This window comes from Paenibacillus sp. FSL H8-0280 (genome assembly GCF_045040665.1).
Taxonomy (GTDB): Bacteria; Bacillota; Bacilli; order Paenibacillales; family Paenibacillaceae; genus Paenibacillus; species Paenibacillus xylanexedens_A.
In genome coordinates, this window is the sequence record NZ_CP150296.1 from 5,882,487 (window position 1) to 6,113,172 (window position 230,686).

The 230,686-nt window shown below is 47.4% G+C and carries 172 protein-coding genes, 2 pseudogenes and 2 riboswitches (1 of these 176 running past the window's edge); of the genes and pseudogenes, 45 read left to right on the forward strand and 129 right to left on the reverse strand.

The features are described 5' to 3' along the window. From tnpA to yyaC, 5 genes are all read right to left on the reverse strand, one after another. Positions 1-306: the 5' portion of an IS200/IS605 family transposase gene (gene tnpA, locus MHI12_RS25725; protein WP_307536646.1), read on the reverse strand. It extends 168 nt beyond the left edge of the window; 306 of the gene's 474 nt are visible here — the first part of the coding sequence; the start codon lies at positions 304-306; its stop codon lies off the left edge, out of view. Positions 307-598: 292 nt separating this feature from the next. Then, the gene (locus MHI12_RS25730; protein WP_051447021.1) at positions 599-1,846 is read right to left on the reverse strand and encodes an SAM-dependent methyltransferase; all 1,248 of its coding nucleotides are present in this window, start codon (positions 1,844-1,846) and stop codon (positions 599-601) included. Between the two features lie 96 nt (positions 1,847-1,942). Next, on the reverse strand, positions 1,943-2,647 hold the full coding sequence (locus MHI12_RS25735) for a DUF6483 family protein (RefSeq protein ID WP_405170696.1): 705 nt from the start codon (positions 2,645-2,647) through the stop codon (positions 1,943-1,945). 421 nt (positions 2,648-3,068) lie between these two features. Then, positions 3,069-3,860 carry an alpha/beta fold hydrolase gene (locus MHI12_RS25740; protein ID WP_405170697.1) on the reverse strand — a complete coding sequence of 264 codons (792 nt, stop codon included), beginning with the start codon at positions 3,858-3,860 and terminating at the stop codon, positions 3,069-3,071. A gap of 60 nt (positions 3,861-3,920) precedes the next feature. After that, positions 3,921-4,478 (reverse strand): spore protease YyaC, encoded by a 558-nt coding sequence (yyaC, locus tag MHI12_RS25745; protein WP_082218945.1) that lies wholly within the window; start codon positions 4,476-4,478, stop codon positions 3,921-3,923. A 158-nt stretch (positions 4,479-4,636) separates the two neighbouring features. On the opposite strand from yyaC, the gene MHI12_RS25750 reads away from it, so the two are divergent. Further along, positions 4,637-4,861 (forward strand): DUF1128 domain-containing protein, encoded by a 225-nt coding sequence (locus MHI12_RS25750; protein WP_017692283.1) that lies wholly within the window; start codon positions 4,637-4,639, stop codon positions 4,859-4,861. Between the two features lie 96 nt (positions 4,862-4,957). Here MHI12_RS25750 and MHI12_RS25755 read toward each other — a convergent pair whose 3' ends face one another. Continuing rightward, positions 4,958-5,683, reverse strand: coding sequence for a pirin family protein (locus tag MHI12_RS25755; RefSeq protein ID WP_237178250.1), 726 nt, complete (start codon positions 5,681-5,683; stop codon positions 4,958-4,960). A gap of 139 nt (positions 5,684-5,822) precedes the next feature. Further along, positions 5,823-6,842 carry an asparaginase gene (locus tag MHI12_RS25760; RefSeq protein ID WP_405170698.1) on the reverse strand — a complete coding sequence of 340 codons (1,020 nt, stop codon included), beginning with the start codon at positions 6,840-6,842 and terminating at the stop codon, positions 5,823-5,825. Between the two features lie 178 nt (positions 6,843-7,020). Here MHI12_RS25760 and MHI12_RS25765 point away from each other — a divergent pair, with 178 nt between their 5' ends. From MHI12_RS25765 to MHI12_RS25780, 4 genes are all read left to right on the forward strand, one after another. After that, positions 7,021-7,722, forward strand: a complete 702-nt coding sequence (locus MHI12_RS25765) for a phosphatase PAP2 family protein (RefSeq protein ID WP_405170699.1) — start codon at positions 7,021-7,023, stop codon at positions 7,720-7,722. A gap of 134 nt (positions 7,723-7,856) precedes the next feature. After that, positions 7,857-8,114, forward strand: coding sequence for a GlsB/YeaQ/YmgE family stress response membrane protein (locus MHI12_RS25770; RefSeq protein ID WP_405170700.1), 258 nt, complete (start codon positions 7,857-7,859; stop codon positions 8,112-8,114). Positions 8,115-8,178: 64 nt separating this feature from the next. Further along, positions 8,179-8,586 carry a YtxH domain-containing protein gene (locus MHI12_RS25775; RefSeq protein WP_076212649.1) on the forward strand — a complete coding sequence of 136 codons (408 nt, stop codon included), beginning with the start codon at positions 8,179-8,181 and terminating at the stop codon, positions 8,584-8,586. 84 nt (positions 8,587-8,670) lie between these two features. After that, a complete protein-coding gene (locus MHI12_RS25780) occupies positions 8,671-9,036 on the forward strand; it encodes a DUF5665 domain-containing protein (protein ID WP_124118109.1) in 366 nt (121 codons plus the stop codon). 20 nt (positions 9,037-9,056) lie between these two features. Here MHI12_RS25780 and MHI12_RS25785 read toward each other — a convergent pair whose 3' ends face one another. From MHI12_RS25785 to MHI12_RS25835, 11 genes are all read right to left on the reverse strand, one after another. Then, on the reverse strand, positions 9,057-10,085 hold the full coding sequence (locus MHI12_RS25785; protein WP_405173054.1) for a magnesium transporter CorA family protein: 1,029 nt from the start codon (positions 10,083-10,085) through the stop codon (positions 9,057-9,059). Positions 10,086-10,217: 132 nt separating this feature from the next. After that, on the reverse strand, positions 10,218-10,991 hold the full coding sequence (locus tag MHI12_RS25790; protein WP_047841571.1) for a sigma-70 family RNA polymerase sigma factor: 774 nt from the start codon (positions 10,989-10,991) through the stop codon (positions 10,218-10,220). Then, positions 10,988-11,440: an anti-sigma B factor RsbW gene (gene rsbW, locus MHI12_RS25795; RefSeq protein ID WP_036606993.1), complete on the reverse strand. Its 453-nt coding sequence runs from the start codon at positions 11,438-11,440 to the stop codon at positions 10,988-10,990. The genes MHI12_RS25790 and rsbW overlap by 4 nt, the downstream gene beginning before the upstream one ends. 18 nt (positions 11,441-11,458) lie before the next feature. Continuing rightward, complete coding sequence (locus MHI12_RS25800) at positions 11,459-11,797, reverse strand: STAS domain-containing protein (RefSeq protein WP_036606989.1); 339 nt, start codon at positions 11,795-11,797, stop codon at positions 11,459-11,461. Between the two features lie 86 nt (positions 11,798-11,883). After that, entirely contained in the window at positions 11,884-13,560 is a 1,677-nt protein-coding gene (locus MHI12_RS25805) for a response regulator (protein WP_405170701.1), read from the reverse strand. Positions 13,561-13,576: 16 nt separating this feature from the next. After that, positions 13,577-14,449 (reverse strand): protein-glutamate O-methyltransferase CheR, encoded by an 873-nt coding sequence (locus tag MHI12_RS25810; RefSeq protein ID WP_074096446.1) that lies wholly within the window; start codon positions 14,447-14,449, stop codon positions 13,577-13,579. Positions 14,450-14,535: 86 nt separating this feature from the next. Further along, complete coding sequence (locus MHI12_RS25815; protein ID WP_405170702.1) at positions 14,536-18,261, reverse strand: response regulator; 3,726 nt, start codon at positions 18,259-18,261, stop codon at positions 14,536-14,538. Beyond that, on the reverse strand, positions 18,258-19,427 hold the full coding sequence (locus MHI12_RS25820) for a PP2C family protein-serine/threonine phosphatase (protein WP_047841574.1): 1,170 nt from the start codon (positions 19,425-19,427) through the stop codon (positions 18,258-18,260). The genes MHI12_RS25815 and MHI12_RS25820 overlap by 4 nt, the downstream gene beginning before the upstream one ends. Positions 19,428-19,778: 351 nt before the next feature. Continuing rightward, positions 19,779-20,123, reverse strand: a complete 345-nt coding sequence (locus MHI12_RS25825; protein WP_017692267.1) for a general stress protein — start codon at positions 20,121-20,123, stop codon at positions 19,779-19,781. A 94-nt stretch (positions 20,124-20,217) separates the two neighbouring features. Next, positions 20,218-20,751, reverse strand: a complete 534-nt coding sequence (locus tag MHI12_RS25830; protein ID WP_091019329.1) for a hypothetical protein — start codon at positions 20,749-20,751, stop codon at positions 20,218-20,220. A 68-nt stretch (positions 20,752-20,819) separates the two neighbouring features. Continuing rightward, on the reverse strand, positions 20,820-21,329 hold the full coding sequence (locus MHI12_RS25835) for a DUF948 domain-containing protein (protein ID WP_341008897.1): 510 nt from the start codon (positions 21,327-21,329) through the stop codon (positions 20,820-20,822). 220 nt (positions 21,330-21,549) lie between these two features. Between MHI12_RS25835 and MHI12_RS25840 the strand changes: the two genes are divergently transcribed. After that, complete coding sequence (locus MHI12_RS25840) at positions 21,550-21,714, forward strand: DUF1328 domain-containing protein (protein ID WP_017692264.1); 165 nt, start codon at positions 21,550-21,552, stop codon at positions 21,712-21,714. Positions 21,715-22,086: 372 nt separating this feature from the next. Continuing rightward, entirely contained in the window at positions 22,087-22,605 is a 519-nt protein-coding gene (locus MHI12_RS25845; RefSeq protein ID WP_124118117.1) for a hypothetical protein, read from the forward strand. A gap of 91 nt (positions 22,606-22,696) precedes the next feature. Here MHI12_RS25845 and MHI12_RS25850 read toward each other — a convergent pair whose 3' ends face one another. After that, positions 22,697-23,584, reverse strand: a complete 888-nt coding sequence (locus tag MHI12_RS25850; RefSeq protein WP_211084395.1) for a cation diffusion facilitator family transporter — start codon at positions 23,582-23,584, stop codon at positions 22,697-22,699. A gap of 290 nt (positions 23,585-23,874) precedes the next feature. Between MHI12_RS25850 and MHI12_RS25855 the strand changes: the two genes are divergently transcribed. Then, a complete protein-coding gene (locus MHI12_RS25855; RefSeq protein WP_017692261.1) occupies positions 23,875-24,063 on the forward strand; it encodes a hypothetical protein in 189 nt (62 codons plus the stop codon). Between the two features lie 116 nt (positions 24,064-24,179). Here the strand turns inward: MHI12_RS25855 and MHI12_RS25860 are convergent, their stop codons facing one another. The 6 genes from MHI12_RS25860 to MHI12_RS25885 all read right to left on the reverse strand — a co-directional run bounded on the left by MHI12_RS25860 (position 24,180) and on the right by MHI12_RS25885 (position 32,912). Beyond that, complete coding sequence (locus tag MHI12_RS25860) at positions 24,180-25,805, reverse strand: ABC-F family ATP-binding cassette domain-containing protein (protein ID WP_091038559.1); 1,626 nt, start codon at positions 25,803-25,805, stop codon at positions 24,180-24,182. Positions 25,806-26,020: 215 nt separating this feature from the next. Next, positions 26,021-27,067 carry an MBL fold metallo-hydrolase gene (locus tag MHI12_RS25865; RefSeq protein WP_341008900.1) on the reverse strand — a complete coding sequence of 349 codons (1,047 nt, stop codon included), beginning with the start codon at positions 27,065-27,067 and terminating at the stop codon, positions 26,021-26,023. A gap of 71 nt (positions 27,068-27,138) precedes the next feature. After that, on the reverse strand, positions 27,139-27,294 hold the full coding sequence (gene cydS / locus MHI12_RS25870) for a cytochrome bd oxidase small subunit CydS (RefSeq protein ID WP_211084397.1): 156 nt from the start codon (positions 27,292-27,294) through the stop codon (positions 27,139-27,141). A gap of 8 nt (positions 27,295-27,302) precedes the next feature. Beyond that, positions 27,303-28,337 (reverse strand): cytochrome d ubiquinol oxidase subunit II, encoded by a 1,035-nt coding sequence (locus tag MHI12_RS25875; protein WP_076212671.1) that lies wholly within the window; start codon positions 28,335-28,337, stop codon positions 27,303-27,305. Next, on the reverse strand, positions 28,334-29,680 hold the full coding sequence (locus MHI12_RS25880) for a cytochrome ubiquinol oxidase subunit I (RefSeq protein ID WP_036606964.1): 1,347 nt from the start codon (positions 29,678-29,680) through the stop codon (positions 28,334-28,336). Before MHI12_RS25880 ends, MHI12_RS25875 begins: the two co-directional genes overlap by 4 nt. 385 nt (positions 29,681-30,065) lie before the next feature. Further along, positions 30,066-32,912 carry an ATP-binding protein gene (locus MHI12_RS25885; RefSeq protein WP_405170703.1) on the reverse strand — a complete coding sequence of 949 codons (2,847 nt, stop codon included), beginning with the start codon at positions 32,910-32,912 and terminating at the stop codon, positions 30,066-30,068. A gap of 344 nt (positions 32,913-33,256) precedes the next feature. On the opposite strand from MHI12_RS25885, the gene MHI12_RS25890 reads away from it, so the two are divergent. Beyond that, positions 33,257-33,955 carry a response regulator transcription factor gene (locus MHI12_RS25890; RefSeq protein ID WP_036668013.1) on the forward strand — a complete coding sequence of 233 codons (699 nt, stop codon included), beginning with the start codon at positions 33,257-33,259 and terminating at the stop codon, positions 33,953-33,955. Between the two features lie 48 nt (positions 33,956-34,003). Here the strand turns inward: MHI12_RS25890 and MHI12_RS25895 are convergent, their stop codons facing one another. Further along, positions 34,004-34,423, reverse strand: coding sequence for a hypothetical protein (locus MHI12_RS25895; RefSeq protein ID WP_405170704.1), 420 nt, complete (start codon positions 34,421-34,423; stop codon positions 34,004-34,006). Positions 34,424-34,665: 242 nt separating this feature from the next. Between MHI12_RS25895 and MHI12_RS25900 the strand changes: the two genes are divergently transcribed. The 3 genes from MHI12_RS25900 to MHI12_RS25910 all read left to right on the forward strand — a co-directional run bounded on the left by MHI12_RS25900 (position 34,666) and on the right by MHI12_RS25910 (position 38,609). Next, complete coding sequence (locus tag MHI12_RS25900) at positions 34,666-35,808, forward strand: virulence factor (protein WP_047841582.1); 1,143 nt, start codon at positions 34,666-34,668, stop codon at positions 35,806-35,808. A gap of 147 nt (positions 35,809-35,955) precedes the next feature. Further along, positions 35,956-36,171: riboswitch (Lysine riboswitch) on the forward strand. Positions 36,172-36,290: 119 nt separating this feature from the next. Then, positions 36,291-37,772, forward strand: a complete 1,482-nt coding sequence (locus MHI12_RS25905) for an amino acid permease (RefSeq protein WP_282320220.1) — start codon at positions 36,291-36,293, stop codon at positions 37,770-37,772. Between the two features lie 195 nt (positions 37,773-37,967). Next, positions 37,968-38,609, forward strand: a complete 642-nt coding sequence (locus MHI12_RS25910; protein ID WP_405170705.1) for a class D sortase — start codon at positions 37,968-37,970, stop codon at positions 38,607-38,609. 126 nt (positions 38,610-38,735) lie between these two features. On the opposite strand, the gene MHI12_RS25915 is transcribed toward MHI12_RS25910, so the two are convergent. From MHI12_RS25915 to xylA, 9 genes are all read right to left on the reverse strand, one after another. Then, a complete protein-coding gene (locus MHI12_RS25915) occupies positions 38,736-43,247 on the reverse strand; it encodes a collagen binding domain-containing protein (RefSeq protein ID WP_405170706.1) in 4,512 nt (1,503 codons plus the stop codon). 164 nt (positions 43,248-43,411) lie between these two features. Then, positions 43,412-44,539: a transglutaminase domain-containing protein gene (locus MHI12_RS25920; protein WP_405170707.1), complete on the reverse strand. Its 1,128-nt coding sequence runs from the start codon at positions 44,537-44,539 to the stop codon at positions 43,412-43,414. A gap of 292 nt (positions 44,540-44,831) precedes the next feature. Next, positions 44,832-47,225, reverse strand: coding sequence for an S-layer homology domain-containing protein (locus tag MHI12_RS25925; RefSeq protein ID WP_405170708.1), 2,394 nt, complete (start codon positions 47,223-47,225; stop codon positions 44,832-44,834). A gap of 227 nt (positions 47,226-47,452) precedes the next feature. After that, on the reverse strand, positions 47,453-48,379 hold the full coding sequence (locus MHI12_RS25930; protein WP_051447016.1) for an alpha/beta hydrolase: 927 nt from the start codon (positions 48,377-48,379) through the stop codon (positions 47,453-47,455). Positions 48,380-48,547: 168 nt separating this feature from the next. Beyond that, complete coding sequence (locus MHI12_RS25935) at positions 48,548-49,174, reverse strand: bifunctional 4-hydroxy-2-oxoglutarate aldolase/2-dehydro-3-deoxy-phosphogluconate aldolase (RefSeq protein WP_405170709.1); 627 nt, start codon at positions 49,172-49,174, stop codon at positions 48,548-48,550. 248 nt (positions 49,175-49,422) lie between these two features. Further along, positions 49,423-50,493, reverse strand: coding sequence for a glycosyltransferase (locus MHI12_RS25940; RefSeq protein WP_405173055.1), 1,071 nt, complete (start codon positions 50,491-50,493; stop codon positions 49,423-49,425). A 1,082-nt stretch (positions 50,494-51,575) separates the two neighbouring features. Continuing rightward, positions 51,576-52,292, reverse strand: a complete 717-nt coding sequence (locus MHI12_RS25945; RefSeq protein ID WP_405170710.1) for a glycosyltransferase family 2 protein — start codon at positions 52,290-52,292, stop codon at positions 51,576-51,578. A gap of 221 nt (positions 52,293-52,513) precedes the next feature. Then, positions 52,514-54,007, reverse strand: coding sequence for a xylulokinase (xylB, locus tag MHI12_RS25950; protein ID WP_405170711.1), 1,494 nt, complete (start codon positions 54,005-54,007; stop codon positions 52,514-52,516). A gap of 729 nt (positions 54,008-54,736) precedes the next feature. Further along, positions 54,737-56,053, reverse strand: coding sequence for a xylose isomerase (gene xylA, locus MHI12_RS25955; RefSeq protein WP_338707031.1), 1,317 nt, complete (start codon positions 56,051-56,053; stop codon positions 54,737-54,739). Positions 56,054-56,251: 198 nt separating this feature from the next. On the opposite strand from xylA, the gene MHI12_RS25960 reads away from it, so the two are divergent. After that, a complete protein-coding gene (locus tag MHI12_RS25960; protein WP_405170712.1) occupies positions 56,252-57,418 on the forward strand; it encodes an ROK family protein in 1,167 nt (388 codons plus the stop codon). A gap of 147 nt (positions 57,419-57,565) precedes the next feature. After that, entirely contained in the window at positions 57,566-57,763 is a 198-nt protein-coding gene (locus tag MHI12_RS25965; protein WP_017692236.1) for a hypothetical protein, read from the forward strand. Positions 57,764-57,886: 123 nt separating this feature from the next. On the opposite strand, the gene MHI12_RS25970 is transcribed toward MHI12_RS25965, so the two are convergent. From MHI12_RS25970 to trxB, 3 genes are all read right to left on the reverse strand, one after another. After that, positions 57,887-59,866 carry an AraC family transcriptional regulator gene (locus MHI12_RS25970; RefSeq protein ID WP_405170713.1) on the reverse strand — a complete coding sequence of 660 codons (1,980 nt, stop codon included), beginning with the start codon at positions 59,864-59,866 and terminating at the stop codon, positions 57,887-57,889. A 247-nt stretch (positions 59,867-60,113) separates the two neighbouring features. Further along, positions 60,114-60,344, reverse strand: coding sequence for a glutaredoxin family protein (locus tag MHI12_RS25975; protein WP_036668031.1), 231 nt, complete (start codon positions 60,342-60,344; stop codon positions 60,114-60,116). Between the two features lie 62 nt (positions 60,345-60,406). After that, positions 60,407-61,348 (reverse strand): thioredoxin-disulfide reductase, encoded by a 942-nt coding sequence (gene trxB, locus MHI12_RS25980; RefSeq protein ID WP_047841589.1) that lies wholly within the window; start codon positions 61,346-61,348, stop codon positions 60,407-60,409. 256 nt (positions 61,349-61,604) lie between these two features. Here trxB and MHI12_RS25985 point away from each other — a divergent pair, with 256 nt between their 5' ends. Then, a complete protein-coding gene (locus tag MHI12_RS25985; protein WP_036606933.1) occupies positions 61,605-62,336 on the forward strand; it encodes a ZIP family metal transporter in 732 nt (243 codons plus the stop codon). A 122-nt stretch (positions 62,337-62,458) separates the two neighbouring features. Here MHI12_RS25985 and MHI12_RS25990 read toward each other — a convergent pair whose 3' ends face one another. From MHI12_RS25990 to MHI12_RS26105, 24 genes are all read right to left on the reverse strand, one after another. Next, positions 62,459-63,268 carry an alpha/beta hydrolase gene (locus tag MHI12_RS25990; protein ID WP_338707034.1) on the reverse strand — a complete coding sequence of 270 codons (810 nt, stop codon included), beginning with the start codon at positions 63,266-63,268 and terminating at the stop codon, positions 62,459-62,461. A gap of 133 nt (positions 63,269-63,401) precedes the next feature. Further along, on the reverse strand, positions 63,402-65,417 hold the full coding sequence (locus MHI12_RS25995; RefSeq protein ID WP_405170714.1) for a heavy metal translocating P-type ATPase: 2,016 nt from the start codon (positions 65,415-65,417) through the stop codon (positions 63,402-63,404). A 421-nt stretch (positions 65,418-65,838) separates the two neighbouring features. Further along, positions 65,839-67,146: a homocysteine synthase gene (locus MHI12_RS26000; RefSeq protein WP_036668035.1), complete on the reverse strand. Its 1,308-nt coding sequence runs from the start codon at positions 67,144-67,146 to the stop codon at positions 65,839-65,841. A 238-nt stretch (positions 67,147-67,384) separates the two neighbouring features. Next, positions 67,385-68,230 carry a sugar phosphate isomerase/epimerase family protein gene (locus MHI12_RS26005; protein ID WP_405170715.1) on the reverse strand — a complete coding sequence of 282 codons (846 nt, stop codon included), beginning with the start codon at positions 68,228-68,230 and terminating at the stop codon, positions 67,385-67,387. Between the two features lie 37 nt (positions 68,231-68,267). Then, positions 68,268-69,020 carry a 2-dehydro-3-deoxy-D-gluconate 5-dehydrogenase KduD gene (gene kduD / locus MHI12_RS26010; protein WP_091019283.1) on the reverse strand — a complete coding sequence of 251 codons (753 nt, stop codon included), beginning with the start codon at positions 69,018-69,020 and terminating at the stop codon, positions 68,268-68,270. Between the two features lie 77 nt (positions 69,021-69,097). Then, positions 69,098-69,856, reverse strand: a complete 759-nt coding sequence (locus tag MHI12_RS26015; protein WP_405173056.1) for a DeoR/GlpR family DNA-binding transcription regulator — start codon at positions 69,854-69,856, stop codon at positions 69,098-69,100. Between the two features lie 87 nt (positions 69,857-69,943). After that, the gene (gene kduI / locus MHI12_RS26020) at positions 69,944-70,783 is read right to left on the reverse strand and encodes a 5-dehydro-4-deoxy-D-glucuronate isomerase (protein WP_341008921.1); all 840 of its coding nucleotides are present in this window, start codon (positions 70,781-70,783) and stop codon (positions 69,944-69,946) included. Between the two features lie 160 nt (positions 70,784-70,943). Further along, positions 70,944-71,927: a zinc-dependent alcohol dehydrogenase family protein gene (locus MHI12_RS26025; RefSeq protein ID WP_405170716.1), complete on the reverse strand. Its 984-nt coding sequence runs from the start codon at positions 71,925-71,927 to the stop codon at positions 70,944-70,946. A gap of 225 nt (positions 71,928-72,152) precedes the next feature. Then, positions 72,153-72,482, reverse strand: a complete 330-nt coding sequence (gene cyoD, locus MHI12_RS26030) for a cytochrome o ubiquinol oxidase subunit IV (RefSeq protein ID WP_091019256.1) — start codon at positions 72,480-72,482, stop codon at positions 72,153-72,155. Continuing rightward, a complete protein-coding gene (gene cyoC, locus MHI12_RS26035; RefSeq protein WP_091019254.1) occupies positions 72,483-73,103 on the reverse strand; it encodes a cytochrome o ubiquinol oxidase subunit III in 621 nt (206 codons plus the stop codon). Continuing rightward, positions 73,104-75,074 (reverse strand): cbb3-type cytochrome c oxidase subunit I, encoded by a 1,971-nt coding sequence (locus MHI12_RS26040; RefSeq protein ID WP_341008924.1) that lies wholly within the window; start codon positions 75,072-75,074, stop codon positions 73,104-73,106. Positions 75,075-75,095: 21 nt separating this feature from the next. Then, a complete protein-coding gene (cyoA, locus tag MHI12_RS26045) occupies positions 75,096-76,070 on the reverse strand; it encodes a ubiquinol oxidase subunit II (protein WP_405170717.1) in 975 nt (324 codons plus the stop codon). A gap of 318 nt (positions 76,071-76,388) precedes the next feature. Next, positions 76,389-76,652, reverse strand: a complete 264-nt coding sequence (locus tag MHI12_RS26050; protein WP_341008927.1) for a hypothetical protein — start codon at positions 76,650-76,652, stop codon at positions 76,389-76,391. 361 nt (positions 76,653-77,013) lie between these two features. Further along, positions 77,014-78,375, reverse strand: coding sequence for a GH1 family beta-glucosidase (locus MHI12_RS26055; RefSeq protein WP_091038517.1), 1,362 nt, complete (start codon positions 78,373-78,375; stop codon positions 77,014-77,016). Positions 78,376-78,391: 16 nt separating this feature from the next. Further along, positions 78,392-80,773, reverse strand: coding sequence for a glycosyl hydrolase family 95 catalytic domain-containing protein (locus MHI12_RS26060; RefSeq protein ID WP_405170718.1), 2,382 nt, complete (start codon positions 80,771-80,773; stop codon positions 78,392-78,394). 190 nt (positions 80,774-80,963) lie between these two features. Then, positions 80,964-82,661, reverse strand: coding sequence for an ABC transporter substrate-binding protein (locus tag MHI12_RS26065; RefSeq protein ID WP_405170719.1), 1,698 nt, complete (start codon positions 82,659-82,661; stop codon positions 80,964-80,966). A gap of 321 nt (positions 82,662-82,982) precedes the next feature. Continuing rightward, complete coding sequence (locus tag MHI12_RS26070) at positions 82,983-84,686, reverse strand: ABC transporter substrate-binding protein (protein ID WP_340018541.1); 1,704 nt, start codon at positions 84,684-84,686, stop codon at positions 82,983-82,985. Positions 84,687-85,061: 375 nt separating this feature from the next. After that, positions 85,062-86,750, reverse strand: a complete 1,689-nt coding sequence (locus tag MHI12_RS26075) for an ABC transporter substrate-binding protein (RefSeq protein WP_341008930.1) — start codon at positions 86,748-86,750, stop codon at positions 85,062-85,064. 187 nt (positions 86,751-86,937) lie between these two features. Then, the gene (locus MHI12_RS26080; RefSeq protein ID WP_036606894.1) at positions 86,938-87,840 is read right to left on the reverse strand and encodes a carbohydrate ABC transporter permease; all 903 of its coding nucleotides are present in this window, start codon (positions 87,838-87,840) and stop codon (positions 86,938-86,940) included. A 15-nt stretch (positions 87,841-87,855) separates the two neighbouring features. Next, a complete protein-coding gene (locus tag MHI12_RS26085) occupies positions 87,856-88,839 on the reverse strand; it encodes a sugar ABC transporter permease (protein ID WP_036606891.1) in 984 nt (327 codons plus the stop codon). Between the two features lie 278 nt (positions 88,840-89,117). Next, complete coding sequence (locus MHI12_RS26090) at positions 89,118-92,027, reverse strand: glycoside hydrolase family 2 protein (protein ID WP_405170720.1); 2,910 nt, start codon at positions 92,025-92,027, stop codon at positions 89,118-89,120. Between the two features lie 175 nt (positions 92,028-92,202). After that, positions 92,203-93,801 (reverse strand): response regulator transcription factor, encoded by a 1,599-nt coding sequence (locus MHI12_RS26095; protein WP_341008932.1) that lies wholly within the window; start codon positions 93,799-93,801, stop codon positions 92,203-92,205. Next, a complete protein-coding gene (locus tag MHI12_RS26100; protein ID WP_405170721.1) occupies positions 93,794-95,584 on the reverse strand; it encodes a sensor histidine kinase in 1,791 nt (596 codons plus the stop codon). The genes MHI12_RS26095 and MHI12_RS26100 overlap by 8 nt, the downstream gene beginning before the upstream one ends. A gap of 218 nt (positions 95,585-95,802) precedes the next feature. Beyond that, positions 95,803-96,981 (reverse strand): MFS transporter, encoded by a 1,179-nt coding sequence (locus tag MHI12_RS26105; protein WP_405170722.1) that lies wholly within the window; start codon positions 96,979-96,981, stop codon positions 95,803-95,805. 143 nt (positions 96,982-97,124) lie between these two features. On the opposite strand from MHI12_RS26105, the gene MHI12_RS26110 reads away from it, so the two are divergent. Further along, positions 97,125-97,736, forward strand: a complete 612-nt coding sequence (locus tag MHI12_RS26110; protein ID WP_405170723.1) for a TetR/AcrR family transcriptional regulator — start codon at positions 97,125-97,127, stop codon at positions 97,734-97,736. Positions 97,737-97,830: 94 nt separating this feature from the next. Here MHI12_RS26110 and MHI12_RS26115 read toward each other — a convergent pair whose 3' ends face one another. From MHI12_RS26115 to MHI12_RS26135, 5 genes are all read right to left on the reverse strand, one after another. Continuing rightward, positions 97,831-98,253 (reverse strand): OsmC family protein, encoded by a 423-nt coding sequence (locus MHI12_RS26115; protein WP_017692209.1) that lies wholly within the window; start codon positions 98,251-98,253, stop codon positions 97,831-97,833. 278 nt (positions 98,254-98,531) lie between these two features. Next, positions 98,532-99,278 (reverse strand): amino acid ABC transporter ATP-binding protein, encoded by a 747-nt coding sequence (locus tag MHI12_RS26120; protein ID WP_405170724.1) that lies wholly within the window; start codon positions 99,276-99,278, stop codon positions 98,532-98,534. A gap of 16 nt (positions 99,279-99,294) precedes the next feature. Beyond that, positions 99,295-99,939, reverse strand: coding sequence for an amino acid ABC transporter permease (locus MHI12_RS26125; RefSeq protein ID WP_017692207.1), 645 nt, complete (start codon positions 99,937-99,939; stop codon positions 99,295-99,297). A 32-nt stretch (positions 99,940-99,971) separates the two neighbouring features. Beyond that, entirely contained in the window at positions 99,972-100,823 is an 852-nt protein-coding gene (locus tag MHI12_RS26130) for a substrate-binding periplasmic protein (protein ID WP_405170725.1), read from the reverse strand. A gap of 114 nt (positions 100,824-100,937) precedes the next feature. Continuing rightward, entirely contained in the window at positions 100,938-101,570 is a 633-nt protein-coding gene (locus MHI12_RS26135; RefSeq protein WP_339191351.1) for a TetR/AcrR family transcriptional regulator, read from the reverse strand. A 214-nt stretch (positions 101,571-101,784) separates the two neighbouring features. Here MHI12_RS26135 and MHI12_RS26140 point away from each other — a divergent pair, with 214 nt between their 5' ends. Next, on the forward strand, positions 101,785-102,594 hold the full coding sequence (locus MHI12_RS26140; RefSeq protein WP_405170726.1) for an undecaprenyl-diphosphate phosphatase: 810 nt from the start codon (positions 101,785-101,787) through the stop codon (positions 102,592-102,594). Between the two features lie 677 nt (positions 102,595-103,271). Here MHI12_RS26140 and MHI12_RS26145 read toward each other — a convergent pair. The 5 genes from MHI12_RS26145 to MHI12_RS26165 all read right to left on the reverse strand — a co-directional run bounded on the left by MHI12_RS26145 (position 103,272) and on the right by MHI12_RS26165 (position 106,550). Then, entirely contained in the window at positions 103,272-103,598 is a 327-nt protein-coding gene (locus MHI12_RS26145; RefSeq protein WP_017692202.1) for a thioredoxin family protein, read from the reverse strand. An 85-nt stretch (positions 103,599-103,683) separates the two neighbouring features. Next, positions 103,684-104,592 carry an aldo/keto reductase gene (locus MHI12_RS26150; RefSeq protein WP_341008943.1) on the reverse strand — a complete coding sequence of 303 codons (909 nt, stop codon included), beginning with the start codon at positions 104,590-104,592 and terminating at the stop codon, positions 103,684-103,686. A gap of 179 nt (positions 104,593-104,771) precedes the next feature. Then, positions 104,772-104,945 (reverse strand): hypothetical protein, encoded by a 174-nt coding sequence (locus MHI12_RS26155; RefSeq protein WP_405170727.1) that lies wholly within the window; start codon positions 104,943-104,945, stop codon positions 104,772-104,774. 215 nt (positions 104,946-105,160) lie between these two features. Beyond that, positions 105,161-105,904, reverse strand: a complete 744-nt coding sequence (gene gpmA / locus MHI12_RS26160; protein WP_405170728.1) for a 2,3-diphosphoglycerate-dependent phosphoglycerate mutase — start codon at positions 105,902-105,904, stop codon at positions 105,161-105,163. 73 nt (positions 105,905-105,977) lie between these two features. After that, positions 105,978-106,550: a DUF420 domain-containing protein gene (locus tag MHI12_RS26165; RefSeq protein ID WP_074096493.1), complete on the reverse strand. Its 573-nt coding sequence runs from the start codon at positions 106,548-106,550 to the stop codon at positions 105,978-105,980. Between the two features lie 375 nt (positions 106,551-106,925). Between MHI12_RS26165 and MHI12_RS26170 the strand changes: the two genes are divergently transcribed. Together MHI12_RS26170 and MHI12_RS26175 are read left to right on the forward strand one after the other, a co-directional pair. After that, a complete protein-coding gene (locus MHI12_RS26170; RefSeq protein ID WP_405170729.1) occupies positions 106,926-108,116 on the forward strand; it encodes a cation:proton antiporter in 1,191 nt (396 codons plus the stop codon). A 400-nt stretch (positions 108,117-108,516) separates the two neighbouring features. Beyond that, positions 108,517-109,169, forward strand: a pseudogene (locus MHI12_RS26175) (transcriptional regulator). Positions 109,170-109,664: 495 nt separating this feature from the next. Here the strand turns inward: MHI12_RS26175 and MHI12_RS26180 are convergent. The 10 genes from MHI12_RS26180 to MHI12_RS26225 form a co-directional block, all read right to left on the reverse strand. Further along, entirely contained in the window at positions 109,665-110,150 is a 486-nt protein-coding gene (locus MHI12_RS26180; RefSeq protein WP_036606861.1) for a DedA family protein, read from the reverse strand. Positions 110,151-110,163: 13 nt separating this feature from the next. Then, positions 110,164-110,709 carry a CDP-diacylglycerol--serine O-phosphatidyltransferase gene (pssA, locus tag MHI12_RS26185; RefSeq protein ID WP_405170730.1) on the reverse strand — a complete coding sequence of 182 codons (546 nt, stop codon included), beginning with the start codon at positions 110,707-110,709 and terminating at the stop codon, positions 110,164-110,166. 21 nt (positions 110,710-110,730) lie between these two features. After that, positions 110,731-112,479, reverse strand: a complete 1,749-nt coding sequence (locus MHI12_RS26190) for a sensor histidine kinase (protein ID WP_405170731.1) — start codon at positions 112,477-112,479, stop codon at positions 110,731-110,733. Next, positions 112,476-113,156 (reverse strand): response regulator transcription factor, encoded by a 681-nt coding sequence (locus tag MHI12_RS26195; RefSeq protein ID WP_405170732.1) that lies wholly within the window; start codon positions 113,154-113,156, stop codon positions 112,476-112,478. The genes MHI12_RS26190 and MHI12_RS26195 overlap by 4 nt, the downstream gene beginning before the upstream one ends. Before the next feature lie 250 nt (positions 113,157-113,406). Then, positions 113,407-114,219, reverse strand: a complete 813-nt coding sequence (gene thiD, locus MHI12_RS26200; protein WP_017692191.1) for a bifunctional hydroxymethylpyrimidine kinase/phosphomethylpyrimidine kinase — start codon at positions 114,217-114,219, stop codon at positions 113,407-113,409. A gap of 105 nt (positions 114,220-114,324) precedes the next feature. Beyond that, positions 114,325-115,023 carry an ABC transporter permease gene (locus MHI12_RS26205; RefSeq protein ID WP_405170733.1) on the reverse strand — a complete coding sequence of 233 codons (699 nt, stop codon included), beginning with the start codon at positions 115,021-115,023 and terminating at the stop codon, positions 114,325-114,327. Then, positions 115,016-115,939 carry an ABC transporter ATP-binding protein gene (locus MHI12_RS26210; protein ID WP_036606847.1) on the reverse strand — a complete coding sequence of 308 codons (924 nt, stop codon included), beginning with the start codon at positions 115,937-115,939 and terminating at the stop codon, positions 115,016-115,018. The genes MHI12_RS26205 and MHI12_RS26210 overlap by 8 nt, the downstream gene beginning before the upstream one ends. Positions 115,940-116,066: 127 nt before the next feature. Continuing rightward, positions 116,067-116,999 (reverse strand): sensor histidine kinase, encoded by a 933-nt coding sequence (locus MHI12_RS26215; RefSeq protein WP_405170734.1) that lies wholly within the window; start codon positions 116,997-116,999, stop codon positions 116,067-116,069. Further along, positions 116,996-117,712, reverse strand: a complete 717-nt coding sequence (locus MHI12_RS26220) for a response regulator transcription factor (RefSeq protein ID WP_405170735.1) — start codon at positions 117,710-117,712, stop codon at positions 116,996-116,998. The genes MHI12_RS26215 and MHI12_RS26220 overlap by 4 nt, the downstream gene beginning before the upstream one ends. Before the next feature lie 153 nt (positions 117,713-117,865). Further along, on the reverse strand, positions 117,866-118,717 hold the full coding sequence (locus MHI12_RS26225; protein WP_341008960.1) for a DegV family protein: 852 nt from the start codon (positions 118,715-118,717) through the stop codon (positions 117,866-117,868). A gap of 304 nt (positions 118,718-119,021) precedes the next feature. Between MHI12_RS26225 and MHI12_RS26230 the strand changes: the two genes are divergently transcribed. From MHI12_RS26230 to MHI12_RS26245, 4 genes are all read left to right on the forward strand, one after another. Next, on the forward strand, positions 119,022-119,798 hold the full coding sequence (locus MHI12_RS26230; protein WP_036606839.1) for an ABC-2 family transporter protein: 777 nt from the start codon (positions 119,022-119,024) through the stop codon (positions 119,796-119,798). Further along, positions 119,795-120,595, forward strand: coding sequence for an ABC-2 family transporter protein (locus MHI12_RS26235; RefSeq protein ID WP_340028325.1), 801 nt, complete (start codon positions 119,795-119,797; stop codon positions 120,593-120,595). The genes MHI12_RS26230 and MHI12_RS26235 overlap by 4 nt, the downstream gene beginning before the upstream one ends. A gap of 22 nt (positions 120,596-120,617) precedes the next feature. Further along, positions 120,618-121,586 carry an ATP-binding cassette domain-containing protein gene (locus tag MHI12_RS26240; RefSeq protein WP_405173057.1) on the forward strand — a complete coding sequence of 323 codons (969 nt, stop codon included), beginning with the start codon at positions 120,618-120,620 and terminating at the stop codon, positions 121,584-121,586. A 96-nt stretch (positions 121,587-121,682) separates the two neighbouring features. Further along, positions 121,683-122,360 carry a succinylglutamate desuccinylase/aspartoacylase family protein gene (locus MHI12_RS26245; protein WP_405170736.1) on the forward strand — a complete coding sequence of 226 codons (678 nt, stop codon included), beginning with the start codon at positions 121,683-121,685 and terminating at the stop codon, positions 122,358-122,360. Positions 122,361-122,488: 128 nt separating this feature from the next. Here MHI12_RS26245 and MHI12_RS26250 read toward each other — a convergent pair whose 3' ends face one another. From MHI12_RS26250 to MHI12_RS26300, 11 genes are all read right to left on the reverse strand, one after another. Further along, entirely contained in the window at positions 122,489-123,544 is a 1,056-nt protein-coding gene (locus MHI12_RS26250) for a serine hydrolase domain-containing protein (protein ID WP_405170737.1), read from the reverse strand. Positions 123,545-123,710: 166 nt separating this feature from the next. Next, positions 123,711-124,112, reverse strand: a complete 402-nt coding sequence (locus MHI12_RS26255) for a MerR family transcriptional regulator (RefSeq protein ID WP_127546637.1) — start codon at positions 124,110-124,112, stop codon at positions 123,711-123,713. Positions 124,113-124,138: 26 nt separating this feature from the next. Further along, positions 124,139-125,626, reverse strand: a complete 1,488-nt coding sequence (locus MHI12_RS26260) for an alpha/beta hydrolase family protein (protein WP_405170738.1) — start codon at positions 125,624-125,626, stop codon at positions 124,139-124,141. Positions 125,627-125,710: 84 nt separating this feature from the next. Continuing rightward, entirely contained in the window at positions 125,711-127,273 is a 1,563-nt protein-coding gene (locus MHI12_RS26265) for a glycoside hydrolase family 32 protein (protein ID WP_405170739.1), read from the reverse strand. A gap of 42 nt (positions 127,274-127,315) precedes the next feature. Next, positions 127,316-128,146, reverse strand: a complete 831-nt coding sequence (locus MHI12_RS26270; protein WP_397387109.1) for a carbohydrate ABC transporter permease — start codon at positions 128,144-128,146, stop codon at positions 127,316-127,318. Next, on the reverse strand, positions 128,143-129,027 hold the full coding sequence (locus MHI12_RS26275; protein ID WP_405170740.1) for a carbohydrate ABC transporter permease: 885 nt from the start codon (positions 129,025-129,027) through the stop codon (positions 128,143-128,145). The genes MHI12_RS26270 and MHI12_RS26275 overlap by 4 nt, the downstream gene beginning before the upstream one ends. Positions 129,028-129,173: 146 nt before the next feature. Then, positions 129,174-130,499: an ABC transporter substrate-binding protein gene (locus tag MHI12_RS26280; protein WP_405170741.1), complete on the reverse strand. Its 1,326-nt coding sequence runs from the start codon at positions 130,497-130,499 to the stop codon at positions 129,174-129,176. Positions 130,500-130,659: 160 nt separating this feature from the next. Next, complete coding sequence (locus MHI12_RS26285) at positions 130,660-131,640, reverse strand: LacI family DNA-binding transcriptional regulator (RefSeq protein WP_091038467.1); 981 nt, start codon at positions 131,638-131,640, stop codon at positions 130,660-130,662. 92 nt (positions 131,641-131,732) lie between these two features. After that, on the reverse strand, positions 131,733-132,176 hold the full coding sequence (locus MHI12_RS26290; RefSeq protein ID WP_338588589.1) for a FixH family protein: 444 nt from the start codon (positions 132,174-132,176) through the stop codon (positions 131,733-131,735). A 19-nt stretch (positions 132,177-132,195) separates the two neighbouring features. Further along, on the reverse strand, positions 132,196-132,645 hold the full coding sequence (locus MHI12_RS26295; protein ID WP_405170742.1) for a disulfide oxidoreductase: 450 nt from the start codon (positions 132,643-132,645) through the stop codon (positions 132,196-132,198). A gap of 189 nt (positions 132,646-132,834) precedes the next feature. Beyond that, a complete protein-coding gene (locus MHI12_RS26300) occupies positions 132,835-134,457 on the reverse strand; it encodes a copper amine oxidase N-terminal domain-containing protein (protein ID WP_405173058.1) in 1,623 nt (540 codons plus the stop codon). Positions 134,458-134,793: 336 nt separating this feature from the next. On the opposite strand from MHI12_RS26300, the gene MHI12_RS26305 reads away from it, so the two are divergent. After that, the gene (locus MHI12_RS26305) at positions 134,794-135,000 is read left to right on the forward strand and encodes a hypothetical protein (RefSeq protein ID WP_017692174.1); all 207 of its coding nucleotides are present in this window, start codon (positions 134,794-134,796) and stop codon (positions 134,998-135,000) included. Here MHI12_RS26305 and MHI12_RS26310 read toward each other — a convergent pair. Beyond that, positions 134,997-135,887, reverse strand: a complete 891-nt coding sequence (locus MHI12_RS26310; RefSeq protein ID WP_405170743.1) for a phosphotransferase — start codon at positions 135,885-135,887, stop codon at positions 134,997-134,999. The genes MHI12_RS26305 and MHI12_RS26310 overlap by 4 nt on opposite strands. Positions 135,888-136,077: 190 nt before the next feature. On the opposite strand from MHI12_RS26310, the gene MHI12_RS26315 reads away from it, so the two are divergent. Then, a complete protein-coding gene (locus tag MHI12_RS26315) occupies positions 136,078-137,187 on the forward strand; it encodes a hypothetical protein (RefSeq protein WP_405170744.1) in 1,110 nt (369 codons plus the stop codon). 121 nt (positions 137,188-137,308) lie between these two features. Here MHI12_RS26315 and MHI12_RS26320 read toward each other — a convergent pair whose 3' ends face one another. From MHI12_RS26320 to MHI12_RS26330, 3 genes are all read right to left on the reverse strand, one after another. Continuing rightward, positions 137,309-137,965, reverse strand: a complete 657-nt coding sequence (locus tag MHI12_RS26320) for a hypothetical protein (RefSeq protein ID WP_405170745.1) — start codon at positions 137,963-137,965, stop codon at positions 137,309-137,311. Between the two features lie 35 nt (positions 137,966-138,000). Continuing rightward, positions 138,001-139,053 carry a hypothetical protein gene (locus tag MHI12_RS26325; protein ID WP_405170746.1) on the reverse strand — a complete coding sequence of 351 codons (1,053 nt, stop codon included), beginning with the start codon at positions 139,051-139,053 and terminating at the stop codon, positions 138,001-138,003. 90 nt (positions 139,054-139,143) lie between these two features. Then, positions 139,144-140,859, reverse strand: coding sequence for a DUF6138 family protein (locus tag MHI12_RS26330; RefSeq protein ID WP_405170747.1), 1,716 nt, complete (start codon positions 140,857-140,859; stop codon positions 139,144-139,146). Between the two features lie 297 nt (positions 140,860-141,156). Between MHI12_RS26330 and MHI12_RS26335 the strand changes: the two genes are divergently transcribed. Next, positions 141,157-141,399 carry a hypothetical protein gene (locus MHI12_RS26335; protein WP_047841627.1) on the forward strand — a complete coding sequence of 81 codons (243 nt, stop codon included), beginning with the start codon at positions 141,157-141,159 and terminating at the stop codon, positions 141,397-141,399. A gap of 122 nt (positions 141,400-141,521) precedes the next feature. On the opposite strand, the gene MHI12_RS26340 is transcribed toward MHI12_RS26335, so the two are convergent. The 3 genes from MHI12_RS26340 to MHI12_RS26350 form a co-directional block, all read right to left on the reverse strand. Next, complete coding sequence (locus tag MHI12_RS26340; RefSeq protein ID WP_405170748.1) at positions 141,522-143,174, reverse strand: extracellular solute-binding protein; 1,653 nt, start codon at positions 143,172-143,174, stop codon at positions 141,522-141,524. 142 nt (positions 143,175-143,316) lie between these two features. Beyond that, complete coding sequence (locus tag MHI12_RS26345; protein WP_405170749.1) at positions 143,317-144,909, reverse strand: response regulator; 1,593 nt, start codon at positions 144,907-144,909, stop codon at positions 143,317-143,319. Beyond that, positions 144,884-146,644 carry a sensor histidine kinase gene (locus MHI12_RS26350; protein WP_405170750.1) on the reverse strand — a complete coding sequence of 587 codons (1,761 nt, stop codon included), beginning with the start codon at positions 146,642-146,644 and terminating at the stop codon, positions 144,884-144,886. The genes MHI12_RS26345 and MHI12_RS26350 overlap by 26 nt, the downstream gene beginning before the upstream one ends. A gap of 162 nt (positions 146,645-146,806) precedes the next feature. On the opposite strand from MHI12_RS26350, the gene MHI12_RS26355 reads away from it, so the two are divergent. The 3 genes from MHI12_RS26355 (at position 146,807) to MHI12_RS26365 (ending at position 149,224) form a co-directional block, all read left to right on the forward strand. Beyond that, a complete protein-coding gene (locus MHI12_RS26355; protein WP_341008983.1) occupies positions 146,807-147,085 on the forward strand; it encodes a hypothetical protein in 279 nt (92 codons plus the stop codon). A 305-nt stretch (positions 147,086-147,390) separates the two neighbouring features. After that, on the forward strand, positions 147,391-148,311 hold the full coding sequence (locus MHI12_RS26360; RefSeq protein ID WP_145325936.1) for a sugar ABC transporter permease: 921 nt from the start codon (positions 147,391-147,393) through the stop codon (positions 148,309-148,311). Between the two features lie 34 nt (positions 148,312-148,345). After that, a complete protein-coding gene (locus MHI12_RS26365) occupies positions 148,346-149,224 on the forward strand; it encodes a carbohydrate ABC transporter permease (protein WP_405170751.1) in 879 nt (292 codons plus the stop codon). Between the two features lie 45 nt (positions 149,225-149,269). Here MHI12_RS26365 and MHI12_RS26370 read toward each other — a convergent pair whose 3' ends face one another. Both MHI12_RS26370 and MHI12_RS26375 read right to left on the reverse strand, forming a co-directional pair. Further along, a complete protein-coding gene (locus MHI12_RS26370) occupies positions 149,270-149,461 on the reverse strand; it encodes a Spo0E family sporulation regulatory protein-aspartic acid phosphatase (protein ID WP_405170752.1) in 192 nt (63 codons plus the stop codon). 283 nt (positions 149,462-149,744) lie between these two features. After that, positions 149,745-150,467, reverse strand: a complete 723-nt coding sequence (locus MHI12_RS26375) for a MarR family transcriptional regulator (protein ID WP_405170753.1) — start codon at positions 150,465-150,467, stop codon at positions 149,745-149,747. A gap of 412 nt (positions 150,468-150,879) precedes the next feature. Between MHI12_RS26375 and MHI12_RS26380 the strand changes: the two genes are divergently transcribed. Continuing rightward, complete coding sequence (locus MHI12_RS26380) at positions 150,880-152,454, forward strand: FAD-dependent monooxygenase (RefSeq protein ID WP_405170754.1); 1,575 nt, start codon at positions 150,880-150,882, stop codon at positions 152,452-152,454. Between the two features lie 81 nt (positions 152,455-152,535). Here the strand turns inward: MHI12_RS26380 and MHI12_RS26385 are convergent, their stop codons facing one another. From MHI12_RS26385 to MHI12_RS26405, 5 genes are all read right to left on the reverse strand, one after another. Next, positions 152,536-153,558: a hypothetical protein gene (locus MHI12_RS26385; protein ID WP_405170755.1), complete on the reverse strand. Its 1,023-nt coding sequence runs from the start codon at positions 153,556-153,558 to the stop codon at positions 152,536-152,538. A gap of 24 nt (positions 153,559-153,582) precedes the next feature. Continuing rightward, complete coding sequence (locus tag MHI12_RS26390; RefSeq protein WP_405170756.1) at positions 153,583-154,581, reverse strand: hypothetical protein; 999 nt, start codon at positions 154,579-154,581, stop codon at positions 153,583-153,585. Positions 154,582-154,609: 28 nt separating this feature from the next. Next, complete coding sequence (locus tag MHI12_RS26395; protein ID WP_405170757.1) at positions 154,610-155,530, reverse strand: helix-turn-helix transcriptional regulator; 921 nt, start codon at positions 155,528-155,530, stop codon at positions 154,610-154,612. A gap of 84 nt (positions 155,531-155,614) precedes the next feature. Further along, a complete protein-coding gene (locus tag MHI12_RS26400; protein ID WP_338588603.1) occupies positions 155,615-155,803 on the reverse strand; it encodes a hypothetical protein in 189 nt (62 codons plus the stop codon). A gap of 313 nt (positions 155,804-156,116) precedes the next feature. Further along, entirely contained in the window at positions 156,117-156,440 is a 324-nt protein-coding gene (locus MHI12_RS26405) for a helix-turn-helix transcriptional regulator (protein WP_047841634.1), read from the reverse strand. A 205-nt stretch (positions 156,441-156,645) separates the two neighbouring features. Here MHI12_RS26405 and MHI12_RS26410 point away from each other — a divergent pair, with 205 nt between their 5' ends. Continuing rightward, positions 156,646-158,025 (forward strand): MFS transporter, encoded by a 1,380-nt coding sequence (locus MHI12_RS26410; RefSeq protein ID WP_047841635.1) that lies wholly within the window; start codon positions 156,646-156,648, stop codon positions 158,023-158,025. A 202-nt stretch (positions 158,026-158,227) separates the two neighbouring features. Here MHI12_RS26410 and MHI12_RS26415 read toward each other — a convergent pair whose 3' ends face one another. From MHI12_RS26415 to MHI12_RS26425, 3 genes are all read right to left on the reverse strand, one after another. Further along, positions 158,228-158,677: a nuclear transport factor 2 family protein gene (locus tag MHI12_RS26415; RefSeq protein WP_100529881.1), complete on the reverse strand. Its 450-nt coding sequence runs from the start codon at positions 158,675-158,677 to the stop codon at positions 158,228-158,230. A 211-nt stretch (positions 158,678-158,888) separates the two neighbouring features. Continuing rightward, positions 158,889-159,296 (reverse strand): Rrf2 family transcriptional regulator, encoded by a 408-nt coding sequence (locus MHI12_RS26420; protein WP_074096527.1) that lies wholly within the window; start codon positions 159,294-159,296, stop codon positions 158,889-158,891. Between the two features lie 106 nt (positions 159,297-159,402). Beyond that, entirely contained in the window at positions 159,403-160,242 is an 840-nt protein-coding gene (locus MHI12_RS26425) for a helix-turn-helix domain-containing protein (RefSeq protein ID WP_405170758.1), read from the reverse strand. A gap of 118 nt (positions 160,243-160,360) precedes the next feature. On the opposite strand from MHI12_RS26425, the gene MHI12_RS26430 reads away from it, so the two are divergent. Continuing rightward, complete coding sequence (locus tag MHI12_RS26430) at positions 160,361-161,365, forward strand: Gfo/Idh/MocA family protein (protein ID WP_405170759.1); 1,005 nt, start codon at positions 160,361-160,363, stop codon at positions 161,363-161,365. A gap of 20 nt (positions 161,366-161,385) precedes the next feature. Further along, entirely contained in the window at positions 161,386-162,333 is a 948-nt protein-coding gene (locus MHI12_RS26435; protein WP_405170760.1) for an aldo/keto reductase, read from the forward strand. 270 nt (positions 162,334-162,603) lie between these two features. Here MHI12_RS26435 and MHI12_RS26440 read toward each other — a convergent pair whose 3' ends face one another. Together MHI12_RS26440 and MHI12_RS26445 are read right to left on the reverse strand one after the other, a co-directional pair. Further along, positions 162,604-163,623 (reverse strand): Gfo/Idh/MocA family protein, encoded by a 1,020-nt coding sequence (locus MHI12_RS26440; protein WP_405170761.1) that lies wholly within the window; start codon positions 163,621-163,623, stop codon positions 162,604-162,606. Between the two features lie 55 nt (positions 163,624-163,678). Continuing rightward, positions 163,679-164,455 carry a sugar phosphate isomerase/epimerase family protein gene (locus MHI12_RS26445; protein ID WP_405170762.1) on the reverse strand — a complete coding sequence of 259 codons (777 nt, stop codon included), beginning with the start codon at positions 164,453-164,455 and terminating at the stop codon, positions 163,679-163,681. 198 nt (positions 164,456-164,653) lie between these two features. Here MHI12_RS26445 and MHI12_RS26450 point away from each other — a divergent pair, with 198 nt between their 5' ends. From MHI12_RS26450 to MHI12_RS26485, 8 genes are all read left to right on the forward strand, one after another. Beyond that, positions 164,654-165,484, forward strand: a complete 831-nt coding sequence (locus MHI12_RS26450; RefSeq protein ID WP_405170763.1) for a helix-turn-helix domain-containing protein — start codon at positions 164,654-164,656, stop codon at positions 165,482-165,484. A gap of 90 nt (positions 165,485-165,574) precedes the next feature. Then, positions 165,575-166,276, forward strand: a complete 702-nt coding sequence (locus tag MHI12_RS26455; protein WP_405170764.1) for a response regulator transcription factor — start codon at positions 165,575-165,577, stop codon at positions 166,274-166,276. A gap of 20 nt (positions 166,277-166,296) precedes the next feature. Continuing rightward, positions 166,297-167,739: an ATP-binding protein gene (locus MHI12_RS26460; RefSeq protein WP_405170765.1), complete on the forward strand. Its 1,443-nt coding sequence runs from the start codon at positions 166,297-166,299 to the stop codon at positions 167,737-167,739. 103 nt (positions 167,740-167,842) lie between these two features. Then, the gene (locus MHI12_RS26465; RefSeq protein ID WP_405170766.1) at positions 167,843-168,601 is read left to right on the forward strand and encodes an ABC transporter ATP-binding protein; all 759 of its coding nucleotides are present in this window, start codon (positions 167,843-167,845) and stop codon (positions 168,599-168,601) included. A gap of 2 nt (positions 168,602-168,603) precedes the next feature. Next, on the forward strand, positions 168,604-171,006 hold the full coding sequence (locus MHI12_RS26470; RefSeq protein ID WP_405170767.1) for an ABC transporter permease: 2,403 nt from the start codon (positions 168,604-168,606) through the stop codon (positions 171,004-171,006). A gap of 139 nt (positions 171,007-171,145) precedes the next feature. After that, the gene (locus MHI12_RS26475) at positions 171,146-171,379 is read left to right on the forward strand and encodes a hypothetical protein (protein ID WP_405170768.1); all 234 of its coding nucleotides are present in this window, start codon (positions 171,146-171,148) and stop codon (positions 171,377-171,379) included. A gap of 92 nt (positions 171,380-171,471) precedes the next feature. Next, a complete protein-coding gene (locus MHI12_RS26480) occupies positions 171,472-172,611 on the forward strand; it encodes a hypothetical protein (protein ID WP_405170769.1) in 1,140 nt (379 codons plus the stop codon). A gap of 33 nt (positions 172,612-172,644) precedes the next feature. Next, complete coding sequence (locus MHI12_RS26485; protein WP_405170770.1) at positions 172,645-173,817, forward strand: hypothetical protein; 1,173 nt, start codon at positions 172,645-172,647, stop codon at positions 173,815-173,817. A gap of 150 nt (positions 173,818-173,967) precedes the next feature. Here the strand turns inward: MHI12_RS26485 and mmuM are convergent, their stop codons facing one another. From mmuM to MHI12_RS26525, 8 genes are all read right to left on the reverse strand, one after another. Then, entirely contained in the window at positions 173,968-175,044 is a 1,077-nt protein-coding gene (gene mmuM / locus MHI12_RS26490) for a homocysteine S-methyltransferase (protein ID WP_405170771.1), read from the reverse strand. After that, positions 175,022-176,434 carry an S-methylmethionine permease gene (gene mmuP / locus MHI12_RS26495; protein ID WP_341009004.1) on the reverse strand — a complete coding sequence of 471 codons (1,413 nt, stop codon included), beginning with the start codon at positions 176,432-176,434 and terminating at the stop codon, positions 175,022-175,024. The genes mmuM and mmuP overlap by 23 nt, the downstream gene beginning before the upstream one ends. Before the next feature lie 92 nt (positions 176,435-176,526). Further along, a riboswitch (SAM riboswitch) is annotated at positions 176,527-176,628 on the reverse strand. A gap of 70 nt (positions 176,629-176,698) precedes the next feature. Then, the gene (locus MHI12_RS26500; protein ID WP_405170772.1) at positions 176,699-177,901 is read right to left on the reverse strand and encodes a Ger(x)C family spore germination protein; all 1,203 of its coding nucleotides are present in this window, start codon (positions 177,899-177,901) and stop codon (positions 176,699-176,701) included. Beyond that, entirely contained in the window at positions 177,898-178,998 is a 1,101-nt protein-coding gene (locus tag MHI12_RS26505) for a spore germination protein (RefSeq protein ID WP_405170773.1), read from the reverse strand. The genes MHI12_RS26500 and MHI12_RS26505 overlap by 4 nt, the downstream gene beginning before the upstream one ends. A 33-nt stretch (positions 178,999-179,031) precedes the next feature. Further along, positions 179,032-180,744, reverse strand: coding sequence for a spore germination protein (locus MHI12_RS26510; protein WP_405170774.1), 1,713 nt, complete (start codon positions 180,742-180,744; stop codon positions 179,032-179,034). A gap of 148 nt (positions 180,745-180,892) precedes the next feature. Further along, positions 180,893-181,813 carry a PAS domain-containing methyl-accepting chemotaxis protein gene (locus tag MHI12_RS26515; protein WP_307415990.1) on the reverse strand — a complete coding sequence of 307 codons (921 nt, stop codon included), beginning with the start codon at positions 181,811-181,813 and terminating at the stop codon, positions 180,893-180,895. Between the two features lie 471 nt (positions 181,814-182,284). Further along, entirely contained in the window at positions 182,285-182,809 is a 525-nt protein-coding gene (locus MHI12_RS26520) for a VOC family protein (protein ID WP_405170775.1), read from the reverse strand. A gap of 227 nt (positions 182,810-183,036) precedes the next feature. After that, positions 183,037-183,480, reverse strand: a complete 444-nt coding sequence (locus tag MHI12_RS26525; protein WP_405170776.1) for a VOC family protein — start codon at positions 183,478-183,480, stop codon at positions 183,037-183,039. 87 nt (positions 183,481-183,567) lie between these two features. Between MHI12_RS26525 and MHI12_RS26530 the strand changes: the two genes are divergently transcribed. Next, complete coding sequence (locus MHI12_RS26530; RefSeq protein ID WP_405170777.1) at positions 183,568-184,536, forward strand: helix-turn-helix transcriptional regulator; 969 nt, start codon at positions 183,568-183,570, stop codon at positions 184,534-184,536. A gap of 41 nt (positions 184,537-184,577) precedes the next feature. On the opposite strand, the gene MHI12_RS26535 is transcribed toward MHI12_RS26530, so the two are convergent. Beyond that, the gene (locus tag MHI12_RS26535; protein WP_341009014.1) at positions 184,578-185,759 is read right to left on the reverse strand and encodes an MFS transporter; all 1,182 of its coding nucleotides are present in this window, start codon (positions 185,757-185,759) and stop codon (positions 184,578-184,580) included. Positions 185,760-185,943: 184 nt separating this feature from the next. Here MHI12_RS26535 and MHI12_RS26540 point away from each other — a divergent pair, with 184 nt between their 5' ends. Both MHI12_RS26540 and MHI12_RS26545 read left to right on the forward strand, forming a co-directional pair. Continuing rightward, a complete protein-coding gene (locus MHI12_RS26540; protein ID WP_249913244.1) occupies positions 185,944-186,810 on the forward strand; it encodes a LysR family transcriptional regulator in 867 nt (288 codons plus the stop codon). A 21-nt stretch (positions 186,811-186,831) separates the two neighbouring features. Continuing rightward, positions 186,832-187,506 carry a VOC family protein gene (locus tag MHI12_RS26545; protein WP_405170778.1) on the forward strand — a complete coding sequence of 225 codons (675 nt, stop codon included), beginning with the start codon at positions 186,832-186,834 and terminating at the stop codon, positions 187,504-187,506. Between the two features lie 43 nt (positions 187,507-187,549). Here MHI12_RS26545 and MHI12_RS26550 read toward each other — a convergent pair whose 3' ends face one another. Further along, the gene (locus tag MHI12_RS26550; RefSeq protein ID WP_405170779.1) at positions 187,550-187,915 is read right to left on the reverse strand and encodes a MerR family transcriptional regulator; all 366 of its coding nucleotides are present in this window, start codon (positions 187,913-187,915) and stop codon (positions 187,550-187,552) included. Positions 187,916-188,044: 129 nt separating this feature from the next. Between MHI12_RS26550 and MHI12_RS26555 the strand changes: the two genes are divergently transcribed. After that, complete coding sequence (locus tag MHI12_RS26555; RefSeq protein ID WP_405170780.1) at positions 188,045-188,695, forward strand: nitroreductase family protein; 651 nt, start codon at positions 188,045-188,047, stop codon at positions 188,693-188,695. A 365-nt stretch (positions 188,696-189,060) separates the two neighbouring features. Here MHI12_RS26555 and MHI12_RS26560 read toward each other — a convergent pair whose 3' ends face one another. The 7 genes and pseudogenes from MHI12_RS26560 to MHI12_RS26590 all read right to left on the reverse strand — a co-directional run bounded on the left by MHI12_RS26560 (position 189,061) and on the right by MHI12_RS26590 (position 230,500). Next, positions 189,061-198,669 carry an amino acid adenylation domain-containing protein gene (locus MHI12_RS26560; protein ID WP_405173059.1) on the reverse strand — a complete coding sequence of 3,203 codons (9,609 nt, stop codon included), beginning with the start codon at positions 198,667-198,669 and terminating at the stop codon, positions 189,061-189,063. Continuing rightward, positions 198,646-208,083: pseudogene (locus MHI12_RS26565) on the reverse strand (amino acid adenylation domain-containing protein); the annotation flags it as partial. The gene MHI12_RS26560 and the pseudogene MHI12_RS26565, both read right to left, overlap by 24 nt. Before the next feature lie 139 nt (positions 208,084-208,222). Continuing rightward, a complete protein-coding gene (locus tag MHI12_RS26570) occupies positions 208,223-209,956 on the reverse strand; it encodes an ABC transporter ATP-binding protein (RefSeq protein WP_405170781.1) in 1,734 nt (577 codons plus the stop codon). Continuing rightward, positions 209,953-211,779: an ABC transporter ATP-binding protein gene (locus MHI12_RS26575; protein WP_405170782.1), complete on the reverse strand. Its 1,827-nt coding sequence runs from the start codon at positions 211,777-211,779 to the stop codon at positions 209,953-209,955. The genes MHI12_RS26570 and MHI12_RS26575 overlap by 4 nt, the downstream gene beginning before the upstream one ends. After that, the gene (locus MHI12_RS26580) at positions 211,769-215,047 is read right to left on the reverse strand and encodes a non-ribosomal peptide synthetase (protein WP_405170783.1); all 3,279 of its coding nucleotides are present in this window, start codon (positions 215,045-215,047) and stop codon (positions 211,769-211,771) included. The genes MHI12_RS26575 and MHI12_RS26580 overlap by 11 nt, the downstream gene beginning before the upstream one ends. Positions 215,048-215,199: 152 nt before the next feature. Then, positions 215,200-230,217: an amino acid adenylation domain-containing protein gene (locus MHI12_RS26585; protein ID WP_405173060.1), complete on the reverse strand. Its 15,018-nt coding sequence runs from the start codon at positions 230,215-230,217 to the stop codon at positions 215,200-215,202. 160 nt (positions 230,218-230,377) lie between these two features. Continuing rightward, positions 230,378-230,500, reverse strand: coding sequence for a hypothetical protein (locus tag MHI12_RS26590; protein WP_341009026.1), 123 nt, complete (start codon positions 230,498-230,500; stop codon positions 230,378-230,380). Positions 230,501-230,686: the final 186 nt, after the last annotated feature.

Sequence of the window (230,686 nt, forward strand, 5' to 3'; positions counted from 1 at the left end):
GCCGTATTTATACTTGAGCTGGGCATGCTTCTCGAATATCATTAGCGAACTTTTTCCCTTTAGATATCCCATGAACGTGGAGACAGCTATTTTCGGTGGAATCGCTACCAACATATGAACATGATCGGGCATCATATGACCTTCTATAATTTCTACTCCCTTGTACTTACATAGACGTCTAAAAATTTCGATTAAGTCTTTTCTCACTTGATTATAGATTTCTTTCCGTCTATACTTCGGGGTGAATACAATGTGGTATTTGCACATCCACTTTGTGTGAGCTAGGCTATAGCTCTTGTTTGCCATCTAAGACCATTCCTTTCTTTGAGCCTGAACATCTCAATTTTATCGGAATGGTCTTAGTGGTCAAACCCTCGATTCCTCCACCCGCATAGCGGGTGGTTTTTTGTTTCGCGCGTTACACGCACTCAACTGGCTAAAGCCATAACAAAAAGACAGAAGATCCCGATAACGGGTCCTTCTGCCTGATATACATCTGACAGTTATGATGTTGCTTGCTACGAAGTATGTGCATTGAATATCATTTTACATTCAGAGACCCTAATAGCAGTATGTCCCTGGATTGGCATTGGCACACTCAGCAAAGGTCGCAATTTGCGGAATCCTGAACGGTTTCTTTGCTCGATTTTGATTTCCCGTTGGCCTGCTTGCCATCGCCAGGAAGCAAATCAGCACAAGCTCGCTCCAAATATGGATCGGCATGAATGAAATCACGGAAAGCCGTATATTCATTCCACATCTCCGTCACTTCGCCGGCCTGACCACGAACAGCACGAATCAATATGTTTTTAGGCGTATTCTCCATATCGATGAATTCAAGCAATTGTGTCTTGTATCCCATCAGATCAAGCAACTTGGCACGAATCCCATCCGTAGCCAGTGCGGAAAAACGTTCCTTGAGAATACCATGGGACAACAATGGATTCATCACGGAAGCCTCTACTTGATCAAACAGTTCATGCTGACAGCAAGGAACTGACAGAATAACAGAAGCTCCCCAACGAACTGCCTTCTCCAAAGCAGCATCGGTAGCTGTATCACAGGCATGAAGCGTGACAACCATATCCACTTCATTCAATTCATCGTAGTCCGCGATGTCTCCAACCAGAAACTTCAGATCGCCATAATGCAATCGATTAGCCAGGTCATTACAGTGTTCAATTACATCTGCCTTCAAGTCCAACCCAATAATCTTGAGTGAACGACGTTGTTGTACAGACAGATAATGATATAACGCAAATGTCAGATAAGACTTGCCGCAACCAAAATCAACGATGGTCAGTGGTCGTCCCTCGGGCAGATGCGGAATAACATCCTGCACCATCTCGAGGAAACGGTTGATCTGTCTGAACTTGTCATACTTGCGGGCGAGCACACGACCTTCTTCGTTCATAATACCAAGTTCAACGAGGAACGATACAGGTACCCCTTCTTCCAATACATATTGCTTCTTGCGATTATGCGACAGATCCACCGCAGTTTTGGAAGCAGATTTAGTCAGAATGGATACTTTATATTTTTTGCTGATCAAAATTTGATAGTCTGCCTCGGTCGTACAGAGCAGCCCTTGACGAAACGTCTCTTCGCATAACAAAGTCATGCGCTCAGCCGCTTCAGCCGGAGTCAAATTCTCGTGCAGCACTTTGTTGTTATAATGAAATGCAAATTGATAATGCAGCTGATTCTTCAGTGTCACCGGCTTGACTTGCACTTTGGTATACGAGACATTGTCCCGTCTGCGCAGCTGGCTCCAGGTCGCTGTAATCAGCGAATTCTGTTCAAAGATGTCTTGTATAAGCTTTCGCAATGAATCCACGGGGTACATCTCACTTTCGGTTTGGTTTGGTCAACCGTTACCATACCACAATTCCGTTCCCTCTCCAAGTAAAGGCATGTAACAGGCCTTGATCCAATCCATATTTTATGAGTTCATCTCTTGACGACTTAGTTCAGCTAGTCCCTCTTCAACTTCGTTCCGTGGCAAACCACCATGCTCCAGCTGTTCATCCGTGAGTTGGCTCAACCTTTCATAGAACGCCTGTACATCATCTCGGTAGCTCACCGGAAATTCATCACCAAGCTGGAGCAATCTGTACCAACTGTTCTCTGCCTGATCGTAACGTCCTTGTTGTTCACGATACAGGGCAAGCTGTCTTTCAGTTCGAGCAGGAAGTTCATATTCTTTCGTAAGCCCCAACACACCCTCTACCCGTTCCGGTGCGTCCAACAACTTGGGATTAGCGCCATGATTCAATGCATACAGGTAAAAATGAAGTGATCTCATCAATCGAATGACAGCCTCATCCTCTGCGTCCATTCTCTCCTGATCATCGATGCCTTCCACTTTGGCCTTCTCTTGATAGATGTAAGCCTCTTCTTCAATCAGCCTCGCGGCTTGCTGCAGATTGTCTACCTCAATCATTCCGCGAAAACGGAACATTTCAATAACATCCTCTGCTGGCAATGAGTTCAGTAGAGATAAGTTCAACCCAAACTGCCTGCGCATCAGCTCATCCAGTTCAGACAATGCCTCGGTGTGCTTACGTTGCTGTTTGAGCGTGAACACTTTACCTATTGCTTCAGTCATTTCCTCCATCATGCGGAGCAGATAATCTTTTCTGAACATGCTGTATGCCCCCTCATCATTCGACCCTATACATTCAATCGTTCTCATATCGTTCCTTTATATTTATTTTAATTCATGCCATGACAAAAAGCCAAAAACAAGACACGCGTGTCTTTGCTCTGGACATGAACACACCAAACCCCTGCCTATCCCAAAGGGACGTGGCAGGGGCTCGGTTGAAATGGAACTGGGTACTCCTCCTCCACAAGAGGTTGAATCATCCAGAAACCAAACTATATTCTAGGACGTGTCTCAAAACTCGCTGAAGTGCATCTTTTACCGCCTTTTTGCCCCATGCTGCGTCACTTCCCCTTGACGTGCCCCGGCACGCCTGCGGAAAACTTCCTTGCTTGGAACGAAAATTCAGTAAAATCTACTTCCTTCGGAGTTTTCAGACACGCCCTAATAAAATCATCATCAATTACTTTGATAATCCATCCATAAATTGTTTAATGACCTGAATTAATTCTTCAGGAGCTTCATACATGCTCATATGACCCGCACCCGCAATCACGGCTTGCACAATATGTGGCTTGTCACTTGTAAATGTACGTTCTGGCGGGATAACAGCATCCTTCTCTCCCGCAACCAGCAATACAGGTAAAGGTGTAGCTGATAACACATCGCGGCGATCCGGGCGTTCTCGCATAGCAAGTGCAGCACCAACCGCACCTTGAGGAGCAGTCTGGTATCCAATTTCCTTCACACGTGTGACTTGCTTAGATAACGATTCCACATGTTCCGGTGCAAATAAGCCAGGAACCAGTCCATCTACAAAATTCACGATACCTTCAGTTTGAATGGTGGAAACGGCGCGAAGGCGTTTCTCCTTGGCTTCTTCACTGTCCGGATAGGCTGTGGAATGAATCAGACCAAATGCATTCAAACGTTCCGGGTGACGTTGTGCAATCGAGAGCGCAATATATCCCCCCATCGAGTGTCCCAGAAGGACCGCTTTTTCCACATTCAACTCATCCATCAACTGTAATACATCGTTGCCCATCTGTTCGATGGTATAACTTCCTACAGGTGCATCTGTTTTTCCGTGTCCACGCAGATCAGGTACGATACAGCGATAGCTGCGTGCCAGTTCAGGTACGACCTCATCCCAATACGATGAACTGCCACAGTATCCGTGGAGCAAAATGAGTGCTTCTCCCTTACCTTGTTCGGCATAACAAATCGTCGTTCCATCACACATCACTTTTTCCATATGAATCCCTCTCTCTGCGCGAATTAAATAATTCAGGTTGTATATTATTAAGCCTACATATCATGAATGAAACGTTTGTCTCCATTTCCATGCTTCAATTGCGGCGTCTGCAATCGTTCGGGACATCCCCATGACCAAGTGAAGCGAGGTCATCTGCAAAATGGAATAGGGCCTTGGTCCATTCGCATTAACCACAGCTGCTACACTGTATTGTCCAACAGGAGGTAGCTTGCCTCCGACCGATTGGGCCGGAATGAGTGGGTTATTCGAGAGATAGTATGTACCTACCGCCTGCTTTGGACCCAGACATGCATCAATTGCTATGATGGCATGGTGTGCAGGAATAAGTGCCAATTTCTTTTCCAGCGTATCTGCATCACAAGGGGAAGACAGCGTGCCAATCACGTTCTCCATTCCGCTCTCTTGCAGTAAACTTCCTGTCAGTGGACCCAGAGCATCCCCGGTGGAACGATCAGTACCGATGCAGACAAACGTGATTTCAGCTGGAGAATGAAGTTGAACGATGTTTTTGAAAAATAAGACCAGATTCTCTGCAGGCACGCCTTTGCGGACTTCCCTTCCTTGATGGCGAACCATTTCTCGCTTATACGCTGCCAAGCTGTATTCCCTCCAGTACACTCAGGCTTCCGTTAAATCCTGTTGTTGTATCCATCATTGTAACCGATGCTTGGTTTCCTCGCAAAAGCATTAGCCTGAGCGCTTCCAATCATGATACAATAACAAGAGTTTCCGATACGGAAGGGATGAACTTAACGATGGATTTAACACAAGCAACAGCAGCCAATATGGAATATATGATTGAAGCGATCAAAACCAAACTTCGTATGGCAAGCGGTGCCGCCATGCAAGCTTCTTCATTCCCACTTGAGAAATATGAAGATCTGTTTGACCTGTATGAAATGATTTTGAGCAAGGAACATCTCAGTATCTCTGAAGTGGAAGCTGTCGCTTCGGAACTGGGTAATCTTCGTAAATCCTAAGCAAAAAAAGGACCTGTTTTCCACATCACCGTGGGAACAGGTCCTTTTTCACATGTTTATATTTCCAGAATATCTTTTACGGAATACATCCCATCCTTAAGGCAGGTCAACCAAAACAAATTCAGCAGGTTCACTGTCTGTGCTCGTGATTTGCAGATCACAGCTTTTGCGAATTCGTGCGGCATCGCCCGGCTTGAGGTTGAAGTTGCCATCCGAACAATGAATCTCTACATGTCCACTGATCAGGAAAAGATGTGTCCGTCGATCTTCGTGTTGCGGGTACATCAACTTTTTCCCGGACTCCAAATGGGACAGGTAACAGGTTACATCCTGGGAAATAGGCAATGCGCCTTCGCTTCCCTCGCCCCCTTGCCCGGATACAATCGGACATAGACGATTCAAATGCTCCTGCGGCTCTACTCTCCGATTCGTATAGGAAGGTTTCAGCATACGCTCCGATGGCAAAAACCACATCTGGAGGAAACGTACCGGTTCATCCGCTGACGGATTGGTCTCGGAGTGTTCCACTCCTGTACCCGCACTCATCACCTGGACCGTACCCGGTTCAAGCAATTGTTCTGTTCCCATACTATCCGTATGTTTAAGTGTACCCGATATGACATAGCTGACAAGTTCAAGATCATGATGTGGATGTTTCTTAAAGCCTTCTTGCGGCATCAGCGTGTTTTCATTATGAGCCAACAGACAGCCAAAATGAGCGTTGCTTGGATCATCATAATCCGCAAAGGAAAAGCTGAATTCACTGTGTATCCAACCTCGATCCGACGTGTGCCTTTCTTCCGATGTCACCACTTTAATCATGTTCATCCACCTCCAAGGGTTTAGAGCTGCCACATTACCGCGGCAGTCCATGCGTGTATATGAATTGTATAGATGAATACCAGTTGGTATGTCATCTTTACCCGGGGTCCGGCAACTCTAATCACGCCCCTTCTTAAGGTTATACGCTATCTTCAAGTGAGTGGAGAATGAACTCACTATCTGCATGACCTACAAGGGTACCCGCATCATTTCGGATGTCCGAAGGGAACACTTCAGCCAATCGGGCAATGGTTCTCTCATTGGAATAACCAATCTGTCTCAGGATGGATTGGGTAATGAAGGCCCACTCTTCCTCGGAACCATCAAGCACCTTGAAGGTGATTCCCAGTCTTTCTTTTTTCAGACCAAAACCGAATACCCCCTTGAATCCACCCTTCGCTACAATGTTATCGTCTTCCAGCAGCACTGAATCTACACGCTCCGTTCCACCAACCATCAACGGATGTTCATTCATAGCTGATGTAATGGTCTCTACAGCTGTTCTTGTGGAAGGATCAGCGATAAGATCCGGACAAGCGAGCTTCAGATAAGCGTTCGACAATGCCGACAACGGCAAAGAAAATACCGGAAAGCCGCAGCCATCCGTCCCAAGCTCAATCTCTTTTTCCTCAATACCTGCCAGGTCGGCAAAGGTTTCAAGAATTTCACGTTGCACCGGATGATCCGGTTCAGCGTAACTGCCCAGATCAACCTGCTTCATCTGACTGTACCCCAGAATTCCCAGATGTTTTCCGGAGCAGTTGTGCAAGATGCGCCGTTTCTCTCCTTGTCCACGTAACCATTGATTACGGCTTTCTTCATTAAGCGGATAGCTTGGTGCACAGATCAGGCATTCTTCTCCCAATCCGATCTTACCGGATAACTGTTCCAGCACCCGAATGTGTTCCGGTTCCGAACGATGCGAAGAGGACATAATGGCGATCTCCTGTGATGATAGGCCATAGTGACTGGCAATTCCTGCCCGAATACCTGGAATGGCTTGAAAAGGTTTGGCAGATGAACGAGTGAACGCTCTAAAATGAGGGTCACCAGCCGAGTATACGATTCGGCCATACTCATCCGTAATACTTATGTGTCCGTAATGGGCGCATTCCATGACGCCTGCACGGTATTCTTTAATTAACAAGGCACTCTCCATGCGAGTTCTCTCCTTTGTGCTCCCGAATTCATCTCTGCTTTGCGTCACGACGCCGCATGGGATATCTTAAATAGTATAGTACAAAAGCGACGTTTTTACAGTTTTTTCGACAGGTATTTCGGGTATAGCTTTATCAATCTATGTTCATCTACTACAACTATTGAAGGAGAAACTCACTATGCCGCGCAAAACGTATTCATCAGCCTCATTCAGTTCAACTCCCGGCACGTTGTTACGTCCACTCCTCAACTGGGGTTTGGCTGGTCTGGCCCTCAGCGCTTCGGTCGTATTTATCCTGGCAGGTCTGGGTGCCTGGTTGGGTGCTGATGTTATTATTCGTCTGGATGATCAAATTCAGCAATTATTTTATCTCAATTCGGATTCACGTCTTCATCTATTCCCTTACACTGCATTCATAACCGCACTGGGCTCATTCAAAATCTCTGCTGTGGCTGCCGGAGGTTTTGCCCTTCTTTTCTTCATGCAACGCAGTCCAAGGTTTGTTATATATGGATATGCGATCTTGGGGAGCTTTGCCATGATGTGGATTCTGAACACGTTATTGAAGGAATTTTTCAGACGAAGCAGACCTGAACTGGATCATCTGCTGGTCGTTCACGGGTACAGCTTCCCTAGCGGCCATGCCATGATCTCCATGGGCTTCTACGGCATGCTCTTTGTAATCTGGGCCATTGAACGACATCGGTATGCCAATTCCGGTGTGTGGCTACCTGTTTTATGCGGCATCAGTTTTATTTTCTTCATCGGCATCAGCCGCATCATGCTGGGTGTTCATTATCCTACGGATGTATTTACGGGATTTGCCGCTGGTTTGGCATGGATCTTCTGCATGATTAAAGGCATTAAACGAACCCACTAAAGAATGAATTCCTCCAATTTCCAATTCATTCATCCCCATCTTTATTGTTTCACAGGGTTGCACGGCGTTTATATACGAAGTAAGCAAACGCGAACAGACAACATCCTACATCAAGTTTAAAGGAGGCGGTTGTTATGTGGGGCATCATTATCAGCATTGTGATGGCTGTCATCATCGGTTTGATCGGAGATGCACTTGCCGGTCACAACATGCCTGGAGGCATAATCGGTGCAATGATTGCCGGATTTGCCGGAGCCTGGCTGGGAGCACTTTTGCTTGGTAACTGGGGACCAGTTATCGGTGACTTTGCCATCATACCTGCCATCATTGGTACAGCGCTCTTTGTTTTCTTGCTGGGGCTTGTGTCCAGACTGCTAAGACAGGCTGCCTGATTCGGGCAACAAGGTGTTCGTTGTTTCGTATTTGTTTCTTAAATTGAAGAAGGAGTGATTAGACATGAATAAAGCAGAAGAGCAATATCCTGTACAGACGGGTTCAACTTTCGCAAAAGGTATTTTCATCGGGGGTTTGCTGGGAGCTGCAGCAGCACTACTCTTTGCGCCTAAACCGGGACGTGAATTGCGTGGTGACCTTTCCGAGAAAGTGGGCATCGTTACTGACCGCACCAAAGAAGTGGCAACTGTTGTAAGTGACAAAGCCACTGAACTGGCTAAAACGGTCTCTTCCAAAACTTCCGATATTGCAAAAACGGTAAATCAAGGCCGCAATGATGTAATGGACTCTGTGAGAAAAGCGTCCGCTGATGTGGCTAATGAAGCATCCCGTGCATCTGATGAAGTGGCTGCCGCTTCCGTTGAAGCGAAGGAAGATGCACGTAAAGAACTTAACTCGACCAGCCTGTAAGGCGATACAGATCGAGTGACCAATAGCCAGCTGCACTCCAGCTGGCTATTTTTTATCCAATGCGAGTTGAGGAGGACAAATACTATGAGTAAAGTTACAATTAACGGTAATACTCCAATTACGGGAGCAACACCGGCACAGCAGTATGATACGAGCGAGCATCCTTTTGAATTGCGTCATGAGGTAAAGCGATTGAACACCCGTCTGGACCAGATTGCGGACAGTCTGGAGAGAGCACAGATCAAGGATATTATTGAGAATTATAGCAGTCCCAAAAAGCGGATTATTACCAATTTCACAGCGGGCATGGCACGAGGTCTAGGTCTGACTGTGGGTACCTTTGTTGTTCTCGGTTTGCTGGCATTCATTCTCAGCCAATTCGTGAATATGCCGATTGTGGGCCAATATATCGCTGACTTGCTTGGTTATATTGAAGATTACAAAAACTAAGAGGACTAACCAACAGTAGGCTATCCCTTACGTTTTTCCGCAGCTCCTTTTTTCTCTGTCTCTTCAGCTGAAGGCTGTGAGGATTTCACTTTGAGCAGATCTCCTGTCCAGCCTTTCATCATCAGCCATACATACATGCTGATCATGCTTAAGATAATGACAACAAGGACCAGTACAACTCCCCATGATTTATCGATAAAGGGCAGGTTCTCAAAGTTCATCCCCCATATCGCGCCAGCTGCCGTGGCAGGTATGAACACAGCAGTAACAATGGTCAACGTCTTCATGATCTCATTGCCACGTACACCGGAGATCGCATTATCAATGGAGATTAACGTATCGATCTCTTTCTCGTAGTGACTAAACAAACGTTCCATTCGCTCTACTCGATGTTGGAGCTGCTGGAAATATCGATTTTCGTTTATTTCACTGAGATAAGCCTCATGGGCAGCAGCCATCAGTTCCGAGTAGGGGATAAACAGATTGCTCCAGTATAACAGTTCAAATCGGGCGGCCAAAATCTGGTCCATCAAGGTACGTGCATTACGAGACTCCATCTTCCGTTCCAGATCACGCAGGTTCATCTCAAAGTGATCCATACCCACATGATAGTAATGCAGTATTGCACGAAAAAGTACAAACATCCCGTCCCTGGCTTCACTACATTGCTGTAACATATGGGCACGTTCATCCGTTTTCATAATACCTCGTGTATTGTCATCCATATTTAAGGTAACCAGGTTATTACGATCGACATAGAAAAACATCTGATTATCTTTTCTTTTGTCATCTCTCTCATTCTTGATCGCATACAACAATGAGCCAAATATGACTGGTTCTGTACCATTCACGAAACGGACGGACAAATAATTCGATTCCACTTCCGGAATCTTATTAAGCCAATACTGCATATCCGGAAATGCCTCTGTCAGCTCCTCCAACGCATCTTTCATGCTATCGGTGTCAGGTGCAACCCAATCCCACCATTGCCAATGGTCCGAGCAAGATAACTTGTCACGGCGAGCTTCCAACTTGATTTGGTTCACAATCACTTTATCCACTCCTGCACTCATGTTCATTGTATACCCATATCTTTTGATCCCAAAAAGGACACGTATGCATTTCAGCGCATTGACGTGTCCTTCTTTATGCCGTACTCAACAAAATTAGGGTTCCATTTGTCATAACATTGAAGCATTAGACATGATCTGTTTCAGTTTCTCTGTAGCTCGCTTCTGAATCCGAGATACACTCATCTGTGAAACACCAAGCTTCTGGGCAATTGCCCGCTGAGATTGGCCATCCTGGAATGCTAGAATAAGTACCTGCTGTTCTTGTTCCTTCAATTGTCCCAATGCCTGTTGCAAGTCCATCCGTTTTTCGACCGAATCATAGTCATTAACATCTGCACTGATCAGTTCTCCCAATGTTGCTGCACTGTCATCCTGAGATAAAGGAGAATCCAGTGATACATAGTGGTAACATTCCCGACCAGCCAGAACTTCAATTGTCTCTTCTGCAGTCAGATCAAGGTATTCAGCAATTTCGTTCACACCGGGTGAGCGCTCCAGCTTAACGGTTAACTCATCAATGGCATGTTGCACAAGGGCTCCCTTTTCCTTAATCCTCCGGGGCACCTGAATATACCAGGATTTATCACGCAAGTAGTTCTTCATATGACCGATCATGCTCTTCATGGCATAAGGTTCAAACGGAATACCCAGGTTGATATCGTATTGCTTAAGCAAACGAATCAAAGCCATCTGCCCGGTCTGATACAAGTCTTCGTATAGATCGGGGCGATTCCGAGCGATTTTACCTGCTGCCATCTTGACCATTGGTTCATATTTACGGATGAGAACTGTTGCAATTTCATTATCTTGGGTCTGCTGGTATTCCCAGATCAAACCTATAGCTTCAGACATGGACTCTGGGGGAGTCACTTTTTCATTCATACTTTCTCCTCACTTCTTGCAAGACGTTTTACGAGTACTACTTTCGTACCTTTGCCCGTCTCACTTTCCACACTGACATCGTCCATCAAGGCTTGCATCAGGTAGAACCCAAGTCCGCCAATCTGTGCTTCCGTCAGTTCTTTGTCGTGTAGACCGGCACGTGACACAGCAGGGTTCATGTTCTCGAAGCTGGCACCTTCGTCCTTGACAATAATGGACAATGTTTCGCCATCCACTTCGAATACAACTTCAACCATGCCGCCTTCGTGTGAGTAGGCATACAATACAGAGTTGTTACAGGCCTCGGATACAGCAACTTTCATATCCTCAATGTCTTCGTAGGAAAATCCCATTTTGGATGCTACTCCATAGAGATTGAGTCTTACAATATCAACGTAATCAGCTGTCGCAGGTAAATTAAGGGTGACTCTTTGAACTTCTGCATTCATTCCTTTTTCGATCCTTTCCTATTGGGAATTCTTCTGTGTGACAAAGAATTTGGCGATGCCCGTCATGTCAAAAAGTTTCTGAATCTGCGCAGGAACTTCCTGTACTTCAAAGCGAGCTTCCATTCCATGTCTAGCCTTCAGAACAGATAACAGGATACCAATCCCTGTACTATCGATATACTTCAATTCTTTCATGTTGATCACAAGATCCTGTTCCTTGTTATCCACCAGCGGCTCCATCACCAAGCGGAAGTCAGGAGCAACCGACAAATCCAGTTCGCCAGTCAGATACACCGTGCATACGCCGTCCTGTGTTTCAGTTCTTGCATTGAATTTTTCATTTTTATTTGTATTCATTAGACATCTCTCTCCTGATCAATGGTTTCCTTACCTAATAACCCAACTTCAGCACGAGTGAAACAGAAAGAAGTTTGGAAAATGTTTCAATTGGCCTGATTCATGGCTGAAGGGCCTGGATCTAACATTTGTCGTTGTTTCTGAAACTGGGCTATTTTCTGTTTCACATTGCCCATTTTCACCGGTTTACTAATATAATCATCCATGCCGGCAGCAATACAGCGCTGCTGAATACCTTCCATCACGTTAGCAGTCATGGCTATAATGATTGGCTGATCAGACTCGGATAGGCTTTCTCGAATCCGCCGTGTACATTCCAAACCGTCCATCACAGGCATCTGCAGATCCATAAACACATAGTCATAGGGATAACGGCTACCGTTTACCATATCGAGTGCGCTCTGCCCATCTTCAGCAATGTCTGAGAGCAACCCCAGCTTACCGAGCATAATCGCCATCAACTTCTGGTTAATAGGATGATCATCCACGATTAATACCGTAGGATATTTATTCTCATTTTTCACATCCGTTGGCTTCTCTTCCCCGTTCCTCTGGACCAGTTCAGTTTCTATATAACGTTTCGCCTGAATTGTAAATACAAACGTCGCTCCCCGTTGCTCTGTTGTATCCAGATAGATCTGTCCACCCATCATTTCAACCAGAGTCTTGCATATTGCCAGTCCTAAGCCAGTTCCACCGTATTTACGTGTCATGGATGTATCCAGCTGGGAAAACGGCTGGAACAGGCGATCAACTTTGTCTGAAGCGATACCTATCCCGGTGTCTTTAACTGCAAACTCCAATGCCATTTCTCCGTCTTGTTCTTCCTTAACTGACACGATCAGATACACTCCACCCTGATCGGTAAATTTGATCGCATTGGCAATAAGATTCAAGAGAACCTGACGGAGCCTTGCCATATCTCCGTAGATTAATTCAGGGACAGAATCTTCCAGGAAATAATCCAGTTCCAGGTTCTTTTTGCCTGCTTCTGCAGCAAATAATCCCAACACTTCCCGAATACAGGAGACAATTTCAAAAGGATGCTCTTCAAGTTCCATTTTGCCAGATTCCATCTTGGTAAAATCAAGAATGTCGTTGATGACCGTAACGAGTGCATCTGCACTGCGACGAACGATGTCTGCATATTCCTTCTGATCTTCCCTCAGTTCCGTCTCCATCAGCAGATCAACCATACCGATGACTCCGTTCATCGGAGTACGAATCTCATGACTCATCATTGCCAGGAACTCGGTCTTTGCATTGGCTGCAATTTCTGCTTCTTCCTTGGCCTGAATGAGTTGTTGGTTCATCTTCTCCAGTTCCTGTGTCTTCTGGTGAAGAAGCATGGTCTGTGTCTTCAAACGTTTATTGGTGATAAACATCTCCACAAAGCCCTCGATTTTGGATTTCAAAATCTGAGGAATAAATGGCTTAACCATGTAATCAATGGCCCCGGCTGAATATCCGGCAAACAAGTGCTCCGCTTCTCTACTATTCGCAGAGATGAATATAATCGGCACATCCTTGGACTTGTCCCGTGCCTTAATTAACTTTGCTGTCTCAATTCCGTCCATTCCAGGCATCTGCACATCGAGAACGATAACCGCAAATTCGTCTTTTAGCAGACAGCGGAGTGCCTCTTCTCCGGAAGTTGCCTTAACGAGTTTATATTGTTCCGATTCCAGAACTGCTTCAAGAGCAAGCAAGTTCTCAGGGCGGTCATCTACCAATAATATGTGGATTGGTTCATTGAGCCCCATGGCTAACCCTAACCCCCTATTTGATCTTCCGGTATATTTTTTCGGTCCGGTCTAACGGCTCATAGGTATCACTGAACTCTGTAAAATGTATCGATTCTTTCGACCCCAGAACCAGAATACCAAAGTGGCTCAAGCTCTCATGAAACAGCCCATGCACATGGTTCCGCAGTTCATCATTAAAATAAATCATGACATTACGGCAAAAGATAACATTAAACTCGTTAAATGACCGGTCTGTTGCCAGGTTGTGCTCGGCGAAAATGATGTTCTTCCTTAGAAAAGGATGAAATATCACCGAATTGTATTTCGCTGTATAGTACTCGGAGAAGGCTCTGGTACCCCCTGCCTCCAAATAATTTGTAGTAAATAGTTTCATTTTCTCAATACCATATACGCCTTCTTTGGCCTGTTGCAAAGAGCGATCATTCATATCCGTTGCGTAGATTCTTGCCTTGTCATACAGTCCTTCCTCATGCAACATGATCGCCATGGAATAAACTTCCTCTCCCGTAGAGCATCCCGCATGCCATATTCGGATATACGGGTAGGTTCTCAGGATAGGAATAATCTGTTCCCGAAACATTCGGAAAAGCGAAGGATCTCGAAACATTTCCGTTACAGGGATGGATAAGTTCTGTACAAAACGGTCAAACGCGGAACGGTCATGAAGAACACGTTCCTGCAAGCCGGATATGCTCTTAACACCTTCAGCATGTGCATGATGCCAGATTCTTCGTTTCAGGGATGGCAGTGCATAGTTTCTAAAATCATATCCATATAAACGGTGCATGCCTTCCAACAGCAACTCAATCTCGATCAGCTCGCGTTCTTCATCTTGCGGCATACGGACCAAATCTGCCCCCGTCTCGGTAGGTTCCCACGGTGTCATAAGTTCTCTCCACTTCTTCATTTGTTACTTGCGTATTCGTCGTATTGTCTTTCATTACCCAAACAATGAGCATACGAATAATGAACTTACGAATACAGCCATACGCGCATTAAGGATAACAATTGATCTGTCTGGATCGGTTTTTTCACATAATCAGATGCTCCGGCCTCAATACATTTACCGCGATCCTCTTTCATGGCTTTGGCCGTGAGCGCAATAATCGGCAACTTTTCAAACTGCGGAATCTGTCTGATTCGTGTCATCGCTTCATAACCGTCCATTTCTGGCATCATCATATCCATTAGTACCAGATCGAATTCCGGATTTTGCTCCAAAATCTCCAAAGCCTCCCGGCCGTTCTCAGCAAACGTCACATCCATCCGATAACCTTCAAGAACACTTGAAAGGGCAAATACGTTACGAATATCGTCATCTACAAGCAATATTTTCTTGCCTTCAAACAACGTTTCTTTGTTGTGAAGTTTCTGTAAGATTCGACGCTTGTCTTCCGGCAAATTGGCTTCTACCCGATGCAGGAACAAAGTCGTCTCATCCAGCAGACGTTCCGGTGACTTCACATCTTTGATAATGATGGACTCCGCATATTTGCGCAGCTTCATTTCTTCCTTGGAATCCAGTTCTTTGCCTGTATAAATTATAATCGGCAGATCGTTCAGATATTCATCATCACGAATCTGGTCGAGCAACTCAAACCCGGTCATATCCGTTAACATCAGATCCAGTACCATGCAGTCATAACGCTGGCTGTGTAATTCATTCAATGCCTCACTACCTGTCGATACAGCGGTGATTGCAACATCATCATGACCAATCAATTCAATAATGGCTTTACGCTGAATTTCATCATCTTCGACGATCAACAATCGTTTCAATTGATTCTCAGTATATGATTTGATATGCGAGAATGCTTTATCCAGTGAATCCTTGCTCGAAGGTTTTTTCAGATACGCAATGGCGCCCATCATCAGACCTTGCTTCATATCATCAATAACTGAAATCACATGAACCGGAATGTGACGTGTTGCCGAACTGCTCTTCAGCTCGCCCAGAATGGTCCAACCATCCATCACCGGCAATTGAATATCCAGGATAATGGCATCCGGCAAATATTGACGTGCCATTTCTAGTCCTTTATCACCTTGAAGGGCAACAAGTGCTTTGAATCCTCTTCCTCTCGCCATATCCATCAAAATATGTGCAAAGTTCACGTCATCCTCAATGATGAGGAGGATTTTGTCACCTTCCATGATATTCTCCCGGTCATCTTCGATCTGCGTGACATCTGGAGTATGGGTAGGAGACAGATCTGTACCCACGCTACGCTCCGGATCAGGAGAGAGAATGGACTGATGACTTGAAAGCATGGTCCGTGTTTCGATGGATTGTTCATAAAGATCCTCTGAGGATACAGCCGCTTCTCTTGAAGCACCTTCCTCCGCCAGCGCTTCCTCTTCATGATTATCCGGCAGGTACAAGGTAAAGCAGCTACCTTCCCCTTCGGATGATTCCACCTGTATTGCGCCACCAAGCAAACGTGCCAGCTCCCTGCTAATGGACAATCCCAGGCCAGTTCCACCGTATTTCCGGCTTGTGGTCCCGTCTACTTGCTGGAATGCTTCAAAGATCAGATCCGTCTTATCCGATGGAATACCAATGCCCGTATCTTTCACACTAAATCCGAGATATTCCTGATTGGTGTTCATATAACCCGGCAGTTCTTCCGGTTTCATCCGTCGTCCAATCAGACTAACCGAACCCCGATTGGTAAACTTAAAGGCGTTCGACAACAAATTTCGTAAAATCTGTTTGACGCGATGACTGTCGGTGTATACCCATTCCGGTAGATCGCTGTCGAAATCGATATTCAAGCTAAGTTCCTTTTTATTCGCCATCGGTCCAAAGTTCTGCTGAACAAAGCTGGTCAGCTCTTCCATTCGAACTGTCTCATAATTGATATCCATCTTACCTGCGTCCACCTTGGACAGATCCAGAATCTCATCAATCATCTTCAGCAGATCCGCGCCCGACATATAGATGGTTTGCGCATATTCCTGCTGTTTGTCAGTCAGATTTCCACCTTTGTTCTCCGACAATAACTGGGACAAAATGAGCAAACTGTTCAATGGTGTACGGAGTTCATGTGACATATTCGCTAAAAATTCGGACTTGTACTTGCTTGTCATCGACAGCTGTGTAGCTTGCTGTTCCAACTGTGTCTTCGTTTTCTCAATTTCGTCATTTTTCTCTTCGACTTCACGCACCTGCTCTTCAAGCGCCCGTGTCTTGGCAATGAGCTCCGTATTAAAATGCTCCAGTTCTTCCTGCTGACGCTGCAGCAATTCCTCGGAACGTTTAAGCGCTTCTGTCTGCTCCTCCAGATTCTCATTGGAACGACGGAGTTCTTCTTGCTGTGTCTGCAATTCTTCTGATTGAACCTGCAGTTCCTCAGTTAATGCCTGGGATTCACGCAGCAGCTCCTCCACACGCAGACGACGTCGAACGTTGTTCAAAATTACGCCAAGGTTCATAATCAGTTGTGTGAACAACTGCTTGTGAAGTTCATTGAAACCTTCAAAGGAAGCCACTTCAACTACACCAATCAGTTCATCTTCAAACACAACAGGATAGATCATGATACCCGCAGCACGTGTTGAGCCTGAAGCTGAACCAATATGCACATAATCTTCAGGCGTATTTTCCAGAATAATTGGTGTCATATCCAGCGCGGCTTGACCAATCAAGCCTTCACCGATGCGATACATTTCTTTACCAACATCTTCGTTCTCTTCAAATGCGTATGCACCGTAGCGTCTCAGTTCATCTGGATGTTTCTCTTCATCGATCAGATAGACGACACCCAACTGAGCGCCAAGCACAGGTGTGAACTCACTGATAAACATTTGTGAAATTTGGCGAATGGAGCCAATCCCCCGAAGCAGCTCCGGGACTCTTGCGATGTTTGAACTCATCCAGTTTTGATCCTGCTGAGCCTGCACATAAGCCCTCTCGATCTCCAGTTTTTCTTCCAGATCACTGGATACATCTTTGAACACACTGGCAATCTGACCAATCTCATCGGTTGATTTGACCTGTATGCGCCGAATGGTTCGGTAACGCCCTTTACCAAAGCTGGTAATCATCATAGATACAGTGTTCAGACCCCGTGTAATACTCGGCAGCACCCACATAATGACACCCAATGCAAGCAACAACCCCGCAATCATGATACTTATCGTGATCTGTACAGCTCTCGTATACGCTGCGTTAGCGTTCTTGATCTCAGCATCAATCTCTTGGTCCTGATAACGGGAAAGAGCATTCAAACTATCCACAGCTTCTTTTTGCACCGCGAGTCCTGTTGAATTGCGGTAGTTATTCGCATCTTCTACCCTGCTTTGGGACATCAGGCTGATCTGTCTCGTCGCATAGGATGTATAAGCGTTCCACGCAGTATTCACACGATCCACCAGTTGATGTTCAGGTGCACTGTCTGCTCGGTTTCTTACTTCTACGAGGTAACCATCCCCCCGATCCTTCATCTCCTTCAGATCACCTTCAGCAGCACTAATGGAATTGTTCGGATTCAATAACAAGTTAGCCAGCACTTTGGCAATATCATTGACCTCTCCACGTGCAGCAGAAGTGAACCTTACTTTGAGATAACGTTCTTGATACATCTGATCAATCTGCTTATTGCTACTGTTCAGGCGTTCATAACTCACAAACGTGAGTACGATCAAAATAGCCATCAGAGCGGTAAAACCAATCAGCAGTTTATTCCTGATCTTCATTCATCGCCCGCCCCTTTATCTAAAGTAATCCAGACCAGACATTTATCATCATCCCGCTCCTGGGGAATTTCGTCGTCAAAAAACATGGCCTGCATGGCAGCTTCATTCCACTGATGTGAGCCGGTCAGTTTTTCGATCAGGAATTCATGTTGTTCCTCCTGCCCGCCCTGAACAGCTTCCAATAGTCCATCCGTATAGAGTGCAATATGCCCGTCACCCTCATAATGGATCGTTTGTGGTTCAATATCCATTTTGTCAAATAAACCAACAGGACAGCAGACGCTGTCAAATGTGGTGACACTGCCGTCGTTTCGGAAAAATAAAGCAGGTGGATGCCCTGCATTAACATAATCAATGCGCTTCATACGTGTATCAACGACCAGATAAATTGCCGTGAAATAATACTGCACCAATTGTTTTTCCAGATGGAGCTGGTTAAAACGACGGTTCAACTCCTGAATGACCTTCTCTGGATCCACATAAGTGGTAACCGTATCTTTCAACACGGAAGCGATAAACATCGTAAACAGGGATGAAGATATCCCATGTCCCATCATGTCGAGCAGCAGTACTCCGTAACGGCCTTCCCCAAGGGGGTACCAAGAATACAGATCACCCGCAAGCTCAAAGGATGGTTTATAGATGGCATGCACTTGGAACAGCGGGTCCCTAATTGCCGGACTTAAAACAGCATTTTGGACCATCGCTGCCAACTTGAGCTCATCCTGAATACGTTGATCACGCTCTTTATGCCAATCCTTCTCCTGTTTTAGACGAAGTGCGAGTCGAATTCTGGCCATCAGTTCGACTTTATTAATCGGTTTGGTCACATAGTCAGATGCCCCAGCATCCAATGCTTCGGCAAGTTTCTTGGAATCTCCGATGGCAGTCACCATAATAATCGGTATATCCTTCAGATTCTCAAATTTCTGCACAATACTGCAGGCTTCGATGCCGTCCATCTCGGGCATCATCATATCTAGCAAAATCAGGTCAATATCCGACGGTCTTGGACGAAGTTCGTTGCTTTCCTCCCCAATTCCCAACACTTCAAACATTTCCATGGCGGAACTCGCCGTTACAATGTCACGATAGTTTTCTTTTTTCAGAATTTCTCGAATGATAATGACATTCGTCGGATTGTCGTCAACAATAAGTATTCTCATTGATATCTCCTTATCTGTGGCGTCCGGGTTTGTCGATTCTTATTAGGTTAAAACAAACGTTGATTATACAAATTTTGCATACAAAACGGCAGTAGACATAATAATTCCTAGTATAACTATAATCGTAAAAACAAAAAACTTCTATCAGTAAATGGCACCATCACAGGTGAAAATAACCCGCGACCCACCCTGTTTTTGCAGCGTTCTGATCCCGCTTCCAAACTTGCAAAAACATAGATAAGGAATGGGGAAAGCCCCATTCCTTATCTATGTTTTTGATTAAGCACTTTACATAAATGATTCAGAAGCTTGTCCATGTTCAGCAAACTTCAATTTGAAACGTATATCGGGTTAATCTTTCTTTTTAGCAATAACGAGTACTTTACCTTTGTCGAGTTCACTCTCGTAGAAGTCCGCTTCGGCTTCGGTAAAGCCCATCGAAACAATTTTGGCCCGGAGTTCATCACCACGTGAGCGGAACAGATTCGCCAAGGAATCAAATACGCCTTCTTCCTTTATGCCAATTTCTTTGGCATCTGCTGTATCGGCAATTCGATCTGTACGATCCTTCTCATGGGCGAGAACAAAGATTTGATCAGCAAGGTATCCGGTAATCTGCAATTCTTTCACCGCTTCTACCGCCTGGACTCCGTTTTCTACCACTTTTGCATAAGCTTGCTCATTGGTTGAATTCATCGTTTCCACTCTCCTCTGATTTAATCTTCTGTATCGAGCTACTTAATATATAACCATACTATATAGGTTTGAAACGATTCAGTAATAACCAATCCTAGGAAACTGTGTCATCAAAAAGATCAATTCCTTCAATCTGCTGAGATCCTGACTTCATATATACCTTCAGAGCCTGGTCTCCACGCAGAAACACTTCTCCGTCCTCTGCCACATAATAAGGTTTCCCGAGAGCATGATGGATCGCTTCAATATTCATCTCAATTCTCTTTCCGTTTAACATGATGTGATTCTCAGATGCATCGATATGCACATATTGAATGACATCCGTATCTTCACACAAGCCAACTTTTACATCATGAAAGTGATATTCAGGACATCCCAGATAAGGATCTTCCTGCTTATGCCCCGGCTGGCCCTTCTTGGCCAACAAATCATCCATGGTGTCATCCAGAGAAATGCCATTCAGAGTCCGAAAATGCTGGAAAGTCTCGGATCGATCAACAGCCAGAGTTACCTCTGACGCCTTCTCTTCCATTGCCGTCCATTGCATATCGTGAGCAGCGGGTACCGCTGCCGGTTGAACGGAAAAGGGAGAAATTACGCTAAACATCACAAGCAGTAGTTTCATCATGATTCTCACCCTTTCATCAGGTTCATCACCGCTCTGAAGGCTTCTTCATGGGTTACAAAGCGGTCATGTTACTTGCGCATCCGTTGCCATACATTCGCTGCAACATCAACATACTTCATCCAGTTTTTCCCGCCCTTTGCTTCACCATTATATGTAGCTTCATAGGATTGCAGGGTACGATCCGTTGATGTAGCAGGCGGTGCAGTTACATGAACCGATTCAGCGTGCTTGGTCTGTTCAGCGTTGTTACGTTTGGTCTGAAATTTCGCCATCAGCGTTGTGGAGACTTGTTTGGCTGCTGCCGTCACTTCATTCAACACTTCACCCAGATTTTCAACAGATTCCATAACAGGATCAATTTTTTTCATTTTGTGTTGTACATCCACCGTAATATCATTGGCATGTCTTACCGTCTGCTTCACTTCATAACTAAGTTCATCAATGGTTTTCTGTACCTCCTGCAATGTCTGTGAGACATTGTCCAAAGAACCCTGAGCGGATTTCAAGGTACGAATTAAAAAGAATACCAGTACTGCAAATGCCACTGCAATCAGGGCCACGCTAATTTGATAGATCATAGAAGAACCTCTCTTTCCATATGTGCATCAGTTTGTTATTGCTATAGTTACCCGGCGATTTCCCGGACGAAACAATATTATATATCCCTTCATATATACCCTCGCTTGGAAAAAAAACCAATGTTTCAAGCGGTTAGCACTCGGTTAAAGTTAGACTACACAAGGCGGTGAGGTGAACACAACTCACTCCACAATCAATTATACGAAAGGATGAATACTTATGTTGAAATGGTCTGTATTATTTCTAATTATTGCACTGGTAGCAGGTATTTTTGGATTCTTCGGTATTGTTGAAGCAGCTGCTTCAATCGCGAAAGTACTCTTCTTCATCTTTGTTGTACTGTTCGTAATCTCCCTGATTACGGGACGCAGCCGAATGCGATAACCTCAGGCTCTGATATGACTGAGTGTTACTAAACGAATACATACAAAAGCCGATCGTGCTACCCAGCCGATTGGCTTTTGTGCGTTCAGGCATAGTTCAACTTTTCTATACTATGTATTGCACTCCCTTCTGCTTTATTCCAATCCGCTCTCATATGAATCCCAAAAAAACAGGACCTTTTTGAGATAGCCAACCCGGTTTTATCCCACTGAAGTATGATATTTACAGGCTTGCTATATACCCACATATGAGCCAGTTGACACTGGAGAATGCAAGAAAATATTGTTATAATTTGTGATTCATAAGGTAGCTTGCTTGGTTACTTTTAACACAGGACAACAAATTACATAACAAACCGAGGAGGAAAAGAAAATGAAAAAAATCGTAAGTTTTGCTGCTGCTTTAACGTTGATGGGTTCGATGGCTGCCGCTGCAGGTGCTGAGGAAGCGGTTACTGGAACGGTAACTCCGGAAACAGGAACTGAGGCTACAACAACGCCAACGACGACGACAACTCCGGCTGTTGAAGTGAACAAACCTGCTGTAGAAACAGTAGAAGGTACTGCTGAGACTGTAACAGGTACAACAACAGACACTACAGGTGCAGAAGGTACTTCAACTACAACTGAAACGCCAGCTACGACTACAGATGACAAAATGTTTGAAGAGCCACTCGTAAAACCAGGTGATGAAGTACTGGCACCAACGATGTTGCTGAACCTTCTGGAGCGCACTTGGTTCTATGATGCACCTAACGGTAAACCAATCGGTGCATTAGGCTCCCAAGTCATCGATACAACAGGTGAAGTGGTTGATGGATTCGATGGCGGCGAGTGGGTACAAGTATACACTTGGAAAGGCAAAGCGTGGATCCACGTTGCCATTCAGTAACATCGTATAATCGTTCTAATGATAAGTAAAGAGGACAGCACGCACAATCGCGGCTGTCCTCTTTTGATTTTCCAAGATGTTCACTCCCTGTTCAAGGGTTCCTTGTGACTTCTTCCGTCTTTGGTTCCACATGTACATGTACATGCATGATGTTATGCGATCGCTTCAACCGCTCTTCAACACGGTCACAGATCTGATGGCCTTCAATCAAGCTTAGGCCTCCGTCCACTTCAATGACTACGTCCACAAGTACATGACTGCCATGCACACGTGCCTTCACGTCTTTGATCATCTCAACACCAGGAACGCGTGCTACTGAGGATCTGAGATCCGTCAGTTCCTTCTGGTCAAATCCATCGGTAAGACGATGTGTAGAATCCCGAAAAATCTCCCAAGCCGTTTTGCAGATCAACAGACCTACAGCAATGGCAGCTACTTTATCCAGCCATGGAAGTCCAAACTGCGCACCTATAATTCCAACTGCAGCGCCTATGCTGACCCAGGCATCCGAACGATTATCTTTCGCCGCAGCCATCAGAGCCTGACTATTAATTTGTTTAGCCAGACGGTGATTGTAACGATATACACCTAACATCACCACAGCACAGACTACAGCCACCGCTGCCGCCCACAGATTTGGAGCAACAAAGGCTCCTTCATACCAGGAGCGAACGGCTTCAACTAATACTTGCAGCCCAACCATAGCCATAATAAATGAAGCCACCAAGGCAGCAACCGTCTCCGCTCTGAAATGACCATAGGCATGATCCGAATCAGGTGGTTTCTGGGAGATCCGAAGCCCGATCAATACAGCAACGGATGCCACAATATCCGTAAGGTTATTAAAACCATCGGCCAGCAAGGCGCTGGAAGCAAATAAATATCCACAGATCAGCTTAAAAGCGGACAAGACGAGATACGCTACGATACTAACCCAAGCCCCTCGTTCCCCTTTTCGAATTTCTTCATAAGCGTTCAAACCGGGCGACACTCCTTTAACGTTTCGTATTACGGTTTTTCCATGTTACCAAATGTGGAGCGTGTGGGTCTACAGAAACAGTGTTGCCAGGCTGCATTGCTGTAGGTAAGCCGAAACAAAGTTTCCAGACGGCAGGGCTGTAGTTAATGAGAAAAAATGTTGGCCTGGGTAAAACCAAAGGTTTTGAGCATTTTATCAGGTTGCCCTTGTGGGGCTTTTATAAAACGTATAAAATAGGTACATCCCGTCCAATCTGGACGGCTCACTGTAAGACCGGGAGGGAAATAACGATGAGCGAAAATAACGAACCGAAAAAGGTCAGTTTGCAGGATGCTATACGCCAAAAGCTGGCGCAGAAGAAAGAACAAGCAAATTCCGGTAACCAATCCAGCGCCTACTTTGAAGGCGGACCTAAAGCGATGAAGAGTCAAAACAACAAAAAGCCTAACAACCAACGTCGCCGTACTGGTGGATCTTAGGTCTTAAAGCCGTAGAGAAACCCATTGAATTACAAAAAGAACCGCAAGCCCTCTTCACAGAGGCTTGCGGTTCTTTGGTGTTCCTATGATAATGTGTGCGGTAGATGATGCTTAGTTTAAGCTTCTACCGGATACATTTTATTGCGCAGTTCTTTGATTTCGTCACTTTCCAGATACTCGTCATAGCTCATTTGGCGATCAATGATGCCATTCGGCGTAATTTCGATAATCCGGTTAGCAATCGTTTGAATGAACTGATGGTCATGGGATGTGAACAGCATTGTGCCGTCAAAATCAATCATACCATTGTTCAGCGCTGTAATGGATTCGAGATCCAAGTGGTTCGTAGGCTCATCCAGAATCAATGCGTTAGCACCAGTCTGCATCATTTTCGCCAGCATACAGCGAACTTTCTCGCCCCCGGAGAGTACACTTGCCTTTTTCAAGGATTCCTCACCTGAGAACAACATACGTCCCAAGAATCCACGCAGATACGTTTCATCCTGATCTTTGGAATATTGACGGAGCCAATCCACAAGAGTCATGTCTACACCGTCAAAATATTTGGAGTTGTCTTTCGGGAAATAAGCTTGAGTTGTAGTTACACCCCAAGTATATTCGCCGCTATCCAATTCCGTTTCACCCATAAGAATATCAAACAAGAGTGACTTGGCATTCCCGTTCGGGCCAACAAATGCGATTTTATCCCCTTTGTTCACGACAAAGCTGATATCATTCAGCATTTTCACACCATCAATGGATTTGCTGATGCGATCTACGGTCAACAATTGTTTACCGGCTTCACGCTCAGGTTTGAAGTTGATAAACGGATATTTACGGTTCGATGGACGAAGGTCATCCAGCGTGATTTTGTCGAGTTGTTTCTTCCGGGAAGTTGCCTGTTTCGATTTCGAGGCATTCGCAGAAAAACGTTGAATAAAGGCTTGAAGCTCTTTAATCTTCTCTTCTTTTTTCTTGTTGGCATCACGTTGCAACGCAAGTGCCAATTGGCTGGACTCGTACCAGAAGTCATAGTTACCTACGTACAACTGGATTTTACCAAAGTCGATATCCGCAATGTGCGTACATACTTTGTTCAGGAAGTGACGGTCATGGGATACCACAATAACAGTACCTTCATAATCCATCAAGAAGTTCTCAAGCCATTGAATGGATTCGAGATCCAAGTGGTTGGTAGGCTCATCGAGCAACAAGTTGTTTGGACGACCAAACAATGCTTGTGCAAGCAGGACACGAACTTTTTCGTTACCACTCAGTTCATTCATTTTCTTATCGTGCATGTCACGGTCGATACCCAGACCGATCAGGAGTGCCGCTGCATCCGGCTCAGCATCCCAGCCATTAAGCTCCGCAAATTCACCTTCAAGCTCACCTGCACGCAGGCCGTCTTCTTCTGTGAAGTCCGCTTTGGCATACAGCGTATCTTTTTCTTTCATAATGGCATAGAGACGACTATGACCCATAATTACCGTTTCGAGAACCGGATACTCATCATATTCAAAGTGGTTTTGCTTCAAAACGGCCATACGTTCGCCCGGGGTGATGTGCACCTCTCCCGAGTTTGATTCAATTTCACCGGACAAAATTTTCAAAAATGTTGATTTACCGGCTCCATTGGCGCCGATGAGGCCGTAACAGTTTCCTGGTGTGAATTTGATATTTACATCTTCAAAAAGTGCACGTTTTCCGTAGCGGAGCGTGATGCCGCTTGTACTGATCATTAAGCATACCATCCTTTATTGGTTAATCTGCATACTGCATGAATAGCAAGTTGCGTAAATCATGGATTCAATATCCCGATGCCTATTCTGGCACCATATTATAACACAAAAAAGCGGCAAATTCGAAAATTGGCCGCTTTTTACTTATTAAAGATTTGGTAAATGTACTGTTCATGCAGGCATATCCCTACATTAACATATTTGGCTCGCTTTTGTTAGTCTTGTTTGCTTTTCTCGTGGTGAATGCGGAGCGTTTCGCCATGACCAAGCACACGAATCCGCTCTTTACCAATGCCTAGCCGTTCACGTTCAACTTCCAGACGATCCAGTGCTTCCTTGGGCGTATCATCCGCCAGCTTGAATGTGCCATAATGCATTGGCACCATGAGCTGTGAACCGGATTCAACGAACCCCTGCAGCGCTTCTTCAGGTGTCACATGCTGAGAAGTCATAAACCACTCCGGATCGTAGGCACCGATGGGCATCAGGGTAACACCAATGTCAAAGCGCTCTCCAATCGTTTTGAAACCCTGGAAGTAACCTGTATCACCCACAAAATACAACACAGGCGGACCGCCTGATGTTTTGGATGTTTCATTCTTCCCTGATTCCGTGGATGATTCATCCTGATTGCTCGTTGTTGCAGCACTTTCCGCTGCTGAAGTCGTTACCGAATGATTCGATTCCAATACATAACCGCCCCAATGGGACGTATTGGTATCAAACAACGTTCGGCGCGTCCAGTGCTGTGCAGGGACAAAAGTTATTTTGACTCCGCCAAGTGTCATATGATCCCACCATTTCATCTCCTGGCATCTATGAAATCCTTTACGAATCATCTTGCGCTTGAGGCCATCAGGTACGATCAGCAACGTCTTGGCGGTAATCAGCTTACGCAAGGAAGCCAGATGCAGATGATCATAGTGGGAATGGGATATCAGAATCACATCCAAAGGTGGAATATCCTGAATCGGAATGCCGGGGGCACCAAGCCTTCGTTGAAATCCCATTTTTTCGGCCCACACCGGGTCAGTCACGATGTTCAATCCATAATATTGAATGAAAAACGTGGAGTGACCAATCCAGGTAATACTTGTGTCATCCCGGTTGGCATGCAGATAATCCAGTTCAGGCGGGTGTTTGGGCACGGTGTAGGAGTAGTCCTTCACTTTATTGCGCCGCTGCTCCCTCCATTGTTTGAATTCCTTCAGCGTTTTGTCCGTACTTACATTATCGATATTGTTATAACGGATTTTCGGCATGAAAGGGCCCTCCTCCCTTCCTCATTTCTTAACAAGAGATTACCCCAAACGGGAATGGACGTACCAGCCAATCAATCCTTTGGGTTCTTACATACGGCCAGATATACAAACAGAAAGACAATAGCAGCCGCAATGATCAGTGGAGGGGCGTACATAATGGTAAATGTCTCAAAAAAGCTCAATCCGGTTATACCGGGTATCCCCGTGACTCCCTCAGTAGTGACCATGAACAGACTCACCCTTTCTTTTTACCAGAATTACCGCGCACATAATTGGCATCAAACAGGAACAGCTTCATAATCAGCACAAGCGAAGGAATGAGCACGAGTAACCCCAGACTAAACGCTGTAATGAGCGCAATCCCCATCGTACGATTCGTAAAGCTGTCGTAAATATTGATGTAAGGATACAGAATGTACGGAAGGTGGGATCGCCCGTAACCATACCAGGCAAAAGCAAACTGAAGCATGACAGCAACAAAACACCAACCTAAATATTTACTTTTCCACACCAGCGACACGGCAATGACAAAACAAATAAACGAAGCGATGAACATCCACGAAATATTCACCATCTGCTCAAAGTGTGCGGGATTCTGTTTGTTAATCTGCAGAAAAGCCAGAAAGCTCGCAAAAATGGTAGGCAAACTCCAGAGCAGCGCGTACTCTCGAAGCACCTCATATGCCGGCTCATCCCCCGCCCGCTTCGCATAATAGGAAAGAAACATCGCCGAGATGTAGAGCACACTAACCAGTGCAAGCAAAACAACCGACCAAGTATAGGGATTCGTCAAAAATTCACGCCAGCGAAAAAACACTTGATCGCCCACCTGCTCAATAATCCCGCCTTCGGATATCGCCAAAATGGTGGAAAATACGGCCGGAATCAGCAATCCCGTCGCCCCGTACAATGCCATGTAAATCCGGCTGTTCTGCCCATGATTGCCATAGGTATTGTAGGCGTAATATACGCCCCGGATCGCAAGCAGTACAATGGCCAGGGAACCCGGAACCAGCAAAGCCGTCCCGTAATAAAAGGCGCTGTCCGGATAAAATCCGACCAGTCCAACCACAAAAAAGATCAAAAACACATTCGTCACTTCCCACACGGGAGACAAGTAGCGCTGAATGATGTTATGAATTTTGTTCTCATGCCCGGTCAAAATGCTGTAAAAGCTGAAGAACCCGGCGCCAAAATCAATCGAAGCAACGATCAGGTAACCGAACAAAAACGTCCACAATATTGCGATGCCTGCAATTTCGAAACTCAATGCACGATCCCTCCTTCAAGCCCCAGAGACTCTAGTTCCTTCTCTGCTTCCTTGTTGCGGAACAGCTTGCTGAGTACCCGAATGCACGAGAAACACAGGATCAGATACAGCAAGATGAACAACACTAACATCCATCCTACCGAAGTTGACGTCGTGGCTGCTTCCGCCACCTTCATATATCCGCGTAAGATCCAAGGCTGCCTGCCAACTTCAGCGAACATCCACCCCAACTCGATCGCAATCATGGCCAGAGGCCCCAGCAAGACGATGCCAAGCAGCAGCCATTTGGGATAGGGCTTGCGCCCTGGCAACCACCGCCGCAGTACATATAACACAGGAATCATCAGAATGATCACTCCCGTTGTGACCTTCAGGTCGAACATATAGTGAATAGACAACGGTGGCCTCAGATCCGCCGGAAATTCTTCGAGACCCTTCACTTCCGTATCGGGACGATTACCCGCCAAAATGCTAAGGGCATACGGTATCTCAATCGCATATTTCACCTCATTGTTCTCATCCAGAATACCGCCATAGACAAGCGGTGCCTCTTTCATCGTCTTGAAATGCCATTCTGCGGCAGCCAGCTTCTCCGGCTGATATTTTGCCAGGAATTTACCGGAGGAATCGCCGATCATGACGGTGCTGATGGCAAATACGAGCGCAGATACCGTCGTGAGTTTCAGTGCTTTTTTGTAATACACATGATCCCGTCCCCGAAGCAAACTAAAGGCGGCGATCCCCGCCAGAATACCTGCACTCAAGGTGTAGGATGAGGCGAGTACATGGGACACTTTGGTTGGCGTTGCCGGATTCAACATGGCAGCAATCGGATGGATGTCCTTCATGATGCCATTAATCAGGGTGAATCCCTGAGGCTGGTTCATGAAGGAGTTCACCGTTGTAATGAAGATCGCAGATGCAGATGAGCCGAGAGCTACCGGAATCAACAGCAGCATATGCGTATATTTCTTTTTGAAACGATCCCACGTATAGAGGTAAATTCCAAGAAAAATCGCCTCTATAAAAAAGGCAAACGTCTCCATGAACAGCGGCAGGGCGATTGCCTGACCCGCTACCCGCATAAACATCGGCCACAGCAGACTGAGCTGTAATCCGATCGAGGTGCCTGTAACAACGCCAACGGCAACGGTGATGACAAAACCTCGCGCCCACCGGCGTGCCAGCAAGGTGTAATGCATATCATTGGTTCGGAGTCCTCGCCACTCGGCCAAGGCAATCATAAGTGGAACACCTACACCGATAGAGGCAAAAATAATGTGTACAAACAAGGTAAGGCCGGTTAGTATCCGGCTGAGCAAAACAGGGTCCAGGGATGACATGGTTACACTCCTCTTTCACATAATCGTTATGTACGACAGCAGTTACTCTGCTTGAACGTGTATCTCAATAACTCATGATTCGGATGATGCTCTTCACAACGGCATACAGCACAACCACAGCTGCAACCAGACAGACGATGATGAGTGTTTTCTCTTGTTTACGGAACATATACCTGCCGTCCTCCTTTTGCATGGGATGCAAATTATGGCTCTATAGACAGTTTGCAAAAGAAGTTGTTTTTTTATCCGGGGAAATTGAAAAACAAAAAAAGCCTTTCCCCTTATCACGCTCACGCGCTGAAGGGCAAAGGCTCTATCCATAGGTCTCGTACATAAACATTATTCATAAAAAAAATGAAATACATTTCTTCATTCTTCATTAAACTCACACCAATACGTCCTGCTTGGGCAGTCGAACCTTGAAGGTACTTCCTTTGTGCGGTGCAGATATAAAGGTCAGTGTACCCTTATGGTCCTCTACAATTTTACGGGAAATGTACAACCCAATTCCTGTTCCACCAATCTGCCGATGATCCGAATTATCGACCCGATAGAATTTGTTGAACAACATGTCCTTCTCTTGCTCCGCAATACCTATTCCGTAGTCACGCACATCAAGACATAACCATTCCTCTTCTTCCCATAACGTAACATCAATACGATCGGCTCCCGGAGAATACTTGACTGCATTGCCCACCAGATTATGCAGAACCTGAACCATCCTGTTCTGGTCCGCATAAGCAAAAAAGTCTCCATTAAACGTATGCACGTAGATACGTTGGGCAGACTTCATATTCCACTGTTCGGCAACCCCTTCTACCAACTCAACCAGCGGTACATACGTCATGTGGTAAGTCATACCTTCGTTGTCGAGCCGCTGAATATCGAGTACATCATCGAGCAAACTGCTCAGCCGCTTGCCCTCCGAAGAGATGGTCTGCATGAATTCCCGCTGTTGAGCTGCCGGAAGGTCATACATCATCATTAATTCCACATATCCCATAATGGTGGCTACAGGCGTTCGAAGTTCATGAGATACCACACTGATCAGCTCATTTTTCATCCGATCCAGCCGTTCTTCTCCTGTCCGGTCACGGAACACCAGCAGAAACCCATGGTTTTTACCCGGGACATCCATCTGCTTCATGTACAAGGAAAACACACTTTTATCCACATTATTAAATATAAATTCAGTCTCGATAAACGCCGTTTCTCCATTCAGGAATGCTCTCGTCTGTTCCATCAGATTGAAGTTGTCCGTTAATACCATCGTATCAATCGCCTGCGCCAAATCTTCAATGGATCTGCCCATAAAATCACCCAAACCAAACATCTCTTCTATCCTTCGGTTGACGATGGTTATGGTCCCTAATCGATCAGACATCACGAGCCCTTCTCGTACAGATTCAATAAATTGCTCACTGATATCTCGCTGTTCCTGAATGGCAATCTTCTCATTGAACAACTCTGAGTTCAGCTTCTCCAGCGCAAGGGCATGACGTACACGATCTTCTTCTGCTCTGGTCCGCTCTGTAATATCCTTAATAAACAGGTTATATAATGTCTCATTTTTGCCCAACTGGATCTCAACAATTTTGTACTCTATCGGAAATACGGAACCATCCCGTCGGATACCTGAAATTTCTTCAACGATGGTGTATCTTTTACCTTCAACATATTCAAATCGCTCCAGCAGATTCTTAATCTCCTTGCAGCTGGCTCCTTGGAAAAGAGATGGAACTTCCTTGTGCAGGATCACTTCTTCCCGACGCAATCCAAACATTCTTTCCGCCTCCGGATTAAACTCAACGATCACCCCATTGGAGTCTACAGCGATAATCGCATCAATAGAGGATTCAATAATGGCACGTTTGACCTCTTCACTATTCTTGAGTTCCTTGGTACGCTCAATAACCCTGTCCTCAAGCGTTAACTTGTCGTGACGAATCTGTTCGAATTGTTCCAGCAGCACATCGGCCATTTTGCGCAAATTACCAATCAGGATCTGTACTTCGGTTACATGGCTGGTTGGCCACTCCATCTTCCCATTTCGAAACAGCAGTCTCGGAAGAGAGCCTGTCATTCGGGTCAGTCTTAACAGCGGGCTAACAACCTTACTGCTGAGAGGAGCCGCTACGATCATGGAAGCCACGATGATGATGAACAGGGATTGCAGCGTGGTCAGATAAATGGATTCGATTCGGGGGTAATACTTGGACGAGTCGGTCACAATGAATACCCGATAAGGTGTTAACCTTGTCATTTCTGCTTCATAGATAAAAGAGGCTTGTTTCCAGTGATTCAATACATCGCTGTAATGGATATTTGCGGAACTTAACAGAAAGAGGTTATCCCTTGATTTCAGAAGACGGAATCCGTCCATGTCCAGGTAATCGCCCGCCTGAAGTGTATTCAATCCAGAAGCCACGACTGTATCATTGCGATCCAGCAGAATCACATTCACACCCAGTAGATGATGATAACGCGCCATATTCTGATCCATATTCTCAGAGGTAACATACTCTTCATCAATATCCTGAACAACCGCAGTCGCTGCATATTTCATATCACGTAATATGGCATCATTCATTTGACCCAATTGTCTACGGCTATCTGCGGATAACAGTACGAGAGAAACAAATACCACAAAGGCGACTACGTATTTAAACGCAATTCTTGTTAATGGAATAGTTCCCGTGCGTTTTGATTTATGTTCACCCGTGGTGATCCAAAAATCAACCACAATTCCCGCGATCAACGCATTCACCATACCAATTACAGCAATATACATATACTCATACTTCAAATCGTCTATATCTAAACCCAACATAAAATGCCCGGCATAGATAACAGGAAGTAACATCACTACCCAAAAGACAGCATTAGCCTTGATTAGGCTGCCATTCTTCCAACGGATCTGCCAAACGAGCATCCAGATTAATTCCAAGAAGTGGGCAAGCATTACAGTTAAATTGTGCGGCACAAAGCCGACAAAGACGGTATTCAGCAGATGGATGACTGTAAGGGTGACAAATCCATAGATGGCCCCATGCAAACGAAGAGCAACGAGTGCTGCTGCGCTACCAATCATAAACTGTACACCATAGAATAAAGTAAGCGGAAAAATGGTGCTTAATGAGCCCAGAATGATCAGAATGCTGGTCCCAATCCAGGGTATTCTCAGCTTCAACACGACCCAATCCAGCATTTGTCTTGCCTTTATACGATCCATAAGCAATTGCCCTCATGGATCATTTTTTCTTCTGTTTTCAACAACAACGTTGGTTCCCCCTATAAACTTAAGCGGATACAATATTACTTTTTTCCCCTTAACTCGTTCTGATCCATTATACTGTAATTAGTACTTGGTGTAGATTTGGGAAATTCTGATTGATCGGCAACCAAACTGCATTCATGCTAAAATATTGAAGTTCATTCAAAAAGCTTATTTTTTCTCTACATATACATCCTATATTTTGGGATAGAAACATTAAAAAATTTGCGGCATTTATTCGCAATTCACCTTGTTTTTTTAGCATTTTCTTAACATATTATTTTCACCAGGAGTGTGACCCTATGACTATCAAAGTACTTCTTATAGAAGATGAGAAAAATCTGGCCGACATGATTGCTTTCTTTCTTGAGGAGGAAGGATACATCACTGAACGGGTTCATCATGCCCGCGAGGCACTTCAACTGTTTCCACAATTCCAGCCGGATATTGTTGTAACGGATCTCATGCTTCCTGAAATGGATGGAAATGATCTCGTAGAAGCCTTTCGCCAGCACTCCACTGTGCCCATTCTGATGATCTCGGCAAGCACCATGCTGAATGATCGACTTCGCGCATTGCATAATGGTGCGGATGACTTTCTGTGCAAACCATTTAGTTTGAAAGAGTTGGATGCCCGGATTAAAGCACTGCTGCGAAGATCAATCATTTCCTATAAGGATAAACCGGTAAAAGAAGATAAGCAGGCAGAGGTTACTGGACATGTGAATGTGAATGAGTACAGAAGAACCCTGTTTGTGGATGGCGTTGAAATCGAGGTCACTCATATTGAGTTTGAGATTATGAAGGAATTGTACCGCAATCCGGGTAAAGTGTTCACCCGCAATGAACTGATGGATCGGATCAAAGGCTCCGAACGCGCCTATCTGGATCGTACCATTGATGTTCATATCTCAAGTCTGCGTAAAAAAATTGAGCCTGACCCCAAGAACCCACGTTATATTAAGACGGTTTGGGGAACAGGCTATAAATATGTGATCTAATACGATCGTAACGCTTGAAAGTTAAACACCTTTGGCCATATCCCTCTTTTATCTCATGGATAAGATGGGTGGTATGGCTATTTCTGATTTATGGATAGACGAAGAATGCAACCAACTCTCCATATCCTTGATTAGTTGATTCGGGTCTTGCTCGTTCCAGAGAATCATCTTCATCTCACCTGTACCTGTAATCTCTTGCAGGTGACGCTTCCGAATAAGGGATTTGAAATCCGTAATGACCAGTAAAGGAAGTTGTGGCATAAAAGCCCGAATGGCATTTGCTGCTGACACCGCTTCTTCGGCAACCTGATAATCAACAATACAATAACGGGCATTTTCCCAATTTCCCCGATGTGTTTCTATCGCAGAACCAGATGTTGAGTCCTCCATCCAGTTCCTGAACAATTGAATAATATTCTCATATGCAATACGACGTTTTCCATCCGAGAGCACGGTAATGGGTTCCATAGGTATAACCTCCAGTTGATTCTTATCTTTATTGTGCCAATTTTCGTTTAAAAATGTTTGTGCGTGAACATGAAAGAAGTGTTAACAAATTTCGTACTTCTTCACATTAAGTGTTAGAAACGTCCACTACACTTCTGGATGATTTCGCAGATTCCACACATTGATGTAAAATAGAGAAATACCCGTGTGATTTAATTTACGGGAAGTTAAAGATGAATCTGGTACCATAGGAGGTTACATTGATGAATATTGTTTCCATTGAACCAACACCGAGTCCAAATACGATGATGCTACATCTCGATGAACGTCTGGAGGACGGAATTCGCAAAACATATACACTGGACAACGAACGATCTGCTCCGGCGTTCATTCGCCAGATGCTTCATATTCCCGGTGTAAAGAGTGTGTTCCACACAACAGACTTTGTCGCACTTGATCGTAAAGGGAATGCCGACTGGTCCGTTATCTTGGGCGAAGTCCAAAATCGCCTTGGACAGCAAGGCATCGATCTGGACTGGATTGAATCCGAAGATGGTTCAGGCGAGCACTTCGGAGAAGCACAGGTATTTGTACAATTCTTCCGAGGTGTACCGATGCAAATTAGGGTCAAGGCCGGGGTCAAGGAAGAACGAATCTCGTTGTCAGACCGTTTTGTCAAAGCCGTGACAGAAGTCGCCAGTGCAACGATGATCAAAGAACGTAAACTGAGCGATTATGGTGTTCGATATGGTGAATTGCCTGATATTGCACGGGAAGTCGAGCAGGAATTGGAAGCTGCTTACCCCCCGGAACGGCTGGAGCAGGTCATCAAACAGGCCATTGAACATGGTACCAAATCCGAAGAGTTCGTCGAGCGCCGCCGTGAATTGGATGGAGCCGAACTTGAAGAGGCTTTGCGAAACGAGGACTGGAATGTTCGCTATGCGGCATTTGACGGCATGGAGCCTACGGCAGAAAGACTGCCTCTCGTAGCCCATGCCTTGCATGACAACAAAATGCAGATACGTCGCTTGGCTGTCGTATACCTGGGTGACATTCGTACACCGGAAGCGATGGAATTGCTGTATGAAGCACTTCAGGACAGTTCTCCTGCGGTACGCCGGACTGCCGGCGATACCTTGTCTGATATCGGCGATCCTGCCGCTACTCCAGCCATGACAGCAACGTTATCCGATAAAAGTAAACTTGTACGCTGGCGTGCAGCACGTTTTCTCTATGAGGTCGGAACTGAAGAAGCAGAGCAAGCATTGCGCGTTGCAGCCGATGATCCTGAATTTGAAGTCAGCCTACAGGCCAAGATGGCTCTGGAGCGGATCGAATCGGGCGAACAGGCCGCTGGAACGGTATGGCAGCAGATGGCTGGCCGTAACAAAAAAGAGGAATAGTCGTCTCTCAGACCTCACATCCAACAATTGTTATTGCACTGGAAAACCATGCGCGTTATACTGATTGTCTGTTTACTAAACAGGACACACGGTGTTAAGTTGTGTTGTTCATAATTTCATAGACAATAGATACACCTCATCCATTGATGGTGAGGTAGAGGTCGCGGGTGCGATCAGTACGCTGATGGAGGCGCTAAGGAGCCGCTTATGAGATCAGCCGAAAGGTGTACCCGCCGAAGCTCGCTGGACGTTCCTTATACGGTTCAGTGAGCTGGGGCTGCTGTCGAAAGGCGCAGAACTGTCACAGAAGTACATTTCCTTTATATAAAGGTATGAATTCTTCTGTGTTGAGCTATCTTAATCATCTGGGACATGGTGCGGACATTGAAATATTAAAGACCGCAGGCTGATGCCTGTGGTCTTTTTGTTTTTATGAATTCAAGTATCGCAAACATCAGTATATCGAATGAAGGAGTGTTTCCATGCAAGACCGCAGTAACCCAACAACAACAACTGGACCTTCCCTGAAAAAAGGTTTACGCGCACGCCATATGACGATGATCGCCCTCGGTGGCTCGATTGGTACCGGGCTGTTTCTCGCAAGTGGTACCGCCATCTCAACCGCAGGCCCTGGTGGAGCATTAATTGCCTATGTGGCCGTTGGCATCATGGTTTATTTCCTAATGACCAGCCTTGGTGAGCTTGCTACCTTTATGCCGGACTCCGGTTCATTTAATACGTATGCCGCACGTTTTGTCGATCCTGCTCTCGGGTTCGCCATGGGCTGGAACTTTTGGTACAACTGGGCGGTAACCATTGCAGCAGAGCTTGCTGCCGCTACTGTACTCATTAAATACTGGTTCCCCGACAGTTCATCCATGTTATGGAGCTTATTGTTCCTCGTGCTGATCTTTTCCTTGAACGTGTTGTCTGTTAAAGGCTATGGAGAGTCCGAGTACTGGTTCGCCATTATCAAAGTCGCTACTGTTATCATCTTCCTGGCCGTTGGTGTGCTCATGATCTTTGGTATTATGGGCGGAGAAGCGGTTGGTTTCAGCAACTTCACCATCGGTGATGCGCCTATCCATGGCGGATTCTTCGCCGTGCTTGGTGTATTCATGGCTGCGGGATTTTCATTCCAAGGTACCGAGCTTATCGGGGTAGCCGCCGGTGAAAGTGAAAACCCGCGCGAAAATGTACCTCGTGCAATTCGTCAGGTATTTTGGCGCATTCTGATTTTTTACATTTTGGCGATTACCGTAATCAGTCTGATCATCCCGTATACGCATCCGAATCTGCTCAAAGGTGATCTGGAAAATATCGGTGTCAGCCCGTTCACACTGGTGTTTGAGAAAGCTGGCCTCGCCATTGCGGCTTCGGTCATGAATGCTGTTATTCTGACTTCTGTACTCTCTGCCGGAAACTCAGGTATGTACGCTTCGAGCCGTGTTCTCTATGCCCTTGCCCGAGACGGTAAAGCCCCTCGTTTCCTCGGCAAGCTGAACAAAAAAGGCATTCCAATGAATGCACTTTTGCTTACAACAGCCGTTGGTATGTTGGCATTCCTTGCCTCCCTGTTCGGTGATGGGATTGTGTACACCTGGTTGTTGAATGCATCCGGTATGTGTGGTTTTATCACTTGGCTGGGCATCGCTATCAGTCATTATCGCTTCCGTCGTGCATACGTTGCACAAGGCAGGGATCTGAGCGATCTGCCTTACCGTGCACGTTGGTTCCCGTTTGGGCCGATCTTTGCTTTTGTCCTGTGTATTATCGTGATCATCGGACAGAACTACCAGGCATTCACGGGTGATCAGATCGACTGGAGTGGAGCCATCGTTGCCTACCTGAGCGTACCCCTGTTCCTGGTGTTGTGGCTCGGTTACAAATGGATCAAAAAGACCAAAGTGGTGCCGTTACAGGAATGTGATTTCACACCTACCGATTCACCAGCTGATAAATAGTGGATATTTAATAAAACCTCCCCGTGGCGTTGCAGTTTTCCTACTGTGGCGAAACGGGGAGGTTTTGTTTTGGATCCGCTTCCCCCTTCGAACATTCCTGAACGTCCTTTCGTCCCTGTCCATATTTTGTATAGGTCGGTAAGTAGAATAGAGAAAGGTATACTATTTTTCTTGGACAACGGGAGTTGATGTATAATGAAAAAATTCTCTATTCTGCTCGTTCTATTGGGCATCCTGATCATCAGCTTTCCTTTCCTGCGGGAAACGTATTATGACTGGCAGCAAACCCGTGTCATGAACGATCTGGAGCAATTGCAAAACGGCTTGTCTAAGCTTAATCACTCCTTCGAACAAGGCATACAGGATGTAGCTTCTGCCGAGCCGACTACTGACAATACAGGTACAGTGCAAGAGGCCTCCTCGGATACGTTGGGGGTGCTATCGATTGACAAGATTGATGTCCGCTTACCGATTCTGGAGGGTGCAACGGAAGCCAACATGAAGGTAGCTGCAACCCATCTTGTTGAAACCACCCGTATCGGGAACAAAGGTAATGCCGCCATAGCTGCTCATCGCGCCCACAAAAAAGGACGGCTGTTCAATCGTCTGGGAGAACTCCAGATTGGTGATTCAATGGAAGTCACCCTGGCAAATCGAACGATTATCCAATACAAGGTAGATCAGATATCCGTTGTGGAGCCAACTGACTTATCTGTGCTGGAAGATCCCGGGCTTGGACAGGTCCTTACCCTGATTACCTGTGATCCACTCGTCAATCCAACACATCGCCTAATTGTAAGAGCTATTGCAGTGAAACCAAATGTTACGGGGACCTGATCCTTCCTAAATATCACCAAAAAATACCCTCTAGCATATTCACACGTCGACGCTAAGTCTTCGTAGTGATTGCTAGAGGGTATTTCTATCTACAAATGATGAATTTTAGATCCTGCGTGTTTCGATCTAGCGTTGAAGCTGTTGTCTGCGACGGAAGTACATGAATCCCGCGCTACCTAGCGCCATCAGCATCATGCCCACAGCAGTGTAAGCCATTGTGCTCTCTTCACCTGTTTGTGGCAGCATTCCCTGAGATCCAGAATTTCCGTTTGGCTGTGATGCAGAATTTCCATTGCCCTGTGACCCATCTGTATCCGTTCCAGCAGGAGGTGCAAGTGCACCATCCCCATCCGGTGCATCTGTATCCCCAACTGGAGGTGCAGTGTCGTCACCGTTGGAATCGCCTGGTGTCGGTGTCACTACCCCGGAATCTTCATCTGTCGGACTTTCGGTTCCTGCCCCAGACTCTGTAGGTTCAGTTACAACCGTGCCTGGAACCGACGGATTTGACTTTCCTGGTTCCGGAGTTACTGGTTTCTCCGGATCTGGTGTTACACCCGTAGTAGGTGTTCCCGGATTATAAGGTCCACTAGACCCACCACCGGATACCGGGATAACCTGATTCGTTTTTTCCACTACTACAGCTTCAGTTTGTATGTTCGTAATTTCAAATGGTACGGGTGTTGTGTCCAAGATATATCCGTTAGGAGCTTTTATTTCAACCAACTGATATTTATTGATATCCAAGTCTTCAAGTACAATTTCACCTTGTTGATTGGTTGTCAGTGTAGCTTCATCTAGACCTGTTACCTTGTGGAACTCCCAATTCCCATTTGCATCCATCAATGCAGTTTGGGCCCGTAATTCAAACACAGCTCCTTGAAGGTGCTGAGTTCGACCCGCATTGGTTTTAATCAATTTCACAGAACGATCATTTTTTTTATTTTCAATGGTTAATTGAGTTTCCGGTTTGATAATAGATACAAGCGTCTCCGGCTGTTCAATAACAAAGCCTTCTGCCTTGGTCTCTACCAATATATATGAACCATAGTCCAAACCGTCGAATTCAATGACCCCATTTAGGTCGGTTACTTTTGTATCGATGACAATGTTGGAACGATCACGCAATTCGAATTCAATTCCGCTTAATACGGACTTATCCTTGGCATTTACTTTGGTAACGACAAGTTTACCACCTGCACCCATTGCATTAGACTTCGTCAATGTAATACTCTCCGTCTGATTCTCTACAATCGTAAACGGAATTGGTGTAGCATCCAATTGATAAAACTCAGGTGCCACGACTTCTACCAGCTCATAATCCCCTGGCAACAGTCCACCTTTGGCGATCTTCCCATCTTCCCCTGTCGTTAACTCATCGATTTTCTCGCGCGTTGCACCGTCCTTGGAGTACAATTCGAAAGTTGCATCCTTAAGTGTCTTGGAGGAGTCCGCCGCATCTACCTTGGTTAATTCGAAGCCTTGACGAATCTTTTTGTTTTCAATTGCAAAAGCGATATCTGCATCCTTAAATTCAATCGTTTTACCTGAGGCAGAGCCATATTCAGGATCAACCAAGTATCCTGCCGGTGCAGATAATTCTTTTAACTTATAAGGTACACCGTTGGTTAGATTGTTTAATCGATAGTTTCTGGAGCTTTCAACCACACCATTCTCGTCCGTTGGTTTCAATGTTTCCAGAAGCGTAGTTCCAGACGCATTATAGATTGCAAATATTGCACCCTCCAGCGGAACTCCTGTATCACTGACTTTGTGAATTCTGATTTTGCCCAGACCTGTAGAGGCTCCTCCACCTGCTCCAGCCAAGGAAACTTTGATTCCCGACTGATTACCTTCTCCGATTACCGAGGAAGATTGGCCCGCAAATTCAACCTTATTCTCAATTCGGGCGCCATGATCGGCATTAATATAAGACTGATATTCCAAAATGAATGCGGTATGAATATCTTTCTTGAAGGTGAAGGTAAATGTATTGCCCTCCACGTCCAATTCATAATCAGCCGGATCAACGAGTCCAGCTTTGGTGGATACATTGCCTGAATTGTTGGCTGGTAAATTGGTCGCATATAATTTCAATGAATCAGCCAATAAAATCTGGTTCTCTGACAAGGTATCTGTTAATTGGTTACCCGCAGGAATGAAAGATTGACTTGGATTGATATTTACCGTCCATGATGCTTTATCCGTTGTACCTTCTTGCTTGCCTGCTTTGCGCACGTATACACCACCGTTGGCAGGTGTAACACTGGCTGATCTATTAAATCGTATTGCACCACCCTCACCATCCGTCAGAACAGCCTGATTGGCATAAGCGCCTGCGACAGAATATGGTCCATCCAGACTTGTTTGGTACTGAATGCGATAAGCCATTTTGCCCATGTTACCCAGATCCAACGCAAAACCTTTACCGTCCGGGTTCAGCTGGAATTGACCAGGTGTGAGCGGAACCTCGCTACCTACAGCAGTAACATTATTGGCCCCCTGCAACTCTAACTCATGAACTTTCAATGAGCCGTCTACGAAAGATTGGTCTCCAGTGTAAGCATCCTTAAGGATTGCATCCTTAATATCGAACAAATTGTAGTTTACATCGATTGTCCAGGTGATCTTTTTATCTTTGGCGCTATATTCACCCTTTTTGTTACCATTTTGAATCGTGTAGTCCTGCGGTTTGACTGCAGCAGATTTGGTAATCGAAGTCTGTTTTACATCAGACTCTTCCCAATCGATCTTCGCCGAGTTGCGATATTCATCATTCGTTGGCATACCTGCTGTCGGATCGAAGCTTGTCTTATAAGTGATAACATGCTCCGTACTAAGCGTTACGCCGTCCTTCAAGCGAAGTGAGAATCCTTTTTCATACGTTGGATCAGCCGGGTCTGGAGTCAGTTCAAAGTCCTCTTTGTTAACACCACTCACTTGAAGACTACCCGGAATCAGTTTCATATGTCTGCCTTCGTAATTGTCGGTGATGACGATATCCGTCATGTCCTGCAAATCACGGTTCAAAACAATCTGCCATTCGATTTCTTTTGTGTTGAAGTTTTCACTTTTTACACTCTTTGCAAAAATGACTTCCTGAATGTCTCTTCGGCCTGTTTTGGAAGTACCATCATACATGTTCACTGTGTTCGTAATGGTGTCGTTTGTATAAACACGATGAATGGATTGTGTATCATATTCGATCTCATAGGCCTTTGTAATATCGTTCTTAAAATGTAATCTGAAGCCATCATCGAACCCTGTACCCATTGCTTCGAGTGTATATTCATTTGGATTGATCAGTGTTCTGTTCGAAGCCGCTCCACTTGTATTAATGTCCACTTGATACACTTTGACGGAATTGTTGATCAGTTGCTGTTTTGCCGTATCAAAGCGGTCTTCAATCCATGCATTCGTTTGCAAGATTTCTTGCTGATTATAGTTATATTGCACTTTCCATGTGACCGTCTGTGTCACCGGATCATACGCACTATCTTGCCCTGATTTGTTCAAAGGCTCATTAAAACTCACACGAACTCGGCCAATATCTGTTTCGTTGTGCTCGCTCTGATCCGTTGTAAGCGCAACCTGGTTTTGATACTCCACGTTGGTGAACGGAGCAGTGGTTGGTGCTTTAACACTTGTCGTGTAGGTTACACGATAGGCCTTATCTGTATCTCCCAATTGAATTGGAAACTGTGGTTCCGTTTGAACTACTGGGCCTTCTTTTACAGATCCATTCAATTGCACTTCCAATTCGCGAATTTTGATATCGCCCTTGAGCTCCAGCTCTGCTGGGAACGTGTCTGCAAGAACAGCATTTTTCATAGCCTTCTCGCCTTGGTTAAAATCTACGGTCCATTTAATTTCATCCGAGTTGAAGTTACTTTTGTTTGCGCTTCCCGATTTCTTCAACTTATCTACAGCTGTGTTGGCAAAATGTACATCAATGATGCCCTGCCCTACGGAACTAAAGTCTATCTGTTGTTTCAAGCCATCTTCCATCTTGCTCTCATCGAACTTAATCCACACGTAGAAGTTGCCTTCCAGCTTCGCATGCTCGATCAGTTCATTAAAGGTAAAGATGATTGTGCCATCTGGATTCACCACATACTCCCCAACACCGCCATCCAGATTACCCTTAAGCTGCGATCCGATGATGAATTTATCGGGCAAGTTAAAGGTGAACGTAGAGCCATCGCTGTAGTTGTGGTTGTCATCTGCAAGTCCCCATGTAAAGACTACAGCCACCTCATCCTGAATGCGTGGTCGAATATCCTCGATTTTATCTCCTTTGACTTCAATCGTGCCATTCCCGTTGTCTTCTGGTGCCTGATTGTACATCTGCACACTGGTAATCAATTGATCTGTAATTACCGGACCTGCAGCTGCGACTGCTAAACTGCTCTGGTTGAGGTTTCCCTCCCCCTCTTCTTCCGGAGTGGCAGCAACGTCAACGTTGTCCACCTCTTCCGAATCTGCCAAACCTTCTTCTGACGCTGTATCGCTGATTGCACTGGCTGGCAAGTTAGTTAATTCATCCTGAGCATGCATTGTTGGTGTAAATATCCAACCCTGCATCATTTGCGTGACCAGTAACAGAGCAATGATCACTATGCTCACTTTTTTCCTCATTTTTTGCATATCCTCCTCGTACGTAGTGTTGGCATACGCCGAAGATTAGAATAGCAAAGCGACATATACAAAAAATAGACAACACTAGAATCTTCGTTTTTGAACACATAATTGAACACAAAAAAGGATACTCCTCAAGTGGAGCATCCTGTTCAAAGCGATTGTTATAATGTCCAGTTAATTTTGACGCGCAGATCCGTAGTACCTTCCATTTTGGACACATAATAAGATATCGATTTCATGCCAAGCTGGTACAAATCCTGCAAATCTTCAATCAGCCCAGCCTCCGTACCCTTGTACCTGAACGTGAGCGAGGTTCCGCCTTCCTTCAGCTTACTCTGAACTTTGGTCTTCAGCCCAGCATGGCCTTTAACAGCATCCTGTTCATCATACAGGGAATAGTCCAGAGCATGGTACAGCTTCTGATATGCGGCTTTTTTGCTATCTCCAGCCTTCACCAGCTTTAATAAAGCTTCTCGATATGGGGCAGGCGCAGCGGGGTACTTGCTTTTGCCTGTCCAGATATGGTCACGTGCCATCTCATCATCACTCAGCAAATAATAGCTGTGGCTAACCTTACCTTTGCGGTCAGGGGTAGGATCATCCCAGGTGGTGTCCATGTGATACCACTTGCCATCCAGGTTCACGATATTCCAGGCATGAAGCTGCCCGCCCGCTGTACCTTCCACAATCCGGTTATCGATACCTACTCGCTCCAGCATCCGATATGCCAACAGTGAATATCCCTGACAGACGGTACTGCCTGTAACAAGCCCGTCGTAGGCCGTATATTTCTTGAGCGAAGTATCGTAGGATAGGTTAAGCACAATCCAGTCATGGATGACCTTGACCTTCTCATGATCGGTCATGCCTGGTTTGATGATTTCTTTCAACACGTTTGTGACTTTACGATTCACATAATCGGTCTGCTCCTTGGTCTCCCGATAGGAGAGAGTCACATGCACCTCGGCCGACACATTGGAGCCTTTATAATTAAATGCATAACTTTTAACGGTATATTGGATATAGGGGTCACTCTTCATTGCCTCATCGATGGAGGTTTGTAATTGTTTTTTGAGGCCTTTCACATTGCCTTTGTATGTAAAAACAAGTTCCTCCGTTCGCTGTGACATTGCGGTAAGCAAGGTCTGGCGCAAATCTGTTGCCGTGGATATATCTGATGTCCCTGATGCAGCGTACAGTTGATCCAGATCCACCGTACGTGGTAACGCTACAGCAATCAGACAGCCTGCCAGCAGTATGGTGATAATTCGTTTCCCGTTCTTACCCATGAAAGGAACCCACCCTTCTTTGCAAAGTTCTCACGCCCTATTGTATCACAAAAGGCTCTGTCGTCATCTTCTATATCATTTCAACTAAAGAATATTTACACGAACACTCCGATGTCAGAACAACTTTCCGATCGCTGAGTAAATGTTTAGTTGAACTTATATAACTTTCGTAAAAATTAAATCAAAAGAGACCTTCTATGGAAGGTCCCTTTGATCTTCAGTTCAATAAATCACGATTACCCGTTATCTTCATCCTATGATTCGCTTGGGCAAGATATGAGTGATTCCTCGTCTAATACAGGCGATTACCACTCATAAACGTATCTGTCTTACCTTGAAGCTTCGCGAGCCGTTCCAATACCTGTGACGCTTCAGCTACCGTCACTTTACGTGCAGGCATGAATCGTCCTTCAATCGAAGGAAGCAATCCCAGCTTCAGACTCAGGGAAACCGCTCCCTTACTCGTAATGGCACTGGCATCCGCAATGTTGGGAAGATCCGATGGCAACGTATAGAATCCGGCCAGCTTCTCATAGCGTAAAATACGTACAAGCAGCACTGCCAATTCTTCACGTGTCATCTCTTCTTGCGGATTCAAATTCTGTTCAGGGTCCGCTCCGGCAAGCCAGCGCTGATCGATTAATGCCCGAACTGCCTTATAATACGGGCTGTCAGGTTTCACATCAGCGTATAACTTGTCATCTCCGTCCCCACTGTAGTACAGATCCATATTTGGATTAATCGCTCTTGCCAGATAGTTAAACCAATCTCCTCGGGTGATCACACGATCCGGGAATACGCGTCCCTGCTCATCAGCAAGCAATACGCCATGCTGTGTCATATTGCGTAGAGCTGCTTCGGCCACATGACCCAAGATATCCGTAGGTTCGGTCTTGGTTGCAGAGCTTGTGTCTCCGTATAAAAGCTTCCACTCCCCTGTGTTCGCATCCAGCGCTTCATAGTTACCATAGATCGAATTCTCATCACGTGTAGGCATATAAGCAAGATTCACCCCCGCCGGGATGACTTGACCACCGTTCATACCATATCCGCCATAACGGGAATATGCGAGGATCAGCTTGAACTCCTCCAGATAGAGTGCCTTGGCCTCTTCATAACTGATGGCTGGCTTAACATCTGCCGGCAGTTGTTCAGGCGTTGCCGCAATACGTGTATAGAACTCGTTAATCGTCCCGTTGTTCAACACCTGTACTTGTGCCGTATCTTCCTTAACCGGAATTCCGTTCAGATAACGCTGGAACAAAAATGTGCGAGCATCATCCACCTCAATCACGTTAGCCAGTCGGAACTGCTCCGTCGCGTCTGGAACTAGCGCAATCACTGTGTCCATCGCCAGTTTCTCAGCCTGCTTCCGGGTTACCAATTTGCCTGCCTTCTCCTCAGCCGGCTTCTCCTGTTCCATCTCTGGTCCGATTCGTTGCATCATCGTATAGCTGTAGATCTGCCCGGTAACTGCATCTACCTGTGCTGAGATATCCCGCATGAACATATAGGACATATTGGCACTTCGATCGCTCCAGCTCAGACTCCATACCTGATTGTTCGGACTTGAGTAATATCCCTTGCCCAGCTGGTTATGTTCCAGCTTATAACCCTTGGGAATATCAAAGTTCGTTGCGACCCGATTGGCGGCCTGCTGAACATTTAACCTCGTACCATTGGCCGGGACAAAAGGAGTTACATCACCTTTCAACTTCGTATCCTGCTGCAAAGAATCTTCATCTACAGCTTTACCTGTTAATGTATTAATTCGTTCCAACGTATTGGCCTCAATCGGAACGATACTGATATTTTTTGGTGTATATGCAAGGTAATACTGCTGACCCTGTTTGGAAGATAGACGATCTTTGGCGATATAAGCCAGTTCCACATCGAACTGTTCTTCAAACTGCTGTCTGGCCTTCTCTTCTGAAGCTGCCGGTTTCGATGAGGGATACTTGGCTTCAATAGTACCTCGTGAGTAACCTGTCACCAAACCACTTTCATCCACATTAATGTAGACTGTCTCTGCGTCGGATAACAATCCATCATGTTTTAACTGGTACCCGTATCGATACTCTGTTCTGCCAAACAATGACTCTTGTTCGATGGAAGAATACAGATCTCCAAGCGGAGCATATTCACTTTCCTTAAGACCTGGAATCGCTTGGTACAACAGTGCCACGGCCTTTTCTTCAGCTTGAGCTTTGGTTAACTTCACATCTGATTCCGAGACATGTTTATCCAGGATATCCGACGGCAAATGTACACTTAACACTTCCCCTGTGCCTGCATGTACAGTTCCACTGAATCCCGACGTATGATTGCCTTGTGTAATCTGGAACCCGATCTCCCACGCCTTGTAGTCTGGCGGTGGATAGGAATTAGGTGAATCGAATCGTGCAGATGAGATCGTTGCTTTTTTTAATAATGGAAATAATTTCAGTATATTTTCACTGGCTTGCCTGGATGAGATTTTCGCTCCCTCAGGCACGTCATTGCTCGTTGCGTCTAGTTGTTCATTTTCCCCCGTTGTCGCTTCGGTCAACTGCTCTGCTTGCGCGGCTGATGCACTGCCTGCAAAACCTGGTGTTTGCGAAGCAAGCAGCAGTGTTGCCATCGCTGCGGTTGTTGCTTTCGCTGCGAACATTTTCAAACGTAAATTAAACTTCCAATTCAAACTCAAATCTGGACCTCTCCCTTCAATTTCATACAAAGAAGCATAACAAATAACCTCGCATGAATATTGCCAGTCTATTCTATGATACCATAAGCTTCCTTTTTAATCGTCGTTTTCCGGGCAATTTTACAAATGTGAATTTCTGCATATTGCTAGTAACAGCAAAAAAAACGCCAACCACGTCGGCGCTTTCTCTGTTAGCCTGCACTCTTATGTAGGCTGAATCTACCTTGTCAACTACTCGCTTTAGACGAATCGTTCAACTTCGCCTGACCTTGAACATGGGTTTTCAAAAATGGAATAACGGTGTCCCAGAAGGTGGGATCTTCCTCAGAACAACTGTGTCCTCCGCTGTTGACCCATAGATGTTCAACAGGCGGATCGGCTTTGGACATAAAATATTCAAGCTCACTCGGGGGAATGAAATTATCTCCCTTGGAGTGCACCATAAGCATCGGCAGTTGCATCCCCCTGCGCCGTTCATTCAGCATCATCACCGGATCACGCTGACGATAAGATTTCAGAGATTCGCCCAGTCGCCAGAACCAGATTCTCGGAATTAACTGGGCCAGTGGAAACAAGGGCAGACGCCGGCGCCTCAGCTCTGAACTGACGATTACCTCAAATTGCGATGGCATCGAGTCCGTAATCACTGCTGATACAGGAATTCCCTCCGTCACTGCAAGAATCGTACCCAGTCCACCCAAAGAATGTCCAAGCACTCCGATGGCATCCGCATCAATCTCTGGTCGTGCAGTCGTATACTGCAACGCCGCGAGCAGATCATCCCGGAACAGGTAGGCAGATGCAGCACGAACCGGATCACTGGCCCCATGACTGCGGACATCATACATAAACAGGGCATATCCGGCTTCCCAGATCGGACGTGCGTAGCGAAGAACACGGGAGCGATTGGAGCCCCAGCCATGTGCAATAATAACGAGCGGCCATGGTTTTGGAATGTCGGCTCTGGCCGGGATGAACCAGCCATGCACCCGACCTCCCCCACTGTCAAAGGTCACATCCTCAAATGGCATTGGGGGTGTCAGTGTGATTGGAATCTTCTTGGGTGTCTGGCTCTTCACCGCCGCCTTCCATAATCCACCTGCCGTTACTGCAGCCACGGCGAGCATGCCGCCTATCATTGTTTTAGCTTTCACAGGGCATCTCTCCTCTCCGAATTCTGGCATACATCCATCATAAAACAATAGAATGAACGGTACGTTAAAGGACATCGGTTTTTATGATAAAGATTGATCCAACAATTAATTTAAAGGCGCCTTCATATATATACCCAAATATACATATCCCTCATCTGACACTGTAGCCTAGGCTTTGGCTGCTTCCACAAATCTCCGTGCACATGCTGCAATCTGCTCATGATCTCCTGCCACAAGAGCTTCTCGTGGTAAAAGTGCACTTCCCAGACCCACTGCAGCAGCGCCTGCTGCGTAATAATCAGCAATATTCTCCAGTGTGGCACCACCTGTTGCCAGCAGTGGAATATGATTCAGTGGAGCTTTGATCTCCCGAAGATACGGTATGCCCAGACTCGCCATCGGAAACAACTTCACAACTCGTGCTCCCGCTTCATGGGCAGCGACAATCTCCGTGGGTGTCATGGCTCCAGGCCAGATCTCGACACCATGTTCTACAGCATATTCAATGACAGACAGATCGACATTGGGAGACACCAGAAATTGTGCTCCTGCAGCAACTGCTTCCTTCGCCATCTGCACATTCAGTACCGTACCCGCTCCAACATAAGCCTTTCCTTCATGCCGCTCACGCCAGTCTGCAATAATATCATGTGCTCCAGGTGTGTTCAGTGTGACTTCCATCAGTCGGATGCCACCACCTGTCATACCTTGTCCAGCTGTTACTGCCGCTTCACGGCTTATACCGCGCACAATTGCGACCAACCTCGACTCCAATAGTACTTCCGTCAGATTCATATCCAGTTCCCCTTGCTTCATCAATTCGGCAGCCGAAGACAGGCAATCATGGTCACCGCTTTTCCGTTATTCATTATTGTAAAGCATATCCTCCCCTGGATGAAATACATTAATCCATTTCTGAAGTGAATGCGTCTGTCACCAACTCTATGATGTACTTTTATCACAATGCAAAAAACCTCTCTATGGAACATAGGCTGATTCACCCATTCAATTCCACGAAAGAGGCAGTATTTCGACTGAAAATATTAAGCATTTTCCAACACGTTATCCTTCTCCAAATCTTTAAAGTATCGATCGTTATATAACATGCTCGGATGTGTTGGATGATAGGCGAGTGCGATATCATTATGTTCCCGGGCCTTGGCACGGTTACCCATCCGGTCATAACATACACATAGTTGCAGATGCGGCATCCAGGTCCAGGCTGCTTCATTCAGCACTACCATAGGATCATCAGGACGTACAGCACGAGTCGCCTGTTCATACCAGAACAGGGCCTTGCGATAATCTTCACGGTCGGCAAAATAACCACCCAATCGACAGCATATCTCAGCTCTTGGCAAATCATAGGCAAATGATCGGAACAACGCCGTGACTTCCTGTTCCGAATGTTTAAGTGCAGCTTCACAATCCGCAATTTTCTGGCAAGCAGCGATCTGATCTTCCACCCAGCCCAATCCGGTATCCAGAAACTTCTCATAGTACTTCACCGCATCCTCATGCTGTCCATGGTCCTTCAGCTCATTACCGAAATAGTACAAGTCACGCGGCCCAAATTCCTCTCCGGCCTGTTCCCTTTTGCGATAGATCCGCAGATTCCGATCGGTATACTCCTTATCTTTCTTGTGGGTAACCGCTATATCACTATGCAGCAGATTGCCCGCTACAGCCAGGTATTCATGCACCGCACCAATCCAGCGAAATTGCCGATCCCGACGCACCAGACGATTCCGGCGCAGACTGTAGGCTACCTTGCCATCTGCTGTGAATGACAGATTATAATCCATCGTGACACTATCAACATCCGGGTCCAGCGAACGTTTCAAGGCGATCAGTTTCGCCCGATCTTCCGGTTCAAACACATCGTCGGCATCCAGCCACAGAATATATTCACTTTTTGCCTGATCGAAGGCAAAGTTGCGTGCTGCTGCAAAGTCATCCACCCATTCAAAATCAACGATACGATCCGTATACCTGGAAGCGATCTGACGGGTACGATCCGTCGAACCGGTATCCACGATTACAATCTCATCGGCAATCCCGTTGACCGAGTCCAGACATCTGGCGAGGGAAGCTTCTTCATTTTTTACAATCATACACAGGGTAATACTGATCGTCTCTTCGCCTCGTCTGGCCCTGCGGTTAAAGGCAGATACCCCCGGCAGTTCGGACAATCGATAGATGTGGTACGCGGGGAGATGAGTATCGACGAACAAACGAAAACCCAGTGCCTGAGCACGGATGCAAAAATGACGATCTTCACCCCAGAAGGATACATTGGGAATCTGGTCATATGAAACTCCAGCTGCCAGAACATTTTTGCGAATAAGGGTACACGCCCCTAGTCCTCCAACTTCATAACAACCCGGGATCCGGAGTTGCGTTAGAAAAGCAGTCGTTTGCGTGCCCTCGTCCTCCGCCTCGGTTCCGTCTACTGTTTTGCCACCGCGGCGATATAAAGCATACTCATCTTGCAGCCATACCTGCGGCATTTCCCTGGCATCCGGCTGCCAGCGGGTCCAAAAGATATTGGATACAATGTCTTTGCCACTCGATACAAGTTGCTCCAGCGTCCGCGGATGCAGCACCAAGTCAGAATCAATCAGGAAAACCGCATCGTAGTGATTGTCGCGTGCATATTGCAATATGCGATTTTTCAAACCGGCTACACGCCAAATCTGCTCATCCTGCCAATAATGTCCTCCCTCATCCTTGCTGTACACCCCTTTGTTGTCAGGACTACCGTTACCATGTTCATCTGCTTGAATAACCGTCCCTTCATGCTGAAGCACAAATTCATGCAATATATTCGATGCGGCTTCTTCCACGTTATCGTCAACAAACAGATAATCCGTCTTCACTGTTGTTCGTTCCAATGCATGTAGAGAATCCAGAAATTCACGGAGCACCGGCGTTGTCTGGCGAACCGGGCTGGCGATCAGTATTCTTTCCTGGCCAGGCGCTTCAAGCGTTTCCGATTGGCGGGTTTCCAGCGATTTATAAGAATGTCTGGACGGTCGATGATTACTCTGGCTCTCTTTCTGATTCTCATTTGCGCTCTCATGTTGCTTCTCATTCTGATTCTCTTTCTCTTGGGAATTCGGCTCTACTTGAGATTTGAATTCTTCTTGCGATTTACGTAACAGGTCTTTCTTCAACGTGCTCACTCCCCCTCTCCTTATTCGAACCATGCCAACAGTCGTGGCTCTTGATCCAATATCGATTCGTACTGTTCCTTCCAACCGTATCTTGCTTCAGGGTCCAGTGCTTGATAGCGTTCATATTTGCGGATGCGGTCTTCTTCCCGCGCCCAACCATAGTGCTTCACCCGAGGAGCATGACATCCATAGGACCAATGCTGGATCGTTAACGGAAAACGACCACAATGCTGGGGTGTTTCCTTCCATTCATAGCTCATCCCCGGGTGATAACGAATCAGAAATGGCCGATAATAGGCATGCGCCTGCCAGAACTCATCTTCCCGGTAATGCGTCTCACTCCACATATCAAACAATCTGAAATAGATCGCATCTTCATTGCCACTGAGCAGCAGATCCCGTACCACCCCAAAGTCACTGGTTAGAATCTCATCCGCATCCAGATTCAAAATCCACTCCGGATTGGTCGCCACCGTCTCTTCCCATTGTTGTTTTCTCAGGCTTACCTCGTCTGCAAAACGTGAAGCAGCGTTCTCCACTAATACGAGTGGAATACCGTCCAGAAGTTCCCTGCACAACGCGACCGTTCCATCCGTGCTTCCGTCATCAATGATTACTGCGCGATCAATCCAGGGACGATGTCTCTCCAGTGCCTGCCTGAGATACCGATTCTCTTCATTACGAACGATCATCGACAAGGTAATATGTGGTCTTCCATGTTCCTCATATCCATCCAAAGCTTCACCCCCATGCTCAAGCTTCTACCTATTAAAATGTCCGACACATGCTGCCTGGACGAATCACAATCCTCTATTTCCAATCTATGCAGAGCCGGAATGCGGATATGCAGGTCAAGGAAACCTTTCATGGGGTTAAACTTTGATGAACGACGAAAAAGCACCCGCCTTCGCGGATGCTTTTAATGTAATCACAAGATTAATGTAGTGAAATAAATGAATTAACGATATTCAGCCAAACGATCATTGAGACTACGTGTCTGTCCATAGACTTCCTGGTACAGTGCAAACAGTCCATCATAGACAGCAACCGTTTCCGGGTTTGGCTCATAGGACTTCGCTGGACGAATAAACGCCGTTGCGCATTCCTGCAAGGACGGGAACCAGCCACAGCCATAGGCAGCCAGCATCGCTGCACCCATCGCAGGCCCCTGTTCACTCTCCAGCTTCACAATCGTGGCATTAAAGACATCCGCCTGCATTTGCAACCATGCTTCATTTTTGGCACCGCCACCAATGGAGATGACTTCATTGACGGTTTTACCTGCGCCACGCAGAATATCAATGGACTCGCGTAGTGAGAAGGTAATGCCCTCCATCACCGCACGTCCAAAGTGCTCCAGCTTGTGTCCTGCATCCATACCGATGAAACTGCCACGGATATTCGCATCCGGATGAGGTGTACGCTCCCCAACGATATATGGTGTGAACAACAATCCGTTGCTGCCCGCCGGAACCTGATCAATGCCCTGCAAGAGCACATCAAATGATTTGTCCGCTGCAAACGTATCCTTGAACCAGGACAGGCTATATCCTGCGGCAAGCGTTACACCCATAATATAGAAGGCATCTTTCTCCCCGTGATTAAAAAAGTGTACTTTGCCTTCGAAATCGAGATCTTTACGTTCTTCGTAGGAAAGCACAACCCCGGACGTTCCGATGCTGCACATCGTCTGTCCTTCACTCAGAATGCCTGCGCCAATGGCACCACACGCATTATCCGCACCACCTGCGTATACTTTTGTTGTAGCCGCTAGACCCGTTTGATCCGCAATCTCAGGCAGCAACGTGCCCACTTCCTCAAACGATTCCACAAGACGTGGACAAAGAGAGATTGGCAGCTCGAAAGCTTCTGCAATCTCGTTGCTCCACTGTTTGCCTGCAACGTCCAGCAGCAAAGTTCCCGCTGCATCAGAATAATCCATAGCGTAATCCCCGGTCAGGCGATAACGCACATAGTCTTTAGGCAACAGGAACAAGGATGCTTGCTGTAACAATTCAGGCTCGTTCTCCTGAACCCACAGAATTTTTGGCAAGGTAAAGCCTTCCAGTGCACGGTTCCGGGCAATACTTAACAGCTTGCCATCCAGCACTTTTTCGATGCGACGGCACTGAGCCGTTGTGCGTGTATCGTTCCACAGGATTGCGTTACGCAGCGGTTTACCTTCTGCATCCACCAAGACCAGTCCATGCATCTGGCCCGAGAAGCTCAATCCTTCGATTTCCGAAGGCTGCACGCCAGACACTTCAAGCAATTTACGCAAGGAAACAATCGTCTGCTCTACCCAATCTTCGGGATTTTGTTCACTGTATCCAGCCTTGGGCTGGTACAACGGGTATGCCTCGGATGCTTCAAATGCCACTTTTCCTTCGCGATTGACCAACACGGTTTTGACCGCGCTGGTTCCCAGATCGACACCAATTACGTAACTCATAGGTTAACTCCTCTCGTTTGTAACAGGATTGTATAAATGAAACCCTAATGCTCATGTGGTCACTCCGTGATCAGAAAACCCTCGAATCGCCGTTACCCCCAGATTTCCTTTAATCCCTTTGAAAAGGGAGAAATCCGGGGATAAATGCGACCGCTTTGCTTCCTCGGGTCCTTTCTGCTCACTCCGTTTTGCATGCATGATACTGGACACACATGGATATGAAACGAGTAAAACGTACTCGTTCTTATAGCAGAAAGATTGATCCAATGACCTTGATTCGTCATTGAGTATAAATGAAACCCTTATGCTCATATGGTCACTTCGTGATCAGAAAACCCTTGGATCGCCGTTACCCCCGGATTTCCTTTAATCCCTTTGACAAGGGACAAATCCGGGGATAAGCCTATGCTTCCGAAGCCAGCTTTCTTTCAGAAAGCTCTTAGCGAACGCTCCGCTTCCTCGGGTCCTTTCTGCTCACTTCGTTCTGCATGCACCATCTTAAAGAAACATTTATATCAAAAATCTTAAAAACCATGTTATTTATTTAACCAAAAAACCGCCCCCGTCTTCCCAAGGGAAAGTCGGGGACGGTCCGAATGTCATGCTTGTTCAGGCGTTCCATGGTACAAGCTAATCTTGTGCATAGGCAAGCTTGGATACTAATGTCCAACACATATGAGTTGAGTAACCATCGGTGGTCGACGTGCGCCAACCCTGCCTAATGCGCTATTAGTCAGCCAAGATGTACTGGTTGAGTTGTGCTCTCAGCAATTCCTGACGTCCGGATTGGTTTTTGCGTGGGCTTTCGTTGTTGAGTGCATACTCAGCAAGGGAAGCCAGTGTTGCTTTACCTGCAACTACATCTGCACCGATACCTTCGCTGAAGCTGCTGTAACGTTTTTCGATGAAGTCATCGAATACGCGATCTTCAATCAACTTCGCTGCTACTTTCAGACCTTTTGCATACGTGTCCATACCTGCGATGTGTGCCAAGAACAGATCATCAGCTTCGAAGGAACCACGACGTACTTTCGCGTCAAAGTTCACACCACCACGGCCGATACCGCCGTTTTTCAATACTTCATACATTGTCAATGTAGCATCGTACATATCAACCGGGAACTCGTCCGTATCCCAACCGATCAACATGTCGCCTTGGTTCGCATCGAGGGAACCGAGCATACCGTTTGTACGAGCAACGCGGATTTCGTGATCGAATGTATGACCAGCCAGTGTAGCATGGTTCGCTTCCAGGTTGAGTTTGAAGTGTTTGTCCAAATCGTATTTTTGCAAGAAAGCAATCGAAGTTGCTGCATCATAATCATATTGGTGTTTCGTTGGCTCTTTTGGTTTAGGCTCGATCAGGAATTGTGCATCAAAGCCAATTTCCTTCGCGTAGTCTACAGCCATGTGGAACATGCGAGCAATGTTGTCTTGCTCCAGTTGCATGTCTGTGTTCAGCAATGTGTCGTAACCTTCACGACCGCCCCAGAATACATAGTTTTCAGCGCCCAGGCGTTTACCAACTTCCAGACCTTTTTTGATCTGTGCTGCAGCGTGAGCATACACGTCTGCGTTGCAAGTGGATGCTGCACCAAACATGAAGCGTGGGTTCGAGAACATGTTCGCCGTGTTCCAGAGCAGTTTTTTGCCGCTGGATTTCATATGATCTTCAATCAGATCAACAATCGTATCAATGTTGCTGTAGAACTCACGCAGGTTGTTGCCTTCTGGTGCAATGTCCACATCGTGGAAACAGAAGAACGGGAGATTCATTTTTTCCAAAAATTCAAATGCCGCTTCCACGCGTACTTTCGCGAGGTCCAGACCCGAGTATTTATCCCACGAACGAACAGCTGTCTCCGCACCGAACGGGTCACTGCCGCCCGCAGTTAATGTATGCCAGTAAGCCATGCCAAAACGGAAATGTTCTTCCATCGATTTGCCGGCTACCACTTCTTCCGGATTATAATGTTTAAAAGCAAAAGGATTCTTGGAATCTTTACCTTCAAATGCAATTTTATTAACGGATTCAAAATAGGCCATGTGTAAAATGCCTCCTCAATAGTTTTAAGAAATCGTTTACACCGTTATCCTATCACATCGAATTTACTTTGTCTATTGGTTAAACAAAGTAAAATAAAATTGTTTTTTACATGGTTGTTTACGCTATAATAGTCGAATAACTTGTTTCGGATGTGGGTCAGAACCCTTTTATCAGAAGAATAGGAGTGCCTTAACCATATGAAAATTACCGGAGACCAGATGCTGGTCAAAAAAATAAACAAGTCGATCGTTCTCGATACGATCCGGCGCCATGCCCCTCTTTCTCGCGCACGAGTGTCCGAGGTTACGGGGCTGAACAAAGCAACGGTATCCAACCTGGTTGCTGATCTGATCAGTGATGACCTGGTGCAGGAGATTGGCCCTGGGGAATCCAGCGGCGGACGTAAACCACTCATGTTGCTATTTCGAGGAACTTCAGGCTATGCAGTCGGTCTGGAACTCAGTGTGACCCATTTGAAAGGCGTGCTTACAGATCTCGAAGGACACATCATTACAGAGTACGCAGTGACCTTGGAACATCATGACGTGTCCTCTGTTCTGGAGCAATTGAAATTCGCAGCAAAACAGCTCATTGAAGCAGCTCCTCCTTCCCCTCACGGTGTCATTGGTATTGGCATCGGGGTGCCCGGCATGGTGGATGAGGCAGGAACGGTCCTGTTTGCACCCAACTTGGGGTGGGAGAAGGTAGCTCTGCGCTCGATGCTTGAAGAAGAATTTCAACTGCCTGTAACGATCGATAATGAAGCCAATGCTGGTGCTCATGGAGAGTTGAATTTTGGGGCAGGTATCGGTGTCCGTCACATGATCTACATCAGTGCAGGTATGGGGATTGGTTCAGGCATAATGGTAGATGGTGAATTATACAAAGGTGCGTGGGGCTACGCAGGGGAAACAGGCCATATGTCCATTGAAGCGGAAGGTCTGCCCTGCTCCTGTGGTAATCGTGGTTGCTGGGAGTTATACGCATCGGAAAAAGCCTACGAACACCCGGACCATCAGCTAAAATTACCTGCTCATACCACACGCGAACTTATTCATTATGCGGAGCAAGGCCACGATGCTGTTCTAGAATTATACAACACGATTGGGCGCAAACTGGGGATTGGCATTACCAATATCGTTAACAGCTTCAACCCGGAACGTATTATCATTGGCGGTCCGCTCTCTGAAGCAGGTCCCTGGATTGAAACAGCGTTAAAACAAGTTGTCGAGGAACGTACATTACCTTATCACCGCCGCAGTTTGCAGATTGAATGGGCAGCTCTGGGCAGCCGTTCCACCCGCGTTGGTGCCGCTTACTCTGCGATATCCCAGTTTTTAGGAAAAATAAGGGTATCTGTCTAATAACAGATGAAAATTGACATCATTTCGCCCCATTTCCTCCCTTTTTGTTAAAGAAATCCAGATGTATAATGGGGTTATGTGATTTTTGTCATGGCTGTGTGAATCAAGCTGTGTTAATTCCGATAACGAAACGGAGTGAAAAAAAGCGTGACCTACGTGGATACTTCAGATATCTCGGCGCAAATGTTTGTCACCGTCCTCCTGTTCCTGATTGTGCTTGCGCCCCTGTTCAGCCTTGGCATACTCCGATTGTTCCAGAGCAAAAAGAAGGCTGGTTTCATGTACATGCTGTCAGGATTGCTGGTGTATGTTGTATTTCAGACTTTCATGAGTATTTTTTTCTAGATGTAATTATTTGTTTTCATGCAAAATCCCCTTTCGCAGTCATTCATGGGTACACGTTATCATGTACTCTGAATTACGGACGCAAGGGGATTTTTCTGCTTGCCTATTTTAGCTTAACCGTGCCTACTTTTGAGAATTCTCCAGAGCGCGTTCTTCCATCATGTCGACAATATCCTGGATCTGGCCCATCACGGAGATCGGATCGGAGAAATAGAATTTGTAACCATCAATTTCATATAACTCATTGTTTTTGACTGCGTCTAGCGTTCCCCACACCGGATCACTTGCATAGTCAAACGATTCCGCTTTGGCATTCACGGCCATAAATATGTAATCACCAGCATATGATTCGGCGAGTTCATTGGAGATCGTAGCCCAGCCCACTTTTGGATCAATGCTGCTTCTCACGTTCTCGTTCATAGGCAAGTCCAATTCACCATGAATCGTTCTGCCCGTATGCGCATTACCATAAAGAGTGATGTCTTTGCTCAAGCCTCCGTCAAACACAGTAACGGTTTCTCCCTCTTTGATTATACTGCTTAAACTCTCCTTGGCCGAGGTCACCTTTTGTTCAAAATCGGTAAGCCATGCCGATGCTTCAGCCTCTTTTCCCAATATAACACCAAGCTCTTTAACCTGATCACGAACCTGAGCCGAGTTGTCCAGAAAGACGGTTGGGGCGATTTTGGAATAAGCATCGTAACTTTTGGCATCGCCTGTAACGATTAGGTCAGGGTTCAGTGCTGTTATTGCTTCAAGATTGTCCGAAATATCCTCGATACCGGAAACCTTGCCCTCCAGATAAGGGTTTTGCATGAATACGCCATTACTCCCTACAGGTTTTACATCCAAGGCCAGAATATGACCCAAGAAGAAATCTGTTACGACACGCTGCGGATTAGCCGGGACTTCAACCTCGCCCATGGAACTACTCACTTTACGTGTCTTTGCTTGGCCCTTTTCATTTGTATTAGTTTCGCTTGAACTGTTCACTTGGGAAGCTGTTGCTTCCGATTGAGCTGCACTTCCCTCTCCTGTTGCAGCCCCTGTATTCCCTGAAGAACCGCCACTACATGCACTTAACAGCAACCCAAAAGCCAGCAGTAAAGCCATTGGGACTCTCTTTATATTTCTCACCATTTCATCAGACCCTCCATCTAAATATTGATAATAATTATCATTATCATATGAAGGAATATAACATGGGGCTGGAGAGCCAACAATATAATTTCTTCCTGCTGAGGATGTAACATCTTCCTCCTTGATTTGCTTCCGATACATCTGTGGAGAAATTCCGTTGTACTTTTTAAAGGCATTGCTGAAATAATATGCATCCTGATAACCGATAGATGAAGCAATTACTCGTAACGGAAGCTTCGTCTCGGCCAATAGTTTATATGCTTTTTGCATACGTAGACGGATTAGACAGTCAATCGGTCCACGATTAAGCACTTGTTTGAAACAATTCGAGAGATGACCCGGACTCCGCCCCATCACTCCAGCCAAAGAATCCAACGTATGCGGTTTTGCATAGTTCTGCAACAGGTACTCCAGAGTCTGTATGACCAACTCGACTGGACTAGCCGTTTTGACGACCGGAGACTGTAGATCGTATTGTTCCACCATGTGATAAACCCATTGATAGAAAGATGCCTTAAGTTGAAGCGGAACCGAAGGTCCCTCCTCCTGCTGGGTCTCTAACATACGATCTGCAATTTCATATAAAATCATTGGCTGCGTTAGTGTCACACGATATGTAATGTGAGTTGGATCTTTACGTTCATCTTCAAACAGTGGCTCATCGCCAGACGTTGACCGCCGTTCTGCTTTATACGTAATCAGTATATACTCTGCTCCGTCTGAACCTGCGTTAACTTCAAACAGACTCTTGGAAGGAGCATGAATAATCCCAAAAGGATGGATGGAATAGGTCTTCTGATTGAGCAATACCAGTAAGTTCCCTCTCTTTATACAGAAAAAACTGCTGGAGTTCATCGTGAATAATGTTCTTTCACCCTTTGCAAGAATAGCTCTTTCAACATGGATATCTCGTATACTCGCCTGTTCCCAGAAGCGAAAATGCTCCTCCTGATCTATAATCATGCTGCTTGTTCACCTCAATTATGCTCTGCGACTTAAGAAAATGATATCGCACTTCTGTACATCGGACAATTGCGAATGATGTTTGTGACCAGATACCAATTCATCCGATCCACTCATAGAAAACGCACAAAAAACCGTACCCTTCCGGGTACGGTTCTTTCTATATCCTAACGGCTCGCGAAAACCGGAATTGCATATGAATCGAAAATTTCTTTCAACACATGATGATTCAGATAATCAGCCTGATTTAAGCGTCCAATGCTTTCGCAAATTGAGTTTTGTTCATACCCAGAATGCGGTGTTCACCAATGACAGTCAATGGCACGGCACGTACACCCATGTCCCATACTTGTTGTGCAAATTCATCGCTAGTTTCGATGTTGCGCTCTTCATATGAAATACCTTTGTCAGCCAGGAACGTTTTTACGGATTTGCAGTTCGGGCAGTTCGTTGATGTATATACAATTACGTTTTCCATGTTTAATTCACCTCATATGGTTTTATATTAATCTATAGTTTGGTTGGAATCAGCTCATTCTATTACAGAACAACTGCGCTGTGCTCCAAGCTCTCAATGTATTTCTCTGTGTCCATGGCAGCCATACATCCGCTACCTGCAGCAGTAATTGCTTGTTTGTAACGTGTATCCTGTACGTCACCACATGCGAATACGCCTGGGATGTTTGTCTCGGATGTACCTGGTGTAGTCAGGATATATCCATGTTCGTCCGTAGTGATCTGTCCGCCAAGGAAACCAGTGTTTGGTGTGTGACCGATCGCTACGAATACGCCGCTTGCCGGAATCACTTCTTCTTCACCTGTCTCGTTGTTCAGCACTTTCAGTCCGGTTACGCCGTTGTCGCCAGCAAGTACTTCAAGTGGTGTACGGTTCAAAGCCATTTCTACTTTTTCGTTGCTGCGTGCACGATCCTGCATGATTTTGGAGCCACGCAGTTCTTCACGACGGTGTACCAGTGTTACTTTGGAACCGAAACGGGACAAGAAGCTTGCTTCCTCAAGGGCAGAGTCGCCACCACCGATAACGATGATTTCTTTGTTACGGAAGAAGAATCCATCACATGTTGCACATGTGCTGACACCACGGCCTACATTCGTTTCTTCGCCAGGGATACCCAGGTATTTAGCAGTTGCGCCTGTGGACAGGATCAATGTTTCCGATACGAGTTCACCCATACCTTCAACTTGAATCTTGAATGGACGCTCGCTCATATCGATGTTGTTCACCCAGCCTGTGCGGAATTCAGCACCGAAGCGCTCCGCTTGTTTACGCATGTTATCCATCAGTTCAGGACCCATAATACCATCAGGGAAACCTGGGAAGTTCTCCACTTCAGTCGTTGTTGTCAGTTGGCCACCAGGTTGTGGTCCTTCAATAACGAGTGGGTTCAAGTTGGCACGTGCCAGATAGATTGCTGCTGTAAGCCCTGCAGGGCCTGTTCCAATAATAATTGATTTATACATGTATAGTTCCTCCCCCGGGTTCTGCAAAAAGGTTAGACCCTCCGGCATCAAAAGCTTAGGCTTTTGCATACACTAGAACGAAAAGCCTACATCATGTCCACAAGTCCTGCCTGTGAAATGACAATGGCCCTATGCAGAAACGGAATTCTAATTTATAATCATTCTAATCTGTTGTTCATTATGATCTCTTTTATGTACGGTGTCAATGCTCGGCAGCGATTATGAAGAAGTCTTCATCAGGAGGGAAAATGGAAGCATGAACGATGCACTCATTGGCAGTTTTATATCAGCCATGTCTACCGGCCTAGGGGCCGTACCGATTCTATTTATGCGTAAAATATCACACCGTCTGCGTGATATCTTGCTGGCATACGCCGCAGGTATTATGACCTCGGCCTCGGTGTATAACCTCATTCCGGAAGCGCTTGGCCAATCGAATCTCTTTGTACTTGCATTTGGTATTATGCTTGGTAGCCTGGTTCTACTGGTGCTGGAGATGAAGATCCCACACGTCGATCTGGAGAATCCCGAGAAAATGCCTTTTAAAATTGAAACCAAAGCCTTCATGATTATTGCAGCCATCACCATGCATAACCTGCCGGAAGGGTTATCCGTTGGCGTCAGCTATGCAAGCTCGGATGAGAACCTGGGCAATCTCATTGCCTTTTCCATTGGATTGCAGAATGCACCGGAAGGATTCCTGGTGGCCCTCTTTCTTGTGAACCAGAACATTGGCCGCTTCAAAGCACTGGGTATTGCCACCCTGACCGGAGCGGTAGAGATTATTACAGCTATGATTGGTTACACCTTGAGCAGTCTCGTAGCTGGTCTTGTCCCTTATGGTCTGGCCTTTGCAGCCGGTGCGATGATGTTCATTGTTTATAAGGAACTTATTCCCGAAAGTCACGGCGATGGCAATGCACGTGTGGCGACGATGTCCTTTTTGCTCGGGCTCATCACGATGATTGGTCTGACCGAACTGTTTTAATTGAAGACTAAAGAACCCGGCGAACAGTCCAAGACTGTCGACCGGGTTCTTTGTTTAGCCACAAATGAAGATTCCATGAAATTACTGGGATCGCCTGTCAGAGGCATTATGCCCTCTCCTGATCAGGATTGGATGAAACGAATCAGCTCCGAATTGAATTTTTCCAATTCATCATAGAATGCACCATGACCGCTCTCTTCAAAAGCAATCAGTTGAGACGAAGCGATGCCCTTGTGCATCTGCTCCGCGAACTCAAACGGACAGATCTCATCTTTTTTCCCGTGTAAAATGGCTGTTGGCACCTGAATCGAACTCAGTTCACCTCGCAAATCCTCATCCCGCAACGCAATTGCACTGCGAATGGTACCATAAGATGAAGCTTCCATGCCGAGGGCGTGGAACCAATCCATGAATGGCTGACTGTGTTTCTTCGCGAAGAACATGCCGCCAAACGTCTCCAGCAACTTCGGACGATCTGCGAAGATCGGCTCAATGATCTGCTCGTTCAGCTGCTCTGGAGTCAATCCATACGGATATCCTTCACGCTGTGTGAACACAGGTGCTGCCGCAGATAACAAGGCCAGCTTGGAGACTCCATGTCCCTTATGGCGAGCCATGTAATGTACTGCGATCGCTCCACCCATAGAGAATCCTGCGAGTACCGCGTCTTTCAGCTCCAGATCATCAATAACAGCACGAACATCGTCTGCCATACGATCATAATCATATCCTGTGGAAGGCTTATCCGATAAGCCATATCCTCTAAAATCTATCGCGATGGCACGAATGCCATGGTTCGGAAGTACGTTCAACTGGTATTCAAACATTTTATAATTAACAGGCCAGCCGTGCAAAAAGACAACCGGGGTGCCTTCGCCAATATCTTCAACATATACTTTTACATTTGGTTCCACTTGTACATAACGTCCCATATTTCACAGCTCCTTTTATCCTCGAATCGTCTCTTCGAATCATTACCCGCTGACCCAAGGTTCAAACGTGAGCCGTTCAATCAGCCGCCTATTACTAGCGAAACCAATTAACCATTTTCCTCTCCAAATCTGATTACCGCAGCAGCCTAAGCCCATTCAGAATAACCAGAATTGTACTGCCTTCATGACCTACCACACCTAGAGGCAATGCGACGTCTTGGAGGAAGTTACCCGCAATTAAAGCCAGAATAACGGTGATGGCAAAAAACATATTCTGTTTCACCGTACGCTGTGCTCGACGAGCCTGCCCAATTACCCAAGCGATCTCTTCAATGTTGTCGTTCATGAGTACCGCATCGGCGACCTCCAGTGCAGTCCCGCTACCCGACAATCCCATCCCCATACCCACAGTAGCTGCTGCAAGTGCCGGTGCATCATTGACACCATCCCCTACCATTAACACAGGACCATACTGTTTACGGAGCGCTTGTACCTGCTTCACTTTATCTTCAGGCAGCAAATCTGCATAGACCATGCTTACTCCTGTTTCACGGGCAATTACAGAGGCTGATCTGGCTCGATCTCCTGTTAACATGGCAACTTTTACACCCATCGCTTCAAGCTTTTTCACTGCAGCTGCTGCCTGTGGCCGTACCGTGTCCCGCATCGCGATCAGTCCGACCAATTCACCATCAGCCATAACAACGGATACCGTTTTCCCCTCCCCCTCAAGACGGGAGCATACATCGCCCAACTCAGAAGATACCTTCACATTGTTAGCAACATGTTCATCTGGATCACCAACGTTGCTATCTTTCATCTCCTCTGACTGCATCAATCCCAGTACATCTGTTTTGCCAATGCTCCAGACCACACCATTTATAGTTCCTTCGATACCCCAGCCTGTTAGAGCCTGTATGTGCTCCGCTTCCTGAAGTGTAATGTTCTCCTTGTTCGCCTGATCTACGATGGCACGAGCTAAAGGATGCATCGAGAGGTTCTCAATTGCCGCTACCGCAGCTAACAGCTGGGCGCGATCTACATTTTCAGCCGTAATAATATCTGTCACTTGCGGGGTCCCCATGGTCAATGTACCTGTTTTGTCAAAAGCCACGACCTGCGTGCGAGCCATATTCTCCATATGGGCACCTCCCTTGAAGAGAATGCCACGGCGGGCGCTGCTGGACATCGCGGACAGCATGACAGGCATGATGGAAGACACCAATGCACAAGGCGAAGCAACAACCAGAAATACCATCGCTTTATAAAATGCCTCATTCCATGTCCAGCCAAGCAGTAGTGGAGTTCCTGCAATCACAAGTAAAGTCACCCCTACAACAATGCGTGCGTAAATTCCTTCAAACCGCTCCATAAAACGCTGGGAATCCGGCACTTCCGCCTGCGCTTCCTCCACCATTTTAATGATTTTGCCAAACAGTGACCCTTCAGCCGATTTTGTAACCTCTACGTATAAAGCACCCTCCCCGTTTACCGTACCTGCATAGACTTCATCCCCCGCAACTTTGTCCACAGGCAGGGATTCTCCGGTGATGGACGACTGATTGATAAAAGAACTCCCCCGGTACACGACACCATCTGCTGGGATGAGTTCTCCCGGTTTGACCAACAGGAGATCACCCGGCTCCAGATCATCAATAGCCACGAGGTTCATCTGTCCATCCTCAATACGCAGTGCAGTCTCTGGCTTGAGCGCCAGTAAAGATGAAATATCCTTATGACTGCGCTCTGTCGCGTAACTTTCCAACGCACCACTGAGTGCAAAAATAAAGATCAGCATCGCGCCTTCATTCCAGTAACCAATGGCTGCTGCCCCAAGGGATGCGGCAATCATCAGCAGATTTACATCCAGATCACGGTCCTTGACCAGTGTCTCGATGCCCTCCTTCGCTTTGGTCCAACCGCCAACGACATACGCGACAATGTAGAGCATGATGGATAAGGTACCAAAATACGGTGCAGTTCCCCAGGCAATCAGCATCAACAGCCCGCTGCCCAATGCAGATTGCATCTCTTTATTCTGCAACATGGCTCGAAAATCAGGCTTACTTCCCCGGTTTGGGCCTGGTGTTTGGGATAAGCGCTGTTCCGCTTGTTTCTGTCTGTGTAGTGGTTGATGTATCGCTTGCATATAAATCACGTTCCTTTCCAATGGTAGGTTTGCGGATGACGAGTCTGCTAAATTCCGCTCCCAAAAATGAAGTTGTATTGAGAATGAGAGCCATTGTTAATGCCCTAAAAATGACACATGCTGCTGCGGGAATCCCGCAGCAGCATGGTTTTGTGAATGATTTTAAATAATCTCGAATGAGAATGATAATCATTTTTGCACTTATGCAATTGTTTTTACTCAATGCAACTTTTAATCAGTATATGCCTGTGGTCCTCATTTGTAAATGGGCTTTTTTTCAATCGTTACTCATAAATGCGGGTTCAAAAAGACAAAAAGCCGCTGTCCCGGGGGACAACGGCTTTAACCATCTATTGATATTCGTTTGACCTGTTTATGGCATATCACTTAAGTGATTGTTCTCACATCCACCCAATGCCATTTACGCGCCTACACTTGCTCCCTGACTTGCTTTGATGGCTTGCTCCAGATCATAGATAATGTCTTGAATGTTCTCCGTACCCACAGACAGACGAATCAATTCCGGATTAACCCCTGCTGCGGTCTGTTCATCTTCAGTCAACTGTGCGTGAGTTGTACTTGCCGGGTGAATAATCAGTGACTTGGAATCGCCAACGTTCGCAAGGTGAGAGAACAGTTTGACACTCTCAATCAACTTGCGACCGGCGTCCGCACCACCTTTAATTCCAAAGGTCAGAATCGCACCTTGCCCTCTTGGCAGATACTTCTGTGCAAGCTCATAAGAACCATGGCTCGGCAGACCTGCATAACTTACCCAAGACACATCCTCATGTTTCTCAAGGAATTCCGCAACCGCAAGGGCATTGCTACTATGACGCTCTACGCGCAGATGTAATGTCTCCAGTCCTTGCAGCAGCAACCATGAGTTGAATGGAGAGATCGTTGCCCCCAAGTCACGCAGAAGTTGTACACGAGCTTTGATAATATAAGCAATCGGTCCAACCGCTTCCGTATATACCACACCGTTATAACTGGAGTCCGGCTCCGTCAACCCAGGGAACTTGCCACTTGCTTTCCAGTCAAATTTTCCGCTATCCACGATAACGCCACCAATGGATGTACCATGACCCCCAATAAATTTCGTTGCAGAGTGAACGACAATATCTGCGCCATGTTCGATTGGACGAAGCAGGTACGGACTTGGGAATGTATTATCCACGATCAAAGGAATTCCATGTTCATGAGCGATGGCTGCCACCGCTTCAATATCCAGTACATTCCCCTTTGGATTACCGATCGTTTCGGCATACAATGCTTTCGTTTTCTCCGTAATCGCTGCCCGGAAATTCTCAGGATCACTGGAATCCACAAATTTCACGTCTATACCCAATTTTGGCAAAGTCGTCGAGAACAGATTGTATGTACCTCCATACAAACTCGCCGAAGACACGATCTCATCGCCTGCACCAGCAATATTCAGAAGTGAAAACGTAATGGCTGCCTGACCAGAAGCTGTAGCCAGCGCTCCAGCTCCGCCTTCCAACGCCGCAATCCGTTGCTCAAACACGTCGGTTGTTGGATTCATCAGGCGGGTATAGATGTTGCCAAACTCTTTCAAACCAAACAAGTTAGCTGCATGCTCGGTGTCCTTGAATCCATAGGATGTTGTCTGATACAAGGGTACAGCTCGTGCGTTGGTGGTTGGATCAATCTCCTGGCCTGCATGAATTGCCAATGTTTCAAATGAAAGCTCACGTTCGTTTGACATAAATCTGAATCCTCCCTCGATATATACGTTCTTTAAGTTCCTGATGTCTTCGCATGGTGGCGTATGTTTTCCATATTCTCTCACAAGATGTCGCATTTGAAAAGACTTATTTCCGATTGTTCCGATAAGAAAAATTAAATATGTGCATTATCGATTTCTGTACCAAAAAAACCTTTGCACTGGCAAAGGTTTTTCAGCTACTTTGGCTTCGGTATGCAATACCTCATCCAGGGTTTGGTTAGACCCGAACTGCACTCCATACTTCACGCAAATGTTTGGCCGCAGGTACAGCTTCCTCCGCAGTTACACCTTCAAGTGAAATATCGATATGTGGCTTATACGTTTTTAGCAATTCAAAAAATAACGGGTAATCCAGTATACCTGCCCCAGGTACCGGATTAAACTTCTCTCCCTGTGCATCAAAGGCTACATCTTTGGCATGGATCACAATCATGCGCTGATACAGCGATTCCATCACCTCGCGCAAGAAAGCCCCTTGATCTGCTGCATGTGGTTGTTTGATCAGATTACACGGATCGAACAGCATCCCCAGATTCGATGAAGGAATCTCTTCAAACAAACGGGTCATATGTTCATGGGTATGAAGAGTATGTGTGGACACAGGCTCAATCGCCGCATGCACGCCCCATTTCTCCGCTTCCTCAGCCAACTCCTCAACCGTTTCTTTCAGCACACTCCACGCCTTCTCTTCATATCCATCCGGATGCGTACCCCGATAGGTGTCCAAGCCCCCGGTCTCCGTTGCTACCATGCTGCAACCAAAATCCCGGGCATAACGCAGATGCTCCTTGAATCGATCAATGTCCGCACGTCTTGTTATCGGATCAGGGTCAATCGGATTAATATAACAGCCCAGTACCGCAATCTTCACCCCGCGCTGTGCAAATTGATCTCCAATCTCATTCGCCAGCCCAGGGCTGAGCTTGCCATTCGATGAGTCCACATCGGATAATGCTTTGGCCAGCGCCAGCTGTACGGAATTAAATCCGTTATCCGCAATCGTCTGCGCAAGCTGTGCTGTAGGCTGTTTGCCAAATGTATGTGCCAGAATACCAAGTTTCATCTCACTGCCTCCTTATGCTAATCCGATTATCAAGTGATTAACGTGCCATCCAGCCGCCATCGACATTCAGCACATGACCATTCAGATAATCCGAAGCGGCAGATGCCAGAAAGACAACCGGACCTTTCAGATCTTCAGGTGTTCCCCAACGCCCCGCAGGAATACGGGCTGTAATATCCCGGTAACGATTCTCGTCCGCACGGATCTGGGTAGTATTATCGGTTTCCATATAACCAGGTGCGATACCGTTAATCTGGATTCCTTTACCTGCCCATTCATTGGCGAGAGCTTTGGTTAAACCGGCAACGCCATGTTTACTGGCTGTATATCCTGGCACATTGATCCCACCTTGATAGGACAACATGGATGCAATATTAATGATTTTGCCACTTCCGCGTTCAATCATATGTCTGCCTGCCAATTGGCTTAGGAAAAATACAGTGTTCAGGTTCAGACCAATTACATCATGCCAGTCCTGCCCTGCATGATCAGCCGCAGGTGTGCGACGGATGATTCCGGCATTGTTGACGAGAATGTCAATTCTGCCCTGGAACGCAAGCGCCTGTTCGAACACAGCCGACAACTCATCTTCACGACTTAAATCCGCTTCAATCACATAAGCTTTGCGTCCGAGTGCTTCAATGGCACTTGCCGTTGCCGCAGGCTTGGAATAAGAGACCAGCACCACATCAGCACCTGCTTCTGCCAAACCAATGGCCATCCCTTGTCCAAGCCCTCCCGAGGTACCTGTCACCAGTGCAACTTGTCCGCTTAAATCAAATGGGTTCATGAATGATTCCTCCGCATGGTTTTGATATGCAATCCTTAGATCCGTCCGTTCTTTAATCCCATGAATAATGAATGAGGTTAACTTTGATAATCCACTGTGACACCGCTCTGCTCGTATAAGGCAGCCGTCTCTTCATCCAAACGACTATCGCTGATAATATAGTCCAGTTCCGAACACTGGGCGAAAGTTCGCAGTGCAAATTGTCCGAATTTATAATGATCCACAACGCCGTATACTTGCTGCGAGGCAGTTATCATTGCTTTTTTTAAAGGAACCAGATCTCCCGTGTATATGGATAATCCAAATTCCGGATGAAGGGCTGTCGTGGATATAAAGGCTTTATGAATGTTAAGACTGGATATAAATGCAGCCGTATCATCTCCAACCAGCATATTCCGTACACGAGCCCCGCCAGGCACAACCAGTCGTACTTGCTCCTTTTTGGTCAACTCCGCAATAATGAACAGGTCATTGGTCACCACCGTCAGCGGTTGATTATCGAGACGTTTGGCCATCTCCAGCGTGGTGCTGCCACCATCGAGAGCAACGATATCTCCAGGTCGAATGTAAGCAAGGGCACGTTCAGCAATCTCCGTCTTCTCCGGATGATGCTTCTCGGTAACTCCGCGGCTATTCAAGATGCCATACTGGTCATTCTGAGCCAGCATAGCACCACCATGGACACGTACGAGCAGTCCCATACTCTCCAACTTGTCGAGATCCTCTCGCACAGTCTTCCCAGTCACCTGCAACAGTTCACTTAGATCACTGACGGTTACTTCCTGGCGCTCCAGCAGAGCCTCCATAATTTTTTCATGTCTTTTCAATGGATTCATCATAATCAACTTCCTATACTACCTGAGTCAAATGAATGAGTGTTCTAGCGTCCATCCTGTCAATTTAACTCAGACATCTGTAATTTATTATTTCAGGTCTTTCATCGCTACGCCGTCCATATCTTCGAACGTCTGGTTCTCACCAGCCATCGCCCAACAGAAGGTGTAATTGCTTGTACCCACACCACTGTGAATGGACCAGCTTGGGGAAATGATCGCCTGGCGATCACGTACAACCAGATGACGTGTTTCGTTTGGCTCACCCATCATATGGAATACAACACCATCTTCAGGCAAGTTCCAGTACAAGTATACTTCGGAACGGCGGTTATGGGTATGTGCAGGCATCGTGTTCCACATGTTACCCTTGTCGAGTTCGGTAATGCCCATCACCAACTGACAACTCTGAATTCCGCCTTCTCCTTGGTGAATGTAACGATAGATCGTACGCTCATTGGAAGTTTCGATGCTGCCCAGATGATTTGGCTGAGCTTGTTCTTGCGTTGCTTTTACTGTTGGATAGGTGTGATGAGCCGGTGTGGATACAAAATAGAATTGGGCAGGTTGAGCCTTGTCACTGCTTGTGAACATAACTTCCTTCACACCTCTACCGATGTAGAGACATTCCTTCGCTCCAATCTCATAACCTTGTCCGTCCGCTGTCACTGTTCCGTGACCACCGACATTAATGATACCGATTTCACGACGCTCCAGGAAAAAGTTCGTTCCGATATCTTTCAGGTTCACTTCAAGGGTAATGTCCTTGCTCTCAGGTACAGCCGTTCCCACAATATAACGATCCACATGAGAATACACCGTTACCAATTCATCGGTTGCAAACAGTTGCTCCATCAAAAATTCCTCACGCAGGCGAGATGTATCATACGTTTTCACTTCATTGGGATGTGCAGCATAACGATTTTCCATTATTAATCCATTCCTTTCGTCATTTAAATTAGTTGGGATTGAGTTTGATAATGTTCATATAAGTTCATTTTAGTTCATTATGTATCTTTTGTGTACCTTTATTTTCGAAAAAGTAATTTATGTGATAATGAGATTAAGACTTTTTTCCAAGTTTTATCTATTACTGTATTAAGAGAACCTTCCCCTCGAAACCTGATTCAGCCGCTGCAATAGCCTGTTGTACTTTCGTTAGTTCATACGTCGCCCCAATGTTTGCCATGACAAGCCTCCCTGCTCTGACCAGCTTCATCACCTCATGAAATACCTGTTCCCAGCGTTCTTGCGAACAGCGTTCCACCCAATGCTTTAACCAGAAAAGTTTCACATGAACTTGTGTTCCCCGGGTTACTTCATGCCATAACGGTGTGATCCCCGAAAGTAGTCCTACACTGATGACCGTACCATTTGACTTAAGACAACTGACCAACTGTTCCCCGTCTGTCCCTCCAATACAATCCACGGCTGCATCAGCACCGCACCCCTCTGTTAATTCCGTGATTCTAGCCTGGAGCAACTCTTTCGTTGTATTGATAACAGAAGCTGCTCCAAGACGATACAGTTCAGCAGTATGACGATCATCTCTCGTAAGCGCAATCAATTTGAATCCATAGATTTTTGAGATCTGTGCAAAGATTCGTCCGATCGCAGATCCCCCTGCATTCACAATCAGGGTATCACCGTACGTAAGCTTAAGCACCTCTGTACAGATCAACCAAGCCGTAACCGGATTAATATAGAGCTGACTGGCTGAGTGATCATCGATATCATTCGGCACAATAATCGTATGTTGCTCCAAAGTCTTCACGACGTCCTGCCAAGTATTCTCGCCTTTTAGTGGCAAGACACGGCGCCCCAACATTTGATTGGAAACTCCCGGTCCTACTGCTTCTACCACCCCCACACCCTCAAAACCGGGAACAGCTGGTAATCTGGTACGATGCGGGTAAGCTCCTCGAACAGGAATGATATCGGAGGGATTAATAGGCCGAGCATACATCCTCACTGCTAATTCACCGGGGCCAGGGGGTATCACATCTTTTTCTTCCATACATAACACTTCACTTGGTTCGCCAAAACGATAATAACGGATTACCCTAGCTTTCATTGGTACATCTCCTAAAATAAATTTGCTAAAATAGCTCTAGCTAAAATATTGAATATATTTACAGGGTGTATAACAATAGTATCACTGGTAAATTATTTCATAAACGACTTATGAAGATATAATACAACTTTTTTTCATTTAAAAATATGCGATATCTTCTGCTTAGTAAAAAAAGAGCCCCACAACCTTGAATTCCAAGGTCGTGAAGCTCTCTCATCATATCAATTAATGTGCAACAGCATTGTTAAGCATGATCCAGATCGAACCAATTACGATAGTCATCATAATCAGTAATCCGAAAATAAGGGCCATGACATTCCAGCGTGGTTTCTCTGTTTCACGGATATGCATGAAGAAGAAGAGTTGAACCACAAACTGAAGTGCTGCTGTACCAAGAATCACAATGAGTGTTCCTGTTTTGCCCATCATGTCGTTCAAAACCACCACAAGTGGAATGATTGTCAGTACGACGGACAGAATGAAGCCGATGACATAAGACTTCAGTGAGCCATGTTGTTCATGGCCGTGGGAATCATGTGAGTTGTGCTCTGCCATCTACATCACCCCCATGAGATAGACGATCGACAGGAGGAAAATCCATACGACGTCCAAGAAGTGCCAGTACAAACTGATAACGTTGATTTTACCGCGAGTAACATCAGTAATACCACGTTTTTTCAGTTGGAACATGAGTCCAATCATCCAGATCAGACCAAGCGATACGTGAAGTCCGTGAGTACCCACGAGAGTGAAGAATGCGCCAGAAGCAGCACTCGTTGTAAAGCTAAACCCTTCGTGAATCAACTCAATAAACTCATAAACCTCCAGGGCGATAAAGCTTGCACCCAGAACAGCTGTAACAATCAGCCAGTTAATCAATTGTTTCACTTTACCCTGGTTCATTGCCAGAACGGCAAGTCCGCTCGTAAATGAACTTGTGAGCAAGATAAATGTCTCGGCGATAACGCCAGGCATTTTGATCAATTCAGACAAAATCGGTCCGCCCGCCGTATTGTCACGCAACACAATGAAGGTTGCGAACAATACGGAGAACAGTATAACGTCGGAAATCAGGAAGAACCAGAAACCGAGAATTTTCATTTCCTGTGGATCATGATGTCCATGGTCGTGACCATGTGCATGATTCTCACCGTGCTTAGCGGCTGCTTGAGCCATCTATACCGACCCCCTTAACGACGCTTCGGTACGCTTAATTTCGTCGACCGGAATGTAATAATCCGTATCGTAAGAGAATGAACGGGCGATCATACAGATGCCTACGCCAGCAAGTCCGAGAATCGCCATCCACAGCCAACCGAATACGAAGCCGAAACCAGCAACGAACCAGAAGACAGACATGATGAACGGAATCGAAGAATTCTTCGGCATGTGAATCGGCTCAAGCGGTTGCTCAGGCGGATAGATGCCTTTGGCACGACGTTCTTTCTCTTCCCACCACTCATCGATATCATCTCCGCGCGGTGTAACAGCGAAGTTATATTCAGGAGCTGGTGAAGGAATCGACCACTCGAGCGTACGACCATCCCATGGATCGCCGGAAGCTTTAAGTGTTTTGTATTTGCGAATACCGTCTGCAATTTGTGCAACTTGGAACAAGAATCCGACACCCATCAGGAATGCCCCGATTGTGGATACGAAGTTCAGTTCCCACCAGCCAGTATCCCAGCCGTATGTGCTCAGACGACGTGTCATACCCATCAGACCGACAGCGTACTGCGGCATGAAGCAGACATAGAAACCAATATTCCAAGTCCAGAATGCCCATTTGCCCAGTTTCTCTGGAAGTTGGAAACCGAACATTTTAGGCCACCAGTAATACAGACCTGCGAAGTATCCGAATACTACGCCACCGATCAATACTTGGTGGAAGTGAGCAATCAGGAAGTAACTGTTATGGAACTGGAAGTCAGCAGGAGCAACGGATAACAGAACGCCAGTCATACCCCCGACAATAAAGCACGGGATAAAGGCAAGTGTCCACATCATCGGAGTCGCCATGCGAATCCTTCCTCGATACATGGTAAACAGCCAGTTAAATATCTTAACCCCCGTTGGAATAGCAATCAACATCGTAGTTACGGCGAAGAATGCATTCACGTCCGCTCCTGAACCCATCGTGAAGAAGTGATGCGCCCATGTGAAGAAGGACAGGAAGCTGATAATTAACATTGCAAATACCATTGACTTGTAACCAAACAGTTTTTTCCGAGAGAAGGTACTTACAATCTCGGAGAATACACCGAATGCCGGCAAGACGACAATGTATACCTCAGGGTGACCCCACATCCAGATCAAGTTGATATACATCATTGGGTTACCGCCCAGATCAAGTGTGAAGAAATGCGCCCCGGCAAACCTGTCGAGGAATAACAATGCAAGTGTCACGGTCAAGATCGGGAAAGCAAACAAGATAATGATACAAGTGGAGAATACCGACCATGTGAACATCGGCATTTTCATCCATCTCATGCCTGGCGCACGCATTTTAATGATGGTAACCAGGAAGTTGATACCGGTAGCCAGGGAACCGATACCCGATATCTGTATACCCCATATATAGAAGTTCTGTCCGACCCCCGGACTGTGTGACAGTTCCGATAGAGGTGGATAACTCAGCCATCCTGCATCCGGTGAACCACCGATAACGAAGGACAGGTTAAACAGCATTGCTCCCAGGAAGAATAACCAGAAGCTCAATGCATTCAGAAACGGGAAGGCAACGTCCCTTGCTCCGATCTGTAATGGCACGATAACGTTAAATAAACCAAACATAAATGGCATCGCCATGAACAAGATCATGATCGTGCCGTGAGTTGTAAAGACCTGATTATAATGTTCAGGATGTAAGAAATCCATGTTAGGCATAGCCAGCTGCAGACGCATCATCAATGCATCCACACCACCACGGAACAACATGATAATGGAAGCAATGATATACATAATACCGATCTTTTTATGATCGACGGTAGTTAACCAGTTACGCCAGAGCCAGCCCCATTTTTTGAAATAAGTCAGCACCGTTACGATCGTAATCATCGTAATACCGATGGCCACGTCTGCTCCATAGATCAGCGGGTCGCCAGTTACGAAAAACTCCGATGCAAACTCTTTAAGTCTCTCTAACATTGGGGGCCTCCTTTCGAATCTTTAGTTAGCACTCTTGTCCTCATCTTGATTGGACACATCGGTTTGACTTTGAATGGCTTCAGAAGCTTCACTTGAACTTCCATGCTTACTGTGAGCACTTTGACCATCTACAACATACTTGGTCACAATATTTTGGAACAATCCTTCTGGGAAGGCAGAATAATAAGCAACATTGCTTGTTCCTGGTTCAGCCAGTGCAGCGTAACCTTCTGTAGTCAACGCCTGAGAACTCTGTTTCACTTCAGCTACCCAATTGTCAAAATCTTCGTCCGATGTAGCATTCACATCAAAACGCATTTCTCCAAAATGTTCACCTGTGAAGTTAGCGCCTGAACCCCAGTACTTGCCTTCATGATCTGCCTGCAGATACAAGGTCATCGCCATACCCGACATCGTATAAATCTGTCCTCCAAGTTGCGGAATCCAGAATGAGTTCATTGGTGAATCCGCAGTGAGTTCAAATTTCACGGGCCGGTCTGCCGGAATATTCAGCGTGTTGACCGTTGCAATCCCTTGCTCAGGATACATAAACAGCCATTTCCAGTCCAGTGAAGACACTTGGATGGTAATTGGTTCTTTCTCATGAGCCAACGGCTTCGAAGGCTCCAGATCATACGTGTAACGAATCGTTACAATTGCAAGTATTCCAATAATAATAATTGGAACCGTCCACCAGATTGCCTCCGCCTTCGTACTATGAGACCAGTTAGGCTCATAAGCAGCTTTGTTATCCGGCTTGTCGCGGTAACGCCATACGATTACGGCAGACAAAATGAGTACTGGCACAATGATGACAGCACACAAAATTGTCGAGATGACAATCAAATCTCTCTGCGAAGCGCCAATTGGCCCCTTCGGATCCAGAACAACGTACTGCCCGCCTGCCAGCATTGGCCAGACAATCAATGCAATTGTAACCAACGTCAGGACAACCGGAATGATAATCCGGATTAGCGACCTAGGTTTCTTGTTCATTTTGATCCCCTCTCCTTAAATTCGCTCATACTGAAAAATCAGTATACTACTCTCTTCCTACTAAAGATATCAGAAATGAACATCTTTTTTGTTCTTGTTAACAAATTTGTCGATTTTACACCTTAAATGTGTGAATTTTTTCTCACAAATCGCTTGCATGCTTGATATTTGTACTTCGTAATCTTTACACTTCAAGTCACAAAATAAAACCCTTTGCAGTCCCGTTGAACAGTGTCAACGAATCCGCAAAGGGCTTTATTGACTGGATTCCGGGAACTCATCCAGTCTTATTATGAACGAATTAACGCAGGATTATAATCAATCGGCGCCTTCGTCTTCCCGGCGTGTATGAACAAGGCCAATCGCTTTGGCAATAACGTAAATAAACACACTACCTACAAGGAATCCAATACCAACCATCAAGCCAAGATTACGATCATTAAATTCGTTCAGATTGATCAGACACATGACCACTCCCGTAATGAGTGCGACCCATGCCAGAACTGTCATCGTCAAGACGGCGCGCCGCATATTTTTGTCTTTGCGCTCCAATTGGCTGACCATTGCTGTCTTCGATGCCATAGTAAACACTTCCTTTTCCCTTTTTGTAAGTGCTTTCCTTATACCAATATACCACATCAGTATGATTTTTAGTCAACAAATGTTCAAATTTTATTCGCAATTTGGACACTTTATTTTAAATTTATCCGTTGACAAAACATTATTCATTTCTTCCTTACTTCTTATAACCCAAAAATAGTCTCTTCATAACAGGAACTGTACTTGACCTTATGAAACCTTTATGAACTACTCATTTCCAACGGTAAAAATACAAAAAAACGACGGCACATTGGAATAATCCAATGTTACCGTCGTTCTCATCTTTAATAAGGGAACCATATATAATGAGGACCTGCTTTACCCTTTAAACCTGCCACCCAAACTATTGGGGATTATGTTCGTTCCGTGTCTCCAACCAATTATTCTTGATGACGTTCTGATACCAGTAATAACTCTCCTTCGGTGTTCTCACGAGTGAACGATAGTCCATATGAACAAGACCAAAACGCATACGGTAGCCTTCTGCCCACTCGAAATTATCCATCAGTGACCATGCCATGTACCCTTTCAGGTTAATGCCGTCATTAATGATGCGGTGAATTTGAGCCAAATGCTGCTCATAATATGAAATCCGGCGATCATCGTTAATTTTCCCGTTCTCCAGGTCATCATTGATGCAGGCACCATTCTCTGTGATATATACATCCACATTGCCGTACTTTTGCAAGTAATGCATAAATTCATACAAACCACGTGATTCTACAGGCCAGCCAATATCGGTTTTGGTGAGGCCCATATCAACTTCTTCCGATTGCAGAGCACCTGCCTCCGGATTGAAGCGATTGATTCCCATCGTGTAATAGTTAATGCCGAGCAGATCGATTGGTTGTGAGATGATCTCCATATCGCCTTCCTGAATTGGAACGGTAGCCCCCGCTTCTGCAAACCAATCCACCATAAACTGCGGATATGAACCTTTGTAGATTGGATCAAGGAACCAATCGGTATTAAGCGCAATTGATCGGTCACACGCAGCTTGGTCCTCTGGAGATTTGCTGTACGGCTCAGCCCAGCAAACGTTCGGAGCAATACCAATCTGACCGGTTGTTCCCAAGCGACGGAAAGATTGAACGGCTTTACCATGAGCAACCAGTAATCCATGTGCCACATTAATAGAAGTTTGCAGGTCTTTGTTTCCTGGCGCATGAATCCCGAGAAGGTTTGACAGGAACGCGATACACCATGGTTCGTTGAATGTCAGCCAGAAGTTGATTTTTCCAGAGAATTCTTTGAAGATCACTTCGGCATATTTCACAAAAGCATCTACAGTTCTGCGGTTGCCCCAGCCCCCGTCATCCTCCAGCGTTTGTGGAAGATCCCAATGATACAGAGTGAGGAACGGTTCAATTCCAGCTTCAATTAATGCATCCACGAAGCGGTGGTAGAAGTCCAGACCTTCCCGATTGATCTCCCCATCTCCGTCAGGAATAATGCGCGGCCACGCAATGGAGAACCGGTACGTATTAATCCCGAGTTTCTTCATTAGTTCGATGTCTTCCTCGTAACGGTGGTAACTGTCACATGCGACATCCCCATTGTCTCCGTTATATACCTTGCCAGGTGTGCGCGCAAACGTATCCCAGATGGATACCCCGCGTCCACCTTCCTGTGCAGCTCCTTCTATTTGATAGGAAGCTGTTGCTGTACCCCAGCGAAAATCTTGCGGAAATTTAAAAATGGTCATGGTTTGCTCCTCCGTCTCATGATGACACGCGGATCGTCTGTCCTGCGGTCATGGTTAAAATAATTACATAATCGCCCTGAGGCGTAAGCTCTGCCTTGGCTTGTTCATTTTCTTCTACACGCAGCGGATAAGCACTGCGAAGGGCCAGCGTGTCACTTCGGTCTGCTTTGATGACTGCTGACGCAAGCTTGTTGTCCGCCCATGTTATGCCCACTGTATAACCACCTCTTGCACGAAGCCCTTCAACTCGACCTTGATTCCAGAGTTCAGGCAGTGCCGGCAGTAAATGTAACTCTTTCAAGTGACTCTGCAACAACATCTCGGCTATTCCAGCCGTGCCTCCAAAGTTACCATCGATCTGGAACGGCGGATGATCGTCAAACAGATTCGGATGTGTGGATCGGGCCAACAACGTGCGCACAAACTGATGTGCCTGGCTGCCATCCAGCAGTCGTGCATACAGATTGATCAACCATGCACAGCTCCATCCTGTATGCCCGCCACCTTGTGAGATACGACGTTCAAGTGATACCCGTGCTGCTTCTACCAATTCCGGTGTGTGTACTCGATTGATCTGCTCTCCCGGATACAGTCCATACAGATGGGAGACGTGACGATGCCCTGGCTCGGATTCGGCAAAATCTTTAAACCACTCCAGCAATTGTCCTTCGCTTCCAATTTGGAATGGATAGAGTTTGTCCAGAGCCTCACTCCACTCGCTTGCCAACGACTCATCTAGATTCAATTGCTTCGCGGCCTCAACACAGCGGCTGAACAGTTCACGAATTAACGTCATATCCATCGTTGAAGCCATGGATATACTGCGTGCCTCCCCAGCATCTGTGAGAAACTTGTTCTCTGGTGAAGTGGATGGAATCGTAACCAGATAACCATCGGGCCCTTCCACCAGCCAATCGAGACAGAACAAGGCAGCCTCTTTCATGATGGGATAGGCACGTTCCTCAAGAAAACGCTGATCCCCGGTAAATTGGTAATGCTCCCATAGATGCGAGGTCAGCCACACGCCACCCATCGGCCAGAAAGCCCAGCTTGCATCTCCACCTGTCGGTGTAGAGGTTCTCCAGATATCCACGTTATGATGAGCAGTCCATCCACGAGCTCCATACAGAATCCGTGCCGTTCTTCGTCCTGTATCACTGAGATCGGTCAGCATATCAAACAGCGGCTCATGACATTCACTGAGATTGCAGACTTCTGCCGGCCAGTAATTCATCTCCGTGTTGATATTGATTGTGTAATCACTATGCCATGGCGGCTCTACCTGATGATTCCAGATTCCCTGCAGATTGGCAGGCTGGCTGCCCGGACGCGAACTAGCCATTAACAGATATCTTCCATATTGAAAATAAAGTGCCTCCAGTCCAGGGTCTTGTTGCCCTGCCTGATAAGCCTGCAGCCGCTCATCTGTAGGTAATTCGGCGTTAGCCGATACCCCTAAATCAATAGAGACTCTGTTAAACAACGCGCTATGATCCTGAATATGTCGGTCACGAAGCGCTTCTGCGCCATGTGTGGTCGCTTTGGAGATCATCTCCTTGCATTCCTCTTCCAATACAAGATGATCCTTCACAGGTAACACATCGTAACTCTCAAAGGAGGTAGCCGCTGCCAGATAGAAAACAACCTGGTCAGCACCGTGAATATGTAACTTGCCTTCCAGATTGGAGACCTTCACCTGATCGCCAGATGCCGTAAATGCTACACGGACAGCATAAGCCGTTCCCCGATCCTCTTCGTAGAGGACGGATTCCGGGTGATCTCTGAAGTAATTGGACTCCACATGACTTGGGCACCGACTGAACATGGTTAGAGCATCTCGCGAAGTCTCAACACGATAAGGATGGGGACTGTCTAGCGTAACACTTACATTCACAGCGCCCTTCTGATCAGCAGTCAATGTGCAGACCATTAGATCATCCGAAGCACTGGAATACACTTCACGTACGTAACGAGTTCCTTCCAATGAGTAGCTTGTGGTTGCAATACCCGATTCCAGATCAAGCTCCCGTTCAAATGCATCATATGAAGGATTCTCCAGACCCTCATGGTGCAATAGAAAATGACCCATCGGCTGGTAGGCCTCTACATCACGACCAAGCATTTCACGGTTCAACAAATCCTCAGCTTCACCATACTTCCCAGACATGATCAACTCTCGCGTCTGTTTCAAATACCGCTGACTGCTGTATTGAATCGTATCCCGTGGAAACCCTGACCATAAGGTATCTTCATTGAGCTGAATTCGTTCATCTGCTGCGCCACCGTACACCATGCCTCCAAGACGGCCGTTTCCGATGGGCAATGCTTCTTCCCAGCGTTTTGCCGGTTGTTGATACCATAGACGATTGATTTTAGTTTGTTTATTGTGTTGGGACATGATTAGCTCCTGTTCCTAAATCAGCTGTATATTACTTATGACATAAAACGTTTTCGGTAAGTGCTTACAATAATAAAATTATATGTGATTTCAAAATTTGCGTCAATGCAAATCATCACATCATTCCACAAAAAAAAGGCCCCATATAGAGCCCTTTCCTTGTGTAACCATGGATCACAGACAATCCATATTATTTTACGTCTTTTCCTGTCCACAGAGAGACACGTTCCTTAACCCAAACCGTAAATTGTTTCTCCATTTCAACTGCACCCGCTTTGTCCAAATCAGCCAGTAAAGCATCATAGGTTGCATCAAAGTTTGCTGGTGTAGTCAGAACAGCTTCCGGAATCCGTTTACGGATGATATCCTGCGTTTTCTGGAACGTTACCTCATAGTCTGTACCGGAAGGTACGGACATGTTATACGCTGCGCCCCAATCCTTAACTGGCAGATCTTCTTCAGCTGGATAGAACTCTTTCCAAGTCGTGATACCATAAGCTTTCAGCGTTTCTTTCTCAGCAGCTGTGTAACCAGCTACAATCTGCTCAGGGAAGTTTGTTGTGTAATAGTTATCCGTAGAATCTTTTACACCATCACCGTATCTTGCACTAAATACGTTATACATCCCAATTCCTGTTTCCTTGCTGAAATTGGAGTTGTCATTCGTTTTGCGGTCCTGTACGTCATCTGGAATCACGCGTTTACCATCTTCTACGTTGTAATGTTCACCTTCGATACCCCAGTTTCTCAGCACTTGTCCTTCATCGGAAGCAAGCCAATCCATGAATTTGATGATACGTACTGGATCTTTGGCCGAAGTTGTAATCCCGATACCATAACCGTCAAATCCGGCTGGTTGGAACGTGTGATCCACAATCTCATCGTTAAGTGATACAGAGAAGTGAGCGTATGTGGCATCATCCTTACCCGATGATTTAAGCGCGTTCTCCGCTTCTTGATAGTTCCACTCTTGGTCAATCAGACCGAGGACACGACCACTGGCAATTTTGGACTTATATTGGTCATCCTTTTGAACAAAGGCATCTTTGTCCAGTAGGCCTTCATTGTACATTTTATTCAACCAGCGGAAATATTCTCTTTCCTCTGGACGTTTGTAGTGCAATTTTGCTTCATACGTTTCAGGGTCAATGTAATATTCACCATCATCCGGTGCACCTGTTGCCTGGAAAGCCGGGTTCGTTACCGTGATCATGATTTTCCAATCATCTGCATTCAATGTTAATGGAATGGTTGGTTGACCATCAATGGTTGGATTTTTTTCATAATAGGCTCTGAGTACATTCTCGTAATCCTCAAGTGTCTTCACTTCAGGGTATCCAAGCTCTTTCAATACTCTTTGCTGAATTTCAAATCCACCTGTAGCGTCAAACGTAACATTATCAACACCCATATTGGTTGGAATGGTATAGATCGCTTGATCTTCCAGACTGTATTTCAAACGGTTCATCTGTTCCCCATAGATTTTTTTCAGGTTGGGAGCATGCTCCTCAATCAGATCCGTGAGATCCAGCATCGCGCCTGCATCCACAAGCTTAGATAAGTTACCTTTAGGGTAGATCATATCAGGAAAGTCACCACTGGCAGCCATTAGTGCAATCTTCTGGTTACCACCATCGTTTACATCATACTCTGCTTCAATGGTAACGCCTGTTTGCTCCGTAATCTTTTTACCAACAGCATCTTGCATCTTGTTCCAGGTTGGACTAGCATCCGCCCCGAAGAATGTAACTGTGATCGGTTCGGTTCCGCTGGACTCCGAAGTCTCTTTGGTTCCCGAATTCCCACAACCAGCTGTAACCAACATTGCACTTGCGAGCATCAACATTGCAAACGTCTTGGGTGTATTACCTTTCATTTTGCCTCTCATTGTCTAGTTCCCCCTATTATTTATGAAGGTTTTATCTGTATAACAGGCTTTATGCCTGAGGATACCACTTTTTTTGAATGCGCTTTCGGTATCGTTCATTCCGACGTGTTTACTGAAGCTGACGTTTCGATTCTGCAAAAGGAAAGATTCTTCTTCTAACAGACGTAAAACGTTTTCGGAAATGAGATAAACCGCTTACTGAAAGTGCTTACATGATAGATTATAGGCTATCCATCACCTCACGTCAACAATAAAAAAAGCCCTTTCTCAAGGGCTTTTTCCGCTATGAAAATCCTTAACTTTAATGCTTGGTTTTCAAGCTTATTTCACATCTTTTCCAGTCCAGAGAGCTACACGTTCTTTGATCCAAACCGTGTATTGTTTCTCCATCTCCACTGCACCCGCTTTATCGAGTTCAGCCAGAAGACTATCATATACGCTGTCGAAGCTCTCAGGTTTGGCAAGGATCGCCTCTGGAATACGTTTACGTACGATATCCTGTGTTTTCTGGAACGTTACGTTGTAATCCGTGTCAGATGGTACAGGCATGTTGTATGCTGCGCCCCAATCTTTCAGCTTCAGATCATCTTCGGAAGGATAGAAATCTTTCCATGTTGTAATACCATAGGCTTTCAACGTTTCCTTCTCAGCTGCAGTGTAACCTGCTTGGATCTGTTCAGGGAAATTCGTTGTGTAATAGTTATCTGTGGCATCTTTCACACCATCACCGTATCTGGCGCTAAATACGTTATACATGCCTACGCCTGATTCTTTGGTAAAAGCAGAGTTATCATTGGTTTTGCGATCTTGTACGTCAGCCGGAATGATGCGTTTCCCATTCTCGACTTGATAATGTTGGCCTTCAACGCCCCAGTTTCTCAGGACCTGACCTTCATCGGAAGCAAGCCAATCCATGAATTTGATAATACGTACCGGATCTTTGGCCGAAGTTGTGATTCCGATACCATAACCGTCAAATCCTGTCGGTTGGAACGTATGATCCACAATATCCTTGTTCAGGGATACGGAGAAGTGGGCATATGTTTTGTCGCCACCGTTAGATGATTTCAAAGCATTCTCCGCCTCACCATAGTTCCACTCCTGGTCAATTAGACCAAGTACACGGCCACTGGCAATTTTGGATTTGTATTGGTCATCCTTTTGAACAAATGTATCTTTGTCAAGCAGGCCCTCATTGTACATTTTGTTCAACCAACGGAAATATTCCTTTTCTTCAGGGCGTTTGTAGTGTAGAACGGCTTCATAGGTCTCAGGATTAATATAATACTCACCATCATCCGGTCCACCCGTAGCTTGGAATGCAGGGTTCGTTACCGTAATCATAATTTTCCAGTCATCTGCATTCAATGTTAACGGAATCGTCGGTTGACCATCAATCGTTGGATGTTTTTCATAATACGTTCTCAGTACGTTTTCGTAGTCCTCAAGCGTTTTTACTTCAGGGTAGCCGAGCTCTTTCAATACTCTTTGTTGAATTTCGAATCCGCCCGTAGCGTCAAACGCAACGTTATCTACACCCATATTGGTCGGGATCGTGTAAATGGCTTGATCTTCCAAACTGTATTTCAGACGGTTCATCTGATCACCATAGATTTTTTTCAAGTTGGGAGCATGCTCCTCAATTAGATCGGTCAGGTCCAGCATCGCGCCTGCATCCACAAGCTTAGACAAGTTGCCTTTAGGATAGATAATATCAGGGTAATCACCACTGGCAGCCATCAAAGGAATCTTTTGGTCACCACCATTATTCACATCATACTCAGCTTCAATTGTAACTCCCGTTGCCTTAGTAATCTCTTGACCGACAGCATCCTTCATGTTATTCCAGTTCGGACTCGCGTCTGCACCAAAGAATGTAAAGGTCACTGGACTGGTTGTATCTCCGGAATCAACCGGTTTCTCTGAAGCGTTAGTTCCTCCTCCACTGCCGCTGCATCCTGCTGTAATTGCAAGAGCACTGGCTAACAGAAGCATTGCGAATGTTTTTGGTGTTTTGCCCTTCATGTGTAATCCCCCTTATGGATATTAATGAAGCTGTATATTTGTATAACAGGCTGACCTGCACATACCGTGACCAGATGAAACAAATGTAATTTTCTTGTTTTTATAACATTAGAAGCGTTTTCTTAAAAAGAAAAAAATGTTCTTCTTGCCTTATTTCCTCTTCATTCTGCCAATGTTTACATTGAGATTAAGGTGTATGCCACGTGGTGTACAAGCAAATGTAAGTGCTTTCATAATTGAATAATAATCGCTCCTATATCCCTTGTCAATAGTGAATTTATAAAATTGAAAACGTTTTTTAGAAAACGTTTTAGATAAAAAAAGAACCCAGATATTCTGGATTCTTTTTCGTTTTAGATCTGAATTGCTAATCGTTTATTTAGCCTCTTCACCGCTCCACAATTGAACACGGTTTTGAACGAGTTCTGTATATTGTTTCTCCATATCCTCTGCTCCTGCTTGGTTCACTTCTGCAATCATGCCGTCATAGATCGCATCGAACTGTTCAGGAGTACTCAGAATGGCTTCCGGGATACGTTTCCGAATGATATCCTGTGTTTTCTTAAAGATGACGTTGTAGTTGGAGTCACCTGGTGTTGGCAGATTGTATGCTGCTCCCCATGGTTTGATTGGGAACTCGTCTTCACTCGGGAACAGATCTTTCCACGTCGTAGCACCGTAAGCTTTGAGTGTTTCTTTCTCTGCATCGGAATAGGCTGCCACGATCTGTTCAGGGAAATTCGTAGTGTAGTAGTTATCCGTTGAATCCTTCACACCGTCTCCATAGTGACCAGTCATATTGGTATACAGTCCAATACCCGTTTCTTTCTGGAATACGGCTGCATTATTGGTTTTCTGATCCAGAATGTCGGCAGGAATGACACGTTTGCCGTCCTTCACTTCGTACTGTTTGCCCTCAATTCCCCAGTTCATCAGCACTTGCCCTTCTTCAGAAGCCAGGTAATCGAAGAATTTGATCGTACGAACCGGGTCAGGGTTCGATGTTGTAATCCCTACACCCCAACCGGATACAAAACCAGGGTCTTGGTAGGCATGATCCTTGATATCCTCGGACAGGGTTACCGGGAAGTGTGAATACGTTGCTTCATCCTTGCCCGCAGATTTCAGTGCATTTTCTGCATCGGAATAACCCCAATCCTGGTCAATGACACCCAGAACACGTCCACTTGCAATTTTGGATTTGTATTGGTCTGTTTTCTGGATGAAGCTGTCCTGATCCAGCAATCCAGTGTTGTACATATGGTTCAACCAGCGGAAGTACTCTTTTTCCTCTGGACGTTTGTAATGCAGACTTGCTTCATACGTCTCTGGATCGATGTAGTATTCACCGTCATCCGGTGCACCTGTTGCCTGGAAGGCCGGGTTCGTTACGGTAATCATGATTCTCCAATCATCCGCGTCCAGTGTTAACGGGATGGTTGGCTGACCATCAATTGTTGGGTGTTTCTCTTTGTACGCCTTCAATACATTCTCGTAATCCTCAAGTGTACGCACTTCCGGGTATCCGAGTTCTTTCAGTACACGGTGCTGAATGCCAAATCCACCACCTGCATCAAAGTACTTCTGGTCTACCGCATAATACGTTGGCAGCACATAAATAGCCTGATCTTCATTACTGTATTTCAACCGGTCCATGTAATTACCATACAGCTTCTTCAGATTGGGAGCATATTGGTCGATCAGATCTGTCAGATCGAGCATTGCTCCAGCATCCACCAGTTTGCTGAGTTCTCCTTTGGGGGAGACAATATCCGGATAGTCTCCGCTCGCCGCCATTAAGGATATTTTATCTTGACCACCACTAACGGCAAATTCACCGTTAAGGGTTATCCCTGTTTTTTCCGTAAGGACTTTACCTACTTCATCCTTCATGCCATTCCAGTTCGGACTGGGGTCAACGCTAAAGAAGTCAAAAGTAAGTGGAGTTGTCTCTGCGCTTGTATCCTTGAACGACGTATCACCGCCGCTTCCTCCACCGCAACCTGCGAGTAAAGACATTGCAAGCACTGGTGCCAGTGCAATCTTCATTTTGGAACTTGCCATAATGGTAATCCTCCCTGTTTCATATGTCTGTCTTATCCGGGACTTTTTTGTCCCTGTCTATAGCTTCATGAATACCACACCGCAGCCCTATACGGTGAAGCGCAGACCAAATGGCTGCGCTTCGGGTATCCTGATGCTTCATTTGTAGATGTACGGCCGCTCTATGTGGCAGCCTGTACCCACTTGTTTAACCTTTTACTGCGCCCAGTGTCATACCGCCAACAAAGTACTTCTGAAGGAACGGATATACAATGAGGATTGGAACCGTTACAACGATCGTAATCGCCATTTTGATCGATTCCGGTGAAATCTGTGTCATTTGCTGCGCCATATCATTGGCATTTCGTCCAGCACCTGAGCCTTGCTGTGTACTTTGCAATACTTTCATCAGCTCATATTGGAGCGTGGTCAGATGTGCCTTTGAACCATTATACAGGTACGTATCGAACCACGCATTCCATTGACCTACAGCCAGGAACAATGCGATGGTAGCAAGCACTGGTTTACACAGCGGCAAGATGATTCTGTAATAAATTGTAAAGTCATTCGCTCCGTCCAGTTTCGCGGATTCCTGCAATGAGTATGGCAGGCCATCAATGAATGAACGGATGATGAACACGTTAAATGCACTGATCATGCCAGGCAATACATATACCCAGAATGTACCGATCAGGTTCAAGTCACGCATCAGAATGTACACCGGAATCAGACCACCGGAGAAATACATCGTGAGCGCGAGCGTTGTGGAAACAAATTTTCTAAGTCCAAAATCAGGTCTGCTCAGTGTAAAGGCGATCATGGATGAACTGATCAATCCGAGCACGGTACCTACAAGTGTACGCAGAATGGAGATCTGCAAACCTTGTAACAATCCATCATATTGGAAAATCGTTTTGTAGTTCTGTAATGTGAATTCGCGAGGCCACAAGTAAATTCCGCCACGTACTGTATCTGTCGAGTTATTGAGTGAGATGGCTAGTACGTTAAGGAATGGATAAAGTGTTACAACCAGCACCATGGTCATCGCGAGGATGTTGAATATATCGAACAGTTTATCGCCCCGAGTAGCATTGAATGCTTTGTTCGCCATAATGTCGTCCCCTCCCTACATGATGCTTTCTTTTGTGAATTTTTTGAACAAGCCGTTCGCAGTAAACAGAAGGATGATACTGACAACGGAGTTAAATATACCTATGGCTGTACCATACGAGAATCGTCCCATATTCAAACCATAATTGAGCGCGTATAGATCAAGTACTTCCGAGTAGTCTGTGACCAGACTGTTGCCAAGCAAGAACTGCTTCTCGAAACCGATACTGATCAGATGTCCAATCGACATGATGAAAAGTACAGAAATCGTGGTCCGTATGCCAGGCAGCGTAATATGCCACATCTGTCTCCAGCGGTTGGCTCCATCTACACGGGAAGCTTCATACAGCTCATTGTCGATACCTGTAATCGCCGCCAGATAGATGATGGCATTCCAACCGGTTTCCTTCCACATATCTGAAGCGGTTACAATGTACCAGAACAAGTTCCCCTTGGCCATGAATTGGATCGGCTGATCGATAATGTTCAGTCCTACCAATAGATCATTGATAATCCCTCCATCGGTGGAGAGCATCTTCGTAATGATCCCGGCTACAACAACCCAGGATACAAAGTGAGGCAGATATGATACCGTTTGCACGGCACGTTTGAAGAACATGCCTCTCATTTCATTCAGGAGAATAGCGAAGAATATCGGTACGATAAAACCGACAACTAGTCCCATCAAGCTCATTGCAAGCGTATTACGAAGTACCAGATAGAAACGATCATCACTGAACAGCTCTACAAAGTGTTTAAAACCAACCCACTCTTGATCACCAAATGATCTGGCAGGTTTATAATTTTGGAAAGCCATCGTCCATCCCCATAGTGGCAGATAGTTAAATACGAAAACCCAAGCTACGAATGGCAATGACATGAGATAGAGATATTTCTGCTGTTTCATTCTGTCCCAAATTCCGTTCCGCCGATTCTTTAAAGGCGGTTTGGGGTCACTGCTTCTGTTCGCGGAAGCGGATTTTTTTGTTAGCGTTTCCATCTCCGTTCCCCCTCCTCTGTTTTATAAAATAATCATACTCGATAGAGCGTTTTCAAAATACCATCTGGATTTTAGAGAAAATCATATAAAAATTAGATATAGACATATATAATCAGACATTAATTCGTTAAATTCAGTGATAAATTCTACTTTTAAATGAAACAAAAGTAATATTAAGGTAAAATAATACCTAAAGTGGTAAAAATCGAAAACGTTTTATGGTAATCGTTTACTTCAATTACATGGCATACAAAAAGGACCCTTTCGGGTCCCTCTGATTACAATGTAAATTGAATGGTTTGCAGTTTAACGATGCCGAGTAATTGCGCTACGGATATGGAGGTAGCTGGACGGAATTGATCTCCATTCAGATACGTAAGTATCTCCTGAAATAAGTAGGCGGCTTCCGGACGCTTCATTACAGCCAGATTGGCAAACGGAAGTGAGGATATCAAAATCTTGCCCTTCCCTACTTTTGCCTCAAAGGCATAAGCAAGTCGTTTGGCCCGATGGAAATGGTCCACCACTTCGATCAGCGGCTCCACCCCGGGCAACGTATCCAAACATATCGCTGGTGTACCGTTCACCAAGTGATACCAATGCCAGTCCGAAACCCCATCGTGCGGGAAGGAGCCTAGTAGTGCAAGCTGGTCTCTCAAATACATGCCCATCGTTGCACCAGGCTGTGTAGCAAACATCAGGTAATTCCAGAATACAGGCAGATACTTGGTCTCCACTGAATCATATAACCCTTCTGCGGTTGGCTGTAGCCAAACACTTCCCCCGTTGACCACATAATCAACGACATTGGGTGTTAACGACTGAACGATAACCAAGTCAATCTCCTGATTTTTCAACAACTGAAATCCATCGATGCGATCTACGCAATCATCATGCGCTTCACCCAAGAATGGCTTCAACTCTGCCACGGTATTCCAGAACCGATTCGAACTCGGATGGGACTGATAAAAAGGAAACGACCAGCCATGCCATACATTGGCTACAGTTCTTTCCGAATCGCCTGATATCAGCTCCGCTTCGATCCGAAAAGCTGCTGCCCCTTCATGAGGTGAGTTAGCGACGATGCTTCCCAGTGACATGACAGACCCACATTGGATATCTCCGGTCTTCCATGCCCCTTCAGTAAGTATCACATCATCGCTTATTAACCTCCACTGAATAACTGCGTCCTTAAGCGGCTCCTTACCGTAGTGAGAGATGCGTACATCGACATGAATGGGTTCTCCGGCGTAAAATGTACGCTCCTTACAGCTTAATAACAGCACCACATCTGTGTTGAAAAGCATGAATTCCTCTGGTGTTGTAATGCCTTTGTCATCCCAAAATACATCCAGAATGCCCGTCGTAGCATGTCCCTGCCCTGGAAAATCGCGAATGTCCAGAAGCTGTACGCCCGCAGCGTCCGGTGTTCGCCGAATTCGCTCCATGGCTTCTTTTAAGGAACGTACCAGATGGGTACCACTGACCTGTTGAAAATGCTCCAAGTCCTCCATCATGCCTTTGTTTGTTAACGATTCTTCGATCGGTCGTAACCAGCTAGGACGCAATACCCCAGTATACTTGGCTCGCTCTTGAGGCCGCACATACATGGTGTACTGTGCATGTTCGTGCCCAATGACGGGATGCTCCGCAAGCCGGGTGACTGCATGGTAGTCCAGCGTGGTATCCGGCACAGCAGAATATGCGGATTCCAGCGGGGGATGCCAGTTCAACGACTGAATATAATAATCACCTTCCCGCCCTTGCGCCGGAAGCTGTCCAAATCCTGTATTGTCCGTATATAACCGGGTCGGGTCCATATCCCTTGCCCTCGATACCCATGCATTAAGTTCAGGGTGGCCATTCGGACCAATGAGTTCATTCCCCATGGAGAACATGACGAATGAAGGATGTCTATGCAGCGACTGAAGCAACCCGTCCAGTTCTTGTGTCAGATAGGACAATACTTCAGCTGGCGCAGACTGATCCGATTGCTCAAAGAAACGAGACCAATGGGGAAGTTCTGCCTGCACTAGCATGCCTGCTTCATCAGCCGCCTCCCAGAAAGGCTCCGGCGCGCTCCACCCATGCAGTCGGACATGGTTGAAGCCATACGATCTGGCGATTCGAAATTGCTGAAGATAATGCTCCTTGTCCCAGACGGGATAACCCGTCAGTGGGAAGATACAGCAATCGACGTACCCACGCAGATATACTGGTGTCCCATTCAATTCAAGCTGCTTCCCGTTTGCTGCAAAGGAGCGTACACCAAATGATTGCTCCAGCCGATCCAGTTCCTGTTCACTATTATGCAGACGGATCACAGCCTTGTATAATTCAGGGGATTCATCCGACCATCTTGCGATAGACTTTTTTGTTCCAAGTTCCAATCGCCACTGATTTATTACAGCGTTGCTTTCAGTTAACCCTGCTGAGTTTATATCCACATGTGATGGATCATTCAGATGCACATTACAACTATATCGATCAAGCCATGTGCCGTCCGGATGCTGGATATCCACATGTAATTGCATCGATCTAGCGGAATCATTTGCGGGAGCGCTTACAGTACAATCAACCAGAATGGTTCCGTTCTCAGCATCTGGTTGAATACGTAACGTCTGTAATCGGCATGGGGGCAGACTGTCCAGATAAACACCACCCGTGATTCCACCCCAGGCTGTGGCCGTATGCAATGAATGAATATGGCTACCCGCCAGCGGAAGTTTCATCGTATTATCCACGCGGATCTCCACACGATTCACTTCTCCCTGCTTCACCAGAGAGGTAACATCCCACTTCTGTTGATTCACCAGACTATCCTGCTGCCCGGCATACTGTCCATTGATCCAGAGATGCGTTGTCCATCGGACACCTTCCAATCTGAATACATAGTGGCATCCGGGATCGTCTGATGGAACATGCACATCCTGAGCATACCAGGCTGAGCCTTCATACTCGCGTACCTTGGTCCAGGTATCGAGCCTTTCGTATTCAGGCTCATCTCCGTATCCTTGCTCTTCCCATGAACCGGGAATCTGAATAGTCTCCCATGATGTATTTTCACACTGTGATGGCGGTAATATCTCTTGTTCAACGAGTTCATCGGACTCCCGATCCAAACGAAACTGCCATGTTCCATTTAAGTTCAATGTATGACGTACAGCACCTATATCAGACAAATTCATATCGTATAGCCATCCCTTCATCTGGATTCTTGTAAATCCAGTCTAAAATGTGAAGCATTCCGTGACCATTGCTTATCATGGGAAGTGCATGGACAATATGATGAATCTGGAAATTTCTCAGAAATATCGAAAACGTTTTACACAATAGGCAAGGGCAACGCCCAGCACTCCGTACTTATTCCTCGTTTATATCCGTAGCCGTTCCTTTAATTGGTGATTGGGTTCTGGCCTGTTTGTAAGCGGAAGGGGATTCCCCTACATATTTCTTGAACTTACCGTGGAAGTAGTCCACATTTGCATACCCCACTCTCGCTGCAACCTGATGGACCTTCAGTCCTTCGTCCAGCAATTCCTTGGCCTTTTCCATACGAACCTTGTCCAGAAATGCATTGAAATACTCTCCAGTATGATTCTTGAACAACTTACCCAAGTAACTGCTGTTATAGTTAAACACTTCAGCAAGTACCTCAAGCTTGAGATTTTCGCCAGGGTTACGCTGAATAAATTCAATCATCTGTTTCAATACAGTATCCTTGCTTCCCCCACCCATACGTTGAATAAGTCGATTCAAGTGTTCCGATGCCATGACTTTGAGATCAGTCATCGTAAATTGATGATAGACTTCATTAATCAGAACCGAATGTTCCTGCATAATGGAGTGCATATGTTGATTCGTCGCTGCAAGCTTGTTGAACGCCAGGGAAAATACCTGTGAGAACGCCGTCTTGATCGCTTGCTCTGTTCGGTGATATGGAACCAAGCGCTCTTCCATCTCACCCAGTACCCGCATAACGGACTCACTACTGCGGATGTCTAACGCATAATACAGCTTGTCCGCGAGTTCGTCCTCAACTGGCTCATGTGCTCCGTCCACAGCTCCAACTTCTGGCTTAACAATGCTTTCGCTTGCGCTGCCTTCAGTCCACAGAATGATGCGTTGCTCCGTGAACAAGAAGCGTTCCCCCAGTAAACGATTCGCTTGCGTGTATGACCGCGCAATTTCAGAGGTGGAATGTACAGGTTCTCCCGCAGCACCGTACATGTGAACCTCCCATTCTCCCAGCAGTCCTTCCAGCTCATCATACAGATTTCTTGCAGATGACTCGGATGTGATTATTTCCTTACTTAACAGCCCCAGACCAGAATGGAACGAGAATACAATGCCTCGGTCTTTATGGTCAAATGCTTCAATCAGTTTGCGTTTCATAACACTTCCCCGTTGCAGGTCGGGGGTTACATGCATCTCAAGCAGCACAATCTGATAGTGAGGCCAGTGCAGCCCCAGGCTATCTTCTTCCATACTGCCCGCACCCTCCAGACTGTCAAAGAGCAAAGCCTCGATCTGATGCTCCCGAAAGACGGTATCTTCACCAGCATGACGTGCCATTGTCTCCCGTTCACGGGTCAGGATTGTAGCAATACGCTCCAGTTCACCAATAATCTCTTCTTCATCCACCGGTTTGAGCAGATAACCATCCACACCAAAACTGATGGCTTTCTTGGCATAGTCAAAATCCGCGTAACCACTTAAAATCAAAAAGTGCGAATCCGGATGATTCCGGCGCACTTCTTCAATCACATCCAGCCCGGTCATACCGGGCATGCGAATATCAATTATCGTCAGATCAGGCTCCAATTCCTCAAACCGGGAGATGGCCTCACGCCCGCTGGCAGCTGTAGCAATGACCTGGAATCCGTATTTTTCCCACTCAATAATGGTTGTCAGTCCCTCACGTATGCTCGGTTCATCATCCACCAAAAACACTTTATACATGTTGGTCCCCTCCTGCTGGCAAAGTGAAAGAAACCTCTGTTCCTTCCCCATATACACTCTTAATCTGCAATCCATATGGCTCCCCGTACGTCAAGGTTAAGCGTTGATGTACATTACGCATGCCGATCCGGCTCTTCTCCTGTTCTTCTGGTCCACAGATGAACTGCATTACCTCAGCCAGTCGTTCTGGCGTTATGCCTGCACCATTGTCATCTACACGGATCTGCACAATGTTCTCTACTAAACGAATACTTATATGAACGCGGACTGTACCCTCTTTGTTCTCCAGACCATGGACAATCGCATTCTCAACCAAAGGTTGAATAATTAAAGGCGGAATGTACATCTTCTCCACCTCGGGATCGATATGGATCTGGAATGCAAGGCGGTCGCCGTAACGAAATTTCTGAATTTCCAAATAGGAACGTACCATTTCAAGTTCAGCCCGGAAAGTTGTTTTTCCACTGCCAATCTCCAGACTCTTGCGCATCAGCTTACCCAACAGCCTAACGATGTTGGCAATCTCTGCTTCTCCCTTAATATGCGCTTTCATCCGAATGGACTCCAGTGCATTAAACAAGAAATGGGGATTGATCTGGCTCGCCATCATTTTCAGTTTAATCTCTTTTTGCGCGATTTCCAATTGATTGTTCTGTTCGGTCGCTTCTACAACCTGCGTCATGAGTTCATTAATACTTTTCACCATATAGTTAAACTGTCGTGACAGTTGCCCAATCTCATCGTTTCCATCAATCCGTGAAGTCACGTTCAGGTCTCCTAATGCAAGCTTGTTGAGGTGTTTACTCAGCCGGAGCAATCGGTTCGAAGTGAGGAACGAGATGATATATACGAATAATAGGGCGATAACCAGCACAAGTATAATGAAAATCATGCCAATCAAGCTGACCGTGTTGGCGTCTTTGACGATATTTTTGGTGGCAAAAACCGAAATCACCTTCAGGCTGTTCATACTCGATCCAGGGCCCAGCTCATCAATAACAATATTAGATGGTTCCCCTCGGAAATCCCCCTCTATGGTGCCTTTTGCCTGACTCTGCAGATCAACGCCAAAATCAAGCTCATCCAGCGTTTTACCCACCAGCTCGGTATTCTTGGCTGCAACCACATACCCCTGCTCGTCCGTAATCATCGTCTCGAACTGTTCCTGACGCAACAATCCATTCAGCTCATCCTGATTGATCACAATCATCAACACGCCCTCGGTCCGATACTCGGCAAAAGGTACTTTGCGCACCAGGCTGAGCTTGTGTACAGGATTATCTTCCTTGTCCGGAATGTAGAACCAACCGATGCTGGTTGTTTTCAGTGCCTGTTGGTACCAGTAACTCTCTTCCGTCTGCTTGTCTACCGGGATGAATTCGAGGTTGTTGATCAATGTTGGGTTAGTTGAGTAAAAACGAATGCCGGCTATCTCACGGTACAAACGCCTGTATTCCTGAAAGTCTTTGTATGCAAGATACGCTGAGGTTAACTCCACAACGCTCTTGTACCGTTTATTCACGATCTCCTTGAGATCCGCATTAAACATTAAAAGATTGGATATATCGGTTGGTACACGAAGCATGGTTGCCGTCTGGCTCTTGATCTTGTCCACGTTGATGATCGTCTGTCCTATCGCATTGTCCAAGGCTTGCTGGCGAAAATAACTGGTCACAGCAAGACCAACAATCAGGACCGGAATCATGACAACCAGTACATAGGAAATGAGCAATTTATGCTTTAATTTGAGATTATTAGTGGTTCGTATCAGCCTTTTCAACATGTCTGCACCTTCCGTCATCTGTATAAGCGCTTACATATAAACAGCAGGATCAGGATGTTCTGTCCTCAGAATTAATCATACCACAGAACCGCCAGAATTCGGATTGTCATTGAAATGGGTACTATGTTGCCGGGCAACAATCCAGCCTACCTCTAGTAGAAGAGGCCGCCATTAACATGGCGACCGGGCTTAACGAATTATTTTCTACTGACAGAAGTTTAGTGACTCCTAGATGGGCGAAATCCATATCCTTTGGCACGCCATGCAACAATCAAAGCCACCAATGTTAGAGCCAAGATGGCCCAGTTAAATGACGAAGCTCCCCATTGATTCAGAAGAACACCTCCCGCCATTCCCCCAAGGGCAATAGCCAGATTCCAAACGGTTGTATTAATCGGCATGACGAGATCCACACCCTGTTCCCCAGTAGCTTGAGCAAGTGCAGTCTGTAACAGGGTAGCCGCACCGCCAAATGTCAGACCCCACAGCGCAACAGAACCAAAGACGACAACAACGTGCTCACTCCAAAGACCTAATACAAGGGAAATCAAAGCAAAGCCCGCAAGGCTCATGAGAACCAGCATACGCAACCACCGATCAATGAAAATACCTGTAATCCAGATGCCCACCAATGCCATCAGACCAAATACAAGTAAAATGAGTCCAACCTTCGATTCCAAACCGACATCGGCGAGAAAAGGAGCAATATATGTGTATAAAATATTATGAGCCAACATCCAGGCCAAAACGACAGTTAAAATGGGAATGACACCGGGGGTGAACAACACTTGCCTGACTGAGATACGTTTATCAGCTGACTGCCCTGGATAATCGGGTACTTTCCAGAGCACCCAGAAAATCAGTACAAACGCCAGCAACGACATCAGCCAGAACACTGAGCGCCAGCCCATAAATGAACCAAGCAGCGTACCTGCCGGAACACCAAACGATAAGGCAATCGGCGTTCCAATCATAGTCACAGCCATGCCTCTTCCCTTGAGATGATCAGGTACCATGCGTAATGCATAACCACCAATTAGGCCCCAGGAGACACCAGCTGCAACACCGGCCAAGAAACGAGCGAATAGTGTCAGTACATAGTTTGATGAGAGGGCAGTAATGGTGTTGAAGACAAGAAAACCAATAATAGACAGAAGTAAAAGCGGACGCCGCCGCCAACCCTTTGTCAGCACCGCCACAGGTATGGCAGCAACCAGTGACCCAACAGCATAAAAGGTGACAAGCTGCCCCGCCCCTGCCTCAGAGATCTGCAGCCCTTCTTTAATTTGCGGCAGTAACCCCGCAGGAAGTGTTTCGGTCATTATAGCTATGAAACCCGCCATAGCCAGGGCCAGCAACCCCAACCACGGAAAACGATGAGAAGATATATCAGACATCTGTGCAGCTCCTTTTAAGATAGTGTAGAACAAGTAATCGAATTATGGATCGATCATTCCTTATATTATTCAGACTGTCTCACCTTGTCAATGACTTTTGGATCGATTAGTATATAATTAAAATAAAAGGGGGGGGATTTCTTATGGCAAGAACGGGACGTCCGCGCATTTTCGACCGGGATGAAGCTTTATTACAAGCGATGATGCTCTTTTGGGAGCAAGGTTTCGAGGCCACTTCATTACTTCAGCTTCGAGCAGCCATGGGGGATATTTCAGCAGCCAGTTTCTATGCAGCCTTTGAATCCAAAGAAGCGCTGTATAAAGAAGTGGTAGAACGATACATGGATACGTTTGGACGTGTGACGGAAAGTTTCTCGGATCTCGCGCTGTCACCAAGAGAAGCGATCGAAACAACATTAAGAAGCACCGCAAAAATGCAAACAGACAGCACACATCCATCTGGCTGTTTAATTGTGCTGTCAGCCAGCACATGTTCTTCCAAAAACAATCATATCCGTGACATTGCCGCTGAGAAAAGAAAGCTGACTCGCAACCGCCTGCAGGATTGCATCCAGCGTGCTGTGGATGTCGGTGAAATTCCTGCTTCCACGAATGTAGCCATGCTAACCACCGTATTTGATACCTTTATGCAAGGCATCTCTACACAAGCCCGCGACGGTGTTCCTCATGCAACGATCGATCAGGCTATTACGGAATTCATGGGCATCTGGAACCTTGTTCAACATTCAGCCTGACTTAAACCTACGAACTGTTGATAGGTTAGAAAAGCCAAAAAAGGCACTCCCACGATTGGAAGTGCCTCTCAGTATAGAATCTGTTCGTTTGTTATTAAGGACGAGGTGTACTTACCCCATTGAGGATCAGTTTAGGATGAATATCGGCGTTCAGCGAAGCGGAAACTGCACAATATTTTTCCTCAGCCATCTGGATGGCTTTCCAGATGCGATAATCCGGGATATCGCCATCGACTTTGAAGATCAGATCAATGGATGTGAAGCCTTTGGGCATCTCTTCACTGCGTGTGCCTTGCGCTTCAATCTCAATCGACTCAATTTTGTCCAGGAAAGCGTCCAGAATCATTGTAATATCGATTCCCATACAGCCGCCGAGACCCGCCAGTAACAATTCCATCGGGGTCGCCCCCTTGCTGTCACCACCATAAGCAGCAGTGGCATCCATGCCAACCGCGTAGCCAGAGGGTCCTTCGGAAGTAAACGCACGTTTGCCTTTCCATACGGTTGTTACATTCATGATGTTATCCTTCTTTCTTAGAATAGGTTAAGTTCAAGCGAAAAAGGTTTGCACTTACCACTCCGATGACAGAATAACCTTCCGATCGCTGTTATCCCCAGATTTTTTTGATTCCCTTCTTCAAGGGGAAAATCAGGGGATAAAGGCGCACGCTCCGCTTCTTCAGGTTTCTTCTGTCCTCTCCGTTCTTGTGCAAAAAGTTTAGTTGAACTGATATCGTTCACGACCTTAAATACCCGCTCCGGGTACGTTCGTTCTTCCGATGGCTGTTATCTTCATCAAAATTCAGTAATTTGTTGCAGGAAACGGCGGGTGCGCTCTTGCTTCGGATCCTCAAAGAAAGCCTGTGGACTTGCCTCTTCCACAATCGATCCGTCTGCCATAAAGACGATTTTGTTCGCCACATTACGGGCAAACTTCAATTCATGCGTCACAACCAGCATCGTCATACCTTCCTCTGCCAGCTCCTTCATGACGGAAAGCACTTCTCCGACCAATTCAGGATCAAGAGCTGAAGTGGGCTCATCAAACAGCATCACTTCCGGCTCCATTGCAAGTGCACGTGCAATGGCGACCCGCTGCTGTTGGCCACCGGATAATCGGGATGGATACGCATCCTGCTTGTCCGACAAGCCGACCCGATCCAGAAGAATCCGGCCGCGTTCAGCCGCTTCGTCCCGTTTGATTTTTTTCACCGTAACAAGACCTTCCATCACATTACCCAGCACTGTCTTGTGCGGATACAGATTGAATTGCTGGAATACCATGCCGGTCTGGCGACGAATCTCCAGTACCCGGGCACGCTGGACTCGCAGCGGATCTGCGCTGTTGACCACAATGCCGTTTACTTCGATCTGTCCTCCGGACAACTCTTCGAGTCCATTCAGACAGCGCAGCAAGGTACTTTTGCCTGAACCACTTGGGCCGAGCAATACAACAATATCTTTGGCATCGACATGAAGATCGATGTTCGTAAGTACTTCATTTTTCTGAAAACGTTTGGTAAGTCCAGTTGTTGTAATCATCGGTTCTCTCCTCCCATCAGTAAGCCCGGGCCAACCGGCGCTCCACTTGTTCCAGAATGGCCGAGAAGCCGATACTCATGATCCAGTAGATCACACCAATCGCCAGATAAAATGGCATGTTCAATGCATATTGTGATACCAGCAGTTGTGCTGAACGCAACAACTCGGTAACACCAATCGCCGCCACAAGTGATGTTTCCTTCAACATGCCAATGAAGGTGTTACCCATCGGCGGGATGGCAATGCGCACAGCCTGTGGGAAGATAATCCGTCTCATTGCTTGAGCCGGGGTCATTCCCGTTGCATATGCAGCTTCCGTCTGTCCTTTAGGCACAGCCTGAATGGCTCCACGGAACGTCTCCGACAAAAATGCACCTGCATTCAGACTGAGTCCCAAACAGGCAGCCGTGAGAGATCCCAAGGTCACTCCATAATCGACCAATCCGTAATAAATAACGAATAATTGCACCAGCAGCGGGGTTCCCCGCATGATGGATACATAAAACCTTGCGATCAACCTAAGCCACATCGGTCCCTTCAGACGAGCAATCGCAACAAGCACTCCGATGATGAACGCAAAAAACATGGAGATCACAGTTACATACAGCGTATAATAAGCCCCCTTCAGAAAGAAGGGGATATTCTCAAATACCAGTTCCATGGGTCAAATCTTCCCTTCGCCTTGCAGGTTCATTATTGCGCAGGCTCTTCACCAAACCATTTTTTGAAAATGGTATTGTACGTGCCATCATCTTTCATGCCTTTGAGCGCATCATTCAGTGCTGCTACAAGTTCCGGATTGTCTTTGCGAACAGCAATACCTGCCTGGTCACTCTTAATAGCTTCACCTACAGCTTTGATTTTCAATCCGTTGGCATCCACAATCGGTTTCAGAGCGTACATGTTGTTGATTGTTGCGTCAATCCGCCCAGCATTCAGGTCTTTGAGTGAAGAGATGACATCGTCATAGGTTTTAATCGTGAAGTCTCCCACTTTTGGCAACACTTCATTACGCAGATATGATTCATCATTTGTACCCAGACCTACGCCAATCGTTTTTCCTTTGAAATCTTCGAGCTTGGTAATATCGTTATTATCTTCTTTTACAATAATTTTAACTTGGTTCGTAATATACGGATCACTGAAATCCAGTACTTTCTTACGATCATCGGTAATGGTCATCTGGCTGATAATGGCATCAAGCTTCTTCGCTTGCAGACTTGGTGTCAGACCGGAGAACTCCTGGGATACAAATTCAACCTCAACCCCAAGACGCTTCGCAACTTCACGTGCGATATCGGCATCGTAGCCGTCCATTTCTTTCTTATCGTTCAGGAAGTTGTACGGTGCGTATGTGCCCATCATGCCCACTTTGATAACGCCAGCCGACTTGATCTGCTCCAGTTCATTGCTTGCCTGTGCACCATTTGTGCTTCCACCGTCTGTTGCTTTACTTCCACAAGCACTAAGTACCAGCACGGTCATCAGCAGAATTGCTGTCAAAGACCAGCCTTTACGAGTTTTCGATCCATATGTTTTGTTCATTACGTTAACTTCCTCTCAGTCGTGTATTAATCTGAATGTACATTTGGTTACTTTATTGTGGCTAAACCGCAGTTGTACCCATTATTCCCTGCTATTTGTTTAATCATGTGAATCTTATGTGCCTAGCAGTCCGTAAAACTCAAAGCTTGCTGCCTCAGCTGCCAGCGATGAAGCTGTCATAGCTGAGAACTTGCTGTGCAACTCATCGGAACCGAACAACCAGCGTGATATCATGCCTTCAATCATGCTTACCAGTAACGCTGCTCGAAGTGGTACATCCATCCCCTTAGGCAACATGCCGAGTTCGATGGCACGTTCCATATTGTGACGGAACGCTGTCTCGACGGCATTACGTGTCTCCTCGACCAAACGTTGTACGGACTCTTCCGTCACGATGCCTTTGAGCAACAGTTCCATAAAATAACGATTCTGCGCGGCAAACAAGAACAAGTCAGTGAACAGCCTTTCCGATGCTTTCACCATATCCTCTACCGATCCGGCATCCTTACGGTACCCTTGTCCAATCGACTCAAGTAACTCCTCCTTGCCCGTTAAGACAATCTCCGAAGCAATGGCTTCTTTACTCTTGAAGTGCCAGTAGAATGTCCCTTGCGCCACACCAGCCTCGCGGACGATATCGGAAATTTTCGTCTGATGGTAGCCTTGGGTTGCAAAACGCTCCATCGCTATGCGTATTATTTGGTCCCGGCGTTCTTCACCGGGTTCCAAACCGTTAATTTTGGTCATTCATGTAACCCTCCCGATTGATCAGTCAGTCAGTTAATTTATATCCTATGGGATAACTAGGTTTTTGTCAATATAGTTTTAAACAAATGGTTACAAGCATAAGTTGAAGTTGAGTGCATTTGTGATCATAATAGGTGATAGCCTTGTTCAAATGAACAGGCATGGTCAAGCAGGACAGCCTGTGCTGTCACCTGCATTTCAAGGAGGAAGAGAATTGGACATTATATCATCCATTATTATGGGCATCATCGAAGGTTTGACTGAGTTTTTGCCCGTGTCCTCTACTGGACACATGATTCTGACTGCCCACTTGCTGGGTTTATCGGAGGACAACGAGTCAGTCAAAACGTTTGAGGTGGTTGTTCAACTCGGAGCTGTACTTGCTGTTGTTGTACTGTACTGGAACAAATTCATTGATATGTTCCGCTTCACCGGAGGGAGCAGACCTTACTCCCGCCGCCTCAATCTGGGACATATCTTCCTGGCGATGGTTCCTGCCGTAGTCATCGGACTTGTATTCCGCGACTGGATCAAAGCACATTTGTTTGGTCCGGAAACAGTGCTGTACAGCCTCGTTATAGGTGGTATATTGATGATCGTTGCCGAACGCTGGAGCCGGAAGAGTGGGCGGATTACTACCCATGATGTTGATGATATTTCCTACAAACAGGCATTCGCGGTGGGTATATTTCAGATCGTGGCATTGTGGCCAGGCTTCTCCCGTTCTGGGTCCACGATCTCAGGCGGTCTCTTTGCAGGGGTAAGCCGTGTAGCCGCTGCGGAGTTCACATTCCTTGTGTCTGTGCCAATTATGATTGGTGCTACGGGATATGACCTGTACAAAAGTATCGATCACCTGAACGGCAGTGATTTCCCAATCTTCGCGATTGGATTCATCGCTGCTTTCATCGTCGCCATGCTTGCGATCAAGACGTTCCTGTCCATTTTGAAAAAATTGAGTCTGACCGTCTTTGCTGTGTATCGCTTTGTCTTGGCAGCCGTGTTCTTTATTATTTTGATGTAATCATTACAATTCAAGTAATTAGACAGGCAAAATCAATGGCGGCCTCACGTTCCCTTGGGAAGCGAGGCCGCCATATTTTATATTGCTATACTTCCGTTACTTCATGTTTCTGTTGCTTCACGATTCTGTTACTGCTCCAGAGACAGGAACATCCGTAATTAGAAGAAGTCTGATTCTTCATTACTTCCTTCTTTAGTGGGTTGGATCATTGGTGATGCCGACTAGGTTTACTTAATATGTATCATGGACAACCATATTTATGTTCACTTCTGAAAAGCAGCCTGTCTAATACCACTCTTTTACTTGAAAGTTTCGGTGTTTCTTTCGATTCTTTAATCTCTCACGCAGATTATATCTATTCTCCTTTTGTTCCTGCAGCAATTGCTTCACCCCGATCATCAACAATCGGTATCTTCGGTCATCATTGTGACTTAATTGGTGCATTTCTTCAAAAATTTCATTCTTCATACGGATCTTGTTCACTCCAAATATTCAGTTTGTTCTCACAGTATACATGGGAGCACTGAACAAATTCTAAACAAGCGTTGTTTCTCAACTTCAGTTATTGAATGCACATCATGCGTGCTGGAATGAAGCAGAAAAACCCCTTCCTGTCGCAGGACAAGAAGAGGTCTCCTTAGCTAAATTAATTAGACAAACTGCTGAGTCTCGTACGCTTAAACTTTGGATTCAAGCGTCTCCAGATACTCGGAGATTTGAGCAGGTGTTTTAGCCCATTTGCTATGCAGATGTGCGATTTTCTTGCCGTTCTGGAAGACGAGCAGGCTTGGAATGCCGCGCACACCATTCTCTTCGGCAAACGGCTGGAACTTTTCTGCATCCAGAGCATAGAAGGTTTTGTCCGTATGTTGGTCGATAACATCCCCGATAAAACGATCCAGGTTTTTGCAATCCGGACACCAGGTTGTATCAAATTTAATGACGGTAAAACCATCAGAGTTAATTGTATCCAAATATTGCTGTTCACTTTGAATTCTTTCCATATGTCTTCTCTCCCTTATATGTTCCTTTTTTGGCTGATCTTCATTGTACCTCGTATAGTTACAATTGAAAATAGGCTTAATGGAGTTAACGATGCTGCTTGTACAGATTAGCGGGACTGAGCTCTCGTATTTCCTGAATTTCAGCAGCGGTGAGTTCAGGCGAATTCGAAGCAGCAACATTGTGCAGCAACTGTTCTCTTGAACTGGCACCAGGGACAACAGCTGCTACGGCAGGATGGGATAACGCGTAGCGGATAGCTGTCTGAGCCATACTGCGTTGGTCTGTAACAAGACGACTTAGCCCTTGCCGAATGGTATATAGTTGCTCTGGCGTATAGTCCAGATAACCTTTGTCTGCCTTGGCAGATCCGGAATCGGCAAGCACACCGCTAGCTACGGGCCCGCGGGCAATTACGCTGATCCCCTTTTGTTCCAATAAAGGTAGCACTTCTTCTTCCGCTCTGCGGTCAGCAATGCTGTATTGGTTCATCACACTGACGATGGATGCCCTCTTTACATACTCCCGAATCACATTGGGACGAATGGAGGAAATTCCGTAATATCGGATAAGTCCTTCCTTCTTCAGTTCCTCAAATGCTTCGATCGTCTCTTCGATGGGGTCGTCCAAGGTCCCGCCATGCAGCTGATACAGATCGATGTAATCGGTCTGCAGACGCTTCAGACTTTCATGTACAGCCTGCTTAATGTAGGCTTTGGACGGGTCCCATGACCAGCCCTCTTTGCCGGGGATACGACGATTACCTACTTTGGTCGCCACAATGACTTGGTCCCGACGTCCTTTAATAGCTTGTCCTACAATCTCTTCATTACGCCCTGCGTCGTACAGATCGGCTGTATCCAGCAGATTGACCCCATGATCCAGAGCCTCATGAATCAGGCCCATAGCGTGCTCCATTTCAGTTCCAAGTGACATACATCCCAGCCCAATCTCAGACACCATCAGTTCGGATGTACCCAGACGATTTTTCTTCATATGTGCATCTCCCTCCATACGTTCTGCAAGTATCCATTGTATCATTCTTGCTAGCAAAAATCGCATTACACACAAAAGCAAGGAATTGCTTTTAATTGCACAAAAAAACCTGGAACGACTTCATCTCCAGGTTTCTCATGATCATCATTTTCATTCAATGATAAACGAACTATCGCAATCTATTTCACTTCCACACGTGGTCTGGTTTTACTTGTTCCATTGGACGACGAATTGGAGCTTTTCATCATACCCGAGACAGTGCTAAACAGCTTATCTCTTGCTTGTTTGTTCCTCATCAGATAAGTCACACCTGCGCCGATAGCCGTCATGAGTATTCCTCTTCTTTTAGACATGTGCTTCTCCTCCTTCAGGATAAATGTACATCGTGTCTTGTTTGACAATTACCCTGTGAGAGCAAAACGAAACGAAGTACAGGCTTGATCGCAGAAAAAAAGATGACCTCCGAATTCAATTCAGCGGTCATCTTTCAATCGTCCTGTTGAAACATCAACCGAACGAGATAAATCATACAAGCTTTCGTACAATCAAGACAAACGTCCATGTCCAATTAATCAGATGGCGTTGCCACATGGGTCATTTCTTCATGTTTGTAGGTCGAACCATCGGCGGTCAGATAAAAGTGTCCGATGGGATGCAGATCTTCATCCAATTCGTAGACAAGCGGAATACCTGTCGGGATATTAAGTGCCATCACGTCTGCTTCGGACAATTGGTCCAGATGCATGACGAGTGAACGGAGCGTGTTCCCATGCGCAGAGATCAGCACTCTTTTGCCAGCCGACACCATCGGTTTAATCTCCGCATTCCAGTACTCCAGTACACGCTTCGAGGTATCCATCAGGTTCTCCGTAAAAGGGATGGTGCATCCGAGCCGCTTGTACTTGTCCAGATCCTGCACATATCGGTCATCGGTTTGGTCCAGTGCCGGGGGAGATACGTTCACGGATCGTCTCCATTCCTTTACTTGATCTTCCCCATACTTCAGAGCAGTCTGCTGTTTATTCAGTCCTTGCAGTGCACCATAATGACGTTCATTCAGCTTCCAAGTCTTCGTAATGGGAATCCACATGAGGTCCATTTCATCCAGCGCAATATCGAGTGTTCGAATAGAACGTTTCAGCACGGATGCATAGGCGTAATCAAAATCAAATCCCTGTTCCTTCATGATCTTCCCTGCTTTACGTGCTTCTCCGTAACCATCCGTTGTCAGATCCACATCTGTCCATCCGGTAAAACGATTCTCTACATTCCACATGCTCTGTCCATGGCGAATCAAAACAACTCTGTACATAAACGTGAACCCTCCTTCCATGGAAACATTACCCGCAAGTCAAACTAATTAGCACAGTGAAACGTTCATCACATTAATAATATGGTGCCATCATCAGGTATACCACAACACCTGTAGAACTGACGTACAGCCAGATTGGCATCGTCCAACGTGCAATTTTGCGGTGTTTCTTCAATTGATTCGTCCAACCCCATACAAGTGTGAACAACGCCAATGGAACAATCAGGGCTGCCAGTATACTATGGGTAATCAGAATGAAGAAATAGATCGAACGAATGATGCCCTCGCCGCCGTATTTGGACGTCTCTGGTGAGAGGTAATGAAACGTCAGATAGGTCACGAGGAATAACAATGTTGTTGAGAATGCAGCAAGAATAAATCGTTTGTGCAGCTTCACATTCCGCTTGATAATCGCAATAAGCGCTGCGAGCAGGAAGATGAAGGTAAAGCTGTTAAACACGGCATTAAACCGCGGCAACACCGTAATATCAAAGGTTACATCACCTTTGTAACCAATTGACGGTGCGAAGAACAATAATAAAATAATGACATTAGCGAGAATGGAAATCGTGATAATGATGCCTGCGAAATTTTTATTACTCGTCGGGGACTGAATGTTCGGCTCCCCTTTGTTATTTTTGCCCAATGCAAAATCCTCCTCATATCCTAACTTCTATGTTCTATATCATTATATCTCGCCAATTCCGGGCTGTTAAGTGACAACACTCTGAACAAAAACCGCTGCACTCTCCTATAAAATGCCCCTTTGCGGACATTTTCACTCAAATCCAATCCGGCTCCCATTTACCGAATCCTTCATTTGTGGTATAATTAACGCAATTAATCACATACGCGTTCAAACTGGAGGAGCCTGTCACCAAGGGCCCCTCTTTGTCTTTTTCAGGCACAGAACGGCACTCTGCTAATGCCGTTCTGTGCCTTTTTTTCTGGTTGAAGCGGAGGATGGATCGCCCTTGGGTTGGTTAACCTATAGACGCTACTACTGGAGGGAAGAACACCTATGGAATTTATTTTGGTTCTTGCACTTATTTTAATCTTTACCAAACTTGCTGGTGATCTATCCGTAAGATTGGGTCAACCATCGGTTTTGGGGAAACTGATTGTAGGTGTCATCCTCGGCCCTGCCCTCCTCGGTTGGGTGGAGAAGACGGATTTCGTTCATTATATGGCTGAGATCGGGGTACTGTTGTTGATGTTCATCGCCGGACTGGAAACCGATCTGGAGCAATTAAAGAAAAACTGGAAGGCGGCCTTTGCTGTGGCCGTCGGCGGTGTTATCTTACCTTTTATCGGAGGATACGGTTCGGCCATAGCATTTGGTATGTCGCAGACACACGCGCTTTTCTTCGGACTACTGTTCTGTGCAACGTCAGTGAGTATCTCAGTGCAAACGTTGAAGGATATGAATCAACTGAGTTCACGGGAGGGTACCACCATTCTGGGTGCAGCCGTTGTGGATGATGTGCTCGTTGTAGTTCTGCTCGCCGTCATGATGAGCTTGCTCGGCACAGGTGCAGGGGATGTCTCTATTGGATTGTTGATTGGTAAGAAACTTTTGTTCTTTGTCATCATCTTTGCAGCAGGCTGGTGGCTTGTGCCACGGGTCATGAAATGGATGGCCCCATTGCGGGTCACGGAAACCGTGATTACGACAGGACTCATTATCTGTTTCCTCTTTTCATACTTTGCAGAGTGGATGGGAGTTGCTGGAATCATTGGTGCATTTGCCGCTGGTATCGCCATCTCCCAAACCAAATTCAAACATGAAGTTGAAACTAAAATCGAGCCAATTGCTTATGGAATTTTTGTCCCGGTATTCTTTGTTAGTATCGGCTTAAATGTCACCTTTGATGGTGTGGGCTCACAGATTTGGTTTATTATCGTCATCAGTCTCATCGCCATTGTTACCAAACTTATCGGTGGAGGAGCCGGTGCCCGGCTGACCGGGTTCGACCGTTCCTCTTCTATTGCTATTGGAGCAGGCATGATCTCCAGAGGGGAAGTTGCTCTAATTATTGCTTCGACCGGACTTGCTTCGGGCTTGCTTGATTCGGAGTACTTTACCAGCGTTGTGATCATGGTTATTGTGACTACACTGGTTACTCCGCCACTCCTGAAAATCACCTTTGCACGCAAAAAAGGGGAGCAGCGGGTTGAAAAAGGAATTGAGGAATCCCATTTGAACGGGTGAGGGTATTACCTTGGGTGTGCGAAATGCGAAAAGTGCAGCATATCATCAAGACATAGCTTAACTGAGTCGCAAGACACTCATAGTAATTCTAGGGACACAACTGAAGTCTAGAGTTCAGAGTACCACACTGGAATCTTTATTGTTAAGTTTTGAACCGAGACCAGACCTTGGCTTGAGATATCCTCTATTGGAAAAGGTATTGAAATCATTCCATATTTAAAGCTATACTTGATCTAGAAATGTAATATATCGGTCGTGAAGCACACGCCGCTTTGATCCATTCTCCCCTTCAACGCGAAGGTTGGAATGGTCAGAGCGGCTTTTTGTATTTTTACATGACGACCTGAAGCCTTGTTCACGTTCGTTTTATTTTATTTTATTTTTAGAGGAGATGAAGACGATGAGCATTGATTTTGATGAGGCTTACGAAGTTTGGATGCACTCCCTTCTGGAGAAGGAAACGAACCCCAGAGTGCTGTCCAGACTTGAAAATGACTTGAACATGGCACGTTGGAATTTTTGCGTTCAGTCTGGTTTCCGGTGATGAAAAACTTTAACCATTTGCAACCCGAATGGGAAGTTCGAGACTTTCATAACGGCTATCGGTATCTGGATCTGGCTTATCTGCCAGGTAACGGCGTTAAAGGAGGTATTGAGATTCAGGGATACGGCCCACATGCCCGTGATCTGGATGTACGGCGTTTTAAAGATTTATGCTGGCGGCATTGTCTGCTAACGTTGGATGACTGGATTTTTCTGCCGATCGCTTATCTCTCCATTAAAGACGAACCGAAACGGTGCCAACAGCTTGTGCTCTCTTTTATGGGAAAATTCATTGCTACGGACGTTCCGACATCCTTAAATTGGCTAGAAGCCGAGACTGTTCGTTATGCCAGACGCATCATCCGTCCATTTGCCCTCTCGTAACTAGCAACGCACCTACGAATCACGGATCAGCATGCTCGAAGAGTTCTTCACAGCCTGAATGATCAACAAGTATTACATGTCGCTAGTGGTACTCAACGATATCGAACCTATATCTTACGAACATGAGACACTCTATTTCGCCGATATCGTACATATCCATATTTTAACGAACTCAGGACACCTTATTGTGATGATATGGAGTAAATCTGGGCACTTATTCGGGCTTTTTCGTTAAATAAGGTTGCTGAGATTCGTTAGAATTCCAACATGCCTCTTATCTCGATAATAAGCTCACCTGAGTTCGTTAGAACATTGGCGATGACTTTGAAACGTTTGGAGTTACTACTATTAAACCTAATTGCGAACCACTTTAGCTACTGGAGTGTCAGATACTTGCGTCAATAACGAGTTACATGGAGATTTACACGGAGGAATAGCTCTGAGCTTGGATTTACTTGAAATAGCTTGCGGGCTAGCCTACAGCTCCAAGGGTAAATTACTTGTAGTCGATTAAATCACTTAGAATGAGGTCTCCGGCCATATATAGAAAAACAAAAAAAGACCACCTTACACTCAAGAGGTCTTCGATCTTTGCCTGTTGTTACAACAGGCTGTCCCATTTTAAGTTAACACGCCAACATAAAAGCCTATTGAGATAAAGACAACACACCAGACGAATGCACCGATGCCCGATACAACTACGTACCTGCCAATTGCCATCTTGCTGATCCCGGAGAAACAACACATCAGATGACGAATGCCTGGAATGAAGTAACCCAGGATGATGGACCAATACCCATATTTGAGGAACCACGACTCCACCCTGCTGAATCGTTTGGCATTAACGCCGACCCACTTACCGTATTTTTCAACCAGCGGCCTGCCCGCTTTCTTGCCAATCATGTAGCTAAGCAGCCCTCCGGTAAATGCGCCACCGAAACTGACGGCGATGGATACGGAGTAATTTAATACCGAGATGGAGGCGAGATAACCGACAAAAGTCATCATCACCTCATCCGGAATCGGCATGCCAATAACGCCAAGAGCCAGTAGTCCGTATATTGCGAAATAACCATATTGACCAATAAATTCTTTTGCAAATTCCATACTGACTCGCTCCTTATTTCGGTTCCACAATATCCTTCTCATGTGAGGCTAGCACTTGTTTTAGAGACGGGAATCGGATTTGGCTCACCATGAGACCGGATAATACAATAATGACAAGATAGGCTACACCATGTGTGAAATAAGGACTCCAGAGTGCGAAAAAGGACATCAGACCTCCCGCAAATGTAATCGGCATTCCGACAAAACCACTGCTTACTGTCTTCTGACAGTTATAACGGGCCAGACGCAAAGCACCGCAAATCGGAAACAATGCAGTCAGTGCCATCCCCAGCACACTCACTTCAAGCATGGAATTCAGGTACAGAATCAGCACGGGCGCTGTTCCGAATGAAACTACATCTGCAAGCGAGTCTAAAGACTTGCCGAACTCACCCTCACAATGCAATTTACGAGCCGCATACCCGTCAAACAGATCAAAGAACATCGCTACCCATATCATCATTACAGCCAGGGCAAATTCACCATGAATAGCCATAATGACTGCCAGCATGCCTGAACTCAGATTCCCCAAGGTTAAAATCGATGGTAAAGACTTCATAAGATTTGACTCCCTTTCGTACTAGGCTTTAGGAAAAATAATATAAAAACGGACTCCATCCGGTGTATTCTCCACTCCATAACTGCACCCATGCAGATCAAGAATTTGCTTCGCAATGGCCAGACCAAGCCCGGTCCCCCCCATTTTACGATTACGTGAGCGCTCTACCCGATAGAACCTCTCCCATATATACTGCCGCTCAGCTTCAGCTATCTGCTCGCCCTTGTTCTCAATGGAAATATGGACAAAACCTTCACGCCTGCTAATCTCAATAGTTATATCGGTATGTGGTATTGCATGACGTATAGCATTCATCATGATATTGAAAATAACTTGCTCCAGCTTGCTTCGGTCACCCTCAACCGTCTGTTCTGTTGTGGATACAAGTACCACATCCAATCCTTTGTCCTTCAGTTGCGGACCCAGACGGCCGGCGATATCTTCAATCATGTCAGCCAGTGCAACAGCATCCGTATTCAATTGAACCGCTGAGGATTCCAGTCGCACCAGATCCAGCATCTCTTCAACCATCGTTTCCATTTTGATCGCCTCATCGGCAATGATCTCAATGTAACGCTCCCGTTTGCTCTCACTCACGCCATCCTTCAGCCCTTCAGAATATCCCTTAATAATGCTGATTGGAGTCTTAAGTTCATGTGATGCATCGGCAAAAAACTTGCGCTGACGCTGTTCAATCTCCTGCTTCATTTCCATATCTGTACGCATCTGCGTGTTGGCCTGCCTCAGCTCTTCCAGTGTCTGACCCAAGGTTCCCGATAAGGCATTGAGGCTGTTAGACAGACTGCCGATTTCATCATTACGCCGGATGGGTGATTTCACCGTGAAATCCAGCGTAGACATTTTCTTGGCGACATGGTTCAAGGCCAAGAGCGGCTTCGTTACAATTCGGGACAGGAGTAACGCCAGCAACAGAATCAATATAAATGCCCCAATGCCGAAATACGCATAGAACAAACGTGTTGCCTCATTCGCTTCCCTCATCTCCTGTAGAGAGGTGAGCGAAAAGATCAGTTGTTGCTCGGGTCCGGAACGATGCACTGGAGCAATGGTGATGACATTGCGAACACCGCTCCAGCTATCCATCCATTCTTCATTAAGCATTTTGCCATTCGCCAAGGCCAGTTGGTCTTCGGTGGACAAAGGGAACCGGCTATCCAGTGCTTGCACCAGCAGTCCCTGCCTCTGACTCCACGTTGCCAGATTGGGAAGAACGACCTCGGTCAATACGCCTGACCATTCCTTTACCGGTTCAATTGATTCCTGAAAGCTTTCTGTTCCCCATGCGGCAGAAGTGGCATCCTGGATTTTGAATGGGTAGACCATGGACCCGCTGGCCGGACCTCTCACCGTCAGTTCTTGCCCATACTTCAGATGGGATGTAATCCAGCCAGCATTCTCACTATTGATAAACAAGGACAAGGACACCTTCACGTGACTCCCATCCTCTTGAAGCAACGTAATGTGGAACGGGTCATTAACCAGTCTTCCTTTATTCGTCAGAATGACCAGGTGTGACTGATTCTGACGCATGAATTTCCCAGTCTCCTTGGCTAGCTGTAAATCACTCCAATGTCCACTGGAATATTGCTGTTCGAACTTGGACAGCTTTTTCTTCATACTGCTGACCTTTTGATGCTGATAGAAGTCGGGGAACCAGACCAACTGGGCAAAAACCGTCGTCCCATATAGAAGAACCAGACATCCTGCCATGACCAGGAAAAGCTTCATCGTTACGCCATTTCTTCTCATGCTTCTGCCTCGAAACGATATCCAGTGCCAATCACCGTCCGGATACACTTGGCTTCATCACCCAATTTGCTGCGCAGCTTCTTGATGTGGGTATCCACAACACGTGAGTCCCCTTCAAAATCAAATCCCCAGATCCGATTCAAAATGGCATCCCGGGACAACACAATGCCTGCATTACGTACCAAATAAAGCAACAGATCATATTCCTTTGGTGCAAGTTCCACTTCAATTCCGTCCTTCTCCAGGCGTCTGGCCCATGGATCAAGGGTTACCTGTCCGAAGTGAATCACACCCTGCTCTCGTCCAAATGCACCTTCAACACGCTTCATTAATGTCTCTGCACGTGCAACCAGCACACGTGGACTAAACGGCTTGGTGACGTAATCGTCTACGCCCAGCTGAAATCCATGAATTTTATCGTCATCCTCGGACCGTGCAGTCAGCATGATAATAGGTACGGTGGATTGGGATCGAATATGCCCACATAACGTCCATCCATCCATTTCAGGCATCAAAACATCCAGAATAACCAGATCCACCTCATGCAGAGCCAACAGTTCCAGTGCCTGTACTCCATGTTCTGCTTCTATGACGTTCCATTGTTCTTTTATGAAATAATCGGCCACAATCTCACGAATGCGGCTTTCATCTTCCACCAGAAGCACTGTTCTGATCATGGCCGACTCTCCTTTTTAGATTTCTGATGATAACATACCTATTCCATGTGTCGTTCATGTGTCCACACATGTTTTGGAATGCTCCCATGATATATACGATTAATATAAGCCAAAAGTTACTAATTTTTATAAAAATTCGCATAAAAAAGAAGCCGTCAACGAGCAAGCTCCAGCTCATTGACAGCTACTTGAATGAAATCGAAGTGTGTTATCCAGAATTGATGCGCTACTGCGCGCTCCCTGGCAACACTTAACGTTGTTGCTCCAGACGGTGTGCCACATGCAGTGTAGGGCCAACAAAACGGTTCAGCGGGAATCCGCCGGCAATCGCTTTGGTCACGAAGGCTTTACCTTCACGAACAGCCTCTTTCACTGAAAGACCACGAGCCAATCCTGCGGTAATCGCCGCAGACGTCGTGCAGCCCGCACCATGCGTATATCCGGAGCCGACAACATCGGCTTCAAACCATTCGTAGTTGGTTCCATCATAGAGTAGATCCATTGCTTTACCCGGGCTAATGACACCTCTGTCCTTGATCAGAACATGTTTCGAGCCATGGGCATGAATTGCTGCTGCCGCTGCTTCCATCTGTTCCTTGGAGCGAATCGGTCCGCTCTTCGCCAGTTGGGATGCTTCGAACAGATTAGGTGTAACCAGATCGGCACCTGGCAACAGGAATTCGATCATCGCTTCCGTATTTTCCGGTTGCAGTACTTCGTCTGTACCTTTGCATACCATCACCGGATCGATAACGATCTGTGGCAGACCGCTGCGGCGAATATGTTTTGCTACCAATTCAATAATATCTACAGAACCGAGCATACCTGTCTTCATGGCATCAAAACCGATGCCATCCAGAACAGTGCGAAGCTGCGCTTCAACTACATTTAATTCAACAGGAAAGACCTGGTGATCCCATGTTTCGGGCTCCATTGCCACAACCGTAGTCAGTACGGTCATGCCATACACACCCAGCTCCTGAAAAGTTTTCAAATCAGCTTGAATACCTGCACCGCCGCTCGTGTCCGAACCAGCTATTGTTAATGTTTTTGGAATCGTCATGGTAGTTGCATTCTCCTTCGTGTCTCAGTTGACATTATCCTATCCCTTGTACGAGCGGATGTCAATGGCATCTGAAGCCATACAGAGCATGGTTTTCCGAATGATTCAGTTCACATCTTTTGTCTCCAGACGAACCATGGACATCGAAGCAATCCATATGCCTATTGCTCCAAGGGTCAGAGGGATAATAATAAGCGAATGAATGGAAACTTCCGACCCGTTGAATCCGGAGCAGACAATCGAAACTAGCAAAATGGACGAGACCATTGTCGCTGTAACAGAATGCTTACGCATACCGAAGAATAGGGGAATGAGTGCCATACACGCAGCCGATAAAGAACTGATACTGTACTTCACCAGAAGTCCCAACATATCCCGATTGCTCAGTGATTCAGGAATGAAGGAGTAGAATTGATTAACAATCAACAGCAGTGAACCCATCAACAGATCGGTAACCATAATCATCACAAATGTAAAACCAAACACGATAATCAATTTGGCAGCGATGATTTTATGACGCTGGATGGGATAGGTGAACATGACGTTCATCGTTTTATTTCTATACTCACTGATCACCAGCTTGGATAATAAAGCTCCTGCAAATATGATAAAGGTCGCTCTCACAAATGTATCGATAATTATAAAGGCAGTCTGGTAATCGGCATAGGCATAATCTTCTGCTCCCACATCCATGAATCCAATCATGATCAGGAAAAGAAGAATGGCTATATTGGCAATACCTGCTCCTGCAAAATTACGTGAAAAACGGTGCTTCCGCATCTCAAGTCTGATTAGTTTAAGCAACGTCTTCATCCCCTTTCACAAGCTTCATGAAGTGTTCTTCCAGGGAATGAGCCCGTTTGGATATCGATTCGATCTCAATGCCGTGTTGGATCAGCTTGGTATTCAGTTCCGATGGAATGATTCCCGGATCATAGATGCGTAACGTTTGGTCATCGACCAGTTTATAATTACTCAAACCAAGTTGGTGTTCAATGACATAGGTCGCTTTGCGGATATCCACCGCCTGTAACTCAATGTACTCATTTTGACTTCCCCGAATGCTCTCCATCGATACTTCTTCGACCAAGCGACCACCGCGAATGACACCAACCGTGTCGGCAATCTGCTCTATCTCGCCAAGAATGTGACTGGAGACCAGCAGGGTAATGCGATACTCATTACTAAGGCGCTTGAACAAATCTCGCATTTCCCGGATCCCTACCGGATCTAATCCGTTGATCGGTTCATCCAGAATGAGCAGTTCAGGTGTGGTTATGAGTGCACGAGCCAGTCCGAGCCTCTGCTTCATGCCCAGGGAGAAGTCTTTGACCGGTTTCTTGCCCGTATCCTTCAGCCCTACCATTTCCATCGTGTTGTCGATGATCTTTTTGTTGTAGAATCCCATGTATTCACAGTGAAGCTCCAGATTCTCGCGAGCAGACAGTCTATCGTAGAAAAAAGGATATTCAATAATGCTGCCCATTCGCTTCAGCACTTCATAAGAGGTCGGCGTAAGCTTCTCCCCAAACAGTTCTATCTCCCCTGTGGTTGGTTTGACGAGATTGGTGAGCATCTTCATGATGGTTGTTTTACCAGCACCATTCGGACCGAGGAATCCATAGATCTCACCTTGCTTAATATTCATATTGACGTTGGATACAACCTCCACCCCTTCATATACTTTGGTCACATCTATTGTTCGTGCGATATAATTCATCGTCCTTGTTCTCCTTTACGTCCCCTGTCCGGGTTCCTATATCTATATTGTAAAGAGAAAAGTCTTCTTTTTTATTAATCAAATCTTACAAAAACCTTAAGTCTGACTAGACACGCCAATGCAGGGTTTACCAAGCCTTTAAGGTAACCGAAAATACAGTCCGTTGATGTGGCACACTATGCAAGTGAATACTTCCACCCATCCGCTCAACTAGCCGTTTCGTAATGGTCAGACCCAGGCCGCTGCCTTGATAAAGTCGATTGCGGGAATCCTCCAGTGTATACATGCGTTCAAACACACGACCATGCTCGCTCTCAGGAATCCCTTTTCCCTGGTCCCAGATCTGTAGCGTCACAGGTCCACCTATCGAATGGTTAAGTGAAAGTCCCAGTACCTTACCCTCTGCCCCATATTTCATTCCATTGGTAATGAGATTATCCAGCACACGGTCCAATGCTTCTTCATTCGCTTGCACGAAGATATCACCCGCAGGTATCTCCAGCTCCACATGCAATCCCAGATTCGTCAACATTTCATAAAAGGAAAGCATCTTCAACCGGCATAATTCACTTAAATTCACCCGACTAAGTACCAGTTCCGTATCTCCGGATTCCAGCTTCGCCAGATCAAAAAAGGAATGGATTAAACGCAGCACTTCCTGTGCCTTATCTTGTATTTTCTCCGTCATAATCTTCCGTTCCTGATCGGTCAATGATGGGCTGTGCAGTAAGGTCTCACTATAACCCAGCACAACGGTGAGCGGCGTTTTCAGATCATGCGAAATGTTAGAGAGCATATTACGCATCTCTTTCTCCTGGTTCGCATAACCGGCCTTAGCGCGGTGCGCATGATCCAGCAGCTGGTTCATGTCTTTCAGAAGCTGACTGACTTGGTTATCACTATTGAATACAAGCAAGCGCTCAAAGGTGCCTTGATCCAAAATATCGGATATTTTCTGATGAATATAGGACAGGTGTTGGCTGCGTTTCCGCAATCTCATCCACAATCCAATGACGGCAATGGCCAGAATACCTGTCGTGATGGCAAAAATCAGTGTCATCCCTGCTCCGCCTCCAGCTTATACCCGATGCCCCAGAGTGTCTTGATATACTGGGGAGCCGAAGGATCTGCCTCCAGTTTCTCACGCAGACGACGCATATGTACGTTAATGATATTTTCGTCTCCATAATACTGATCGTTCCAGACGGAAGCGTAGATCTGAGCCTTGGTGAACACTTTGCCAGGATGTGTAACCAACAGCTTCAGGATGCCAAATTCCTTGGATGTCAGCTTGACGGGTGTACCTTCTCGCTCCACCTCGTACGTCTCCAAATCAACCACGAGTCCTCCGATGTGAATACGTTGATCTTTAGCCACTTCAGCCACAGGCGGAGTGGTATAATTGGCGCGGCGAATCGCAGCTTTGATGCGGGCAGTCAGTTCGATTAACGAGAAAGGTTTGCTCAAGTAATCATCTGCACCGAACCCCAGACCTAATGCTTTGTCCACCTCCCCATCCTTCGCAGACAGAATGAGCACAGGTACCAGACTGACTGCCCGAATGGTTTGCAGCACATCCATCCCACTTTTGCGGGGCAGCATCAGATCCAGAATAACCAGATCATACCCGGGTTGTGACTGGTTGAACTGACGTTCTGCCTCTAAGCCGTCATATGCATAAGTGACGTCGTAGCCCTCTTTTTCCAAGTATGGCCCGACCATCTCACTAATTGAACGATCATCTTCAACAAGCAACAAGCGATGACTTAACACATGTTTCCCTCCAACATGAACAGTTTTCTTTATTACCTCACAGTTTGTTTGAATTGGCAATGACATACGAAAAAACCTGACAGGATCACCACTTTGACATCAAGTGTGTTTCCTGCCAGGTCTATGAGTGTCTGTAGATCAATGCTGGTGCTTCTATTCTCTATATCCGTTTTCACTGTGGATCCAGCACAGTCCAATGGTTCCTGCACCTGCATGAATACTCACCACAGGGATAAACGGCATGATTTCGGTCTTTAATCTAGGCAGCAGAGCTGCAATCTGTTTTTTGATTGTAACGGCTTCTTCCTGATTGTTCGCATGCATAATGCACACATGCTTTACTTTCTCCATATCCAGCTTGAGCATATCCAGCATGCGATCTTTCGTCCGCTTGAACGTGCGAATCTTCTCATTCACAACCACTTTGCCCTCTTCAAATCGGAGCAGCAGATGGATCTTGAGCAGTTGACTGATGATCAGCTGTGTGCCCGACACCCGTCCACTGCGATGAAGATGCTGAAGACTGGCCGGTATGAGGTAAAAGGACATGTTATCAATCATCTGTTCAATGTTTACTTTGATCTCGGCAGCTGAACATCCCTGCTTCTGCCATTCCAGTCCCTGCATAATCATCTCACGGTGAGGATAGGCACCTGCCTTTGAATCAATTGCGGTCACCGTCACTCCTGCAATCTCTGCAGCCTGCATGGACGTATGCAGCGTTCCGCTAAGCTCTGTAGAGCAATGAATCGTAATAATCTCATCGTACTTGTCTTTGAGCGACTCATACAGTTCAATGAACTCGCCAATGGGTGGCTGCGAACTGCTCGCACGTGAAGCCTCCGCAAGTTTCTCATAGAACATTTCAGATGTAATGTCATCGGTTTCCCGGTAACATTCCTCTCCAAATAAGATGCGCAGCGGTACGATGTAGATATGATTTTGCTCCGCAAAAACGGGATCCAGTGTACTGGTACTATCGGTGACCCATGCAATTTTCTTCATGACATCCTTCTCTCTTGCCGGATTGTTCGTTCTGTATGCTCAATCGTCAAGCACAAGCCCGGCGGTTTATTTAAAATTTGAATATTTCACATTGTAAACGTTTACGATACTACCTCTCAATTATAAATGAACGGACAGACCGTTGTCTTGTGGCGCAATCATGAACACCCCTCTTAATACCATTATTAGCTAAAAAAATGTCTTGCCTGTGAAGGAATAAATTGGTATGCTGTTGTCCTTCTCTCTTTTCGCCTTGACTGAAGTGAACGGAAACGCCGTTCAATCCACTTATCGGAGGTGTCACATGCTTTATTTCACTCTGGCTTCCAAAGCCTACTCCCGGAATCTGCAATACCGCGGGGCACACATGGTACATAACTTGGCAAGCGCCATGTTTGGTTACATGTATGCCTGCCTCTGGATCGGCATCGGGGCCGACCATACTCTCGGGGAATACGGGACACAGGGGATGATCAGTTACATTGCGTTCACGCAATCCTCTCTCTGGATCTCGGGTTTTCTCACGAACGGATTGGGTATTCCCTTATCCGTCAGGACAGGGCAGATCGCACTGGATCTGATGAGGCCTGTTCATCTGTTCACCCACCTGATGGCACGCGAATGGGGGCAGATTGCCTACCAGTTCGTGTACAAAAGTATTCCGATCTACCTGCTTTTCTCCATTGTCTTTTCCCTGCATTGGCCCTCAGACGTTTCAACACTATTCTATGCCGCACTTGGTCTTGCCGGCGCCGCATACTTATCCATCTGTATGAACTACATCATTGGTGCCACATCGATGTGGACCACAGAGTCCTCCTGGCTTCACTGGGGCAATCACGCGATGATGAATCTGCTGGCTGGTTTTTTCATTCCGCTGGAATGGCTACCGAACTGGCTTGAACAACTTGCCTGGATATCACCCTACCCTTTCCTGCTCTATGTACCTACCCGAATCTATCTTGGTTTCGAAGATGGCTCCTTGTTATGGGGAACCTTGCTTTGGTGTGTCTTCATGACGTTGATCTGTCTTGCGATTACCCAAGTGTTACGTCGTAAAGTGGAGGTGCAAGGCGGATGAAGCGAACTTCCTGGTTCAATTTATATAAAATGCTCATTCGAACAAGCATCCGCAGCCGGATGCAATACAAGTTCAATTTCATCATGGCGTCCGTACTGGCCGCTTTAATCCAGATCTCCGAGTTTCTGATGGTTGCTCTCGTGCTGCACAAATTCGGTGCAATTAAAGGCTGGTCCCTCCATGAAATCGGTTATCTCTTCGCCATCATGACGTTATCCAAAACACTGTATCGAACGTTCGGCAATGAGGTTCACCATCTGGAAAAATATCTGGTTAATGGTGAGCTTGATCAACTGTTAACTCGTCCCATGCCCGTATTGCTGGCACTGCTGCCGCAAAACTTCCGCATCATGGCTGGAGAAGTCCTGCAAGGCGGGTTCATTCTCTGCTGGTCATTGGCAGGCATGATGCATAGCGGACAGATTGGCTGGGTAGCCATTCCCTTCTCCCTGTTCATTATCCTGACCGGTGCAGTCATTCTCTTTTCCATCGGACTTGCTACCGCCACACTCGGATTCTGGACCACACGTATCGAGGAATTACAGACGATCACTGAAGATGCCGCTCGAACGGCTGCCCAATATCCGCTAACGTTATATCCCAAATGGATGTCTGGCATTCTGTTAACGGTGATTCCGGTAGGATTCGTCAACTACATTCCGTCACTTTACCTGTTACGGGGTGAAGGAGGAGCGTGGATTCTTGTTGCTGTTGCGGCGGTTGCCGTACTGAGTTTGGCTGCAAGTCTGCGTTTCTGGCAATTCGGCATGACCAAATATCAAAGTACAGGTAGCTAAGGAGGCGTAACGAATCATGAACATGATCACAGCACGGCATCTGCAAAAGGAATTCAAGACTCCTGTTATTCGCGAAGGACGTTTCTCCGGTCTACGTACGTTATTTTCACGTGAATATGTGTCCAAGGAAGCGGTACGCGATATCAGTTTTGATATCGGCCCAGGGGAATTTGTGGGTTACATCGGTCCGAACGGTGCTGGAAAGTCTACCACGATCAAAATGCTGACAGGTATCCTGCACCCAACCTCGGGTGAGGTAAAGCTTGACGGTATGAACCCACATCAGGACAGGCGCAGGACCGTTGGTCGACTAGGTGTTGTGTTTGGACAGCGCAGTCAGCTCTGGTGGGATCTGCCCGTGAAAGATTCATATGATATTCTGGCCGAGATGTACGGCGTTCGTGCCGAGGATAAAAAGAAACGGCTGTCCCAGTTCGCCGAGCTGCTGGACCTTGAATCGTTCTGGGCCACGCCTGTCCGCAAGCTCTCGCTTGGACAACGCATGCGTGCCGATCTCGCAGCTTCCATGCTGCATGATCCCGAACTGCTTTTTCTCGATGAACCAACAATTGGACTGGATGTGAACGCAAAGCGGAATATTCGTCAATTTCTACGTACATTAAATGAAACGTTTGGCAAAACAATTCTGCTGACCACACATGACATGGACGACATTGAGCAGTTATGCAGCCGGGTCATGGTGATTAACCATGGTCAACTGACATATGACGGTACGATCTCGTCACTTCGCGAAACCATCGGACTACCTACGCTGATTCGGGTAACGTTCCGAGGAGAGTTTCACATCCCGGATGTTGTGTCGTCCGCGATACATATTACAGGAGTGGAAGGGCAGATTGTCACCGTCGAAGTGAACCGGAAGGAATGGAGCACAATGGACATTCTGAAACAGTTGGAGCACTGGGGTGAGATTGAAGATGTAGAGATGAAAGAACCCGATTTTGAAGATATCATTCATCGGGTGTATTAGTCGGTCCATTTTGTGAGGAAATAGGATGAAGAACTGTTCTTACGCCGTTACATGAAAGAGGGACATGGCGTACTGTAATAACGGAGGTGAAGCGTCATGCTTGTGACCAAACATGTCCTTCTAGCATCCACCGTACACGCTACTCCCTACTTCATTGTACGTGGCATGATGCCGGGACCCGTGATGTTCATTACATCCGGGGTTCACGGGAATGAAACGGCGAGTATGGCTGCTGCGCAAAAACTCGCAGATGATATTGCGACAGACCGTCATGCCATTCAGCGAGGGCTGCTGATTATCGTGCCACGCGTGAACCAGCAAGCCTACGCAAAGAAAATCAGAGGCAAGCCAGATCTGAATCGTACGTTTCCACGCCGTATGTCAGGCAAGGCCAAGCATCCATTGGCAGCGGCAGTTTTTCAGCTGGCGCGTGAACATCGGGCCGACTGGTGGCTCGATCTGCATGAAGCCAACGGCCTGTCACAGCTTAGTTCACGGGTGCTTGGACAGACGTTGATCACCAATCCCGGCAGTGGGACGATTACAGCTTGCAGAAGAGTTATCGAACGGATGAATCGGTCGATTGCCATTCGTGATCGTCATTTTAACCTCAAGCAGCATGAATTGCCGGGATCTGCCCGTACAGCGGCTTCAAGACTATTACAAGCCCGTTCCGTCACAGTGGAGACCTGTTGGAGTCTGAAACGCTCGACCCGTATCAAGTATCAGACAAAGATTGTGCACCATTTTCTGCGTGAAGCGGGTATGTCATGATCAAGACCATTAAGATAGATCAAAAAAAACCTCCAACAGAGAGCGCCGAAGTACATCCTCAGGTGATCTCTATTGGAGGTGTTAAATTTTGTTCCTCATTTCCCATTACTCTAATGACACTTCTGCGTTTATCTCTGCATCATGGCTTCCAGTATTTTATTACCCACGGGATCCAGCGGCATGAGTGGATAAAGGTCTTTTTTAGTTATAAACTTGAATATTGCATCCAGATACTCATCCACAATAGAGGCTGATCCAAAACAATAATTGGACAATAATACAACGCCTATACCCTGTTCCTTGTTTATAGCCAAATAACTGGAGAAACCAAATGTGCCACCGTTATGCCAGAGTATATTCTGATCTGAGATGTTATCACTAAACCAGGCGTAATGATGGGTTGAATCTCCAATCGTCATAGGAACATGACTTTTTTGTATTGCAGAGGCTATCGGATGATCATCATTAAGGTTGGCCTGAACAAATAAACTCATATCGTGAACAGATGACTTGATCGCCCCAGCCCCTGCATGTACACTAAGATCCCAGTGAGGGACTTTTTTCCCCGTTGACGTATGTCCATCCACAAATCTACCATTCTGTTCTGGATTCAACATAGCTGCTGTCTCCGTCATGTTTAATGGACCTGTGATATATTTTTTCAGCAGATCGTCATATGTACTTCCTGATACTTTACATAGGATATAACCCAGTAAGCCCACGCCGGTATTGGAATACTCAAATGAACCCATCTGATCCGTAAAGTCAGCATCGGATAAAAAAGCAAGTAAATCATCCTCGGTATAATCTGAATACGGATTCAATCGGTTTTTCGTGGGGTTCAGATTTGTGGCAAGTCTAGGTAATCCAGAGGTATGCGTCGCAAGACTTTTTAAGGTAACCTTATTCAAATAATCGTTTTTGCCATTGTGTATGTACTTGCCAACCGTGTCATCCGTGGAAAGCTGCTCTTGACGTTCCAATTCTAATAGAAGGATCGATGTAAAAAGTTTGGTTACAGAGCCGATTTCGAACAATCTGTGTTCGGGAGTAGCCACGCTCTTCTTTTTGGGATTGCCTAATGAATGATATTCGATATCTTCCTTCGTAATAACGCCAATCTCAAGATGCAGATGTTTCTTTCCTTTGATGTAATCGGATACAAAACCTTGTAAATCTATCATAGAAAATGTTACTCCTTTTGTGGTGTGAATTTCATTATTGAAATTATTGAAATCACGTTAACCACCATTATGTATTGGCAAACTACACTATGTATTCTTTCTAAATCTCCGATTCCCTGCTCAATAGTCCACTCCTGTTTTCTCCTAAACAGGAAAAGAGCCGCGATTACGGCTCTTTCTTTTGCACCCTGAACGATTGAATATAATTGTCGATATCGTCCTCCGGTGTATGCAACAGTCGTGCCAGATGAATCTGCATCTGTTCCAGATGGTCAATATGTGTCTGAATGTCAGCGATGCGTTCGCGTACAAGGGTTTTTAACGTATCCTTTTCCATGTCTTCCTGGCTGAGCAGTTGCAGGGTCTCCTGTATCTCCTTTAAGGAGTAACCCAGCAACTGGGCATCCTTAATGAACTTAATTTTGACCAGATAATCCTCGGTATACACCCGATATCCGTTGGAGGAACGACGGGGAGCAGGCAGAATTCCACTATCTTCGTAATAACGGAGGGTTGCCATACTTACACCGGTACGCTTGGCCAACATTCCTCTTGTCATGGTTTCCATGCCTACTCCTCCACCTTTCTGCGGACTTATTGCGTTTGTTTGTTGCGTATCTTAGTATATGTGGCATCATAGGTGGCCTCGGGAAATTGTGCTGAAGATCCTTGCAGCAATGGCTGCTCTTTTCCTTTCAGATAACGGTCAAAGAATGCCAGCGCATAGGATCTGGTTATATCCACATTATGTTCTGGCGTTATGCCTCTGGCAAATAGTTTCGGTGAAATCAACGATATATCCGTAAAGCTTTGATGGAAGAAATTATCCACCGTCAGATAATAGGTATCATTAAGACTACTCGTCATCACTCGACCCAGATCAGGCTTAAACTCTGGATAGGCTACTTTTTCCGTTTCGGTGGCTTCCGGTTCCAGACTTTTGGCGGTTCCACCCGACATGATATACATAAACGGCTGTTTCAAGGCTGTCGTGGATACTTCACCCCAAAACCCGCCTTCCAAACTCAGTCCTGCTTTTAATCGATCATCTTGTGCCAAAGCTTCCGCTGTCGTAGCTCCACCATAAGAGTGACCCATGATGCCGACGTGATCGAGATCAAGCTTTCCTTGCAGCAGTTGATTCGGGTCGTGTGAATTCCACTGGGTAAGCGTATCGAGAACAAAGCTTGCATCATCTGCACGTATGCCTATGCCTTCTACATTATATTGATATAATTCCGCTGACGTTGCAAATTCAGGGTCAGCCTGATAGGAAACTGCACGTCCATCGGGAAATGTCACTTGTGCTGACGTATAAGGGTGATCTATCCCCACGACAATGTAACCGTGGCTAACCAGCTCCTCAATCATCGTCATGCTCTGAAAACGGGCTGAGCGGATACCCGGCGAGAATAGCAAAACCGGATACTTGCTTTGGTCGGCGGACATCTCAGCTCCTTGCACCACATGTGTTGGAATGGTATCCAGATAACTGAACACCTGAGACGGAATGCCAAACACCAGACTGATCGCTTCTCCCAGTTCACTAGGATAATGCTCCAGCGGCAGCCCTTTGGCGGACTTCTGATCCACCGGGTACCATACATTAATCATAAGTTCACGTTTGTCTCCGGCCTCGGGTGTTTTGGTCTCTTCGCGAGATTCATCCACCAGGTGCTCAGAGAACGTGCCAATGGCATAGGTGCCGGTTGGTTCAGGCATCGTAAAAGCAGGTAAGAGCCAGGTCAGTATAATTGAACCTGCACTGAAGGCCAGAAGCAGAATCGATACCAGCGTCATCTTTATTCTTGAAGGACGGTTGGGTCTCCGCGCACTCTGAACATAACGGCCACCGCGGTATGATTTCATGAGTTGAATGATTAATGTAATGAATAATACAAGTGTAACAAGATAGGTTGGTATCATCTGCACACGAAATGAATTGATTAAGCCATGCAGAAGCACTGCCAGAATCAGAGCTGTGAGTGTCCCCACTGTCATTGCTCGGCGCTTCGGAAACACCAGCATGAGTACCGTAGCAGCTACGGTTACCAATACCAAAATCCATTCTAAAATTCTCATTATTCAGCCTCCAATATTTCTTGATAAAAAAAGAATAAACCTTGAAGTATACTTCAAGGTCAAGGCTGAATTATAGATAGAATTTTATCGTGGAATTCGTAAATCCCATTTGCGAAGTTCGGTCAACGTACACGTTCCGGACGAGAAAGCCTTGATACCTGTTGAGTTCCGCCCAGGATAGATCCGTCCTGTCATCACTTGCTCCCCCTGCTGAATGAACACCTCAATGGAGCTGACATCCATAAAAATATGAAGTTCCAGTTTCCCGTCAAGCAGTTCCACTGTTGCAGCTCGTTCTCCGCCCGGCCCTTGTCCGGCCTGCTCGCGATTCAAGCATAAACGACGCTGCTCTACATCATAGGAAATCACGGTTTCTTCATCCTCACCCGTGCGCAGCTTCAACCCGAAGTGTCGTGCCTGTTCCGCTTCAAATACAGCATACAGTTCATAACGGTCTCCGCTGATTCCAAGATCAAAATCATGTTCATCACCATTTAAATGTATACCATACTGCTCGTTTCCTTCCGACCTGTACTGTATAAGTTCGGGAAGCGGCCGGAATATCAATCGTTCTCCCCTGCGAATGAGTTGTCTCGGCAACGTCATCGCTCCAGCCCAGGCATGAGACTGTTGTGTCGGGATTTCCGTTTCCCACGTATCCATCCAGGCCATCATGATTCGTCGTCCCTGTGCATCCTCCATCGTCTGAGGTGCGTAAAAGTCGAAGCCGCAATCCAGCGGAACGTACTGCTCGTACTTCAGCACACCTTGGTCTTCATCCAACGTTCCCATCATATAAACGGTCGAATGCAAGTTGCGATAGTTATCTCCCTGTGCAGGCATGCGCTGCGGAGACATGATCAGCACATCTCGGCCATCCAGTGTGAACAGATCTGGACATTCCCAATTGTCACCAAGCGTCCCGTCACTCTGGGCCATGATGTTAACATAACTCCAATCCAGCAAGTCCGTTGAACGGTATAACAGAATGACACCTTTGCCCGCAGCATCATTTGAGCCAAGGACGCAATAGTACACACCGTTTCTTTCAAACACTTTTGGATCACGGAAGTCCTTGGGACTGGTATGCGCTGGGATTTGATCCAGCCGAATAACCGGATTCATCGCGCTTTTGACAAAATCAATCCCATTGTCCGAGACAGCGATATTCTGTGTCTGCAAGTAATCGTTATCCTTGTCAGGTCCAGTCACGACATGTCCCGTGTACATCAGCACCAATTTGCCATCCTGCACGATTGCACTTCCAGAGAAACAGCCTCCACTGTCGTAGCTCTGATCGGGTGCCAGGGCAACAGGCAGATAAGACCACGTAACCAAATCACGGCTCACCGCATGGCCCCAGTGCATCGGCCCCCATACCGGTTCGTAGGGATAATGCTGATAGAACATATGATACATCCCACCGAAGTATATGAAGCCGTTGGGATCATTCATCCAGCCCACCTCTGGCATCAAATGATAGGCCATTCGATAGGTTGGATCAACCTGATGTCGATGCGCCTTGATATATGCGTTGGCCCGGGGGAGTGTATAACTCTCCTTTGTTTGAGTCGAAGAACTCGTCAGTCCAAGATCTGTCTCTTGCCTTGTGTCTATATCCTGCTTCTCGTATCGTTCCTGGTTCATATGTCCTTCACTCCTGTCTCTCTCTATATCACCCAACTGAACTTATTTGATTGCCCCTTGCATGACCCCCTGAATAATGTACTTCTGCGCAAACAGATAAACGATCAGGACAGGCAGCAGGGTCAACACCAGACCAGCCATCAATGGACCGTAATCCACTGTATATGTCCCATAAAAATAAAACGTGGACAGCGGCAGCGTACGCTGCTCGGATGAAGTCAGCACCAAGGAAGGTAGCAGAAAATCATTCCATATCCACAGTACATTCAGCACGCTAATGGTTACGGTTGTTGGCAGTAACACCGGCAGTACGATGCGAAAAAAGGTTTGCACTCTGCCACAGCCATCCATTAGAGCCGCTTCTTCAAGCTCCAGGGGAATACTTTTGATAAAGCCATGGTAGATAAATACGGCAAGCGGACTGCCAAAGCCAATATACATGTAGATCAGCGACCACTTGTTATCCAGCAGGCTAAGCGAGCCGTATATTTTAACCAATGGAATCATAATGGCCTGGAACGGAATAATCATCGCAGCTACCATCAGGAAAAAGAGATACTGATTCAGCTTGCTTTTGTGACGAACAAAGTAATGGGCTGTCATCGCCGCAAAAAGAGCAATCAGTAATACACCTGCAATGGTAATGAGCAACGAATTGCTGAAGGCAGATACATATCCCATTTTATCAAACGCATTGACGTAATTATCGAATTGAAAGGAGCTTGGCAAGCCCAGCGGATCGGAGGTAATTGCCTGGTTAGCCTTGAACGAATTGACGATTAGAAGTACAAAAGGAAATACAAACAAAATCATCACAACGATTAATGCAATAAACTTCATCCAGTTGAGAATGCGCGATTGTCCAGCCATCATGCCTCGACCTCCAGTTTTTTGCTGAAATAGACCTGGAGCAATGTAATGGCGGCTACAAGGATAAACAGAACAAAGGCTTCTGCCTGACCCAATCCGTAGTCACGAGCAAGAAAGGCCTGCTCATAAACATGCATGGATACCATCTCTGTGCTCTTGAAGGGCCCGCCACTGGTCAGGGAGACGTTCAGATCATACACCATGAATCCCCGTTGCAGTGACAAAAAGATGCAAACAATAAACGAAGGAACCATCAGTGGCAATACAATGCGCGCCAACATTTTGCGATTACTTGCCCCATCAATGCTGGCTGCTTCCATAACATCCTTCGGCACATTCATCAGTCCTGCAATGTAGATAACCATCATATAGCCGGCATACTGCCAAACGGTCACCACAATGAGTGCCCAGAACGCTTTATCAGGGTCAGCCAGCCAGGAGGTGGAAAACAGAGTAAGGTTCATTTTTTGTCCTGCAAAAACGAGTACCTGATTAAAAATAAACTGCCAGATGAAACCAAGCACGATTCCGCCCACCAGATTCGGCAGGAAAAATCCGGCCCGAAACCAGCCCTGTGCCTTCATTCCCCGAGTTACAGCGTAAGCGAGCAGGAAAGCAACCGCATTGGTCAGCATAACGGTAATAAATACGTACTCCAGCGTCATCCCGAATGATTTCCAGAACACCGTGTCCTTGAACACACCGATGTAATTATCCCAGCCAACAAAGTTTTGATCGACTGCAATACCATCCCAGTTCGTAAACGTCAAATAAATACCATACAAAAATGGAATAATCATCACCGTAGCAAACGCAAATAATGTCGGGCCAGTAAAGATCAGGCGAGTGCGCAGACGTGTCCATAATCCTTTTTCGGTCAGCATTGTCATCCTCCACTCTATCCAAATGATTAGCCTGGCGGTTATTCCGGAAACAAGTCGAACAGACCTCGTGTGGAAGCTGTATGTTCATCATCTCCGGCTACCGCAAGTCTCTCTCTATGTGCTGCACAGGGCTATGATTAATTCCTTTATTTCACGTTGCTCCAGTATGCCTGAATTTCACTGGCAAGTCCGGCACGGTCAATGACGTCAGCCAAATATTTCTGCATGGATGCACCCAGTTTGGACCAGTGATCCGCGGGAAGTGTGCTCATTGATTCCTCGATTTTGCCTGCCTTGATGTATTCACTAATGGATTTGCCAAGCGGATCTGTTGGCTCTAGTGTAATGTTGCTGAATGCCGGAATAATACTGGCTTGATTCACCAGGAAATCCTGACCTTTTTCGTTATAAACGATCCATTCCAAAAATTTCTTCGCTGCTTCCTGCTGTGCTGGTGTGCTCTTCTCCTTATCCAGCAATATTCGTTTGGATACAGCAGCAGAGATTTGAGTATTACCGAAATCATCCGGATTATTGCTCACAGGTACCGGGAGGAAGCCATATTTTCCATCTGCTGTATCAAAGCTTGAAATTTGTGGCCATGCCCAGTTGCCCTGGAACCAGATGCCTACCTCACCCTTGCCAAGGACCTCAGGTCCACGCTCATAGGTTCCGGACAGTGGAGAAGCCTTGTCGATATTGTAGGTTTTCATCAGGTCAAATGTATCTAACAAGCCATTAAACACGGCGTTGGAAGCAAGGTCCACTTGACCTGCCTTCAGATCCGTAATGAATTGATCCACCTTCGCACGGTCCGCCGACTGGCCACCATATGCAAGCCCCAGATAGTGCGCACCAAGCGACCAATCCATCGGAGATACAATCAAAGGTGATTTTCCAGTAGCAGCAATCTTTTGGAAGAGCTCATCGAGCTGTGCGGTGGTCTGTACAGACTTCGGATCGAATGTCCCACCTACTGCCTGATCCAAAACATTCTGGTTATAGATGAATCCATATCCTTCAATAGAGAACGGGAAGGCATAGTTTTTGCCATCAAACGTTGTAGCCGCTGTGCTGTTCTCCACAGCATCCTTCATCCAAGACTCGGATGTGAGATCCAGAACACGATCCTTGAATTTCTCTACATCCCCTGTATCCAGCATCATCATCGTTGTAGGGCTGCCGGAGGCATACAACGCAGACGCTTTTTCAAACGGAGACTGTCCACTGCCTACAGGTACAATTTCGAGTGTGATATTTGGATTTTCGGCATGGAAGTCTTTAGCCGCTTGCTCCAGCTGACTGTTAATTTCCGATTTGGAATTGAGCATGGTGATTTTGACACTCTCACTGCTGCTACCCTCTGAGGAGGAGTTGGACTCCGTCGTTGCTTTACCTCCACATGCTGACAATACAAGCATTATAATCAATGACAATACCGATAATTTCATCCATTTTCGTTCTCTTTTCATCTTGTCATGCCCCCTGATCAATAGTATAAAAGGAAACGCTTACAAGACGAATTATAATGTCAAAGGTTTAACATGTCAATCGTTTGACATACTATTTTAAAAAAATAACGTGCCTTGATTTTTCCGTTGCAAAAGGACGAATAGAAAAAAACGACCTGTATCAGGTCGTCTCTCTCTCTACGATGGTAACCGGCAAAATATGCTCCATTTCGATCTTCTCTTCCGCAAGTTGGCGCCGAATCAGATCAATTGCCAGCTTAGCCATAGCCTCCACCGGCTGCCTGATCGTTGTTATGCCAGGCACCGTATACGCTGCCGCACGACTGTCATCATAACCTATAATAGCGATATCGTCGGGTACCTTGCGCCCACCTAACACGATCTGCTTCAGCGCATGCACCGCCATCAGATCACTCGTTACAAAGAGCCCGTCCACCTCGGGGTGTTGTGCAAGCAGCTTATCCACCAATTCCGTATACTGATGCTGGTCAAACACATTCAGATCGGTTTCATGAATCATGACCGGTTTGACTCCATGAGCCTGCAATGTATCAACGAAACCTGTCGTCCGGCGATTGGACAGCATTTGCAATTCCAAATTACCGCAGATATGTGCCAGATTCCGTCTGTTCTTCGAGAGCAGCAATTCAGCAGCCATAACCCCTCCCTGATAGTTATCAGATGAGATAAACGGGATGTCTTCACCGATCTTACGATCAAAGGTCACGATTGGGGAATGCAGATTCATATACTCATCAACTTCCAGTGTATGACTTCCCATAATAATGCCATCCACGCGATTACCCTTAAGCATTTCCACATATTCACGCTCTTTGGAAGGGTCCATGTGGGAATTGCATAACATAATTTTAAATCCATTCTGGTAAGCATGATACTCAACATAGCTAGCCAGTTCTCCAAAAAACGGATGGGATACATCAGGAATAATCAAGCCTATAACATTGGATTGCTTACGCAGAAGAGAACGGGCAATTTCATTGGGTCGATAATTAAGTTCGTCCATGGTTTGATACACTTTGTCCCGAGTCTTCTGACTGATATATCCCCGGTTGTTTAATACACGCGAGACGGTAGTTACAGAAACTCCTGCCCTGAGTGCAACATCATGAATAGTTGCCATAACACCCTCTTTTCCTACAACATTCTTCATACCTTTAACATTATAAACCCATTGCTAACCCTGAACCAAACCCTTGGTACCCGCCCATTGCTTCATTCCGCTACAATTCTCGCTCTCGGCATGCTATGCATAGCTCCGTGCGTAACATGGACCTGTACCACATACGTACCTGGTTCTTCAAAGGTATGCTGGATTTCATACAGCCCTTCCTCTGACTCAGTGGCAGTAATAGCCCCCTGATTCTCCAGTTCGTCCGCTGTCATCATACCTTGTTCCGGAGATACAGAAGGCGGATCATCAAGCTCATTCCAGATCTGGAATTGCACATGATCAGCCTGACTTAACGGTGCATCTCCCTGTGTAAGCTTCACCTGCAACCTTGTTGGTTTATGAAGAGAAGCCTTCTCTGGAACGTCAAGTTTCACTTTAATCATCTCTGGCATCTCGCCTGATTGTGACTGTTCTTCATAAGAGCATCCCACCGTCAGGAGGAGCAAAATAATGAAGGGCATGAACCAACGAGCTTGTCCGCTCATCACCATCTATCCTTTCTTATTAAGAAGATTTTGGTGTTTTGCCGATACCCCACAGCATCACGATGATGATAATAAAGGCGATCAGTGCCAGTAATGGAATCGTGATGAAACCAAACCAGTTCAAATAGTCGGTATAACATGGAACCTTACCGCACGCCACGGCATTACCTGTAGCCGAAAAAACACGCTGGATTGTTACATGATATAACGAAATGCCGCCACCGACGAAACTAAGTGGGAGTACGTATTTGGTGATGCCCACGTCATCCTTAAAGTAGGCAATGCCCAACAAGATGGTTAGTGGATACATGAATATACGCTGGTACCAGCATAGATCACATGGAAGATATCCCTTGATCTCACTGAAATAGAGACTCCCCCCTGTTGCAATAACGGAAACGGCCCAAGCAACAAATAACCGGGTATCCACATTTCTCGCTGGGCGCTCCGATTTTGATGATGTACTCATTCTTCTGTCCCCCTCTTCATTTTGCTTATACCAAATTATCATACATCATTCTAGACTCCATCGGCTATTCAAGCTGTTATGTAGGTCATTACTCGATGATTATACCAAATATTTGGAACTTTTGGGTGAATACAAAAAAGCTGCCGTATGGGGCAGCTCTTTTTGTTTTAAACTTGTTTCACTCTACTATTACATCGATTTCGTCAGCGTAATGGAACCATCTTTTTGTGCCCATTTCACGTCCCAGTTCAGAAGTTCAGCAATGAAGCGCAGAGGTACTTGCGTACGTCCATCTTTGTTAACAAATACCGTTGCACCCACGTTTTTCTTCACGCCGTTCACTTCCATAACGTTGTTGTTCACCCAGAATTCAAGCGTATCATCGCCAGCCATTACCGTTACTTGTTGTGCTTTTTTGTCCCATTTCACCGTTGCACCAATACCTTCACTCAAGAAACGCAGTGGAATGTATGTTGTGTTTTTCCAAAGCACTGGTGTGGTGTCCATGTTGGTTGTTTTGTCGTTAATTTTCAGCATTTTGCTGTTCAGTTGCATCCACACCGTTGTCATTTCTGGCGCTGGTGCAGGTGTTGCTGGCTCTTGGAATTTGTCATTGAATTGAGTCACGATGGCATTACCAAGGGCTTGACCTACACCAAACATCACTTTGAAGCCTTCACGATTTGTTGTGTAAGAAGCATCATAGTTACCTGCTGCATATTGATTCAATACGTTTTGTACTTGATTTTCATGCGTTGTCAGCGCTTGTTGTCCTGCTGCTTTTGGCAGATTGCCAGCTGTTGCTGAATCCAGGAATGTAGCGAACTCTGTTGTAAATCCATCAATACGTTTCTCTACTGCCGCACGAGCCGCAGCATCGTTGTTTTTAACAGCTTTTACATAGTCGCTTTGTGCATTAACGTGATTCGTTACCCAAATTTTCTCGAAAGCATTGGCACCATCGTTACCGTAAACGGAAGCAATCGCTGCTTTGAAGTCAGCTGTGTTTCCAGCTTCAGCAGTAACGAGTGCGTTGGAAGCGGCTGTACGTCCATCAAATTCCTCTTGCATTTGCAGAGCCGAAAGTGCAAAGTGTTCGGAAGCCAAGTGGTTGAGTGCAGATCTCAGATCAGCTGCTTTTGTATCCGCTTTGGTATTTTCGAATTTCTCAGGCATTTGTGTCGTAATTGCTGTGGAGAGTGCCTTACTTACGTCGAACATTTCTTTGAAACCTTCACGGTAAGCCTTGTATGCATCACCGTAATCTCCAGCTACATACTCATCGAATACTTTTTGCACGAGATCTTCATGTACTTTCAGCGCCTGTTTGGCTGCTGCTTTTGGCAACTTGCCTTCGGTTGCTGTACTCAGGAATGTGGAGAACTCATCCACAAAACCGTTGATGTTTGTCTGTGCTTGTTTGATCCCAGCCTGGTTGCCCATTTTGGTTGCTTTCACCAGATCATCTGTGTATTTGTTATGAGCGCGGAAGATGCGTTCGAATTCTTTGGCACCTGCATCACCGTATAGGGAAGCGATTGCTGGTTGCATATCCAGTGCATTCTGGTCGAGTGCTTTGTAGGCTGCATCTGCATCTTTTGCTCCGTCATAGGCTTTCGCCATTGCCGTTACTGCGAGTGCAAAGTGCTCGGACAACAGGTGGTCCAGGTTTGCTCTCAGATCAGCCGCAGGTGTGTTCACGGATGCTTTCATCATGGTCATTGGTGTCTGTGGTGCGGCAGCTGCTCCAGCGATCCCCGGCATCAACAGTGTCAAGCTAAGTACAGGTGCGATAAATTTCTTCATTTTCATTTTCATTACGTGTTCACTCCTCGATTATGTTTTGTGTATAATTTTTTTCCTCGTCGTTGTATTCATAGGGTGTAACGCAGGGTTCTCTATTCTGGATCACTCTGTGGGCAAAAAAAATTCGCAACCTTCAGTGAAGAAAGCTGCGAACGCCTGTTGTATCAAGGTTTTTTTGAATTAAAAAAATATAAAATTGTAGTGATCTTTCCGATCCAAGACCACATACATACTGTAATATAGATACTTCATTTTCCTTTATTTCTCAACTAAAGCTTACATCAAAGGTTATCCTGAAGTACAATAAAGACATATCATATTATTCGCGAAGGAGGTCCATTCATGACCTGGTTGCCTTATGTTTTAATTGTAGGTATCGCCTTGTTTGGAGGTATTGCTACCATGATCATCGGTAATTCCAAAGCCAATCAGACCAGCAACCCCGAATATGACCGCCGCACAAAGCAAAACCTAAGCAAACTTTCCTATGTATATGTTGGTGCGATTGTACTTGGTTTTGGCGGACTAATCCTCTATCTTTTTAACTAAAATGTTTCGATTTGGCAAAGAATACGCTCAAACATGCCAAGCATCTTCAGTTTTCGTTCTACATATCCAATGGTTGAGGGGCCAACTCCCCTCTCCCTGATTACTGCCAAAAATCCGCGTAACATCCATACTTGTAACTGTTCGTAAAGCTGCCTCCTGTTAAAATCAGCATTCTCCTGCACATAACCATCTTCAAAATCAGCCATAATCTTTCCAAGTTCTTGCCTATGTGTTGACGAGGGAATTGTAGAAGTCAGTACAGCTGCCAGATCGAAATGATGATCATCCATTCTTACTTCACCGAAATCAATAATGTAGATGGACTCTTCTGTAAACAACAAATTCCACATGCCCAGATCCCCATGAATGACTAAATGGTTCGTCTTGCGAAATTCCAGACACTCCTCTGTAAGCTGGGCTAACGTACGAATTTGTTCAGATGACGAGGCTAACACTACATTGGAAACCTCACGCCATAATTGAGATAACTCGAAACGATCTTCCATACCAGCAACCTTAATATGATTCGTCATACGATGAAAAAGACCGATCACCTGACCTAACCGAACAAAGTCAATGTTACTTTGGGAACGCGGAAGCAAATTCTCTATGTAGATCTGCAAATTATAAATCTCATAATTATATGTAATATACGGAATCTTATATTTTGTCTGTACCATGGATGGTGAAATGTTTACGGATGCCAATGCCTTAACCATTTCATACTCAATCCACGCCTGTTGTTCGTTCCTCAGTTTACGTAAAACGAACTTACCTTGTGTAGACTCGATCAGCATCGCTTTAGAACTATTACCGTGTTCTATGGCATTAAATCCTACAATATTCCCAATATCATATTGAACTGCCACGTAATGAAAAATTGTCATGCCTTCACCTCGTTTCCTGATCCTAAGCGATCTATTCAACAGACAGATGCTAGTCTCCTTTATATACACACATGTTTACAAGTTGGAGATAATTCAGAATTATTCTGGATATGTTCGGGGTTTAATATAAAGCCATAAGGGACAGCGAGCCCATTAAACAAAACTAACCCCCAACTTGAAGGAGAGATATATGATGAAAAAAAACATGAAGAAATCCGTAGCTACGATGATGGTACTGGGCATGACATTAACAGGAGCAACGGGTGTATTTGCCGGAACGCAACTGGAGAAAATCTCTGCATACCTTAACCATGGAATCAGCTTTAATGTCGATGGCGCGGCTTACTCACCAACGGATGGCAATGGCAACAAACTTGCTCCAATTACCTATAACAACTCCACTTATCTGCCTGTACGTGCGCTTGCCGATGCGTTGCATGTACCCGTATCCTTTGACGGCAAAAAAGGGCAGGTTATTATCGGCCAAGCAACAAGCAATCCATCAGCCTTGACGAATGTAACGTATAGCGCAGCACAAAAAGAGGTGATTCAAAAAGCTTTTGCACAATTCGATGGGTTCGAGACCGCTTATGCACCTCAGCAGATGCTCGCAGGTGACACGTTCAAAAGTGTAGGTGCGGGTGGCGACGGCGTCAGCTTTATTTTCAGCCATATGAAAGTGGACGTGTCTCCAAGAGATTATTCGAACGGTTATACGAGCAAAGACGTGAAACTGTCCAATGGCGTTATCGCCAAATGGTACACACCAGATCAAACGGGCATGCTCACATTCCAACTGGATGATCGCTACGTTACCCTTAGCTCGCCGGATCATAAGCTGAGCCAAGCTCAGCTGCAACAAGTCGCTGTCTCTGTTCAGAAGGCAACTGGCAACAACGATCAAGGGATCACTGCATTCGCAGATGTGAACTATAGCAAACAACAATTGGATAACATTCGCAAAGCATTTGCGAAGTTTGACGGGTTCACCACAGCCTATGCTCCACAACATATGGTTGCTGGAGATACGTTCAAAAGCGTAGGTGCAGGCGGTGATGGTGTAAACTTTGTTTTTAATCGTATGAATGTAACGGTATCCCCTAAAGATTACTCGTTCAGCTATGATGGCAAAACGGTAAAACTGCCTAATGGCGTATCAGCCAAATGGTACACACCAGACCAAACGGATATGCTCACGTTCAAGCTGGATGATCGTTATGTAACTATCAGCTCACCGAATAACCAATTGACTCACACTCAACTCGAGCAAATGGCGGTATCTGTACAAAAAGTGAAATAAACAAAAATAAACATACATCATTTCGGTCCCGCTCTATGAGCTGGGGCTGATTTGATGTGTGTTACGTATGCTCAAACTCTGCACAAAGACCTCTTCCTGTTCGTCTGTCCCTATCCTGCAATTAACTTTCTGCCTTATTCATGACCTGGCGAAGCCAGTAATACCGATGCAAGTCCATGATAAAATGAAACACCACAAAAGCCAGCATAATGTATACACACATTAGCACAACAGCCACAGTCTGCTGTGTAACAAAGGCCAGTGAAATATTGGCCAGGAGATATGCTCCGCCCGTAATCATCGTTATTGTGGCAACAGGCACACCCGTGCTTTTATCCCCTTTTTTACGCTGAGGGGGATGCTGCAGCTTACGCAAATGAAACTTCACGTACTGGAACAAGGCAAAACCATATACCACAAATGATCCAATGGCGTACCAAGGTGTCGACAGACCAAGTGTCCCGTAGGCAAACTTCTGTATAATCACCATAAATCCCACAGAACAAACGATGCCAAATACACCTCGGAACAATACATAATTCAGTTGGAGTCTGCGTGGGGCAGCAATCAGGGCAATCGCCCATATATTCATAAAGGCTAGTGGTGGCACGAGAATATACGCATACAGCGATTGGAACGGGACACTGAACACTGGAATAAGCAGAAATACGTTAAGAAAAAACAGGACAAGTATGCCTGCACTCAACCGAATACCATCTACGGCATAGATAACATAAGGTGAATCTTCATACGGTTTTGAACGTTTATTGTTCGCCATAATAGCTCTTCCTTGATAGATTCGTTTCGTCATGATTACAATGCCAGTTCAGCCAAACGAATAACCCTGCGATACACCATCGTATCCATCAGATCCTCCCAATCGAGCTCACTGGCATTAACGTCTCGATAATATACCGCAGCAGCAGGCAAGAAACCAACCAGCGGCCCTGTACCACCACATATCAGACTTCCGCCGTCTCCGCCTTTGGGCATCACATCCCCAGCCGAATCCAGTGTAAGCTCATACTTGTAGGGATCACCGGCAAATTGCACTCCGAAGAAATTCGGCAGTTCTAGATCATAAGGACGACCATCCTTTTCTTCAACCCGTGAAGAGGCCGTCTCTGCCGATCCATCCACAATCTCATCCATGCCTTCCAGACTTCCAAAGTGCTTCAATCTCATCGTATAGTCGAAGCTGTCACCCCAGGGAAATAACGTGCGACAACCGCCGCCATAGATATACTCCCATTCGTCTTCGGTCAGCAAACCAAAGCCCGCCGCTGCTTCCTCCCTCACGACGTCCTCCAGTTCTATTCCTTCGTTGAACCACAGGATTCGCACTTCATCTTCACTTTGACGAATCAGACGGAATTGTTGATGCAATTCATATTCACGTATATCCGACTGCTTAAACTGCTCCAGTGCTGACGGGAAATCAGGATCTTCCTGTGCAAATGCTTCCTCCTCGGACACTTCAATCCAGCCTAGCGAGATCAGTTCGCATTCAACAAGCATCGGCGCAATAGTAATTTCTCTCACGGGTGACATTTGACTCGCCAGAAACGAATCCACATCCTCGACACCATACTCACTGACCGTTTCATGCAAGTCGGTTGAGGTCTCTTCGTTCATACCATGCTGCCAACGATCCCAGCCGAGTGTTACTTGATCCCCAGGCACAAACACAAATCTCAGCCCATCCTCCGTAAATACACCTGTCTCCATCCGCAACCCGAATCTTTCAAATGTCTCGAGACCCTCATATACCATAGCATCTGGTAACTGACGAACAAGCTTACGCATCCAAGCCTCTTTGTCCTGAGCATTCAACCCCTGCCACATGTTTCGTCTCAATGTTTCCATAATTCTCCCCACCTTTCCTTATACACTTTCACTTCTCTAAAATGCTTCACTGGCTGGCACAGCACAATCTTACTTGTCTTGTTTACATTTTTATTTCCCTGCGGCCTGCAACAGTTCCAGCAATAATTCCTTCCGTCTTCCCTCCGCTTTGCGAGCGAGCGTTGTGAGCTTCTCCACTTTACCGAAGATCGGATAAAGCACATGTTCTGCCTCATAACTTTCGAGTCCTTGAATCTGTCTAACCAACTGTTCGAGTATTTCCTCATTCTCCAGCTCGGGCTGAATCTTAAGCTTCAGACTATCCGTCGAACGACGCAAGCTGGCGACTAACGCAGGTATGGATTGAACCGTTACACCCTGTTTTTCTACAAATGCCGCAATGAACTTATCCTGTATTAACTGATGCTCATCATCCACTTCACTCATGTAATATTCAACCAGCGGGAAATACCGCTCATCCACGAGCCCCAGTCCAAAGGTTGCATAACTGCCTGGCATACAGCTTTTCTCTCCCTCGGTATCCTCATAAAACTCAAACTCTTGGATAGCCTCACGCGCATACTCTTCCAGAAGTGGATGCAACTCCGGGTACTCCAGTGCATTGGCAAAGAATCGGTGGGTATCCGATTTCGCGAGTCCTTTGATCGGCAAATACTGCTTTACGCTGGACTTGAGCTTGATCTTATAACCTTTCGGAAAGCCCTGTTTCAATAAATGAGTGATAAAGGTAAGTGCCTGTTGATAGGCAACAGCCTCTTCCTTACGAATGTGAATGGTCATCAGAGCAAATACATCATTTGCTTTGCATTCCACTTCTTCCGTTTTCACATGAATATCGTCCTTCGCATACGTTCCGCTGCCTTCTGTCATCATACGTGCCGCACGTTTGCTACCGAGTTGCTTAGCGAGTTCCAAGAAAGTCACACCTTTGGGTTTACTATAACTCGGCTCAAAACGTAGAATCATGACCGCCGCGTATAATAGCAGATCGATTGGTTGAGTTTCGGATGTTTGCGCCTTCCCAGTCTCGTTCAAATGTCGGCCTGCCTGAGTCTCAACGTTCGACTCTAGCGTTGTTCCTGGTTTTAGTGAATACTCATTGGTACGATAAGGCGAAGACTGAACATCATAATACTGTGGCAAAAACTGATTCTCCGCCCATGCCGTCACCGCGCGAGTGATCTCACCACGATGTTCCACCATTGCCTCCGGACGCCCCTGATTCAACTCTTGTATCCGGTCATACTGCCCGATCGTCCATGCTACATCCAACTCCGGGAACAGCTTTGGATCGAGCAGATGACTCGTCAAAAAGAAGGATTCCAATGGCTTCGTTGGATATGTACTGTTCTCCAGATTCTTGTCTACATAGGTATGAATACGCTCAAGGAGCATCGCTCTTTTCTCTTCGTTTATCCATTCAAATAAAGTCAGTTGCAGCTTGCCTTCGGTTGTTGGGAATTTCCCTCGCAAGGTGAAGCGGTAGTCAATCAACGGAGTATCTGCCAGCTTGTCCAATCTTCTCTGAACAACCTCTACAAGCTTAGGCCCAATCTCGTTACGTACCTGTTCCACGGTAAAGGCTCCTGCCTGCTTTGATTTCACATCATCATCCAAACCCAGATCCAGGCTGTCTACCGTGGTCCGTCCAGGTCTGTAATCCAGTACAATATCATTGAAAATACCCATTTGCAGCGTGGTTCGCTTCACAACACTTTCCAGGTCATCCCGCTTTTGCTGTTCATCAAACCATTCATGGAGCGTCGTTATCATCTCTTCCATCGCCTGATCATAAAGTGTACTCATCTAATCTCCTGCCTTCCCATGCATCTTATGATGTTCATCAACCACACTTGAACCTCTATTCATCCCGGATTAGTCCGAGGTATCTATGTTATAAATACGTATTGATGTTCGTATATTACCTATTATTTTACTCTCTCAAGTACAACGGAACAATAAGGCTTACGCACGGTTGCTTGCTAGTAAGAGAGATCTACGGATTCCTTTTTTTTCATATCTATGTATGCTCTCGGTATGCCCTCGCTATCATCATCCCCACGTTGTATAATCATTGTATTCCTTTTCAGGAGGTCCGACTAAATGAGCTACAGCAAATACTTCCCCTTGGAAAACTACTTGAATCAAGTTTCAATCACCCTTACATACGCAGAGCTTGAGGAGATTCTCGGATTTACGTTACCCCCTACTGCGTATAATCGCGAACAATGGTGGGTGAATAATTCTAATAATCATACACAGGCACTATCCTGGTTAAATGCAGGATGGAAGGTTGAGAATGTGATTCTAGGAAAAAACGTTACCTTTGTCCGTTGCGAGTCATAATCGATCTGTCCGATATAGATTGGTTGCTATAACTCCTAAGACTCTATTTTTCTATAAATGTTATTCGAGACAAAAAAGCAGGGTAGACTGATAAATTCATCAGTTCTCCCCTGCTTTGTTGATTAATTTACTGTCTTATACCACTCGTTCACTTCGGCAGTGATATCATCCCCACCCATGGATTTCCACTTTGTCACAAACGCATCAAATTCCTCAATGCCCACCTGACCATAGATGATCTTGCTGAACGTATCCTTCTCCAGCTTGTCGATCGCATCCTGTTTCATTTTCATCGTCTCGGTCGGTGCTCCCGTGAACTTGCTCTTGATCGCGTTATCTTTATTCGCAACGACGACTTCAGCGGCTACAAACACTTCCGGTTTGTTGGCAATTTCCGTATTTTTCTCAAAAGGAGTCTCCGGCTCCTTACCCTTCGCAAGTTCCGCCAGCGTATCCATCATGAGATTCGGAATCCGTGCACCGTCATACGTAATTGTATATTTGAGTGGTGATACGCCGTCCTTCACTTCAGCTTCACCAACGACTTTACCGTCCACAATATCATAGTCATATCCTTGCGCGAAGCCATGTTCAAATTCGCTGCCCACTTCTGGATTGGCAAAGTTGTCGAACAGATAATTTTGATACGTGAAGAAAATCTCCGGGTTCACCATGTCTTTGTTAATCAGCACTACCCCGTTACTCGCACCAGATCCATGTTGGTGGCTCTCGCCTGTTGGTCCAGTAGGTAAAGCAATGGCCTTGTACGTGGCACCATCCACATTTTTCTTCACATCATCAATTGGCCAGTTCGGCATCCAGTGTGGTCCCACGATAATGCCAGCTTTGCCTGCGGTGAACAATTCTGCTGCTTTGATCTCGTCATACACACCCGCTTCTTTGGGCAGATAGCCTTTGGACAACCAATCTTTCATCGTCGCGAGACCTTCCTTCACACCTGGCTGAATGGAGCCATATTGCAGTGTTCCGTCTCCGGCATCATTCCACTGTCCAGGCATCGTGTTGTACATGCCGAAGATCCAGCCGGATTCCGTCATCCAGGTATTGAGCGCATTTTTCATACCCACGGTCAGACCATACGTATCTTTTTTGCCGTTCCCATCCGGGTCTTGATTCGTAAAAGCATCCATGACCGTAACCAGCTCATCCATGGTTTTTGGTTCTTCCAGTCCCAGCTTCTTCAGCCAGTCTTCCCGGATAAACATGACCGAATCGCCGTTGTAGGCATAATCGAAGATTGGAATGCCATAACGCTCGCCCTCATACATGTACGGATACCATTCCTCCGGCGCCGATTCAGATGCCTGTTTCCATGTGTCCGAAGCGTATTTGTCAAACAGCTCGCCTGCATTCGCAAACTTGCCGGACTCAATTAATTCCCGTACCAGATTGTAATCCCCCCGAATGGAGACGATATCCGGCAGTTCTTCGTTAGCGGACAGGGACAAGCGTAATTTCGTGTAAAATGCATCATTGGTCACCGATACAGCCCACGGTGTGGTCAGATCGATGCCAAGTCGTTCCTTGGCCCATTTGGTATGCACATTGTTCTGGGCCGTTTCCCCGTTCTTAAATTTCGTATCATCATTCCAGGCCCGCAAATAACTCATCTGTACCGCCGGTTCATACTTCCCGTCTTGCAGAGCAAGTGGTGTAGCGGCTTCCTTCGCCGGTTCTTCCTTGGCCCCCGAACTACATGCCGTTACAGCAACCATCGTGATTGCGAGCAATGCCGTCATCATTTTTCTATACATGAACTAACCCCTCCTCAGGTAACTTGGATACCCTTATATGCCAAATGCACCTCTGCATGTGGCATTATGCACCTTACATGAAAAGGATAGTGCAGCCGGGGAGGCAAACATATATCACAATTTCAATGTTCATATTGATTTGTTAACCGTTCCGAAAATCCTGCGGGGTCAGTCCATAATGTTTGCGGAACACCTGAATGAAATAAGGCGTGTTATTGTACCCCACTTCCTGACCGACTTCATAGATCTTCATCGCCGTATGCTTCAGCAAATGAACCGCACGTTCCATTCTGGAACGGATAATATAATCACTAATGCCTTCACCTGTGGATTGTTTGTACATTTTCGACAGATATACCGGGTGCAGATGCACCTCTCCGGCAATGACTTGCAACGATAAATCCTCGCCCAGATGATGGTCAATCCATTGCTGCACCTGCCGAATCAGCGTTGATCCGGCATCCTGTCCCGCATCGCTTGTACTCTCTTCCCACTGCTGCATCACACTTCTGGTCCACGTTTCCAGACTGCGCAGCGAGATACCATATCCATCCTTGAGCAACTGCTGGTACTGCTCGCCAAGCACTTCGGCTAACTGCCTTCCTTCCCGATGAGCCATATAGGAGAATGCCGCCGCCAAATAATGAAAAGCCACATACACATGTTCCGGGAACACACTGTTCGACAGTTCGGCAAAGATCTGATCAATCTTGCGGTGTGCATCCTCCATGCGCCCGGCTTCCAGCAACGCCGTTAGACCCGGCGGTTCATACAGTGCTGCAAGAGACTTCAACGTGGCCCCATTGGTTCCCGCCGCCGCATTTAGATGTAATCCTTTGCCTGCCTCGGCTTGCTTGCGAAGCGCACTGACGGCTTGATGATATAGCTGCGGCACCTGATCTGGGAAACGCCCCATACGACTAACAGACAGGGAAATGGTCGCGTTCAGATACTGCCTCACACTGTGGATCAACCGCTCTCCAAGTCGGCCCATTAACATTTCCGGTTCGGCTTGAGTTTGTTTGGGACTGGCCATGAAGACCAGATCATCATAGGCGTCATCTGTATGGCAGAGATGATAGGTACTCCCGTAGATCTCTTCCACCACATTTGAGATGGCGTACTTCATCAGTCGAAACGCTTTATGTGTGGGTTGATGGTCATCATACCGGATGAGCAGCAGTTGCATTTTATTCTGTGGACGGAACCCGATCTCCAGTTGCTCCAACTTGCCTTCGAGTTCAGCATCCGCAAATTTATGCCCTAACAGTACATCCTTCATTAGCTCCGCCCTCTTCTCGGGCAGATGTTCCCTCACGGAATACATGGCCCGCTGATGCAGCATTTGTTTCTCACCCTCCAGGCGAATCTGCACGGCGGCCTGCTGCACGGATTCGATCAGTTCTTCATCCCGAACCGGCTTGAGCAGATAACTGACTGTTCCGTGTTTGAGCGCCTGCTTCGCATAATCGAAGGAAGCATGCCCCGATAAAATAATACATTTGGTCTGTTCCCACTTTTGGCGGATGTGACTGACCAGATCCAGACCGGACATACCCGGCATACGGATATCCGTGATAATAATATGGACCTGATGTGATGCCATATGTTCCAAGGCTTCTTTGACTGAATAGGCTTTGAATACCTGACCAATCCCGTGTTCTCTCCACGGTATCGAGACAGCGATCGACTCGACTGCCGAATGTTCATCATCCACGACCATCAGATTCATCATGCGGTTGTTCCTCCTCAAACCATCGAATTTCTACACTAAGTCCACCATAAGGAATCGCTCCAAAATGAAGCCCTGACGACAGCCCATATCGCGTAACGAGACGCTGGTGCACATTCCACGTGCCTGTTCCAATCTCCTCGCCCATCGGTTCATTGATCTCTCGTTCCAATTCCGCAATCTCTTCCGCTGTCAGTGTGACACCGTCATTGTCTACAAACAGGCTATATCTTGTATATTTACGTCCCTCAATATGTTCGGGTACCGCCATCCCCGTTACGACGACATGCCCACTGCCTTCCATCGGTTCGATGCCGTGGATCACCGCATTCTCTACGATTGGCTGGATGAGCAGCCGCGGAATGTGGAGCAACATCAGTTGCTGCGGTACGTCAATCTCGTAGGTCAGCCGGTTGGTCCGCATCTGTTGAATGGACAGATAATGGTCCAGCAGTCGAATCTCTTCTTCCACTTTCGTCATGTCATTCTCGCCCCGCGTAATGTAGCGATAGTAGTCTCCCAGACTTAGCGACATGGCAATAACCGCTTCACGGTTGCCAAGCTGGGTCATATTTTTGATATAAAACAGGCAGTTGTACAGGAAATGCGGATTGATCTGTGATTGCAGATGCTTCAATGTCGCTTCCCGTGAGCGAATACGTTCCTCGTATACCTTTTCGATCAGTTCCTGAATCTGCTCCGCCATATGGTTAAAGCTCTGGGTCAGGTACGCAAATTCATCACGGGAGTGATCGACTGGAATCCGCGTGGACAACTGGCCTTTACGAATCTGTTGCAGCCCTCTCATCAAACGATGGATGGGCACCTGGACTTTTCGATACAAAAGCAGTGCGGCCCCGATACTCAGCACGAGCAGTAACAGAATGGAGGTAATAAACATATTTCGGCTCTTGTCCATCGGGGTTAACAAATCATCCAATACCACCGGGTTCACGTATACCGCTTGCAGTTGTTTGGAGTGCACGTAACTGACCAAATATTGTTTACCGCCCACCTCCAATTGATGATTGCCTTCTCTCTCCGGCCCGTTAAAGGGGATATCACGCATGATCGCTTCGACCAATTCGGGATCCGCCGTACGGTTCAGCAACGGATCATTACCTGGTACGAGCAAAAAAGGATCTCCGCCCTGCGTTTCTTTAAAATCATCCAACATGGCAACCATGTTCATCGGGTCAAAATTAATCTCCATCACCGTTCGCACGCCTGTGTTCACCGGTTTTTCATTCCACTCGTAGTTATCCGTGAAAAAGTAGGTGAAACTCCCCTGCTCCAGCTGCCATTGACCTGGTTGCGGAAACGTCAACATCTTCTCATCGTAGACCGTCCGGCTGGACATGGTGGATAACACAAGTTCCGCTTGTGGCAGCACAATGGTAATATCGTTCTTCCAGCGGCTGGTGGACTGGTACAACGATAATTTGTCGAGAATATCCAGATAGATGCTGTTCTTCTCATATTGGCTGGTGGAGTCCGTCATGTAACGGTAATGCAGAATACTCGGATCTCGCAGCAACGTCAGGCCATACAGCGAGAGCTGCTCGATATTTTTATCCACCTGGGAACTGAAATAATTGAACTGGTTCAGACTCGACTGTTGTTTCTCTTCAACGACCATGTCCACATTTGCCTGATTCGCGTATGTATAGAGCAGCAGAATGGGTACGAGCAGGCAGATTAAGAGAATGACCGTCTTCGCAAATACTGTGAATTTCATCTTTTCACCCTGTCCCTGAATTTGAAGTCGTTCTACACCGAAGTCCTATTCTATATTGAAAACCCTTACATTTCTATATGATTTTATGTTCTCCGTCTTTCCTGCGATCTGAAATCCCCTTATACTGGGAGTGAAATCAACATTTCGTGAGGGGGCTCTGTGATGCAACTGACAGAACAAGGTATTTTGCATATTGAAGAGGAAGATATCTCCACGATGTATTGTTATCGGGATCGGGATGGGATGACATTTGATGCTTCGTTCCTGTTTGAGTTACAGCTTCATGAATTAACTTTATATCATGGCAGCGTTCGAGCGATTCAGTTTGATTTTGAGGAAGAGGAAGCACCCCACTATGAAGAACGGGAACGTCTTGTGTCTGAGGTGCAGTCAGCGGTCCGTACCGTTGATACGCAGTATGATGGCTCCATTGTGAAATGATATAGGTACGTTCAGCACGAAGGGCATATTGGACGCAGACAGCATATGGCAGGAGCTAACCTGAAGACAGGGGCATTGGACTTTCGAGTCGGATGCTCCTTTTTGCTGTTTCCATCAACAAGTTAATATTTCAACATCCGCATTGAAATGTTGTTCTATAGTCCGCCCTTTTCCGTTGCTATAATTCAGTTGCTCCACTCTGTGCAGAGGCTTTCTCGCCTCATGTTGTCGGGGCTGGACGAGATAAAGGAGGGACCCTGATGGCTATGGAACAACCGTTAACAACAAATACGTCGGTGCGAAAAATGAAACCCCATCCACGCAAACGTACCCGCTGGAATTTCAAACGCACGTGGCCGCTGCATCTGATGCTGCTGCCTGCTGTACTGCTCACTTTGCTGTTCGCCTATGTGCCCATGGGCGGCATTATTATTGCTTTTCAAGACTTCAAACCGTGGCTGGGGTTCACTGGCTCCAAATGGGTCGGCTGGGACAACTTCCGGTTCATGTTCGAATATCCCGACAGCGTTCAGGTCATCTGGAATACGGTACTGATCGCTTCAATGAAAATTGTGGCCGGACTTCTAGCCCCCGTGGTGTTCGCCATTTTGCTAAACGAGGTTCGGAACTCTACGTTCAAACGTTTCTCACAGACCTTGGTGTATCTGCCCCATTTCCTGTCCTGGGTTGTATTGGGCGGTATTCTGCTCGATATGTTATCACCGGAAGGTGGGCTGGTAAACCAGGTGTTAGCCGCGGCTGGCGTTGAACCGATCTTTTTTCTGGGAGATGGCGACTGGTTCCGTGTAACGGTGGTTGTCAGTGATGTGTGGAAGGAGTTTGGATTCGGGACAATTGTATTTCTGGCAGCACTTGCGGGCATTAACCCAGCATTGTATGAAGCTTCGGAGGTGGACGGGGCAACACGTCTCAGACAGACATTACATATTACCCTGCCTGCACTCGTGCCGATGATTATCGTGGTAGGTACGTTATCGCTGGGCAATATCCTGAATGCAGGCTTTGACCAGATCTTTAACCTGTACAATCCCTTGGTATATGAGAAGGGCGATATTATCGATACCTTTGTCTACCGGATGGGGATTCTGAATGGCAAAATGAGCTTTGCGACCGCCGTTGGACTATTCAAATCATTTGTCGCGATGTTCTTGGTCATCTCTGCGTACCGGATGGCGTACAAAATCGCCAATTATCGTATTTTCTAAAAGGGTTAGCATAACGCATTAAGGAGGAATCAAGGTGTATCACAAAACAACCGGGTACCGTATATTCAATGGCTTCAACCTGATATTCATCGCGGCCGTTTCGATCCTGTGCATCCTGCCGCTGGTCCATATTCTGGCGGTTTCCTTCAGTGGTAAAGCGGCAGCATCCGCCAATCTGGTGACACTTTGGCCGATTGATTTTACGGTGGACGCCTATACCAAAACATTTGGTAACAGTAACTTTCTCAGCGCGCTTTGGATTTCAGTTCAACGTACCGTTCTTGGCACACTGCTCAGTATGACACTTGTTTTCCTGACGGCTTATCCATTATCCAAGGAGAGTCTGCATTTCAGGGGGCGGTCGTTATATGCGTGGTTTTTTATCTTCACGATGCTGTTCAGCGGGGGATTGATTCCGTCCTATATTTTGATCCAGAAGCTTGGACTGATTAATACGATGTGGGCTTTGATTTTGCCAGGAGCGGTGGCTGTTTGGAACCTGATTCTCATGATGAACTTCTTCCGTAACGTGCCAAAAGAGCTGGAAGAAGCCGCATTTATCGATGGAGCCAACCATATCACAACTCTGTTCAAAATCTATCTGCCTGTATCCATGCCCGCCATTGCCACGATCTCTTTATTCACCATGGTAGGTCAATGGAATTCCTGGTTCGATGGGCTAATCTATATGAATGATGCTTCCAAATATCCACTCGCCACGTTAATGCAGACCATTATCGTTCAGCAGGATTTCTCTAATATGAACGTGGATGCAACACAGCTTCAGAACATGTCTCAGCGTACGGTTAACGCAGCTCAGATCTTTATTGGTGCTCTGCCGATTCTGCTCGTATATCCGTTCTTGCAGCGTTTCTTCGTAAAGGGGATTGTGCTCGGGGCGGTAAAAGAATAAGGCAAACACACTAAATCCCTTCTTGGAATTCTTTGTTCAGAAAGATCATGATTTCAGTTGATTCGCGATTGTTCTCCCGCGAGTTGCGTTGTTATATTCATTAATTAACTCATCCAGCACCATGGATTGGCGAATAACCTCCGGATGCCATAGTTCCGGGTATTGAGCTGCAATCTGGTAGAGCCTTTGCCGTGCATGTTCGATACATTCCTGAATGGTTTCCGGATTATGTACCATACTCCCGCCCCCTGTTGTCCTTGAATATCATCATCCAAAAAAGACCATCTAATATAATATTCGGAACAAGAGGGGATTTGGATTACCCCAAAATTAAAATTTTGGTTATTTTTTCTTGTAAAAGTTATGATTAGCGTGGATCACATAAGTTGATGTGCATATATGTTCAATACAAATAAACCGGATCGGCTGCGGCCTGTCCGGTTTTATAGCGTTTATTTTTTTCCAAAACAACTTCACATGCCGAGATGAATATAAGCAGACTCAACAGCTTACCTCTACGCTAATCCTCATATTTTGTAAAAAAAACATCCTCAAGAACGGCCTTGGCCTTCTTCAGATCACGGGAATTCAGCGTATGAAGCATCCCCATAATTTCATTCATTTCCTCGTTAATGGTCACTGCTTCCGTATTCTCATTATCATTATCGTTATCGTTTGAAGCTTCATCGGAATATGAGCCCCCTTCACTAGTAACCATGGATGGATCGTCTTTTTCCGAATGAAACCAGGAGGTATGCGCGGTGTCACGGAGAGCATGCACTAAGAACTGCAATTCATCTTCGGTATATCGTTGCAAAAAACGATTCGCACCAAGATCAATTTGTTGATGCATGGCTTGATGTAAACGATAGATGTCTTGACCCAGTTCTGTCATGCGAAACAATACTTCTTTTTTATTATCCGGCAGATATTCAGGCAAGATGATATTTTTCTGTACCAGCCTTTTGGTGATTTTGGAAACCGTGCCTTTGGAAAAGCCGAATTGCTTTGAGATGGTTATGCCATTTACAGGCTCAAGTGTTCCAATGGCATCCAGCACATGCAGCATGGTAACCGTCATTTCTTGAACTAACTCTTGAACTTCCGGATTAGGGCTGTTCAGGAGCAACCATTCCTTCTCTTCGTCATCTTCCGCTTGGAATTTAATCTGTATGTCTTTCACAGCTTCCAGCACTTCATTGATCAAGTGCTCTTTATTGTGATCGTTTGATGGCTTAATCATCCTTTTTCCTCCAACACTAATGAACTTCATCTCAGTATATCAAGGACAGGTCCACAATTAAAGTTTCCTAGGAAACAATATTGACAAAAGAACAGAATTTAAACTACTATTGTTGCGAGGAAACTTATTGTTTCTTAGAAACAATAAGTTGTGGACGTCATAGTCCGTTAGTGATGAGAAACAGAAATTTATTTCATAGCCATATAAGTTGAACTAATCATTTACACGATAACGAAGAGGACAGAAAAAACCTGAAAAAGCGAAGCGTTCGCCTTTATCACCGGATTTCTCCTTAAGAAAGGGAATCGAAAAAATCTGGGGATAACAGCGATTGGAAGGTTGTTCTGTCATCGTAGTGCCTGTGTAAATAATCTTTAGTTCAATTTATATAATTCAGAGAGGAACATTACAAATGACAGATTTACGATCCTATCCATCTCAAGAGAAGCAACAACCGAGTGTGAGTCCATCGAGGGAAGATTACGATATCGACGTATTGGTTGCAGGAGCTGGCCCGACCGGATCTACATTAACAGCAGATCTTTTGCGCCGCGGTCTTCGTGTCCGGCTGGTTGAAAAGGCTCCACATGCCTTTAAGGGTTCTCGTGCCAAGGGAGTACAGCCGCGAACCCAGGAGGTTTTTGAAGATCTAGGCGTGCTGAGTGATGCTCACACAGAGGGAAGTTCTTACCCGCTCGCAGGTATCCATCTAGGTCCGATCACTGTGCCGTGGCGCATGCAGCAGCGAAATAAAACTACACCAGATGTGCCCTATCCGAATATTCTTCTGCTGGCTCAACACCGCACGGATGCCATCCTGCACCGCCTACTCGCACGTCAGGGGCTGAATATTGAATTTAACAACGCGGTAGATTCTTTTGAACAGGATGCCGATGGGGTGACGGTGACGCTCTCTTCAGGGGAAAAGATTCGCAGCAGATATCTGGTGGGGGCAGACGGGGGTTCCAGCACCGTTCGTAAAGGTACAGGTATTCGATTTGTTGGAGAGACCAACGAATCAGATCCTATGCTTATCATTGATGGCACAGTCAATGGCTTGTCTCGCAATCGTTGGCATATGTGGCCCCGCACAAAAGGTAAATTTGTAGGAGCATGCCCATTGCCACACTCCGACCAGTTTCAGGTCATGATCAGGTTGGGAGCAGACGAGAACCCGGATCTGGACGAGGCTGTACTTGCCGCTCAGTTCTACAAGCTCACTGGTTTACGACTCTACGACATTACCTGGAGTTCCGTATTCCGTCCCAACGTACGACTTGCTGAGCATTATCGGTCGGGCCGTGTCTTCCTTGCAGGCGACGCAGCCCACGTCCATACCCCAGCCGGTGCGCAAGGACTCAATACCGGTGTACAGGACGCTTACAACCTCGGCTGGAAGATAGGTCAGGTCATTGCTGGCGCACCCGATCGCCTGCTTGACACCTATGAAGCTGAACGTCAACCTGTTGCCGCACGCGTTCTTGGAAAATCCAGCGAGTTGTACGCCAAGCTCGATAATAAACGTCTCGCCAGTCTCAAACGCGGTGACGAAGAACGACAGCTCGCACTATCGTATCATGGTGGTCCACTTAGCTCTGAGCATGCAGCAGCGACTAAGTCACTTCAGGTCGGAGATCGAGCACCTGATGCTCCATGCATCGGCCCAGGCGGTGTAAGACGACTATTTGAGATCCTTCGTGGACCACAATTCACATTGCTTGCCTTTGGAGCCAATACTGCTCATATTCTCCCAGAGTTGATCTGGCCAACCAGCGGTGTCGAATTGCACAGATACATCGTTAGTACCGGCAATGAAGCCGAACAGAATGTTATCAACGATACCACCAAAAAACTGACCGAAATCTATGGCATTCACAGCGACACGCTGGTACTGATTCGACCCGATGGTTACATCGGCAGCATCATCAAGGGCGACTGGCAGGCGGAATTTGAGAATGCGGTCAGCATGGTTACCCCGCCAACTTAAGTGAGAAATATTGAAACTGCGCTTCTAGCATCAAATGGAACTTCGGCCTGCGGTATCACATCAGATAACTACTTATTATATTTATCTTAATCCAACATCCTTAAAACGATTGCCTATCGTCTCTGGAAAGGCACGTTTAATGGCATCAATGGCACGTTGTTCCGTAGCCCCTGCCTCCCCTATAAGCTCAATTACCCTTTGCACACATTCCGGTTCTCTCGAATCCCAAGAGATGGAGTTGTCTATTTCCTCAATGATCATTGTGTACAGGTTTGCGAGTAGCTCATACTCGTTTATGACCTGGTCCATTTGAATGGACAGATGCTTAAGTCCTGCAACATAAGAGGCAATATCCAATCTTGATTTGGCATAATAGCGAAGTACAGTTGCCACTTGTTCTGCGTCATATGTTCCTGACTGCAAAACAGCAGCAATAGCGTCATACGCAGCCGCTCCACAGGCATAATCTTGGGGCGGCAGCATATAGTCATGGGTTTCCCATTTGTACACGGCCTGAATTAACGATTCCTTGCAGACTTCCCATAAATCGATAGGTGCACAGGCTTCCAGAACCTGATAATACCAGTAGGGTGTACTGTTCCTCCCAAACGAATCATAGGGCAGACGAATGATTTCATTACCTTTACTTTCACAGATGAATAACACCCGTTCCGCATCATCATATCCAGTAACAATGACAAATTGATCGTGCCAGAGAATCGCACCTACGTCCCGGTCAATGGAAGCTTTGATATCCAGCAGAGCCTGCTTCTGATAGAGCGGAAAAGTCGGTTCAAATGAAAATCCACCATGTTGTCCCGTTGTCACACCAATGAAGTCTGCTGCGACAAAGTTCTCTGCCATCCAGTTGTATGTCGAAATTGATTCTGACGTCAGACGCCGATCCACCACTAATCGGAATGCACTTGCTGTCATACCTGCAATCATGTGGTGTGGGAAAACCGTCCACTGTTTATGTAATAAAATGCGAAACAACGCATCTGTATACGCGCTCACACCGCTCCATGATCTATATTCATCAGCAAAATTCACAGCTTGCGGGGATTGAATCCAGTCCTGCAATACTACTTTTGTCGCCTTCATCCTTCACTCCCTTCCTCTCTCATCCTATCGCGCGGAATGTGCTCCCCACCGTGGTATAGTGGACCTTTTACGGTCAGGATACTTACTGGATATCACTCGAAAATAATCAATGGCCTGCTCTTCCAATGCTTTCGCCTTCACGAGTACCTGTGCTAGATCTTCTGTCGTATCTGATCGCAAGACACGTCTATTTTCCTGCTGAACTATATATCCTTTCATTTGGTCAATTAACGTCCCAAGCTGTTCATAATATGCACAAGCCTGGTCCAGTTCGTTCCATATCCCTCGAACACCCTGCAAATACATTCTTATTTCGGTTCGCGAATGGCAGAAGGATTCCAAAATATAACCTGCACCGGATTCATCGAAATCCCTACTCCGCAGGGCCTCCACCCACACATCATATGCCTTTTTACCTGAAGCAATATTCTGATCAGGTAACAGACGATAGGGAATATCCCAATCCTCAATCGCCAGTCTCAGGGATTCCAGCAGCATCTGCTGTTCAGGAATGCGGACCTGATCACCAAACACCTGACAATACCAAAATCCGGTAAAATTTAAACCGAAATTGTCATACAACAAAATCTGCGGTTCCTTGCTCCATCCGTCTTGCACATAAAAGATGCGGTCACTGTCATCATATCCATGAATAACACCGAACTCAGGAATCCAGTAAATCACACCAGTGCCTTCATCAATACTCCGTCTCACCCAATTCACTGCATCCTGCTGATAATAACCAAACGTGGAATGACGTGTACGTCCCCCATCCCAGATCGTGAATATCCCCAGATTATCGACTCCGGGACGATGTGCTTCCCCCCATTGTCCATACGCTGTAACCGACATGGGAAGTAGTCTGCGATGTACCGACAGCTTGAAAGCCATACCCGTATATCCGGCAAGTACAACCTTGGAACCTTGAAACTGGCCCGTATGGGTGAGTATCGCATGCAGACTATCCACGTACGATCTGGACTCCCGCTTCATGATGAGGTTTTCTAAAATATTCTCAGCCAAGGATGGATCTTCTCCTCTCTACACTGGTTTATTCCACGTTTTGCTTACGTTTTATCGCGAGCCTGTCAATTAATCCTTCTGCGCTTTGCTGAAGCTTGCGTCTAAGCCACCCAGGAGACAAAAGTTCCTCCCATTCACTAATAAACAAATGCTGTAAGAAAGCATCCGTGTCATAAAATTCAATTGAATAAATCTGATCGTGCCTAGCCTGGATACGATACCCTTGCCATAGGTCCATTTGCTGCAATTCCTTCAAGCGAATCTTAGCTACAAACGGTTTACGCACAGGCAGTGGTTCTTCCCATCCGCCTAGGAGGGCGTCTGACCTGTACTCAAATCTCTCATCCAAGATCGATACATGAACAATGCCCTCTAAGCGAATCGCCACTTGCTGCACAGGATCTGCTTCATAACCCACCACGTAATCGGCGTTAAACTGGGATATCATCTTTAATGGACACAAGGAAAACTGCCGTTCTCCATCGTGATCCCTGTAATGAATATGTACTCTGCGCAAGTCGGTTATGGCATGGGACAATAATTCAAAGAATTGCAGTTGCTTCGGTTGCGCCGAAAAAACTGGGAGCTCACTACTTCCCATCTGTTGTTCCTCCAACGTAAAACGCTCCAGCAAATGCGCTACACGTTTCACCGCGTCCGATTGATCATAATCGTAATGCCGGTAACGATGCGCCAGATATTTCAGCACACGCTGCTCTTCTTCGGTCATATACAAATGGGGCAATCGAAAAGTCTGATCCTCATAACAATAGCCCCGATATTTTGCCATATACACCAAAGGGGCTCGCAGGGAACTTGCCATATATTCAATATCACGCTGAGCCTGACGACGGGAGATTTCAAATTCACGGGCAAGCCAGCTGCTATTCGGAAAACGTCCACCCCGAATCTGTTCGTCAAACCAGTGAATCCGATGCATGTTACTCATCTTCCCGCCCCCATCTCATTCCATTCCTAATATATTCGATTATATCAAAAGACATGGCCCATTCCGCAGAACAGGCCAGTTATGTTATACGTGTGCATTATCCACTCTGGATTGCACGGCTTTGAAGCATTTCTTGCATACTTTCAGACTTGTACCGTCTGTTTTTGTTTGCGTATACAACAATTTAATTCGGGTACTGCTGCATACTGGGCATGTTCCCCGGCCTCTGGAAGGAAGACTCCACAAAACGCGTCCTCTTTTAGTTTTTGCCAATGGTTGTGAACCTCTTTTCGATATGGTTTGTGTGTTCACCGTTATTATATATGGCATGGTACGACACAGAATGTCGCAGCAGTATTAGAGGTAGTTCAAAAAGTCCCCAATTGATCATGAAGTAGCCCACGAAGCGAACTCGACATCAAATCTTGCGTTCACCTTCGGAGTCCGGTGCTCATGTAGGTTTGCCTACACTCCGCTCCTCCTCCTTCAGGTTTTCGCAACCTTCTCGATGCCGAATCGTTGATTTTTTGAAAGGAGTTTCAGAAAATAAAAATGTCCCCTCTTCGACCTGAAGAAAGGACAACATTTAGGAAAGATCTGTGCTCGTCTGAGCTGCGGCCTGCAATAACGGTTGCAGGAGTCCTGGAAAACGCGTTTCCAAATCATCAGATCGCAGGGTGAGAAAATGCTGTGTGCCCTGCACTCTGACCCGAATAACTCCGGCTTCCCGCAGGGTCCGAATGTGGTGCGACATCGTTGACTTCACAACAGGTGCATGAAAATGACTGCACGGCTGCTCCCCGCTTCTCGCTGCTTCCGCAACAATCCCAAGACGGGTCGGGTCGCTTAACGCATACAATACGGAGGAAAGTTCAATATCTGACACCTGTGGATGATGTAAAATTTTCATACTGTAGTCCCCTTTTCTCAGACTATCCATTGTATTTTAACACAGATCCATGATATATTTCTAATGTTCGACACCAATCGAACTTTAATGATTTCGTTTTGTAACCCCTGCTGTTAGGCACGGGATTGACATCATACTACATTTTGCAAATGTTACACACCGTTTCTGAAATGTTGCGAAATACACATCACTTTAGGAGGTTTTTATGAACAACACCGCAACCGCATCATCAGGGGAACGGACCGGAATACAGGAAGGATTAATCGTAAGCTTGCTTGGCTTCACCGTTGTACTCGTTGTTATGAATACAATGATGTTTAATCTGGCCCTGCCCAAAATTGCAGCCGAATTTATGCTTACATCCGTCGCTTCCTCATGGATTGTTACAGGGTATTCCATTGTATTTGCCATTTCCTCGATTACGTTCTCACGTCTATCGGATTTCATACCTATTCGTACATTATTCACGACCGGGCTTACGTTACTTGGTGCGGCATCCGTTCTCGGGTTCTTCAGTAATCATTTCATCATTTTGCTCATTGCACGTCTGATCCAGGCTGCGGGTGCTGCATCGGTTCCAGGGCTTGCCATTGTGCTGATTACCCGGTACATTCCACATGATCGCCGGGGTAAATCGATGGCTGTCATCATGTCCGCCAGTTCACTGGGGCTTGGACTTGGTCCCGTCATCGGCGGAAGTATCACACAATTTCTGGGATGGCATGATCTGTTTATCGTTACGGGATTAACGTTATTCTTGATTCCTGTATTCTTCAAACTGCTTCCGCGGGAAACACCGCAAAAAGGTTCATTTGACCTGCTGGGTGCCGTGCTTCTCGCCATCGGGACTACGGGTGTGCTGTTATTCCTGACTTCCCGTCAGTGGTACACGCTTGTTATCGGTGCTGCGGCATTGCTTCTGTTCTGGCTCCGAATTCGCCGCGCGGCAGATCCATTTGTTCAACCTGCTTTGTTCAAAGACAAAAAATATATGATGCTCAGCTCGCTGGGGATTGTATCGTACATTAATAACTTCTCAACGTTGTTCCTGTTACCTCAAATTTTGGCGCATCTATATGGACTGACACCTGCTCAATCCGGGCTTGTCATCTTCCCCGGTGCAGTCGTGTCTATGCTGCTGTCCAACCGGATCGGCCGCATGATTGACCGACATGGCAATACGTTGCTGTTGAAATTTGCACCATGGTTGCTACTTGCTGCTGCCGGATTATTCGCCTTATTTGCAGACAATAACATCTACGCCATTATGGCTGTGTATGTCCTGCTCAGCGTAGGCTTCTCTTCCCTAACCACCAGCGTGTCCAATGAATTGTCTGGCAATCTGACCATGGATCAGGTGGGCGCAGGTATGGGGCTGTTCCAACTCAGTCAGTTCTTCAGCGGTGCTTTCAGTGTTGCTGTTACCGGCGTAGCATTAACGGCGATGCAAAACATGCCACTGTCCTCAGCGTACACCAATATTTTCTGGGGCATGACTGTGGTCGCACTGGCATCCGTTATTTTCTCTCAGGTGTATCTGAGAATGCAGTCACGGAAAGTCACGAAAACAAGTCATCAGATCTAATATCTCATTTAACCAAAAGAAGTCAGGAAGGGACCCTCGGGTTCTGAACCTGGCTTTTTTTCTACCTATTTTCTATGCATGATGCATGTGTCAGCTGCCCTTTTCCACTAACACAAAAAAGCCCCAAGGATGCGTTCATCACGCTCCTCGGGGCTATTATTTTATGGTTGACCAACTTCTCTATTCTTCTAAACTGAGTATACTATTCAAACAGGTCCAAACGAAGACGTTGCAGACTTGTATGTTTGATGTACCACTGACCGTCGATTTTGACAAAAGTCTCGTGGTAGTGCCCAAATCCGTGGAAAGATTTGTTCTCATTGCCCTCCGGGAACGTGACCCAATCTTCCATTGGGGAGATGACCTTTGCTTCGTTCTCAGATACAAATTCAACTTCGGCGCTATGTACATGATGCACGGTTACGGCAACATCCACCAGATCACGGAATACTTGTACGATCGTATCACGGCCTGTTAATACCGGAATTGGATTGCCTTCTGTGCTGAAATCGGCCACTGCATCCGGAGCAAACACATCACCCAAGGTATCCCACTGTTTCGTATCAATATAGCGGCAATAACGTGCCTTGGTATTCCGAATGTTTTCCAGCGCGAGCAATTGTTCCAGTCCTGTGATCGTTGATTGGCTCATGTGTTGTCCCTCCAGAGATGTAAAATGTGATGTAAGATTAGGTCATGTATGTATGCATACTATACCTTCCTTATTGTACCATTCGCCTTCTATTAGGTACAACGATACAAAAAATCTTTCCTTACCTCTCGCGAGGTTGGGGAAAGATCTGGATATACCTATGTGGCAGACGAGTTAACCACGTCGATTGAAGCTTCACTTCTAGTGCAAGTTACAGGGAGTGTGCACCCTTCATCTGGGAAGCCAGTTCCGACATTTTTTTATTGCTCAAAAAACCTTCCATCTCTTCTTCCGCCTGCACCATCACCTGCTGGATCAAACAGCCTGCGTTATGATTCTGGGAACATTCGAACAGGGACGCTTGACCTTCAATCGCATGAATGATCTCCAGGAAAGAAGGATCGGGATTTTTACGACTAAGCCGGTAACCCCCATTGGCGCCAGAAGTTGATTCGATCATGCCCGCCTTAACCAATTTGGTCAATATTTTGGACAGATAGGTTGGTGATACCTTCTGCAATTCTGCAAGTTGGTGTACACTAACCAGCTGTTCAGGGGCAGTACTTACAAGATGAAGCATCGTATGCAAAGCATAATTTGTCGCTTTTGAATATTTCATGAGGGCACCTCATTATACACGGATTTAATTTATCCATAATAGACTTGATTGAGCTCTGTGTCAAACCAATATACCTCAAACGCTGGCAACATCGAAAGGATACGGGTTAATTGTGATACAATCCGCGGTAATCCGTAGGTGTCATCCCCTCATGGGCCATGAACTGGCGGTTAAAATAACTGGCGTTGGGATACCCCGCTTCCTCCGCGATTTGTCCAATGTTGGCCGTAGGCCGTTCGAGTAACCATTGCTTTGCCATCTGTAGTCGTGAACGAGTGATAAATTCCATGGGCGTCATCTCCACAGCACTCTTGAACATTTTGCAAAAGTAATACGAACTCACACCTGCAAGATCCGCCCAGTCCTGTAACAGGAAAGGTTGACAGGCCTCTTGCTGCATCTGTGGAAGAAGTGCAAGAACCCGACTCTCCGCCTTACTTGAGGTACGTGTGCTCTTTAAAGGTACTGCATGCTGCACGAACTCGGCGAGTACGGCATAGGTCAGTGTGGATAGTTGAGCCGGACGCAGCATGGTGTTCTGTTCCGCTTCAGTGAGCAAGGCCAGATGAGCCTCTTCCCAAGAGCTGCGTTGCCGCAGTGTCCACAATAGATTGCGATGTAAGCCCCGCTCGATCATATAATCATGCAGACGTTCACCGTAAAAATGAACCCATCGTACATCCCATGGATCATCTTCACTACTATAATAATGCTGCCGTTGCTGCGGGAAATAGAGAAACGCCTGACCTGCGCGAAGCTCATGCACCACCCCGTCCACTTCCACATATCCTTTGCCAGAAGCGATGTAGTGAATATTAAAGTTGTTCAATGCGCCGGCCTCACGCAACACGGAATGCTGGACGTGGTCCATATAATGTCCAACGGACTCGGGATAACAAAAATATGGAATATCCTGCAGGGTAAGCAATACGGTTTGTCTCATCATAGCCGGTTCTCCTTGATCAACAATATTGTGTTAACTAACTTCAATATATTATCATTTTAATTCATTGGTCTATTCTTTATAATCACAATATACATTCATACACAGGAGGATACAACACATGAATTCAGTTCAAAAATTGCGTTGGGGCATTCTTGGTAGCGCTAGCATTGCTGTGGAATCCGTCATTCCAGGCCTGCAGCAATCCGAGTTAAATGAAGTAACCGCGATTGCCAGTCGAGACGAAGATAAAGCCAAACAGACGGCCGAGAAACTTGGGATCGATAAGGCTTATGGCAGTTATGAAGCTTTGCTCGCTGATGATTCCATTGATGCTGTATATATCCCACTGCCGAATCATCTACATCGGGAATGGACAATCCGGGCTGCTGAAGCAGGCAAACATATTTTGTGCGAAAAACCACTGGCTCTGACAGAGCAGGAAGCTCAGGAGATGGTTCAAGCTTGTGAAGATGCAGGTGTGCATCTGGCTGAAGCATTCATGTACCGCCATCATCCACGATATGAGCAGATCCGAGATATCATTGCCAGCGGTGAGATTGGTGAGATTCGTGGTATGCACAGCACATTTTCATTTAATAACTCCAATGCATCCGGCAATGTCCGCTTTCGGCGGGATTGGGGCGGAGGTGCACTGTATGATATCGGATGTTATTCCATCAGCGTAGCACGTCTGCTGCTTGGTCAAGAACCAAGCGCAGCCACTGTTATTGGCATGTTCTCTCCACAGCATGATCAGGTGGATATGATGGCTTCCGGACTGCTGGAATTCGATAATCACGTTGGCGTGACGTTTGACAGCAGCATGTGGGCAGCATTCCGCAACACGCTGGAGGTATTGGGATCCGACGGGATTATTGAAGTCCCTTCGGCATTTATCAGCGGACAGGACCGCAGTTCCAACTTCTATGTAACGGCTGGTGGTGAACGCAGAGAGATTGAAGTCCCGCAAGTGAACCACTACTCTCTACAGGGAGATGATATGGCACGTGCTGTACTTCAGGGCAAAGATCTGCGCTTCGCCCCTTCCGATGCGGTAGCTAATATGAAAGTACTGGAAGCTTGCCTTCGTTCAGCGGAAGAACGTACACGAATTACACTATAATTGAGAGGATGAACTGACTTATGGAATATATCGAAATTGCTGGTGCAGGTAAACGTGTCTCCAGATTGATTAAAGGAACCGATTATTTCGTGCATAATGCCTACGATAAAGCAGCTACGAACATGGATGCTTTTCTGTCGATTGGCGGTAACACTGTAGATACGGCTCATATTTATTGTGGTGGACAGAGTGAAGAAGTCCTTGGTCGTTATATGAAGGAACGTGGTAACCGCGACCAGATCGTCATTCTCACCAAAGGCGCGCATCATGACCAGAATGGACCACGTGTGAACGCTGATGCCATCCGCAGTGACTTGATGGAAAGTCTGGAGCGTCTTCAGACAGATCACGTAGAGATGTATGCCTTGCACCGGGATGATCCCAATACCCCTGTCAGTGTTATTCTTGAAGCACTGAACGAACATATTAAATCCGGTAAAATCGGTGCAATTGGCGCCTCCAACTGGACTTGGCAGCGGCTCGAGGAAGCCAATGCGTACGCTGCGGCAAATGACCTGAAGGGCTTCACCTTCAGTAGTCCGAATCTTAGTCTCGCCAAAGCAAACGAACCGTTCTGGGAAGGCTGTGTGTCAGCAGATGCAGAGACGTTGGCATGGCATGATCAAACCAAACTACCATTGCTATCCTGGTCCTCCCAAGCGCGTGGTTTCTTCACTGGAAGATTCACACCTGAAGTTCGGGATAACGAAGACCTGGTGCGTGTATTCTACAGTGATGGCAACTGGGAACGCTTGCGTCGGGCTGAACAATTGGCTAATTCGAAGAAAACATCACCCATTCAGATTGCACTCGCTTATGTATTGAATCAGACGTTCCCAACCTGTGCGCTGATTGGTGCCCAGAATCAGGCGGAGCTGCTGTCCTGTGACGAAGGTTCCCGCATCACGCTGACTCCTGCTGAAATAACATGGCTGGATCTGGGCAGTGATGTACCGGCTGGCATCTAAAGAAAATTAATCATTCGATCATTAATTTTAATGACTCTAAAGGGCTGATATTACGCGATAGCGCATAATATCAGCCTTTTCTGTTGTTTAAAAGCGATACAATATTGTAAAACCTATTGCACAATTACCGTATCCTTGTTCACTTCCCCCCCACTTGCCCGGGAACAAATAAAGAAGGACTTACCCCAGAACACTTCTCTGAAGATAAGTCCCTTATATCATAGATTAAGCCATATAAAATGTTAGAAATTGCACTGTCATTCGTATGGATTACAGTTTAACGATCTGACCTGTTTTCTCGGATTCGAATGCTGCCAGGATCACTTGCAGTGAACGCAAGCCCTCTTCCCCGGAAATCGCTGGAGGTGTTTGGGTTACAATCGACTCTACAAATGCGTCAATTACACCACTCGGTACTTGTTTCTCGTTGGTAGCCATGGCACCAACTTTGTACGTTTCAACTGTACCATTGGTCAGCTCAACGATAACTTCATCGCCTTCCACTGTTCCGATCTTCATAACACCATTCTCGCACCACAGCACTGTACTGTTGTCTCCAGCTCTGTATTGTGTCCAGCTTGCTACGAGCGTTCCGATCGCTCCGCTCTTCATACGCAGCAAACAAGTTGCGTTATCGTCAACCTTGGTGCCTTCTTTGTGCAGTGTGCTGATGAAACCAGCCACTTCAGATACTTCATCATTCAGCAAGTAACGGATGAAGTCGGATTTGTGCACGCCCAGGTCACCCATAGCGCCCATAATCGCTTCTTCTTTACGGAAGAACCAGCTTTCAGCTCCGTCCACACTCCATCCTTCCGGACCCGGGTGACCAAATGATGTACGGAAATTCAGGACTTTACCGAGTTTGCCGGATTCGAGAATTTCTTTTGCTTTCACGTGAGGAGGCATCAAACGCTGGTTGTGTCCAACCATCAAATACACGCCATTTTTCTTGGCAGCTTCGATCATTTGCTCGCCTTCTTCAGTGGATACTGCCATTGGTTTCTCAACCAATACATGCTTGCCTGCATTTGCAGCAGCAATCGCCATTGGAGCATGCAGATAGTTTGGAGTACACACGCTAACGGCATCCACCGTTTCGTTTACAAGCAATTCTTCGTAACTGGAATACGCTTTACCGCCGTAAGTCTCGGCCATCTTCTCCGCACGCTCCACAATCGGATCGGCAAAAGCGACAAGTTCTACGTTCTCATTGGCAGCGTACTCTGGAATATGTCTGCGCTCGGCAATGGCTCCACAGCCGAATACAGCAACTTTAATTTTACTCATGTACATAAGTCTCCTTTGACAAATAGATTGGCATTTTTCATGGTTCGATGGTCCATTAGAATTGATTCAGGTAGTTTTCTTTCAACCAGTTGTAGCTGTTGGATACGCTCTCAAGCGGAGGGTTCTGACATACGTCTTGTTCCACGATCAGCCATTCCACACCTGCATTCGTAGCGCCTTCAATAACAGCTGGCAAGTCAACCGAACCTTGTCCCAATTCCAGTGTTTTCATCTGGCCCTGTTCGTCTTTGCTGAAGTCCTTCAGATGAAGCAGCGGCAAGCGACCCGCATATTTATTAATATACTCGATCGGATTTTGTCCCGCAAATTGTACCCAACATACGTCCATTTCCACTTTTACCGCTTCCGGTGAGGTTTGAGCGAACATGGCATCAAAGGCATTGGCATCGCCAACCTGGCCATGGAATTCAAAGTCATGGTTATGGTAACCGAAGATCAATCCTTGTTTCGCTGCTTCAGCTCCATATTTTTGTAACTCAGCGAATAGCTTGGTCCAACCTTCTGCATTCTCAGGACGATCTTCTGGCATCAGGTAAGGGCAAATGATATATTGTGCACCAATTGTTTTCAAGTAATCGATTTGTTTTTGCAAGTCTTCGCGCATCGCATGTAGTGAAACGTGGCTGCTGAATCCTTTCAGTCCAAGTTCATCTAGTAGCGCTTTCATTTCCTCAGCTGGAATATCACCATATCCGGCAAACTCCACACCTTCATATCCAAGGGCCGCTACCTTACGCAACGTACCACGAAAATCTGCTGCAGTTTCATCACGGAGTGTAAACAATTGCAAACCAATATTAAGTTTTTTCATGTAGGATACACCTCTGTTCTCAAATTTGCTTTCATTGCTCTATCTGGTATCATCCTAACGCAAAACAGGCTAGAATGAACATATACAATATAGTCAGAACATGAACTATCTGATCAAATTTTATTTCCATCATTTTGCATCAATCGAATGTAGCCCATTTGAATGCATGCTGGATGTACATATTGGGGGATTTTATCTTTGGATACGTTAGAGACATCTGTACTGATCTGTGATTACTCATACCACTATAAGGCGTTCACTCATAATATGAAGGGCGAGCTGCAAACCTATCTGTTCCGTCTGCAGACCGAAGGCTCGTGCAAAGTGTATGTACAGGATAAAGAATTCAGGATGACTAGCGGGGATTTGCTGCTCTTAAAGCCTGGTGACGACTATCATCTCGTGGTCGATGAACCACATAAGGAAGGACGCTTGTCCAGCGGAGATTATTATCTGTTCTGCGAGGGCAGCTGGATCGAGAACTGGTGGAAACGGCAGCATCGATCTACCGTGAGCCGAATTGGACTTGATGATAAACTCATCAGCCTGTGGAGAAATATGTTACTTGAGAAACGTCGCGGACCTCTTGAGGAAAATGCGGAGCTAAAGGATGCGTTACTACGCGGATTATGTCTGTATATCGACCGGGCAATTAAAGAGAATATACAGACCGATCGGGCAGTTTCCTCTGCGCTGAAGTTAAAACGTTTTATTGAGGAGCATGCCACGGTTACGTTCAAGCTTGATGAAGCGGCTCGTTATGCAGGGCTCAGTCTGTCACGTGCAGTCCGGTTATTTAAGGAGCACTACAATCAGACCATGATTCAATATGCGATTGAGATCCGTCTGAATGCGGCGCTGGAACGAATGAAATACAGTGAAATGACACTGGAGCATATTGCCGAATCCTGCGGTTTTGCAAGTTACTCCTATTTCCACCGGGTATTCCGGGCGCACTTCGGTGTGTCTCCGGCGGAGTATCTCAAATCCAGACAGCATGAGCCTATCGATGATCTGGAGTATGTATGATATGCAGTATCAGAAACCCATGACCTTAAAGAGTTCATGGTCTTAATACATACCCATTAAATTCACATCTATCATACTGGAGCGATACATATGCTAACCCACCAGCGCAAAGTCCTCATCATCGAGGATGAATCAGATATTTCGCGCATTCTGCGAGATTATTTAACCAAAAATCAATATGAAGCCGCCGTGGCGGCCACTGGCCAAGATGGGCTTCAGATTATGGAGCTTATTCAACCAGACTACATCATTCTGGACATTATGCTTCCGGACATGGACGGGATCGAGGTCTGTCGAGAGATCAGACGGCGCAACAATATCCCCATCCTCATTCTAAGTGCCAGAGGCAGTGATACCGATAAGGTACTTGGACTTGGCTTTGGAGCAGACGACTATATGACTAAGCCCTTCTCGCTGAGCGAACTGTTAGCACGGATTAATGCCCACTTCAGGCGTTATGACAGCATGACATCCGTTGGAGACAGAACAGATCTACTGCATCTTGGAAACCTGGTGATTGATAAAAAAGCCTATAAAGTTACATTAAACGGATCAGAAGTTTCTCTGTCTGCCAAGGAATTTGAATTACTTCATTACTTGGCGAGCCATAAGAATCAGGTATTCTCCAAAACCCAGTTGCTCGACGCCATCTGGGGATATGCAACCTACGGTGATGAAAATACCGTAACCGTATACATTCGCAGACTGCGTGAAAAAATCGAGGCAGATGCCTCGCATCCGACCGTTCTGAAGACGGTATGGGGCGTCGGTTACAAATTCAATTACGAATAAGTGAGATTGGAGGCTCCCACATGTCATTGAACAGCTGGTCCAAACGCTGGTTGTTAACAACACTTGGGCTTCTCATTATTATCGTTTCAAGTATCCTTGCACTGTCAATGATGCTGTTACAAGATCGAAATTCAGGCGAATCCAATCTGTCCCTGAATCAGGTTCGACTCAAGGTCAATCCGATCTTACTCGCTTTGGAGCAAAATCATCAGCATCTTAATGAACAAATTATTCGTGAAGACATACGTTCCACCGCCAAAGAGACCGGGGTTCTGCTTACCTATCTAAACTTGGACGGAAAAGTCATTCTGTCCTCCGACCCCACCTCTGAAGGAACGCAAGTTAATCTGCGTTCAGCTCTCCATTATGATCTGCATCACGCCACGCAGGCCGCGGACGGTAATGATTTGCTTGATATTGCTTTTCCCGTGATGGACGGACCGATGGGAAGTCAGATCGGCAATGCCATCTTTTCCATCCCCCAAGCCATCGTTACGGTTCAGCAATCGATGACTTTTCCGGTTATATTGATTAGCGCACTCATGCTCCTGTCACTGATTCTGAGCTTATTTCTATTCTGGATGAAACGAAAACTGGACAAACACCTGCTCTCTCCCATCCATCAATTGAAGCAACATGCGGAATCCATGCTTAAAGGTAATTATGAAGAAAAAATTCAGTACAACCGGAACGATGAATTGCTCGAAGTATATGCCATGTTTGATCTAATGCGTACGGAGATTAAACATATGAGCCAGCAGCGTATTCAGCAGGAACAAGCACAAAAAGAACTCATCACCAATATATCTCATGACATTAAAACACCAATCACCACGATAAAAGCATACATAGAAGCTATTGAGGAAGGACTATGCAACGATCAGGAGACGCTGATGGAATATATGGGAGTTATGCGGACCCATACGGATAAAACGGCCCGCCTTGTGGAGGATCTGCTGGTTCATGCGCTTCAGGAATTGGGGCAGATATCAGTGGAACCCCGTGAAATGTACAGTGGCCCTATACTTGAGACAATGTTGAAACCTATTGAACATGTTGTCCTAACAAAGGGGCTTATCTATAAAGGACCCAACTACATCCCCAATGTGTTAATCGCTATCGACCCCACTCGAATTGAACAAGTGATTTCTAATCTTGTCGCCAACGCCCTCAAGCATACAGCTCCGGGAGACACGATACGTATAGATATGGAACTGGAATCCGGGCATTTGAATGTGACGATTGCCGATTCGGGTCAGGGAATACGTGTACAGGACATGCCGTTTGTTTTCCAGCGTTACTTCAGAGGCCAGGCGAGTCATGCAGAACAACGTGTTCAGGAAGGTACAGGGCTGGGCCTTTCTATCTGCCAAACCATTATTGAAGCACATGGAGGCCATATTTCCTTTACTAGTAAAGAAGGCCAAGGTACAACCTTCCGGTTCTATCTGCCGATCTGCTGAGCCCACACTCCACAGCTGTAATACTTTATTCATAATTTGATAAGGCTTCCTCAACATCCCTCCTCTAGAATTAATCCTATATTGCACTCGGGAGTGATTCGACTTGTCCAAAAAGGTGATTATCCGTGCACAGAATCTGTGCAAAACGTACAACAGCGGAAGTGAACAACATCATGCCATCCGTAATGTTGATCTCGATATCTATGAAGGGGAATTCACGGTCATCATGGGTAACTCTGGCTCTGGCAAATCAACCCTCTTATATCTGCTAAGCGGACTGGATCAGATTACAGCAGGTGAGGTCTATTTTCGCGACCAGCGGATTGACGCTTACAGTGAACGGGAAATGTCCAACTTCCGCGCCCGCCGGATCGGTTATATCTATCAGAGCATCAATCTGGTCCCGGACCTTTCCATCAAAGAGAACATTGCTTTACCAGGATATATTGCAGGAAACAAAAAGAAGGACATCCAATCCCGCGCTGCTGAGCTGATGAATGCCATGGATATCGATGGACAGCGTAACCGCCTTCCCTCCCAAACTTCCGGAGGACAACAGCAGCGAGCTGCCATTGCACGGGCTTTGATCAATTCGCCGGATATCATTTTTGCGGATGAACCGACCGGAAGCTTGAATATGGAACACGGCACAGCAGTTCTCGATATCCTTACGGCTATCCATCGAAAAGGACAGTCCGTAGTTATGGTTACACATGATATAAAAGCAGCCTGTCGGGCAGATCGCCTGATCTACATTTTGGACGGCAAGATTGGCGGAATCCTTGAGTTTGACACTTATGACGAACATCAAATTCAGGATCGTGAAGCGATTATCTTCGCTTTGGTTACGGGGAAGGAATAACGATGGCTGTCATATTTAAACTTAGCTTGTCGTATCTGAGTAGGAACAAAATACAAAATTTGTTTATCACCTTGCTTATTTTGCTGTCTACCTTACTGGTGTCCACATCTGTCATCATTCTGGCCAATACGGGTAACCAGTTTAAGGAAATGCATAGTCGGACCAACGGGTCCCATCAGATCTTGACGTTCGACAAAGGACTGAATGATCCCCAAACTGTGCATGACTGGTGGGCTGCCCAGAACGGTGTTCAAGTCTCACCTTTGCTTACTTACCGCATCTTGTCGGGCATCACTTTTGGCGGCACTGACATCCCTAACCTTTATCTGTACATGATGAATACCCCGCCTCCTCCGTGGAGTGTAGATGAACTTGTATTTGCAAGTGGTACACAGCATTCGGCTCCTGAACAAGGAAGCGTATGGATCCCAACTTCCATGGCGAATGGCTATAACATCGCTGTCGGTGATACCATTCAATTCAAAACTGGATCTACCACACTTGACCTCGCAGTCTCAGCTATTGTTGTGGATGTTCCTTATGGAGCACCGTTCACCAATACGGCAAGAATTTGGATGAACAGTACGGATTACCAAAATGATTTTAGTACGCTTGCAGGAAATGATATTCACATGATGGGTATCCATTTTGATGATTACAGTACGAACTCCAGCTACTGGGATCGTTATACAAGTGAGACGGGTGCCCCATTTCTGGAAACCAAAATGGAATTTGAAAGTATCTCATCCTTTTATCTGATCATTAATCAGATCGTCGGGTTCATTATGATATTCTTAGGGGCCGTCATGATGATTATTGCCCTCATTACGATTGGCTTCACCATATCCGATGCCATTCTGGCCAACTACAAAACGATAGGTATCCTTAAATCGCTGGGAATCACTTCCTGGGGCACCATTGGTACCTACGTCATTCAATATGCCCTGCTGTCCATCATCGCCGTTCTTCCCGGGCTGGTACTTAGCGTATTCGTCTCCAAATTCATCATCAACATCTCCGTATCGTCCCTGCGGACTGGCCAGGGTGATCTTCCAGTTGAGGGCATTGGAGCTGCTATTGTTGTAGGGCTGCTGTTACTCGTCTTGGTTATTGCATTTGTCGTGTTATACGCCAGAAAAGCTCGCACGATCGAGCCTGTTCAGGCCATTCGGTACGGTATGTCGGAGAGCGACAATGTACGCATGGCGCGACGAATGAATTCACCGCTCGCAAACCGGGCCTTGTTTGGACGATTGCCCGTCTCTTTTGTAATCGGCATACACAATCTGATCAAAAACAGCAAAAGCTCGTTTCTGATGTTATTGCTAACAACGATGGCTGCTTCCGTACTTGTCCTCGGGTATGTTGTACTGACCAGCATTACCGGAATCTATCAGACGGCGGCCAAATGGGGGTATGACAATGCTAACATTGCCGCAGTCGTTGTAAACAAAACTACGTTTCCGAGAGCAGAGCTGCAGAACGTATTGGAAGAAGACCCTCGCATCAAAAATGTGGGCTGGCAAGGGAACATCACCGGAGTTATCCTTCCAGATGATTCAACCGACGTGGCCAGCCAGTCTACCAGTCTTTATCTAAGAGTACTGGATGGAAGCTATCAAGATCTTGGTTTTGAGACGTTGAGAGGAAACAATCCGGAACTCGAAAATGAAATTTCAATCGGGGTTAGTGTTGCCAAGATGTTAAACAAGGATATGGGAGATCTCATTGATCTCTACATTGAAGGAGAGAAGCGCACGTTCATGATTTCGGGCATCTATCAGGCCATCTCCGACTTGTCGGTATCCGGAAGAATCACAGCTCAAGCGGTTCGAAGCGTGAATCCGGATTACGGAGATGTAGATGTCGCGTTTATCAATGTCAACGATCCTTCTCAGGCGGGAGCCATTGCTAACCAATTGAATGAACGGTTCAAAGACTCTGCTTCCATCGTCACGCAAAAAACGCTGCTGGATTCTGTTTATGCAGAAGCTGCAAGCATTCTTGTGTACCCCATGGCTCTAATTGGTCTGCTGTTCATTTTGGTTACATTTATCATTATCTTCAGCACCTGCCGGATCAGCATTCGCAAAGAAAATAAGACGTATGGCATCTACAAATCGATTGGTATGACATCCGGCAGTATTAGGTCCTCTATTACACTCGGAGTCGTATTGTTATCCCTGATCGGTTCAATGTTTGGCGTTATTGCTGGCGTGTACCTTCTTCCAATGTTGCTTGAAAAGGTACTCTCGGGATATGGTATTGTACAAATCCCGTTGGTTCTGAATTGGTGGGGGATTATACTTTTCTCTTGTCTGAGTATCCTGGCAGCAGCTTTTGGCTCCTGGAGATCATCCAAGGTGATTCGTCAGGCATCCCCGCGCATTCTTGTGATTGAATAACATGTAGAAGACAATCATTAAAATACATGACAATATATTTCAACAAAACTCTAAATCCGACAAAGAAATAGTCCTATATACCTAGCAACGATAGATATGATAGACTTAATGGCATACTATGGTAAAGGAGTTAATTTCTTTGTACAACAAAAATAAAACGAGTAAATTGTTGAAGTGGGTAGCTTGGATTAGCGTCATTCTATCCCTTATTGCCGGTATCGTCCTCGGGCAAAATGAGTTCAATGGCTTTCAATGGTCTTTGGCTCTTCCAGTTATGATGAACGGCATTGTAGCAGGACTATTGTTACTAGGTGTTGCGGAGATCATACGGTTGGTGCAGGATATTAAAAATGATACGGTAGGTCCAGATTAAGTTTGACCTCGATTTTTGTTAAGGAGCTGTTTATTTTGAAATGGTTTTGTATTCGATTTTGTTTATTGATCAGCATCCTGAGTGTAGGATTGTTGTCGATTGGCACGCCTTCGGCCTGGGCTAAGACCGTGCCACAACTTGAATGGGTCAAGCAGGTCGATTCTGGCCAATGGGGGGATGGATTCACTCCGCATTACTTCAGACTGGATTCGTCCGGCAACCTAAACATTCTGGTGAGAAAGGTTGTGAATGAGGACCTCATTTATGTGGAGAACATTAGTGGCGAAACCGGGGACATCCGATGGTCCAAGCCAGAATCTGATTATGGTTCAACTAGTGATGGTTACATGTATACTTTCAAACCTGCTGAAACTGATGACTATGAAAGAAGATTTGATGATATTATTACGGTCTCGGATCTGACAACCGGTAAACCGATATGGTCCTCTATAAACCCTTACTTTCGTGAAGGCCGGTCTTCAGATTTCACCAAAGACGGAACAGCTTATTCTTTCACTTATCACAAAAACAAATATGTAACTCTTTATTATTATGATGAAAAGGGAAAACGAAGCAAAAAGTTCATTCTCCCCTATATGCAACACTACACAATAGAAGGCAATTTTATTTTAGGTCAACCGGGCAACAAAAGTCCGTATACTCACGTTTTTGATCTTTCTACAGGGAAGAAGTTAACGGTGCTGACCAATGAAACAACCTTGCCCTACGGGAATAGAGTTACGGACGATGGAACCCTAATAACCCGGAAGTTTATCAATAACCGTGAACTTGAGTTGAGGGCGTACTCGCCTACGGGAGCTTTGAAATGGAAGTATGATTTTTCTTTTAAAAAAGGGCCTCCCCAGATATTTATCACCCATAATCGTGTGCTGTATCTGGAACAAACCGCAGGCAATATCATGCTTATGAATTCGGATGGAAAATTCATTACAGGAGTCAATGAAAATCCCTTCTACATGCAAGGTGAGCCAAATAGTCCTCTGAAAATGGCAATCGATTTACAGAGTTTTATGTACATCCAATACACGGAACAGGGAATAGAACTCGTGATTAGAGATTCAAATAATCTGAGAGAGCTCTATCGGGTGGCGCAGAACGATTGGAAAGATGTAAGGTTTAATCAAGATGAATTGTTCCTCAATCACCAAAATGAATTATTTTTCCTGCCTCCCGACGGGCAGACGATAAGAAAGTATCAGTTACTTCCATAATCCAGAGAACATTACATAAGGAGTCTACCCATCATGAGTTTAAAACGAATCAACTATTGGCTTATAGCTAGCCTATGCTTCTTCCTTGCAATCCCATCCGAGCCAGCTCTGGCTAAAGATCTGCTGCAATTGCAATGGGGGTATGACATTACTAACGGTGGACAGAATGCAACAAGCTCATATTCAATGAAGAGTGTTACAGATGCCATGGGGAATGAAAGTCTGCTCGTAACTAAAGTAGACAAGAATAATGATTATTATATCGACAGTGTAGATGCCAAAACGGGGAAACTCCTCTGGTCCATTCCAACGGACAACGAGTACAAACTTTCCGATGATGGATATATGTTTATTTTTGCCGATAATCAAGTAAGTGCCAAGCATATAGCCACAGGTGAAATCCGTTGGACAGCACCTCTGCCCGGGCCGCCAGAAGATTTTTTGAGATACTACGGGCCTGAGTCAGCCTATCCAAGAGAGAATGGAAGTTTGTATGTGGTTGCGGACTCTGGTGATTTAAAAAGCAGTACACTCTACTATTACGATATCAACGGAAATTTAAGCCGAAGTTTCAAGGTTCCATATTTTATTGAACAGATTAAAGACAATGTGATCATTGGGAAGAAAGATTATAATCATCCCGATTTGTACTTGATTAGCCTGACCAGCGGACAAAAAATTAAAACGATTGCTGGTGGTAAAGGTTACAACCGGATTATGAGTCTATCTGACGGCACATTCCTGCATTATAATATCTATAAAAAAACAATAACGCTTAAAGGCTACAACAGCACGGGGCAGCTACACTGGACAAAACAACTTCCTTATAATGAATATTCAACAGAGCTTTATGCATTGAAAGGTCGTTTTATATTTGTGGATGTTAAAAATAAACGAATCAAGCTATATTCATCTTCAGGTAAATTAATTGCTGAGAAGGCATATATGCCCGAACCACGTACCTATAATCGTGGTTTGATGCCACTTAATGTGGCAGTGGACGGCACAAGTTTTATGTTTACATCCGTAAAGAATGACAAAGATGAACTTGTTATTATGGACACAAGCAACCTGAACGTTTTGTATACTTACAAGAATGGCGAATTTGATATCGAAAAAGAATCTCTATATCTGAATAACACAACAGGTCTGTACATCATGAGCGACGAAGGTCGGACCTTAGTTAGCACTCAGTTAATTAAATAGCATAATTAGAAGCATCAGAAGAGGAATGTCCTCATGTTGATGTTAACAACGCTAAATCACACTGAAAAAGCCCTCACCAATCCAGTAATGGGTCGTGAGGGCTTCTTGATATTTGGTTGTATCTCTAGCTTTTCGGTGTACAACCCTACATCAAGTTTTTTTACTCCGCCACTTCTTCGCAAGTGCACCAATCTGATGTGGCGTAGTACGGCAACAGCCCCCAATGATTTTAGCGCCCGCAGCAACCCACTGCTCCGAAGCATCACTCATACTGCCACATGTACCCTGTCCGCTCCACGTCTTCGTTGCTGCATCATACGTCTCACCCGAGTTCGGGTAGACAATAACAGGTTTATCGCTGGCACGGCTCAAAATACCCACTGCTTCCGTCACCACTTCCATGGGAGCACAGTTCAGGCCAATTGCCGCAATCTGCGGCTCGGAGCCAAACGTCTGTGCACATACCTCAAGCGCTGTGCCTTCGCTGATGCTTGTCCCGTCTTTTAAAGAAAAAGATAACCAGGCATACGCATGAGGAAACTCCTTCAGTAAATCAACCAGCACCTGTGCTTCCTGCAAGGAAGGAATCGTCTCAAACGCCAGAATATCAGCACCCGCTTCAATCAGCGCCGCCATACGCGGACGGTGAAATACGGCAAGCGTCTCATCCGACACGTCGTAATGTCCCACATACTCTGAACCATCCGCCAGATAGGCGCCGTACGGTCCAACGGACCCGGCAATAATTGGACGTGGACGAACACTGTCTTCTTCGCGATCCCCTGTACGATCTGTTATATGCTCCTCATTCTCCACAGTTTCGGAACGTACCGAAGGAGCTTCTACAAGCTGACCTGTCGAGCTTTCTCTCCCTGCTAAACTACTCTGCACTTCTGCCCACACATCATCTCTCGCCTGTGCAGCCAGTTCCACCGTCTTGCGGATCAGCTCTAGTGCTGCCTGTTCATCGATTCCTCTCTTGCTGAAGCCATCCACCGTCGCCTGATAACTGGATGTAATCGCACAGTCGGCTCCTGCTCGAAAATAATCTGCATGGACCTGAACAATAACATCCGGATTCTCAAGCAACACACGAGCAGACCATAGTGGATCATCCAGATCACATCCATGCTGTTCGAGTTCCGTTGCCAACGCTCCATCCAGAATCATGACCGGATGTTCACGCAAAATCTGTTCTATGGGGTTAGTCTGTTGTGCTTGCGTCATGTACTTGTCCTCTTTTCTTATTCACACGTTCTGTCAGATAATAAGCAGCGTAACATACTGCGATAAACGGAACCCCACAATACAGCGCAATTCGCTGTGTCGGGTCAAAGGCAATACCTATGCATGAAGCCAGGCATAATATAAATGAAACAATGGGTACCACCGGATACAGTGGTGTGCGGTAGACCAGATCTTTGACCGCATGTCCTTCCCGGATATATTGTCTGCGGAACATGTATTGGGAGGCACTGATGCTCATCCATACCGCAACGACAGCCAGACCTGAAATGGAGACCAGCGTAATATACACCGTACCTGGCGCAATAATACTGGACAGCAATGCCAACGCACCACCCACCATACTAATCAGAAGTGCATTCAGGGGTACCCCGCTTTTGGTCAATTTGGCAAACCACGGGGAGATCGTTTTTTTATCAGCCAGAGACCAGAGCATCCGTGAAGATGCATACAGGCCTGAATTGGCAGCAGAGAGAATCGCCGTCAGAATAACAAAGTTCATAATATCTGCTGCATAGGGTACACCCACCCGCTCCATTACCGCTACAAACGGACTTTCCAGTACACTGGCATCCGACATGGGCAGCAAGGCCGACAAGATAATAATCGTTCCGATGAAGAAAATAACCAAACGCCACAGCGTTGTATGAATGGCTTTTGGTATCGTCTTTTCCGGGTTCTCCGTCTCACCAGCGGCAATGCCGATTAACTCGGTGCCTGAGAAGGCAAAGTTTACAGCAAGCATGGTCATCAATATCGCTGTAGCCCCATGAGGGAACCACCCGGATGCAGTAATATTTGATAGAAATGGAGCCGGTTCAGAATCCGCCATCGGGATGATGCCGAACATGGCTGCGCCACCGATTATAATGAAGATTACGATAGTCACTACTTTTACAGATGAGAACCAGAACTCGGATTCCGCAAATAATTTCACCGTTAAAGCGTTAAACAGAAAGATCATCAGTGCAAAAACCGCGCTCCATATCCATACGTTCACCGATGGGAACCAGCGCTGCATCAGCAATCCGGCGGCTGTGAATTCGGAGCCAAGCGCAACAGTCCAGGTTAACCAGTATAACCAAGCCACCGTGTAACCTGTTGCTGGTCCGATATATTTGGCTGCATAACTATGAAATGCTCCCGTCTCTGGCATATGAACAGACAGTTCACCAAGACAGAGCATCACCAGATATACAACGATCGCTCCGATCAGATAGGACAGAATGGTTCCCAGTGGTCCCGCCTGCTGAATGGTGTAACCTGAGCTGAGGAATAATCCCGTTCCAATGACTCCTCCGAGAGAGAGCATGACCACATGCCGTGCCTGCATTTTCCGCTGAAAATGCCCTTTGTCGTTGTTGTTCTCCATACCTGCTGCTCCCCTACTTCTTCATCCAGAAAAAACAAAAAAGACCCACTCTGCCTAAAGAGTGCGCCGTTACTGACAAATAAAAACAAACGCTCCTATCTATCAGGCTTTCACCCGCTGGAATTAGCACAGTATCCTTCAGATCTGTTGCTGAGGTTTCTAAGGGCCAGTCCCTCCACCTCTCTGGATAAGAAAATGATTTTTTACTAATATAGCGATCTATCATGAATGTGTCAACATTTAAATAATAAATGGCACACCTCGCTATTCGGTGGAAGACCCCGGATTCGTGATGGTGGTCTTTACCTCATACGTGATCGGCACGGTGCTAAAAATTTTATCCCAATCGTCTTTGACTTTTTTCCATGTTTTAGGTTCTTTGATACGTAAGCTATCCCGAAAATCCGCAACATCTACTTTATAGGTATGCTGCAGTTTGTATAACAATTGTCGAATCTGTTGCTCGGCAAGTTCAGCAAATTCTTTTTCTAATTCTCTAAGATAATCCCCTTTTTCCTCTCTTTCGGGAGAACGCCAATCTTCCATCAACCAGCCTTCGGATTCGACCTTTACATGGAATGAAATGTCATTACCAACCACCTTGGGAATTACTTTTGTTTTCTTCTTCTTCATTTCATATACAACAGTGAATCCCGCTTTATTGTATGTCTTCAAGATACCTCCTTTTTCTTTAGGTCTGATCCACGATAGCCCTTCTAGGTCCGTTTGGCTAAGTTCTCCGATGAATTTGGTCGTTTTCCCATCAAATATACTGGCACCGGAGAACTTGTCCTCTCCATTGGAGTTCAGTACATTCTGGAGCAAAAAGCTGGAACCGGATTGCATTTGTGCATCTAATTTGGAGAGTAGAACCGGGTCCAGGATTTTATTGGACAAGTACGAATTACTGGTAATACCTGTAAGATAAAATGCTGGAATCCGGGAAGGATCATCTGAAGTCAGTACATCAACGGCGCGATGATGGCTAATCAACACCAGACAGTTAGGGCGAATATCGTTATCCCGAAGTACAAAATCCAGCAGCTGATCCAGACCATACTTTTTGGCAATATCCTTGGACACAACGATGACCTTCAGATGATGTCCGATGAGCGGATGATCTCGCCTCAGAGCAAACTGACGAAAGATTTGCAGCAAGGAATCTCCAGTAAGCTGTTCATTGGAATAGGACGTTTTACCAGAAGAAGGCGAACCGGATTGTTGGCTCTTTTGACTACTTGAATTACCGGGAGCGATCTGTACCGTGGCCGTCAAATTGTTCTGCTTGGAATACGCTCCTCCCTGATTAGCGATGTCTTTCTCAAATTCTGTCTCTTTACCGATATCGATCCCAAGACCGACGTAGACACTTAGATCCTCTATCTCCCGACTGCTCCAACATCCGGATATCGTTAAGAGAATGCATAATACAGTGGCAAAGCGTAACAACATACGGAATGTAATCATGCATGCTTGCCTCCTTTTTTGCGAATCAGACTTAACAACAGTAGTACCAGAGGTAAAATGCCAAACAAAAATACGGACACATTGCCCAGCATATCTCCTAGTGCAAAAGTATCATCCACTGTTTTGGGTATCATTGCTGTCAGATAAATGAACGGAAGCAGGCCGTACATGATACCTTTGATTTTTTTGGAACGAAACAAATCACGAATACCCACCGAAGCGCAGTAATGTGTAATTGCTGTAGTCGAAAAGATTTGCATAATCCAGATGACCAGCAATAAGGATTCAAAACGCTCGAATATCAGACCCTGGATTTCGAAACTTCTTACCAAATCCAGCGTTGGCCAGGTTCGAGTTTTGATGCCATCGAGCGATAAACTGCCTATAACCATCACCACCGTGATCAAGTAGATAATAGTGGATATGAGTATCCCCCAGGTCATCGCTTTATTGCTCTTTTTCGGATTTTTCATATAGGCAGTCATGATTAACATCACCTCATAGCCCGTATAAGATAATAGTGAAGGCTTTAACCCATGGAAAACGGGTATAACCCCATCACCGAGCACGGGTCTCAGATTGCCAATCTCGAATAGCTGATTACTAAGCAAAATTTCAATCACAAATATAATAATCGTAATCGGAAGGATGATCTCAAACACGCGTACGATAACGCCAAGCCCGCCTGAAATCATATATACACCGATCCACATGAAGACCATCACAATCGCCCAGGTGGGGGTGCGTTCGAGCAGATACATCCCAGTTACTTCAGCCATAACTCTGATTTCGAATGCGGCAATAACTATGAAATACATAATCATAGACAATCCCAATATGTAAGCAATCCAGCTACCCGTAATCTCACGGGTGAACTGGAAGACGGTTTTCTCCGGAAATCTGCGACACAGCGTAACCAGAATTATTCCGACGCCTAAGATAATGAATCCAGATAGGATAATGGAAATCCAGACATCCGGTGTTCCGACAGCTTTGCTGGTCGTTCGAGGTAGTGTCAATATCCCGGCGCCAAGCATGTAATTTACAATAATTACAACGGCCTGAGTCGTGGTAATTTTTCCTTGGGAGCCATTCACTTTATTTCACCTCCAGACCTTCTGTGGATAAACTTATTTTTTTCGGTCCTGATCTATCGGATTTGTCATTTTGGGACGCATTCTCATCATATTTAGCGGTGCACGGATAACAAAATCCTTCCATTCATTCATGTGATAAGGAACCGCGGGTCCAACATAAGGGACGCCAAAGCTTGAGAGTCGTGCCAGATGTGTACACACAAGCAGAAAGAACATAACCACGCCAAACAATCCGAGTACGGCTGCGCTGAACATAGCGGCAAATCGTAGAATCCTTAGCGTTAATCCCGCACTATAGACCGGAATCGTAAAGGAAGAGATGGCAGTTACCGCAACAACAATGACCAGAAATTGACTTATTATTCCCGCTTGCACCGCTGCTTGGCCAATAATCAGACCTCCAACGATTCCCATCGCTGGCGCAATCGGTTTGGGCAAGCGTATCCCTGCCTCCCTCAAAATTTCGATTGAAAGCTCCATGATGAGTACCTCAATAATTGAAGGGAATGGAACTCCAGTACGCGTTTCAATAATCGTCAATACCAGCTTGGTTGGAATTAGACCCGGATGGAACGAGATAAACGAGATATAGAGCGCAGGAGCAAGTAATGCCAGCATAGCGGCCATAAAACGTAGCACTCGCAAAAATGTTCCAGGAATCCAGCGTTCATAATAGTCCTCTGGAGACTGAAGCAACATGCTAAAGGTCACCGGTACAATTAATACAAATGGCGTTCCATCCAACAAAATTGCAACTCGGCCTTCCAGAAGGGCACCCATCACCCGGTCAGGTCTCTCCGTATTCAGTACCTGTTGAAAAGGGCTCAGGGTACTGTCTTCGATCAGTTGTTCCACATAACCTGATTCCAGCATCGAATCCATATCCATCTCTTCAATTCGCTTGCATACTTCAGCAACGAGATTTGGATCGGCAATATCCTGAATATAGGCTATCGCCAAATCTTTTTTGATTCGTGAACCCACTTCATACTTCTTAATAAACAGGCTCTGATCACTTCCATAACGACGTAAAATGCCTGTATTATCGCTTAATTGCTCTGTAAAACCAATACGTGGCCCACGAAGCAGTCCCTCTGACAAGGGTTCATTCATACCTCTTGTTTTGATCTTATGAGCTCCAATTAATAAAGCACCTGGCAAACCATCAACCAGCAGTGCATTTTTCCCAAATAACACACCAACTGCGAGTTCTTGGAGGGACTTCGTCTCCTCAACCAGACTGACAGGAAGTAATTGATCTTGCAGATATGCCGACAGTAAGTGTGCGTTGTCTGGATGAAGGAAACCCTCCTGCTTAAGTAGAGGAACACCTTCGAACATCAACGGTGTAATCAAGTGATCATCAACTAAGTCCTGATCTACCAGGCCTTCGGTATAGATGACCGCAGCCCGTGTATTCGTTCCCCTAATAATAAATTCCCGAATATGCACGTCTGCATTAAGCCCAAAGCTTTCTTTCACACTCGTCAGATTTATGCTGTACTTTTCGGTTAATTTAATATTGGCATAGTGGCCTGTTTCGGTCCCTTCACCCTGCCCTTTGGCTGCTGGCGAGATATCCTTCGAGGATATGGACGGTTTTTTAGAACGAGAGAAGCTTCCGCGCTTAATGGCAGCATTGATCCAGCGCGTGCTCAATGTAATACCAATTGGAATGATGAAGACCAAGAATGCCTGAATCCATATGGACCAACCCGGCACGTAGGATACAATTGTTGACCACATGTTCCCACCCCAACATTTCTCTGCATGACATAGCTGCAGGTATTCCCAAGTATTGTGTCCCCGTTTGATCACAATAATTCCCGTTTTTTTGAGTACTGAACGACAAAAAAACGGTTCCTGTGCAAGGAACCGCTATTACTATATATTGTTATACGATTCTGGTCACATGCTCCGCTTTGGCATCCAACAAGTGAGCTGAAGCAGCAATTGCTGTAAAATCATTCAATGCGATCTCAATCTGCTTCTGGCTCTGCTCCACATATTCTTCTACTTTTTTGGTACCACCTGTGATATTACCAATCTCCTTCGTTATTCCGGTCACGCTATCACGAATCTCGTTAATCGAACTCTCCACCATTGCGGATAGTTTCTTAACTTCCTTGGCCACGATATCGAATCCTCGTCCGTATTCTCCTGCATGTGCAGCCTCAATGGCAGCATTTAACGCGAGTAGTTGCGTCTGAGACGAAATCTCGCGTATCGTTCGTACCACGCCCTGAATCGATCCGGCCTGTTCCTGCAAATGAGTCAACGTTGCACGGTTAGAAGTCGACACCTCAGAGATATAGGAGATACTGGACATTAATTCCTGGCTCCGTTCAATACCTACATCTGCCTGCCCATTCAGTTCATGAGACATCGTTTTCAGCTCATTCACTACGACCGAAATGTTGTTCTGACGGTTGGTGATGTTGGTCGCTATTTTGGAAACACCCAGTATCTTCTGATTTGTCTCATCGTACACCGGCATATATGTCGCCTCAAGCCATACAGAATTCCCTTTTGCATCCTTGCGTTCAACCTTGTCCTGGAAGCTGACACCATTAAATATGCTATTCCAAAAAGCATCATAGTCCGGAGTATTTGCAAATTGACCGAAGCACAGTTGCTGATGCTTCATGCCGTACATCTCATCTACCGTATATCCCATCGTCTGGGCAAAGACTTCATTCACGTAGGTTACCCGGCGATCCAGATCAAATCGAATGATAGCAAGACTTTTCTCCATCGCCTTGATGACCATTGCATCGGTGACAACATCTTTCTTTTCCATATCTAATATAGACACTTGATAACCCCCACAGTTCATTCCATAATAGACAGCCTTTAACTAGCAAAAACGATCATAACAACATATGTATCCATCAGGTTCTAAATGACTCTACTATTGATACCCGATTTGTAGCATTTTGGATCACCTGTTGTTATTTATTTTTATCGAAACCTTGTTCAGTCAAAATATATAGTTGTTCCTTCGTTTTAATGCTTCTTCAATATCATGGATCAAAGGCTTCCATCAACATACTTTCGGAGCATGTTCATCGTCCAGAAAAGAGACGTTATAACTTATCTTATCCGTAAAATATCTCTGTATCTACTTGTTCGTATCGTAACATAAGGCAAAGAAGTATACACTTCTGTATTTGTAACGTATTTGTAACATAATTTCTGTTTTTTATTAAACATTTAGCCCATATATACAAGAGAAACAGGACGATTTGTCGTCCATCGTCCTGTTTCTTATCCAGTCTCATCTTTATTATTTTTTTCGTGGTGTCCAGCGCTTCGCTTCACTGTGATTCGGATACTGAATGCCCGCAGGATAGGAGATCAGCTCGATCAGCATCCCCCAAGGTGCCCTTCCGTACACAAACTGATTGCCTTCCCCGCCTTCAATATGACCGGTCAACGCCCCAGGCTCTGTTAGCAACACCCCGCCCGCTTCTTTGAGGTGTCGTGCAGCTTCTTGCATATCGTCCACATACAACGCCATATGCTGCAATCCGTAATCCGATGCCCTAACTGGCTCCGATTGCGCTGAATTTGCGTACTGAAATAACTCTATACTGGCGCTCTCCCCGAGCGATAACATCCGAATATGAATAACCTTTGCTCCTGAACGCAGTCCTAATTTACGCTCTGCCTTAGGTCCTTCCTGTGGGGGATCATCCGGCGTTATATGGTCATAGGCAAGTTGAGCTCCAAACGCCTCTTGCAGAAATAGTGTCGCCTGCTCCACATCCGGTACAGTTATTCCAATATGGTCGATTCCTCTCGTAATCATGTTATCCCTTCTTTCCTTTATCCATTGAACTTGCTTGTACACAGCGACATCCGTACCTATATGATTTACACGAAAAGAGGGCTGCTATAACCATCGGTTGCTCGAACAACCTTGTATAGAAACCAAAAAAAGAAGAGCGCATGATATTCATGGCTCTTCTTTTTTGATATTTTTAAGTTAGTTACAGGTTTACATACCGAGTGCTTAACCGGTGGCCTGAACTCATTTCAAAAATCATGCACAGTGACACATAGCTGAATCGCAATGCCAAATGGGTCCCGTACAATACCGTATCCTGGGCTGAATTCATTTTGTTCATACGATACCAGTACCTTCACACCCTCATGTTGCATCAGAGAATGATACAGTTGATCGATTGTATCTTTATCTTTGGATTGAATACATAGTGACGTGCTGTTCCCCAGCTGCCATGCTCTCTCCGTGTCCATTGCTTCTTCCGCAATCATGACTTTGTTAACCCCAATCTCCAGCACCGAATGTGTAATATACTCATCTTGACCGGCAGGATACTCGAAGTCCGGGTTCATCTCCTTCATCTCTTTATAACTTTTCTTAAATATCACCTTGGCGCCCAGAAACTCTTCATAAAAAGCAATGGCTGCCGCCGCATCCCCGTTCATCGACAAAAATGGTATCACTTCAAAATTCATTATATTGCCTCCTTCTTCCTACTGGATTACACTTATCACTATAACAACGAAAGGTGCCAATCCATGGCACCATTAAGAGGGTTTGATATGAAAAAATCAGAACGTATGAACCAGATGCTGCGCTTCATTAATCAAAAACAACAGTTCACCCTGCAAGATCTCATGCAGGAGTTCCAGATATCCAAACGAACCGCGTTAAGAGATATCGCTTCATTGGAAGAGTTAGGTGCGCCCATCTATGTCGAATATGGACGCTACGGCGGATATCGACTGTTGCAACAGATGCAGCTGCCTCCCATTTCGTTTAATACGGGGGAACTTCATGCCCTTTATTTTGCGATGCAGGCTCTCCGCAGCTTCTCCAGCTTACCCTTTCAAGTCTCTTTCCGTACCATTCATGAGAAATTTATGAACGCGTTATCCGACAAGCAACGACAGGATATTGAGAACATCCAACACCGGGTTTACTTCCAACATACCGAGCAGATCCGCGACAGTGCACATTTGGAGTTTCTGTTGATGGTTGCTGTTCAGAATATAGTGATCCAGATTACGTACGCTAATCAGCGTAGATCCTCTGATCAAAGGACCTCTTCTGCAAACACCAATATCCGCACCATTCAACCCATCGCGCTCTATGCCAGGAAAGGTTATTGGTATTGTCAGGCCTATGATCTGCATAAACAAGCGTATCGTGTATTTCGCTGCGACCGCATCATTTCAGCCGAAACAACGGAGATTGAACCTTTAACTCATGTAAAGGAACTCTATTCACAGGATGCCCAATCTCTATGGAAACCATCGGAACAAGCCATTCCTTTCAAATGCCTGATTGATGAAGCCGGGATGGAGCTATTCCAGCAAGAACATTTCCCATCTATGCAGATCATCGAGAAGAGGGGACACATGTATCTTGTCGGTTCGTATGAACCTCACGAGCTTGATTTCATAGTGAGATATCTTGCCGGCTATGGTAAATCGATTAAGATTATGGAGCCCGTCATCTTACAGAAAGCATTAAGGCAGTACTACCTGGACTTATTGGATCATGTATAAAGATCATCATATTTCTATATCCATTTTACTTTACATGCCTTTTAGCTCTGCTCCTGGCTAACTTTTAAACTTTTTTTATTGCCAATAGCCAATTGAACGATAATCTGCAACACGATGATGATAGCCAAACCATAAAATGCTTGCACAAAGCTGCCTGTTAGATCGCGGAGCCAGCCAATCGCCAGCGGCCCAAGTGCTCCAAGAATGTAGCCACCAGATTGAGTCATAGCCGACCAGCTACTCGCTTCCTGAGCATTGTTTGTCTCATCAATCGGCAACATAAGTGCAATCGGGAACAGTCCACCTGCACCAATCCCGAGCGGAATCGCAGCGAGCCACGGACTGACAGAGAGATTCAGCATCAGGACACCTATTAACTCCAACATCGCACATCCAACAAGCCAGAAGACACGTTTTTGGTACCGATGTACAAGCATGGGAATGAATAATGTTGAGGGCAGTGATATCAATGTAAATAACGTTTGGATGTTGCCAGCAGTCTCTTGGCTATATCCATGGCTCTGAATGGCTGGCGCAAGCCAGGCAGTTAATGAATAGAAGATCGCGGCCATCAGTCCAAAGAACAGTGTCAGCACCCATGCACGCCTGTTCTTCACCGGAAGTGGTGCATGGACTACAGCCGAAGTTTGTCCGGATTGCCGCTCTGTACGCGCAGACCAAGCTAATTTTAACCAGATCGGCAATGCAATGGCTGCGAGTAATGCCCATGTAGCCAAAGAACCTCTCCAAGATCCACCCAACGTCTGCTGAAGGGGAACCGACAATCCCACACTAATGCTAGCCCCCATCACCATTGCTGTAGAGTAGACGCCGACCATGGCTGCCACTCGGTTAGGGAAATACTGCTTAATGAAGCTGGACAACAGCGGCCCTGCCAATGCAATCCCTACGCCTGACAGAAAAGAAGTGAACATCATCAACGGAGTTGCGCCTACGAACAATCGTAATCCCGTACCTATCCCAATAAGGATTAAAGCCAGCACAATGGCTCCTTCGTTCCCCCACCTTCTACTTAGTCTTACAGAGAATGGAGCGAATATGCCCATACATAATACCGGTAGTGTAGTTAACAGACTGGCGGTCATGCCGCTCAAACCCAGATCATTCTGTATGGTACTCATCAGAGGAGAAATGGAAGTAATCGGTGGTCTTAAGTTCAGTGACGCCAGAATAAGCGCGAATACAATATAAAAAAGTTTCATTATGGATCACCTCATGGGAGTAGTCTCGTTGCCTTCACCCAAGATCCTATTCTTTAATGACAAGATCTTCGGGTGGTGCACGAATTAAGTATAGGATCATTATAATGATTGAACAATACTATTATTTCTATTAAAATGATTACTAAAACCAATGATTAGAGGTGAATTAATGGAGATTCGTCAAATGGAAAACTTTATTACAGTGTGTGAGGAGCTTCATTTTACACGGGCAGCTGAGAAACTTGGCATATCTCAACCTACGTTGAGTCAACAAATACGTGGGTTGGAGGATGAACTTGGTGTTCCTTTGTTTGACCGTGTCGGCAAAAAAATTGTGATGACCCAGGCAGGCACTCTGTTTCTAGAGCACTGTGTACAGATGATCCGGCATTTACAGAATACCCAGGATGCGCTAGCTGAATTTCGGAATGATCAGCGGGGACGATTGGTTATTGGTGTTCTTCCATCCGATTTGGATTACCGTATCACTCCGTTGCTCGTTGATTTTCATGCCCGATTCCCCAAGGTGCAATTGAAGGTTATCTCTTCGATCTATGTCGTAAATCAAGTGTTGGAAAATGAAGTCGACATCGGCATCGAGATCACGTCTGCCCCTGATAGGCGGCTTGTACGCATTCCTTTGTGCAGTGAAGAATATGTACTGGTCGTATCCGAGAATCATGATTGGGCTGAACGAAGCACAATTGAAATTCAGGAGTTACGTGATATCCAAACGGTGATGTTCCCCGAAGGATTCACGGGCAGAGAATTGGTCGATGGCTATTGCCGTAAATATGGATTCACCCTAAATACCATCATGGAGACCAGTTCGGCAACCTCTATCATTAGCCTGGTCAAAGCCAACGTCGGAGGAACACTGCTGCCTTATCCTCTGATCAAAGCCATGAATGAGCCCACGCTACGTTGCATCCGAATTACAGACGATCCGCCATACCGGCACTTTGAAATCATCCATCGGTCCGACCGTTACCTGACGCAATCGGCCAAGGCATTTATTGAGAAAACAATCGAGTATTTCAATCAAAGGTGAGATTAAAAGGAGGGTATTAAAATGATAATAAGAGAAGTTGATTTGTTAACACATGAGGTCGAGGCCATAAAAGAGTTTTACGGTACACTACTGGAACTGGATCTTGTGGAGGATGGTACAACATTTGTTTCATTCCGTGCGGGGAACTCGGTACTATCTTTCAAGAAGGCGCCAGAACAAGAGAAGCCCTACTATCATGTAGCGTTTACGATTCCAACGAATAAACTTGCTGATGCAAAAAGGTGGGCTCAAGACCGTAACATTTCATTGCTCTCCAAAGATGGACAGGATGAATTCTATTTCCCCTACTGGGATGCAACAGCCTTCTATTTTTATGATCCAAGCGGCAACTTGATGGAATTTATCGCTCATCATTCACTCGATAATGCAGTTGATGAAGCTTTCGAAGCGAAGCATCTGTTATGTATTAGTGAAATCGGTCTGCCTGTCGATGATGTTCCTGAGACAATGAACTCATTGAATGAGCATTATCAACTTGAACCATTTGCCGGAGACGGAAAACAATTCTCCCCCACGGGTGATGCAGAAGGCATGTTTATTGTCATTGATAAACAGATGCCCTGGTTCCCAGACGGACGTATACCTGGTGTATTTGCTACGGAGGTGAAGGTGGAAACTGGGCAGCCCGGTAATCTGCGTATACAGGACGATATGTACTCGATTGAATCGATATGATGTAAGAACGTACTGAATGAAAACCTCAAGAGGGACTTCCGGCTTAATACTTACCAAAACCATCCTCACACGTGATATCCGATTTAAGAATTTCGTACAGATTTTGTTTGGAATTCTCTAATTGTTTTTGTATTTCTTCAATTTCTGATATTTTCGCTTGGATAATGCTTGCTTGATCATTACTTGAAAACCCATGTTTAGAGATCATAGATTGGATCTCATGGATCGTAAAACCAACAGCTAAACATTGTTTGACCACTTCCAGATGCTGAACAATGCTCTGCGCATATATTCGATAGTTATTATGATCTCTCAGCATATGTTCATCCGGGATAATACCTATTTTCTCGTAGTAACGAATCGTGGATATCGGAAGGTTTACATGGTTCGCTACTTCACTAATCTTCATATGGATTTCCCCCGTTTCTTCTTCTTGCTATAAAGTATACTTCATAGTTTACAATCCTCATAGTGAGACAGATGGAGATATAATTTATACCCTACTCTCACCAATATAGATATGAGGAGAGATTTCAATATGAACACAATTACCGGTCAATTCAACAAAACAAATGATTTTGATAACATCGTCTTGGAGCGCCATTCCGTTAAAGCCTACGACCCTGAAGTGAAGATCAGCCGCGAGGAGATGACCGAAATACTGGCGAAAGCTTCACGTGCCCCTTCGGCCATTAACATGCAACCTTGGCGTTTTCTTGTTATCGACAGTGCTGAAGGCAAAGAGAAACTTGCACCACTGGCCTCTTTTAACCAGACACAGGCACTAACGTCTTCCGCTGTCATTGCCGTGTTTTACGATGCCAACAACGTTGAATACATGGAAGAGATTTTCAGCAAATCAGTGGAACTTGGGTACATGCCCCAAGATATCATGGATATGCAGATGCAGCAGGTAAAACCTTATTATGCGAACATAAACGCATCCGAATTGCGTGACATGAACCTCATTGACTCAGGCCTCATATCCATGCAACTCATGCTCGTTGCCCGTGCCCATGGTTATGATACCAACCCTATGGCCGGTTATGACAAAGGCCAAATTGCTGAAGTTTTTGGCTTAGATAAAGAACGGTTCCAGCCCGTGATGTTGATCTCCATAGGTAAAGCAGCCAAAGATGGCTATCCTTCCTATCGTCTCCCGGTTGAAACGATTACAACTTGGGCGTAACCAACAGCTACTCTCAAGACTAAAATGACTATGGATGATGCTATAGTAAATACTAAGTCTGAAAAATAGATGAAAATCACGGTGCATCCCATAATACCAGAGTACTCATCCTATATCAGTTAAAGGCTTTCATTATAATAGCCTCATACTGATTTGGACATAGGAACATTAATTATACGTTCATAAACAAAGGGTCCTGATGACAACTGTCATCCAGGACCCTTTGTTACATAACTTAAATACTTTTGTCAGGTGATACAAAAGTCGTGAAACTACCACAATTTTTCATTACCACTTCCTCAATATACCGAATGTCGCATATAACGTGCTTAAATGATCCATTTCCACCCAAGCCGGGTAAGGGATTAGAAAATAATATCAATAGCCTCTAGCTCATCTTGCTCCTGTTCGGATTGCCCGTTCAGGGAAATATCCTTGAGTAGCATCGAAGGCTGTTCGCCAATTTGGGTGATGATCACGAGCAGGTCCTGAGCAAAATTGTCGATCAGATTGCGCGTAAACAACTTCGTCGCATATTCAAACTGCCCGTTCATTCCCTCATCCAGCAACGAAATCACCAAGGTAAGGTCAAATTGGGAAACCGCATGCGTTTCCGGATAAGATTCGATCTGGATATCCCCGAAGCTTTGAACGTTATCTTCCTTCGTTTCCAGCGCAAACATGACATCGAATACAGGATTGCGGCTTTGATCGCGCGGCACCTGCAGCTTTTTCACAAGTTCTTCAAACGGATAATCCTGATGGTCGTAGGCCCCCAGCATCGTTTCTTTGACTTCGTTCAAGTAAACAAGGAACGTCTTCTCCCCGGATGGATAATGGCGAATCGCCAACGTGTTGACAAACATTCCGATGAGCGGCTCCAGGTCGGCATGTGTGCGGCCCGAAACCGGTGTGCCTACAATGAAGTCTTCTTGTCCCGAGTACTTGCTGAGCAGGATTGAATAGGCCGCCGATAACACCATATATAGGGTAGCACCGTTCTCATCGGCAATGCGCTGCAAGCTGTCGGTCATCTGCTTGTCGATACTGAAAGGCAGCACATCTCCCTCAAAGCTGCGAGCGGCAGGTCTGACAAAGTCCATAGGCAACTCAAGCGTTGGCAATTCACCTTCCAACATGTCCAGCCAGTAGGCTTCCTGGCGTTTCAGCCGTTCTTTTACAGGCTCGGACTGCTGCCAAGCGGCGAATTCTTTGTATTGAATCCGAAGCGGTTCCAGCGTCTCACCGTTATACAGGCGCAGCAGCTCTTCGATGAAGATACCCATCGACATGCCATCCGTGACGATATGATGAATGTCCAACATAAGCAGATGACGTTCCGCTTCCCATTCAACTAAGCCCACACGCAGCAGCGGCGGCCGCTCCAAATCAAAGACACGTACAAAGGCTTCTGCAATGCTTTTCGTTTCACTTTCCGTCGCTTTTGTATACTCGATGGCAAACTCCAAGTCCGAATAAATCCGTTGTACCGGTTCGCCGTCGACCATTTCGAAACCAGTTCGCAAAACTTCGTGACGAGTTATCAATTCTTTGAGCGCCGCCTCGAGTTGATTCCGCTCCAAGCGCCCGACGAGAACCGTCATGCCGGACATGTTGTAGCTAAGCTCGGCGCCTTCCATCTGCTGCTGGATGTACAGCCGTTTTTGCACAGAGGAAAGCGGATAATACTCCCTTTTATCCAGAACCGGAATGGAGAGGAATTCCTGCTGTTCCAATCGGCTAATCACTTCAGCCATCGCTTCAATAGTCGAGTACCGGAATACATCGCGCAGTGGCAGGTCCACGTGCAGCTCCTTGTGCACCTTGCTGACCAGCGTTGTCGCCCGCAGCGAGTGACCGCCGAGGTCGAAGAAGTTGTCCGTCACACCAATCGTAATTGACCCAAGCACGTCCTGCCAGATGGAGACCAGTTTCGTCTCCAGATCGGTGCGCGGCGCCACGTATTCGCGCCCTGCAATTGCTCCCTCTTCCGGCGCCGGCAGCGCTTTCCGGTCGATTTTCCCGTTTGGTGTCAGAGGTAAATACTCCAGCTCCACAAAGTACGACGGGATCATGTAACCTGGCAGCTCGCTGGAGATCGCTCGTTTCAGGTCGGCCGCCGTCAGATCGATATCCGTTGTGTAGTATGCGCACAGCGCCTTTTGCCCGTTCGCATCACTTCGAACCAGCACCACCGCTTCGCGTATACCTACCACCCGCAGCAGTTGCGACTCAATCTCACCCGTTTCGATCCGGTAGCCCCGGATTTTCGCTTGATTGTCGATCCGGCCGATGAAGTCCACGTTGCCGTCCTCCATCCAACGCGCCAAATCTCCCGTGCGATATAACCGCTCACCCGCGGTGAAAGGGCTGTCTACAAACTTCTCTTCCGTCAGCTCTGGACGGTTCAAGTACCCACGTGCTACCCCAACGCCGCCGATGACCAGTTCGCCCAGCACACCGACTGGAACAGGATTTAGATGTGCATCCACGATGTAAAACTTCGCATTCAACCACGCTTTGCCAATCGGCACATGGCCTGTCTGCGGCAGTTTCGCCAACTCCTCATCATAGAAACTGGAGTCGATTGCCGCTTCCGTCACACCGTAGGCGTTAATAATTCGGAACGATGAACCAAACCGTTCCTGTAAGGTACGGTAATCTGCCACACTGCAACTGTCCGAGCTTGTGATCAACAGCTCCATCCCGCTCAACTTCAGCCCCTGCTCGTGTACGTATTCCATAAACGGCACGATCAGTGCTGGTGTTGATTCAAAGATCGTCACTTGCTCTCGCTCCATCCAGTAGTGCAGACGAGCCGGATCGATCCGGTCGTCCTTCGGTACAATGACCATCGTGCCTCCGTTGTACAACGTCCGCGCGATATCGCCCACAAATACGTCAAACGAGAAGCTGGCGAGCTGCAACAGCCTTACCGGGAACTGATCCAACCGATATTCCCGTCGGTAACCCGCCGCCGTGTTCACCAGACTGCGGTGCTCGATCATCACGCCTTTTGGCTTGCCCGTCGTTCCCGACGTGTAGATGACGTACGCCAGATCCTCCGGACGGGCTTCATGGAAGCTGTCCATACCGACAACATCAACATCATTCGGATGACTCTCGCCACCACCGTTCACAGCCCCCGTTAGCTTGCCGTTGACTGGATCGGGAGCACTGTTGGAGCCTTGGCCAAATTCCATTGGCAGATTGCTTCGTTCCTCGTTGTACGACGTTTCGTCGTCGAGATACAGCACCGTCGCCAGTGCCAGTTCCTCTTCACCGAGCCAGGCTTCGGCACGCTCTCGCAGCGGCGTTTGCGTCAGCAGCACCTTCACTCCGCTGTCTTCCAGCATGAACCGCACACGGTCCACCGGATAATCCGGGTCAAGCGGCACATACGCCCCGCCTGCTTTCCAGACGGCCAGCACGGCCACCAACAGGTCCACCGAGCGCTCAGCGAGAATGCCAACAATCTCCTCCCGACCGATGCCGCTTGCGCGCAGCGTGGCCGACAGACGGTTCGCCCGCTCGTTCAGCTCCGCATACGTCAGCCGATCGTTTTCGTACACGACAGCTTCAGCTTCCGGCGTGTGTTCCGCCTGTTCCTCGAACAGTCGATGGAACGCTGCCATAGGAGCCTCTTCCGGTTGCGCAGGGTTAAACGCGCCGATAATTTCTTCTTTTTCCGCCGCCGTCAAAATATCTAGCTCGGCAATAGTCGCCGACGGGTTGCAGAGAATGGATTCAAGCAGCTGCAAGTAGTGGGCAGCCAACTTCTCCACTGTTTCGGTTTTATATAGAGCCGTGGCGTATTCAAACAGATATTCCAAGCCGTCCTCAATCTCCGTAACGTCCAAGCTGAGATCGAATTTAGAAACAATTTCTTCGCTGGCATACGTCGACAAATGCAGTCCCGGAAGCTGGATTTCCACATTTTCTGTATTCTGCAAAGCAAACATCGTATCGAACAGTGGATGACGGCGTAAATCACGAGCCACGTTTACCTTATCCACCAGTTCCTCAAACGGATAATTCTGATGTTCAAAAGCACCCAGCGTTGTCTCCTTGATTTCCTTCAAGTAGTCAAGGAACGTTTTACCAGCAGCCGGGTAACTGCGGATGGCCAATGTATTAACAAACATCCCGATCAGCGGTTGAACGTCGCTGTGATTTCTGCCCGCAATCGGCGTACCAACCACCACGTCTTCCTGACCTGAATATTTATGCAGAAGCACGTTATATGCCGCAAGCAGAACCATGTAAAGCGTTGCGCCGTTTTCAGCTGCAAGCCGTTTCAGACCTTCGCTTTTCTCAATATTCATAAACAATTGCAGCGTGCGGCCCTCATAGCTCTGCATAGCCGGGCGCGGATAGTCCGTCGGCATTTCCAGAACTGGCAGTTCTCCGCGGAACATGTCAATCCAGTAAGCTTCCTGCTTGGCAAGCTGCGTTTTCTGCTCGTCCGATTGCTGCCATACTGCATAATCTTTGTACTGAATGCGGAGTGGCTTGAGCGGCTCCCCGCTGTACAAGTGCACGAACTCTTCGATCAGTACGTCCATTGAAACGCCGTCCGATACGATATGATGTGTATCGAACATCAGGATATGCCGGTCAGGCGCGAGTTCGGCAATGCCCACCCGCAGAAGTGGCGGCTTCGCTAGATCAAACGCACGAACGAATTGGCGCACCGTTTCTTCCGCCTGCTCCCCGCTGATCTGCACATATTCCACCTGGAAGGTGACTTCTTCGTAAATCCGCTGAACCGCTTCGCCTTCAACCATCTCAAAGCCGGTACGCAGCGTTTCATGACGAGCTACAAGCCCGCGAAATGCTTCTTCAAACCGCTGCCGGTTGAGCTGCCCTTCGAGCAGCATAGCTCCCGGTATATTGTAGCTCAGCTCGCCTCCTTCCAGCTGGTTCAAGATATAGAGACGTTTCTGCGCAGAAGAGAGCGGATAATACTCGCTAGGTTCCGCAGCCGGAATAGCCATAAACGAGCCGATCTCCAAATGCTCCATAGCCACAGCCATTTCCTCAACTGTCGAGTAGCGGAATACGTCGCGAAGCGGGAATTGGGCGCCCAGCTCCTTATGCATTTTGCTGACAAGTGTTGTCGCCCGCAGGGAGTGTCCTCCGAGGTCGAAGAAGTTGTCCGTTACGCCTACCTCCTTATCCCGAACAAGTACCTCCTGCCAAATGGCGGCCAGCTTTGCCTCCAGTTCGGTGCGCGGTGCCACGTATTTGCGGCCTCCTCCTGCTCGCCCTTCCGGCGCTGGCAGCGCCTTCCGGTCAATTTTCCCATTTGGCGTTAGAGGCAATTGCTCCAGTTCAACGAAATACGATGGAATCATGTATCCCGGTAGCTCGCTGGAGATCGCCCGTTTCAAATCTGCCGCCGTCAAGCCTTCTTCCACTGTATAATAAGCGCACAGCGCTTTCTGCCCTTCTTGATCTTCCCTGACAACAACGACAGCTTCCTTCACGCCACCTACACTCAGCAGCTTTGCTTCGACTTCGCCCGTCTCGATCCGGTACCCCCGGATTTTCGCCTGGTTATCGATCCGCCCGATGAAGTCCACGTTGCCGTCCTCCATCCACCGCGCCAAGTCTCCCGTGCGATACAGTCGCTCACCAAAGGTGAAAGGACTGTCTACAAACTTCTCTTCCGTCAGCTCTGGACGGTTCAAGTACCCGCGTGCCACACCCACTCCGCCGATAACCAATTCGCCCAGCACGCCGACTGGCACCGGGTTCAGATGTGCATCCACGATGTAAAACTTCGCATTCAACCAGGCTTTGCCAATCGGCACATGGCCTGTTTGCGGCAGTTTCGCCAACTCCTCATCATAGAAACTGGAGTCAATTGCCGCTTCCGTCACACCGTAGGCGTTAATAATGCGGAACGACGAGCCAAACCGTTCCTGTAAGGTCCGGTAATCTGCCACACTGCAGCTGTCCGAGCTTGTAATCAACAGCTCCATACTGCTTAACTCTAGTCCCTGCTCATGCACGTATTCCATGAACGGCACGATCAGTGCGGGCGTTGATTCAAAGATCGTCACTTGCTCCCGCTCTATCCAGTAGTGCAGACGAGGCGGATCGATCCGATCGTCCTTCGGTACAATGACCATGCTGCCGCCGTTGTACAACGTCCGCGCGATATCGCCCACAAACACGTCAAACGAGAAGCTGGCAAGCTGCAACAGCCTTACCGGAAACTGATCCATCCGGTATTCCCGTCGGTAGCCCGCTGCCGTGTTCACCAGGCTGCGGTGCTCGATCATCACACCTTTTGGCTTGCCCGTCGTTCCCGACGTGTAGATGACGTACGCCAGATCCTCCGGACGGGCTTCATGGAAGCTGTCCATGCCAACAACATCATTTGGATGACTCTCGCCACCACCGTTCACAGCCCCCGTTAGCTTGCCGTTGACTGGATTGGGAGCACTGCTGGAGCCTTGGCCGAAGTCCATCGGTGCATTCGCTCGGTCTTCGCTGTATGACGTTTCGTCATCGAGATACAGCACCGTCTCCAGTGCTAGTTCCTCTTCGCCGAGCCAGGATTCGGCACGCTCTCGCAGCAGTGTTTGTGTCAGCAGCACCTTCGCTCCGCTGTCTTCCAGCATGAACCGCACGCGGTCCGCCGGATAATCCGGGTCAAGCGGTACATACGCCCCTCCCGCTTTCCAGACGGCCATCACGGCCACCAGCAAATCGACCGAACGCTCGGCGAGAATGCCCACAATCTCCTCCCGGCCGATGCCGCTTGCACGCAACGTTGCCGACAGGCGGTTCGCCCGCTCGTTCAACTCCGCATACGTCAGCCGATCGTTCTCGTACACGACGGCTTCCTCTTCCGGTGTGCGCTCCGCCTGTTGCTCGAACAGTCGATGGAACGCTGCCACAGGAGCCATTTCCGGCTGCACCGGATTAAACGCGCCGACAATTTCTTCTTTTTCCGCCGCCGTCAAAAGCTCTAACTCATGTACACGAACATTCGGATTAGCCGCAACCTGCTCCAATGCACGGGCAAAATGACCGTGGATCTGCCTGATGTCTTGCTCTCTGAATGTCAGTGCATTGTACGTAAACCGCAGCAAAATATGCTCTTCCGGAATGACGGTAATGTCCAGATCGTAGTTCGTTTGTTCCGGCGATTGGATATTAGCGATTTTCAGCGCTTCTTGTCCTCCGCCGACAACCTGCTCAATCTGTTCTTCCATCGGATAATTTTCAAAGACCATAATATGGTTGATCAAGTCGCGCTTTTGCTCGCTCAGCGACTGAATTTCGAACAGCGGGAACGTTTCGTAAGCTCCCGATGTCAGCGCTTGATCCTGGGTTTTTCTCAAAATATCGGCTACCGTCTCCTCGGCTTTGCCTTGAATACGGACGGGGATCGTATTAATAAACAGACCGATCATGCTTTCGATACCCGGAATCTCCGCCGGACGCCCGGATACGACGGAGCCAAATACAACATCTTCGCTGTTGTTGTATACCTGCAGAACCAGTCCCCATACGGTCTGCATGAATGTATTAAGCGTCACCTGATGCTGGCGCGACACCCGCTCGATTTGCCCAGTCAGTTCCTTGCTGAGTTCCACATCGATCTCAGCTGCTTCAAAAGCGCCCTGCTTCAGCCCTGTTTTCTCCCGAGGCAGCTTGGTCTGCTGATCATAACCCGCCAAATACTCGGACCAGTAACGCGAAGCTTTCCCGGCATCTTGAGCTTCCAGCCATTCGATATACCGAGAGTACGAGGTAACCGGAGGAAGCTCCAGCGTCCGCTGCTCCTGGAACGCGAAGTAGGTGTCGAACACTTCCTTGATCATTAAGGACATGCACCAGCCGTCCAACAAAATGTGATGGTGACTCCAGATCACTTGGTAGGACTCGTCGCCCGTACGCAAAACTGTAACGCGCATCAGAGAGCCTTGGGCCAAATCGAACTTGTTCGCTTTATCCGCGCTGACAAAATCGGCTATCGACTTCTCCGGGTGTTCATCTCTTGCCGAGCGAATATCTTCAAAGTACACTTCACACTTCCGCTCGCGGAATACCACTTGAATCGGCTCGTCTCTCCAGCCGGTAATAAAATTGGTCCGCAGCGCCTCATTTCGCTGTACCAGCGTATCCAATCCGCGGGTGAAGGCTTCCACATTCAGGCTTCCATACAGATCGAAGGTCACCTGTTCGAAGTAGGCTTCCGAATCGGCATCCAGCAAGCTGTGGAACAACATCCCTTTTTGCAGCGGAGTCAGGGTGTATACATTCTCCAGTTCGCCGAGTGCCGCCGTATGTTCGGACAGCCGCTCCAGTTCCTCCACCGTCACATCTTGAAGCAGTACGTCACTAGGCGTAAGTTCCGGCCGCTCTTTCGATACGCAATGGCTGATGACTTCACGCAAACTCGATTGAAGCAGGGTGCCCAAGCGCTCAACCGTCTCCCGTTGATACTGGGTTTCCCCATAACGGATCGTGAGTTCCAACATGCCTTCCGACACCATACCGTTGATATCGAGGACATAATTCATCACAGCATTCGGGCTTGAATCGGAGCCCGGACTGAACGGAGACGGCTGCGAGCCGCTGCTTTCGTAATCCTGGTCAAACTGACCCAGATAGTTAAAACTGATCTCCGGCTCCAAAACGAAGCGCTCTCCGTCACGCGGCGCTGACAAATAACGCTGAATGCCGTAGCCGATTCCTTTGTTCGGAATGCGGCGCAAGTTTTCTTTCACCTGTTTCACCTGATGACCGAGTGCCTGAGCGTGACCCGGCTCCAGAACGACAGGGAATTGGCTTGTGAACCAGCCTACCGTGCGTGTAATATCCACATCTGGCAAAAGTTCTTCCCGGCCGTGGCCTTCGAGATTCACCAGCACGCGTTCTTGACCGCTCCAAGCTTGTACTGAGAGGCCCAGCGCAGCAAGCAGCAAATCGTTCATTTCCGTATGGTAAGCACGGTGTGCCTGCTTCAGCAGCTGTTCGGTTTCCTCCGCCGTCCAGCGGACGGTCACGATCCCGCTGTCCTTCAGCTTGGATCTGCCTTGTTCAAAATCTTTCGGAAGCGGCTCATAGGTCAATTGCTCGATATGCTGCCAATACGCTCTCTCGCTTTCCATCGCTGGACCGTTCGCATAATCAGCGAGCTGTTTCGCCCACGTTTGGAATGAGTCCGTTTTGAGCGGCAGACGGATCAGCTGCCCTTGCAGCGCCTGCTCATAGCCGGCAGCAAAATCCTCAAGCAGAATCCGCCAGGATACGCCGTCTACGACCAAGTGGTGGATCGCGATCAGCAGATGATCTCCATCCGCACAGCGGAACAAGCCGAGCTTCAGCAAAGGCCCTGCCTGCAGGTCAATGCTGCGCTGAAGCTCGTTCGCCTTGGCTTCAATCGCCTGCGCGCAGTCCGTCATTCCGCGGAAATCGATCACTTCCAGGCTGTAGAGCTCGCCATCGCTTTCCGCGATGCCCCGGTTCCATGCCGCATACCCGCTCTCGGTCCGGCTGAAGACGAGGCGCAGCGCATCGTGATGCTCGGCCAGCTTCCGCATGGCCTGACGAAGCGCCGCTTCGTCATAGCCTTCCTCCCGGTACAGCATCACCGCCTGGTTAAAGTGGTGCAGATCGGCGAACGACTGCTCGAAGAACCAGCGCTGAATCGGCGTCAGCCCCGTCTCTCCCGTAGCTGCCACCTGATCGGCGCGTCTTAAGACCGACTGGAGATACGGGCTTAATTCCGCTACAGTCGGATATTTGAACAAATGCTTAATTTCCAGCTTGTACCCGGCCTGATATAGCCTGGACGACACCTGGATCGATTTAATTGAATCCCCGCCGAGCTCGAAGAAATTGTCCATCACGCCGATCGGACGACCCGTTCCCAGCACCTTTTGCCACACCGCAACCAACGTCTGCTCCGCCGCCGTCCGGGGCGCCACGTATTCCGTTCCAACGAGCATACTGCTTTCCGGTGCTGGCAGCGCCTTGCGGTCGAGCTTCCCGCTGTGTGTGAGGGGCATCCGCTCCAGCTGCACGAAGTAGGACGGAATCATGTACGCAGGCAGATCCTCCGCCAGCGCGCTTCGCAGCTCGCTCGCCGCAAGCGGCTTATCCGCCACGAAGTACGCGCAGAGCTGCTTCTGACCGGCTTCGTCCTCTCTGGCGATGACAACCCCCTCTTGGACGGACGCCGCTTTCAGGACCTGCGCCTCCACCTCGCCGAGTTCGATCCGGTACCCGCGGATTTTCACCTGATGGTCGATCCGGCCCATATACTCGATGTTGCCGTCCGGCAGCCATCTGGCCAGATCGCCCGTCCGGTACATCCGCCCGCCCGGCGCAAACGGACATTCTACGAATTTCTCCGCGGTCAGCTCGGGACGGTTCAAGTAGCCTCTAGCCAGACCTTCGCCCGCGATGCACAGCTCGCCCGGCACGCCGACCGGCTGCAGCGCTGTCGTCCCTTCCTTGACAATATGCAGCCGGATGTTCGAGATCGGCTTGCCGATCGGCACCGATACATACGCCTCTTCCGGTCCGCAATCGTAGTACGAGACATCAACCGTCGCTTCCGTAGGCCCATAAAGGTTGATCAGCTGCGCTTGATTCACGGATGACGAAATCCACTGCCAGAACCGGCTCACATGCGATGTCGCCAGCGCTTCCCCGCTTGCAAACACCCGTTTCAGCGAAGACAGCTTGTTACCCAGATCTTCGCTCGGCTGACGCTCGACATATTCGAGGAAGGCGTGCAGCATCGACGGCACAAAGTGCATCGTGGTGACGGATTGCCGTTCGATCGTGTCCAGAATCGTCTCGGGATTCTTCTCTCCGCCCGGCGGCAGCAAGCAAACTTTGGCCCCCGTCCAAGCCCACCAAAACAGCTCCCACACGGAAACGTCGAAGGTGATCGCCGTCTTTTGCAGAATCGTATCCCTGGAGTCGATCGGGTATGCATTCTGCATCCACAGCAGCCGGTTGATCACCGGACGGTGCTCCACCATGACGCCCTTGGGGTTGCCTGTCGAGCCCGATGTGTAAATGACGTAGGCCAAGTGCTCCGGTCCGCTCGCTGGCTCCAGGTTCGAGCCGTCTTCGTCATACGCGAATGGATCGTTCAGATCGACGAGCGATAGACCGCCAAGTGGCTCTGTCCCGGCAAATGACGCGCTTTCCCGCAAATGGCTCTGAATCAGCAGCAGCCTAGCGCCCGAATCTTCGAGCATGTAGCGGATGCGCTCCAGCGGGAATTGCGGGTCGATCGGCACGTAGGCGCCCCCGGCCTTCAAGATCGCATAGATGCCCACGATCATCTCCAGCGAGCGCTCGGCCATGATCGCGATCGGCTGATCGGCCTGCGCGCCAGAGGCACGCAAGGATCTCGCCAGCCGGTTCGCCCGCTCGTTCAACTCCCGGTAAGTCAGGCTGCTGTCCTCATAGACAACGGCCACTTGCTCCGGCGTTTGCTCTGCTTGCTCCTCGAACAGCTCGTGGATCGTTCTCTCTCTCCACGACTCATCCGCTTCCAAGCCTGGACCCTCTGAGGCAGATTGCTTCGCCAGAGCCGAAGACGACACGGCAAACCCGACCAGCAAATCATGCTTTTCGCTGTCCGTCAATATATCCAAATCCGAAATCCGCGCACCCGGCTGAGCCAGGATCGACGCCAAAAGCTGCTCGTAATGACCCGCCAGCCGTACCATCGTTTCCTGTCTAAACAACGAGGTAGCGTACTCGATCTTGCAAACCAACTCGTTACCCTCTTCCACGATATCCAAGCTAAGATCAAACTTTGCTCTCTTTTCCTCGATGTCAAACAGCGACCATTGCAAGCCTTCCAGGGCTAAATCCAGGCTTTCGTGCTTTTGCAAAGAAAACATGGTGTCAAACAGCGGATTCCGGCTTAAATTCCGGCTCACCTGAAGAGCTTCCACCAGCTCCTCGAACGGATAGTCCTGGTGCTCGTAGGCTCCAATCGTCGTTTCCTTCACATCCTGCAAGTAATCCAGGAACGTCTGCTCTGCCGTCGGACCCAAGCGAAGGGCCAGCGTATTGACAAACATGCCGATAATCGGTTGCAGGTCGGCGTGAGAACGAGCGGCAATCGGAGTGCCGACTACGATATCTTCCTGTCCCGCGTATTTATGAAGCAATACGGAGTAAGCAGCCAGCAGAAGCATGTACAGCGTCGCCCCCGAATCTCCGGCAAGCCGTTTTAGAGCTTCGCTTTTCTCCGCATCCAGCGCAAACGTGAGCGTTTGACCGTCAAACTGCCGGACGGCTGGGCGGGAAAAGTCAAGAGGCAGCTCAAGAACGGGAAGCTCGGAGCTGAATACCCCGCGCCAGTATTCCTCCTGCCGTTTGATACGCTGACACTGCTCGTCGGATTGCTGCCAAACGGCGTAATCCTTGTATTGAATCCGCAGCTCCGGCAATTCTTCCCCATTGTAAAGCCCCACAAATTCGTGTAGCAGCACGTCCATGGAAAGACCGTCGGAACCAATATGATGCATATCCAGCGCAAGCAGGAATTTCTCTTTCTCAAGTATGATCAGCAGGGCGCGCAGCAAAGGCGGCTGGGTCAAGTCAAAAGGCTGAATGAAGCCTTCCAGAATGGCCGCGACCTGATCTTTGCTTGCTTGAAGCTTCTCGACCTTGAAATCTACGAGCGGATGAATACGCTGAACCGGCTCTCCATTCACGATTTCAAAACCGGTGCGCAGCATATCGTGCCGGGCCACCAAAGTAGTCAGCGCCTTTTCCACTTTGGCCTCGTTCAAAGCCCCTTTCAATTGCAAGGCGCTCGGGATGTTGTAATTCAGCTCCGAGCTATCTAGCTGGTGCAGGACATACAGCCTTTTTTGCGCAGAGGAAACTGGATAGTACGCTTTCTCTTCCGCTTTTGGAATCGAGCTGTGCTGCGATTCTTTCAAGCTGGCAATAGCCTCTGCCATCGATTCTACCGTCATAAAGCGGAACACATCGCGCAGCGGAAGTTCAATGTTCATTTCCTTCCGAATCTTGCTGACAAGATTTGTCGCCCGCAAGGAATGCCCTCCGAGCTCGAAGAAATTGTCCAGGACTCCAATGCCGGGGTAACCCAGCACTTCCTCCCAGATTTTCACAAGCTGAGACTCCGTAAGGTTACGCGGCGCTACGTATTCGACGCCCGTTTGCAAGCCGCCTTGCGGCTCCGGCAGTGCTTTGCGGTCCACTTTGCCATTGGACGTCAGCGGCATGCGTTCCAGCTGCACGAAGTATGACGGGATCATGTATCCCGGCATTCCCTGGGCCAGCGAGGTTCTCATTTCGCTAACTGTCAGCGTCCGTTCCGCCACAAAGTAGGCAACAAGTGCCTTTTCGCCCCCGCTGTCCTGACGGGCGAGCACCACCGCTTCTTCCACGCCCTCCACGTTCAAAAGCTGCGTCTCAATTTCGTCCAGCTCGATCCGGTACCCGCGGATTTTGACCTGATGGTCGATCCGGCCGAGGTATTCAATGTTGCCGTCCGGCAGCCAGGCCGCCAAGTCGCCTGAGCGATACAGTTTTTCCCCCTCCGCAAAGGGGGAATCAACGAACTTTTCCGCCGTCAAATCCGGGCGATTCAGGTATCCTCTCGCCAGCCCTTCTCCGGCTACGAACATTTCGCCTGCTACGCCGATCGGAACAGGACGACGGTTTTCATCCAGAACGTACACTCTCAGCGTCGGGATCGGCTTGCCGATATTACTCTTTGCCGCTTCCATCTCGATCCATGTGATTTCCTTATACGTCACGTGAACCGTCGTCTCGGTAATGCCGTACATATTAATCAGCTTTGTCTCCGGGTACTTCGTCTTGAAACCCTTGAGCAACAGCGGGCTGAGCGCTTCGCCGCCAAAGATGACGTTGCGAATCCGCAGATCGTACGGATGGTCCGCTATAACCTCACGCAGCAGTTGATAGAAATATGTTGGCGTCTGGTTCAAAATCGTGACCCGTTCGTGGCTCAGCAGTGCCAGGAACTCGGCCGGATTTTTCGCCGTAAGCGGCGGTACGATAACCAGCTTTCCTCCATTCAGAAGTGCTCCGTACATCTCCCAGACGGAGAAATCGAAGCAGAACGAATGGAATAACGTCCACGTGTCGGACGGCCCAAAGTCGAACAGGTTCTTGTCGTTGAACAAAAGGCGCACGACGTTTTTATGCTCAATCAACGTGCCTTTGGGTTTGCCGGTCGTTCCCGATGTGTAGATGACATAAGCCAAGTTACCCGGGCCAGAAATTGGCTCCAGATTCGAAGCGTCCAGCGCACCAGCGGAGTCCGCCCCTTTGTCGCCCCAAACGAAATCGTCCAATTCAAGGCGCGTTCCTGCGAAGTCGGTCTTCTCATGCAAATGCTTTTGAATCAGCAATAACGGTGCGCCCGAATCCTCAATCATGAAGCGGATGCGTTCCTCCGGGTAGTCGGGATCGACAGGCACGTAAGCTCCGCCCGCTTTGAGAATCGCCAGAATGCCGACGACCATATCAAGCGAACGTTCGGCCAGAATCGCTACCAACTGATCCGCTTCGACTCCTGTCTCCCGCAGCTTACGGGCAAGGCGGTTGGATCGCTCGTTCAGTTCGTGGTAGCTCAACTGCCGCTCATTCATGACGGCGGCCACGTTATCCGGATAAAGCTTCGCCTGCTCTTCGAACAACCCATGAATCGTCTGCTGCCGTGGGTAGTCTGCCTCCGAATCATTAAAACCGCGCACCAGTTCACGGATTTCCTGCTCCGTTAGCATTTCCAGCGAAGCAATATCCCCTTCCGGCGCTGTTGCGATAGTTTCGAGTAGCTTGTCATAATGTCTGGCGAACCGCTCCGCGGTCTCCTGTTTATACAAAGCCGTAGCGTACTCCAACCGGCATTCGAGCTGACCATCCAGCTCCGAAATATCCAGAAGCAGCTCGAACTTGGACGTTCGGTTTTCCAACGGATAAAACGATTGCTCCAGCCCCTCGATGACAATTTGCTCATTCTCCGTATTTTGCAGGGAGAAGAACGTATCAAAGAGCGGATTCCGACCGGTCGCGCGCGGAATATGAAGACTTTCCACCAAATCTTCGAACAAATAATTTTGGTGTTCAAAAGCCCCGAGTGTGATTTCCTTCATTTCTTCCAGGTACTTAAGGTACGGCTTGGAACGCTCCGGATGGCTGCGAATGGCAAGCGTGTTGATAAACATACCTACGATTGGCTGCACTTCTTCTTGCGTTCTTCCGGCAATCGGCGTTCCCACTATCAGTTCTTCCTGACCCGAATATTTATGCATAAGGATTGAGTAAGCTGACAACAGCACCATGTACAGGGTCGTGCCCGTCCGTGCGGACAGTTCTTTCAGCTTCTCCGTCCGTTCTTTCCCAATATCAAACTTCACGGTCCGGCCGTCAAAACTTTGCACCGCAGGCCGCGGGAAGTCCGTCGGAAGTTCCAATACAGGCAGCTCGCCCGACAGCTGTTCCAGCCAGTACTCCTTCTGCGGCTGGATCAACTGCCCGTAGGCTTCGGAATGCTGCCAAACGGCATAATCTTTGTATTGAATACGCAACGGAGAAAGCTCCTCACCCCGATACAGGCGGCTGAACTCGTCGAAAAGCAATGCTGTCGAGATGCCATCCGAGACGATGTGATGCATATCAAACAACAGGATGTGGCGATCCTCGGCGACTTCGATCAGGCCGATGCGAAGAAGTGGCGGCTTAGTCAGATCAAACGGGTGATAGTATGCTTCCACCACATGGTCCACTTCTAGCTCGCTCGCCTGGAAATAGTCTACAGCAAACTCCACCTCGTCATAGATGCGCTGCACAAGCTCGCCTTGAACCTGCTCGATCCCGGTACGCAGCGTCTCATGGCGCTGAATCAACGCCCGGAATGCGTACTCTACGCGCGTGCGGTCCAGCTTGCCTTCGAGAAGAAGCGCCGCCGACATATTGTAGCTACGCTCGGCCGCGTCAAGCTGGCGCAGGACGTACAGACGCTTTTGCTCGGATGAAACCGGATAGTACTCGGTCTCTGCCGCCTTTGTAATCTCATACGTTTCTTGCTGCTTTAAACCGCTAATTCTTTGGGCAAGCTGTTCGATCGTGGTGTAGCGGAAAACGTCCCGCAGCGGAACCTCGACTTGCAGCTCTTTTCGAATCTTGGAAACAAGCGCAGAGGCCCGCAAGGAATGACCACCCAGGTCAAAGAAATCGTCTTGGACTCCAACTCGCACAATACCCAGCACCTGCTGCCAAATAAGAGCAAGTCTTGTTTCCAGCGTTGTGCGAGGAGCCACATACTCACGGCCGGCTTCTATCTCTCCGGTCGGTTCAGGCAGCGCTTTACGGTCAATCTTGCCATTCGGTGTGAGCGGAAGCTGATCAAGAGACACCAACCGGGCCGGAACCATATGCGCAGGTAGCTCTTGTTTTAATTGGGACAGCAGATCGCTCAGTTGTAAGGAAACATCCCCCGCCACGTAACCGCACAAATACTTTTGCCCCTGCTCATCCGTACGGTCAGTCACCACAGCCTGCTTGACCCCCGGGAAACTGAGCAGGACCGTTTCAATTTCGCCGAGTTCGATCCGGAACCCGCGAATTTTCACCTGATAGTCGATTCGACCGATGAAGTCAACGTTGCCGTCTTCCAGCCAGCGGGCCAAATCTCCTGTCCGATACAGACGTTCGCCAGGCACAAACGGGCTGTCTGCAAACTTCTCGGTGGTTAGGTCCGGACGGTTCCAATACCCGCGCGCCACACCGGCGCCACCGATGACAAGCTCACCCGGAACCCCTACAGGAACCGGCTTTAACCCGGCATCTACAATGTAAAACCGGGCGTTCAGCCAGGCTTTGCCGATTGGCACATGACCCAACGATGGCAGGTGGTTCAGCGGCTCATCGTAAAAGCTGCTGTCAATGGCCGCTTCGGTAACGCCGTAGCTGTTGATGATGCGAAATTGCCCGCCGAATCTTTCCTGCAGCAATCGGTAATCGGTGACACTGCAAGCATCCGAGCTGGTAATCAGCAACTTCATGGAGCTGACGTCCAGCCCTTCTTCATAAATATGCTGCATGAACGGCAGGATGAGCGCAGGTGTCGATTCAAATACCGTGATGTTTTGGTCCCGAATCCAGCCGTATAAGCGGTTCGGATCAATCCGGTCATCCTTTGGCACAATTACCATCGTTCCTCCGTTATACAGCGTCCGCGCGATGTCTCCAACGAACACGTCAAACGAGAAGCTCGCCAGTTGCAGCAACCGCACCGGGAACTGATCCAACCGGTACTCGCGGCGGTACGCATCCGCCGTATTCATGAGACTACCATGCTCGATCATGACGCCTTTTGGGCGTCCCGTCGTACCGGAGGTGTAAATCACATAAGCCAAGTCTTGCGGAGCACTGTCCGCAGATTCAAATTCCACGGCTGAGGTATCCCCGTTATACATCTGTTCATCGTCCATCGCATAGACAGCTTGAAGCTTCAGCCGGTCATCGGCCAACCAACCTCCGGCCCCCTCCAACAGATGACGCTGCGTAAGCAGCACCGATGCTTCGCTATCGCTGAGCATGTACTCAATCCGCTCCGCCGGATAATCGGGGTCCAGCGGTACATAAGCTCCGCCGGCTTTCCATACGGCGAGCACACCGACCAGCAGTTCCACCGAACGCTCTGCCCAGATCCCCGTAATCGTCTCCCTTCCCACGCCCTGTTCACGAAGGAGCACAGCCAGCCGCTCGGCGCGTTCGTTCAATTCGCCGTAAGTCAGCTTTTTGTCCATGTAAACAACTGCCGGGTGATCCGGAATGTCTCGGGCAAACTTTTCGACATACCGATGAAACGCTATTCCCTCGCTCAGTGCTGCCACCGGCGGGTTAAACACGTCAAGAATACGGTGTCTCTCCTCATCGCTCAACATAGAAATCTCGCGCACCCGCAGTTCGGGAGTCTCAAGAAACTGGTCCAAAACGGTTACATACTGTTCCATAATGCGATCAATCTCGGTAGTCTCGAACAGCCCGGTACGATAGGAAGCATGGAGAATGACATGGCCTTCATTCAGCATATGGTCGAAGCGCAGCAGTAGATCGTCCATCTCGTGTCTAGCAAAGTGAGCCTCCAGACGTACCTTGATTTCTTCGTACTCCACGATTTTCAAAGGCAGATATTCTAGAGACGTGCGGAACAACTCCGAAAGATCGTTGCGGCCGTGTTGTTCGCGTAAATCCTGGATCAATTGGTTATAAGGATATTTCTGATGCCGCAGATCCGCCGTATTTTCCTTGGAAACCGTTTGGATCAAGGAAAGCACGGACCCAACTGGATTCAGACTAATCCGCGTAGCCACGGTGCTGACGAACATACCGATCGTTTCTTTTTCCTTCTTGCTGGTGCGATTGGCAAAAACCGTGCCGACTGGAACATCGGTGCTGTCGGTCAGCTTATACAATAAGACGTACATGGCGGACAAAAATAACGTATATAAACTAACCTGATATTGTTCGCTAAAAGCCAGAATGCGGTCATAGCGGGAACCATCCAGAGTGATGGAACGTTTATTCGATTCGCTGCCAATCGAGAATGGCGGAACCGATTTAATGCCGCTCGTTTCAGGCAAAGTCTTGTACTTGGTTAGCCAATATTCCTTGCCTTTTTGATAACGCTGCGATTGCTCATATTCATGCTCAGTTGAAATATAATCCAGATAGGATGGGGCGTGGTAACTGCTGAAGATGCCATTGCGCAGTTCCAGGTATTTTTCCATCACCGCATGCAGCAAAGCAGTGACGGACAAGCCATCGGCGATGATATGATTTATAGTCAAATTAAGCCATACTTGGCCGTTCGCAAAATGGATCATCGTAAATTGGTAGAGGTGTTCGTCGAACACGCTGGCCGGTTTTTCGCTTACTTCTTTCACCCAAGCATAGAATTGTTCGGTTGTGCCTATTTCGAGGTGGCTTATCTTGGCTTGGACATTGTCTGGCTCTTCGAACCACTGCGTTGGATTTTGCAAATCCCCGCTAATGCGGATTCGGAAAGCGTCATAGGTTTTGACAATCTCTGCCGCCGCTTTCTCCAGCAGCTTGGTGTCGATCTCGCCCGTAATCTGGTAGGTCGCGGAAAGCATCGTGATGGATGTGCCCGGATTCATAATTTCCATGAACCATATCCGGCGCTGGGCTTGCGTTAATCCATATTGCTTGTTCGTATTCTCTCTCACATCGACACACTCCCGTATTAGAGATTGTTTGTAGATAGGCTTTGTAACTATAAATTGAACTAAAGATGATTTACACGGAACACTCCGATGACAGAATAACCTTCCAATCGCTGTTATCCCCAGATTTTTTCGCATCCCTTTTTAAAAGGGAAAATCCGGTGATAAAGGCGAGCGCTACGCTTTTTTAGGTTTTTTCTGTCCTCTCCGTTTTTATGTAAATGAATAGTTCAATTTATACAGATATCAGCAGGAAGCCGCCCGTCGAAAAGCGGGTCTAGCCGTACAGCCGCGCGTAATAACCTCCGAGCGCCAGCAGGTCCTGATGGCGGCCCCGTTCCACGACCGTTCCTTGATTCATGACCGTAATCAAATCCGCATGTTCCACAGTGCTGAGACGGTGGGCAATCAGAATGGTGGTGCGCCCCTTCATCAATACGTTCAGAGCTTGCTGTACCCAATGCTGGGATTCGTTATCCAATGCAGAAGTCGCTTCATCCAGCAGCAGAATCGGGGCGTTTTTGAGAATCGCCCGGGCGATCGCAATTCGCTGCCTTTGTCCGCCTGACAACGACGCTCCTCTCTCTCCCACCGGCGTTTTATACTGTTCAGGAAGTTCCTGAATGAAATGGTGAGCGTACGCAGCTTTGGCCGCTTCAACCACTTCTTCATCCGTTGCATCCGGATTGCCATAACGGATATTTTCCTCAATCGTGCCGGTAAACAAAAACGGCTCCTGCGGAACGTATGCAATCTGCCTGCGAATTTCGTCCAGCGTGTAATGGCCGAACGGTTTGCCCTGGAGCAGGATATCTCCGCTGTCCACAGGATAAAAGCCGAGCAGCAGCTTGATCAGCGTACTTTTACCGCTGCCGCTGGCTCCTACGATCGCAGCAACCTGACCAGGAAACACTTGCATGGACATGTCGACAAGTACCTTTTTATCTGCCTGATAGGAAAATTCCACATCGCGAAACTCCACCGCAGCCTCCGATACAAGCTCGCTACGAGAAGATCCCAGACGCTCCGGTTCCTCTTCCTCACTTAGTACCTCTTGAATCCGGTGAGCACCCGCGAGCGAATTTTGGGTCATCGACAGAACCATCCCCAAGTTCAACAAGGCGTGCGTCAGATTCACTTGCAAAACTGCCAGAGCGGCGACACTTCCCATTCCCATCAATCCGTAGGCATAAAGAAGACTGCCGATGACGATGATGCCGCAAAACGTGACGTAGCTGATAAAATGGTTCACCGCAGCCTGCATACCATTCTTTTTCGCCGTTTGCCGAAGCGTTTGCGTCATTTGTTCGTTCAACGCCTCGTACTGGCTGTAAATCGTGCGGATGCGGAACAGCTTCACAATTTGAATGCCGCCCATAAAATCTTTGAATTTTTCGGTCATTTTACCGAGCGTACGCAAGCCTTGTTCGGACAAAGCGCGGATATCCCGTGCAAATTTCAGGCTGACCAGAGAGGACAGCAGCAGAATGACGAAGGATACGCCAGCAAACCGCCAATCGATCACCACCATAGAGGCAATGGAGCCGATGCAGAAGACAACTTGAAGCAGCAAAACGAAGTAAACCTGCGAGAATGTAAACTCAACGGTCGTTACGTCGTTGTTCACTCGCGACAGCAAGTCCCCATGGTGGTTCTGCTCCAGGAATCTCGGCCGCACCCGGCACAGCTTGTCATAAAGACGTTTGCGGATATTCAGCACAGTCAGCTCGACACTGCGCTGGTATAAGTAAATGAACCAGGGAGAAATTATATTTTCCAGAAACAGGGCCACGCCCAAAATAACAAAAGCTTCCACCATCAGGGACGTATCTCGGGACACAGCGAAATCAACCAAGTTATGTACGACCAAGCTGAAGGCGATCAGAAACAATGTCTGGGTGAGCGCCGTTACAGCAAGGCCAATCGCGTACTGGGTTTTGCGCTTGCGGTTCATAAACGTCAGCAAGTAGCCGAGTTCTTTCACTTGCGAGAGCCATCCGCTCTTTTTCATGTGTATGACACCTCCCTGCGTTCGGCAGACTCGGTAAACTCCTGGTAATACGACTGGGCGTACAGTCCCTTCATCTCGAGCAATTGTTCATGAGTGCCCTTTTCGACAATACTTCCTTGTTCCATAACCCAAATTTCATCGGCGTTTTGTACCGTAGAAAGCCGGTGGGCAATCACCATGGTCGTTCTCTGCTTCATCAATACGCCCAACGCTTCCTGAACCGCGCTTTCCGACTCTGGATCAAGTGCCGATGTGGGCTCGTCCAACAGCAGAACGGGAGCATCCTTCAGAAACGCCCGAGCCATTGCAATGCGCTGGCGTTGCCCACCGGACAAAAACCCGCCGCGCTCTCCGACATACGTCTGGTAACCGTCCTCAAGCTGCATAATGAAAGAATGAGCCTGAGCGGCTTTGGCGGCTTCGATAATCTCGTCCATCGACGCTTCTTCCCGCCCATAGCCGATATTTTCGGCGATCGTACCGCTAAACAAATATGAATCTTGGGTTACTACGGAAAAATGCGACCGAAGCTGCTCCGGATCTGTACCATGGATCAGGCTTCCGAACACGCGGATCTCGCCCTGATCCTCCGGAAGTGGATAAAAGCCGCATACCAGCTTAAACACCGTGCTCTTCCCTCCGCCGCTCGCTCCGACAAGTGCAATCGTCTTGCCTTCCGGCACCGAGAAGTTAACATTCCGCAGAATCGGGGAACTCTCTTCATACCCGAAGGTTACGTTCTGAAACTGGATGGGGGCGGCGCTCGCTATTGGAAGCAAACGGCCATTTTCCGTTTCGGTCGGCTGCTCGACGATTTCGGAAACCCTTCTCAGCGCACCGGTCATTTCGAACGTGCGCGTGATGAGCTCGGGAATATGCTCCAGTGGCTCCAGACACAGATTAAGCAAGTACAGGAAGGCGATCAGTTCTCCCGCGCCTAGCTGCCCGTTGTAGATCAAATAGCTTCCGTAACTGACGGCGAAGATGATCGGGCTGATCATCAGCGTAGAAAGCAGCGGGTTGACCCAGGCTTCCCGCTTTTTCACGGCCAGCTTTTTTTGAGCCGTCAATTGCAGTAGCACTTGGTAGGAACGAGATAACATGCCAGATAGCAGGTAGCTTTTTACAATAGGCATCCCTCCAAGCGTATCCTGGAGGTTGACATTCATTCGGCCCATGTTCGCCTGGGCTTCCTCCGTCAACTGTTCCAACTGCTTCCCGATCCATTGGGAAACCAGCAGTGCTAAGGGAAATAACAGCAGGCTGTACAGCATCAGCTCCCATTGGAGATACATCAAATAAGCGAAACAGCCGATAAATAATAGCGGATGATAAAACCACTGGGCGAGGTCCCGAATCATAAATTGCTGGATGAGCTGCAGATCGTTGTTGATCCGCGACAATACGTCGCCGGAGTGCTGCTTTTCCAAATAGGGGACCGGAAGTTTGCCGATATGACGCATGACATGGTTGCGGATATCCCGCACCGCAGAGGCACTGCTTCGCTCCACACCAAAGCTCATGAAAAACTTCGCCGGCACACCGATCAAGATGACCACAAAGACCGTGTACACGATCTGCAGAACGATGGGCCCCGCCCCATTCTCAGCCTGTGTGGTCAGCTGCTCGACCAAACGTCCCGTCCATATCTCAATAACCGCGGCGGCTATTGCGGACAGGATACCCACGATCATCCAGCCTTTGTGACGGCTCACATAGGACATCAGCCAGCGGAATGCTTTCCAGGTGGCATAAACGGTTCGGCGCTTGGAAGGTGCGGCTGTGGCTTGTTCTTGAACAGACGTCTGCCGATCAACTCCCATGCAGAACCCCGGCCTCCACTTCGATCTGGCGCTTGATTTGTACTAAGATGTCACGGATGACAACGGCCGTTTCGTCCACGCGCGCGAGTTCCAGTAATTCCTCGTGTGCGCCCTCCAGCCGGTAATCGGCGTAAGCTTGCGTCGTTGCCCTCTGCCAGGACGGCAACTGGTGCTCCAGGCGGAACGCTTCGCTGTCCTTCGCAATCAATTCGTAAATCCGGGCAGTTATCGTGCCTGAATTAATAAGTTGCGCTTCGTACGTCAAGGTGGCTTTGATCTTCCGATGAACACGCTCCCGCACGAGCGGATTGCTCATTAATTCCTTCTCTTCTTCGTCGAAATCCGCAAGCATTTCTTCAAGCTCTTTCTCAGACGTTTCATAAGGTGTGAGTGTGTCCTTAATCCACGAGTCCACCATGAGCACGTCTGTTACGGAATATCCTCTACTTTCCATCGTTTTGGCTACCTCGAACGTCAGGTTGCCTCCGAAGCAGTAACCGAGCAGCACGTAAGGTCCTTCCGGCTGGATGCGAACAATCTCATCCACATAACGGTTCAGCATGGCCTCGTAATCGATGACATCGTCTATAAAATCAATGCCGTAAAGCACGAATCGGCCGTCTAACCTGCTTGCAAGCTCTCGGTAACCGATGCCGAAGCCGCTGCCTGGAGGGAAGCAGAACACGTTCAGATCTCCTTCTTTATTCAGCTTAATGAAAGAGTCTCCACCTTTATCCAGGCCCAGATCCTCCTCTCCAAAAGCCATGGCTTCAACGGTTACATGATGGAATTGGCGATTCAGCGGTATCTCGATGCCCGTTTCATCGTAAACGGCTTGAACGAGCCTAATCAGACTTAAGGAATTGCCTCCCAGCTCAAAAAAGTTATCCTTTACGCCGACCTGTGGAATGCCAAGTGTATCCTGCCAGACACGGGCGATCTTCATCTCGAGCAGTGTTCTCGGCGCAACATATTCCGTTCCTCCAGTGGCGGCTTCCTCTGGTGCGGGTAGCGCTTTGCGGTCGATTTTCCCGTTCGGGGTCAGCGGCATCCGCGAAAGCTGCACGAGGTACGAAGGAATCATATATCCCGGAAGCTGCTTGGCGAGCTGCTCCTTGAGTTCATGCGCAACCAGCCTCGTTTCCGCAACGTAATAAGCGACAAGCTGCTTATGGCCGTTTGCGTCGTCGCGGGCGAGCACCATCGCTTCTTGCATGGCGGCGATCTTCAGCAACTGCTCTTCAATCTCGCCGATTTCGATCCGGTAGCCGCGGATTTTCACCTGATGATCGATCCGCCCCCGGTAGTCGATATTGCCGTCCGGCAGCCAGCGAGCGAGATCTCCCGTCCGGTAAAGGCGTTCTCCCGGCGCAAACGGATGTTCCACAAACTTCTCTGCCGTTAGCTCCAGATGGTTCAGGTAACCTCTCGCAAGCCCTACGCCTGCCACGCATAACTCGCCGTCCACTCCGGGAGGCACAAGCTGCAGGTGGGCATCCAATATAAAAATCCGGTGATTGGACAGCGGGCGCCCGATCGGAATAACTCTGCGCTCCGGCTGCTGCTCATCCGCATCCCAAAGCGTTGTAACAATCGAAGCTTCGGTAGGCCCGTAAGCATTGAAATAGTGGACCTTCTCCTTCCACTGCTGCACAAATTCAGCCGATACCGCCGAACCTCCCGTTACAAGCTTCGTTAAGCTGGGAAGGTGGTCCGGGTTCAAATATGCGCTGTACGTCGGAGGCAAAATCGCCGCCGTAATCGCATGCTCGTTCATATAATTCTCGAACAGGCGGTTGTCGAGAATCGTCTCGGCTGTCGGGATGTACAAAGTCGCGCCAAAATAGAGCGCTTTGAACACTTCCCAGCAGGACGCGTCGAATGACAGGCTGGCGAATTGAACGATCCGGTCATGCTCCGTGATGCCCAGCCTGTCCGCGAACATCAGCTTCAAGCTGACCAAACCACGATGCTCCAGCATGACCCCTTTGGGTTTGCCCGTCGTACCTGATGTATAGATGACATAAGCCAGATCATTCGGACCACTGGCCGGCTCCAGATTCGAAGCATCCAGCACACCAGTGGATTCCGCCCCGCTATCGCCCCAAACAAAATCGTCTAATTCAAGGCGTGTTCCTTCAAAGTCGGTCTTCTCGTGCAGATGTTTTTGAATCAGCAATAACGGTGCGCCTGAATCCTCGATCATGAAGCGGATGCGCTCCTCCGGGTAGTCGGGATCGACAGGCACGAAGGCTCCACCCGCTTTAAGAATTGCCAGAATGCCGACGACCATATCAAGCGAGCGTTCGACCAGAATCGCTACCAGCTGGTCTGCTTCTACTCCTTTTTCCCGTAGCTTCAGCGCAAGGCGGTTGGATCGCTCGTTCAGCTCGCGGTAGGTCAATTGCCGCTCGTTCATGACGACGGCCACGTTATCCGGGTGATGCTCAGCCTGTTCTTCGAACAAGCCATGGATCGTTTTCCCCCGCTCGAACTCGGTTTCGGTGTCATTAAATCCCTTGAGCAGCATCTCCCTCTCGACTGGGAACAGCATATCGACTTGTCCAAGCTCCAGATCTGGCTGAAATAAAAGCATGGACAGCAACCGAACAAGATGGTCGGCCGCCTGCTCCATAAATGCCCGCTCGTACCGCTGTCCGTCAAAGCTTATTTCCAGCTTGATGGAGTGGTTTTGGCGGTCGAAGCGAAAAACGGTATCAGCCGCCACACGGTTACCCAGCGGTCCCGGATGAATCGGGGCGAAGGATGCGATGGTGTTGACGACCGGGAGGCCATGCCCCGTATAGTCCAGATGGAGCGGCTCCACCATTTTTCGAAAAGGCAGGTGCTGATGCTCCAACGCCTCGCCGATGGAGCCTTTGATGCCTCCAAGCAGCGTTTTCAGCGTAGTCTGGCTGCTTACCGATGTCTTGATCACCAAGATGTCATGCGGCGGCGTCTCGCCCTGGTCTGCGCTATACGAAGGCATGCCGACAAGCACTTGGTCCCGCCCGGTATATTTGAACAGCAGGCTTTTGACTCCTGCCAAAACAATCATGTACAGAGCCAAATCCGAACCGCTGGCGAGGCCAATGATTCTCTCCGAGAGTTCGCTCGGCAGAGTACGGTGAAGCAAGTCCGGCTCTGCCGCAGATTCCCCGCCCTCGAATAATTTGGAGGATTGACTGTATGGAAGGAAGCTCAGGCTATCATCTGCGTCAAACTTGCCGCTCCAGTACCGTTCTTCCTTTTCAAATAAAGATTTCATTCGTACCTCCCCTAAAAATGAAGTGACCGCATACCCCGACGCAGGTCTGGAAAGGCTTGCTTTCGACCTGCGCGTTTACGGGCTTGCATGTTGTTCGCGTCTTCCTTGGGATACACGCGCTGTCGCTTGATGACGGAAGCGCGCTTGTAACATTAGAATGCGAATTCGATCGTATCAACAGCACTCTTTGCGCCTGCCGCCGGTTTATGACATTCAATTCGGCTTAGCTCGAGTTGTGGATTTTCCGCAATTTGAGACAGTACCCGCAGGTAATCCTCAGTCAAGGTGCGGATCATCGTTTCTTTGAACAGCTTGGTGGCGTAGAAAAAGCCCCCGCTCAACGCCCCTTCGTTTTCATACATAAACAGCGTCAGATCAAACTTCGCTTCTTCCAAATGGTCAAGCTCGTAATTCTTCAGGCTGACCCCTTCCAGTTCGGCGTCTCGTTCTTCGATATTTTGCAAGTCGAAAACGGCATCGAACAACGGGAATCGGCCCGGCTCCCGCTTCACATTCAAACGCTCCACGAGATCCTCGAATGGATAATCCTGGTTCTCAAAAGCACCCAAAGCCGTTTCCTTCACTTCTTCCAGGTAGGACAGGAACGTTTTGTTACCCGCTGGGCGATTGCGGAGCGCCAGCGTATTAACAAACATGCCGATGACCGGCTCCAAATCGGCGTTAGTTCTTCCAGCCACCGGGGTGCCCACGATCAAGTCCTCCTGACCGCTGTACTTGGACAGCAACACAGTATAGGCCGCAAGCAGCACCATGAACAGTGTGCTTTCACACTCGGCAGCCAATTCGCGCAACCGCGCAGAGAGAGAAGCTTCGACGTCGAACTCCACATGCGCGCCTTCGTAGCTACGAACGGCAGACCGTTCGTAATCCATCGGCAGGTCCGCCGTGGGCAGCTCGCCTTCGAAGGTTTGCAGCCAGTACGCTTCCTGCCGCCCGATTCGCTCTCGGTGGGCCTTCGACTGCTGCCAAACGGCATAATCCTTGTAATGAATGCGCAGGGGTGGCAGCTGTTCTCCGGCGTAGAAACTCGAGAACTCCTCCATCACAATCTCCATTGATACACCGTCGGACACGATATGGTGCATATCGAAAAGGAGAATACGCAGGTGCGGCTCCAACTCGATGACCCCGGCGCGCAGCAGCGGCGGTTGGCCGAGATCAAACGGACGAACGAAGTTGCGGACGATCTGCTCGATTTGATCTGAATCCTCTGTATCCGCTTGATGGTGCTCGATAGCAAAATCGACCTGTGGGTATATCCGCTGAACCACTTCGCCCTTCATCATTTCAAAACCGGTGCGCAGCGATTCATGCCGTGTTATCAATTTCCGCAAGGCGGCTTCCAACCGGTCTAAATCAAACTCACCTTCCACCTGCACCAGTTCCGGCATGTTGTAAAGCTGATCTGCTCCATCCAGCGTGTGCTGAATGAACAGCCGTTTCTGCGCGGAGGACAGAGGGTAATACTCTCTCTGCTCCGCTTGAGGAATGGCCTCATGCTCCCGCCGTTCCATCCGGGCGATCGCCTCGGCCATCGCCGCAATCGTTGAGTGGCGGAATACGTCGCGCAGCGGGAGGTTGACGTTTAGTTCCTTAAATACCTTGCCTGCCAGTGACGTCGCCCGCAGGGAGTGACCGCCGATGTCGAAGAAGTTGTCGTGAACGCCAATCTGCTTCGCAAGCCCCAGTACCTCCTGCCAAATCACCGCCAGCTTCATTTCCAGCTCATTGCGCGGTGCGACATACTCCGTTCCACTTCCCGCTTCCCCTTCCGGCGCTGGCAGCGCCCTCCGGTCTATTTTCCCGTTCGGTGTCAGAGGCAGATGCTCTAGCTCCACGAAGTACGACGGGATCATGTAACCCGGCAGCTCCTGTGCCAGCGCGCTGCGCAGATCGTTCACTGCCAGCTTCGCTCCGGTATCCGGCGTGTAATACGCACATAGCGCCTTCTGCCCGTTCGCGTCATTTCGAACCAGCACCACCGCTTCGCACACACCTTCCACCCGCAACAGCTGCGACTCGATCTCTCCCGTCTCAATCCGGTAGCCCCGGATTTTCGCTTGGTTGTCGATCCGGCCGATGAAGTCCACGTTGCCGTCCTCCATCCACCGCGCCAAATCTCCCGTGCGGTACAACCGCTCGCCCACAGCGAACGGACTGTCTACGAACTTCTCTTCCGTCAGCTCCGGTCGGTTCAAGTACCCACGCGCCACGCTGACGCCGCCGATGACCAGTTCGCCCAGCACGCCGACTGGTACGGGATTCAGATGTGCGTCCACGATGTGAAATTTCGCATTCAGCCACGCTTTGCCGATCGGCACATGGCCTGTCTGCGGCAGCTTCATCAGCGGTTCGTCATAGAAACTGGAGTCGATCGCCGCTTCCGTCACACCGTAAGCGTTAATGATGCGGAACGACGAGCTGAAGCGTTCCTGCAAGGTTCGGTAATCCGCCACACTGCAGCTGTCCGAGCTTGTAATCAACAGCTCCATCCCGCTGAACTCCAACCCCTGTTCATGTACGTATTCCATAAACGGCACGATCAGCGCCGGTGTTGATTCAAAGATCGTCACTTGCTCCCGCTCTATCCAGTAGTGCAGACGAGACGGATCGATCCGGTCGTCCTTCGGTACAATCACCATCGTGCCTCCGTTGTACAACGTCCGCGCGATATCGCCCACAAACACGTCAAACGAGAAGCTCGCGAGCTGCAACAGCCTTACCGGAAACTGATCCAACCGGTATTCCCGCCGGTAACCCGCTGCCGTGTTCACCAGGCTGCGGTGCTCGATCATCACACCTTTTGGCTTGCCCGTCGTTCCCGATGTGTAGATCACGTACGCCAGATCCTCTGGGCGGGCTTCATGGAAGCTGTCCATGCCAACAACATCAAAATCAACATCATCGACAACATCCAGATGGTTCCGATCCGCACTGTTCACAGCCCCCGTTAGTTTGCCAGAGTCCCGGCTGGAAGCCATGCAGGAGCCTTGATCAAAGCACATCGGGGCATTTGCCCGATCTTCGCTGTACGACGCTTCGTCGTCGAGGTACAGCACCGACATCAGCGCCAGCTCCTCTTCGCGGAGCCAGGCCTCGGCACGTTCTCGCAGCGGCGTTTGTGTCAACAGTACCTTCGCTCCGCTGTCTTCGAGCATAAACCGCACGCGGTCCGACGGATAATCCGGGTCGAGGGGTACATACGCCCCGCCGGCTTTCCAGACGGCCATCACGGCCACCAGCAAGTCCACCGAACGCTCGGCGAGAATGCCAACGATTGACTCCCGGCCGATGCCATTTGCACGCAGCGTGACCGCTAAGCGGTTCGCTCGCTCGTTCAGCTCCACATACGTTAGGCGGTTATTTTCATACACAACGGCCTCCGCTTCCGGCGTACACTCTGCCTGTTTCTCAAACAGACGGTGGAACGTAGCCGCAGGAGCCGCTTCTAGCTGCGCTGGATTAAACGCATTGAGAACTTGTTCTTTTTCCTCTGCTGTCAGCAAGTTCAGCTCGGCAATCTTCGCATCTGGACGGTTTACAATTGTCAGGAGCAACTGCTCGTAATGTTTTGCCAGCCGTTCAATCGTCTCCCTTTTGTAAAGAGCTGTCGCATATTCAAAGCTGTAATCCAAGCCGCCGTTCTCCTCGCCCACATCCAAGCTGATATCAAACTTCGCAGTATCAAGTACGCTCGGATAAGGAATCAGGCGAAGCCCTTCCAGCTCAAATTGCTCGTTCTCCGTATTCTGCATCGTAAACATCGTGTCGAAGAGCGGATTGCGGCTTAAATCACGGGTGACTTGCACCTTGTCCACCAATTGTTCAAACGGATAGTTCTGATGCTCAAAGGCACGCAGAGTTGTTTCTTTGACTTCGTTCAGATATGACAGGAATGTTTTCTCCGAAGACGGATAACTGCGAATCGCCAGCGTGTTTAGGAAAATCCCGATCAACGGCTGCACATCTCCATGATTCCTTCCGGCAATCGGCGTACCAACGATTACGTCTTCCTGACCTGAATATTTATGCAAAAGCACGTTATACGCCGCAAGCAGCACCATAAACAGCGTCGTGCCCGTTTCCGAAGCCAGCTGTTTCAGGCCGCCGGTTTTTGAAGCGTCGAAGGAAAACTCCAGCGTTTGACCTTCGTAGCTCTGTACAGCCGGACGTGGATAGTCGGTCGGCATTTCCAGCACCGGAAGCTCGCCCTGGAACATGTCCAGCCAATACGCCCCCTGATGCTGAAGCCGTTCCTGCTGCTCCTGCGAATGCTGCCAAACGGTGTAGTCTTTGTACTGAATGCGTAGCGGCTCCAATTGCTCTCCACCATACAAACGTACGAATTCTTCAACAAAGATTTCCATTGAAACGCCGTCAGAAATAATATGATGCATGTCGTACATCAGAATATGGCGTTCCGGAGCCAGCTCAACAAGGCCTACCCTCAACAGCGGTGGCTTAGCCAAGTCAAACGGACGGACGAAACCGTGAACCACCGCTTCGACCTCTTGCTCATCCGCTTGATAGAACTCCACCGCAAAATTCACGTCCTGGTAAACCCGCTGTGATGCTTCTCCATCCACCATTTCAAACCCGGTGCGCAACATTTCATGCCGCGCCACGAGCTTACGGAACGTTTCTTCGAACCTTGCCCGGTCCAAAGCACCCTCCAGCAGCATCGCTTCCGGCATGTTGTAGCTAAGCTCCGCAACTTCCAGCTGATTCAGAATAAAGAGACGTTTTTGAGCAAAAGATTGCGGGTACACCTCTCGGCCATCCGTCACCGGAATGGAAACAAATATCTGCTGATCCAGCCGAGAAATAGCGGTAGCCATGCTCTCGATCGTGGAATGGCGGAACACGTCGCGCAGTGGCAGATCCACGTTCAACTCTTTATGAATCTTGCTGACCAACGTTGTCGCGCGCAGGGAGTGGCCACCGATGTCGAAGAAGTTGTCGTGAACACCAATCTCCTTCGCAAGCCCCAGCACCTCCTGCCAAATCGCCGCCAGCTTCGTTTCCAGCTCATTGCGCGGTGCGACGTACTCCGTTCCGCTTTCCGCTTCCCCTTTCGGCGCTGGCAGCACCTTCCGGTCTATCTTTCCGTTCGGTGTCAAAGGTAGACGCTCCAGCTCCACGAAGTACGACGGGATCATGTAACCCGGCAACTCCTGTGCCAGGGCACTGCGCAGATCGTTCACCAACAGCTTCGCACCGGTATCCGGCGTGTAATACGCACACAGCGCCTTCTGACCGTTCGCATCACTTCGAACCAGCACCACCGCTTCGCGCACACCTTCCACCCGCAGCAACTGTGACTCGATCTCACCCGTCTCGATCCGGTAGCCCCGGATTTTCGCCTGGTTGTCGATTCGGCCGATGAAGTCCACGTTGCCGTCCTCCATCCACCGCGCCAAGTCTCCTGTGCGGTACAGCCGCTCACCAGCGGTGAAGGGACTGTCTACAAACTTCTCTTCCGTCAGCTCTGGACGGTTCAAATACCCGCGAGCTACCCCGACTCCGCCGATAACCAGCTCGCCCAACACACCGACCGGTACTGGGTTCAGTTGTGCATCCACGATGTAGAAATTCGCATTCAGCCACGCTTTGCCAATCGGCACATGGCCTGTCTGCGGCAGCTCCTTCAATTCTTCGTCATAGAAACTGGAGTCAATTGCCGCTTCCGTCACGCCGTAGGCGTTAATAATGCGGAACGATGAGCCAAAACGCTCCTGCAAGGTCCGGTAATCCGCCACACTGCAGCTGTCCGAGCTTGTGATGAGCAGCTCCATCCCACTCAACTCCAGCCCTTGCTCGTGCACGTATTCCATAAACGGTACGATCAGTGCTGGTGTTGATTCAAAGATCGTCACTTGCTCCCGCTCTATCCAGTGGTGAAGGCGAGACGGATCAATCCGATCATCCTTCGGTACAATGACCATGGTGCCTCCGTTATACAACGTGCGTGCGATATCACCCACGAACACGTCAAACGAGAAGCTGGCGAGTTGCAGTAGCCGGACTGGGAACTGATCCAACCGGTATTCCCGCCGGTAGCCCGCTGCCGTGTTCACCAAGCTGCGGTGCTCAATCATTACACCCTTCGGCTTGCCTGTTGTCCCCGACGTGTAGATCACGTACGCTAGGTCCTCAGGACGAGCTTCATGGAAGCTGTCCAAGCCAGCAACCTTCAGATGACTCGGATCATCGCTGTTCACAGCACCCGTCAGCTCGCCGGAGACTTTACCGGAAACCATGCTGGAGCCAAGCGGTGCATTCTCCCGGTTTTCGCTGTATGACATTTCGTCGTCGAGGTACAACACCTTTGCAAGTGCCAGTTCCTCTTGGCTGAGCCAGGCTTCAGCACGCTCTCTCAGCAGCGTTTGTGTCAGCAGCACCTTCGCTCCGCTGTCTTCAAGCATAAACCGCACGCGGTCCGCCGGATAATCCGGGTCAAGCGGTACATATGCCCCGCCTGCTTTCCAGACGGCCAGCACGGCCACCAGCAGGTCCACCGAGCGCTCGGCGAGAATGCCAACAATCTCCTCCCGGCCGATTCCACTTGCGCGCAGTGTGGCCGCTAAGCCGTTCGCCCGTACGTTCAGCTCCGCATACGTCAGCCGATCGTTCTCGTATACAACGGCTTCCGCTTCCGGAGTGCTCTCCGCCTGTTCCTCAAACAGTCGGTGAAACGCGGCCACAGGAGCCACTTCCGATTGCATCGGGTGAAACGCGCCGAGAATCTTCTCTTTTTCATCTGCTGTCAACAAGTCCAACTCGGCAATCTTCGCATTCGGATGGCTTACGATCGCCGCAAGCAAATGTCCAAAATGAATCGACAGCCGCCGGATCGTGCTTTCTTTATAAAGAGCCGTTGCGAATTCAAAGTTGCACTCCAGTCCGCCATTTTCTTCCGTAACATCCACACTCAGGTCGAACTTGGCCATACCATATTCGCTAGGGTACGGGGACAATTTCAGCCCTTCCAGCTCAAACTCTGACTCCTCCAGGTTTTGCAGGGAGAACATCGTGTCAAACAGCGGGTTGCGGCTCAAATCCCGGCTAACCTGCACTTTATCAACGAGTTCTTCGAACGGATAATTCTGATGCTCGTAAGCGCCTAAAGTCGTTTCTTTCACTTCTTCCAAATACGACAGGAAGGTCTTCTCCGAAGCCGGATAATTGCGGATCGCCAGCGTGTTGACAAACATTCCGATCAAAGGCTGCGTGTCGCCGTGCGTTCTGCCCGCAATCGACGTTCCGACGATCAAATCGTCCTGACCTGTGTATTTATGCAAAAGCACGGTATATGCGGCAAGCAACACCATATATAGCGTCGTTCCTCTTTGAGCGGCCAGCTGTTTCAAGCCTTCGTTCGTTGCCTCGTCCACGAAGGACGTTAGCGTATGTCCCTCATAGCTCTGTACAGCAGGACGCGGATAGTCCGTTGGCATTTCCAGAACCGGCAGCTCGCCCCGGTAACGGTCCAGCCAGTAAGCTTCCTCGCGTTTCAATTGAATTTTTTGCTCGTCCGATTGCTGCCATACCGCATAGTCCTTGTACTGAATGTGCAAAGGCTCTAATGACTCACCGCCATACAGACGAACGAGTTCCTCAACGAACACGTCCATCGAAACCCCGTCGGAGATAATATGGTGCATGTCAAACATCAGTAAATAACGATCGGCGGCCAGCTCTACGAGCTCGGCACGCAGCAGCGGTGGCTTCGCCAAGTCGAAAGGTCGGATAAAAGCCTGCACGACTGCAGACGCTTCTTCCTCGTTCGCATGTCGACACACGACGGAAAAATCAACGCTCTCGTAAATACGCTGTACCGCTTCGCCTTGCACGACCTCAAATCCGGTTCTCAACGTTTCATGACGTTGGATCAGTCCGCGGAAAGCTTTCTCCAGCAGGCTATGATCAATCGATCCTTCGAGCAGCAGCACACCCGGCATGTTGTAGCTCTGATCGGCTCCTTCCAGCTGATTCAGGATAAACAGCCGCTTCTGAGCTGAGGAAAGTGGATAATACGCTCTTGCGCCTACCAGCGGAATCGACGAGAACGAATGTTCTTCGATCCGGGAGAGGGCGAGAGCCATCTGTTCGATCGTTGAGTAGCGGAATACGTCGCGCAGAGGCAACTCGACGTTCAACTCCTGATGCACCTTGCTCACCAGTGTCGTTGCCCGCAGGGAATGGCCGCCCAAGTCAAAGAAGTTGTCATGAACCCCGATGTGCTCCAATCCAAGCACGCTTTTCCATATTTCAGCCAAGTTGGCTTCGAGCGGAGTCCGAGGCGGAGTATGTCCTTCGCCTGGCTGCAAGCTCTCCTCAGGTGCCGGGAGGGAGCGGCGGTCAACCTTGCCATTCGTCGTCAGCGGGAGACGCTCCAACTGGATCAGGTACGCCGGGATCATATAGGTCGGCAGTTCCTGAGACAGCATGCTCTTCAGCTCGGCCGCCGGAAGCTCACAGTCCGCTTCATAATAGGCGCAAAGCTGCTTTTCGCCGGACACGTTTTCCCGCGCGAATACTGTCGTTTTCCGAATTCCCTCCACTTTCTGAAGCTGAGCTTCGATCTCGCCCAGCTCTATGCGGAAGCCACGGATTTTCACTTGGTCGTCCGTTCGTCCCACATATTCAATCGTGCCGTCCAGTAGCCATTTCGCCAAATCCCCCGTCCGGTACATGCGCTCTCCTGACGTAAAAGGATTGTGCACAAATTTCTCCGCCGTCAGTTCCGGCCGGTTATTGTAGCCCCGTACCAAACCTTCTCCACCGACACATAGCTCCCCGACCACGCCGATCGGCAGCAGCTTATTCCGGCTGTCGACGATATACACCGTCGTATTGCTGATTGGTCGTCCGATAGGAACGGTAAGCGCCGACTCATCAACGAAGTCGACCGGAAGGTACGTGGTAAATATCGTGCTTTCCGTCGGTCCGTACACATGGTTGAGCCTACCCGCTCCAAGATGGGCGAGTGCTTTACGTACATGACCAACCGAGACACGCTCTCCTCCAAACAAAATCGCCCGGACATCCCGAAAACAATGGACGTTCACATCTACAAGCACGTTGAAGAAAGCCGTCGTAATAAACATGACCGATATGCGCTGGCGCTGGATGAGATCCGCCAGTAGACCAATTTCCAGCAACGTCTCGCGGGGAACCAGCACCAGCCGCGCCCCGTTGGTCAAAGCACCAAAAATATCGAAAATCGCTCCGTCGAACGAATAGCTCGAAAGCTGGAGGACATGATCGCGATTGGTGATGTCGATATAATTTGTATTTTGCACAACGCGCACGATGTTGCGGTGCGAAACAAGGTTGCCTTTTGGCTTGCCCGTCGTGCCTGACGTATAGATCACGCAGGCCAGATCTGTCGCTTCAATCCCTTGATTTAGGTTTGTTCCGTCCTCGTGATAGAAGGACTCGTCATCCAGTAAAATCAACGAGTCCACACCCGCCAGGCGCTCGCGCAAGCGGCTTTGTGTCAGCATAACCTGCGCTCCTGAATCCTCTATCAAGAAACGGATACGCTCCTCTGGATATTCCGGGTCAATCGGTACGTAAGCGGCTCCGGCTTTGTGTGCTGCCAGTATACCTACAACCATTTCGATGGAACGCTCAGCCATAATGGCGACCAGACGTCCTTGAGATATCCCGTGGCTGCGCAAGGTACGGGCAAGGCGGTTGACGCGTTCATTCAACTCGCGGTAAGTCATCTCTTGCTCATTAAAGGAAATGGCAGCTGCATCCGGGATGTACTCCGCCTGCTCTTCGAACAATTGAATGAGTGTCTTCCCGCGCGGAAATTCCGTTGTGGTGTCGTTAAAATGTCCGAGAAGGTCGGCCTTTTCTGCCTCGGTCACAAGTTCCAGCTCGCCCACGGTAATTTCCGGGTTATCCGTTACCTGTTCCAGCAGATGCACGAGATGCCCCTTGAGCCGCTCGATGCTGTCTTTATCGAACACTTCGGCGTTAAAGTCGAATCGAATTTCGATCTCGGCTCCCGGCACCACAGTCACGTTGAAGTTATAGTTCGTCTGCTCCTCCATCTGAACGTCAGCAATTGTCAGGCCGCCGTGCTGCTGCTCCCCCGCCTGCTCCATCTGCTCGTCCACCGGATAGTTCTCGAAAGCGATGATATGGTTGATCAGATTCTGCTTTTGCACGCTGCGAGCTTGAATTTCATACAGCGGATAGTAATCATAACGCCCGGAATCCAGCGCCCGCTCTTGGAGCTTCGCCATAAGGTCGGCGAACACGGTGTCCACTTCGCTATTGACGCGGACCGGCACCGTATTGATGAACAGCCCGATCATAGACTCAATGCCCGGGATTTCCGCCGGTCTTCCGGCCACGACACTACCGAATACGGCATCGTTTGTTCCGTTATATTTTTGCAGCATCACTCCCCAAACGGCTTGCAGCAGCGTATTGACTGTAACCAGGTGCTGTTTCGCCACCCGGTCCATCCGTTTGCTCAAGTCCTTGCCTAGTTCGGCGGTGACGTGATCAGCCGTAAATCTGCCGCTCGGCGCTGGTTCCTTTTGCCCCGGAAGTACGGTTTGCCCTTCGTAGCCTGTCAGGAACGCCGTCCAATAGACGGATGCCGCCTGATCGTCCTGTTTCTCCAACCATTCGATATAATCGCCATAATCCGATCCTTTACCTCCCGCTGGCTGCTTCCCAGAGGTCAGGGCCGAGTATATCTCAAACAACTCCTGCGTCAGCTGAGCCAGGCACCAGCCGTCCATCAAAATATGCTGGAAACTCCACAGAACGTGATAACTTTGCTCTTCGGTGCGCAGAATCGTAAACCGAACGAGCGCATCATGTTCCATGTCGAAGCCACGAAGCTTGTCCTCCTCGGCCTTTTCATCCAAGTAAGCTTGTTTCTCGTGTACCTGCAAATGAAGCAGCTCTTCATATTCAAAGCCGACTGGCTTATCGCGGTATATGATTTGCAGCGGCTCGCCTGCTGGTCCATTCACAAAATTCGCCCGCAGCACCAGATGACGTTTTGCAAGCTCCATCCAGCTCCTCTCAAAAAGCTGGACGTCGAGCGCTCCCCGCATCGTAAACCGCGTCTGCTCAAAGTAAGCTGCCGTTTGCCGGTCAAGCGCGCTGTGGAACCACATACCCTTTTGCATCGGCGTCAGCGAGTAAATATTTTCGATTTCCCCGAGATGACTCGAGCGCTGGGCGATTTGCTCCAATTCTGTGATGGTCAAGCCTTTAAATTGCACGTCGCTTGGCGTCAATTCGGTGTTCTCTTTGCCTGCGCAGTGGGTAATGAGCTCTCGGAGACTTTGCTCAAGCCGCTGAGCGAAGGCTTCCATCGTTTCCTTGTGATACTGCTTCCGGCTGTAGCTGAGATCGAGCGATAAAGCACCGTCCAGCACCATACCGTTGATATCCAGCACAAAGCTGCGGGCCTGCCGGTCGCTAGCCGGGCTGCCACTGGAATAAGAAGATATGCCGATCTCGCCCTGGTTGACATCATCGTCGAACTGGCCGAGGTAGTTAAAATTAATTTCCGGTTCTGCGCCCCAAACCAAGCCATCCTCCGATTTCGAAAGATAGCGGCATATGCCGTACCCAAGCCCCTTGTTCGGAATGCGGCGCAAGTTTTCCTTGACCTGTTTAACCTGATAGGTCAAATCCCGGTCGGTTTCCGGCTCCAGGACGACCGGAAACTTGGTCGTAAACCAGCCGACTGTGCGCGTGATGTCGATATCCGTTCCGATCGATTCACGTCCGTGTCCTTCGAGATTGATCCGCACCCGTTCGTGCCCCGTCCATTTGCGTAAGGCTATGCCGAGCGCCGTTACCAAAATATCATTCATTTCGGTGTTGAAGGCACGGTGAACCCGCTTCAGTAGCAGCTCCGTTTCTTCGCGAGCCAAACGGACAAACAGCGATTCGCTGTCCTGCTGCGTCGTAACATCCGCCTCCATATCCTTCGGCACGGCCGGAACCTCCATTTGATCCACGGCCTGCCAATAGGCCCGTTCCTTCGCCATCTCCGGGCTTTGCGCGTAAGCAGCCAACTGCTCGGACCAAGTGCGGTACGCATCTGTTTTCGAAGGGAAACGAATTTCTTCGCTTTTGCCAGTCTGCTCGTAACCTAGAGCGAAATCCTCCATCAAAATTCGCCAAGACACGCCGTCTACCACGGCATGATGAACCGCGAGCAGCAAATGATCTCCATCCTCGCACTGGAACAGTCCCGCCTTCATGAGAGGCCCGTTCTCCAGATCGATGCCTGCTTGAATGTCCGTTGCCTTCGCTTCCACAGCCTGCGTGGGATTCTCCGCATCCTTGAAGTCGAACACGTCCAGCGTGAACATCACGTCTTCCTGAATCGCGCGGTTCCGTGCGCTAAACCCTTGTTCCGTTTTGCGGAACACCATCCGTAAGGCGTCATGATGCTCGGCCAGCTTTTGCAGCACCTGACGTACCATCTCTTCGTCGAAGCGTTCCTTCCGGTACAGCATCACCGACTGGTTGAAATGATGCGGGTCCGCAAAGGAGCTCTCGAAAAACCAATGCTGAATCGGCGTCAGCGCCGTTTCACCCGTAATTTCGCCTTGATCGATGGTACGTCCGATCGGTATCACATGCAGGCTAAGCTGTGAGATCGTCGGATATTTGAACAAATCCCGGATTTCCAGCTTGTACCCGGCTTGATGAAGCCGCGAAGATACTTGAATGGACTTGATCGAGTCTCCGCCCAGCTCGAAGAAATGATCCGTTACCCCAACGCGATCGGCGTTCAATACCGCCTGCCACACATCGGCAAGCGTCCGCTCGGCTTCATTGCGTGGAGCTACGTACTCGCCGCCGGTCAGTGCGTTTCCTTCCGGGGCAGGCAAAGCCTTGCGGTCGATTTTGTCGTTCGGCGTGAGCGGCATCTGCGGAAGCTGAACAAAATGTGCCGGAATCATGTAATTCGGCAATTTTTGCGCCAGCGCGCTTCTCAGCTCGCCGAGCGTAAGAGGGAGACTAGCGACCAGGTAAGCGCACAGTTCTTGCCCGCTTTTTCCTTCCCGCGCAATCACAATCGTCTCCTGCACCGAGTCGATCTTCAGAAGCTGATCTTCAATCTCACCGACCTCGATTCGGAATCCACGGATTTTCACCTGATGGTCGATTCGGCCCAAGTACTCCATATTACCGTCCGGCAGCCAGCGGGCGAGATCTCCTGTCCGGTAAAGGCGTTCTCCCGGCGCAAATGGATGTTCCACAAATTTCTCTGCCGTCAGTTCCGGTTGGTTCAGGTAACCTCTCGCAAGCCCCACGCCTGCCACGCACAGCTCGCCGTCCACTCCCGGAGGCACAAGTTGCAGGTGGGCATCCAAAATAAAAATCTGATGATTGGACAGCGGGCGCCCAATCGGAATGACTCTGCGCTCCGGCTGCTGCTCATCCGCATCCCAAAGCGTCGTAACAATCGAAGCTTCGGTAGGGCCGTAAGCATTGAAATAGTGAACCTTCGCTTTCCACTGCTGCACGAATTCGGCCGATACCGCCGAACCTCCCGTTACAAGCTTTGTTAAGCTGGGAAGACGGTCCGGGTTCAAATGAGCGCTGTACGTCGGAGGCAAAATCGCCGCCGTAATCGCATGCTCGTTCATATAACTCTCGAACAGCCGAGTGTCGAGAATTGTTTCGGCTGTCGGGATGTACAAAGCCGCGCCAAAATAGAGTGCTTTGAAAACCTCCCAGCAGGATGCGTCGAAGGACAAGCTCGCAAATTGAACGATCCGGTCATGCTCCGTGATACCCAGCCTGTCTGCGAACATCAGCTTCAAGCTGACCAAACCACGATGCTCCAGCATGACCCCTTTGGGTTTGCCCGTTGTACCTGACGTATAAATGACATAAGCAAGATCGTGTGGACCACTGGCCGCCTCCAGGTTCGAGCCATCATCGCTATAGGCCTGCTTGTCATCTAGCGCCAATACGGTCCCTTCGAACGGGACTTGCTGTAACAGCTCTCTTTGAGTCAGCAGCAGCTGCGCGTTCGAGTTCTCCAGAATGTAGCGAATACGTTCTTCCGGGTACTCCGGGTCAATCGGCACGTAGGCACCGCCAGCTTTCAGAACCGCCAGAATGCCAATGACCGTCTCCAGCGATCTCCTGACCATCAAGCCTACCAACTGATTGGGCAGCACACCGACCGATCGTAGCGTACGCGCCAGCTGGTTCGCCCGTTCGTTCAACTCTGCGTATGAAAGCCGCTGCCCCTCAAAAACAACCGCAGTCGCCTGGGGCACACGCTTCGCTTGCTCCTCCACAAGCTGATGAATCGTCCGATCACGAGGATAGTCCTTCTCGGTATCGTTGAAGCTTTGTATTAATTGAAATTTTTCGTCCTCCGACAGCATGTCCGCTCGCACGATGTCCAGCTCCAGCTCATGAAGCCCGACGGACAGCAGGCGATTCAGATGGCCGACGACCCGATTCATGAACTCGGAGTCATATAAGTGCTCGTTATATGACAGCGCTAGCTGTATCGTCCCGCCGGTTAAACTGAATTCAAACGAACAGTCTGTGATCACGTTTTTCCCAATTTCGTCCAGATGCAGCTCCTTAAGGGATACTAGCGTATGGACGAAGGGTATCCCTTCTGCATATTGCAGATCCAACTTCTCCGTCATTTTCAAGAACGGAATATGTTGATGCTGAATGGCTTCAGGCAAGGAAGTCCTCAGTTCGCTCAGAAGCGTTTTAAAAGTTGCCCCCACCAAAAGCGAGTTTTTCAAAATGACCGTATGATTAACGGATCGCCGTGTCTCCGCCTTTTTCCGCACAACCGGCATGCCGACCAGAATGTCTGAAGCTCCTGTATATTTATGCAAGAGTGCCTGAACACCTGCGAGCAAAATCATAAAAGCAGCCAGCGGAGCACCCTTGCTCATTTGAAGGACGCGCTGCGCCGCTTCCTCCGAAAGCGAACCGCCAACGGTTTTCACATTGGGCACCAGGGAGTTTGGAGCTTTGCTGTAAGGCAACCGCGTCAAGGTATAATCGTCACTACCGAATTTTTCGTTCCAAAACAACGTTTCTTTTTCAAAAGCCATCTGGATCGTTCCCCTCTCTTCATCGGTAAAAGCAATCCGGCAGAGCATATGCCGAAGCAACGCTCCCCTCCTTTTCAAACATCTGACAACAATATCAATGGCTTACGCCATGTCACCGCTTGGATTGCCCGGTTGATCGCATGCGGCAATCCTCTGCCTAGCAACTGTACCGCTCGGCTCCCATGCGTAAAGGACAACAAACATCGTTCTACGCAAGAGATGCGGCTACTTCGGACTCCTCTGCTTCAATAAGATTGCTGCGGACGAGCCACCCGAAGACGGGATTTGGTTTAACATGGGGTTCGGAATTGGATTTGGGGATAGACGACAAGGATTGTTCCTCCTGTCGATGTAAAGCTTGCCGCAGGGTTCCGGCCGTCCAGCAGGAAGTCGACTGTACCTCCTGATTTGGCACTCGAGCTGCCTTTGACGAAGCCTATATTTAAGGGGTATTGATACACTCTATGTACGATTTGCTTATTCCCCCACAGCCCTGGTGTGGATAAATAAAGATTCG

Coding starts and splice junctions, on each gene's coding strand:
- MHI12_RS26530 (WP_405170777.1), top strand. CDS start 183,568: ATGAAAAAATCAGAACGTATGAACCAGATGCTGCGCTTCATTAATCAA.
- MHI12_RS25920 (WP_405170707.1), bottom strand. CDS start 44,539: ATGGGTAAGAACGGGAAACGAATTATCACCATACTGCTGGCAGGCTGT.
- MHI12_RS26280 (WP_405170741.1), bottom strand. CDS start 130,499: ATGAAAAGAGAACGAAAATGGATGAAATTATCGGTATTGTCATTGATT.
- MHI12_RS25990 (WP_338707034.1), bottom strand. CDS start 63,268: ATGGGACGTTATGTACAAGTGGAACCAAATGTAAAAGTATATGTTGAA.
- MHI12_RS26270 (WP_397387109.1), bottom strand. CDS start 128,146: ATGATGGCTGGACAATCGCGCATTCTCAACTGGATGAAGTTTATTGCA.
- kduD (WP_091019283.1), bottom strand. CDS start 69,020: ATGAACCCATTTGATTTAAGCGGACAAGTTGCACTGGTGACAGGTACC.
- MHI12_RS25970 (WP_405170713.1), bottom strand. CDS start 59,866: ATGATTATAGATCAGGAGGAGCATTTTCGCTTCTGGGAACAGGCGAGT.
- MHI12_RS25855 (WP_017692261.1), top strand. CDS start 23,875: ATGAGCGAAAATAACGAACCGAAAAAGGTCAGTTTGCAGGATGCTATA.
- MHI12_RS26425 (WP_405170758.1), bottom strand. CDS start 160,242: ATGATGAGACAAACCGTATTGCTTACCCTGCAGGATATTCCATATTTT.
- MHI12_RS25730 (WP_051447021.1), bottom strand. CDS start 1,846: ATGTACCCCGTGGATTCATTGCGAAAGCTTATACAAGACATCTTTGAA.
- MHI12_RS25885 (WP_405170703.1), bottom strand. CDS start 32,912: ATGGATCGTATAAAGGCAAGACAAATGCTGGATTGGGTCGTGTTGAAG.
- rsbW (WP_036606993.1), bottom strand. CDS start 11,440: ATGAATGCAGAAGTTCAAAGAGTCACCCTTAATTTACCTGCGACAGCT.
- MHI12_RS26415 (WP_100529881.1), bottom strand. CDS start 158,677: ATGAGCCAATCAACGATCACAGGACTGGAACAATTGCTCGCGCTGGAA.
- MHI12_RS26380 (WP_405170754.1), top strand. CDS start 150,880: ATGACAGATTTACGATCCTATCCATCTCAAGAGAAGCAACAACCGAGT.
- MHI12_RS26385 (WP_405170755.1), bottom strand. CDS start 153,558: ATGAAGGCGACAAAAGTAGTATTGCAGGACTGGATTCAATCCCCGCAA.
- MHI12_RS25835 (WP_341008897.1), bottom strand. CDS start 21,329: ATGATCTATCAAATTAGCGTGGCCCTGATTGCAGTGGCATTTGCAGTA.
- MHI12_RS25770 (WP_405170700.1), top strand. CDS start 7,857: ATGTGGGGCATCATTATCAGCATTGTGATGGCTGTCATCATCGGTTTG.
- MHI12_RS25805 (WP_405170701.1), bottom strand. CDS start 13,560: ATGGGGCTCAATGAACCAATCCACATATTATTGGTAGATGACCGCCCT.
- MHI12_RS26055 (WP_091038517.1), bottom strand. CDS start 78,375: ATGACCATTTTTAAATTTCCGCAAGATTTTCGCTGGGGTACAGCAACA.
- MHI12_RS26040 (WP_341008924.1), bottom strand. CDS start 75,074: ATGTTAGAGAGACTTAAAGAGTTTGCATCGGAGTTTTTCGTAACTGGC.
- MHI12_RS26215 (WP_405170734.1), bottom strand. CDS start 116,999: ATGACACTGATTTTTGCCATCACGACAGGTATTCTGGCCATTGCCGTC.
- MHI12_RS25820 (WP_047841574.1), bottom strand. CDS start 19,427: ATGAGAATACTTATTGTTGACGACAATCCGACGAATGTCATTATCATT.
- MHI12_RS26470 (WP_405170767.1), top strand. CDS start 168,604: ATGGCTGTCATATTTAAACTTAGCTTGTCGTATCTGAGTAGGAACAAA.
- mmuP (WP_341009004.1), bottom strand. CDS start 176,434: ATGGAGAACAACAACGACAAAGGGCATTTTCAGCGGAAAATGCAGGCA.
- MHI12_RS26120 (WP_405170724.1), bottom strand. CDS start 99,278: ATGATTACAACAACTGGACTTACCAAACGTTTTCAGAAAAATGAAGTA.
- MHI12_RS25940 (WP_405173055.1), bottom strand. CDS start 50,493: ATGATTGTAAAAAATGAAGAAGCTTCCCTCGCCAGATGTCTGGACTCG.
- MHI12_RS26075 (WP_341008930.1), bottom strand. CDS start 86,750: ATGGCAAGTTCCAAAATGAAGATTGCACTGGCACCAGTGCTTGCAATG.
- MHI12_RS26090 (WP_405170720.1), bottom strand. CDS start 92,027: ATGAATTTGTCTGATATAGGTGCTGTACGTCATACATTGAACTTAAAT.
- MHI12_RS26305 (WP_017692174.1), top strand. CDS start 134,794: ATGACCTGGTTGCCTTATGTTTTAATTGTAGGTATCGCCTTGTTTGGA.
- MHI12_RS26225 (WP_341008960.1), bottom strand. CDS start 118,717: ATGAAGAAAATTGCATGGGTCACCGATAGTACCAGTACACTGGATCCC.
- MHI12_RS25750 (WP_017692283.1), top strand. CDS start 4,637: ATGGATTTAACACAAGCAACAGCAGCCAATATGGAATATATGATTGAA.
- MHI12_RS26430 (WP_405170759.1), top strand. CDS start 160,361: ATGAATTCAGTTCAAAAATTGCGTTGGGGCATTCTTGGTAGCGCTAGC.
- MHI12_RS26230 (WP_036606839.1), top strand. CDS start 119,022: ATGCTTTATTTCACTCTGGCTTCCAAAGCCTACTCCCGGAATCTGCAA.
- MHI12_RS25905 (WP_282320220.1), top strand. CDS start 36,291: ATGCAAGACCGCAGTAACCCAACAACAACAACTGGACCTTCCCTGAAA.
- MHI12_RS25825 (WP_017692267.1), bottom strand. CDS start 20,123: ATGAATTCAACCAATGAGCAAGCTTATGCAAAAGTGGTAGAAAACGGA.
- MHI12_RS26245 (WP_405170736.1), top strand. CDS start 121,683: ATGCTTGTGACCAAACATGTCCTTCTAGCATCCACCGTACACGCTACT.
- MHI12_RS26435 (WP_405170760.1), top strand. CDS start 161,386: ATGGAATATATCGAAATTGCTGGTGCAGGTAAACGTGTCTCCAGATTG.
- MHI12_RS26325 (WP_405170746.1), bottom strand. CDS start 139,053: ATGGAAACATTGAGACGAAACATGTGGCAGGGGTTGAATGCTCAGGAC.
- MHI12_RS25740 (WP_405170697.1), bottom strand. CDS start 3,860: ATGGAAAAAGTGATGTGTGATGGAACGACGATTTGTTATGCCGAACAA.
- MHI12_RS26525 (WP_405170776.1), bottom strand. CDS start 183,480: ATGAATTTTGAAGTGATACCATTTTTGTCGATGAACGGGGATGCGGCG.
- MHI12_RS26240 (WP_405173057.1), top strand. CDS start 120,618: ATGATCACAGCACGGCATCTGCAAAAGGAATTCAAGACTCCTGTTATT.
- MHI12_RS26455 (WP_405170764.1), top strand. CDS start 165,575: ATGCTAACCCACCAGCGCAAAGTCCTCATCATCGAGGATGAATCAGAT.
- MHI12_RS25780 (WP_124118109.1), top strand. CDS start 8,671: ATGAGTAAAGTTACAATTAACGGTAATACTCCAATTACGGGAGCAACA.
- MHI12_RS26310 (WP_405170743.1), bottom strand. CDS start 135,887: ATGACAATTTTTCATTACGTGGCAGTTCAATATGATATTGGGAATATT.
- MHI12_RS26105 (WP_405170722.1), bottom strand. CDS start 96,981: ATGTCTGATATATCTTCTCATCGTTTTCCGTGGTTGGGGTTGCTGGCC.
- MHI12_RS25915 (WP_405170706.1), bottom strand. CDS start 43,247: ATGAGGAAAAAAGTGAGCATAGTGATCATTGCTCTGTTACTGGTCACG.
- MHI12_RS26580 (WP_405170783.1), bottom strand. CDS start 215,047: ATGAAATCTTTATTTGAAAAGGAAGAACGGTACTGGAGCGGCAAGTTT.
- MHI12_RS26100 (WP_405170721.1), bottom strand. CDS start 95,584: ATGTTGAAAAGGCTGATACGAACCACTAATAATCTCAAATTAAAGCAT.
- MHI12_RS26485 (WP_405170770.1), top strand. CDS start 172,645: ATGAGTTTAAAACGAATCAACTATTGGCTTATAGCTAGCCTATGCTTC.
- MHI12_RS26080 (WP_036606894.1), bottom strand. CDS start 87,840: ATGGCGAACAAAGCATTCAATGCTACTCGGGGCGATAAACTGTTCGAT.
- MHI12_RS26340 (WP_405170748.1), bottom strand. CDS start 143,174: ATGTATAGAAAAATGATGACGGCATTGCTCGCAATCACGATGGTTGCT.
- MHI12_RS26195 (WP_405170732.1), bottom strand. CDS start 113,156: ATGATCAGAACAGTGCTTCTGGTGGAAGATGAAAGCCGCATTCGTGAG.
- MHI12_RS25810 (WP_074096446.1), bottom strand. CDS start 14,449: ATGACACCGTGGGAACCTACCGAGACGGGGGCAGATTTGGTCCGTATG.
- MHI12_RS26350 (WP_405170750.1), bottom strand. CDS start 146,644: ATGAAATTCACAGTATTTGCGAAGACGGTCATTCTCTTAATCTGCCTG.
- MHI12_RS26570 (WP_405170781.1), bottom strand. CDS start 209,956: ATGAAAAAGAGCGGATGGCTCTCGCAAGTGAAAGAACTCGGCTACTTG.
- MHI12_RS25860 (WP_091038559.1), bottom strand. CDS start 25,805: ATGATCAGTACAAGCGGCATCACGCTCCGCTACGGAAAACGTGCACTT.
- MHI12_RS26145 (WP_017692202.1), bottom strand. CDS start 103,598: ATGGAAAGAATTCAAAGTGAACAGCAATATTTGGATACAATTAACTCT.
- MHI12_RS25815 (WP_405170702.1), bottom strand. CDS start 18,261: ATGAAGATCAGGAATAAACTGCTGATTGGTTTTACCGCTCTGATGGCT.
- MHI12_RS26210 (WP_036606847.1), bottom strand. CDS start 115,939: ATGAATTATATCGCACGAACAATAGATGTGACCAAAGTATATGAAGGG.
- mmuM (WP_405170771.1), bottom strand. CDS start 175,044: ATGACGCAAGCACAACAGACTAACCCCATAGAACAGATTTTGCGTGAA.
- MHI12_RS26235 (WP_340028325.1), top strand. CDS start 119,795: ATGAAGCGAACTTCCTGGTTCAATTTATATAAAATGCTCATTCGAACA.
- MHI12_RS26255 (WP_127546637.1), bottom strand. CDS start 124,112: ATGGAAACCATGACAAGAGGAATGTTGGCCAAGCGTACCGGTGTAAGT.
- MHI12_RS25975 (WP_036668031.1), bottom strand. CDS start 60,344: ATGGAAAACGTAATTGTATATACATCAACGAACTGCCCGAACTGCAAA.
- MHI12_RS26550 (WP_405170779.1), bottom strand. CDS start 187,915: ATGAAGATTAGTGAAGTAGCGAACCATGTAAACCTTCCGATATCCACG.
- MHI12_RS26560 (WP_405173059.1), bottom strand. CDS start 198,669: ATGCTCGTTGGAACGGAATACGTGGCGCCCCGGACGGCGGCGGAGCAG.
- MHI12_RS26540 (WP_249913244.1), top strand. CDS start 185,944: ATGGAAAACTTTATTACAGTGTGTGAGGAGCTTCATTTTACACGGGCA.
- MHI12_RS26395 (WP_405170757.1), bottom strand. CDS start 155,530: ATGAGTAACATGCATCGGATTCACTGGTTTGACGAACAGATTCGGGGT.
- MHI12_RS26585 (WP_405173060.1), bottom strand. CDS start 230,217: ATGCTCTGCCGGATTGCTTTTACCGATGAAGAGAGGGGAACGATCCAG.
- MHI12_RS25790 (WP_047841571.1), bottom strand. CDS start 10,991: ATGAATGAAAAAGTGACTCCCCCAGAGTCCATGTCTGAAGCTATAGGT.
- MHI12_RS26555 (WP_405170780.1), top strand. CDS start 188,045: ATGAACACAATTACCGGTCAATTCAACAAAACAAATGATTTTGATAAC.
- MHI12_RS25890 (WP_036668013.1), top strand. CDS start 33,257: ATGACTATCAAAGTACTTCTTATAGAAGATGAGAAAAATCTGGCCGAC.
- MHI12_RS26050 (WP_341008927.1), bottom strand. CDS start 76,652: ATGGCATCGAAGACAGCAATGGTCAGCCAATTGGAGCGCAAAGACAAA.
- MHI12_RS26420 (WP_074096527.1), bottom strand. CDS start 159,296: ATGAAATATTCAAAAGCGACAAATTATGCTTTGCATACGATGCTTCAT.
- MHI12_RS26440 (WP_405170761.1), bottom strand. CDS start 163,623: ATGAGTAAAATTAAAGTTGCTGTATTCGGCTGTGGAGCCATTGCCGAG.
- MHI12_RS26065 (WP_405170719.1), bottom strand. CDS start 82,661: ATGAGAGGCAAAATGAAAGGTAATACACCCAAGACGTTTGCAATGTTG.
- MHI12_RS26250 (WP_405170737.1), bottom strand. CDS start 123,544: ATGATAGATTTACAAGGTTTTGTATCCGATTACATCAAAGGAAAGAAA.
- MHI12_RS26070 (WP_340018541.1), bottom strand. CDS start 84,686: ATGAAGGGCAAAACACCAAAAACATTCGCAATGCTTCTGTTAGCCAGT.
- MHI12_RS26410 (WP_047841635.1), top strand. CDS start 156,646: ATGAACAACACCGCAACCGCATCATCAGGGGAACGGACCGGAATACAG.
- MHI12_RS26320 (WP_405170745.1), bottom strand. CDS start 137,965: ATGGCGAACAATAAACGTTCAAAACCGTATGAAGATTCACCTTATGTT.
- MHI12_RS25760 (WP_405170698.1), bottom strand. CDS start 6,842: ATGGAGAGTGCCTTGTTAATTAAAGAATACCGTGCAGGCGTCATGGAA.
- MHI12_RS26060 (WP_405170718.1), bottom strand. CDS start 80,773: ATGTCCCAACACAATAAACAAACTAAAATCAATCGTCTATGGTATCAA.
- MHI12_RS26445 (WP_405170762.1), bottom strand. CDS start 164,455: ATGAAAAAACTTAATATTGGTTTGCAATTGTTTACACTCCGTGATGAA.
- MHI12_RS25840 (WP_017692264.1), top strand. CDS start 21,550: ATGTTGAAATGGTCTGTATTATTTCTAATTATTGCACTGGTAGCAGGT.
- MHI12_RS26285 (WP_091038467.1), bottom strand. CDS start 131,640: ATGGCAACTATTCATGATGTTGCACTCAGGGCAGGAGTTTCTGTAACT.
- MHI12_RS26260 (WP_405170738.1), bottom strand. CDS start 125,626: ATGAGAATTTTAGAATGGATTTTGGTATTGGTAACCGTAGCTGCTACG.
- MHI12_RS25900 (WP_047841582.1), top strand. CDS start 34,666: ATGAATATTGTTTCCATTGAACCAACACCGAGTCCAAATACGATGATG.
- MHI12_RS26170 (WP_405170729.1), top strand. CDS start 106,926: ATGGAATTTATTTTGGTTCTTGCACTTATTTTAATCTTTACCAAACTT.
- MHI12_RS26315 (WP_405170744.1), top strand. CDS start 136,078: ATGATGAAAAAAAACATGAAGAAATCCGTAGCTACGATGATGGTACTG.
- MHI12_RS26130 (WP_405170725.1), bottom strand. CDS start 100,823: ATGAACAAAACATATGGATCGAAAACTCGTAAAGGCTGGTCTTTGACA.
- MHI12_RS26300 (WP_405173058.1), bottom strand. CDS start 134,457: ATGAAAATGAAGAAATTTATCGCACCTGTACTTAGCTTGACACTGTTG.
- MHI12_RS25765 (WP_405170699.1), top strand. CDS start 7,021: ATGCCGCGCAAAACGTATTCATCAGCCTCATTCAGTTCAACTCCCGGC.
- MHI12_RS25880 (WP_036606964.1), bottom strand. CDS start 29,680: ATGTCATCCCTGGACCCTGTTTTGCTCAGCCGGATACTAACCGGCCTT.
- MHI12_RS26520 (WP_405170775.1), bottom strand. CDS start 182,809: ATGATTACGAGAGGAATCGACCATATTGGAATAACTGTACCGGATGTG.
- MHI12_RS26295 (WP_405170742.1), bottom strand. CDS start 132,645: ATGAGTACATCATCAAAATCGGAGCGCCCAGCGAGAAATGTGGATACC.
- MHI12_RS26510 (WP_405170774.1), bottom strand. CDS start 180,744: ATGTGGTCAACAATTGTATCCTACGTGCCGGGTTGGTCCATATGGATT.
- MHI12_RS26135 (WP_339191351.1), bottom strand. CDS start 101,570: ATGACCAAAATTAACGGTTTGGAACCCGGTGAAGAACGCCGGGACCAA.
- MHI12_RS26000 (WP_036668035.1), bottom strand. CDS start 67,146: ATGTCAAACGAACGTGAGCTTTCATTTGAAACATTGGCAATTCATGCA.
- kduI (WP_341008921.1), bottom strand. CDS start 70,783: ATGGAAAATCGTTATGCTGCACATCCCAATGAAGTGAAAACGTATGAT.
- pssA (WP_405170730.1), bottom strand. CDS start 110,709: ATGAAGTCTTTACCATCGATTTTAACCTTGGGGAATCTGAGTTCAGGC.
- MHI12_RS25935 (WP_405170709.1), bottom strand. CDS start 49,174: ATGAATCTGACGGAAGTACTATTGGAGTCGAGGTTGGTCGCAATTGTG.
- MHI12_RS26180 (WP_036606861.1), bottom strand. CDS start 110,150: ATGGAATTTGCAAAAGAATTTATTGGTCAATATGGTTATTTCGCAATA.
- MHI12_RS26015 (WP_405173056.1), bottom strand. CDS start 69,856: ATGAATCCATTGAAAAGACATGAAAAAATTATGGAGGCTCTGCTGGAG.
- MHI12_RS25985 (WP_036606933.1), top strand. CDS start 61,605: ATGAACGATGCACTCATTGGCAGTTTTATATCAGCCATGTCTACCGGC.
- MHI12_RS26405 (WP_047841634.1), bottom strand. CDS start 156,440: ATGAAAATTTTACATCATCCACAGGTGTCAGATATTGAACTTTCCTCC.
- MHI12_RS26110 (WP_405170723.1), top strand. CDS start 97,125: ATGGCAAGAACGGGACGTCCGCGCATTTTCGACCGGGATGAAGCTTTA.
- cyoA (WP_405170717.1), bottom strand. CDS start 76,070: ATGAACAAGAAACCTAGGTCGCTAATCCGGATTATCATTCCGGTTGTC.
- MHI12_RS25895 (WP_405170704.1), bottom strand. CDS start 34,423: ATGGAACCCATTACCGTGCTCTCGGATGGAAAACGTCGTATTGCATAT.
- cyoC (WP_091019254.1), bottom strand. CDS start 73,103: ATGGCTCAAGCAGCCGCTAAGCACGGTGAGAATCATGCACATGGTCAC.
- MHI12_RS25735 (WP_405170696.1), bottom strand. CDS start 2,647: ATGTTCAGAAAAGATTATCTGCTCCGCATGATGGAGGAAATGACTGAA.
- MHI12_RS26345 (WP_405170749.1), bottom strand. CDS start 144,909: ATGATGAATCTGATGGTCGTGGATGATGAACATTCGGCAGTCGAGTCG.
- thiD (WP_017692191.1), bottom strand. CDS start 114,219: ATGACGATTCCAAAAACATTAACAATAGCTGGTTCGGACACGAGCGGC.
- MHI12_RS25755 (WP_237178250.1), bottom strand. CDS start 5,683: ATGATTAAAGTGGTGACATCGGAAGAAAGGCACACGTCGGATCGAGGT.
- MHI12_RS26150 (WP_341008943.1), bottom strand. CDS start 104,592: ATGAAGAAAAATCGTCTGGGTACATCCGAACTGATGGTGTCTGAGATT.
- trxB (WP_047841589.1), bottom strand. CDS start 61,348: ATGTATAAATCAATTATTATTGGAACAGGCCCTGCAGGGCTTACAGCA.
- cydS (WP_211084397.1), bottom strand. CDS start 27,294: ATGGTCACTACTGAGGGAGTCACGGGGATACCCGGTATAACCGGATTG.
- MHI12_RS26360 (WP_145325936.1), top strand. CDS start 147,391: ATGAAACCCCATCCACGCAAACGTACCCGCTGGAATTTCAAACGCACG.
- MHI12_RS26575 (WP_405170782.1), bottom strand. CDS start 211,779: ATGGGAGTTGATCGGCAGACGTCTGTTCAAGAACAAGCCACAGCCGCA.
- MHI12_RS26330 (WP_405170747.1), bottom strand. CDS start 140,859: ATGAGTACACTTTATGATCAGGCGATGGAAGAGATGATAACGACGCTC.
- MHI12_RS26025 (WP_405170716.1), bottom strand. CDS start 71,927: ATGAAAGCTAGGGTAATCCGTTATTATCGTTTTGGCGAACCAAGTGAA.
- MHI12_RS26535 (WP_341009014.1), bottom strand. CDS start 185,759: ATGAAACTTTTTTATATTGTATTCGCGCTTATTCTGGCGTCACTGAAC.
- MHI12_RS26275 (WP_405170740.1), bottom strand. CDS start 129,027: ATGCTGACCGAAAAAGGATTATGGACACGTCTGCGCACTCGCCTGATC.
- MHI12_RS26115 (WP_017692209.1), bottom strand. CDS start 98,253: ATGAATGTAACAACCGTATGGAAAGGCAAACGTGCGTTTACTTCCGAA.
- MHI12_RS26005 (WP_405170715.1), bottom strand. CDS start 68,230: ATGAAACTTGGTATTCTGGCACATACATTTGGCAAACAGCCTACAGCA.
- MHI12_RS26155 (WP_405170727.1), bottom strand. CDS start 104,945: ATGTCTAAAAGAAGAGGAATACTCATGACGGCTATCGGCGCAGGTGTG.
- MHI12_RS26190 (WP_405170731.1), bottom strand. CDS start 112,479: ATGAGAAGAAATGGCGTAACGATGAAGCTTTTCCTGGTCATGGCAGGA.
- MHI12_RS25960 (WP_405170712.1), top strand. CDS start 56,252: ATGAAAATTACCGGAGACCAGATGCTGGTCAAAAAAATAAACAAGTCG.
- MHI12_RS25830 (WP_091019329.1), bottom strand. CDS start 20,751: ATGATGAAACTACTGCTTGTGATGTTTAGCGTAATTTCTCCCTTTTCC.
- MHI12_RS26085 (WP_036606891.1), bottom strand. CDS start 88,839: ATGGAAACGCTAACAAAAAAATCCGCTTCCGCGAACAGAAGCAGTGAC.
- MHI12_RS26335 (WP_047841627.1), top strand. CDS start 141,157: ATGAGCTACAGCAAATACTTCCCCTTGGAAAACTACTTGAATCAAGTT.
- MHI12_RS26545 (WP_405170778.1), top strand. CDS start 186,832: ATGATAATAAGAGAAGTTGATTTGTTAACACATGAGGTCGAGGCCATA.
- xylB (WP_405170711.1), bottom strand. CDS start 54,007: ATGAGTTACGTAATTGGTGTCGATCTGGGAACCAGCGCGGTCAAAACC.
- MHI12_RS26460 (WP_405170765.1), top strand. CDS start 166,297: ATGTCATTGAACAGCTGGTCCAAACGCTGGTTGTTAACAACACTTGGG.
- MHI12_RS26355 (WP_341008983.1), top strand. CDS start 146,807: ATGCAACTGACAGAACAAGGTATTTTGCATATTGAAGAGGAAGATATC.
- MHI12_RS26370 (WP_405170752.1), bottom strand. CDS start 149,461: ATGGTACATAATCCGGAAACCATTCAGGAATGTATCGAACATGCACGG.
- MHI12_RS26125 (WP_017692207.1), bottom strand. CDS start 99,939: ATGGAACTGGTATTTGAGAATATCCCCTTCTTTCTGAAGGGGGCTTAT.
- MHI12_RS25775 (WP_076212649.1), top strand. CDS start 8,179: ATGAATAAAGCAGAAGAGCAATATCCTGTACAGACGGGTTCAACTTTC.
- MHI12_RS25910 (WP_405170705.1), top strand. CDS start 37,968: ATGAAAAAATTCTCTATTCTGCTCGTTCTATTGGGCATCCTGATCATC.
- MHI12_RS26265 (WP_405170739.1), bottom strand. CDS start 127,273: ATGAACCAGGAACGATACGAGAAGCAGGATATAGACACAAGGCAAGAG.
- xylA (WP_338707031.1), bottom strand. CDS start 56,053: ATGGCCTATTTTGAATCCGTTAATAAAATTGCATTTGAAGGTAAAGAT.
- MHI12_RS25845 (WP_124118117.1), top strand. CDS start 22,087: ATGAAAAAAATCGTAAGTTTTGCTGCTGCTTTAACGTTGATGGGTTCG.
- cyoD (WP_091019256.1), bottom strand. CDS start 72,482: ATGGCAGAGCACAACTCACATGATTCCCACGGCCATGAACAACATGGC.
- MHI12_RS25800 (WP_036606989.1), bottom strand. CDS start 11,797: ATGAATACAAATAAAAATGAAAAATTCAATGCAAGAACTGAAACACAG.
- MHI12_RS26095 (WP_341008932.1), bottom strand. CDS start 93,801: ATGTATAAAGTGTTTTTGGTGGATGATGAACCGAGCATACGTGAGGGA.
- gpmA (WP_405170728.1), bottom strand. CDS start 105,904: ATGTACAGAGTTGTTTTGATTCGCCATGGACAGAGCATGTGGAATGTA.
- MHI12_RS26375 (WP_405170753.1), bottom strand. CDS start 150,467: ATGATTAAGCCATCAAACGATCACAATAAAGAGCACTTGATCAATGAA.
- MHI12_RS26500 (WP_405170772.1), bottom strand. CDS start 177,901: ATGATTACATTCCGTATGTTGTTACGCTTTGCCACTGTATTATGCATT.
- MHI12_RS25865 (WP_341008900.1), bottom strand. CDS start 27,067: ATGCCGAAAATCCGTTATAACAATATCGATAATGTAAGTACGGACAAA.
- MHI12_RS25995 (WP_405170714.1), bottom strand. CDS start 65,417: ATGCAAGCGATACATCAACCACTACACAGACAGAAACAAGCGGAACAG.
- MHI12_RS26290 (WP_338588589.1), bottom strand. CDS start 132,176: ATGAGCGGACAAGCTCGTTGGTTCATGCCCTTCATTATTTTGCTCCTC.